This is a genomic window from Paenibacillus montanisoli, from assembly GCF_003268025.1.
Lineage (GTDB): Bacteria > Bacillota > Bacilli > Paenibacillales > Paenibacillaceae > Paenibacillus_Z > Paenibacillus_Z montanisoli.
Genome location: NZ_QLUW01000002.1, coordinates 461,371 through 692,056 on the forward strand (window position 1 = coordinate 461,371; position 230,686 = coordinate 692,056).

Sequence of the window (230,686 nt, forward strand, 5' to 3'; positions counted from 1 at the left end):
AACGCATGCGCTCGCCCTCTCGCTGGGACCGGATCGGATTAGAGTGAATGCCATCAGTCCGGGCTGGATCGAGACTGGCGATTATTCGAAGCTGCGGACAGAGGACCATGAGCAGCATCCTTCAGGGCGCGTCGGCAAGCCGGACGACATCGTCAGAGCCTGCCTCTACTTGACGGATCCGCGCAATGATTTCGTGACCGGCACGAATCTCGTGGTCGATGGCGGCATGACGCGCAAAATGATCTATGAGGAATAGTTACCAGAGCCTTTCCTTTGTCTCCCTCGGGATACATAGCGTGATAAACCACCATACCGTAAATCCGATGCAAATATAAAACATCAAGTCTCCATGAAAAAATAACCCAAACAGCGTCCAGCTGACGCCGGACACTGCAAACCACATCCATGAGCTAAAAACGAAGAACCATACCGCAATTTCCGAAAACAGCTCGGCAATGAATTCCCCGATCATTTCCAGCAGCTCCATTCCTCTCCCTCCAGCCGGCAGTAATGCTTAGAACTAGTGTATGTGATCGGCTGAGAGCCCTTGCATAGCGGTTGACGCAGCCGTTACAGGGGTTTACGATTAGGAACTGAGGAAGTCGCAGGAAAGAAGGATGAATCCTGGTGAAACGAACGGCCGACTATTTGCAGTCCGATTGCGAAAGCTGCTTCGGTTTATGCTGCGTTGCGCTGCCCTACGCGGCATCGGTTGATTTTGCGACCGACAAAAGCGCCGGTCAGCCATGCGGCAATTTGCAGTCGGATTTCCGGTGCGGCATTCACGGACAGCTTCGGGTTCGCGGATATCGCGGCTGCACGGTCTATGATTGCTTTGGCGCCGGACAGAAGGTATCGCAAATCACCTTTGGGGGAAGAGATTGGCGGCAGGCACCGGAATCCGCGGCGCGCATGTACGAGGTTTTCCCGATCATGCGTCATCTGCATGAGCTGATCTGGTATTTGCACGAAGCAATGGGATTGCCTGCGTTGGCAGAGCAGCACCGCGACTCCATTAGCGATGCGCTAACGCAATCAGAAGCGTATACGGAGCTGCACCCAGATGCCCTGCTGAAGCTTGATTTTGCCGCGCACCGGGCCGGCGTCAATACGCTGCTGCTCGAAGCAAGCGAGCTCGCGAGATCGGAAGCGCGCCGCCGTCATAAGCCGGCTAAAGGCAAAGCCTACGGACGAGGCGACGATCTGATCGGTGCCAAGCTCAAGCAAGCCGACCTGCGGGCGGCGAACTTACGAGGCGCTTACCTGATTGCCGCTGATCTGCGCGGAGCGGATCTACGGGACGCGGATCTGATCGGCGCGGATCTGCGTGACGCCGACTTGCGAGGCGCGGATTTGACGACGGCCATCTTTTTGACCCAAGCCCAGATCAATTCGGCTAAAGGAAACGGCAGCACGAAGCTCCCTCCTTCACTTGTCCGCCCATCGCATTGGCTGGAGGCCGCGGAGAAAAGAGCATAACGAAGAGCCGCGATATTCGCGGCTCTTTGTTGTTATAAGGATGGGTAATCTTTGTAAATAAGGGAATCCTAACATGACTACCTGAAATAGAAAGCTGAGGACGGCTATGAACGTTGGCAAGAGCGTGAAGGAGAATGAGCTCCTCTTCCGAAACCTATTCCAGCACTGTTCGGACATCCAATTTCGCGAGCTGACCATAAACGGCGGTACCAAGCTGCTGCTCATCTATGTTGACGGCATGATCGATACGGACGTCATGACGACCAACGTCCTGAAACCCTTATTATATGACGGCCTGCCTCAAGGCCTCGGTACAATCGACAGCATTGCGCAAATGTGCGATCTAGGGCTTTTTGCCGTCATGCAAAGCGAGAAGCTCACGGATTGCAGCGAGATCGAGGACCGCATTATGAAGGGAAATGCCGCCATTTTGGCCGATGGCGAGGATTGCGCCGTCCTTTTGAATTGCACCAAATTCGAAACGAGAGGCATCGAAGAGTCGTCGAATGAAGCGGCGCTCCGCGGATCAAGGGAAAGCTTTACGGAGCTGCTGCGGACGAATACGACGATGCTGCGCAGAATCGTATCGACTTCCAATCTGAAAATGGAGTCCGTTGAAGTCGGGCGATTAACCAAAACCGAAGTGGTCATTTCTTATATCGAAGGGATAGCGCCAGCTAACGTCGTAAATGAAATCCGTTCGCGCATCCATCGGATCAGGCTGGATGCCGTTCTGGAATCCAGCTATATCGAGGAGTCAATCGAAGACACCCACTACTCTCCTTTTCCGCAAATGGTCATCACCGAACGACCGGACATCGTTTCCGCAGGTCTCATGAAAGGAAAAGTGGCCGTCTTGACGAACGGGACGCCCAACGTCATCCTCGCTCCGATGACGTTCTGGGTGGGCCTGCAAGCTCCGGACGATTTTTACGAGCGGTTTTTGTTTGCATCGATGAATCGCTGGATTCGGTACATTTTTTCCGTTTTCTCGATTTTGTTTCCTTCCATCTACATCGCGCTGACCAATTATCACCCGGAGATGGTTCCTCCTAAGCTCATGTTAAGCATCACGGGACTGAGAGAAGCTTCGCCGTTTCCGACGATTATCGAAATCTTCTTGATGGAATTCATGTTCGAAGCGTTGCGGGAAGCCGGAATCCGTCTGCCGAAACAGATCGGGCCGCTTGTCAGCATCGTCGGCGCCTTGGTCATCGGAGAGGCCGCGGTAAGAGCCGGCATTATTTCCGCCCCGATCGTCATCGTCGTATCGGCCGCCGGAATTTCGTCGTTTGTCATTCCCATGTATCGCTTCAGTTTTCCGTTTCGGATGCTTCGGTTTCCGCTTCTGATTCTATCCGGTTTATTCGGGCTGTTTGGCATTGCGCTCGGAATCATCGCGATTCTCATCCATCTAATAGGGCTAACGCCGTTCGGAACGCCTTATCTGACGCCGGTGACGCCGATCGACTTGGGTAAGATCAAAAATATCTTGCTCCGCTGGCCAAGGAAGCTGGTTTCCGCGAATCCATCGGAAAACGGGGCTGATCGAACATGAACAGAACCCTAAACGTTTGTTTGATCATTCTGCTCCTGGTATCGGTTACGACAGGCTGCTGGAATTTGAGAGAACCGGATCAGCTTGCCTTTATTATCGCGGCAGGGCTTGATTTAAACGACGAGGGCCAGCTGGAGATCGCCTCTCAAATCGCGGTGCCCGCGGCGCTCAGCGGCGGCGAGAACGGCGGCGGCGGCGGCGGCGGCAAAAAAAGCTTCGTCGTCGTGAGCGGTACGGGCAAAAACGTGATGGATGCCGGACAGAACCTGCAGGCACAGCTGCCGCGCATTCTGTTCTATGCGCATCGCCAAACGATTCTCATCGGCGAACGGCTCGCGAAGAACGGCGTCGGCAGCCTGACGGATATGTTCATCCGAAATCCGAAATCGGAAATGCGCTCCAGCATCCTTGTCGTGAAAGGCGGACTGGCGAAGGACGTGCTGTCCGTTGAACCGACTTTCGATCCCTATATCAGCACCATTCTCGTTCGCGAACAAATCGCGGTCGGCATGAAGCCTTATTACTACCGGCAATTTCTTTCGGATGCGCTCAGCCAGGCGATGCAGCCGTTATTGCCTGCGGTTGCCTTAACGCCGGGCAATCGATATCGGTATGCCGGCTCAGCCATTTTAAACAAGGATGACAATTTGAAATTGGTGGGCTACTTGAACGCCAAAGAATCCGCTTATGCGAATTGGATCATAGGGCGGCAAACCGGTTTATCCATCACCGCTCCCGTATCGCCAGGAAACGAAGAACTCAGTCTAAACGCAAAATCGCTTAGCAAGAAGCTTCAAGTCGACCTGCAGGATCAGCCCCGTATCACCGTCATGCTGAAAGGCGCAGGCATCATCACCGAGAACAACACGTCGCTGAATCCTACGAAGAACAACGATCTGAAGCGGATTGAGAAGGAGCTTAGCCAAGCGACGCAAGAGGCGGTCCAAGCGCTGGTGGACAAGGTTCAAAAACAATACAACACGGATATTTTCGGATTCGGGGAATTCATTCATCGCGAGTACCCCAATCGTTGGAAGACGCTCCGTCCGAAGTGGAACGCCATGTTCCCCCGGCTTCGCATTACCGTCAAAGTCGAGCTGAAATGCAAGGATCCAGGCCAGACGAATTCAGCCATTGACAGTATGCTGTAGGCGAATACTTAAGGTGATTACAGGTAGGAGTTGAAAAGACTTGTGAAGTTGACTCGTATACAGCTGTTTTGGATCGTAGCCACTATCGAGATCGTGATGGCGGTTTGGCTGCGCATTTCGCCTGCCATTACGACAGCGAGACAGGATGCCTGGCTTTCCATGCTTGCAGGCGGATTGATGGGGTTCGCCATCACCTTTCTCGTCGTTCATCTGAGCATGCTGCATCCCAATGAAAGCTTGGCCGAGTTTAGCCAGAAGCTGCTTGGCCGGTGGCTGGGAAAATTGGCCATCTTGCCGTATTTGACGGCCTGGTTTATTCTTGCGGGCGACGTGCTCCGGACCTTTGCCGACTTCGTCCACCTCATCCTGCTGGACAGTACGCCCGTTTGGATCATCATGCTCCTGATGGTAACCTTAATGATCTACATGACCTTAAACGGCGGCCTCAGCGGGATCGGAAGGTTTTGCGAAATTGCCGGACCGATTACGGTCGCGGCGCTCATTGTCAGCTTCCTGCTCAATCTCTTCAATATTGAATGGCATTATATAAAACCTTTTTACGCCGATTCCGGGTGGAGGGCGATTGCGGAGGCCTCCTATCCGCCTGCTTCGTTCTTCGGGGAATCGTTTATGCTGCTGGTTATCGTCTCTTATTTGGATAAACCTCGCAAAGCGATGTCCGCATCCTTACTGGGGGTAGCCGCGTCGGTCATCTTCGTATTTGCCTCCACGGTTATGGTCCTGCTCGTGTTCGGTCCCAATGTCGCGGCTAAACTCCGGTTTCCGTACTTCATGCTGGTTCGGACCATCGACATTTTCAACTTCATCCAAAACTTAGATATTTTTGTCATCTTCATCTGGGTGTTCGGCGTGTTTGCGAAAATGTCCTTCTATTTGTTCCTCACCAGCTCTGAAATGGCGCGCAGTGCCCGGATCGCCAATTGGCGGAAGCTGGTTTGGTTCAGCGCGCCGCTGATCTTCGTCATTGCCACGGTCATTCCGAACGAAAACACGATTGAGCTGCTGCAAAAATTGTGGCGCTTAATCGTCATTCCGGTTTGCGCAATCGGGATTCCTCTGATCCTTTGGATCGTCACGCTTGTGCGAAAGGAGCCAACAAATGCTTAACAATAAAGGCTGTCGAGAACCGTCTCGACAGCCTTTTATATGGTTACTCTACATTAGCAGCCGCTTCGTTCAGCCAGCTGTCGATGCTTCCGATGACCGATGCGACGCAGCCATCCTCGAAGGGGGAGATGAGCCCCGCAACCTTGACGAGCTCCGTAAACGACTGGCTTCCGCCTTGACGGCATAGCTTGAGGTAGTCCGCCCACGCGGCAGAACGATCCTCGTGCATCCGTTTCCAGAACTGGAACGCGCAGATTTGCGCGAGCGTGTAGTCGATGTAATAGAACGGGCTGTTGAAAATATGGCCTTGCTTATGCCAGAAGCCGCCCTGCTCCAAATACGCGTTATCGCTGTAATTGCGATGAGGCAAATATTTGCGCTCGATTTCGCGCCATGCCTGCTTCCGCTCGGCCGGCGTCGCGTCCGGATTCGCATAGACGAAGTGCTGGAATTCATCCACCGTCACGCCATATGGGATGAAGATGAGCGCGCTTGCCAAATGGTCGAACCGGTATTTGTCCACTTCCTCCTTGAAGAAGAGATCCATCCACGGCCATGCGAAGAACTCCATGCTCATGGAATGGATTTCGCACGCCTCATAGGTTGGGAAGCTGTATTCCGGCACGGCGTAGTCCCTGCTTTCGTAGACCTGGAACGCATGGCCGACCTCGTGCGTCAGCACGTCGATATCGCCTGAAGTGCCGTTAAAGTTGGAGAAAATAAACGGTGCTTTGTATTCGCTCATATACGTGCAGTAACCGCCGCTTTGCTTCCCTTTCTTCGCGACGAGATCCATCAGGCCATTGTCCTGCATGAACCGGAAGAAGGCGTCCGTCTCCGGCGACAGCTCCGCATACATCTTCTCGCCGTTATTCACGATCCATTCCGGATCGCCCTTCGGCGTCGCATTGCCCGTCTTGAACACGAAATTCTCGTCATAATACAGAAGCTGGTCAACTTCGATACGCTGCCGCTGCGCTTCCTTCAGCTTCGAAGCGACCGGCACGATATGCTCGAGCACCTGGCTGCGGAAGTTCGCCACCATCTCCGCATTGTAATCGGTCCGGCTCATCCGCGCGTAGCCAAGCTCCACATAGCTGCCGAAGCCCAGCTTCTTCGCGATCTTCGTCCGCACCTTCACCAAATCGTCGTAGATCCGGTCGAATGACGCTTCATGCTGTGCCATAAAGCCGGACGACGCTTCCATTGCGCGCTTCCGCATGTCCCGGTCCTTCGACTGCTGAAAAGGGCCCAGCTGCGCGAGCGTCCGCTCTTCGCCTTCGAACAGGATTTTGGCCGAAGCGATCAGCTTCGAATATTCCGTCGTCAATTTATTTTCCTGCTGCAGATCCTCGATGACTTCCGGGCTGAACGTCTTCAACGAGAGCTCGGCAAGCTGAAACAGCTGACGCCCCCATTGCTTCTCCAGCTCCGTCCTGAATTTGGACCCGACAAGCGCGCGATAGTAATCCGTTATGTATTCCTGCACGACCGGACCGCTTTCATCGAAGAAGTCCTGCTCCGCTTTGTAAAACTCGTCATTGGTGTCGATGGAGTGGCGTATGCTCGCGATTTGCGCCATGGAGTCGAATTCGCTCCGCAGCTTGTTCAGCGCGGTCATGGCTTGATCCTGCTCCTCATAGCTTTGCGCCGATAGGAACGTTTCCAGATCGGCTTTGAACTTCTGCTCGAACGCTAGGACATCCGGCCGCTCGTACTGATACTCGCTAAATTTCATAAACCGCACCTTGCCTTTCCGAAAATGATAGGATGATTACGCTTGCAGACGTGACTTCCCAATTATAGCCTAAACTTAACACGGGAAAAAGAGGCCGTCCGGGGCACCCCCTTTCAGCCCCTAAACAGCGTTCCTATTCGATCATTCTTTGAACCTTCCGATAATGTCCATTATATATTTGACTACAACGGAGGCTCCTCCTATGAAGAAGAGTACGATGAGTGTATATTTGGTCGGGTCGATTGCTACCATCGACAATATGAAATTGAGCGGCAGTATATAGTACAGAATATCCTTCAGATATGGAAGGAAGGTCGTATCGAAAGATCCTTTCCAGAACCCTCTGGAGAAAGCAATTACGAAGTCGACGATCATCAGAGCAAAAATAGCCCACATCGTATACGTGATCCATGCAGCTAGCGAGAAATCCATTTTTCATCACCACCTTCCTACAGATTATGCTAGGTTCCAGTCCGGGTGATGATTATTCTGCATGGCGGTCAACTTTTTTGCATAGCGTTCACTAAGGAACTTATCCGCGGCACGGCATGGAGGCGAACGCAGGGTGTCCAATCGAAATCGCATCGTGTCCGACTATTTCGAGCACATTTTGAATACCGTCGATGTCGGCGTTCATTTCATCGATCGGGCGGGCAACACCGTATTCTACAATGATAAAATGGCTGAAATTGACGGACTGGACCGTGAGCAGGTCTTGGGGAAAAATATACTGCATCTCTATCCTTCGCTGACGCAGGAAACGAGTACGCTCGAGAAGGTGCTGCAAACGGGCGAACAGCATCCCGCTCATATCCAGACTTATTTCAATGTGACCGGCAAACGGATCATGACGATCAACAGCACCTATCCGATCTACGATAACGGGAAGCTGGTCGGCGCGCTCGAGGTCGCCAAAGACATTACGAGCATCGTCCAGCTGCATGATCAGATCTTGGATTTGCGGCATCAGCTGTACCAATCCAAGCAGAAGGAGAACAAGAATAAAGGGACGGCCCGCTACGAATTCAGCGATCTCATCGGCAAGAGCAAGCCTTTCCAAGAAGCGCTTGCGCTTGCGAAGAAAACGTCGCGCACCGTCTCGCCCGTTATGCTCTGCGGTCCAACGGGCACCGGAAAAGAATTGTTCGCGCAAAGCATTCATAATGCCGGCGCAAGGCGCAACCGCCCGTTTATCGCGCAAAACTGCGCTGCCGTGCCCGCTGATTTGCTGGAAGGCATTATGTTCGGTACCGCACGCGGCGCGTTTACGGGAGCGGTTGACCGGGCGGGGCTGTTCGAGCAGGCAAGCGGCGGCACGTTGTTTCTCGATGAGCTGAACAGTCTGGATATCTATTTACAGGCGAAGCTGCTGCGCGTGCTTCAGGACGGCATGGTAAGGCGCATCGGCGGCACCTATGAGCAGCAAGCGGATGTCCGTATCATAACGGCGCTGAACATGGATCCTTCTCAAGCGCTGCAAGAAGGATTGCTGCGGTACGATTTATTTTTCCGGCTCAGCGTCGTGAAGATCGACCTGCCGCCGCTTCAGCACCGGGCGGAGGATATCCCGCTGCTCGCGAATCATTTCATCGAGAAGCTGAATCCCGTGTTCGGGCTGCAGATCAGAGGCATCTCCCCTTCCGCGCTGAACAGGCTGACCGCCTACAGCTGGCCCGGCAACGTCCGTGAGCTGGGGCATGCGATCGAATCCGCGTTCAATATGGCGGAAATCGACGAGGAATTGATCGAGGAGCGGCATTTGCCCGCCGGTCTAGTTGCGGATCGGGGCAAAAGCAGCCATCCTGATGATGCCGATACCGCGGCCGATAGGCTGCCGGAACGGATGAAGCAGATGGAGCGCGAAGCGATAGCTTTGGCGCTGCAGCGCAATGGCTACAATATTAGCCAGACCGCGCAGGAGCTTGGGATGAAGCGCCAGGCGCTGCAGTATAAGCTGAACCGGTACGGCATTACAAGGAAACCATAGCCAGGCGTGTGCGTTGGCTTCCGCCATTTATCGGGCAGGAGCCTTTTTTGCGTTGACGGCGAGCCCGGAGCTGCCAGCTGGCACGCTTCTTGCATGTAAAGGGGCAAGAAGATAATCCGTGGAGGTGCGCCATTCATGAGCATGACAAATGATAACGGCACGGACAAGGTGCCCCTTAGCAGCAAAAGGCATTGGAAGCAGGTGCCGTTATGGAAAGACGTGACGGATGAGCAGTGGAACGATTGGTTGTGGCAGCTGACCCATACGATCAAGACGCTCGACGAACTGAAGCAAGTCGTTAATTTGACCCCGGATGAAGAGATGGGCGTTCACATTTCTACGCAAACCATTCCGCTCAATATTACACCCTACTACGCCTCGCTCATGCATCCCGACGATCCGCGCTGCCCGATTCGGCTGCAGTCGGTTCCGATCTCTGCGGAGCTGCTGAAGACCAAGTACGACCTTGAGGATCCGCTCTATGAAGACGAGGATTCGCCGACGCCAGGCTTGACGCATCGTTATCCGGACCGGGTCCTGTTCCTGGTGACTAATCAATGCTCCATGTACTGCCGCTATTGTACGCGGCGCCGGTTCTCCGGCCAAGTCGGGATGGGCGTGCCGAAGAAGCAGATGGACGACGCGATCGCCTACATCCGCAATACGCCGGAGGTTCGCGACGTGCTGCTCTCGGGCGGCGACGGGCTGCTGATCAACGACACGATTCTGGAGTATATTTTGAAAAATTTGCGGGAAATCCCCCATGTCGAAATTATCCGCATCGGCACCCGGGCTCCCGTCGTATTCCCGCAGCGGATCACGGAGAACCTGTGCAATATGCTGAGGAAGTATCATCCGATCTGGCTGAACACCCACTTCAACCATCCGCTCGAAATGACGGATGAAGCGAAGAAAGCGTGTACCATGCTGGCGGATGCGGGCGTTCCGCTCGGGAACCAATCCGTAATCCTCGCAGGCATTAACGACAGCTCGCATATTATGAAGAAGCTCATGCATGAGCTGGTCAAAATCCGCGTGCGACCGTATTACATCTACCAGTGCGATTTATCCGAAGGGATCGGGCACTTCCGCGCGCCGGTCTCCAAAGGGCTTGAAATTATTGAAGCGCTCCGCGGCCATACGAGCGGGTATGCGGTGCCGACCTTCGTAGTCGACGCGCCAGGCGGCGGCGGAAAGATCGCGCTCCAGCCGAACTACCTGATCTCGCAAAGCCAGGACAAAGTCATTCTCCGCAACTATGAAGGCGTCATTGTCGGGTACCCCGAGCCGAAAAGCTATATCCCCGGCCGCGCCGATGAATATTTCAACGAAATATACGGCATCGAGAAGGAGCCTGCCAGCACCGGCATCATTTCGCTCATCAAGGATGAAAATTTCAACCTGGTGCCGGAAAATTTGCGCCGGATCGGCCGGCGCAAACTGTATCAGCTGGATGCCGAGCACCACTCGCTGAAGGATAAGCGCGAGAAGCGCGACGAGATGAAGCAAAAGCTTATGCGGGCCCGGCAGCAGCAGGACGCCCCGTCATCGGCAGGCACTCCGGCGGAGCCGGCGCAGGCCGCCCAGCAGCCGCAAGCGGGCGACGCCGTAGGCGATGCGGCACCGCCTACGGTGACGGGCGGCGAGTGAGGCACGCGATGGCGGTCGCCCCAGTGGAGCCGACGGAAGCGCAGCCACAATGCATGCGCCACTTGCCATGAGATGCAGCCTGCGGTACGGCGATAAATGAGGGCGCAACGTTTTTGCTGGCTCGAAGCAGCTCGTTGTACTTGGCGGAACCTTGAAAGTTAAGCTGAGAGCACGATTCCGTGCTCTCAGCTTGCTATATGGCTAGTTTGGGATCCGAGAGCACGAGTTCGTGCTTTCGGACGATCAAGCGAGCGCAAAAAAGCCTGCCCGAGACTTTCTCGGGCAGGCTTTTTCGCAGCTATTCTCGTTTACTGGCGCCTTGAGCATCGTGTTCTTTGCTTTGAACTTGCGGAACATGCTCTTTAATGGCTGCCATGTCCGTCGCCGACTCATCACTAACGCCGCTTTCAGGACCATTTTCTCTCGAGGCCACCGCCTCCGTACTCGCCGCACCAACCGCGTCCCCCACAGCTGCGGTTTCCGCAACGCCGCACCATTCCGTGAGGGTGAGCGCAATGATTTCCGCTGCCTCGAACATGGCATCCAGCTCGATATGCTCATTTGGATAATGAGCAGTCTGAGTCAAGCCGGGGCCGAACACGATGCAGGGCGTATCCGCCAGTACGGTAAGCAGCCCGCCGTCCGTCCCCCAAGGCGAAGCTTCGAGGACTGCGGCTTTATTCGTAACCGCTGCATACTGTTCCGAAACGATCCGGATCAGCTCATGCGCGGGATCGACGCTGCCCGGTACCCATCTGGCGCCGAACCATTGCAGCCTCACCGGCGACTCCCGGAACCACTCGTCTTTCGATACGAGCAGCTCCAGCCAGCGGGCCATCTCCTCTTTCGCATGCTCCAGCGTCTCATCGGGAGCGACGCCCATGCGCCCTTCGAGCGTAACCAGATCAGGCACGGAGGAAGGCCAATTGCCGCCATGAACGGTGCCGATATTGATCGGGATCGGAATCGGGTTGCCGTCGAAGAGCGGATCTCTGATGCGGGCATTCCGAATCTGCTCGAGCTCCAGCAGATGCGCGACGACAAGCATGCTTTTCTCGATGGCGCTGACGCCTTCATACCTAGTTCCGCCATGCGCGGAACGCCCCTTCACGACAATGCGGAACCACATCGAGCCCTGCTGCTTCGGGAAGATCCGCATATTCGTCGGCTCCGGAATCAGGGCGGCATCGGCTTTATAGCCTTTGACGATCATGGCAAGCGTGCCTGCACCGCCGCTTTCTTCTTCGATGACGCTCTGGAAGATCACGTCCCCTTTCAGCCGAATCCCCAGGCCGCGAAGCGCTTGAATCGCCAGCAGCATCGACACGTTGCCGCCTTTCATGTCCGATGCCCCGCGCCCGTAGAGCTTGCCGTCCAGCACCTCGCCGCCATAGGGCGGGACGCGCCACCCTGCCGGATCGCCTTCCGGCACGACATCCACATGCCCGTTCAATATGATCGAACGGCCGCCGCCCGTGCCCCGCATGAGGCCAACTACGTTCGGACTTCCCGAGAACCGGGTTCGGGGCGAATAGAAATACGGATGCTTCTCCAAGACCGCACCATCCGGCTCCCACAGATCCACATCCAAGTTAAGCTCGAACAATTTACCGGCCACCAGCAGCTGCGCTTCTTGCTCATTGCCTTGCGTGCTGGCCATGCGAACCAGATTTTGCAGCAGCTGAACGCCCTCTTCTCGATGCCGTACCAACCATTCGTGAATTTGCGCTTTCAGGCTCATGCCGCCCGCCTCCTTCATGGCCTACGTAATTCGATCCACGTGCCGCGGAATAACCAGCTTGGCTTCCGTGCAGCCGATGACATCTTCCACTGTATAAGGCGACATCACTTCCCGCAGCACAAGTCCTTCATCCGTCACTTCCATGACCGCCATCTCCGTAATGATTAAATCGACGCAGCGCTGCGCGGTAAGCGGCAGTTCACACTGCTTCCTGATCTTCGATTTGCCGTCGCGGTTCACATGATTCATGACGGCGACGACCCTTTTCGCCTTCTGCGCCAGCTCCATGGCCCCGCCAATGCCGGCCGTTCGCTTGCCGGGGACGATCCAGTTGGCCAAGTCGCCCTGCTCACTGACCTCCAAAGCGCCAAGCACCGTCATATCGATGGCACCGCGGCGGATCATCGCGAAGGCGATCGCGCTGTCACAGTATGATGCGCCTATTGCAAGCGTTACGGGATAGCCCCCGGCATTGCAAAGAAACCCGTCTTCCTCGCCGGCGGCCGGACTGGGACCCGCGCCGAGAATTCCGTTCTCCGCATGAAACACGACATGCGTCCCTTCCGGAATGAAATCGGCCACTCGCGTCGGTATGCCGATGCCAAGATTCACGACCATGCCGTCCTTTATTTCGCGGGCGGCTCGCCTTGCGATCCGGTCGCGGCTTGTTTCTCCCACACCCATTGCCAGTTCACCCCTTTCCCGGCGACGACCGCATTCACGAAAATACCCGGCGTCACGATGCTCTCCGGATCCAGCTCGCCAAGCGGCACAAGCTCATCCGCCTCCGCGATCGTGCGATCGCCCGCCATCGCGACGAGCGGGTTAAAATTACGACCGCTTTTATCGTAAATCAAATTGCCGTATGGATCGGCCTTCCGCGCATGAACGATCGCCACGTCTGCCGTGAGCGCCGGCTCGACCAGATAGGTTTTGCCGTCCACTACAACCTTCTCTTTGCCGGCTTCCAGCGTTGTGCCGATGCCGACATCGACCAAAATGCCGCCCAGACCGACGCCGCCCGCGCGAATCTTCTCGGCAAGCGTGCCTTGCGGATAGAAAACCACCTCCATCCGGCCGTCCTCCATCATTTTCCCGGCATTGGGATTGGAGCCGATGTGTGAAGTGATCACTTTCCGTACCCTGCCTTCCGTCACCAGCCGGCCGATGCCGATCCATGGAAAGCCGGTATCGTTGCCGATAAGCGTCAGCTCTTTCACGCCTTTCTCCAAAATGCCCTCCACAAGAGTAGGCGGGGTACCGATGCCGCCAAATCCGCCGAACATCAGCGTGCAGCCGTCATGAATCCATTGCAGCGCTTCTTCAAGCGACTTCTGCTTCGTCATCCCATCACCTCTTCCATCACTTCATGCACGGCTTCTTCAAGACGTGAGGCCAACAGATCGATCTCCTCATTCGTGATCACGAGCGGCGGGGCGATGATCACCGCATCGCCGGCCCCTTCGACGCCGCCGGCCGCAGGATAAATGAGCAGCCCCTTGGCCATCGCGCGCTCAACCAGCCGCTGCGTCAAGCCGACCGCCGGCGCGAAAGGCGTCTTCGCCGCCCGGTCGGCAACCAGCTCCAGCCCCAGCAGCAAGCCTTTTCCGCGAACATCGCCGATGATGGGGCATCCCTCGGCGACACGCTCCAAAGCCTGCAGAAGGCAGCGCCCCTTCTCCTCGGCGGCCTTCGCGAGCTGGCGCCCCTCGATGTAATCCAGCACGGCCAGCGACACGGCGGCTGACTGCGGATTGGCGCTGAACGTATGGCCGGACATGACGATCTTGGAGCCCGCCAGAATAGGTTCCATGACATGGTCCTTCGCCAGCGTCGCCGCAATCGGCGTGTAGCCGGCGCTAAGTCCTTTGCCGAGAGCGATCAAATCCGGCTCGACGCCCCAATGCTCCATGCCGAACATAGCGCCGGTGCGCGCAATGCCGGTCATGACTTCATCCGCGATCATCAGTATTCCATGCCGCTCGCAGATTGCCTTTATTTGCTGATAGTAGCCGTCCGGCGGGACAACGGCGCCTCCTGCTGCGCCGATAATCGGCTCGGCGATAAACGCCGCGATATGCTCGGCTCCGATGCGCTTGATGACCGTTTCCAGATCATCGGCGCAAGCCATTCCGCAGCTTGACGCCTCCAAATGAAACGGACAGCGGTAGCAGTATGGGGGCGCGACGAGCGGCAGCTCCTCCAGCAGCGGGATAAACCGCCTTCGTCGTGCGACATGCCCGGACATCGAGAGCGCGCCCAGCGTGATGCCGTGGTAGCTCATTCGCCGCGAAATGACCTTTGTTTTACCGCGCACGCCTTGCTCCTGCCAATATTGGATGGCGATTTTCATCGCGGTCTCCGTCGCTTCCGAACCGCTGTTCACGAAGAAGGACCAATAATCGTGCCCGGGGGCAAGATCACTCAGGCGCTTGGCCAGCTGCTCGGCCGGCTCGCTCGTGAATTGGGAGCGGTATACGAACGAAACCTTCTGCGCCTGAGCCAGCATCGCGTCGATGATCTCCTGCACGCCATGGCCGATGCCGGCCGTGACCGCGCCGGAGGATGCATCCAGATAGCTTTTCCCCTCGCTGTCATACAGAAATACGCCTTTGCCATAAGCGATGGTCGGGTAATGGGCGGTCAGCAGCGGCTTGATCAAATGCTCGCGCGTCATGGTTATACCTCCAATCCGCAGTTACTTTTGCCTAACTTCCTGCAATTTCGGTGCCAATTAGGTGACAAATCCGGCAATGCTGCGCATCTGGCATTGATTTTGCATCCACCCGGTGTAGAATAGCGGAAACGGGATTGGAGGATACGGCATGACGATCGATGCACATGATGAGAAGTACTATACAATGGAGACCATTCAAGAGCCCGAATTTACCTTGCACGTGTGCAAGGATTATTTTAATAAACGGCTTCGTGTCGATGATTACCTGGGAAATGTTCAAGCCATATGTCTGCGGCTGGCCGAAATGATGGAGAGCCATCCGTTTACGAAGCTGTTCGTGAAGGCACGTGATGAGCATTGGCGTGCTTTTGCCGCAAGGGGGTTTATGCTGGAAGGGATCTATAATGGGTATTTTGACGGACGAGACGCCTACTGCATGGCAAAATATAACGAGCTCGAGCGGCGCACAAGCGACCATTGGATCGAAGAGGACCGGATTCTGGAGCAGGTGCTGGCGCTCGCGCCAAGAAGAGAGCGAGATCCGCTTCCTGAAGGCTTTACGCTTCGCCAAGGGACGACGTCCGATGCGGCAGATCTCGCTGCCTTATACGGACTTATTTTTCAAACCTACCCCATTCCAATGAACGAAGAGGCTTATGTCGCCCATGTGATGGAGGAAGGCACCGTGTTCTACGTCGTGGAGCACGAAGGCAAACTGATCAGCGCGGCATCCGCCGAAATCAACGGCGTTTACCGCAATGCGGAAATGACCGACTGCGTCACGCTGCCCGCCTACAGAGGATATGGCTTGATGCGGCAGCTGCTGCATGCGCTTGAAGAGGAATTGCTGCGCCGTAACATCCGCACCGCTTACTCGCTGTCAAGAGCACTCTCCTTCGGGATGAACGCCGTCCTTGCCCAGCTCGGCTACGAATACCAAGGCCGGCTTACGAAAAACTGCGATATTTACGACAAATTCGAAGATATGAATTTATGGTGCAAAACGCTGCAGGACAGCTAGCCAGCGGCTAGTCTGCCCCATGCTCCTTCGCTCGTTTGCGCTTGAAGGAACTGGCGATGCCGAGCTCCTCCCGGTATTTGGCGACCGTTCTGCGGGAGATCGGCACGCCATTCTCTTCAAGCAGCCGGGCGAGCTGCTGGTCGGAGTAAGGCGCTTCGCAAGGCTCCTGCTTCACCAGCTCCCGAATGCTCGCCTTCACGCTTTCCGCTGACGATGCATCATCTTCGCCTGCGCCGAAGCCGGAAGGAAAAAAATAGCTAAGCGCGTAAGTTCCCCATGGCGTCTGCGCGTATTTGCCGGAGGTCGCGCGGCTGACGGTAGATTCGTGCACCCCGACCTTTTCCGCGATTTGCCTCAGCACCATAGGCTTCAAGTAAGCGGAACCACTGCGAAAGAAAGCCTCCTGCTCCTCCACGATCGCTCTGGTCACCCGGAGAAGGGTCAGCCTTCGCTGCTCCAGGCATTTGATCAGGAAAGCGGCTGCGCTTCGTTTGGCAGCCATAAAACGGCCGGCCTCATGCGTCCTGCCGAGCTCCTGCACCATGCCTTCATACTGGGCATTCATCGTCAGTCTCGGCGCCGCCGGTTCCCGTATCGATACGACGAATTGATCCCCTGCCGATCGGACAAGCACGTCAGGGACGATAATGTCCGCATGATCCGATCCGTACGCCGCGCCGGGACGCGGATGAAGCGATTTGATCAAATGGACGGCGGCAACGATTTCCTCTTGCTTGGCATGCAGCATTTTGGCCAGTTTCGGAATCTGCACCTCCGCGATTTCCTCCAGATGCGATGTAATTAATGCCGTTAATAACGAACTTCCGGCTCCCGACCGATCGAGCTGAAGCTGCAAGCACTCCGCCAAATTTCTTGCACCGACGCCAGCCGGCTCAAGGCTTTGCACATAATGCAGCGCTTGCGATACCATCTGCGGCTGGGCCTGAAGCGCTTTTGCCAACTGATCGACCGTAACGTCCAGATAACCGTTGGCGTCCAAATTCCCGATGATGTAATAGACGATTTTTTTTAGCTCCTGCGAAAGGCCGTCATCGAAGCGGACCTGCTCCTTCAGATGGCGTTCCAGCGACAGCTCCCGGACTGCGATATAGTCTAGCGGGTCCGCTTGCTTTGCTGAACGGGGCCGATCGGCACCTGCAAACACCGTTTCCTCGGCTTCCAGAAACGGATTTTGCTCGAGCTCCTCGCGAAGCAGCTCAAGCAGCTCGACGGTCGGCAGCTGCAAAATTTTAATCGCTTGCTGCAGCTGCGGCGACATATGCATGTGCTGCTTCTGCTGCTGGAACATCCCTAATCCATATCGCGAAGACATTGTCGGATCACCTTCTATACAGTCGGTTTCCTATAGTGTATTCCGGTTAGGCTAGGTCCGATTAATCATTACCGTCTTGAGCTCCGTCATTTCTTCGACCGCGTATTTGACGCCCTCGCGCCCGAGACCGCTCTCCTTCACGCCTCCATATGGCATGTTATCCACTCGGAAGGTTGGAATATCGTTGATCATGACCCCGCCGACATGGAGCCGCTCCGCTGCGTTCATCGCCGTATGAATGTTGTCCGTGTAAATGCCGGCATGCAGGCCGTATCTGGAATCGTTGATCAGCTCAATGCCCTCATCCACATGATTAATGCGGTTAATTAACACTATCGGGGCAAAAGCTTCCTCGCACGACACTCTCGCCGTTCGATCCACATCGAGCAGCACAGTCGGCTGCAGCATGCGGCCTGATGATGTGCCTCCGCATGCAAGAGTCGCCCCCTTGCCGACCGCCTCCTCGATCCATTCCAAGGCTCTGCCGACGTCACCCGGCGTAATCATCGCGGACAGATCCGTTTCCTCGTCAAGTGGATCGCCGATCTTCAGCTTCTCCGCTGCGGCGGTAAATCCGGCGACGAACGCATCGTAAATCTCCGTATGCACGTAAATCCGCTGGAGCGAGATACAGACTTGACCCTGGTAGGAGAATGAGCCGACTACGCAGCGCGGAATGATTTTAGACAGATTGACGCCCTTGTCGATAATGAGCGCGGAGTTCGAGCCCAGCTCAAGCGAAACGCGCTTCAAGCCCGCCCGGTTGCGGATGCCGATCCCGACCTTAGGGCTGCCGGTGAACGAGATGCCCTTCACCCGATCATCCTTGACGATCGTATCCCCGATGACGGAGCCGGAGCCTGTGACTACGTTGAGCGCACCTGCGGGGAGCCCCGCTTCCTCCAGCAATTCGGCCAGGAAGAAAGCGGATAACGGCGTTTGCGATGCGGGCTTGAGCACGATCGTGTTGCCTGCCGCGATGGCGGGACCGACTTTGTGCGCAACCAGGTTCATCGGAAAATTAAACGGCGTAATCGCGCCGACGACGCCGATCGGCTCTCTCACCGTATAGGCGATCCTTCCTTCGCCGCCCGGCGCCGCGTCAAGCGGGATCATTTCCCCGCTTAGCCGTTTCGCTTCCTCCGCGGCGAACTTGTACGTCTGGATCGTACGGTCGACCTCGGCTCTTGCCGTCTTGATCGGTTTAGCCGCTTCCGTTGCGATGATGCGCGCGGCTTCCTCCGCTCGCTCCGCAAGCAGCCGGCTAAGCCGTTCCAGTATAGCCGCGCGCCGGTGGGCAGGGAGCTTCGCCATCTCGCCTCTTGCGCGATAGGCCGCTTCAATAGCCTGTTCCGTCTCTTCCGGACCGGCCATGGGGATTTCGGCGATCGCTTCTCCCGAATAGGGTGAAGCAAGCTCCGCGTACGATTTTGCCTCCAGCCATTGACCGCCGATATACAGCTTTTTTTTCATGTTGCTCTTATCCCCCTATCGGTTCGATTCATCTTCTCTATCCAATTGCCGGATGATGCCTGATAAGATATCCAATCCTTCCTCCAGCTGCTCATCCGTGATGACGAGCGGCGTTAGGAAGCGGATCACGTTGCCATGAATGCCGGCGCTTAGCACGATGACTCCCGCCTCATAAGATGCTTTGACAAGCCGTGCAACGAAGTCTTTCATGGGCTTGCCGGTAGACGGATGAATGAACTCAACCGCGCACATCGCCCCTAAGCCTCTTACCTCCGCAATGACCGGAACCTGCTCCTTAAGCGCAGAGAAGCAGCTGACGATGCGCATGCCGATCGCGCGCGCCCGGCCGCAGAGCTGTTCCCGTTCAATCTTATCGATCACGGCTAGCGCGGCTGCGCAGCCCAGCGGGCTGCCTCCATAGGTTCCGCCGATTTCCCCGGGTGCAGGCGCATCCATAATCTCGGCCCTGCCGGTTACGGCGCTGATCGGAACGCCGGCCGCAATCGATTTGGACATCGTAATCATATCCGGCTCTATGCCGAAATAGCTCGCGGCAAACATCGTGCCGGTTCGGCCGAAGCCCGTCTGGATTTCATCGCAAATAAAGAGGATCCCGTTTCGCTTGCAAATCTCATAGATGCCCTGCACGAACGATACCGGCGGAACGATAAAGCCGCCTTCCCCCTGAACGGGCTCCATGATCACGGCAGCCAGCTCCTCCGGCGCCGCTTCCGTCAGCAGAAAATCCTCGAATTGCTTGACGCAGTACGCGGCGTACTGCTCTTCGGTCAGCTCCCGAGGCCGGTGCAGCGGATAGGGATAGGCCGCTTTATAGACCGCCGGGGCGAAAGGACCCATTTTGAATTTATAAGGCTTGACTTTGCTCGTGAGCGACATGCCGAGCAGCGTGCGCCCGTGAAAACCTCGCGTGAACGAAACGATGCCGGGCTTCCCCGTAAATTTGCGCGCAATCTTAACGGCATTCTCCACCGCTTCCGCCCCGCTGTTCAGCAGGATGGTTTTCTTCGGATAATCGCCCGGCGTAAGCGCCGCAAGTTTCTCCGCCAATTGGATGTACGGCTCATACATCGCCACATGGAAGCTGGTATGAATGTACTGCGCGGCTTGCGTTTGCAGCGCCTGAACGACTTCCGGCGGGCAGTGCCCGACATTCAGCGTGCCGATCGCGCCGGCAAAGTCCAGAAACAGATTCCCGTCAACGTCCGTCACCTGCGCGCCTTGCGCCCGTTCCACGAAGACCGGCGTCGTATTGCCGATGCCAAGAGGCACTGCTTGCTTTCGTCTCTCCAGCAGCGCTCTTGTCTTAGGACCAGGAAATTCGCCCGAAACCTTCACATACGTTCTCTGCTTATCCATCCATGCTCTCCTTCCGCGCCACGCGCGCGAACTGGTTAGGTCCTCGCCCTTCTGCCTGCCGTACTTGCAAAATTCATGCCAACAATCGGTGTCCATAAGATGGTATCGACAATTATATCGTTGATTGTATGGATTTGCACTGCTAAAATGGCATGTAAACCTTTTTAGGAGAATTAGCTAACATGACAAGTAAACGCGAGCTGCTGAAGGCGTTTCGTGCCGCCTTTCCGTCTACAATCCCTATTTTTGCCGGTTTTCTGTTCTTGGGGACCGCATATGGCATCTACATGAACGTATCGGGGTTTGATGCGGTATACCCGATTCTTATGAGCCTGCTTATATTCGCGGGATCCATGGAATTCGTTGCGGTCAATCTGCTGCTTGGCGCATTCAATCCATTGGGCGCTCTATTTCTCACCTTAATGGTGAACGCACGGCATCTGTTTTATGGCATCTCCATGCTTGAAAAGTACAAAGGAACCGGGCTAAAAAAAGCTTATCTCATTTTCGGCATGTGCGATGAATCGTTCTCCATCAATTACGCGGCGACTGTACCGCAAGATGTGAATAAAGGCTGGTACATGTTCTTCGTAACGGTGCTCAATCATTGTTATTGGGTGCTTGGAGCAGCAATTGGAGGGCTTTTCGGGTCGATGGTTCAAGTCAATCTCGAAGGGCTGGAATTTGTGATGACAGCGCTATTCGTGGTGATCTTCATGGAACAATGGAAGAAGGAGACTTCCCGCCACAGCGCGTTATTAGGGCTGGGGGTAGCCTCGCTATGCCTCTATGTTTTTGGCAGCGACCGCTTCATTATTCCTTCCATGGTCATCATGATCGGCGGACTTACGTTATTGAGAGGCCAATTAGAGAAAACAGGAGAACGAGCATGGCAATGACGCAATTCGAACAAATCGTTACAATCGGCATGGTCGTTTTGGGGACGATGGCAACCCGATTTATCCCATTTCTGATTTTCCCTCCAGGACGCCCTACGCCAAGTTATGTACAATATCTCGGCAAAGTACTGCCTGCTGCGGCGCTAGGGCTGCTGGTTGTCTATAGCATCAAAGACGTCACCTTCTTATCCGGCATACACGGGGTTCCCGAACTCATTTCCATTATCATCGTTGCCGGGCTCCACAATTGGAAGAGAAACATGTTTTTATCCATAGCCGGCGGTACGCTGGTCTATATGATCCTTGTGCAAAATTGAAATGGATAGAGCATCGGAACCATCCCGGTGCTCTATCCATTATTTTTTGCTTCGTATTCAGCTGGAAACGCGCTCGGATCTTAATTCCTCGTGCCGGGCAATCACCTGATCCATAATGCATCGGAATATCGCTGCCGCATTGCCGGCATGCAGCCCGCTTAATTTAGCCAGTTCTTCGATCTTCTTAAACTGCAGCGCTTCCCGGCCCGGGTCTTGGGCTTGCAGGCAGTGAGCCGCTTTATATTTGCCTACCTCTTCGGTAATTTGGAACCGTTTGGCCAGCAGCGCAACCAGTTCGTGGTCAATTTCATCGATTTGTTGTCTTAGATGATCCAGCTTCATTGTCATACGTTGCCTCTCCTTAGCCGATAGTCGTGCGCCCGCGGTCTCGTAGTTTCGTGCTTTGACGCTTCTTTGCAATAAAGCAAGTTTCCTACTAGATTACCACAGAATGAGCGGATTTGTAAGTGTCCGTCGGCCGTTAAATGCTGCTATCTAACAATCCGAATCATCTGCACGACCGGCCTGCTGTCGCCGGGAAGCAAAGCTTCTGCGATTTGCAGCTGCGACGAGCCGTCACCGTCCAAGAAAATGCCGTCCGAGAGCCGCCCTTCTCCGACGCGTTCGAGGATTGCCGCGCGGAAATCCGCAAGCGTCCCTTTCGTGCTGCTGACTATGAGATAGACTTCGCCCGCGAAGTCATATACAACTGCGGAGCGAAGCCGGTTATCGTCCATATAAGGGGCATGCTGTTTTGCCGCTTCGGCGAACCATTCCTCATCGCGTCCAAGAAGCATGCTGATGCCGCCCTGCGCCCAAAACTTCGATCGATCCGTCACCTGCAGCTCGGAAGCATTCGAAACGATTTGGACGCTAAGTTGATTTGCCGCACCGTCCCAAACGAGCGTGCCGCGCGGATATTTCGTATTTTCGACGCCGGAGCCGTAGCTGTCATTTTCGCCGGCGACCGGATTGCCATTGACGACCGCCATGCTCAGCAGCTGCTGCTCATAGAAGAAACCGCCGTTGATGCCGTAATAATCGGATAACGTAACATTTTGCCGCACGGCCTCTAGGGTCACGTTCGCGGGATCGGTCTTCACGACATGAAGGATGAACCCGTTGGATGCCTTCACTTCCTTGTACTGGTAGTCATGCGCCGGGAAACGCACAATTCTAGGCGTCTGATTCGAGCTCAGCACCTTTGCCATAACTATCAGCATTCCACCTAAAATGAGGGATAGACCAAGCATAATAAGCGAGCTTCGAACAATTATGTATCGCGTGATCATTTTTTACCGCCTTCTATTCGGGTCATGTTACATGGACTGAACTTGTATCCAAATCCATACGAGAAACGCCAGCATGAGTGCGCAAACGATATAGACGGCTGCCATGATGCCTTTCATTCTATCACCCTCTCCATGCCGATTACGATATAACAGACTGCATGAAACGTCAAAAAGTTGCTTTCCGGAGAGGATATCTCAGCCTTGATCGCGAAAAAATGGTAGTATAGAAACGGGTCGATACCGCATGCAAGGAGGACAACCACGTGACGAATCACCAAGGCATCCACACGCCCGAAGGCATCGAAATGCTAAAGAAGGTCCGCGGCATCTGCGGCAAGCTGCCCGAAACGACCGAAGTGATCGACGGATTCGGGCATACGACATTCAAAGTAAAAGACAAATCATTCATCATCATGAGCGATCACGGCATGACCTTTAAGTCGGATTTGGAAAATCAGGAAATCCTGCTTCAGCAGGAGCAATTCTATAAGCCGCCTTATATCGGACACCGCGGCTGGATCGGCGTAAACGCGCCGAAGGATTGGGAGCAAATGGCCATTCTGCTGAAGGAAGCGTATTTGCACGCTGCTCCCAAACGGCTCGTCAAACAGCTGCTGGAGTCGGAATGACGCCGCTCGCACTAACGAAGAAAGGCACTCCGTGACCGGAGTGCCTTTTGTCTGCCAAAGCCTACTGAACGAATAAGCTCTTGATCTCGCCCGGCTCAAAAATAAGCTCTAAAGTCGCGATCCCTGAAGCTTCATCATAATGCGTTTCGGCCGGATGACCGTCAATCGCGACGTTCGGTTTCGCAGCTGCCGCGATTTTGAGCCTGCAAGTGCCGACTCCGCTTAGTCTGGCCTTAATCGCCCCTTCCTCGCAATCGATATCGAGAAGCTCGATCCCGTAGCCGTATTTGAGCCAAGCTTGTTGAGGACGATGCGTTACCCTGTTTACTTGCACTTTATTGCGCTTGCGATTCCCCGCGGCAAGGAAAGGCAGCTTGTTAGTGCCTTTGATCTCTTTCCCGTTCACGACGATGGATGCGATATACGGCCCGCTTCCCTTCATTTCGAAATCGTAAATTTGTCCCCTATAGCGGAAATTGTGCAACGCCATTTCCTCTCCAGAGTAAGGGAAGAAGGTAATTCCGCCGGCGTCGGCATCCAATCCGAACACGCCATGAATGGCCGCTTGATACCAGCCTCTCATGCTGTATCCGTACCAAAGGCCGCTTATCGTATTCCATCTGTCCAGCTCCGGCCGGCTCGTTTCGACGTAGCAGGAAATGCCTTCCGGGCACATCAGCATTTCGGACCAGTAGCTGATCCAGCCGATCCACTTCTCGATCAAATCTTTTCGGTCGTGCTCGTTCGCCAGGCGCATGAAATACTCGCCGGTCACCGGCCACCAGCAATGCAGCTGGTTGGCATCCTGATCGTAAGCGTCCGACCACGCCGGAATTTCCCGCAAGCCGGCTTCGCTGACGATATGCTTGTCGAAGAACTCCAGGCAGGAAGCCGACACGGGCTCCATCAGTTCGCGGCAATAGTTGTTCTCCCATTTGACCGAATTGGAGTTGAAGGAATTCCTTTTCTCCAATGTAACCGAATCCACCGAACTCACGATGTAACCCTTGTCGCGATCGAAGAACAGATCCAGGAAATTCTCTTCGATCCTTCGAATAGTCTGACGAGCCTCTTCCGCCGTATCGCGGTCGCCGGCGAGTACGGCCAAATACTCCATCGATCTTGCCGCGCAATAGAAGATCGTGTTATTCAAACCGCTCAAATCCTGCCCCGTTTCCTTCATGAAGATCGGAAAATCGGGATACATCGAGGGACCTTCGCATAATCCGGTCCCGCTCCGTTCGAGCGTCAGCGTTTTATCGAACAACCATTTGGCGAAAGGGTAGATTTCCCGAACGAGCTCCGCGTCACCCGTCGCCGAATAATACAGCTGCAGCAGCGTGATATACATCCCTTGAGATGGCAAAGCGCACCCGATCAGGAAGCGCATGTCGTTGCTGAGCGCAAGGGCAAGCCCTAGCTTCTCGTCGGCCGTATCCCTGTAAAATCTCAGCATGTCCCGCAAATGCTCCGTATCATTCCAGTACGCCGTCGCAAAACTGGCCGTAATTCCATCCCAGCACCAGACCCATGCGTACGAATTCGCTTTGATCGCTCCTGGACGATCGTTTACCTTTAACGATTCATGGCATACGGGGATGAGACTCAAATAATCGTTCAGCCTTTTGTAAGGACTGATCAGTCTCGGCGAAAGCTCCGCGGCCTTCGTATATCTTGCGTATTGCTGCCCGACCTTTTTCTCCAGCCGACCGATAAGCTCCGTCATTTTTTCGGAAAGCCCCGTCTTCTCGGGGTGAAAGGAAACGACGAAGCTGTACGTTCTCCCCGGCTCGAGAACCGGGCTGCTTAGGATGTGTTTTATGTTGAGCGGCGTTCTGCGGTAATGAACGGCAAAATCCGCGCCGATTCCGATATGAAGCTCGCAGCCCTCATACGGATGCTCTTCCGTCCGGTAATGATTGGTGTCATATTCTCGTTCCTCCGAAGCTCGAACGACGCCTTTCACCGTTTCCCGGAAGCCGCCGAGCAGCCGATTGCCGGCTTGATCGAACTGCCACTCCTCCCACTTCCGGTCCACCCCCATATCGCAGAACCGGATGTCCTCGGCATCCAGGGGAGTTAAACCGAACGCATTGTAGAACTCCAGCTTGAAAACCGTGTCCGAAGGCATATTCGCGGGCGTTAGGACTTGGAATACGATGGATTCGTCGACTGCCATGACCTTATGTCTTACGACGGCGTTGAGAAAGCTCCATTCCGCTTCTATGCTGAACGGCCAAACCTCGGTATTCGCATATTCAGGCTTATAGTTGAGCTTGTCTTTCTCAAGATAGAATCGAAAGCCGTCCCATAACTTCTTTAAAAATACGTTGCTGTTCCCTTTCGCCTGCGCGGGATTCTTAAAGCCTACCTGTTCAACGCCCGTCTGGTCGTACCTGAAGCTTAGCCGCCCGTCGACGATAAACCGGGGCGTGCATGGAATGCCCTTTTTACTGCGGATGACCCCGTTCTTGACGGTATATTTCATGTGAGCACCTCTGAAATCCTTTTAGGATAGTGAATGAATGATTAGCAGGGCATCTTGCTCGAACGGCGAGCTTGCAATCAGCCTGCATCCGCCAATCGGCGCTGCAGCGACCTGCTCCCCGCTCTCCGGGTTCCACCAGTACGGTGCCGAATTCGTATCCAACCCGGATACATCGAGCTCGATCGTTCCCTTTTCGGGCAAATAGGCCAGCAACAACCGGCCGTCTGCCGAAGCGGCTGCATTTACGTTTTCTTGCGATCCATTCAGCAACCGCTCCTGCGCCGGTTTTAAGTCCTGCCACGGCAATGCCGTCAGCAACCGTTTCATCCTGACCAAATCCTGAGCACCCGGCAGCTTTAATGCCTCTTGCCAAGGATGTACTTGCTCCGGCGAACGATTCCGGTTAAAATCGCCTTTCCGCGCCCAGTTCCATATCCCTTCCGCTCCGTAAGTCAGGCCCGTCAAAGACCCTGCAAGCACGCTTCTCCAGCAAGCCCGGCGGACGCCGATCCGCAGGACGGGGTCTTTTCTTCCGCAGTCGGGATGCCATTCGTAACAAGGCTCCGCGTTCAGAACCGGCTTCGGGGGCATTTTGTCCCATTCTTCCCGTACGAGCATGGGAGGCCGATGATGGCCGTTTCCGTGTCCGGTTTGCACCATATTAAAATCCAGCCACTCGGCATGGTGGTACGCATCGCCCGACTTAACGACCGGATGCGTCGTAACAAGCCTTCCGTAGAGCTCGGCTTCTTTCACGGCCTTGCCCACGGCATCATAAAATTCGGCAATACCGTCGCCGACATAATCGTCGTCTCCGCTGATGATCCACACGACGTTTAAATCCCGCATTTTTCGGACCAAATAACAGCCGAATTCGGTCGCCTGCCGGACGGACATGCCCGGATGATCCGGCGGAATGACCGTCGGCCGCGAGCCCGGCACGTGCTCGAACCAAACCACGATGAGCGCGACCAGCATGCCCTTGCCGTTCGCGTACTCAATCATTCTGGACAATGTATCGAAATAAGCTTCGTCGATCTCGTCATAATTCCACTTGAATATTCTTCCATCTTCGCTTTTCTCCTCCAACAGCGCAAAGGGCTTTCGGCCTTGGAAAATCGGTTGATACGCATCGTGCTGGGGCAATGCGTTCATTTGGATCACGTTAAACCCTTGACGGGCTCTCTCATCCACGTATTCCGTCCACTCTTCCCAGCTGGCGCGACCGGGACAGGACCATGCGGTATCCCCCAGCCAGAACACCGGTACCCCGTCGCGGGTTTGAAAGCTCCTGCGATTGGGCGCGATTTGAATGTAATCATGGATATCCATTTCCGTCATCTCTCCTTACTCACCGAATGACAGCGAGTTCATTGACGGCTCCCGGGGAATCCGGGAGCCGTCCGTTCATTAGTTTTTTTGCAGAATCTTCCAAAGCACGGCGGCGGCTTGCTCTCTTGTCGTGAAAGCTTGAGGCAAGAAGTTTCCGTTGCCGAAGCCGCCCATAACTCCCGATTGATGCACGATTTCAACCGCATCCTTTGCGAAAGCCGAAATTCGGGACTGATCGGCGAATGGCTGGAAGCTGCCGGCCGATTTAAGCTCAACGCCGAGCGCCGATGCCGCTCTATACAGCATCACGGCCATTTCTTGGCGCGTGATGCTGCCGTCGGGATCGAAGGTACCATCCGGATACCCTTGCACGATGCCGAGCCGTTGCGACGCCGCAACCGCTCCCTCGTACCAGGAGCCTTCCGAGACGTCGGAGAAGCTCGCTTTATCTCCCGTTAAAGTCCATTCGAAAGCGTTCGCTAGCATAACCGCGAATTCGGCGCGTGTTACCGAGCGAGACGGTAAGAACTTGCCTTCCCCCAACCCTTGGACAATGCCGCGAGCAGCCAATGCTTCAATGCTTTCGATCGACCAAGAGCCTTTTCCTACATCTACGAACGAAGACGTTCCCGGCACGACCGCGTATAGGCTGAAGTGCTTCGGACGGAAGGTGACCGTGCCGGTCTTCTCGTCGTATTTTGCGTTTTTAACGATTTCAAGCTTGCCTTCGTTGCTGATGTGGTAAATGATGATTTTGTTCGGCTTCTCTCCAGGCTTAAGGGTGTATGGCACGGATACCGAGACGTCGTTGCCGCCGAACTTATCGATCGTCTGTCCTCCGACGCTTAATCCGAAATCGTAGACCGGCTGGTTGCCGATCGTTTGCCGCGCGTCCTTAGACAATGTTGCAGGATCGACGACCGCTATGGTCAAACGAAGCTCGCCTGAAACGCCGTCCTTATCGAGGAGACCCGTATCTACCGTCACGCTGGCGAGTCCGGTATCGATGCTGATCAGATCGATTTCTTGATCCAAAGCTCGTTTCAGAGAATCCGCTGGGATGTTAACCGTCACGGCCTTGGCGGACTTCGTACCCGTCACTTCGATGTGCACCGTCTTGTCGTCAGAGCCATCGATGGCTGCGTTCAATGCCGAGGAGCCGATATTGGCAACGGCTTTGCCATTGCCGTCAACCGTAGCCGGCACGCTTATCGTGCCGGACGGCGTTGGCGTTGGTGTCGGCGTTGGCACAGGCGTCGGAGCAGCTGGATCGAATGCTACGCTGATATAGTCCAAGTTGACGTGGGCGCCGTCTCCCGAATCGTACTTGTACGCAATCGTATTTTCGCCAGCTGCCAGATGGAGCGATTCCGTGATAAAGCCCCATGCATCCCAATCCGCGAGTCCAGGCAATGGCGTTTGTTTGATTTTCGTACCGTTCACGTAAATCGTCAGGCTCGAAGCAGGGTTACCGTTCGCATACCGCAAGGTCACGTCCTTAGCGCCGGCGGTTGCGGCGTTAACCTTAAAGGCTACCGAAGCTCCTTGATCACTAAAGTGATCGACAAAGCCGGTTCCGGAGTAGCCGGCATGGTCGGTGTTCACCGAAGTGCCGCCGTCGAGAGCCGCCTCCTCGGCTTCGTATTTCGTGCCAGGCGCCGGATCCTGCGTATTCGGTTCAGGCGCGCGGGCTACGCTGATATAGTCTAAGTTGACGTGGGCGCCGTCTCCCGAATCGTACTTGTACGTAATCGTATTTTCGCCAGCCGCCAGATGGAGCGATTCCGTGATAAAGCCCCACGCATCCCAATCTGCGAGTCCCGGCAATGGCGTTTGTCTGAATTTCTTTCCGTTCACGTAAATCGACAGGCTCGAAGCAGGGTTACCGTTCGCATACCGCAAGGTCACGTCTCTTTCGCCGGCCATCGCGGCGTTAACGGTGAAGGTTACCGAAGCTCCTTGATCACTGAAGTGATCGACAAAGCCCGTTCCGGAGTAACCGGCATGGTCGGTGTTCACCGAAGTGCCGCCGTCGAGAGCCGCCTCCTCGGCTTCGTATTTCGTGCCAGGCGCCGGATCCTGCGTATTCGGTTCAGGCGCGCGGGCTACGCTGACATAATCCAAGTTGACGTGGGCGGCGTCTCCCGAATCGTACTTGTACGTTATCGTATTTTCGCCTGCCTTCAGATGAAGCGAATCCGTGATAAAACCCCACGCGTCCCAATCTGCGAGTCCCGGCAACAGCGTTTGTCTGAATTTCGTTCCGTTCACGTAAATCGTCAGGCTCGAGGCAGGGTTCCCGTTCGCATACCGCAAGGTCACGTCTCTTTCGCCGGCCATCGCGGCGTTAACCGTAAAGGTTACCGAAGCTCCTTGGTCACTGAAGTGATCGACAAAGCCCGTTCCGGAGTAGCCGGCATGGTCGGTGTTCACCGAAGTGCCGCCGTCGAGGGTTCCGTCCTCAGCTTCGTAAACCGTGCCTGGCGCCGGGTCCTGCGTGTTCGGAGCCGGAGGAAGAACTGAGTCGGAATAGAACTCCACCTCGGAAACGTTGCCATAGCTGTCCGTCCCGCCGATATAACGGAGGTATCTGTACGGCGTATTGTCCGAAATCGTCACCTCGTTCCAGCCGGAAGCCGGCGTTGACGTGACGGTATACAGATCCGTAAATCCGCTGTCGCTGCTCGTGTTGGAGCCTTGGAACTTGCCGCCGTTCATGCGGCCTATTTCCGATTCTCTCGGATAAAACTTGATCGACGTAATCTTCTTCGCATTGCCGGAGCCCAAGTCGAGGCCGGCATAGGCTCCCGTGGCTGTCGTGGAATCGAAGAAGCTCGAAGTGTCACCGTCAAACACTTTGTCGTATGTGTCGCCAGGCGGGCCCCATGTTCCGTCCGTCCCGAATGGCGTACCCGCAAGCTTAAACTGATTCGAAGGCGGGGTTCCCGGATCCGGCTCGTTCGAAGCCGGAGGAGGCACGCCCGGTTCTTCGTAAGGAACGTTTATAGAATCGAGCAGAACGTTCCCCGCATCTTCCGGGTCCACTTTGAAGGCAATCTCGTTATCTCCTGCGTTTAAAGCAATCGTTTCAGTCCATTCGTCCCATACATTCCAGCCTGTCGTCCCCGGCAGCGTCAGTTGTTTCGCCTTTTCTCCGTTCACGTAGAGGCTCAAGCCGGCTGCCGTTTCGTTCCCGTTCGCATAACGCAGCGTAAGCTTTTTATCGCCCGCAGTTCCTGGATTTACCGTGAACGCGGACGAGGCGTTCTCGCCGCCGAATCCTCCAAGGTATCCGCTGCCGGTATATCCGGTTTGTTCGGATTGAATGCCTGCCCCGTTCGATACACTCGCCTCTTCCGCCTCGTATACCGGCAACGTCGTAATGACGACCCGATCTGCGCTGTGATAGGTATTGTTCGAAGCCGCGTTCTTCGTCCCCGTCACGCGAACCTTGACAACATGTTCTCCATTCTCCAACACAGGGCTCGTATAGACGAGCGTATTATGGATTTTGACGGGGCTGTAGGTGTCCACTAGCGTTTCTTCTCCGCCGTCGACGGATATTCCCACGATGCCTTGCGACAAATACTTCTGCGCGAATACTCTGGCCTGCGTACCTGTAAACCTGATTTGATAGTAAGCGCCGGTCTCGTTGGAGAAGTGCTCGTTGTCCATGAACGAGCCCGGTTCCGGACTATTTCCCCAGGTTCCATGGAAATCGAATTGGTTCAATTCCGTACCCGTGTCCATGTCGTTAATCGTGACGGCGGACGAATAAGGGACGAAGCCCGTTACGATTTGGACGCGGTCCGCGCTATGCCAGTTGTGTTCCGCGGCTTCGTTCTTTTGCCCGGTAATCCGCACTTTCAGGACATGACCGCCGTATTCGAGTTTTTCGCTTGCGTAAAGAAGCGTGTTATGCACCTTGGTCGGACTGTAACAATCCACCAGGGTTTCCTCACCGCCGTCGACCGATACGGCGACAATGCCGAGTGATTTATAGGTTTGGGCGAACAGCTTAGCCTGCGTGCCTACGAATCTCACCTGGTAATAGGCGTCCGTCTGGTCCGAATAATGCTCGTTGTCCATAAATGCACCGGTTTCCGGACTGACTCCCCAGGTGCCTGCAAATTCGAATTGATTCGCTCCGCTGCCCGTCTCCGCATCGTTGATCTCCAGCGTGCCCGTCGTAATGACCACGCGGTCGGCCACGTGATAGGTACCGTCGGCGTTCACGTTGCTCGTTCCCGTTACCCGTACCTTGAGCACGTGCTCGCCGAGAGGGAGAGTCTCGCTGGAGTAAAGCAGCGTATTATGGATCTTCGTCGGACTATAGCCGTCCACAAGCTTCTCCGGCCCTCCGTCTACGGATATGGCTGCGATGCCGAAGGAATGGTTTTTCTGGGCGTACACCTTCACTTGCGTTCCGGTAAACTTCACTTCGTAATACGCATCGGTCTCGCCCGAAAAATGCTCATTGTCTTGATACGATCCTGGTTCCGGGCTCACTCCCCAATTACCGACGAAGTTGAATTGATTCTGGCCTTCGCCGATGTCGGCGTCGTTGATCGTAATCTTCCCTGCCGTCGCTGCTCCGGAGGCATCGTCCGTATCCGGCGTCGAGGCGTCCGGATTTTCATAATCCGGGGACCAATCCGGTCCGATGTAACCGGCGATCCAGTCCTCACCTCCGAATTCGTACGCGCCGATGTCCGGTTTGTCGCCAATATAACCATCCGTTACCCCAGCGATTTCGGCAGCGGCATCGACCGCCGGCGAGCTCTCTTGAAGACGGAATCTCAGACCGCCGTCTCCTTCGTTCACGAACTTCGGATTCCTGCTTGGCGTTAGATCCGTCGATGACGTTGTATTGCCGATGACTTGATCCCGGTAAATGTTGTTGTTCAGGAAATCCTTCGGCGTTGTCGTGAAATTCAAGAATGACGCTGTTGCATTCGTGACGAACGTATTGTTATAGATATGATGCACTTGCTCTGAAGTGCTTTCGTGCTGCACGTACAGGTCCACGTCATCGTTGCCCCACAGGACGTTGTGGTCTACTTGCGTAGGGCCCGCGCCTTGGTCGTAGTAAATGCCGGCTACGAGTCCGTCTCCATCGAGATCCGCCTTCGGATCATGAATCCAGTTATGATGGATGCGGGTACCGTCCAGGTCCGAGTTGCGGGCGGAGTAAATCGCGCCCGTATCCGTATTGATCAAGCCGAAGTCGTATAGATCGTTGTAGCCGATCTCCACGTTTTTGGCGGGCGGCAAGTTAATGCTCGAACGGCCTGTTCGATAAATCGAATTGTGCAAAATCTTCTGTCCCGAGGTGTCCGGCACCGGACTAATCCCGCTGGCGTAGTTGCCTCCGTAGGAAACATCGTGAACGACGTTGTTTTCGGCGATATTGCCTTCGCCGAGCACGATCCCTTCTTCCGAGCTATACTCGATGATGCTATTCTTGATGATGCTGTCCGGTCCAATCAGCCGAATGCCGGTATCCTCGTTGTGCGTATAGTTGAGATCGGATCCCGGAGTCGTCACGCTGTGATTAATGTACTTGGCTCGCAAGCCGTCGAGCGTGATGTTCGAGCTGTCTTCGTCCGTTGTGATCGTAGACGCGAACACGTCGATGCCTTGAACCGTAATATAAGATTTGCCGCTGAGGTCGAAAGCGTAGTTCCTCATTTTAACTTCGACGTCCGATGGGCTTTCGCCGTTCGGCATCCACAGGTAGAGGTCGGTTCCGTCATAGAACCATTCCTTTGCCGTGTCGAGGGCGCCGAGTTTGCCCGTTAAATAATAGTAATCGCGGAAATCCGAGTCGATCGGATTTCCCGCCAACGTCAGCTGAGTACCCGTATCGGCGGTAATGCTTCGGGTTTGGGAGATGAACCAGCCGTTGGCCCATAACGTCCCGCCGGCCCAGCCGCCGTCGATCGCCGGAATCGCCGCATCCGAAAGCTTCTGCGTAGCGCCTGCGGCGGTCCATGTCCCCGCCTTGCCGTCCCTATAATCCGCGCGATTCAACAGATCGTCCGAATCGGTCACGTTCGGCCAGCGCGCTTCGATCATCATCTTGCTGTCGACGAAAACCTGGTTTGCGATCAGCGTTTCGTTTCCGGTAATATAGTCGCGGTAGCCGGTCACCGGAAGCTCGATCGCTTTCTTGTAGATATTGCCCGAATAGACTGTCCACCCGCCTTCCGCTGCGTCCGTTCCGCTGACCGTGACGACGGCGTCTCCGTCCGGCTGGAAAACGATCGGACTGCCCACGGATCCGGAATTCGCGGGCACGACGGTTTCGCGGTACACGCCTTCGCGAATTTTAACCGTGTCTCCCGCCGTCGCGACGTTCGCGGCTTGCTGAATCGTCGCGAACGGCTCCGACTCGGATCCGGGATTGGCATCGGAAGCTCCGGCGCCCCCGACGTAATAGACGTTGCCGTCGGCATACGCCCTTGGCTGCGGCAACAACGACAAAAGCAGAGCTGCCATCATTACGAATACGACGAGCTTTCTGGCTGGACCTTGCGGTAACACGTTACAATGCATCACTTTCCCTCCTGAATTGTAATCGCTTGCAAGAGTAATGTTAGTCTTATGTTTTTTTCTTTTATAGTAAAAATAAGGAACATAAGTAACAGAATACGGAAATGTTTTTCGAACGAATTTTCGCATCATAGCAAACGAAAAAATCCCCGTTCGCCTTGGGAACGGGGATTCGACATAATTTGTAAAATTCACCTTCAGTTCAAGTGCATCAAAAAAGAACGGACAGCCTATGCTGTCCGCTCTTTCCATTTAGATCAAATCCGGCTCGGCCTTGAAGGCATCCTCGCCCTTTTCGGTTTTCGGCATGCGGAGCTTGCCGAAGAAGACCGCGGATACTAAGCCGATCAAGACGACGATGATGCCGATCACGAATACGGACGTAATCGCATCGCTCAGAATCCCTTGCAACGCCTGCAACAGCTTCTCCGGAATTTGCGCTTTGACTTCCGGCTGCAGGAGCGCCTGCGGATTCGCCAGCTGCTCTAGTTTATCGGCAGGGATATCCTGAAAGTTCTTGCCGATATCTTTAATGCCGCTCGTCATGTTATTCGTCATGATGACGCCCATGATCGCAACGCCCACCGTGCCGCCGATGGCACGCGTAAACTGGGTCGTCGACGTCGCAACTCCGCGAAGATCATGCCCGACCGCGCTTTGCGCGGCGATTGTGAGCACCGGCATCAAAGCACCCATGCCGATACCGACGATAATCATGTACAGAATAAGCTCAAGGCTGCTAGTATTTACGTCCATCTGCGACATGAAGAAATAACCGATTGTCATGATCGCCATCGACGTCATCACGATTGCCCTATAGCTCAGCTTCTTAATCAGAACGCCGCCGATAATGCTGGACAGAATAAGCGAGAGCATCAGCGGTGTCAAGATGTAGCCCGAATTGGAAGCCGATGTGCCGATAACCGCTTGCGAGTAGAGCGGAATATACGTAATTGCGCCAAACATGCCCATCCCCATCATGAACCCGACGATGCTGGAAACGGAAATGGCACGAAGCTTAAACAGCTGAAGCGGGATAATCGGTTCCTTCACCTTGGATTCGATCCAGATGAAGATCAGAATAAGCAGCAAGCTCGCCCCGAACAGGCCGAGAATTTGCGGGGAATTCCACGCAAAGTGCTTCATGCCTCCCTCGGATGGGCCGCTTCCGCCCATTTCGATCGCGAGCAAGAACGCTACGATTGCGCCGGTAAGCGTCGCTGCGCCGCCCCAGTCGATCGATTTTTTCTCCGTGCTCTTCGATTCCTTCAGGGCAAAAGCAAGAATAATGGCCGCGAAAATACCGAAAGGAAGATTGATGTAAAAAATCCACTGCCATGCGATATGGTCAACGATAAAGCCGCCGACTGCAGGACCGATTACGCTGGATAGACCGAATACCGCGCCGAAAACGCCCTGCATTTTGCCGCGGCGGTCCGGAGGAAAAATATCGCCGATAATCGTCATCGCGATCGGCATTAACGCGCCTGCGCCAATTCCTTGAATCGCGCGGAATATGATAAGTTGTGTCATGTCTTGAGACAGCCCGCACAAGGCCGAGCCAATGAGGAACAAGCCCATGCCGATCAGATAAACCAGCCGTCTGCCGAACAAATCCGCAAGCTTGCCGAATATCGGTACCGCTGTCGTTGACGTCAGCATATAAATCGTGAAAACCCAGCTGTACATTTCAAATCCGTGCAATTCTGCAATGACATGAGGCATCGCCGTCGATACGATCGTCTGGTCCAGCGAGCCGAGCAGCAGGCCGAGCATTAGCCCGGTAACGATCCATTTGAGCTGTCTAGGTGATAAATTCGTCAAAAGCTCCACTTCCTTTATGTCATTTCTCTTCTAAAACATCCAGTAAGATGGTGAAAGCATCCATTACGAGATCCAGTTTCTCCTCTTCAAGCCGGCCGACCAGATCTGTAAACCATTCCATGCGTTGTCTTCGAATAATTTCAAGCGTTTCTTTGCCTTTATCCGTCAGGCTAAGCTGAACGACCCTCCGGTCATCCTCTGGTCTGTTTCGTTCAATCAGCCCTAGCGAAACGAGCTTATCCGTAAGGCCGGTCGCCGCTCCCGATGTGACGCCTAGAAATTTCACGATATCGTTGACCCGGCACAATTCCGTATTGTTCAAATACATCAGGATAAAAATATGGCCGTTTGCGAGGTTATACGGATGTTCCAGCGCCTTCATCCGCTTCTTCGACCGATGAGCGAATCGCTCCATAAGAAGCTGCAGCTCCGCGATTTTCTTGTCCTTGCCGTCAGGCTCTTTTATTGTCCTCCCTCCGATCTGGACAGGTAATTTGGCTTGCCGGTTCATTTGTTTACCGATTAATTATCTTAGCAGGTAAGATAATAAGCCTATAAGAAAATACAACACAAAGGTAATCCTGTCAATAACGGTTCGTCATTTATTTTTTCACCGGCCCTCAGGACTATCCGGAGCAAAAAAAAATCCCGACCTCCGCTTTTCGGCGGAAATCGGGGAAACTACAGAAATAAAAAATGCCTCACGCGCCACTCCCTGCAATGTCAGCCAGCCGATCCTGAAGTTGATCGGTGCACACGCCGCCGTGGTAGACGATAGCAGCCGCAATGTCGAGCGACTGGAACTTGGTCACCGATCGGATGGCGGTTTCCCAATCCGGCGTGAAATTCGCGGCAGGCGGCTGCAGTACCCCATCGTTAGCGGTGAGCGAATCGCCGGTAACAAGCGTCTTGCTTGGCACGTGGTATAGAGCAATATGATCCGGCGAGTGGCCAGGCGTATAGATGACTCTGATCCCGCCTGCATACGGAAGCTGCACGCCATCGCTAACGGCGGTATCGACCTTAACCTGCGGAGCGAATGCCTGGCTCTTGATCAGCGGAAGCTCGCCGCCAAGATACGGAACAGCCGCTTCGTGCGCGATCACCTCCAGCCGTCCTTCGAACAATGCGACCAACTCCGGCAGCGAACCGATATGGTCGCGGTCTTGATGCGTAATGATGATTTTGGTCAGCTTATCGAAGTCGAAACCTTCCGCTGCCATGGCTTCGCGAATCACTTCGGTCTGTCCGGTGATGCCGGTATCCACGAGGATCAGCTCCCGCTCGTCCCAAAGCAACGCGGCGTGCACTACGAAATCGTTCCCGTTTACCTTCATAGCCAGCTTCAGCGCCTTGATTCCCCTTTGCTCCATGTTCGTATCCGCTCCTATTCTTTATTCATAAAGTTGGTTTTCGCCGATCGGATCATCTGTTTGTACTTGCCTGGCGTCATGCCGAAGGTCTTGACGAATTGCCGGCTTAAATACGCGGCATCTCCCAGGCCGCACTGCTGAGCCAGCTCGCTGAGCGGCTCCTCCGTCGTCTCGAGCAGCCGTTTCGCTTTATTCAGCCGCATCTGCCTCAGCATCTGCATCGGGTTAATGCCGTATGCTTCATGGAAGGCGCGGTCAAAATAATTGGTGTTCAAGTGAACCTTCTCCGCAAGCATATCGCGGGAAAGCTTCATCTCCATATGATCGGCCATGAAGCGGATGATCGGGAAGAACCGGTCGTACTTCGCCGAGTAAGCCTCGCTCCGCCCGACTCGGCCGCTCGCATCCCAGCTTTCGAGGAGCATTGCGGCAAGCCGCAGCATATCCGCCGTGAGCGACATCTCCCGGAAAGGCGACTGACTTCTCCAGGTATGCAGCAAAGATTGAAAGACTTGGCTGAAGGCTTCATGATCCAGCAGCCGCACGACCGGCTGTACCGGATACAGCTGAAATAAATCGACATTGTAGCTGGTCTGGATTTGAACCGATAACCATTCATGCACACCCGGCACGTCCGCCCGCTCGGAGAACGGCAAAAAAGGAGGGTGAAGCATAACCCCTCCTGCTCGCACCTCGTGCTGCTCGCCGTTCGTTTCGGTAATAACGCGGCCCTGCCGCACATGGCTGATAACCCAATTCGGATACATGATCTGTTCATGCTTAAGCGTCTCGTATTGGCCGACGTCTACCTGGTAGACGCTGACCTGCCACTGATCAAAGCTTGTCGTCGCGCTCATTGCCACGGTTTCACCTGCCAATTCCAACAGCTAGTCATACTACTAGTGTACACTAGCTTGGAAGCGCAAGAAACCGTTTATTTCGGCAGCTTCGCTTTGACCGATGCGCGGAGCTCCGCTTCATCCGCCGCTCCTATCCATGAACCGTCCATGGATAATGACGGACCCTTCCTGCAGCCGATGCATTGATTCAAGCAATGGGCAAGCGAAACGTCATGGCCTTCCTCTACCAGCTGATCGAGCAGCACGCCGTGGCGATTCTCCTGCAGGTTACGCAAACAAACCACGAACACCGAGGTCATTGTGCGATCACGGCTTTGCCGCACTGCGCGATCAATGGACCGTTGTCGAACACTTTGCCGGTTACCGGATTTCGCGCGCCTTCGACGGAATATTGAATGACGTAAGCTTTGCGCGTCCCGTTGCTTAAGTTCGGGGTGCTCCGGTGAAATAACAGCGAATTGAAGATGACCATGCTGCCTTTTTTAAGCGGTACGGGCTGACCTGGATCATCGCCAAAATAACACTGCCAGCCCGTGTCCGTCTGGAAATGCTCCACGAAGCCTTGAAGGTGAGAGCGCGGTTGTATCCAAACGCACCCGTTCTCGATCGTCGCATCGTCAAGCGCCAGCCAGCAGGTCATATATTGAACCGGATCGGTTGGGACATAGCCGTTGTCCTGATGCCAAGGAAAATCCCGCTTCGCTTCAGGACGCTTGTAGACGGATTGGTCCCAATACAGCCGAATATCTCCGCCCAGCACGGTCGTCGTTAAATCCACGAAGCGCTGATCGCCGATGAAGCGCTCCAGCTCCTCGTGGCGTCTTGCCAAATTACAGGTGAAATTGATTTCATTGGGGATGTTATTGAAGCCTTTGCTGCCTCGCTTCAACGCCTCCTCGCCCTCCAGATCAAAGACGTCGATAATTCCGCGAATGCGATCCATTTCTTCGTCCGAAAATTGCTGTTCTAGAATAACGTATCCTAATTCATCGTACTGCTTTAACTGCTCGGCCGTCAGCATGCCCGTTCACTCCTCGAAGATGAGATGAAGATTTCATATCCTCATTATCGAGGAGCCGGAATAAACGGACAATGAACGGGATCCAGCACTTATTGTACTTTTTCCACTAGTTAATGGGATTAAATAATCTCCGCGTCATTGAAGCCTATCCGGCCTAAATATCCGATTTGTCCTGTATCTCGAAGCTGAACCTGATCGTAATATTCCAAACCGCCTCGCGGTCCTTCCTCGTTGGTAGCGCTCGGAATGTTCCACCTCATCGAGAACACTTCCGTTCCGGCCGGTACGGGGACCGAAGTCGAGCTTCCATTCGGCTCCGAATAGAGCCGCTGATCCGAGGTCAGCACATGCAGCCTTTTCGTCAAGCTCGGCACTAATCGCGCCCGCTTCAAAGCATGCTTCGCCAATTCGGCGACATAGGGCTCCTTGTCATTCAATGCCGATTGCAGCGCCGCAACCGTCGCATTCCCCGTTGCGATCCGTCCTAAGCTCATCACGGTATAATGGCGTACCGTATCGCACGTGTGCTTCAGGAGCGGCGTCAGGTAAGGGACTGCCGCTTCGCCCAGCGCCTCCCATTGGAAGGAGCCGATATAGTAAATCCCGTGCATCGCCATCGAATTCAAATTGCACTCGGCATCGGTCGCCGTCTTCGCCCAATCGGCGGCCAGCTTTTGCGGGTCTGGCACCGTAAAGCCTGCAAGCAGCTCGCTGCCAACCGTCAGCGGAGCGCCGGCAGGCAGCCGGTTCGCAGCGGCAAGCGCAGCCTCCGTTTGAAGGAATTGCGGCGCCAAGCACTGCAGCGTATCGCCAACCTGCACGACGTAATACGGGTAGCCGCCTGCCCGATGATAGTCGAAATCCGTATCCGGAATAAGAAGCGGCTGGCCGACCAAGATGAGCTGCGGATTGCAGATAACATTGGATTCGAGCAGCTTCGCGACGGTCGATCCGAAGCGCGCCGCGATCTTCTCCAGCGTATCGCCGCCTTGAACGACATAGATCATGTGCATTTCTCCTCTCCTGCCTATGCCTATACCGTATTCAGGCAAACAAACAAAAGGAACTGCCCGAATGAGCAGTTCCTTTTCATTTGAATCGCGTATTATTTCAGTAAATCGTGATCGACGTAACGCGTTCCGTTCAATTCGCTAATGACGTTGATCGCGACTTTCGCGCCGTCACCGGCTGTAATGATCGTATGCACGCTGACGCCCGCAGCCGTTCCAGCTACCCAAATGCCGTCTACATTCGACTTGCCGCTCGCATCTACGGCGAAGACTTGTTTAATCCGCGGCTCGGTGCCTTCTTTCACTGCCAAACCGAGCTTGTCGGCGAGATCCGTCGACACGCCGGTTGCGACGATCACGTGCGTACCTGCAAATTGCTGCGACTCCGTTTCGATTTGGAAGCCGCTATCCGACTTGGAAACGTTGACAACAGTGTCCTGCACGAGCTCCGCTCCGAATTTGACCGCCTGCTTCTTGCCGGTCTCGATCAGCGCCGGTCCGGTCGTTTCCGGAACGCCGTAATGGTTCTCGATCCAGGCTTTCTTGGTCATGCTTTTATCGCTGTCAATCAGAAGTGTTTTCTTCCCGGCCTTTGCTGCGAACAACGCTGCGCTGGCCCCTGCTGGACCTGCTCCGATGATAATAATATCGAACATGGCGATTCACTCCTTTTAGATAATTGCAACTTTACAAAGCACATTATAATCCTTTTAGACAACTTTGAAAAGGACCTAACTATTCATTTATTTTAAAAAATTCTACCCGATTCATGACGTCCGTGATCGTAAATTGTCGCAAATACGCAATGGTCTGCTGCTCCGATTCGAGTAAAATCCGCTCCAGCTCAGCATCCAACTGCTCGCCGGCTTCGCCGCAATCCACGTCCATCTCCGGCTCGGATGTTCCGTTGCTTACGGCAGCGTAAATCTCGCCTAACGTGATTTGATCAGCCGGCTTGCGCAAGCTGTAGCCGCCTTCCCGGCCGCCCTTCGATTCGACGAGACCGGCCGCTGCCAGCGCTTGCATCACTCTTCGCAAAAAGGTCGCATGCGAGTCTACCTGGTCGGCAATCATCGCACTCGACAGGATGCAGCTGCTCTTCGCCAGCCAGACGATGGAATGAACGGCGATTTTGAACCGGGGAGGCCCGATATTGACGCCGCGACTTGCTGTGCTCATGTTCATTCCCCCGCTCGTAGCCTTTCATGCCCGCTGGTTATGATCCGGTAGTTATAGCTTCAACTCCATATGAACCTGCTCCACGTAAGGCTTGAAGCCCAGACGGTCAAGCAGCTCGTGCAGCTCGTCATTCGTGCTCCGCAGGTTAAGGGTAACTCGCTTGCATGCAGCCTCTAGCGGCCCGTACACCTCACGCAGCAAAGCTTTTAAGATTTTGCTCTTATCCGCTCTGCCCGGCGCTGCCTCGCACTGGTAAAGCGCGATGGAATTCAGCTTGCCATCTTCGCTGTAGATGCGCTTGTACAAGGCAAAGCCCACTTGTTCGGCACCGTCCGAGATCATACAGCATTCGTCGTCCTTATGGCTCTGCCATTGCGTCTGCCACGCCGAGAGACAATCGTAATACGGCAGCTTCCGAAGCTCCATCGGCTTGACATGCCGAATCGTAAACCTGTGCGGAAAGCTCGGCAGCAGAAGGCTCGCATCCAGCGCGCTTTCGTTCATCGCGCCTATCAACTGGCCCGTAATCTTGTAGCCGGCACCCTGGTAGAGCTTGATCGCCGGCTCATTCTGAACGATGGCTTCCAGCAGGGCGCGTTCCGCCCCTTGCTCGCGATACATTTCGATCGTCCGCTCGAGCAGAAGCTTCCCATATCCCTTGCCCCGGAAATCCTTTGCGATTCCGGTACCGCCATTCCACACCGTCTTCTTGCCGTCCAGCATACGGAAGCCGTTCATGATGAATCCGACCGGCTCACCGTTAACGGCGATCGCGAGCGAGTGCTCAAGCGATAGTCCTTCGCTCACCGTCCTGGCCAGAAATCGGTCCAGTTCCATGGTGGCATTGAAGAAGTATCCCTCGAACCCTTTGTTCCATAACGCAACCATCTCATTGGCAGACAGTTGACTAAAGCCGATATAGGAAATCATGCTGGTTCCCCCTTCTTGTCATCAGGTCCATTGAAAACCGTCCGCTTCTACTCATTACCCCGTTTGATATCAACGTAATCGCCGCCGGTGGGACACCTCCTCGAAGAGTTCAGTCGCATGCTAAACTAGATGCTCGAAATACCTTCATCATAGCACACAAACCAGCCGTTAGATCACTTCCGTCCACGGGTATGAAGAGATATTTCCTCTTCGTCAAGCCATGGCCGGCACAAGCGGCTGAAGCGCATGCGACTTATCGACAAAAACGAAGGCGTCATACCGCTCCGCCATAACGCTTGGAACGTAATTGCCCCGCTCATAATGAGGATGATAAACGACGCCGATCGCCCGGTGCCCGTAGGTTTGGCGAAAAGCCTCTGCATCCGTCCCTCGGAACATCAGCCATTGATCATGCGCGCCAGCCTCGTGCATGAGATCCTCCCAGCTGCCGCGCCGCGCTTCCGGCACCCGCAGCTCCTCGAGCGGAGCGGCCCAGGCGTCCGCCGCGATGACATGGCCGCTGTGGGTGCCGAAGCCGATGGCAAACACGTCGCCCTCCGCTTGCTGCTCACGCAGCAGCTGACCGACATTCACCATGTCGTCTGCAGCCATATCGGTTGCCCGCGCATCGCCGATATGGGTGTTATGCTCCCAAACGATCGCTTTGGCCTTCGGCCCATGAAACCGCATGACGCGCTTCAACGCCTCGACCATATGCCGGTCCCGGATATTCCAAGATTCCGGACCTCCTCTAACCATCGAATGGTAATAGCGCTCAGCGTTCACGGTGACGAGCGCATTGATCTCATCGTTGAGCAGCGCTTCATGAGTGCCTTCGGCGCGGCTCCGCTTCGCCTCCAACTCTTTCAGCAGCTGGACAACCTCATCTTGGCAATGCTCCGAGAAGAACGCCGCTGCCATCCCGTAGTTCTGGCCTTCCCGTCCGTGCGGCTCGAAACAGGAAAATGCCTTAAGCGCGGAAGCCAGCTCCGGCGAATTCGTCTTCTTGAGATGCTTGATGATCTCGTCCATCGACTCCCAGAGGCTGTACACATCCAAGCCGTAAAATCCGACTCGCCGCTCCTCGGGCAAATCGCGGTTATGCTCGCGCAGCCAGGCGATGAGCTCCGCCGTTTCCCGGTTCGCCCACATCCAAGTCGGCCAGCGGTCGAAGGCGTGCAGCGCTTCATCCAGCGAGCCCTTCGCTTCCGGATGGTGTTTGATGTATTTGTTCACTTCATAGCAGGAGGGCCAGTCTCCCTCTACCGCGATCAAATTAAACTGCTGCTGCTCGATCAGCAGCTTGGAAAGCGCGGTACGGTACATATAGAATTCGCTCGTCCCGTGGCTTGCTTCACCGAGTAAAACATAAGCGGCTCCTGCAGCCGCCTCCGCTAGCGGCTGGAGATCGGCGTCCTTCTCCAAACGGCGGGCATTGCTGCGGATGGCTTCAACCGCCTCCTGCCGGTCGAATGGCGTGTTCTGTCTTCGCATGATGAATGACTCCTTTGCTCAAAGCTTGGATTAAATCATGCTTATATTTTCCAAATCGCCCAGGATTATTTGCCTCCTGCCTCCGGGTTTACGCATCACGCGTATAAGGCTTGAACGCTTGCTCAAGCACCGGGTTCGGTTCGACAATTTGAATGAGCCTAAGCAAGAGTTCCGACTTAAGTTGCAACCTTCTGATTCTCCTTTCCCATAATTCGTTTACTAACCGTATAGCTGCACATATTCCGGATACGCCTTCAGATGGATTGCCCGCGCGCGTGATTGCGTGATTTCCTTCAGCTCGGGGATATGTTCGGATTCCACGTAATCCGCGAGAATGTCGATCACGTCATCCAGCAGTTTCGCGCGAAAATAAAGCGACAGCCGATCATTCAGTTCGTCGCCGGCAAGGGATCTGACCTTCTCCTGCCAGAACGTCCATTCGGGCTTGTTATGGTAAGGCCACAGCAGAACGGAATAGTCCATCGCGGCGTCGCCGTTTGCCGACAGATCGTCCCAGTCGATGATCCCAACGCCGCCTTGTTCGCCAAGCAGCACATTGTTCCAGCCGATATCATTGTGCACGACGTCCCGAGCTCGTTGTTGAAAGGCTGGATGATTAAGGACGGTCTTCTTCAGCGAATCAATTTCGGCGTCGAACCAATCGAGCGTCTCATCGGTCACAAAATCAAGCAGCTGCTTCCCTGTCCGGATGCTCTTCATGTCTTCTTCAAATCGGTTGATATAGGCGTCCACGAAAGCATCGGCGCAGGTAAGCGCAGTCGGGACTCCCTCTTCGAGCGCTATTGCGAGCTCGCGGTCGCCGTGCAGCTGCCGGAGGGTATCCAACACTTGAAGTACCGCGGAATCTGGAGCCGCGGCGTTACTTAACTGCGTGCCAGGAATAAAATCGAACGCCAGCCCATATCGATATTCGGGTATGATTTCGTCCTCGATTTCGCAGATCAGCTTCGGCGCGCGGCAGCGATCCTCAAGCAGCTTGCTGACGCGGGCCCATTGCCGGAGCCGCGGGATTTTGGCGCTCGGCGCAAGCTTAAGATGTCTTGACGTTATCCCGTCCGAAATGCGGTAAGACTGATTCACAAATCCTCCCGGGTTGTAAATATAGGAAACGGTAATCGGCGAACCGCTTAGGCCCAGAACGGCAGCGTTCCTCTCGGCCCACTGCGTGACTTTCGTTTCATTTTCTTGCAGGTTCATGCTTGGACCTCCAGTTGATGAATAATGAGCAACCATGAAAGAAACAGAATAAATTCATTGACAATCATGAACAATACGGAATAGGATAGGAGCATATTGTTTTTATTTTCCATTCACCTTTGGAGGTTCTCATGCTCGCCGAGGAACGAAGGCAGCGCATCCTGGAGATGCTTGCCAAAGACGGCCGAGTCGTCGCGCAGGAGCTGGCCCAGCTATTCCAGCTTTCCATAGACTCGATTCGCCGCGATCTCACCATTATGAAAGAGCAAGGCTTGCTGCAGAAGACTTACGGAGGCGCGGTACCGCTCTATGCCCCGCCAAGAAAGGTCAGGGCGAAGCCGCAGCCGAAGAACATCCGCTATGGTGACGGCGCGCCGCATCAGAATGCGATATCCAAGCTGGCCGCGTCATACATTCAACCTAACGATACCGTCTTTATCGGAGGAGCAGGCATTCAGTACGGCATGCTTAAATACCTCCCGGCCGATATTCCTTTTACCATCGTCACAAATTCGCTGACCATTGCGGAGACGATCCGCACGATGCCGCAAGTCGAATCTTATCTGGTCGGGGGCAAGCTTCGATCAAGCGGAGACAGCATGATCGATACGATTGCGTTCGAGATGATCGGACGCTTCAATTACGACATCGGCTTCATTACAGGCGGCGGAATCTCACATAAAGGCATTACTGTTGCGACACCGGAAAACGCCGCTCTCATCCGTGCCGTAGCCGACGCCTCGCAGCGCCGGATCTGCCTGGCCCCTCATGAGAAGCTCGGCGTAAAAAGCTTCGCCACTTCAGTTCCCTTACATCAAATCGACGTGCTCATCACGGACCAGGGAGCGCCGGAGCACTTCATTCAAGATTTCGAAAACCGTAAAATCAACGTTATTATTGCAGATGAAAACTTTGCAAGCGGAGGTTCAAATGATGAAAGCCATTAAAGTGGAACGATCCGACTCTCTACACGGCAGCGTACTAATTCCAGGTTCGAAGAACAGCTCGCTTGCGCTGCTGGCGGCAGTCTGCTTGGCGGATGAGCCGGTTACTCTGATGGGTATCCCGGATATCGCCGATTTACGGGTTATTTACGAGCTCGCCAGCGAGATCGGACTGGAAGTCAAACATGAAGGAAACGGAACGGTCGTCTTGGATCCCCGGTTCATCGCCAATGGCAGCCTCGATCCCGTCAAGTCTTCATCGTTCAGGGCCGCCTATTATTTCGTCGGTTCGCTGCTTGCGAAGTTCGGACGCGTATCCGTCGGTTATCCCGGCGGCGACGACTTCGTCAGCCGCCCTATGGATCAGCATATCAAAGCGCTTCAGATGATGGGCGCTGCCTTCACGTTCCATCCATCCCATTACACCGTTGAAGCCAAGGAGCTGCGCGGGGCGACCATCTATTTTGACATGATTACTAGCGGCGCTACGATCAACGTCATGCTGGCTGCCGTGCGGGCGAAGGGAACGACCGTCCTTCGGAATGCGGCACGCGACCCGGAAGTAACGGATACGGCGAACCTGCTCAACCAACTGGGCGCAAAAATTACCGGCGCCGGTACGGATACGATTCGCATCGAAGGCGTTTCCTCGCTGCACGAAGGCAGCTACACCGTCATTCCCGACCGGCTTATCGCCGGCGCATTCCTGATGGCGGCCGGCGTGACCGGCGGCTCGGTTACCGTACAGCACGTCATTCCGGAACATCTCTCCTCTTGCTTGGCGAAGCTGCGCGAAATCGGCATCGAGCTGGAGGTTCACGACAATTCGATCACCGCTCATTCCACCGGCATTCTGCGAGCAACGCGCGTCCGTACGGCTATGTATCCCGGTTTCGCAACCGATTTGCAGCAGCCGCTGACCGCCCTGCTCACGCAAGCCCGCGGCAAAAGCATCATCGGCGAGCGCATCTATCCAGCCCGCTTCAATCACGCGCATCAGCTAGTCCGCATGGGCGCGGATATCAAGATTCGCTCCGGCGTCGCCTCTATTGCAGGCGGCAAACCGCTGCACGGCACCCTCGTTCACGCTTCAGACGTGCGGGCCGGCATTTCCTTAATCTTGGCCGGCCTCCGCGCCGAAGGCACAACGACGATTGCCGGGGTACAGCACATCGAGCGCGGCTACGAGGATGTCGTCGGTTCCTTCCGGGCGCTGGGCGCAACGATCAGCATGTACGACAGCGAAGAGATTGGCGGCCATGGGGTTTTGCTTCAGCAGAGCAACTAACAGAGTGACTAATACTTCCATGATCAGCCTGCCGGCCTCGGCAGGCTGATTTTGTCTGTAAGAGCGGCGTTAGGGTGCTCGTATCCGTTCCTCAAACCATCAACGCTTGTCCCTAAACACCAGCGCGCTAACCGCAAACCGCGGCAGCAACAGCTGCCTCCGCCATCTGGACGGCTGATTGAGCAAGCGGAACAGCCATTCCAGGTTCCATTTTCGCCAGATCGCCGGGGCGCGTTTCACCGTTCCGGCAACGATATCGAGGCTGCCTCCGACACCGATTGCTACCTTCGCGTTCAGCCGATTTTTGTACCGATAAATAAACTGCTCCGCCTTTGGAGCGCCTAGTGCGACGACAAGCACATCCGGACGGAGCTTCGCAATCTCCGAAACGATGCGCTCCCCTTCTTCCTCGCCGAAATATCCGTGATGCCTCCCTGTCACCAACGCGTTCGGGCAGCTCCGCTCAATCTTTTCCGCAGCCAGCTTGCTCGTCGTTTCGCTGGCGCCAAGCAAATAATAACTTACGCGTCTTGTATGCTTGGGCCCAGAATCCAGCAATCGCAGCAGCAAATCGCACCCGGTTACCCGTTCGGGGAGCGGATTGCCTTTCAATTGCGAGACCATCACGATACCGATTCCATCCGCTGTGAGCAGCCCCGCATCGTCTACGATCGAACGCAAATGAGAGTCATGCCTGCACGCCATCGCTATTTCCGGATTGAGCGTCACGACATGGTACAGCTCATCGCTATTTTCTTCTATGACATGAAGAATCCGTTCAACGGTTTCTTCCATCGTCAGTTTGGGAACCGGGATTCCCAGAATGCTTGAATATGAGGTCATCTTCTTGTCCGCCTTTTCGTTTCATTGTTCACACCTTATCCAAATATAACCTGTAGACGCGCCTTAAAAAAGAGTAAAATGGAAAAAGGGTCCTAATACACAAGTGGCCTCAATTTCACCGCTGAAGGAGATGGCAGGTTCCATGAAACGGTATGCCTTCGTGACCGGCGCAGACCGCGGACTCGGCTTTGCGCTAGTGAAGGGATTGCTAAGTCGGGATTATCATGTCATTGCCGGCCGCTATATGGAAGACAATAGGGAGCTTGCAGATCTTGCTGAAGAATGGCAAGACCGGCTTTTCCTCGTGGAGCTCGACGTCTCCAGCGATCAAAGCGTCGCCCATGCGGCTGCACAATTAACCCGCATTACGGACACCTTGGAACTAGTCATCAATAACGCAGGTATACTAGGCGATATTCAAGCGACGATCTTGGACCCGCTTCCTTTTGCCGAAATGCAGCACGTATACAATGTCAATACGCTCGGGCCGCTTCGCGTCACCAACGCTCTTGCGCCGCTAGTGCTTCGCGGTCAATCGAAGCTGTTCGTGCAGATCTCCTCGGAGGCCGGCAGCATCGCCGATTGCAAGCGCACAAGCTGGTTCGGCTATTGCATGTCGAAGACGGCCGTGAACATGCAGGCCGCGCTCATTCATAACGAAGTAAAGAAGTTTGGCGGTCAAGTGCTGCTCCTCCACCCGGGCTGGGTGCAGTCCTATATGAGCGGCACGTTGAATACGGAAGCTACCCTTACTGCCGATGAATCCGCTGCTCACATCATGGACCGCATTCAGGAATTGGAGAACGCCGCTCCCGGAGAGAAGCCGCTATATCGGGATTATTCAGGAAATGAATTGCCGTGGTAAGCTGCAGAAAGCGAGGAATCATGCGATGAACACACCAAAACATGTTCTTGTGCTGGGCGACGACGCAAGCGCGCCATACCACCCCCTAAGCAACATTAAAGACGAGCTCGCCGCCATACTTGGGGATCGGTACGCAATCGATATGACCGATAAATATTGCGCGCTGGACCCGGAAATCATCCATGCTTACGACCTCATGATTTCATACACCGACTGCTGGACGGCCCCGGTTACGAAGAAACAGGCCGCATCGCTCATTCAATTCGTACAATGCGGAGGCAGCCTGCTTATCATCCATAACGGTATCTCGCTGCAGTCACGCGAGGAATGCGCAAGGCTGATCGGCGGCAAGTTCACCGGACACCCGGATTATCAGCGCCTGGACTTCCGGAAGACGGATATCGAGCATCCGGTTACATACGGAATCGAGCCCTTCTCGCTCGACGAAGAACCGTATCAATTCGAGTTTTATCCGGAGGCAAACGTCGAGGTGCTGCTTGAGTACAAGCTCGACGACCGCCGCATTCCGGCTGCATGGACAGCGGCCCGCGGGCAAGGCCGGATCGTTTATTTGATGCCGGGCCACCATAAGCCGTCTTTCCTTCATCCGTCCTGCAGAACGCTCATTCAAAACAGCGCGCAATGGCTTACCTCGACATCATAGGCTGCGGAGCAGCTTCTCCATCTCCGTATAATCGCTAACAATCAGATCCAAATAATGATCGACCTCAAATTCCCGGTACCCGCCGATCAGCTGTTTCTTGAATTTTTTATGGCGTACGCTGTTCGCATGAAGCGCAATACGCTCATGCAGCTGTTCTTTGGCGGGCGGGAGGTCGTTCAAGTCAACGAATTTGACGAGGCCTTTGCTTGCATTTAACAGAATGCGTCCGCCGTTCGCGTTCTCCATGATCAAATCCAGATGGTCGTCTACAAAGCCGATATGAGGCGCGTTCGCCTTAAGCTTGATCTCTGTGATGGAATAACCGCGGTCAAGCTGCTCCTGATAGGCTTTTTTCAATTGAGGGAACTTGGGAATTAACGCGGTCAGCTGATCATAAAGCATGTCGTTCTTTCCTTCCGCTGTGAAGTTGCTGAGTTCACCCTATTTTCCCCCAATCACGCCCATACAACATCTCCACAGCAAAAAAGGGACTCTGACCGATCCATCCCGTGGATGAATCGGCTATAGATTCCCTTTACGTTATGCCTGCAGGCGCGTTATGCGCTGTTTGGGCTGAAGGTCATTTCGGAAATTTGGCCGGCAGGCACGAAGCCGATGGTCCGGTACGCTTTATTAGATGCCGGATTGCTTAAGTCGGCATACAGCATCGGCGTCAATCCCTCTGCCAGCAGCTGTTCCGACACCGCGGCAACGACCGCTCCGGCATACCCTTTTCTACGTTGTTTGATAGGCGTAAATACGGCGTTGATCCGTCCGTGTCTCGGAGCCCGATGGGCGATATTGGCCATCGAGACGATTTCTCCGTCCAAGCGCCACACATACAGCCCGCCTTTCTTGACGAGTCCGCTAGCCGCTTCGATTTGGCTCTCCGCCTCGACCGTTCTCCCGAATGCCTCTTGCTCGAATCCGGACAAAAACTCCGCAATCGTATCCACATCCCCGAGCGTCGCCATGCCCGCGCTTCCTTTCACTAGATGCGGGCGGTGCAGTGCCGGACAGGCATACGATTCCATCGCCATCTTCGTGAAGTACCGAAAATCGTTGGATCTGGAATAGACGCTTGCAAAATGGTATGCGGCGTGCGGTGCTGCGGAAATGCCGGGCAGCGGGTGACTGCCCAGCTGATGGACCAGCTCCTCGAGGAGTCCCTTCTCTTGATCTGCAGGCACGTCCCTTGCAATCCACAACCAGCCGTTATACCCTGGCGTCTGAGCGAACAGCACTTTGCCATCTTCCGTGCGCACGCAATAGGAACCCTCTTGCTCTGTAATCAGATGCAGCAAATTATATTGCACTTCATCGCGGATAAATGGAAGCTCTCCCAAGAACTTGTCACCCGGCTCCAATTTCACAAACATGCTTGTCCTCCTTGACGCTAGTGATGCGCTGACGCACGATATGTATATCCACTGTCTTGGGTAAGTAATTCGAGTTATTCCGTCGATTTCCTTTGTCTTATTTACTGACTTTTTTGTGACTTTTGGCATAAGAAAGCAGCGGCCGCCCGTTGGACAGCCGCTGCGGTTAACCGGTATAAGGTTACAATCAATCTTCCGGTTTCTCCGGTCCTTCAGGCTCCTTCTCCTCATCTTCTTCCGGCGAAGCTTCAAGCGTTTCCGGTTCCTCCGGTTCTTCCTGCTTTTCTTCCGCTTCCTTCGCCTTGACCGGAATGTCGAAAATCGTGGTGCGCACGATCGGCGGCTCCGGACGGGTTTGACCATACAATTGAAAATAGAGCTGCTCAATCTCTTCGCCGTTCAAGTCATCCTGGCTCAGCAGCTTATCTGCGATGGCATGCACGAATTCGGTATGGTCAGATACCAGTTTCTTAACTTGATTCATCATATCCTTGAGCAGCTCGTTAATCTTCGGACGAAGCGATCTTAGCGCATCGGCATGGGAGCCGACCGCCAGAAAACTGAACAGCTCATCGCCCATACCGATCGCGCCCAAATAGGCGCCGGCCATGTTCGTCGCCTGCTGCAGGTCGGAAGTAACGCCGTTTAATTTTTTCCCAAGGAACAGCTCTTCCACCGCTCTGGCGGCAAGACATACTTGAATGCTTGCAAGAATCTCGCTGTCGCTCCGGTTATAACGCTCATGCATCGGCTTCGTTGCAGCCAGGCCCAGCGCATTGCCCCGACGGACGATCGTGACCTTCCACACGCGGTCATGAGGCTTTAACAAGTACTGGGCAACCGCATGACCGGCTTCGTGATAGGCGACGTTTCGTCTTTCGTCGCTCAGCATCGATCGAAGCGGCTGCTTGAGGCCCCATTCGTAGGTTTCCATCGCAACGCGGAAATCGCTGTACCCGGCGATCAACACGCCGCGCTGGTGGGCAATGACGACGGTTTCGTTGACGATATGCTTGATTTGCGCCGGGCTGTAGCCGATCGTATCAAGCGAAGCCTTCTCCGGAGTGAGCGAGGCATCATGCCTTACTTTTTTGAGGTAATATTGGAAAACGTCAATGCGTCCGTCATAATCGGGGGTATCCACCCACAGCTGCCGGTCAAACCGTCCCGGCCGAAGCAGCGCACTGTCGAGCACATCGGGAAGGTTCGTCGCGGCGATCGTCAAGACGGCCGGACGCTCGGCTTTCTTGCGGCGCAAGCCGAGGAAACGAAGCATTTTCGCGATCCTTGAATTATCGATGTTCGGCGGATCCATCTGCAGCAGCAGCTCGTTAAGCAGCCCCGAACCGCCGCCCATGCCTAACATGCCGCCCATCATGCCTCCGCCAGATTGCCGCTTCATGCCGATCGCGTCGACTTCGTCGATAAAGATGATGCAGGCGCCATACATTTTGGCCATTTTCCTAGCTTTTGCGTAAATCCGCATGACTTTCAGGTTACCGACGCCAAAGAACATGTTCTGGAAGCTCGGTGCAGATGCGTATGCGAAAGGAACCTGCGCCTCGTTCGCAATGACCTGCGCAAGGTAAGATTTCCCGGTACCCGGTGGTCCGCACAGCAGAAAGCCCCGAATGGCTTCGCCGCCCATTTCCTTGAACTCTTTGACGCCTTTAAGCAGGAGAACGATTCGCTTCGCATTCTCCACGATTTCGGGATTCCCCCGGTAATCGTCCCAGGTGGAGCCGGTTTCGCCCGGTAGAATCCAGTACGTCCTGCCTCTGGCCAGAAACCAGAACAAGGCAGCGAACTGGACGATCATGAACATCATGGCAAACAGCAGCTGAAATATGAGCATGACAACGGTGTACGTTACACTCCAAACCTGTGGCCCCCCACTCCACACCAACACGATTATGGTGACGATGACGGCTAGCCTGATGAGGAATTTACGCCACTTGATCCACTGATAACTCCTCATGGCCTCACTTCCTTTTCCTATGGATGGAATGTCTGCTTGTTTGCCTATTTGATTGTGTTACTCATTTTTACTTAGTAATCATTGAAAATATGCTTGTTCGCCTGACAAGAAACCAGCTTGAACGCATCTGTAATCGAAATGAAATACTAGAAACCTGACATCGAAAAAAAGAACGGATGCCATAAATTTAGCGGGCATATGGTAAAATACGTTTATCCTTTTACGGAAACCGTTCGATTGCCGGAGGCCGCCAATGCACTACGAAGAACGACAACCTGCGGCGCAGCTGCAGCCATTTATCAAATGCATCTGGCATTTGGAACGGGATTACTCGTTGCCCGGGGCGAATGAGGTGCTGTGGCCGGATGGCTGCCAGGAAATCATCTTCCATTACGGCAGCAGCTATCGGCCAAAGGGCGGCGCGGAGCTGCCTTCAGCCTTCTTGATCGGACAGCTGACCCGTTATCACGAACTGATTGCGAATGGACCTATCCGATTGTTTGGCGTACGAATGCTCCCTTGGGGCTTGAAGCCGTTGTTTGGGATCGACCCGAAGCCCTGTCTCGATACGTTTGTGCCGTTATCCGAAGCTTTTGGTGAGCAAACAGTCTCGGAATTGACGGCTCGCTTGGCTGAATGCAGCCTTGACGAGGCCGTTCATGCGCTTGAATGCTTCTTGCTCGCTCTGCTCGATGCCTCGCCACCGGCGGCGGCCGATATGAACCTCATCGAGGCGCTATCTCCCCTGTACCGGCAGCCGATGGACGTTGACGTGCAGCAAGCCGTGCTTCAGAGCGGGTATTCCCAGCGGCAATTCGAGCGAAAATGCGTCGAATTGATCGGCATGCCGCCGAAACGGCTGCATCTTATCGCGAGATTTAATCAGGCGCGGCTGCGCATTTTCTGGAATCCTGCGATCGATCTGCATCAATGCATGCTTGATATGGGGTATTATGACTACGCGCATTTTTCTAAGGCCTTCAAGCAATGCCTGGGCATCACGCCGGCTGAATACCAGCGCTGGATCGGGGCGAGGTCGAAGGCGTTTACGGATGAGGAGCATGTCGTTTTTTTACAAGACGAAGGTTGACTGGGAATGATAGCATTGGGCTTGACCGAACCAATCAAGGAGGATTTACGATGATTACAAAGATCGCAACAGCAGCCGTATATGTAGAGGATCAGCAGAAAGCCAAGCAATTCTGGACCGAGAAGGTCGGCTTCGACCTTGTACGCGAAACGCCGATGGGTCCAGGTGCCGCCTGGCTTGAGGTTGCACCGAAAGGCGCGGAATCGGCGCTGGTCATTTACCCGAAAGCGATGATGAAGAACTGGAGCGAGCTTAAGCCTTCCATCGTCTTCGAATGCACGGACATTGAAGCGACATACGAAAAAATGACGGCAAACGGAGTGAAATTCGAAGGCCCGCTGCAAAAGATGCAATGGGGCACGTTCGCCACGTTTTATGATGAGGATGGGAATCAGTTCCTCATGAAGGGATAAGGGCACGGAGAGCAGCACGCAAAAAGACCTTCCATCATCCTAGATGACGGAAGGTCTTTTACGTTCTCTACCCCTTATCGCCGATAATGCGCGAGCCAATGGACGCCATAATCGACCAGCTCCCGCTGAGGCAAGAGCTTCACCTCGGCATCGCCGATACGCCGCGTCCTTACGACGGTGCTGCCAAGCTCTTCGTCAAACGCTTCACCCAACATGTCGAAGTCGTCGGAGTTGACGTTGATATCCGGAAAGGTTACCCACTGCCGAACACCATCGGCCTCAATCGGCGCACCAAGCGTGACTTCGCTTCTGCCTGCGTAATCCGACCGGTATTCGGACAGGTGAAACGATGTGTTATTGGCGTGCCCCGTGCCGAGCAGCAGGACATAAGCGCCGCATTCGTACAGCCTAGCCAGCGGCGAGCCTTCGCCCAACCCGTAAGCAAGCGAGTGGTGCCCGGTTATGAACTGCGCCTTCGGTCCTCTTGCCGTGAACGAAACCTGCGGATGATAGCTTCGCAGCGTTCCTTGCTGGCGGCGGAAGCATTCCGCCAAGAGCCCCATCCCCCGCGTGACGGTAAGATCGGGCGAGAATGCAGGCATCTCGTCGCGGATCGTTTGCCACCAAGCTTCAGGCACCGGCGGATTGGACCATAGCGCGGGATCCGACAGATCCGAGCTATGCGCCGGCATGACCAGGGTCCCTTCTTCGCCGACCGCATCCTCAAGCGCCAGAACTACCGCCTCCGGTGCGCCGACGATCCATCGGTTGAAAGCATTCAACGAGGAATGGACGAGCAGCGTCATCCCTTTCGTCACCCCAAGCAGCGCCAGTTCCCGGGCGATCGAAGCGCGGGTTAATGGAAATTCCGAACCATTAATGATCATCCCGCCCGTCTGCCTCCCTCAAAAATTGACGCACGACCCGCAGGTATGCTTCCGTTTCTTCCAAATAGGCCATATGTGAGCTCTCCTCAAATACATGAAGCCGGGCGTTCGGAACCAGCGACCGGTAATGCTCCGTCGCCTCCGGCGTTGCTTCATCATATCTGCCGCACAAGAACAAGGCCGGTATGCGGATTTCATGCAACCGCGGCGTGACGTCATACGTCTTCAGATTGCCGGTCGGACAAAATTCGGACGGTCCCCACATCGTCATATACACGTTCTTGTTTCCTTTCGGCCTGCTCTCGGTCACAATCGCCGGCCATGGCTCAAGCCTGCATACATGACGGTTATAGAATACCTTCATGGCTTCTTGATACTCCTTGGAATCCGTCGTCCCTTCCGACTCATGGCGGGCAATCGACCGCTGCTCGTCTTCCGGCAGCTGCGCCAGCAGCCGGTCGGCATCTTCCTTCCAGCGCAAGGCGCTGAGGCACGGGCTGGACAAGATCACGCTGCGTATCCCCTGCGGCTTCCGATCAATCAAATACGATGAAGCAAGCATCGTTCCCCACGAATGCCCGAGCAGATGCAGCTCGTCCAGGCCAAGCGCTTTCCGGACGCAGGCAAGCTCCTCGACAAACCGTTCCGTCCTCCATAGTGCCGCATCCTCTGGCCGATCGGATCGACCTGAGCCAAGCTGGTCGTAGAAAATAACCGGACGCTCATCCGCCAGCGCGCCAAGCGCCGACTTGAGCGGATCATGCACATTGCCGGGGCCGCCATGCATGACGAGCAGCGGCGTGTTTCCGTTGTCGCCGACTTGCACGTACCACACTCTGCCACCGGGCACATCCACATAGCCTTCACGATTCGCCATGTCGGCTTCCTCCCTATCGATTCCTTAATGACATCAATCATCGCAATTCTCTTAAATCCTACATGATTCGGGAGGATGTGCGCAACATGAAGGCTCGCCTCTAAGCTTCTGTTTGCCTGATCGGCTTCATCATATCAAAGTACACCGTGCTTCCTTCGATAATCGGCTCGTATAAATCCAGTCTGTTCAAGCCAAGATTGATCGAATGCCCTCTATGGTCGAATTGTGCGCCGTGGCAGGGACATTGAAAATAGAGCTGACCATCCTTTGCCTCGTGAAATCCCACATCTGTCGACGGCGCGATCGTGCATCCCAAATGAGTGCACGCAGGCGACATAATGAGTACGCTGCCGTCCGCTTCGGTTGTAACGAAAACAAAGCCTTTCACCGGCTTGGAGTTCCAAGCATCCTCATAGACAGCCTCATAGTTCATCCTCTTCACGGTATTTAATGACCTTAACCATTCGAGCTCGCCAAGCTCCACTATATGGCCTGGGCGCGCCCCGCTGCCCAAACCGCGGTGCTTATGCGCGCCATATACGAATAATCCGGTTGTTCCCGCCAGCAATCCGGCAATACCGACTGCCAGCTTGGCCGAAGAACCGAGAAAGGCTCTTCTCGAAATCTTGTCCGGCAAATGATCGCTCATGTAGAACACCTCCACATTTACCATATTACTCCAGGCCAATCAGAAAGAGAAGGCGGTACAACAGCCGGAACGCTTGCTCGAACAAGCATCCGGCGCGATGTACCGCCAACTATTTAATGACATGAATTAGATCTCTTCGCTAAGTTCAAGCTCTACAACGGTATTGATCTCATCGGGCAAAGACGCGCTGCTGAAGCTGATAAACGCGTCCTCGGGATATTCCCAGGCATTCCAAGGCGTTTCGACTTTGATTTCCGATCCGTCGGCCAACAGTCTCGCCCGTTTGATCTTCCCTTGCAGGCCGCGGAAATTGATGGGGCCCATCCCTCTGTCGTAGATATGGGCATAGATCAGATTGCCACGCTGCGTATAACGCCCCCACTCAGGCTTCGCCAGCTTGCAAGGGCCGCAACCGTATACGCTGGCACCGTTGGCGTCCATCCATTTGCCGACTTCATTCAAAATGTCGACCGATTGCCGCGGGATTTCCCCTTTGGCATTGGGACCGACGTTAAGGAGCAGGTTGCCGCCTTTGCTCACGCACTCAACCAGCCCGCGGATGACGGTTTGCGGTGATTTGTAATTGGTGTCGCTCGCACAATACCCCCAATGATCGTTCAGCGTAATGCAGGACTCCCAGGATAGCGGCTCGCCAGCTTCATTCACAACGCCCTCAGGCGGGAGCAGCTGCTCCGGGCTCATGAAATCGCCGGCATAGATCTCCGGCTCCGAAGCTTTCATATTGCCGCCAAGCCGGTTGTCGATGACGATGTCCGGCTGGATGCTCCGCATCATGCGCACGAGCTCGGAAGATTTCCATTTCTCCCCGATCATGTCGTCGTAGGAAAAGTCGAACCACATCACGTCGATCGTGCCATAGTTCGTGAGCAGCTCTTTAACCTGGCCATGCATGTAAGTCAAGTAGCGCTCAAACTCCCCGCGGTGGTCGCGGTAGGATTCGTTATCGCGCATCGGATGGATTTTGTCGCCGAAGTGCGGGTAATCCTGATGATGCCAATCAATAATGGAATAATAGAGCCCGACACGCAGTCCTTCCTCGCGGAAAGCTTCGATGTATTCGCGGATCAAATCCCGGCCGGCCGGCGTATTCGTCGCTTTGTAATCCGTCAGCTTGCTATCGAACAAGCAGAAGCCGTCATGGTGCTTCGCCGTCATAACCGCGTACTTCATGCCCGCTTCTTTGGCCGTTCTGGCCCACTTCTTCGCATCGTATTTAACGGGGTTAAATTCTTCGAAGAAAGGCTGATATTCCGCCACCGACATTTTCTCGAGGCTCCGCACCCACTCGCCGCGAGCAGGTATCGCATACAAGCCCCAATGAACAAACATCCCGAACCGATCGTTCATAAACCATCTCACATGTGATGCCGTCATATCGTTTCTACTCCCCCGCAATAGGATCCTTGCTGCCGTTCATGCATCGTTTGTAGATCTCGGCGAAACGCCCCTCGCAGCCTGCGTCTGCGAACGACAGCGGTTCGATTCCTCGCTGCCATGCCGGAGATTTGGCCGCATAGCCGAAATCGCCTGCCGCGGCATCCGTAACCATCGGGTCCCCAAAGCCGTTTCCATCGCTCTGCTCCAAATCGGTTACTTCAATCGGTTTATAATGAAAATAGTGCTTGAACACCTGGCGGCCGCTTCTGCTGTAAAATAGGTTGTTCCGCAAGGAGGTTATGCCATCGGACTTCGAATACGCGGACATGTACGGATGGGAATCGTACTCCTCCGAGACCAGACCTCCCGGATTGCCTTTAGGCGAATGGATCTCGATTGCATCGGCAATGAGTATATTCCGCTCGAACGCCACGCCGAACGAATTCAATACCGATACCGTTTGCAGCCCTCGATCCATAAAAATATTGTTCGCAAACTTGCAATCCTTCGTCATATGGCTGAGCATCGGAACGCCAAGATTGACGGCCAAGTTGCCGGTTACGGCACAATTGGTACATTTCTCGTCCAAGTAATACGCGTATCGCCGGACTTTCTCGTGCGCCGCAGACGGTCCGGAACCGGCTTCGCCGCCGCTTAGCCTGCCGAACACCGCGTTGCCGCTGACGTTCACGTTATCGCTATACCAGCACACATAAATCGCCGAGCCGTCCTTCATGAAGGACATGGTGTCGTACAGCAAATTCCCTTGAATGACGGAATTGGGACTACTGCTCGCAATGCCGCTGTAGGGCGTATTATAAATCTCGTTTTGCGTGATGGCATGATCCGTTCCGTCGGAGTTGATGGCAATTGCGCTCAGGTAAGCCATGCCGATGTCATGAATCCGCGAGCGTTCAAGCTGAATCCGCTCGCCGCTCCACTGAATGCCGCCTGCTCCCGTATGATGAATGTGGCAATCGTGCAGCCTTATCCCCTTTCCGTTCAGCTTGAACGCCCAGCCGCCCGTATTTCGCACGGTGACACGCTCAAACTCGATCTCGCTCACCTCTTCGCCATGAATGGCTGCGCTTACCGAGAGAGCGCCGAAACCGCCCGCGGACAGCTGCGTAGCTGCGCTGGAAAAGGTAAGGCCTTGAAGCCTGATCCGGTGTGCCCCCGTTTCCAATACTAATAGATGCTCGTGCCGCGGAATAACGACATGAATATGGTCCGCCTCCTCGCCGGGCAGCGGCCAATACACCAGCTTCTCGTTCGTCCGGTCAAGGTACCATTGGCCGGGGCGCTTCATCCCTTCCTTCACGTTCCAGACGACATACGTGCGTGCATTCTCATTCCGTTCGAAGAACGCGCCGGGCGGATGTCCCGGTGCATTCTTGAACGTAATTTCGACCCCTTGCTCCGCTTCCTTTACGGCATCAACGCCAACGAGCGACTCATCCCATTCGTGGTAAATCGTCAGCTCCGCATTGTGAACGTCCAACCACGTCCCGACATCCTCCCGCTTCACGCGTATCGACATCATCTCTTCCGTCGTCGGTTTGCGCGCCCAGCCGCCGGCAAACGTGGACAGCCATTCGACCTTGAACTCGTTGAAGTGGCGGAACGCCCCTGCCTCAGGAAGCCTTGAACGCTGACGGAACCGGCCATCCACCTCGATCGCGCGGAAATCCAGCCTGCGGTCGCGGACACCGGGAACCGGCGCAGTCAGCCAGTCCCCTTCACGCTGCCAAGCGGTAACCGGAACGCCGCCATGCAGAACCGGCTGCTCGCCGGGATAGGCTTCGATCGATAGCCCCTCATCCGCCGATGTAAGTCTCAAGCATACATCGTAGTAATTGCCGCCTCGCAAAATGACTCGTTTCGGCAACTCCGGGCCAGCCTCGCGAGTACGCGAAATCGCCTCAAACAACGTTCTTACCGGCTGCTCCTCCGTACCGGCATTCGAATCAAGCCCTTGCGGCGCGACATAAATTGCCTTGTGTTCCGTCAATTTGCTCTCATCCCTTCTGCGCGCCTTCTAAATCGAATTGCAATTTCACGGAGCACCATTGCCCGCTCTCGCCAAACACGAGCGACGTATTCTGCGGGTTCAAGCCGAGTTCCTCGAAGATGACGAGCTCATTGTGCGCTTTCATCCAGCTCCGCGGCAAATAATATTGATCCTGCGTACCGCCGTAAGCCCACATCCGCCCGACATTATGACCGTTCAAGAAGATCTGGCCCTTCTGCAGCTCCCCGATCTGCAAATAAACCGGGCGCTCGCCTGCCGGCAGCGGAAACCGCGCGCTCAAGTACGCCGGACGCAGCAGCCGCCCTTTCCGGGCTAACCGGCTGCCCGCCGGAAGGAGCACGAGGAGTCCTTCCTCTTCCTTCTGCTGGCTGCCGACAAGCTGCGAAGCGGTGAAATCGCCGCTGCCCTCCCAGCGCTTCCACTGCCAATTGGTCAGCTGGCCGGATTGCGGCGCGGCATAGACCGACATGTTTTCTTTAACGGACTCCGGCGTACCTTCGGCATAGTGGATCCGAACCGTCGGAGCCGTACCGGCATAGGAAGCCGGCAGCTGCCAGGTGATCCACCGCTTAATTTGCGAAAACATCGTCCACGGCGAATCCGGATACGACATCGGCAGCACTTCTTCGCCATTGACCGTCACCCACGCCTTGACGCCGTGCATCAGAATAAACGCCTGGTCCCCCGGCTTGATCGGCAGCTCAAACTCGACAGCCGGCAGCGGCAGCTTTTCCCGGTAATGGCGGTTGTACAGGAAATTGAAGGCTTGTTCGGACATCGGAAGAGGATCCGCTTCCCGCATCTGCTCGATCTGAAGTCTGCGCGAGCCGACCATGACCGGTCCTTGGATGCCTACGGCGATCGGGACATCGTAATTGTGGCCAAGGTCATCCGACAAGAAGACGAACCGGTTTCTGCCTTTCTTCAAGCGGACGGTCAGCTCCTCGAACGCCCAATCGGCCGGATGGCCGTATTCGTCGCGCATGCGCACCGACCGGCGCTCCGCGTGCGTCCCGCACAGCTGGCCGTTCACAAAGACGGTCACCCGCGTAGGCGCATGGCTGAGGAACATCGTTTCGACGCGCTCTTCCACGCTTTCCAGCTCCGCGCTGTACCACAGATAGCCTTGGACGACGCCTAAAGCCTCATGGGAGCAAGGCTGCTCAAGCGGAGCCCATCCGTCGCCGCCCGAAGGCTGTACTTCGGCGCACGGAGCGATTCGCCAATCCCGCAGCTCCGGCAGCTCGGCTTGCGGAATCACCGGCTTGAAGGCGAAGCTGACTGGCTGGCCGGCTGCATCCAGATAGAAGACCTCCGGCGTACGGTCGCTCACGCGGATGTCCAAGGAACCGTCCGTAAGCAGCTCGCCTGCGTAATCCGGTCCGAACGCGATCGCATCGCCCACGATCCAGCATCTTCTGGCCATTTCCTCATCGACGACGATGATGCCGATACCGGCTGCGGTCGCGCGCTGTACCTTGCGTCTCTGCACAAGGAGCTGCTGCTCTTGGCCATTGATGCTGATGACGCCCTCCGTGCCCGCAGGTCCGAATAGAATGAGCGTTTTCTTCGCCTCGCTGAACGCAAGCAAGCATAGATTGCTGTAATCGACCGTCACGGCAGAGCCGGAGCCAGATCCAGCGCCTGAGCCCATAAGCTCTAGCTCAACCGGCAGCACGGCTGCGGAAACTTCCCCGAAGCGCACGGTCAGCTGCTTCCCGTCCCGCAGCGTGACCGCTGCTTCCTTCCTCGCATCCGCGGCCGATACGAACGCGAACGCGCCGCCCGCGCCGCTGTCGCGGACGACAAGCCGCACGCCTTCGCCGCACTGCATGCCGCCGCGGTCTTCCAGCTCCTCGCTGCCCGCCAGATAGCGGCTGAACTGTCCGATAAACAAATTCGCCGGACGAACCGCGTAGTATTTGTCCGTCAGCTTCCCGGCTTCGCCGACCGGATAGCCGGAGGCATAGGAGGTCGCAATGTTATTGCCGCCCCAGAAGCCGAAGTTCGTGCCGCCTTCGAACATGTAATAACAAACCTGCGTACCGGCGGACGTATACTCGTAGACGGCGCGGGCGAGTTCCAGCCGGTTCGGCCAATCGCTCACTTTGTTGCCCCAATAAATCGGCGCGCCGCACCAAAATTCCGTCGTAATCAGCGGTGCGTTCGGCTGCTTGCGCTTCAGATCGTAAACCGGTTCCACCTCGACATGGTGGTTGTAGGTCAGAATCATGGACCCATTGAGGAACTGGTCGGCCTCATCCGTCGAATCGTTAATCTTGACCGTAGTCGGCGTCGCGCCGTGCACATTGCAGCCCAAGACCGGAATATCGATCCCATGCCGCTCATAGATCGCGTTGATATTGCGGAGGTAGCGGCGCATCGACTCGTCCCAGCCGCCAGGGTATTCGTTCTCGTTCTGGATCGTAATGACCGGTCCGCCCTTCGTAACCTGACGCTCGCTGATGACCGGAATCAGCCGGTCGAACCAATGCTCTACAGCGGCCATATAGACCGGGTCGTCTTCACGGAACCGCAGGACAGGCTTGGCGCACAGCCAAGCCGGAATGCCGCCGCCGTCCCACTCGCTGCATATATAAGGACCCGGGCGCAGCATGGCGTACATGCCGAGCTCCCCGATCAAATCGATATAGCCGGCGAGATCCTTGTCGCCTTCCAATTCATATACGCCCTCTGTCACCTCATGGAAATTCCATGGCACATACGTGCAAATCGTGTTGAGCCCGGCGCGCTTGGCCCGAAGCAGCACGTCCCGCCACTCGCCGCGCGGATAGCGGAAATAATGGATTTCGCCGCCGACGATCCAGATCCGTTCCCCATCGCGAATAAATGATTTTCCGTCATAACCCATGTTCATCGCTAAACGCACCTCAATCTGATGAAATAAAAAGCGCCGGACAAGTTGATGCTCAACAGTCCGGCGCCGCTCGTTAACGCCTATTATAGGGGTTACTCAAACTTCGCTTTCGCTTCGTCGAACGCTTTGAGCTGCCATTGATAGTACTCATCCGCGCCCGCCTCGTTCAGCTTTTCGATCAGCTTTTGCTGTCTTGCCTTATAGTCTTCATCGTTTTTGGATTTCAGAACGATTTCCGGAATGCCTTTCGTGATCAGGTCATCCAGCTTCGTTTGAATCCGCTTGATATCGTCCGGCGGTGCCGCCATTGCCGCTTGGATGTCCTGCGGAATGACGTCGAGCGTCTTCACCTGGCCGGCATCCGCGTATTTCTTATAAGCGGCGGCCGGGTAAGCAACGCCATAGTGGTCGGAGTAATCTTTATTCAGGGTATTCAGTCTCGTTGCGTACACCTCAGGCGTATTGAACAGGTTGACCGGGAAGCCGTCGCTCAGAACCGTATTATCGGTAAGGCCTTGCTGGTTCGCCATCATGTTAATGCCTGTTTTCTTCCAAGGATCGCCGCCGGCTTTTTGCAATTCGACGACCTCAGGCTTCATTTGCGGCTTGCCGTCTACGAGATCCCAGTGCACGCCTTGGATGCCGCTCTCGATCAGACGAGAGCCTTGCTCCGAGGACAGGAAGTTGATCAGATCCATCGCGCGGGCCGGATCTTTACAGTTGGACGTAATCGCCCAAGCGCGGTCGCCCCAGCCAGCGACCGTGGAGCCGCCAACCCAGGAGAAGCCCCAATCCAGCGGAATCGTAACAAAGCCTTTGTCCGGACCTTCTTTAAGCAGCTCGGCGTTGGCGTTCGTGAACGGCCATGTAGCGATGGCGTTCAGCAGCGTGCCTTGGGTAGCCTTCGTCACGAGATCCTCGTATTTGGCCGTGAACGCATCCGGGTCAAGAATCCCTTTTTGCTTCGCTTTATACAAGAATTCAGACGTATCCCAGAAACCGCTCTTCTCGATATCCGTGTAATTGTTGACAACAGGATCGCCGGAGTTGGTCAGCAGCCCCATGCTGTTAAGTCCCCATGTGCCCCAGTCGTTCCAAATGGCCGTACCGTATACTTTCTTGCCGTCCTTGTTCGTCGGATGCTTCTCGACCATGGCGGCTAGAATGTTAACCATGTCATCGATGCTTTTCACTTCCGGATAGCCGAGCTCCTTGTAGTAATCCCAGCGCACGTTAAAGCCGATTTGCTGGTCGAAGCCCCAACCTGCATTGCCGGTTTGAACAGGAATCACATACAGCTTGCCGGTGTCGTTGCTCCAGAACTGCTTGCTGTACGCCAAGCTTTTCTCGAAGATCGGCTTCTGGATGTCCGGTCCGTTCGATGCCACCAGGTCGTCGAGCGGAATGATGTGATTGCCCTCAATCATATCTTTCAGGTAAGTCGTATTGATGTGCTTGACTTGAATGATGTCCGGCAAGTCGCCGCCCGCCAGCTGAACCTTGAATTTCTCTTCATCGAATGTTTCGAGATCCATCGTGACGCCGGTTTGCTTGACGATCTCGTTGTAAACCTCCGTACCTTCAAAGTCCTTCGTCGTGCTGTTCACTTGGACCTTGAACGTAATCGGCGCTTTCGTCTGTTCCGCAGGGGCGTTCGTTGCACCGTCATTCGCCGCGGCGTTGTTGTTTGTTTCCGCAGGCGTGTTCCCGTTCTCCGACGCAGCCGGCGCATTCGTTTCGGCCGTATTATTGCCGTTGTTGCCGCTGCAACCCGACAGCACAACCAGCATGGCGGCCAGAGTCATTAACGCTTTGCCGCGAAATGCTTTCTTTACCTTCATACCATGACCTCCTGATTATTTGTAATTTCTATGATGATAGCTGCGTATGGGCGAGCTATTGCATCCGTACGGGTTAGCCTTTAATCGCGCCAAGCATAAGCCCTTTGACAAAGAAACGCTGAAGGAACGGGTACACGAGCATGACCGGAAGCGTAACGACCATCGTAATCGTGATGCGGATGGAATCCGGCGAGATTTTGGATGCGAGGCCGCGGTTCAAATCACTCATGTTGCTGCTGGATACAATGCGCTGCGCATCGGTTAAGTAGTTGTACAGAATCAATTGAAGCGTTTGCAGGTTGTCGTTGGACACCAGGAAGTAGTTGTCGTACCACGTATTCCACTGCCCCACTGAAGCGAACACGGCGATCGTCGCGACGATCGGCATCGAGAGCGGGAAGATGACATGGGTGAAGATTTTGAAATAACCGGCGCCGTCCATCATGGCCGACTCTTCAAGAGCCTGCGGAAGCTGCTCGATGAAGGTCTTCAGCAGCACGACGTAGTAAGCGACAACCGCGCCCGGCAGGATGTAGAGCAGGAAGTTGTTTTTCAAGCCCAGCTCTTTCATCGTGATGTACCACGGGATCAAGCCGGCGTTGAAATACATCGTAATGACAAGGAAGCGGTAGATGGTTTTGCGCAAATACAGCTCATTCTTCGTCACGGCATAAGCGAACCACGAGCAGCAAGCAATGGTAAGGAGCGTGCCGAGCACCGTCCGAAGCACGGAGATCATGAAGGAATGGAACATATTGTCGAGCTTGAAGATCGTCGAGTAATTGACCAGCGTGAACCCTTCCGGGATCAGAAACACGCCCTTGAGCGCTTCCTGCGGATCGCTGAACGAGTAGATGAGAATGTAATAGAACGGATAGACGCATATGATCGTGAACAAGATTTGAACGGTATAGTTAAACACATCGAACGCGAGCGAGGAATCTTTTTTCATAGGTTGTTATGACCTCCAGCTAGAATACCGAATGGCCTCTCACTTTCTTCGAAAGCGCATTCATCAAGAATAGTAACAGGATGCTGATGAGCGATTTGGCGATGCCGATTGCCGTACCGAAGGAAATCTCTCCGGTCGTTATGCCGACCCGGTAAACGTAGTAATCGAGTGCTTCGATCCGATCGGCGACGAGCGAATTGTAGAAGACGAAGTTTTGCTCGAAGCCGGATGCGCCGTTGGAGAGCACGCTCGCGACATTCAGAAGCAGCAGGACGAAGAACGTCGGCATAATGCCCGGCACGGTAATCGCCATGATCCGCTGAAACCGGCCCGCTCCGTCGACTTTGGCCGCATCGTACAGCTCTTGATCGATTCCGGCGATCGCGGCGAGATAAATGATCGCGCCCCAGCCTAAGCTCTTCCAAATGGTAATCGCGGTTTGGAACCACCAGGTTGCGGCGGCATTGCCCATCACGGTCGTCGGTTCATCGATCCAGCCCAGCCTCATCAGCACCTCGTTCACCAAGCCGCCGGAGGAGAACATGAAGAATGCCAGCGAGTACACGATAATCCAGCTAATAAAATTCGGCAGCGTCGTCAGCGTCTGCACGAGCTTCTGAAACTTTTTGCTTCTCAGCTCGTTAAGCAGGATCGCGAAGATGACGGACAGAGGGGATGCCAGAATGGACAGAAAGCTAAGTGCGAGCGTGTTGGTAAGAACCCGCAGCAGGTCTTCCTTCTCCTCGATCGCCCATTTGAAAAACTTCAATCCTACGAACTCCGTCTGCGAGAGCGGGATGCCCGGCTTGTAATCGTAGAAAGCGTAGATCCAGCCGAACAGCGGAATGTAGTTGAAGGCGAACACCAGGAGGATAAACGGTATGACCATCAGTAACAGCGTGATGCGGCTTGCCTTGTATTTCATCTCTCTGATCACTCCATCGCTTCTTTTTCTATACCAAGTATAAGAAATTGCACTAGAGGTAAATATGGAGTTTTCTACGATTTTTGGACTCAAAAAAGCTCACCCTCTGCAGCCTGATGCTGAAGAGGGTGAGCCTATATAGGCGATTTGCCGCCGCGATCGTTCTATCGGTTCGCTAGCCGGGCCCGCGATTGCTCGTATTCCCGCTTGAACCAGTCGAAATACGTATTCGCGCCTGCTTCGATGAGCTTGTCGATCAATTCCTGGCGGTTGGCTTTGAACGCGTCGTCGTTCTCGGAGCCGAGCACGACGACGGGCATGCCCTTCACAAGCAGCTCGTCGACCTTGGTCTGGATCCGCTTGATATCGTCAGGCTGCGAAGGCATTGCGCTCAGAACATCCTGCGGAATATTCGCCAGCGTCTTTACCTTGCCCTGCTCGACAAGCCGCTTGTACGCTTCGGCCGGGTATTTGACGCCATAATGCTCGACGTAGTCTTTGTTCAGCGAGTTGAGCTTCGTTGCGAACACTTCCGGCGTATTGAACAGATTGACGATGCCGCCGTCGCTCAGCTTCGAATAGTCGGAAAGTCCCTGCTGGTTGGCGATCATGCCGATGCCGGTTTTCTTCCAGTCGTCGCCGCCGGCGGACGCGAGCGCTACCGTTGCCTGCTTCAAGACCGGCTTGCTGTCCACATAATCCCAATGGACGCCTTCGATTCCGCTGCCGATCAGGCGCGAGCCCTGCTCGGAGACAAGAAAATTGATCAAATCCATGGCCCGCTCCGGATATTTGCAGTTCGCCGAGATGGCAAAGGCGCGGTCGCTCCAACCGGAGACCGATGTTCCGCCGACATTCGTAAAACCCCATTCCAGCGGTATCGTCACGAAGCCTTTGTCCGGCCCTTCCTTAAGCAGCTCCGCGTTGGCGCGCGTGAACGGCCATGTCGCAATGGACGAGATGAGCGTGCCTTCCGAGGCTTTGGCGACGATGTCGTTATATTTAGCCGTGAAAGCATCCGGATCCAGAATGCCCTTCTGCTGCGCTTTGTACAAGAAGAGCGCGGTATCCCAAATGCTGCTATGTTCCGCATTGGTATAATCGTTGACCAGCTGCTGGGTATTCACGTTGTACATCCCGTTGCCCGTAATGAGCCCCATGCTCCGGATGCCCCACGTGCCCCAATCGTTCCACATGCTGACGCCGTATACTTTCTTGCCGTCCTTCGTCGTGCCATGCTTCTCGACCATCTCGGCGAGAACGTTCACCATATCGTCGATCGACTCGATCTTGGGATAGCCGAGCTCCTTGTAATAGTCCCATCTGACGTTGAAGCCGACCTGCTGCTCGAAGCCGAAATCGCTGCTGCCGATTTGGACCGGGATCATATACAGCTTGTTCGTGTTGTCGCTCCAGAACGTCCGCATATAATCCAAGCTTTTCTCATACAAGGGCTGCTGCAGTTCGGGCCCGTTCGTCTTAATCAGATCGTCGAGCGGGATGATGTTGCCCCCTTCGATGAGCTCCTTCATGTTCTTGTTCGGAACTTGAATGATGTCGGGCAAATCGCCGCCTGCCAGCTCGACCTTGAACTTCTGTTCGTCATACATTTCTATGTTCATCTTTACGCCGGTCAGCCGCTCGATTTCGTTGTAAACTTCCGTATTTTCAAAATCATTGCCGACGCTGCTCAGCTGGACCTTGAGCGTCACCGGCTCCTTGCCCGTCGTCAAGGCCGCGTCCTCGGTTTCCGTCCGGGCATTCTGCTGCTTCATGGCCTTCTCGCCCGCATCTCCGCATCCGGTCAATACGGTCAGCATGACGGTCATTAAGATCGCTAGCCGGGGTCTTCTAGCTGGAAGCTTCAAGCTGATCTCCTCCATTCTTCGATGATGCCTGCGCCTTATGAAGCCGCGCTGTCGTAAATGACGGGGATCGTCATGAATACTTCGGTTTCGACCCCTTCCTCGCTCTTAACCTCAATGCCGTACCGCTCGCCGAAATGCAGCCGAATCCGCTTGTTCACATTGTTTAGCCCGATTCCTTTGGAAGGACGGTCGCCGCCCAGCTGCGATTGAATGTTGCGGTTGACCTGTTCGACCTTCTCCGGCGGCATGCCACCGCAGGTGTCGCGAACGACAACGAGCAGATCGCTGCCAAACTCGGAGACGGATACCTGAATCACGCCTTTGTGCATCTCGCCATGGATCAGCGCATTCTCGATGGAGGGCTGAATCATGAATCGGAGCGTCTGGCACTGGAGCAGCCGTTCCGGTACGTCGATCTCGAACTTCATCTCTTCGCCGTATCTGAAATTCATGATGTTGATGTAATTTTGCACGAATTGAATTTCCTCTTGAATCGACCAGAGCGGCGATGGATCGTAGTAGATCGGCCGCAGCATATTGCCCAGGCTCGTCATGCACTCCATGATGTTCGGCGCCTTCGCGATGGCCGCCATCCATTTCACCGTATTAAGCGTGTTGTACAGAAAATGAGGGTTGATCTGCGATTGGAGCGCCTCAATCTCCAGCTGCCGCTTCGTCCGCTCCGTCTCCTCGTTCTGGCTCATCAGATCCAGGATGCCGGTCGACATGTTGTTGAACTGCTCGATCAGCTGTCCGATTTCCTTGTTCGACGCTTGCGGCAGCGTCATCCCGATATTGCCCCGGCCGACGTTCTTCATCCCTTTAATCAGCTGCTGCAGCGATTTCATGATCCGGTTCATCCAGAGCGAGGCGAACACGACGATCAGTATGAGCGACAGCAGGAAGACCCCCGCGGTAAAGCGGCCGATCAGTTTAATATCCTTCGTATACTGCTCGGTCGGTACCTCGCCAACGAGAATCCAGCCGGTTTGTTTCATCCGGTAATAAATAATTTGCTCTTGCGTTTCGCCGCGGCTGCCGGAAAAACTGCCGAACGCCTGCTGCGGCTCAAGCTTATCGTAGAACGAGTACTGCCCGTTGATCGTATCCTCCAACGTACTCGAAATGATTTTGCCGCTGCCGTCGACGATGTGCATCGAGCCGTTTGGCGAGCTTTGCAGGCTGCTGTAACCGGAGTTGAAATAACGCTCGTTCACGTTAAACACAAGCTCAGCGCTCATTTGGCTGCCGCCGATCCATCTGACGCCGCGAAGCGAGGAGATCAGTCTGGCATTGGTTAGTCCGTCGGGAATGGAGCTGCGCATAAAGTCGAGCGTCGTCGTGCCGCCGCGCCAGACGGGCTGCGGGAAGCTCTCCTTCACTTGCTTGTAGAGGGCGGAGCTGAAGAACGGATAGCTTCTGCCCATCTCCGCCGTACTCTGGCTTTGCGTAAGCGTGCCGCCGATGACCGTACCGTTCTCCGCGAAGATATAGATCGAGTCCAAATAGTTATAGGTCGTCAAATATTGGTTGATGCGTTCCATAATGTCGCGCTCGAGCGCAATGAATTCGAGATTCGACAGCCGGTCGCTCTGGAGAAAGGTTTGCACCTTGCCTTCCATCAAAAAGGTTTTGGACAGCTTATCGACCTCGTTCAGAAGTGTAAGCGTATTCATTTCGATTTGACGAAATTGCGATAGCGTCGTTTCCTGCGTCCGGGCTTGGAAGATATCCATCGTTTTCTTGTAGCTGTAATAGGAACTAACGGACAGCACGAGCAACGTGACGGCCATGAAGGAGAAAATGAGCTGGGCCTTGAGCGAAATGCCGGAGAGCCGAAACTGGCGAAGCCGCAACCGTTTAGGCATCATAAGAATCCGCCGCTCCCGTCCAGTCGTTGATCCACAATTTGCGGAAGCCGTTCGGTCTGACGCCCGTATGCTTCTTGAACGCGCGGCTGAAATAGCTGTCGTCGCTGAAACCGACCTGTTGCGCCACCTCGTACGATTTCATATTCGTGCCGAGCAGCAGTTCCTTCGCTTTCTCCAGCCGGAGCCGATTGAGATACTCGGAGAAGTTCATGTTCAGCTCCTTCTTGAACAGCGCGCTCAAGTAGTTTGGCGACAATTCCAAATGCTGCGCGATCTGCTGCAGGGAGATGTCTTCGCCGTAGTGCTCCTGGATGAACCGCACGGCATGGGCGATATCTTTGCTGAGCTGCTTCTTCACGCCGCCCGTGGCGATTACTTCGGTCAGGAATCGGCTGTAGGCCGTCGCAGCCTCATCCAGCGTCTCGCAGCGCTGCATTTCTTCGCCGTAGGCGGACACAAGCGCCGTCACTTCCGCTTCGCTCAGCGACGCCGTTACCGACGGGCAGTGCAGCAGCCGGACGAACAGCTTGCGGATATCCTGCTCATGGCGCATCCGGCCGGAAGCAAGAAACGATTGCACGATCGCCTCTACATCCTTCTGCGCGGCTTCCTCGACCATGGACCACTTCTCATGGAATTGATTCAGCTTTCGGCGGACCATCTCTTCGACCGCATCGGTGTCCATGTCGCCCAGGAATAGCAGCCGCTCCGTTCCGTAGTAAAACTTCTGCGCGACGGCTCGCTCGCTTTCCTTGTAAAGCGCATGCAGCGCTGAATAGCCGCTCTTCATGCCGCTGATGCCGAACGTGGCGGAGATGTTGAAAAACCGTGCCAGCACCTTCTGGATCTGCGTCATGATCGAGGTCAATTCTTCGCGGATCTGGTATTCGCTCGCCATGTCGCGGAAGCTGAAGATGAACAGGTAGCGCTTATCTTCGTCCGACACCACCTCGCCGCGCTGCGATTGCGCGAGCAGCTCATTCAGGACGTTAAGGAACGTCACGCGGATCAGCTCGCCCTTCTCGTCGTTGAACTTCGTCTGCACCTGCTCGAAACGGTCGATTTCCATCATGCAGACGACAAGACGCTCAGGCTGAAGCCTCAGCTTCAATTGATCGATATGGCGGGCGAACTCCTCCTTGGAGTAGAGATGGTAAAAAACGAAGTTCTTAATTATATTCTCTTTCAGGACGTCGGGGTCGTGAATGATGCCCTTCGATGCGCTGAGCGTTTTCTGCGTGCCAAGCTCCTCGCGGACCCGCGTCAGCACATTATGGATCTCCTCCTCCGTCATCGTCAATTTCAAAATATAACTGGAAATGCCCAGCTGCATCGCCTGCCGGATGAGGTCGAAATCCTCCATGCACGATAAAATAACGATACGGGTACGCGCATCCTGCTCGCGAATCTTCTTAATGAGCTCAATGCCCCCCATAATCGGCATCTTCAGGTCGGTTATGATGACGTCCGGTTTGACGCTGTTTGCATAATATTCCCACGCTTCCCGGCCATTAGCCGCGTCGGCGCAAACCGTCATCCCGTATTTCTCCCATTGCACGGAATTTTTAAAGCCAAGCCTAACGAGCATTTCGTCTTCAACGATCATCACGTTGAACATGCAAAAGCCTCCTTGCCTGCCTCCGATGGCGCTTTCAAGCTAACGATACTATGCCCGTCTTAGGTTGGCAATTGTTCTTTTCTGTTAACTAGCAGCAGGTGATCGCAAACGAGCACGGTTTCCTGATGCTGGTTGATGACTTCGACTCGCTCGACGACGACGCCGTATGAAGGCCTCTTCGGATAGTCCCGCTTCTCCGAGATGGTGATCCGCACCGAAATCGTGTCTCCGATAAAGACCGGCTTCGTGAACCGAAGCTTATCGTAGCCATAGGAGAACGCTTCGGGATTCATCTCACCCGCCGACAGGCCGACGCCCACGCTGAAAACGAGCGTGCCATGGGCGATCCGCTGGCCGAACGGCTGCGTCTTGCACCATTCCGCATCCATGTGGTGCGGGTAAAAGTCGCCGGTTTGCCCGGCGTGCATAACGATATCCGTTTCCGTGATGGTCCTGCCGAATGTGGCTCTTGCCGCGCCGATTTCATAATCTTCGTAAAATAAGCTACGCATCATAATCGCTCCCTAATTATTAGTCCAGATGAAAAACTTCCTCCATGTCCGCCCACCATTCGCCTTCCGCCCTCGTCGCGAGCGGCTGCTGGCATGGCTTGCATACGTCCCACCAGCGCTGCGTCGCTTCGTCGGCCGCCATCAGCGCCATGTCCTTCTCGTAGTCATCGCCGGTATATTCGAAATAGCTGAACAAATAGCCGTCTTTATAGTAGATGGAATAATTCCGAATGTTGCACGACTTGATCCGCTCCAGTACCTCCGGCCAAACCGCGGCGTGAAGCCGTTTGTATTCCTCAAGCATCTCGGGCTTGACTTGGATAACGCTCCCGTAACGCTTCATTCGCGTTCCCTCCTATGGCATCTTGTAAAATCTAGCGGCAGTGCCGCCGAGAATCGCATCGCGCTGCTCATCGGAATAGGCGGCAAGCGCGCGGTTCGTCTCCGCCCACACCTTGGCGTAATCGCCGGCCAAATTCGCGACGGGCCAGTCGCTGCCGAACATGAGCCGGTCTGCGCCGAACTGCTCGACCGCATAGTCGATATACGGCCGCAGGTCTTCGGCCGTCCATGTATCCGCATCCGCCGCCGTATTGAGACCGGACACTTTGGCGTATACGTTCTCGTACTGCGCCGCGCGCGCGAGCTGCTCCGCCCACTCGCCCATCGCCTTCTCCCGGATCGGCGGCTTCGCCAAGTGATCGATGACGATCCTCAGGTTTGGCACCTCCTTGGCTAGCAGCGGCGCATGCTTGAGATGATTCGGGAAGACAGCGACCAAATCGAACGTCAGGTCGTAGGATGCCAGTACGCGCAACCCTTCAATGACGGATGGGCGCACGATATAATCGGGGTCCTTCTCCTCGTGAATGAGATGGCGGACGCCTTTAAAATAGCGGTTCTGCGCATAGTGCCGCAGCTTCTTGTCCGCGATGTCCGGCATGTTTAGCGGCACCCACCCCACGACTGCGCCGACCCAGTCGCGCTCCTCGGCGACCTGCAGCATATAATCCGTATCCTCGTAGCTGTTCATCGCCTGCACGATGACGGTTTGGTCGATTCCCGCCGCCTGCAGCAGCGGTTCGAGCTCCGGCGCCTCGATGGTGCGGCAAATGCTTCCGAACATCGGATCGAGCCATGGATAAGCCGCCTTTTCCAAATTCCAAAAATGCTGATGCGCGTCGATTTTCCTGCTCATTGGGCAGTATCCTCCTCTATAGGGGTGGTGTGTGCGTTGATCATCTCCCGCCGAATCGCCTCTGTGTCCGCGCCGATCCTCGGCGAGCCCTTCGCAGAACGGAGCCGCCCGCCGTCGATGCGAATCGGGCAGCAGGTCGTCTTCATCGGCGAACCGCCTGTCCTTGTCACCTGCTGCACCATGTCCAGCTGTTGAAAATGCGCCTCTTCCCGCAGCTGCCGCCAGTTGAGCACCTTGGCGCAATCGTAACCCGCGTGCTCCAGCGCCGTGACCAGCTCATCCGAGGTCATGGTCTCGGCTTGGATGGCGGAGGTGTCCGCCGCGGCGCGCTTCGCATCGTCCGCCGCTGCAGCTACGTATCCGTCCTTAGCGCTGTAGATGGCTTGCATCGGCTGCCGCGGATGGGCAGAAGCCGTTAGCTCAGCGGTAATCGAATCCGCCTGCAAATCAAGCGCCGATTCCAGCAGGCTGACCGCAACATGCGCTCCGCGCCCGGTCACGGCTCTGCGTACGAGGCAGCTTAAGATCCCCTGAACCAGATGCGCGCCCGCGATCATATCGGTTACGGCCAGCCCGAGCGGCATTGGCGGACTGCCGCTTTCAAGATCGCTGTCTTCCCGACAGCCCGTCAGGCCTGACATGGATTGCACGAGCAGGTCTTGGCCCGGCTTGCCTGCCCACGGTCCGTCTTGCCCGTAGCCGGTAATTTCGCCGTACACGATAGCCGGATTGACGGCCCGCACCGCTTCGTAATGAAAGCCGAGCCGTTCCATGACGCCTGGGCGGAAATTTTGAATGAGCACGTCGGCCTGCCGGATGAGCGCCAACACCTCTTCGGCATCCGCCGGATTGCGCAAATCGGCCGCAAAGCTCTCCTTATTGCGGTTGATCGCATGAAACAGCGTGCTGTCCCCGTCGAGCTCCATGTTGGAAATGTACAGTCTGCGGCAGATGTCGCCGCTGCCCGCCCGTTCCACCTTAATGACGCGGGCGCCTAGATCGGCCAGTCTCAGCGCGGCGGAGGGAGCGGAGAGAAATTGACCGAAATCGAGCACCAGCAAGCCGGCTAGCGGCAGCGATTGGTTCTCTTCGTTGCTACGCTCCATCACGGTTGCCGTCGCCTCCGTTTGGCCCTTGCTCCGGTATTGCGTTCCGAAGCTGAAACTGCTGCTCGAGGGCCGCGTTATGCTCGCCGACCTTCGGCGCCGCCCGATCGTCGAACAGCCGCTCGCCATTGATCCTGATCGGGCAGCGCGTCGTCCGCAGCCGGCCGGTGCCGTCCGGCCGCCCGATCTGCTGCACCATGCCGAGCGTCTGGAATCCTTCGTGGGCAAACAGCCGCTCCCATGTCAGCACGTCGGCGCACCAATAATCGGCCGGCTCCAGCGCCGCGAGCCATTCGGCCGTGGTGCGCGTCCGCATATGGCTGACGAGTATGCGCTTAATGTCATCTCGATCCGTAAACCACGACTTCGGATCCTGGTACGCTGCCAGCGCCTCGCATTCAAGAAGCTCCCCTAGCCGGATGACGGAACCCATCGCCAGCGCGATATATCCACCGCCAGCCGTTTCATAGATGCCGTACGGCGCCCCGAGATAAGCATGCGCATTGTTCACGGCACTGCGCTGCGGCAATTCGCCGCCGTCGTTCAGATGCGTCGTCAGCACTTCAAACTGGAGGTCCAGCGCGGATTCAAGCAGGCTGACCTCCACCCGTCCGCCCTGCCCGAACCGGCCGCGCCTTACGAGGCACGCGAGGATCCCCTGCGCCAGATGGGCGCCGGCGAACATATCCGCGACCGCAAGCCCGAACGGCACAGGCGGCTGCTCCGCATTGCCGTTCAGCCACGCAAGCCCCGACAAGGATTGGATCAACAGGTCCTGGCCCGGTTTATCCTTCCACGGTCCGTTTCCGCCATAGCCGGTAACCGAGGCATAGACGATGCTGTCGTTCAGTTCCTTGACCGCTTCATAGCCCAGCCCCAGCTTCTCCATCGTGCCCGGACGGAAGTTCTCGATCAGCACATCCGCTTGCTTGATGAGCCTCTTCACGCTTTCGAGGTCTTCGCTGTCCTTCAAATTGGCTGCATAGCTCTCCTTGCCCCGGTTAATCGTATGAAAAAGCATGCTGTCGCCGTCCACCATCCGGTTCTTGATCGACAGCTGCCTGTTCAACTCCCCCGATCCGGGCCGTTCGACCTTGATAACCCGAGCGCCCAGATCGCCAAGCCGCAGCGCAGCCGACGGACCGGCCAGAAACTGGCTGAAGTCGAGCACCAGCAGTCCTTCTAATGGCTTCATCTCGCCGCCTCCGTTCTCGACGTGAGGTACAGCCTGTCAAGCTGCTCCAGCACTTGCTTCGGCGAGCCGCCAGAAATGACATAATCCCGTACGACATCGCCCGCACGATCCTGAAAATCCAAATAACCGCAATAGCGCGGCCGCAGATAAGCGCGGTCCAGCGCCGGCAGCGTCGCCTGAAAATACCCGTTCGTCCGCCGGTTCAACGCCTCATCCTCCCACGCCGACCGATGACCCGGCTGTCCGCCCGCTTCCGCGAACACCGTGCGCTGTACTTCCGGACTAGCCATGTAAACGGCGTATTGGACGGCAAGGGCGGCATGTTTGCTTTTGGCCGATACGGCGATCCCCGTCCCTCCGAGCGTCGAGCGCAGCGGACCGTGCGAGCCAAGCGAAACGAGATCGGCAAAATGCAGCACATTCGGCGCATAACCTTGGCGCGCATAGTTGGAATATCCATAGGCGAACGGGCAATACGCAATCGTCTTGCCGGCAGACATCGCCTCATACACACGGATCGGGTTCCAGTTCAGCATCTCCTCGGGACACAGGGTCGTTAACTCGCGCAGCAGCTCCAGCGACTGCGTGCCCACCTGCTCGCTGACCACCTGCCCTCCGTCTTTGAACGGCTCTTCTCCTTGCGTCACGCACAGCATGTAGAAATTCATCAGCGTATCGACCGGAATGCCGGCGAACGCGACCTTCCCTCGCTTCGCCAAGGCGAGAAGTTCATCCCATGTCGCAGGCACTTGTTCCCCTGCTTCGGCAAGCAAATCCGCCCGATAAGAGGCAACCGGCGTCGCCGCATCGACGGCGAAAGCCGTCTGAATGCCCGCGAAGCGGTAGCTCTCGTGCGAGAGGCCGACCGAATGAAGCGCCTGATCAGCCAGGAAGGCGTCCGTCACATGCCGCTCCAGCGGAACAAGTATCCCTTTGTCCGCCGCAAACCCCGCCCAGGGATGATCGATAATGAGCAGGTCGTACAGCTCCGCCAGCCGCTCGATCGGCTCGTCGGCGAACGCCTGCAGCGACCTCTTCTCCCACACAATCTCTACGCCTGGATGCGTTTCCATAAATCGCTGCGCGGTCGCGACCTTAGGCAAGTAGCCTCTGGTATGGTTCCACGTAATGCCCCTTAGAATCGTCGTCACTTCGGCATCCCCTTTTACCCGGTTTGATTTGGTATCCTGGTAGTACCACTATTGCGGCGCAATCTACTGCCTGTTTCTTTACTCGCCGCCTGATTCATGGTACGATTTGGTTGCGCTTTTCGGTTCTCTGGTAGTACCACAAAACCAGATTACCATGAACGGCATTTCTCCAGCAATACCATCTTTCATCCGGCCTCAGGCCCTTAGAATAGGAGTTTCGCGCATGATACAGATCGAGCCTGTCAAACGCCTTACCGTCACGGAGCAAATCATGGAGCAGATCGCCCAGCTGATTACTAATGGCCATTTGCAGCCCGGCGAGCAGCTGCCGAACGAACGCGAGCTAGCCGAGCGCTTCGGCGTCACGCGCGGACGCGTTCGCGAAGCGCTTCGCGCCCTCGCGCTTATCGGCCTTATCACGATAAAGGCGGGCGAAGGCAGCTTCGTTAACCTGCAGGAAGAGCCGATTCCGCCCGATACGATCGCGTGGATGTTCCATCGGGAGAAGCATAACCTCGACGAAGTATATGCCGCCCGGCAGTTGATCGAGACCGAGGTGTACCTCTCCGCCGCCGGACAGCTTTCCGACGAGGATCTAGCCGCTCTCGAGCGGAAGCTTGCCCATATGACCGCTTCCGTTCAACTGGATGCGGAAGCTTTTCTTCAGCTTCTCGATGATTTCGACCTCCGGATCGGTGAGCGCTGCGATAATCGGATCTATCATAAGCTGATGCAGATGATGATTCATCTGCGAAGGGAAACGAGCCTCAAGCTGCTTAGCGTGCCGGGCGCCAAGGAAAACAGCGTCAAGCAGCGGTCCGCCATCCTGTCCGCGCTCGCCTCCCGCAACAAGAAGCAGTTGAATGCCGCGCTCAAAGGTCTATTTGTGACGTCAAAGCAGTTTTATGCCGACATTCTAAACTCCGAAGGAGACTAGCAATCAAACAGGCAGGCCGGTTCGAAAGCGATTCTTGCTTTTGAACCGGCCTCTTCTTGTCAACGCTAGTGACAGAAAGGAGAGGTTGCCGCATGCGCCCCATAGATACCACAATAGATGCTTTAACTAAACAAGCCTACGCAACGCCGGCGGTCCGAGCCAGCTTGGTCCACTCCGGCATGATGTCGCTCTACTGCGACTACTCCGGATCCGAGCAGCATCTCCACGGTGTCGCCTGCGCGGTTGTCTTCAACCGGTCGGTTCGCGTGCACGCCAACAGGCTCGAGCATGACTACAGCCTCGGCTCCGATTACGGTGAACTGCTGGCGATCCGCTTCAGCCTCGAGCTGCTTGCGAACGAGCTTGCGAATGGCCGCTTGCAGCTGAGCCCCGCCCCACGCTGCGCCGTTATCTTTACGGATTGCCGCAGTGCCTCGCGCTTGCTCGCTAAATGTGATTTTGCCGATTCATCTTACGCTAATGCGTGTAATGAAATCCATATCCTGCTTGAACGGCTGAAGCTCGCTTACCCTCACTTTGACGTCGCCATCCGTTACATGCATCACCGCAAGGCGGGCAACGCGCTGCATCGCATGGCACATAACGCTGCGCGGGCCTGCATCGGCAAGCAAGGTTAGAAACTTTTCATTTATCCCTGAATCTCTTTCTCCGCCCCGTATTCTATAGGTATGCCCAAAATTAGGAATGGAGGCCGACTCACCATGTCGAATGATACGCAGCAAACTCAGCAAACTCAACAAACTCAACAGTCCCCGGGGCGCAGCTTCACGGTTTCGAGCGAAATTTTTGCGACGCCGAACCTGGATATTTACGCACAAATGATCTATTTCGTACTCAGCTCCTTCTCTTCGGATGCCTTGGCGGTCAACGTGCACGAATTAGCCCGCAAAGGACGGATGACGATCAAGCAGGCCATCAAGGCGATGCAGGATCTGACCGAGCAGAAGCTGATTTCCCATAAAGTGTTCCGACACCTGGTCGGCGAATTTCAAGATGATCGCCTGTCCTGGGCGGCTAAAGGGCTGCTTACCTACTGCAAGGAGCATCCTAACATCACGGTCAAGGAGCTGCTCGCCCTCTCCGATCAATCTGACGAGAATGAAACGACCATCCGCAAGGCGCTGCTTGAGCTGAAGCACGCCGGCTATTTTGACGATTATCCGGAGCTGAGTAAGATCGCTATATAACAGCTGAACGGAACTGCATATGCATGCGCATTCCCCCGCGTACATACCTATAACCATATTGCCGCGTAAAGGAGAATCGGCTTATGGGACCTTTTGCACCTGATTTGCTGAAAGGTAAAATCGTGCTCATTACGGGCGGGGCAACCGGCCTTGGCCGTGCCATGGGGGAATGCTTTCTCGCGCTTGGCGCCAAGCTCGCGATTGCGGGCCGCCGCGAAGAGGCGCTGCGCCAGGCAAGCGCGGACATGAGCGCTTCCGGTGCGCCTCCGGTATTCTATAAAGCCTGCGATGTTCGCGATGCCTCGGCCGTCCAAGCGCTTATGGATGCCGTGGAAGAGCATTTCGGGCATATTGACGTGCTCGTTAACAATGCGGCCGGCAATTTCATCAGTCCGACCGAGCGTCTATCCCACCGGGCCGTCGATGCGGTGCTCGGCATCGTGCTGCACGGTACGTTCTACATGACGCTTGAGCTCGGCAAACGGTGGATCGCGCAGGGACGCGGCGGCACGATGCTGAATATCGTAACTACATACGCCTCCTCCGCCAGCGGTTCGGGCTTCGTAGTCCCGTCAGCCGCGGCGAAGGCCGGCGTACTTGCCCTCACACGCTCGCTTGCCGCCGAGTGGGGGCCTCACGGCATTCGGCAGGTTGCCATCGCACCGGGCCCATTCCCCACCGAGGGTGCCTGGTCGCGCTTGATGCCGACGCCGGACATCGAACAGCGGCTGACTGGCCGCATTCCGCTGGGACGTGTCGGCGACCCGGCAGAACTCGCCCATCTCGCCGCTTATTTGATTTCCGACTACGCTGGCTACATTAACGGCGAAGTGGTCACGATCGACGGCGGCGAATGGCTGCAGGGCGCCGGCCAGTTCAACAGCCTGGCCGACGTGACGGATGAGCAGTGGGATGCGCTCTCGGAGCTGTCCCGCAGCGGCAAAGAGCGGCCTGTCAAGGACTAGGACAATGACTGGCCCCCATATCCTCCAAATAAGGGAGGGATTGCAATGCGTTTCACCGTTCGGTATATCCCGCTCAGCAAAATCAAGCCTGGCTTGCCGGCCGCCATGACTGACCGCCTTCGCTTGTTGCGCGGTCATATGTGGGACGGTCTGCATTTGATGATCGTGCGCAAGGAGCGTAAAAATGGCCAATACCGGATCCTGCTTGGCAACGACCGCTATGAATATTTGCGCAATCATACAAGGAAATCGACGGCGCCTTGCATCGTCGACGAAACCAAGCTCGGCGCCGGACTGCAGGCGCTGCTGGACCGGTTTACCCGCAGGACGCCGCCCGCGGTTCTGCGCGGCTCCGCCGCTCTCAAGCGGCTGACGCCGGCCAGCTGGGCGATCGTGCGCGGCTACTTGAAAGCGGACCCCCAGTTCAAGCAGCTTTCCCGCAAGCAGCAGATGCAGGTGCTCATGCTGGCCATCCGCCATAAGCGCATCGTCATCGCCGCCATGAAGGCGAAGGCGGAACAATTTCGGTCTACATGAAAAACGTCAAAGGCGGTTTATGCCGCCTTTGACGTTTTTTTCTATTTCGTGTTTTTCTTTGCAGGAAACCGGGGATCGAATATTTACCGATGTTGATCGAGAAGAATTTGATTCCCGTCCGGATCTTCAATAATAAAATGCGCTGGTCCTTCAGTTCCTTCATTCGCTTTGGTCAGCATTTTAATTCCGTTTGCTATAAGCTGTTTTTGAATATCTCGAATATCCGTAAATGAATCGAGATTTTCAGCATTTTCATTCCACCCGGGATTAAAGGTCAGCATGTTTTTTTCGAACATTCCCTGGAAAAGCCCAATAACACAATTTTCATTTTTAAGAATAAGCCATCCTTGCGTAATGTCACCACCGAAAACTTGAAACCCAAGGTTTTCGTAAAAAGATTTTGATATATGTATGTCCTTTACGCTTAAACTTACAGAAAACGCACCAAGCTTCATTTTTCTTCTCCTTCGCTGTAATACCATTATCAAGTAATATTATCATAACAGAAAGAAGCCTGCTGACATTGTACTAAAAAACTACTGCTAATTATTTTCTGAGCGTTGGAATAAGCCGATGGTGCATTAATAATAAATCCAATCCATCAGTTACTTCTCTTACGACTATTGTACTAGCTATTAATGTTACCGTTGCACATCCCTCTTTGCCGATTATGGCAATTGAAAGATCGGATTCACGAAACATTAACTCATCATTTACCCCATTGCCCAAAGCAGCAACACCAGGTCCAATCTTACGGACAAAGGCACTCTTCTCTTCACGTTGGTTTTCCTTTCCGATCACGTTCAGCTCTACGGGCAATCCCATACATTCTCTGGCGGCACTACCGTTACTGTCCGCAGTTAATACATGAATCTTAAGTAACTTATTTAATTTAATAAGTTTTTCCATAACATCAGGCAAAACCACGCCATCCAATGCAATCGTTCCATTAAAATCCAAAACGAGATGATTGATTACAACTCTCTTCTGCCCAGGAATTACAATTTCCATCCATATCCCCCAATCTCTTTTTCGGCAAGCCTGGTTTCGATGATCTATCGCATCCCGTTTGCTGAATCACGCAACGAAACTTCAAAAGGGTTGGAATCATCACGACAGGTCATAAATACTTATATTTAAAATGAACGGGAAAGGTTGATGCTCCTATGTATTATTCTCATCCGTTGAAAACTTCGCCTGCTATGACGGCTGCTCCCTTCTCGCACAATAACCGGCCATTAATTGAAGTCACGGGGGAGGGAAAGGTTTCAGCGGTTCCGAACAGGGCCATTATTGTTTTAGGCGCAATAACGGAAAGCCCGAGCCTCGCCATAGCCCAAAGTGAAAATGCCACTGCTGTAACAAGTGTAACTAACGCTCTGTTAAGCTTAAACATTCCGAGAGAACAAATTCAGACGGTCACTTACAGAATCGAAATACAATATAACTATGAGGATGGTACTCAAATTTTTAGAGGGTACAAGGTGACACATCTGCTTCAGATCACGATTGATAGAGTTGATCAGACGGGACTTGTTGTCGATACGGCAGTTAAAAGCGGAGCCAACTTCGTCTCAAGCATACAATTCACAATATCAAATCATGAAATTTACTATAACCAAGCTCTGTCGAATGCCATTCAAAATGCCGAAAGCAAAGCCAACACCATTGCAAGAACGTTAGGGGTAACGTTGATTAGAACCCCTTTAAATGTAACAGAGAAAACAAGGGTCATTGAGCCGCCGACACCATTTCAAGCCTCGCTACTTACAGAAGGCGCAACCGTTCCGACTCCCATCCAACCAGGAGAACTGGAAATCCGCGCCGTACTAGGGGCTCAGTATACGTATTTTTAATCGTCGTTTCTATCCTTGTGCACCTCTTGACAGTCCCCAATAGGAAATCAGCCAGTTAGATGTAAGTCAACAATTGATCGGCATTTCGTCTCATATCTTCTCTACGATCCCTAAAAGCGCTGTAGGCGATATGGTCAAGCCCAATGTGGATGAGATAGCAGAGTAGGCGATCCTTCATCTGTTCAGGCTGGCCCCCGCGCTTTTCCCAGTGGCGGTCCAGTATTTCATGCAAGTCAGTTCCCTGCCATTGCGGAAACCAAGGCCACCAATACAGAAACCAAGCATGGTCGTAGAGAGGATCGCCATAGAACGCGTTTCCCCAATCGAACACCCCGGTTAACTTCCTATTATCCACTAACACGTTTCGGTTCAAGAGATCGCTATGAACGATGCCTCGGCACTCCGGAAGCTGCGGTGCGAGTTTACTAAGCTTTAATACGCCGGCATCGAAAATACTTGCCTCCCGTGGCGAAGTGTTTAACCGTTCGCGCCAGCCAGCAAGCCTCTCTCTGGGCCCAGCCACCGATAATAGCTCTGCTCCCCAGCTAGGACCTGTTCCTTCCGGACGCCAAAGTCCCACTTCCTGAGTGCTAGAGAGATCTAGCTTCTGAAGCTCATAGAGCGCATCGAACAATTGTGGAAGGACAATCCGCAGTTCAGATTCGTCAAGCTCATCGAGATGCTTTTCTCCTTGAACTCGTTCTGATATGGCGAAGAATCCGTTCTCCGTCTCACCAACCTCTATAACTTTTGGAATCGGCATCGTGGCCATGGAAAACGCCCCCATCGCACGATCCTTCTCGAAGTCGTCCAGATAAGCCCCGAAACGAATAACCATTTCAAGCCCGTCGAGCGTGAAGGAATAGGCTTTTGACCAATCACCAGATGCTAGGGGTACAAAATTTTGAGCACGGCCACCGAAATGATCCTTCACAAAACGCGTTTGCATGTAATCTTCCATCGTGTTTCCTCCGTTGCCCTCGTTTTTTTAGCTATCGTTCCCATTAGCTGAAAAGGTAAAAAGTTACTGACAGTACAGCTATAACCACTGGCAGGGCGATTAACAAACAGTTTATTGCAAGAAAATTAATTAAAAGCAGTAATATCCAATTTTTTTGTTCCGTTTTTCTGAGGGAAATATATAACGGCAAACATCCGATTATACTAAAGACTACATTTAACAAATAGCTGAAATTAGGGCCCATATAGTTAAATGCAAACAATACGCCAACAATATTGCACCTGTTTTACTGTTTCGGTTCACGAAAAAACGGCGGTAATCACCATAATGCGCCGCCGTATCTTTACTGTATATTATGCTCTTATTTTCTAAGGTAGTAGAAGATCTGTCCGCATCATTCTACTATTCAAATTTTAACTGGAGCGAATCACAAATTGGCATATAACCTAAATTTTGATAGATGCTATTAGATGTGGGATTTGCTAAGTCCGTATATAAGACGCACTTAGTAAACCCTTTATCCAATGCAAGTTGGCTTATTTGCGCCACAATTGAAGTAGCGTAACCCTTCCTGCGCTCATATGGAGGGGTATATACAAATGCCACGCCAATAGCAGTCTGCATTTCCCTTGTATATCCTGCCATAGAAACGGGTATCCCGTTGTCCTCTAAAATATAGAGTTTTTTCGATGCTATTCGGTAGAGGTAAGGGTCTGCATCTTGCGGGATGGACATTTCTGTTTTGCCATAACTCCCCGCTGCATAAAATGCTTCAGCCCAGTATGGGAAAAAGTGAATATCCTTTTCATCTAGCAATCGAACGATACCAACCTTTTGAATGTCTGGGTTTACTGCCGTAAGTTCATATATACGTTGGCTCATGGTTGTTTTAAAGGTTATTCCCTTGCGCAAGGTATATTCTTTGGCAAAAAACTCCGCCAAGGTTTTTTCGGTTATCACACCAGGAATTTCACGGTCACTCAGCCCTTCTATCAGACAGTTTATAGCCTCTGGGTTAATTATGTTGTCTGTTGCATAAAGCGTAATATTGTGTGGCGGTGTCATTATGGCGGTAAGTTGTATGCCCTTACCATCCGAAATAGTTACCATAAGCCAATTTACAGGGTCACGCCAGTCTGTTTTGTCTTTTCCTTCATGCCCAATTATGATATTGCCAAGAGAAATCAAATTTTGTGCTTCATGACGCATCAGCACATCATAGGTATCATTGTAAAACTCATGCACATCCGTATACAACTTGAATTGCATTGCAATATCACCCTTTCATCTGCTCAACGTTTTTCCAGATTTTTCTGCACCAATCCCTACCCAAAGCTTCAGCATCATCAAATTCAAGTTGCCGTAATATCAAACGTTCAGTAACCATCAATTTACTCATTCGATAACCCTCCAATCTAATAATTATTTTACGAAGACGCAAAAAAACCCCATCCCATTAGGGACGGAGTTGCTCCGCGTTACCACCCTGATTGACGTTTATTATAAACGCCCTCTTAGCCATCGTCCAACAACGATGCTTCTTTGTAACGGTAGAATCCCGGGCCCATCTACTATAATTCGGGGGCCAGCTCTGAGGTGATTTTTTGATTCGGATATCCGCGCTGCCTCGCACCAACCGGCAGTTCTCTGAACGGCGTTTCCGGATCTACTTGTCCTCTTCAACGCATTTGGGTAATTATTAATTAAGTTCAATATAAAATATGCGCAATATTCTGTCAATAACTCAAACAACAACAGCTCACATTATTTAAAATCCTGCCGTTAGCGTAATGAAGATGGAGCAGCTGCAATTGCAAACTGCCCCATCGTCCAATGAGCTATCGTGCTCCGTTAGTTGAATGACTTTTTCTTGATGAGATTATTATTTGCTATTCATTTTTAGACAAAACTCCAGTCAGCAACCAATCGCTGCTGTTTTTTTCAACCCGTCTTGTCCTCTCTTCATATCAGTCTATGAACGGGGCGGGAAGGGTGTCATAAAGTAAGGACGACTAACTCAAGTAACGATTTCGGATGACCCCCATGTGATGAAGCTCGTGTCCTGCCATGCCGTAAGCGAGGGCGCGCGCCGTTAAGCTTACGTTATTGGCTGTGCCCTTGCGGGACCACGCCTCCGTCGGTAACCCGCGCAGCAGTGTGATCGTCGATTGCCGTACGGCCCGGTAGTCTTCGGCCAATTGCGCGGTTGTCCAGCTTCCGAAAGGAGGAATGAACAATTCCTGGTCGAAACCGGGCAGAGGCGTCTGATCCCCTCTTGCAAATCGGAGCAGGCGGTAGGACATGACGCGTTCACTGTCCGCGATGTGGCCCACGACTTCTTTCAGCGTCCACTTTCCTTCCGCATACCGATAGGCGCTCTGGCTTTCGGTCAACGATGCCAGCAGCTCGGTCATTTGCTTTTCCTGGGCGAGCAGAATGTCGATGATGTTGCCTTCCGGCACCAACCGGATATACTCGCCGGCGTCCCCGGCGTATTCTTCTTCTGACGGTCTTTGGTTCATGCGTAATCACCTTTCTATGAAGATATAGAAAACAAAAATGCTCTCCAATGCTCTACCGCGATTTTTTTGCGAAATTCGTAACTTCGGCATATCTAATGAATTCGCGAAAGAATAGAACTTACCTTCCAACAATTGAGAGTAAGCAACCACTTAGTTGGTTGGCCACCACGCTAAACTGCCCGTTAGTTTAATGAGCAGTACACGTTGTCGGCTGCTCCTTAAGTGATCTAATGTTCTTGTCAAATTCGGGAATGGGATCAAGTTCTTGTTCTCATTGGTGTATACGAACGCATCCAAATAGTCATCTCCTCTCTAGTTTTGGTTTTGTTACACTAATATTTAGTTTCATAGTTCGCAAATTCCTGAAAGGTTTCGTCGAAATCCAATATCTCCATTAAACCGATTGGTTCAAAAAAAATTTACCGATTGTTCATAGTACTCCCTAAAGACGATGATGCCAGATTCTTTAATTTTCATAATTCTCCTCCCTAAAGCAACTAATGAAAGGGTTTACATCTCCATATATTTAGTAGTACATTAGTGTCGGAACGTTAATTGTGTCCAAAAAAAATTGAATGAGAGGTGTATTGACCATGCCATTATTCGGAACATTGCTGCAGAATGACAAACGATTACGTATTTCGATCATGCTGATTGCCGGTATTGCCCTGTTGCTCTTCACACAGTTGAGAGCCCCGTTAGTCTTCGGCAGCCCATCCTCAGGAGAAACAGCGAATCTGAAAATCATGTCCTACAATATCTGGCTCGGAGGAGATCAAATTACTCTGGATAAGACTGCACAGGTTATCCAAGCAGCCGGAGCCGATCTCATCGGCATTCAAGAAGGCGGCGCGAACATCCCTGCTCTGGCTCAAAAACTGGGATTCTACTATGACATCGGACAAGCGATTTTGAGCCGTTATCCGATCATCAAATCCGGAAACCCCGATTATGTGTATATCGAAGTTAAGCCAGGCAAAGTTGTTGCATTCAGTAACGTTCACCTTCTCGCCTATCCTTATGGGCCTTATGATATTCGAGACGGCATTAGTTTGGAAACCGTTCTGAATAACGAGCAAAACATACATATGCAAGAGATGAAGAGCCGGTTCGAGAACCTGCCGGATCTGGCCCATCACGGCATTGCCGTGTTTCTGACGGGCGACTTTAACGTACCTTCTCATCTCGATTGGATTGACGCTACGAAGAGCAGCCATTTCGGCATCACAGTCAATTGGCCGGTTTCGACAAAGCTGGAGCAATTGCAATTCCGTGACTCCTACAGGGAGATTCATTCGAATCCGGTAACTCACCCGGCTTATACCTGGACTTCGGAGATCAGATACCCTTATCCGAACGAAGTGCATGACCGCATCGATTTCGTCTATGCTGCCGGCCCGTCCGTTACGACGAACAGCCAAGTCGTCGGAGAGAATGGACCTTATTCCGACATTGTGGTAACGCCTTGGCCTTCCGATCACAGAGCGATGCTCTCCACTTTCACTGCACAGCTTGCTCCGATACCGGAAATCCCTGTCTCGACGACAACGGTTGCGACGGACAAAGCAGATTACGTTCAAGGCGAATCCATCGCCGTATCTTACACGAATGCATACGGTCCGAAGGATTGGGTCGGTATTTACCCTACTGGAACTGAGGTCAATCCCGACATCCCTTCGATCCAATGGCAATATATTGGAGACGCTGACGGCGGCACATTAACCTTCGATTCCTCTACTTTAGCGCCCGGAACGTATGATGCCGTACTACTGTACAATGACGGTTATCAGGAACTTAAGCGTACTACGTTCCAAGTGACCGCACCTTAATGAATACTAATCTGCGATGAGCCCAAATTGTGAAGGCTGCCGATATGAACTGCATACTAATTAATAGGAGTGATTTAATGAAAAAGCCAAAAAAGATTATCCCAGTCTCGCTTTTAGTGGCATTGCTATGCACAATGCTTCTAGGAAGCATCCCTTCACTTGCACTTGCATCGACTGTTCTGACTACAAACTTCCAATCGATTCCGCAGGGCGGAAGCATTTCGATCAGTTACACAGGTACATCGAATAGTGACTGGATCGGTATTTATCCCAAAGGGGTATTGCCCGGAGATAGAGAATCTTTGATTTGGGCGTATACCTCCGACTATGCTCAGCCTGACGGAGCAATGGACTTTTCAAAAATGACCGGCGGTACCGTCGGGAAGGTCGAAAATCTGGCTGTTGGTGATTATACCGCTTATTTGTGCTTGAATGACGGTTATGACATTCTTGCTCAAGTTGACTTTTCCGTTACCGGTGATGCGCCTTCTACCGGAGCTGCAACCATCAGTCTTTCAGCAAATACCATTGTCGCCGGCAACAGCCTTGAAGTTAGCTATACCGGAACCTCGGCAAACGACTGGATTGGTATATTTGATAAAGGTGCTGTGCCTTCAAATGGTGCACCATATTATTACTGGTTCTATACCAGCTGGTACGGACAACCGGATGGTAAAGTGGACCTTATAGAATTGACAGACGGATGGAGAGGAATCGAATCGCTTCCTCCAGGTGAATATTCCGCTGTTATACTCAAAAATGACGGCTATGAAGTTTTGGCTTCAGCTGACTTTTCTGTAACCGAGTCCCCTGTCGCCGATAAAATCAAACCTAAATCCACAATCAAGGTTTTGGCCATTGGTAACAGCTTTTCCGATGATGCTATGAGATTCCTTCCCTTTATCGCACAGAATGCGGGCGTCAATCTTGAAATAGCGAACCTTTACGTCGGCGGCTGTTCACTCGAGACACACTGGACGAACGCGACTAATGATATCAAGGCATATGATTACCACCAGCTTGGCAAGCCCAATAAGCAGGTTTCAATCAAGGAAGCACTGGAGAGCGATGATTGGGACTTTGTGACATTCCAGCAGGTAAGCGGATTAAGTGGCATTCTGGATTCATATTTCCCATACCTTCCAAATCTTGTTGACTATGTCAAAGGGATCGAGCCAAATGCAAAATTAGCACTTCATGAGACATGGGCTTATGCAAAAGACAGCACTCATCAAGATTTCCCAAGATATGACAATGACCAGGATAAAATGTTTAATGCATTAAAGCAAGCATATCTTGATGCCGCGAAGAAAACCGGAATCTCGATCATCATACCGAGCGGTGAGTCATGGCAGAACGCCAGAGCGACTTCCATTGGCGATACGCTTACAAGAGACGGTTATCACGGAAACACAAAGGGACAGTATCTTGCGGCAGCGACATGGTTTTCAACGCTTACCGGAAAAGATATATCCAAATCGGCATTTTCCCCGTATCCAAACCAGCCGGAGCTTGTCAGTCTGTTGAATCAGAGTGTTGATAAGGCTGTCAGCGAATATAAAAACATTATAATTCCGGCAGCGAAAATACCACCGGGTATAATCGGAAAACCTCAGATTCCTGCAATATTTTCGTCCACGCGATGATCTGTGCAGGTTCGTTAATAGCAGCTTTGTATCAAGGTAGAAGAAACATACTCAACTAAATGGTGAAATAAGATTAATAGATACAACAACCCGTGAAACGCATAAATAAATGCTTTCGCGGGTTGTTTCACTTAGCGCTTCAAGCTGTTCTATCCTAACTGCGGTTTGATTACGTTATCCTGCCCATAACGTAGTAAAGCCGCCTATCGTGCCAGCAGCTTAGTCATAGGTGTTTATTGAGCTATAGTGCCCGTTAGCTTAATGGTTATCTTCATTAGTTAACAGTACAATCTCTTTTGCAGTGACAACAAACGGCTTTTTCTTAGCAATACTCTCTCTGATATTGACAGGTTTTTCAAAAACAACATTAACTATTGAACCCGATGAAAAATCGTCAATTTTTAAAGCTTTTCCTGATTCATCTCGAAAAATCGTTTGATGTGTATATTCAACATTACAGCCGTACCCCACTGCATCGATAGCGCCCTTTTTACCTTTGTTTGCCTCGTCTGAGCAGTCCACAACAAAGTGATTAGTCTCTACTTTTTCAATCTGCCCCTCAAGTCCCTCATCATCAGAGCTTCTGCAACCAACTAGCAATAAACCCAAACAGATGAAAACAATTACAACCCGAAACATAAGATTACCTCCTCATCTAAATGTTTAGACGAGAAAACATATACTTTGTTGCGCATGACTGCCAGTTAGCGCAACAGGCTGCCGATTTTCGGCAGCCTGTCCTTTGTTGTGCTATAATGCCTGTTAGCTTAAAGGCTAACTTCGAGCCTCAGCCCAGCTTTATATTTCTCTACTTACTTAATTCGTAATAGTTCCAGCCTCCAACTGACCTCAACTATCGTGCCCGTTAGTTGAAGAAGAAATCGGCAAGACAGCTCACCTTTGGGCGAGCTTTTTTGTTTTATTTGTGCATCTCGAGTCTTTGTCTAAAACAAATCTGGTCTTCTTTGTGAAAAGTAATACGGACGCTTTTCTATAAATTTAACCGCTTTATAATCACTTAAGACTTCAGTATCCCTATCTACAAATCGTTCATTTTCCTTGCCGTTAAAGGATTTGCCTGTAATGATTTTCGTTACTTCAATAGTCCCATAGGATACACTCATTTTTGTTTGGTAACTATTTTTACTAAAACCATCACTGGTTGGTTGATACGTATGACTTATACCATCAAATTCTCCTGCTTTAAGTGCAGCTAAAACCTCTTCTCTTTTCATTTGACCGTTCCTTTCTGACACCAATGCGTTCTATTTTCACTATATTTTAACATAAGTATCCGATTCCTCTACTAACTCTTATTCAAGATAATAACCCGATTGTTAAACACAAATTAACCACCACTCTTTAACTAACCTTCCCGTTAGTTGAATAGGCTGCCGATCAATCGGCAGCCTGTTACTGTGCAGTCGTACCCGTTAGCCTAATGAATCTTGCCAAATGACCCGAAGCGCGAAAATGGTGTTATATAACGTACCTGACTTCTTCGAGTTACTTAATGTCTTGCTCGTCATTCTCGCCAATGGCGATAAATTTCAAATAGGAGTCAATATCATTTGTCGTCGGTTTTTTTTCAAGTTCCGCGAGTATAGTTTCGCGACTCTCACGAACATGAGGCAGCTTTCTCGCCGCAGTGATTGCCCTTTCCTTTTCTCCGGCTTTCAAGTAAATGAAGCACAGCGCGGCGCGGGTCGTGTGATGGACCTTTTCGCTTTGGCCACTTGATAACACGCGCTCACATAATGCAACGGCTTGAGATAGCTTGGCCGGGTCGCCATCAAGGGCAAGCGCCATTGATAAATCCGACATGATCCCCTCGTCGTTCGGAAACGTCTTGAGCGCTTCGGAATAAACCGTAATGGCGGCGTTAATATCACCTTCCCGTAAATGATTATGCCCCACGGTGAAGATTGCGGTTTTCGTCTGCCGGTCATTGATTTTATCCATTCCGATGAGCGCATCTATACTGGTTTTATAAAGATTAGCTAACGCGGGCAACAATGTGATATCGGGGAACGTGTCACCGCGCTCCCACTTACTCACGCTTTGAGCCGAAACGCCAAGCATTTCCGCCACTTCTTCCTGCGTAAGTTCTTTTCCCTTGCGTAAAGATTTGAGATTTTCGGCTATAAACATCATTTTGTATTCTCCATAAAAATTTATTAGCGAAGCGCTTGATCTCATTATAATCAGAAGCACGCCAATACTTAAGATCTCAATATGCGAGAAAATTTCAACTATAAGGCGAATCTAAAACCCGCCTCTAAACGCGGTCGCGCATCTTCGAAGGGCCCTCGGTAGAGGCATTTCTTAATTTGAACCAAGAAAATAAAGTATTTTCTTAGTGCTTAGGTTAAGATAAGTCCCCTGTTTAAGCACTACATTCTTCCCGCGTACGTTCTTTAATAGGTGATTGGAAATGGAATATAATGAGGAGGACGTAGTTAATAGAAAGGTGGGAGATTTTTGATAGAAACAAAACGTCTTATAATTAGAGAAATGATGCAGTCCGATTATGATGCATTGTGCGGAATATTGTGTGATGAGGAAGTAATGCGTGCTGCTTATGAAAGTGCATTCAACTTAGAAGAAGCACAAAATTGGCTTAACAGACATCTTAAAAGATATGAAGAGTATGGTTTTGGACTTTGGGCTGTTGTATTAAAAGAAACAAACGAAATGATTGGTCAATGTGGCTTGACAATGCAAGGCTGGAGAGAAAAAGAAATTTTGGAAATAGGATTTTTGTTTCAAAAAGCGTATTGGCACAAAGGTTACGCAACAGAAGCGGCAATTGCTTGCAAGGAATACGCTTTCTCAGTTCTTAATGCAAATAGGGTTTGTTCTATTATTAGGGACACAAATATAGCCTCTCAAAAAGTTGCTGTTCGAAACGGTATGAATATTATTGATAAAGATACTAAGAATTTTAGGAATATAGATATGGAATTTTTTCTGTATTCTGTAGAGCGAACAAAATGAGCATAATACAAAGTAAAAAAAAATGCTAATGTGATAATGTTCTTGGCACCCGACACCTGCTGCTAGTGGAGCGCGAATTTACCGCTTATTAGCTCCCATGTACTCAAAGAGATAGCTAGCCGTCCATTCTCAGTAACAGATCAGGCATCCCGAGTAATCGGGACGCCTGACAAACAATTGAGTCATAATTACTATCAATTGTTGAGCCCGGCTTTGCTATCAGCGCTCCGGCAACTCGGCTGGCTCTCCTGCAGCTGCAGCTCACGCTCTCTTGTCGTTCACTTCATTTGAGCAGACCAACTCAATCCCTTGGATAATTCATGTTCATTATATCCATGAAAGGAACCTTATCCAATCCGTCTGCCGTATGCACATGGACCTTGCCCGTTCTGGAATCCATCGCTACGATTTGTCCCCGCACGCTCTCTTCTCTTCCCCAAACGGTCAACAGAATCACGGATTCCTCCTGAAAAGCCTCCACCAGCTGATTTCCTATCTCCTCCAGAACGAATTCGTCTCTGGTAGGTCTCTTCGGTACTTTCGCTTTTGCCACATTCGTCACGCCTTCGCTTAATATCTTGAAGCTCTATTATAATATCTTGTCACCCGACACGTCATCTATATTCGTTCGCGAATACGCACAAGAACTTGCCTGCTTAGACCTGCTCCGTCGGGAATGACATCATGTTCTTGTCAAAATCGGAAAAGACATCAAGTTCTTGTCATCGGCTTGTGACAAGAACTTGATGTCTTTAAATAAAAAAGCCACGATATACGCGGCTTTGATGGGATAATGTTCTTGTCACCCGACAGTTTCGAGTTCGAAGGTGTGAAGCGAACTAGATATACTTGAATTCGCGACATGAACATACATGAATTAAAAAAATCGGGACAACTACTCATGCAGTAGCTGTCCCGTTGTATTAAGCTATTGTGCCCGTTAGCTGAACAACTACGAATGATTCCCGGTAGCCTGGTGTCTTTGTACGAACGCTTCCCGTTAGTTCCATTCAACTTGTTCTTTACTGGCAATGAATACGAGGTGATGAAGTTTTTATTAATCTCTTGCACGGTAACCAAGGACTTCTTTTGTATCACCATCGACATAAGCGACAATTGGTCCTAACATTGCGTCCCCTTTCGTATTGAAAGTCACCTTGTATAAATGGTCTTCCTTTTCTGGTAGCTCATCATTGTCTGGGGCGATGGCGGTAATCTCGCTTAAAGTTGCCTCTTCAACTTTTGCAGATTTCCAATTACCCACCACTGTTTTCTTTTGGTTTTCGGAAAGATTATTCCATGCCACTTCTCGAATAGCTGAAGCTCCGTCTATCTGTTCATTGTTTGAACATCCGACAACTCCCAGCATCGTTAATAAAGCAAGCAAGATTATTATGGTTCTCTTCATTTTGTTAACCCCTCCAAAATTCGCAACTGTATAGATAAACGATGCAAATAAAAGTATTGTTGCTGGGAATATCAACTGGCCAATATAAATTTTGCCTGTTAATGTGGAACAGGCCACCATTTTGATTGGCAGCCTGTTTATCATTGTACTATCGCGCCCGTTAGTTTAATGAAGTCTAAGAGCAATTCACAAATTTGAGGAATTAATTTTTTGACCCGTGCATCTTAGGCTTCAGCTTTCCACATAAAACAGATAGTTTCTCCTGTTTCAGCATCATATATGGTTGTAATTAATGGACACTTTACTAATCGACCATCAAAGTTAATATCCTTGTTTGATTTTACTTGTACCACATAGACCATTCTGTCTCCATCTATTTCGAAAATAAGTTGGTCAGTATATCCTTGATTAAAGCTTTCTTCGTACGTCATCAACTTCTTTAATTTGTAGTGAGCGTTATCAAGTTTCGATTCAGGAACAATACCTTGCATACTTTCTACATTTTTAAAGCTTTCAGGAGCTTTATTTTTATTTGCCTTTAATCTAATCTCATCAACCTTTATAGCACTTTCTCCATCAAGTTGTACGCTCGCTTTAACTTCTTTATACGGTTTAAACTTTGCAACCTCATCGTGGGACTTCACTTGCAGGTGGTTCATCTCATCACCCCTGGGACAGCCTGTCACAACAACGACAAAAGAAAGAAAGAATACAATCATTCGAAATTTCATTTCACATTCCCCTATTTTCAAGATGTTTCGAAGACGTTCTGTTTGTTAAGTAAGTTACGTTCATCAGTTTGAAAAATAGTGGGATGTCACATTACCGTTCAGCTAAACTGCCCTTTTCTTCAACGAAAAACAGCAGCTGATCATTAAGCCAGCTGCTGTCGTGTTGTATTGATCGATAGTGCCCGTTAGCTTATGAAACGAACTTAAAATACTGGGGACTGCTTGCCATCAACTTCAGGAATTGAAGTTGGAAAAATCATTCCGATAATGCCCACACCCGCGTAGGTGTTGTATTCGGTCATAAAGTCAGTCTGTTGCCTTACAACCGAAAGTTCATGTATTGAGAAAAGTAAATAATTTTTGCTTCGAAAATCAACAGGCTGTAAAGGAGTGCTTCTTTGATAATTGGTGACTTCTTTCTTAAGCACCCATTTTACGAAATCGGACCTATCAGGATTTGTCCACAACAGAGTAAGTAAGAATACACCTACCAAAAGAATTAGCAGTCTCACGCCGAGCCTCCCCTCACACAGCAAGTACATTTTAGCCTATGTCGTGTCCAAAAAAAAGATGATTTGTTTTCTCTTACCTTTAAGGGGACTCGGCTCAACTAATCTGCCTGTTAGCTTAACAAAACAAAGGAGCAGTTGCCTTGGCAATCTGCTCCTTCTGTCGTTGAACTATCGTGCCCGTTAGCGGAACAGGCCACCGAATATGTCGGCAGCCTCAACTTGGTCATTATTTAGTTATCGTTTCACGTTAGTATGCGAACACAAGTTAAGATGTAAGTAGTATCGTATATCCTAATTCACCATAATAGTTAACTCTTCTTTGAAATTTTAATAATTCACTTGCATTACGTTCTAAAGAGTACATATCCAAAATCAATGTTTTTTCAGTACTATTGGGGTTGTTTTCATCAAAGTGTTTTATTATTTCATCCAGCACTTTATCACCATCAACTTCTACAAGTATGCCGTAAAATCCGTCATACAACTTCCATTTTTGATTCATATCGCATCCGCCTAAATCTAAGATTCTTTGGTAAGGACTTATTTTTGTCACTCTAAATTAAGCATTGTGCCTGCTAGTTCAATCAACGAATCAATCTTTTTTATCTTTATGTATCTTAATTATAATGTCAAGCCTTTCAATAATTTGTCTATCATTCTTTAAATGTTTCATCATCATAGAATCGATTCTAAGTACACCTAGAACTAAAATTATGCACACAATAACAATAAAGATGGTCATAATTCCCCTCCATTTACGTTGTACGTCAAGCTAACGTATCCATTTGTTTTAGAGCAATCATCGTTTCTTTTTTAAGGCATCAATAAGTTTGATTAACAATGTGATTATCAAAGAACACTGTATTGAAATAACCATTCCAATCATTAACAAAAGACCGCTATCCCCAGAGGGGCTGAAAACTATCGCTAGTCCATAAAAAGTAATTACTGTTCCGAAAATGACAAGAAGAAAAGTTGAAATCCATTTGGCCATGAATGCATGTCCCCCTCAAAGCTAGTTTGTTGAGCTAACCCTTAGTTAGCTTACCTTAAATATAGATATGTTTAGTAGGGTATTTGCTCCTAAACTGCTCCGTTAGCTGAACAGGCCACCGTTAATGTCGGCAGCCTGTGCTATCGTGCCCGTTAGCGCAAAAATGGCTAAGCTATATATTCATTATTATTTATCTGGTATTTGTATAATATGCTCTTCTAATACACCGTCCGTAATAGCTGCGCTTTTGTATCGAATAGTCCACATTTCCGACTTCTCATCATATTTCAGTTCTTTTATAACTAAGATGTTAATATCCAAAATGTCCTTATTCATGAGAGCTTTACGTATTACTTCGTCTTGAGCAAGTATTGCTTTTACAGGTTTTTGTACTTCGGAAATCGTTACCTTTGATGCCCCTCCCTGGCCTGGATAAGAAGTCTCTATGCTGCCTTTAAACCAAACTTGAACATTCTGCCCAACCCTTATATCTGGAGGAATATTTGAAACCCATATTGCATCATAGAACTCTTCTCTTGTTTCATTTATTTCTCTACTTATTGGATTAACGACTAAGGCTCTTTGATTTTCAATCTTTGTTATATACCCAACCAATTCAGGATTAACGCTTTCTTGCTGAACGACATAGGAAAGCAAGTCGGGATTAATGTACTTTTGAATTTCAGATTTGGCTTCTTCTACGTCCGTTTCAGGAAGCGTAATGACTACTCTGTTATTCATCGTATCAAGACCAGAGGAGTCCAAATTTAGTTTGTCAAAAAGTTTGAGATCAATCAGTTTCTGTTGCGCTTTTTGCAGCTCCTCTATTGAATGTGCGACATTGACTGTCTGGTAAGTTCCTGCTTTATATCGATCCGCAAGTAAGCGTTCAATTTTATCGTCAAGTCCTACAATGTTAATGTAGACTTTACCTTCTTTTAAATAAATATCACTATTCGCAATATGATTATCATCAAGAAATTGACGCACCTCGTTTGGATCATTGTTTGGATTCATTGTGCCGTTACCTTTGTAGGCACTCTCAGCACTACTGCTTGATCCCATTCGCGCACCACAACCCGAGAACAGAACTGCTAATAAACTTAAAATAAATAAAGCCATAATAGATCTTTTCATTATTCGTAACCAACTCCTTTCGCGTCCAGAAGACTTCGCCTCATACTCTATCCCTTGTTTGTAAAAAATACCCTCAATGTTAAGTTAGACGTAAGAATTGTAAATGGAGTTGCGTTAATGTGCCCGCTAGCGTAATGAAGGCAGCCGAATCATTCGTTCGGCTGCCATCAAGTTGTTTTCTGAGCTATCGTGCCCGTTAGTTGAATCCGCAATCAGTAAACAATACTTCAAATAACATTTAAAGGTTCATTAGCATTACCCAAGCCTAACGCAATGATAAATTTAAACTGTCTTGTACAGCATTTAACAAAGCTTCAGCCTGAAGTTCCTTTCCAATATAAACTCCTTTGTCAGTCAAATGGTGATAACCGCCACCATGACCTCTTTTGGTAGGATAAACGACGTACCCCTCATCCTTCGTCCAATTAATTACGATTAATTTCTTACCTCTCGTTGCAGCAGACCAATTCTTGCCGCCTAACTTACCCACTAATGGATTATCATCTTTTGCAGGGTATGCAGGCGGTTCCTTGGCAAAACAATTATTTAACGTTCTTATTACTGCTCGAAATAACTCCTCTTTTAAGAAAGGCAGAGGAATACTTTCAACAATATCTATCAAAACAACGCCTAACTTCTCATGCCATCCATTTGGCACAAGAGTGGCTTCATTTCTCTTTACATCACAATAAAGATGGATATGCCTAAATAGAAGGCTCCTATCCATATGTTGCCCCCTTCCCAATAATCGGTTTACCCAATCTATGATGGCTCGCAGAATATCAACTCCTGCCCTGAAAACAGTAATATCACATTAATTTATTAAACACATATTGGAATTATCCTGCCCGTTACTTCAATGAAACAAGGAGTAGCTGCCGCTGGCAAACTACTCCTTTTCGTTCAGCTATCGTTCTCCGCTAGCACAAGAGTTACACCATTAAGAACTGCCTGATCTACTTCATCTAACTTGTAGGTTATTTTGATCTCTACAACTATTTATTGTAGGAACTCATTGCTACATGTGACTTCGCAAGTCATTCTAAAGAAGAAATTTAATTTCTTCACAATCTGATCTAATAAAGAGGCTGTCTGATTTGTATGTCATTCCTGGTGCTTTTACTTCCCACCCCAAAATGTAGTCTCCGAGGACATTAGGGAATTCTAGCCAAAAACATTCCACATAAAATTTAATATCTTCCCATATTGGAGTTAATTTAGAAGTTATGGACCATGTATAAACATAGCAATAGGTTAACTGACTATTAAGCACTCGATTTCCCACTAACTTAAACGGACTTGGAAAGGTGGCCTCAATTCTCGCATCAATAAATACGTAGAATAATGCATACTCCGCAGGCGCAGAGGAATGGTTTCTAACAGATAACTCAAATTTGATAGGATTAGATTTAGGGGAGTATTTCATGGTACTGTTCTCAAGCTGGTAATTAAGTTTATTGTGGCTTGTAATATCAAATTCAACATGTAAATCTGGTGATTCATTTCTTCGCATTACATCTCTTATCTCATAATCTTCCATCGGCACAGACTCGAAATTGAATCTCTTATAATAACGATTATCGTTGGCCATATGAGGAGCATTTTTGCTCTGAGGTATACTAACTGCATATATAACTCTTTCAGGTTTCAAGTCTATTTGATATATTCTGACTCCATCGATTCTACGTTTGATTCTGGTATTTATTACTTGCTCGATCCATTCTTTTGAGATTTCAGTAGGGTCAAAACCTTCATCAATCATCTCTGGTAAATTGTTTTTCTCTGTAACACCATATATTATGGTGCCACCATCAGAATTTGCAAATGCTGAAATATCCTTACACATCTCATCTTTTTTCTTGTCATTATTTTTTTGCAAAGCTCCGCTAGCCTTGTAATCTAAATTTATATTTTCTTTCACATTGTTATTAATTAGTCTTTGAACATCGTCCAATGTCCATTCAATCATTAATTCCACCTCCATATGTAGTTATCCTGAAATAATTTGGTCCATTGTACCATATCTGACTAATTAATAGGAAAACTGTTTCATATATATGACAGTTAATTGAACAAAGGCAACCGATCATATATGGTCGGCTGCCTTTATGTCTGTATTGTACTATAGTGCCCGTTAGCGAAATAAATCGGCAGCTTGTTTTAATTTCTAGTTGCTCTTCCTACCATCAAAGCATGATAATTTACGACCCGTAGCCCTTTTGGAGAGGCATGCTTATAAAATATCTCCCCTACTTCTGCCAAGCATTCTTGCCACACAATATTTTTAAGCGATTCCTTTTGGCCAAAACATTTCTTTATCAGTACATCCTCAGGACTCGCCAGATATTCCACTTCTTCAAATATTTGCAATTCAATTTTCTCTAAATTGCTCTCGGATAATTGTCGTTCATACTTCGCCTTTATATCTCCAAGATAACTGTCTGGAAGCGGATGATACAGACCAGGGAATAAACTTCTAAGACCTCCGTCCGATCCACAGTGATATAATCCCAAAGCAGTACCGCCAGGCTTTAAGATACGATGTCCCTCCTCATTTCCTGTATGAAATAGCCATGGGCCCTTCTTCGAATAGATAATATCAAAGGAGTCGTCAGTAAAAGGTAATTGTTTGTCGGCGTCCACGATAAGGAATTTAATTGTTTCACTGGCACCAACATTTGCTGATGATATGTATCCTTCAATGACATCAATTCCTATGACTTCTTTCGCCTTTCCGACGAATGTCTTCGTAAATTCACCGTGACCGCAGCCTACATCTAATATTCGTACGTTCTCATGGAGAAAACTTATTATTTTATCTGAAAAGATTTTTTCTGCACGCGGTTCATCAAATACAGAATTCCAGGGATACTTATATCCACCGCCTTCAATAGACAAATTTGCATGCCACTCTGCCGATTGTGGCGGGATCCAATCAGGATGCTTCATTGGATCAAATAATAGTTTGGTCACTTCCAACTCCTCCTTAAGAACAAACCTCATTATTATTAAGTCAATATTGAATAGCAGTTGACCTCTCTTGTTACCGTGCGCTTAATACAGAGTAACTATTTCAGGGTGCTTTTTAATTAATGTATCCAAGAGTAAGAGATGTGGGAAAGGTTCCAACAATAAATGCAGCGGTAGTTCTTCCTTAAATACCGCTTTTCCACCTGATTCTAGATACTGACCAAGTGTCATTCGTTCGGAACATATTTTTTTGATATTGTCAGGGCTAAGTATTAATATTCCTTTCGTTTCCATAGCGGGTACAGGAGCTTCATCAGCGCTTGCTAAGAAAACAGGTGTAATTAGATTGCTATCCTGACGTTTAGCAACTAAGATTGGTTCATGGTCTTCCTCAATCCATCCACCAGGTACTAAATCCGGATTGTCGGAAGCCTCGTACCAATAGGTAATAGGTGGCTTTATTGGTTTTATTGTAAGAGAGGATTCCTCAGATACCTCCCTCATGGCACACTGCCAACCCGTTTCTCCATCTTCTCTATGGCCTCCCAGCCTTACAACGCCTAAAGTTGTACCTGACTTGGTTGGCCCCACTTGGAAGAGAAAATCGCCATTACTATTCACATAAGCACCTGCAGTGGTTACTTTAAAACTCAAATAAACCCCACCTCCTAGTATTAAATAAATTAAAGTATTCGTGGAGGTAATTGATGTATCCTGCCCGTTAACTCAACAGGCTGCCAATTATCGACAGCCTGTTCATTATTGCGCTATCGTGCCCATTCGTATTATGAGGTTACCAGATCTTTCTGGTCGACCTCATTTTTTGTAGGTCGTAAGATTACGGGTAGCTGGGCAGGACGTTCGTGTCCCTGGGAGGCAGATCCCGTGAGCTATACTGTCCGCTCCCTACTCGTTGAGATCATGTTTAGGCTGGTTGGGACCTGGATCCCGTATAACAAGCGATGCTGTGAGTCAACGAAGGTTAGGGGCTGCCGGCTAATAAGGAGAAAAGGATGAGATACATGAATCCAGTCATTGGTCTGGATGTTTTCAAAGGAGAAAGCATGGCCCAGGCTTTTCTGGATAAAGGCCTGCCTTACTTGAAAGTCTTTCGCTTTAAGCACACAACTGAAGGCTTGACCCGTTTTCGAAAATATATGAAAGATCTGCAGGATGAGGCCGGTACACCACCCACCATAGTTTTGGAAGCAACCGGTCATTACCAGTCGCCGCTCATTCCAGTGTTTGAGGAACTGGGCTATGTATACTTGGTAATCAATCCCCTGCTCTCCAAAACTGCCCGAAAACGCAAGTTGCGTAATGTGAAGACCGATGCTGCAGATGCTCACTTGCTCGGAGAGTTGTTCTACAAGGAGGAGCTTCAGCCCGAGCTTAAACGAGGTACCCCGCTTTTGAACTTGCGTCATCTGACACGGTTCTATGAGTCAATCTCAGATATGTATGTACAGACAAAATTGCAGTTTCATGCGGTTATGGACCAAGTCTTTCCGGAGTATATTGGAGTCTTTGGCGACACGTTTTCCAAGGTCTCGCTTCGTCTTCTACTTCGGTTTCCAACTTCCGAGAAGGTGCTTCAGTTGGGTAAAACCGAGCTAATTGAAGCGATTAAGGAGCTTACTCCCCGAGCACGCTCAGTGCGCTGGGCTGAGGAACGTTCGGAGAGGCTGATTGCAGCAGCCGAGCGAAATCCCTTTAAGAGTTCAACGATGAGTAGTCATTTTGTTAGTCTAGGGATTCTCGTGCAATCTCTTCTTCAGTACCAAGAGCACCTATCTCAACTCGAAACGCAAATAGATGCTCTGGCTGAAGATATTGCGGCATTTGATCTATTACGCTCAATTCCCGGTATTGGCAATAAAATTGCGGCAACAATTTTATCCGAAGTCGGAGAAATCGAGCGATTCGACAATGCCAAAAAGCTGGTAGCATTCGCCGGTCTGGATCCGAGTGTTTTCTCATCAGGGAAGTTTACAGCTACCCAGAATCGGATCTCCAAACGCGGCTCCAAGCGGTTAAGACTAGCGCTATTCCTTGCCGTTCGCTGTGGCCTTAGGCTGTCCGTCAACCAAAAAATCAAGGCTTATTACGACAAGAAAAGGACCGAGGGCAAAGGGCATAAAGTAGCGGTCATCGCTAGTGCAAATAAGCTGCTTCACTGGATTTTCGCCATGTTGAAGAATAAAACAACTTTCGTGGACCTAGCGTAGGTCCATAATTAGGAAACCAAAGAATAACCTTCCAACCCCAATCGGAAGGTTATTTAGGATGCCCTCTTCCAGTATACCTACTACTTCAGCCGTTGTTAATCACTCAATTCTTGACACCTATTGGCTGGTATAGCTTAAACTACAATTTTTTTCGCGCAGTTACAATTGGCTGGTAATAACCTGATTCTGATGGCATACACCATTCGATATCCGAGAATCCAACCGTACTCAAAATATGACTAAATTCATCTCGTAATAAAGCTCGGTATCTTGTTTTGTTATGCTTTGTTATCCATTGCCCATTAATTTCTTGCATTATAAAATGGTTTGTTTGATAGGTTTTCACATCATCAGCCCAATCCCAAACCTGAAAAACAATACGCTTACCCTTATCGAAAATGCGCGGCTCTGTAGCTCTAGGCTTTTCTTTTACCAACTCATCGTAATCCCTCATTGTAATGAGAAGAACGCCGTCATTTTTAACTTTTGAGTACATATTTCTAGCAGCGAGATTTAAATCTTCATCGGTCAGAAGGTGCGGGATCGCATTATCTGCGGAAAGAACGACATCAAAAACACCGAAAACATCTTTTTCTAACGAACGGAAATCAGCTACCCCAAAGTTTACATCAACCCCGAAAGATACTGCTTCTTTTGCTGCTCTTTGTATTGATACTGGACTTATATCAGTACCAGTTACTTTAAATCCGTGATTAGCCAGCCCTATTGCTTGAGTACCGATTCCGCAGGAACAGTCTAATAGCGATGCACCTATTTTACTCAGACTAGCAAGTTTTGAATGGATAATTTCGCTTAAAACCTCACCTTGCCGAGTAATAGCATGATTCCAGTCAACGAAAATAAGATGGTAAGCTTCAGCTAGGTCATCATAAAAATCTAAAACGGACTCATCCAATATACTCACCACCTAGTTGGTACTAATAATCTTCAATGGTAATTTCGACAGTTCCGAATCAATCCCTTCGTTATAGCAAAACTGCCCGTTAGTTTAAAAAAGACCGCCGATCAGTTGGCAACCGTGATTTAAGCTATCGTGTCCAATGTGGATTCAGAGAAGCAATAGGCATTAGCAAGTTCAAAATAAATTCTTCCTGAATAATATGTAAGAGCCTGGTTCCAAGGAAATCTGACTCATGCTGATGAATCACTTCTCCCGAATGCCAAAGTATGTCTAGTTTAGCAACTTGAATAATAATAGAATACATGTAACCTTTTCCACTTTTCTGCCCTTTAGCTGAACAGGCTGCCGATTTATGTCGGCAGCCTGCTCTTTGCTGTGCTATAGTACCCGTTAGCGCAACGTCTTCTGTCTGTGAAATTCCGTATCGAACCGTGCGTAGACGAATTATAGCGAGGCCCCTGCCTGCATAAACGCATCCGCAAGCAGATACATCTCGTTCGAGTCTGCTTTGTCCTAAAAGGGAACTCCGACTTTGAGTTAGGCTTCAACAATTTCTTTACTTCTCTCCCTTTAAATAGAGGCTCCATTTAAGAAAAAGAACAAATAACCATTTCATGCCCTCCGCATAAAAAGACTCCTTAAGTTTCGTGCATTAGATCGTTGTGCAGAGTATGGCAACTGGCGTCGATGCTGCTCCGCCGACTGTAAACTCGATGTCCATGAACAACTGATCACCGGGCTGTACAGTGTACTGAGCAAACGAACAACAGTTAACTCCAGCAGGGTCGATCTTCGGAATACCAAAGATGGCGCCGTTGACTTTAACTGCCCCAACGTACTTGCCACCACGTGCGTTGAAGTAGAACCTACCAGTCAATGCCTCTTCGTAGGATCGTAGCTGTTGGAGGCGAGATAAATGTCGTCTCCATTCACTTCATCCCCGTTCGCGAAGCTAAAGTTGGCACTGCCGTTACCCAGGGTATACGTGATATCAGGAGTGACTTGTTCAGACCAAGGCCAGCAACCACGTGGGTGAGGTCCCGACAGAGCAATCGGAGCCGCTTGCGTGTTCCGAAGGTTGGCTTTAGAGCTCGTCGAAGCAACCACTCTGACCTTGTAGACCATATTCTCACCGGATGGGTTGAAGATCTCAAACTCACAGACGAGACCTTTCAGCTTTCCGTTGGTTACAGTCGTCTCGTGCACCAGACGAACAGACATTGGCGGTACGGTAGCTTCTACCGGTGTCGTGTCCATATCCAATGTACCAGCGATTAAGGCTTTCGCAAGAGGAAGACCAACATTCGTTAAGTAATCTCCGCTCGTATTGAGAGCGTCGCACTTGAAGTTCTGGATTTGGTAGGTTTCACCGTTCGTGTTCCCGTTGCCGACCGTAATGCCCATACGGAGAGGAACTCCCGTCTGATTTAGTGCCCAAATGAATACGCGGTACTTGACCCATCCTCCTGTGCCTGGTGTTTGGTCATGGGCAAAGACTTGCAGGTTCCCGCTGGAAAAGTGCGCTTGTGTTATCGTCTCGGGGTTGTCTACCATGAGGAACCGGGTGTTGCCGCTTCCTACACCAGTGACTTTCACCGGAATAGGCGCAGTTACAGTTTGCGGAACCTTGTTGATGAATTGGCTAGAACTCATCTACACAACAACTCCTGCGATGCGGTTTTGGGTCGAACTTACTGGGCCTGTTGGCCAAAGTTATCCATTGGCCATATTTACCAGAATGGTATTTTACGATTATTACATTTTGATATTCCGCCATTTATAAATATCATCTCCTATTTTTGAACTACGACATATATAAGTAAACTCTATCTTAGCACATACACTATCTTATAAAGATACATTGAATATGATTAAGCAACTGAATAACCATGAGCTGCCATGCGTACAAATCAATTTCCAAGATTCACACTATTCCCAATCTTTGCTATACCCTTATAGTGTTAATCTAGTATATTTTGCAATTAATATACTTGATTGGATGAATATAATAAGATGTTGTACAACTACAACAAAAACCAGGTTCTGTATTTCTTGCAAGGGTAAAATCCTGCGAATAATCGAGTATTCGTGAGAAAACTAAATCGTACCGAGGGAGTTGAGCAGGCTGTCTTGTCACCCGACAAGATCGTTAAGCGCAGCGCATCTTTCTTGGTACATTTTCTTCGAAATATCTTTCAATCTGATATGAGCAAAGTAATCCTGTGCATAAGCCCAATGTTGGAAAAACATGGTTACTGATACAAGCGTAATCTATCAAGTTTAATAAACTAGTAATCTATATAAGGCAACTTATATATTCATTCTTTAGAATGGGAGATGATATGTATGGCTTCACAAACTAGTTTAGGGGAGCCGAGCACGAGACGGATTGGTACATTTGGAGGTATTGAATACGTGCAATATGAAGGGATTTTTTTGGGAAGCACCTCTTCTGATACTGATACTGATACTTCATTTAGTGTGCCCTATCGGATTGCTTCCCCTGTAAATCCCGAAAAAGGAAACCAGACTGTCATAGTAGAACCATCTCATTTCAGTACTCGACTTGGTGCACGGGTGTTCTATTTGGGGGAGGAGTTTTTATTCTCTCGTGGATTTTCGCATGCAGGTGTCGGCTGGAGTACAACAACAACGAACTTAAATGGTATAAATGGTCTAAATGGAAATGGCAGAATCCTTGACCCTACAGTGTCTGGAGAGATCAATGGTGGTGTCCCTGAAGGAAATGGTCGAGTTGACGATAAGATCATTTCTGAATTTGCCAAGGCTCTAAAAACAGATCGAATTGCAAGACAAATTCTGGGAGACATTGAACGACGTTATTTAATTGGTTTCTCGGATGCTTCTTTCCCCGTTCTCCGCTTAATTACCAATGGACATGCTAAAGGTGTTTTTGATTTTGCCCTTCCATTCTCTGTACTTCCAATCTTTGCATCTGGACATGATCCACAAGCAACAATAGCGTCAGGAGATTTTAATGGTAAAATAATTGTGGTCAATTCTGAATTAGAGGGGGCATCTCCAGAATTCGTGGATCGCGGTATCACCTTGAGTCAATATCGCTTCTATGCTGTTGCAGGTTCGCCTCACATCCCAGATCATTTAGTATTAGCGACATCACTTACAAATAAAACGACACCCGCTAGTTTTTCACCTGAGCTGCGCGCACACTTTCTACAGGGGGACAAGTGGGTGCGTACAGGCAAACAACCACCTTTGAGCCACCATTTATTAGCAGCCGTTGACGGCACCCTTGTTAAGGACGAGAATGGAAATGCCATTTCTGTAAATGCAAGCGGGCATCAGGTTCCGCGTCTGCCATTTGTCGAACTCGGCGAAGCGCACTATATTGTTAATTTTGGTATTGTTAGTGCTGGTATTTTTAAACTATTAGGCACTTATGAAAATGTGAAAACCTTTCAGAATTTGGGCTTCAATAACCACAATGAATATTTGAACGCGTTTCGTGAAAAGCTTAAGGATTATTTAGATGCCGGATTTATTCTTAAAGAAGAAGCGGACAAGATGTTTCGTCGTGCAACACTTTTCCCACCTTTAACGTACACCGAAACATACCGTGACCGCTACGAAAACTTCGAACACAATATTTCTAGATCCTAACAATGGTGCGTTCCTTAAAGATCCTACCACCAAGCCACCAAGCCAGGCGTTTTTTTGTAATAGAGAAAGTATTTCACCATAATGACCCGATTTTAAGAACAACTATAGGATAGTTCATTTCAAGAGCTTTGTCTAAACTAACAGCCTAACAAGACTAAACTGGTCTCGACGTCACCGGTGTCTGAGCCTAAGCTCACGGGATCACCCCAGAGATCATTGTTAATTACCAACATCAGTGGCACCGCGAGGCGCGGTTCATATTCGCGTTCGCGCTGTCGAACGGCTACGAGATAATCTTGTATAGCCTCGATTTAAACATTCTGAAAATGAACATTTAGGAATCGATTTTAGGGAGTTAATTGTCGAATGTAACTTCACTAAGGCATCACTAAGGCATCGCTCAAGCCACAAACCCGCTTCCCCAAGGGAGCGGGTTTTGCTCTTCTACTGCAAAACAAAAAAGCCCGCGGTTATGGTCATACCCCCGTCAAGTAGACAGTGAAAAAAGTCAGCTTAAGCAACGGCCGTTTCCCGGTATTCAACCGGGGAACGGGTTCTCCGTGTTGAGCTATTGTACCCGTTAGTTGAACAAAGCACCTTCTCTAAAATGCAATATTATCTTCGACTGTTCATTTCCCAACCACTATTCTCCATTTACTGAACAAATAATCCCCAATTATACTTATGTAAGTTCGTTTATAAGGAGATTTATTATGAGAACCTCTGTACCTTGCCCTAATTGTCAAAAGGCAATAACACTTGATGACTTTGAGGATTTTTCATCACCTTTTACCATGAAGTGTCCGTACTGCAAGCCAAATTAAAAGAAACAAAAGTAACACCATTTCTTTTAATTGGTTTGATAGCAATAATTCCTTTATTTATTTACTTAACAGAAACATTAAAATCTTTGCTATCTGGAATAATACCTGTTATTGATAAAATACCTTCCATTGTCGTATTTATTTGTCTACTATATCCTTTATATTCCCTATATGAGCGAATAAATGGACTTATTATGTTTAATAAGGGCAATCTAACATTAAAAAAACGACAGTAAGTTAACGCGCATTCATAAGGACGGAATACTAGCGGGGAATTTGTCCCCACCGCTGTTGCAATAATATCTCCTGTACCTCGTTCTGTGAGTTCTTCGTCGGAATTATGCGCATCTGCGCGTTAGCGGAACAGGCTGCCGTTCAAGCGACAGCCTGTTCTTCGTTGTGCTATCAACATGTCATCGTTGTATCTTTGCAAAAATGAATGTGTCCCTCAACTCGCTTCCATCAGCCGATAAATCTTCGTTCTTGATAGTACCCTCAAGTTCAAAGTGTAATCGCTCAGGTATTAACTTACTTCTAGTATTTTTTGTATCACAACGTATTTCCAACCTTCGGGCGTTTAACTAACTAAAAGCAAAATCACAAATACCTTTAACTGCTTCAGTCATGTACCCCTTGCAACTAAAACGTGTATTTATCCAATAGCCAATTTCAAATTTCCGTACATCCCAATCTATGTTATGTAAGCTTGTCGTAGCAACAAATTGTCCCGTTTCTTTCAAAAAGACAAGGAATCTTAGATTTTCACGACTTAAAAATCTTACATGCGCCTCTCTAACTGCAAGTTCAATATCATATTCGGTTTGTTCATTTTGTGCAAACTTTAACCAAGGTTTCAACTCATCTATCGAAGCAATAACGGCTTCATACACAACCTTGCCATCCCCTGGTTTTAGCATTCTAATTACTAATCGTTCAGTAGGGAACTCATCTGGAAAATCAATCATAATTGGTTTCATAAATGTCCCCTTAGATTTATTCCTATCATACAAAACAATCGTAATCTAATGATGGCGGATGCGAGTCAACCTTCCAAACCCAGGATCAGTGAATGTTTTATCGTCCAAACGCCCACGTCACCATCAATGGGAACTCTTCTCGCCACATAACATCGTCGTGTGACGCGACCCGCTCTCTCATTTCTACGTCGGCACCTGCCTCGCGCAGCGCAGTCGCCCATCGGGTCGCATTATCGAGGAAAAACGGCTCTAGCGTACCGGCGACGAGGTACGCGCGCGGAATCGAACTCGGCATCAAATCATGTGGCCGATAACCCCCACCCGGCGATGCACAGAAGATCGCACCAAAAATGTCCGGATGCCGAATGCCAATGGAGAGCGATAGCTCTCAACCCGCTGAGACACCGAACACCGCGGTGCGTTCGGTAGTTAGCGTGAAACCGAAACACGACTGGACCCATCGATAGACGTCCTCGACGAAGAACTTCTCGTGTGCCGCGAATCGTTCCGGGTTAAATCCTGGTGAATATTCATGGAGTCTCAGTGTTTCATCGGCCAGTCGATGCACGCCGACGATCATCGTGGATGGTGCGCCGGCTTCCTCGAGGACTCTGCCCCACTGTGAGATCAGCTGACCGTCACCGGAAAACACGAATGCCTGGGGTGGGTCCGGAGGGATATACACCGTAACTTGTCGACCACCATCGTACTCGAGCGTCTCGGTGACGAGCTTTCCCGCGATGAATGACATTGCCGCTAGCCTCCACTCAATGATTCCTTTTTAGACAGGTTTCATATAACGTTTATATACGAATTTCGTAAAAACACATAAATAAATTTATTCGTGAATTACCTGAAATATCCTGCCCGTTAGCTGAACAGGCTGCCGTTTATGCGGCAGCCTGTTGTTATTGAGCTATCGTGCTCCGTTATCTCAATGCGGTATTGTCATTTGGTTAATACAATCCCCGGCGAATAAGAGTAGCCCTCAGATTTTTCCCTGGAAAAGTACATCAGTTCGTCGTTATAAAATTTATAATGATAATGCTAAGCCCCGGATGAGCTCGGCCTGCGTAAAAGGCTGTTTCCTCCCCCAGCGCTTCACGCAAACGAGGTAAGGGCTTGCCGGGTTCTTCCGGTGGTAGAAGCCGGGAACGCGCATGACGCGAGCGAGGTCCGTGATTTTGGGATCGGAGTTGAATTTACAGGACTAAGTGCTCGTTGAATGGGCACGAACCAGCCGATCGATCCTTTTCGGATTACCCAGTATATGTGGTAGCCATTTTTGGTTTCGACGATCATCGAACCTCGAATGAGCTTCCGGTGCCTGATTAGAAACTTCCGTTTTAGTTGCCACACACTTCGCTTGCTTCGTTGGGCGAGCAGCCGCGTAGCCTTCTTTGTTTTTGCGCAGCAGCGGAACGGGTCGCTTCGCACGAGTCAGCAGCGTAATCCGAGACAGCTGGCGCTCTAGCTGCTTCATCTGATTATGCAGCGTCATCGCCCTCGTCTTGCTCTGCGAAGTAGGCTGAACTGGCTTTCGTGCCATCGTATCGTGGACAAGCGTAAAATGTAAAGTTTGGCTTCTTTTGCAGCCAAGCTAGGTTAACAAACATTAAGCCTTTTGTATTCCATTGCCGACTTCATTTCTTGTATAAGTCTTTCTTCTCCACAAGTTGGGTTTTCTAACATCTGTTCTAGCCCAAGTTGTAGTATTGCGTCATAGGCAATGTCAAAGGCTTTTTCTTGATTTACTTCTATGTCTGGTAAAACGCCTGTTCCTTCCCAATTAGTCTTAGTTGTAGGATTTATAGCTCGCCCACTCGGGATAAAGACTTCAAAGTAATTGTTCAGTCTATGAACCCCACCGGGATGAGCACCGCCACCTGTAATTTCACCAACCACTTGAGCCCGCTTGATTGCCTGAAGGTTATAGGCAAACTCTTCAGATGCTGAGAAGGTCTGTTTACTGGTAAGTATAATAACAGGTTTATATGCCCCAAAGCGTTTGCCAGGAACAAATGGCATGCTCCAGGAAGATTGAGTGATGTTGGTATTTCTCCAATATAAATCATTGAGATGGACAGGAGAGTCACCTAGCAAGTAGCTTGAAAGGAATGCAACCATAGCGGGTGACCATCCACCACTTTTTCTAAGGTCAATAATCATTCCACTCGTATTAGCGAGGAAATTCATGGCACTAACGGCGGTTTCACCTGCTATCTCAGGTGGAGCAAAAGCGTGCAGTTCAAGATAGCCGATATTTCCTGGGAGACGTTCCACTTTTACGAAACCATAATTATCCAACATCAGCTCTGTTTTCCTTGGGTCAGTCGATGACTCCGTTCTATCATTACTATTCGAAGGTTTTTCTTCAGCTGTATTATAAGACACATGTAAATGCATATCATTACTTATCATTTGCAGTTGCTTTGTAATCTCTTCACAAAAAGTTGATGCTCTAGTGACTCCGTCAAAAAAAATGGTTTGTAGCTTCCTGCACATTTCTGTTGCTAATTCAGGATAAACATAAAATTCTGAAAGAAGCTGCCCCAGCTTATCAATCGTTTCCTTAATTAACTTTCCGTCTATCTTTAAGTCTTCAACCACCATTTTAGCACCTCCAAATATATTGCGAAAGTTTAATAATACAGTAGCATAATTTTAATATAACAGACAACGAAATTTCTTATAATCTTATATTAATTAAACTTTTTTTTACTACTACAGATTATTTATATTGCACAACAGTTTCTCTAGTGAGTTAAAAAGGCTGCCATTCATTCTGGCAGCCTCGTCAATGTTTTTTCAACTATCGCACCCGTTAGAATTCCTGTAAAACGAATAATTTGGCGTTTGAACAAAAACGAGCGCCTCGGTACAATGGGGTTGCAAACGAGGTCAAAAGCCTCAAAAAGCCCATCAGGAGGTCGCTCATCGCTTTTGATTCGTTTTTCACATTTAAAAACACATTCCAAATTGCTTATATTTATTGAACAATCGTTTCCTTTAGCTCAATCCGTTCCTTTCATTATTGATTCTATTAAGGCTCTTGAAGTAGTGGAATATCCATATTTATTTTCTATATAAGCAATATGTACTTTGGTTTTCCACAATCCATCAAGTGTTTCGGCAGTCTCGAATGTTGTTGTCGCATCCCGCACGATATTACACATATAACCGTAATCACTCATGTATTTCATACCGTAATCACTAAATTGAACACATACATCGGTTTCAAATCCCATGTAAAATAAAACCCTAATTTTTCTTTCTGAAAGCAATCTGTGGAATTGAATATGATTGTAGACAAGTAGGTCATTCTTCTGGGGCTTCATTGGGCCTGCAATGTCAATCTGCTCATAAACTTTGTCGTTTTGTTTCAACCATGCCCAATTATTTATTTCATCGGAATGCCGGGATTGCCAGTTTTGAACCCACTCGTTTGGTGGGAACGTTTTATGTTTTTCAGCTGGCGGTTGACCAGAGTTCGTTTCATGGATTTTTTTAAGATTCTCTCTTTCAGCTGTTGTCGTTGAGTTAATCCACTGGGGGTACTTTTCTAAAAAGAATGCGTGATTACAATGAAATATTTGTACGCCCAAGTCCCTTAATTCGGTAACCGCAGGAGCAATGACTTCTTGAATAATTTGACGTTTACGTTTGGCATGTGAAACACCACGTTCTGTACTCAACTCAAACCCCAGCTCTGGTACAATGGGTCCATTTTCCCATCCAAAGTTCCAAATATCAACAAGCGCAATTCCAATTTCATTGGTATCCAACGTGTATTGTGAGGCCATACGCTTAAAACTTGATTCAGTAAATGGCAAATTGGGAACTGGAGAAATTGGGGTGTATTCTAAGTCCATACTGAACCTCATGATTTTCTATTCCTTTCTGTTTCGGATATTCACTTCCACCCATTTTACCTACTGTTCGATAACTTAGTCTATTGAATTACTATTATTCAAACAAATTAGGGGCTAATTTGATGAACTCCCTCACATCACGAAGATACATTCTACTGTCCATCATTTCCGTTTCACCAATATCATTATTAACAATTACTTCGTGTAATTGAATCCATTCAAACGTTTTGCAATACATAAATGCTGTGTACTGAAACTGTATTATTTCACCATAAGGATTACTCTTGATTTTTCTAACACATAGTAATTCATACTCCCATTCACTAAGAGTCTCAATGACTTCTTTTTTAAGTTTTTCTGGAGCATCAGCAAGATTGATATATGATGTTTCAAATTCCATAATTACTCACACCTTTACTCGTCATTGATTAGAAAACGGATGTAGAGCTTATATCAGAACTGCCCGTTAGCTGAAAACAGGCTGCCGTTTATGTCGGCAGCCTGTTTTCCTTGTGCTATCGTACCCACTAAGTTTAATGAGTAATCAGTCTGTCTTTGTTTCGTTACTTACCGTATTTACCCTCATAGTTTCCTTTTATAAATAACCCATCGTAGTCTTTAACAGCAATTGATAAATCAGAGCTTAATTCATTAATTTCAAATAACTTCGAGCCTTCTTTGAATCTGTTTGAGAATATTTTTGCACTGTTAAAATTAGCAGCTTCATTATCAGAATACTGTTCTACATTTCCGATTTCTTTTCCAATCTCATTAGCCTCTAATGTCTCAGTTGGGTTATTAAATGTGTACATCTTACCTTCCCACACAACGAAACTGTAACGCCAATCTGCACTACCTTGTTTCTCTGCACAAGCAACTAATAAAAGTAAACAAGGAATAAGGAATAAGTATTTGATTTTTATCACCTTATCGCCCCTTTCCATTCCCATTACAAGACTTATATGTATTGATTAAACGTAAACAACTTGAGAATGGTTACGCGAAAGCGCAGCCGGCAAAAGGTGCCAATAGTATCAATTTAAATTGTCGACTCTTTCTTTAACGAGCTTCTTGAAATCTTCTGCATTCATTAAATGTAAATCTTGTTGAAAAGAAACTTCTCCATTGTACTCAATTCCATCATAAATTACCTTGTTTTCGTTATCTACATTGAACTTACCTTGATAAACACCTGAGATTACATATGCCTCTTCTGATGTTACAGGTCCTTTGTATTTGTCCATGAATAGAACAAAATTATCGCTCTTTTTCGTTCTATTCATGTTAAAAGCCTTAACTTCAAATATTTTTATTGAATTATTTGTTACTTGTCCTTTAAGTACTTCTTTAACTTCAGCATTTGTTAAAGAAAAATTGGCACCCTCATACTCAATAAATTCCGGTTCACCGGTAAGTTTAACTTCAACAATTAGTTCAGATGAGTTTGTTAGTTCTTCTAAAGTAGTAAATACCTCCGCTATATCCATATTGGAATAATCCAATTTAGGAGTTGCATTTTCGCCTGCAGAACATCCGACTATTAGTATTAGACAAAGTACGATGCACAGAGTAAGCGCAGACGAACAAGATATCTTCATTAAGCAACCACCTCTTTTGTTATAAAATCCGTTTTCAACATAAAAGACGGGTTCGACAATAGTTTTGTTGCGTTATACTCCCCATTAGCTCGATAGGCTTCCGATGATGCCGGCAGTGTGATATCGTAATCCGTTAGCTGAGTAAAAAGGTGTACACTCGAAATAATCACTTCTGAACTATGAATTTATTTGCCACTAAAGTAAAACTCCCTGGCAAAAAATGATTTCCGTCTGCTCTGGGTTCTTCAGTTAGTTGTTCAATCACCAATCCACAGGCGGCAACTGAACTGATAATTTCACCCATGTTCCAAAACCGTAAGAGGCAATCAGGAAATTCCGACTGTTCGCTCAGCGGAAACATGCTCTTGTAAGCAACAGCACCTTCGAATAAACGGGAATCGAAATAATCTCCTTTTATTTCTATACCTTGATCCTCAGTGTATTGAATAAATTTCCTAATGGGATGAAAATCGTTTAATACCAATCGTCCACCAGTTTTCAGTAAATCGTAAACAATGCGTGCAAATGAATCTAGGTCAGCGAAGTAATGCAGAATACCTCCTTCAAGGTACACTACGTCGTAACTATGTATGAACTTGCCAATATCAATCTCAAATACGTCCGATACAATGTATTCAATTTCGACACCCGCTTCTTTTGCTACTTCTAGAGCATAGCGTTGATTTTCTTCTGAGATATCTACAACAGTGACAGATGCACCTATAAGGGCTAGAGGAATCGCTTTTCTCCCGCTACTTCCAAGCAAAACGGCGACGCGCTTTCCTTTTACGTCTCCCAAGTAGCCTAGATGCTTTCTCAAATACTTTTGAGGATTACTCTTCATATCTTCTGCCGTATCTTTCGGAGTGCCACTTCTCTTCTCCCACCATTCGTATGCTCGGTAAGTCCATGCTTTTTTGTTTATCTCACTTTGTACTTTTTGCACCGGTGTACCTCCTATATCTATTTGTGGAATATTATTGTAATAATTCCAAGATAATAGCGTCAACACTTTTTAACATAACAGATCATTAGCTCAACAGGCTGCCGATTAGCAGGCAGCCTGTTCAATGCTGCAAAGCTGGTTTAAACTTTAAACGTTGAACATCTTCATAATCGGCATCATGGATTTGATCATTCCATAACCCATTTTTATCATAGGAAATGCTTTTCCCATAATTCCCATGATATTCTCTAAGCCCCCAAAGTCCCCAAAGCCTCCGCCTATTCCACCTTCTGTACTTCCTCCACCGACGCCACCGACGCCGGGAATCATACCACCGCCAAACATCGAACCGCCCCCAATTAACCCCAGCATACCGGGAATAAAACTGGAAACCGTAGCTTTGCCTGCACGTTTGGTAGAAATCATCTTTGTTTTCCGCGGACTTCTCTGCCCGGACAAAATCAGTTGTCCACTCTTAGCATCTGTGACCCAACCAACATAAGAGCGCCCGTCCTTTAATTCGATATAAACGGGTTGACCTATCCATTGCTTTGCGCTGTTCCTAGTCATCTTGGATTCTACAGCCAACAATCATCACCTCTTTTCTACAGGTATTACAATCTATTCAGGCAGTAGCAAATCGTCTGTACGAACGTACCTTATCTCGAATCAGACGGTTTTCAAAAACCATGGAAAAAGAACAATCATTTCATCTTGCTCATTTAGCCCCCAAAACGTCATGAAGGCTGCCGAATCATTAGTTCGGCAGCCTTCATGATATTTATTGCACATTAACCATCGATCACAGTGAATCCGCGTACCATTTGTAGAAACGAATGAATTGAGTACCGTTTGCTTCAATAGTCACGCCGCTCCCTACTTGTTTTTGTACAATAGCCTGAGCCGACTGTACATCCAACGCTTTCTCGCTTGTAGCATGTTTTTCCTGGACAACAACTACTCGAGCAGTACCCTCCCATTGGACGTCCGTACCTAGTCCTTTTGCAACGAAGCTAATCGGAGCATAGCTGAGCCCATCGATAACTTTAGCTGGTACATCAAGTTGAACAGACTTTCCATTGACATATGCTTGCGTTTTTCCAATCGTAAATTGTACGGTATCATTTCCGCGTTTGATTATGATAGGCTGATTCATAGCTGTGAATTGAACGGTTGCATTAAGCTTTTCGCTGATTATCCGCATTGGAACGAGAACTCGTCCATTATTGTCGTCGCCTGCGGGAACGGTCGCCCCGAAGCCGGGAATCGCCAGCGCGAATTCGGGAATGCCGGTGGAATACGGTGCGATTTCACCTTCCTGGAATCCAAAACAAAAAAGCCCTTGATTATCAAGGACTTTGACAGAATAGGATAAAGTTACTTTGACCCTGCTTGATGAACTAAAGTACCCGTTAGCTGCCATAAATTCGTATCATTTTTCCGCTTGTACGCTGCCGGCCCTCTGCTTTAGAAAGCGGACGCCCTGCTGTTCTAGTTCGCCATGCAGCCGCTGAATGGAAACGTCCCTCATCGCCCTGCCGTCATCGAGCGATAGGGCTGCCGCCACGCCTGCCGCCTGGCCAAGTGCATAGCAGGTAGCCTGCACGCGCATCGAGGACATGGCGACATGCGTAGCGGAGATCGAGCGGCCTGCAACGAGCAAATTGTCGAACGCCTCCGGCACCATGCAGCGATACGGGATGTCGTATCCGGCGACGCTGCGCTCGTCGGTTGTTTTCTTCGCATCGGGGCTGTGAATGTCGATTTCGTAGTTCGTCTGCGCGACCACGTCGGCGAACCGGGCTCCGTCCACGACGTCCTGCTCAGTCAGCGTGTAGAGCCCTTCGATCTGGTTCGTCTCCCTAACGCCGGTCTGCGGCGCAATATGCGTCAGCGCGTAGGTTTCGAATCCGGTTCGCTGCAAATAGTTCGCGATGGAGAACACTTGCCGCAGCGCTTCCGTCTCCGCGTAGTTGATGTCTTCGATCTTCGCGCCGTTCGCTTTGACGCGCGACATGTTGACGAGCAGCGAGCCGTCGTTATTCTGCTCCCAAAAGAGCCTTCGCCCCTGCGGCAAGTCGGACACGTCGTTGTAGACGTAGCAGCCCTCCGGCAGCAGGGGCGTCACTTGCTTGCCGGTGTTTTGCATCGTGAACATGAGCGTCATCGGCTGCGTCAGGCCATCTTCGTCCCGACCCGTCCGATACGGAACTCCCGCATCTATCGCCACCCGCGCATCGCCCGTGCAGTCGATGAACCGCTCACCCTCGAACGCCCGCAAACCTTCGCGCGTCGAGACGATGACCGACTGGATTCGGCCGCCCCCATGAACCGCGCCGATAAACTCGCAATGATAGAAAACTTGAACGTTCTCCTTCTTCATCTTCTCATTGAAATACTGCCGCAGCAGAAAAGGCGAGTATTGCGGCGCGATGGACTGATCGTGATCCGCTGGCAAATATTCCGCTAGCATCTCCGAAATGATTTCCCGGTAAATGCCGGTCACATTGCCGACAGGCATGAAAATGCTGACGTTGGCCAGCGTCCCCATGCCGCCCAATTGCGCGGATTTCTCCAGCAGGGCAACCTTCTTCCCGCATCTCGCCGCGCTGATCGCTGCAGCCGCGCCGGCGGGCCCGCCTCCGATGACGACGACGTCCGCATGCAGGTAAGTTTCGACTTGACGCTGGAATGAATACGTTTGGCTATGATTTGACAATGCAATAGCTCCTCTCCCGTAAGGAAGCGGCAGGCCCAGGTACCGGACCGCCGCCGATTTACTATGAATTGTTCGTCTGCCGCCTGCCGCCTATGTTCGCTTCGCGCTCCCTTCGACGCCGACAGACGCTTTTTCCGAATCGCTATTCTATTCGCTAACGAAGCCGCCGTACCTTCCGGACAGTTTTAATATTCTTTAAACCGAGGTTGAGCTATCGTACCAGTTAGTACAATGAAGGCAGCCAAGCGTTATTATCGAATTGCGCAACGTTATCCGCTCAAAAAAAAGCCGCACTCAGGCGGCTTTTCTAAACACATATGAAATCAAAGCTTCTCTATGACTCATCCCACCCAAATAACGCCTTCTCAAACTTCTTCCTATTCAGTAAATAGACAATTGCAAAGAAGAACGGTACTGAGGCTAACGAAGGGCGAATAGTACCATCCGCCGTCCATAAAAGGTCACACAGCATAAATATCAACAGATTCGCGATAATATACTTTCGAAGTAGTTCCATGGTATCCCTCATACAATGTGATTTATCACTATCGTATTCAGCATAAAAATCAATGGTGCTGTACATTTCTCTCTCTGATCTACTGGGCGTCCGGCCATACGTACACCCGGACGGACACGCGAGGGTCGATTTGCAGTATCGTTCTCCGTTAGTTCAAACGAATTCCGTCGTAAGGATGGAATAAATGAATGAATTGTGCCATCTCCCCTTGAAAAATAGATGTTCCCTTAATGTGCCTTCCTTTGTCATACCGATTTTCTCCATAACTCTTGACGAGGCAATATTTTCAGGTCTGCAAGTTGCGAAAATCCTGTGCAGTTTGATATCAAAAAATCCAAACCTACACATTGCATGCGCAGCCTCCGTAGTATATCCCTTTCCCCAGAATTGACGATTTAGGCAATAACCTAGTGCAGCTTGTGAATGTTTCTCAATATGCAAGCCGCACCCTCCAATTAAGGTACCATTTTCTTTAACGGTTATCGCTAATTCATATTGCTCTCTAGGATACTGATTTTGAGACATTAACATCCTGTCTACATAATCTATTGTTGCAATCTCCTGATTTGGACCCCATTCCATATGTTGTACTAAGTCAGCATCAGAAGCATATACATGAACCGCTTTCCAATCATCGCGGGTAAAGTCCCGCAAAATCAGTCGTTCTGTCTCAAGAATCATAATATGCTACTCCCCCCATATCTTACAGATTATATGATTATTCACGTGACTCTGAGCTATTCTGCCTGTTATATGCTGTGCTATCGTTCCCGTAGCTAGTTCAATGGAGGAAGTCCTTTTAAGGAGTGCTACATCAATTTGTCGACTAAACGTATCACTCCGTTCGTTCTTTTAGAATTTAAGATCATTCGTGCCCATTTGGTTGTGAAATCCTAAAGGTGTTTCTTTGTCCAATGACTAAATACTATTGCAAAAATAACAAGCCCGAGTACAACTAGTACTCCTCCAAAAATGACTGGACAGTAAATAAATGCATTTGTGATTCCTTCTCGCGCTTCTATGCTTCCTATCGTAGCTGGGTTAATGTAGTCCACAGCCCAAACTCTCCCCTTGATGATTCCAACAGTAATACTAACGAGTCCTAGTAAAAGTATAAATAAAGAATATACCATAAATCTAATCAACCTCATGCACCTCCGCAGAATTAATTACTCATCCCTTTGACGAAGTATATTAATCGAGAGTTAGGATCAACTGCTCTAACCCAATATTGCTTCCGGTAGACCCTTTGGTGTTATATTTTTTTATATACATACTCTCTGAAAGCGACAAAACCTTGTTTGTCATAAAATTTTTTTGCATGCTCATTATTGGCCCAATAATCCAGCTCAATCATTTCGATTCCTTCTGTCTTTGCAAAATCATAAATGTAATTCATCATGTGCGATCCATAACCTTTTCGTTTTTGTTTCTCCACTATGTTTAACTGATGTACGAATACAGATTTACGTTGTTTAATGAAAGCGCCTTGGGAATAGTTTTTCATTTCTATCCATGCATAGCCTAGAGGTTCATCGTTATCTTCGACAAGAAGGAAAATGAAGTTCTCATGCTGCACGAATCGTTCAAAGGCATCTCTCATAGCTTCAAAGCTATATTCTGTAAAATGTTCTGGATACAAGGAGACATGCAAATCATGAATTGGCTTATTTAAGCTTGCTAGTAGCTCAAAATCTCTGGTTCGACTGATTCTCACATTCATACCTCCATATGCCTTTTTTCATCAAATTGATAAATAGATGTGCTTGATGAAGTAGTTTCCATCGATAATCTTTCATTTGATTTCTCGATATATGCAGATTCGTCCTCCGTTTGTTAGGCAACTAGAATAATCAAAAACATTTAAATATTAACGAATTGCCAAGGTTGGAACCAAAATTGGAGATAGCGTAGGCCGCATGAATTGCAACGCCATTTGCATTTTCCCAGACCAGCAAAACTTCGAAGCTAATAAAGATGGACGCCTATAAATCAGGCACCCATCGGTATTATCTTATTATGACAGATTGCATTTTACTTCTACGATGTTTTTGCCACCATTAATTCACTTCAACAGTTCCCTTCGTCCCTTGCAGCCGCCGTTCCAGTGCGCCCTGTACCAGCCAAGCGTAGCCGATAAAGCCGAGCAGCAGCGCGGCTGCTGTCAAGATGAAAGGCAGCGCGTAATGATTCGCGGCCAAAATAAACCCGGCCCAGTACGATGCGATCGTATTGCCGATACTGCGGGAGACGGTCCGCATCCCCGCGAATAGATTGCGGTCTTCCTCGGCCACCGCCGACATCGACTCGCTATCTACGAGGTTGCTGAGCATCGTGAAGCCCGTCCCGCGCAGCATTAGCAGAACGGCGAACGATGCCGCCGGCATGGCAGCCGCCATGAGCGCCACGATGACGATATTGAAGACAAACAGAATGACGAAGCTTTTTCTGCTGCCAAGCTTCTCCATGAAATACGGCATGACGAGGGAGCCCAAGAAGAAAAAGAACCCGGATAAAGCAAGCAGCTCCGAAATGGCGTCATCATTCATATCGAACCGGAATTTCAAAATGACGTTCAGAAACGGGCTCAACAAGCCGTACGTGAAGCCGGAGTTGAAGATCAAGAGCGACAGCACCAGCAGAAAGTAGATCGCATGGCGATTCTTCCGCCCCGCACCGCCGGACTCACCGGTCTCGCCCGCAGTGCCGGCACCAGCCTGAACTTCACTTGCGTTCGACGCCCGTCGTGAAGACGGCAGCAGAACGGCCCGCAGCAAAGCGGATACCGCGAAGCAGCCAGCAGCGACGAAGAAGGCATACTGATATATCGTCGTGCTGCCGTGAAACCAGTTCGGCAGGTAACCGCCCAGCAGCGTGCCGATTCCCGTAAACAGCGTAAAAATGGCAAACAGCAGCGAATACGCGCTCGTCTCTTCTTTCTTGCTCCGGCAATATTGGTAGATCAGCTGAATTTCCGAATTAACGATTGCCGTAATGCCAAACGACCATATCAGCTGTGCCGCGATTATCGCCGCTTTGCTCGTTCCCAGCCCGAACATGACGAGCGAGACAACGGACAGCAGCATGCCGCTGACCAGCATTTGCTTCCGGCCGACACGCTGGACGATCAGTCCGGCGGGCAAGCTTGTCAGCCCGACGGTTAGCGCCCCTATCGACGTTATTTGTCCGATGAAGTCTTTGGAGAAGCCCAGTTCAAGCAAATGTAAATTAAGGATTAGACTAAAAATGCCTGCGGCAACGCCGAACAAGCTTTCCGTTGCGATAAACCGCTTTACACCCGGGGACAAATCCCGGACCAAATGATACGTATAGTTCCACATTGTCGCGCCTTTCCTTTTGCCGATGTCCTCCTATTCTAATGCATGCCGAGGGGGACGTACAACCGTTTTAATTTACTTGGCATTCGCGTCAAAATAGAACGTATCGGCGGTTTTCTGATCGGCACAGCCAGTCAATACGATAAAGGTGCCTGCCTGTTCAACCTTTTTCGTATCGAATCCCGTACATGTTGTTGTCGGCCGGCCAAGGTCGGAACCGAAAGCATCCTTCGAATTGTCGAAGGTATAGCTAATCTGCTTCCCGTCGTTAATCAACTCATAGAAGATCGGATCTCCCTCAATCGTATACTGGGTGATCCGCACGCTCGCCGGCTCAGGGCTTTTCGCATTCACACGCTCCATGAATTGCAGCCACTTTTCTAAATTCGTGTATTTACCATGCACATTGACGACGTCCCCGTTCGCGCTCGCTTGTTCAGGAGAATACGGATCCGTTACCTCCGGAAAGCCTTTCGTTATCGCCGTCTCCTGCGCTTCCCCGATATCCGCGGCGTTCGGCGTACTTCCGCCCTTCGATTGACCGCAGGCCGTCAGCAGCAGGATCATGACCATCCCGGCTATCGCCGCTTTCTTCACCATGTTATACATGCGAAATCACCTCATGGCTACCGACGCAAAGCCAGTCGTAAATGTTGCGTTATCCCCGGACGACCATCAGCAAGTTGCCGTCCGGGTCGCGGAATGCGAACCAATGATTAAATTCGATGCCGGTCGCGAGCTCCACCTGCTGCTCCTGCATAAACCGGTACGCTGCGTCCAGATCGTCCGTGGGAAACATCGCCGCAGGCGTCTCGTACGTGGATGGTCCGCCTTCCTCCTGACCGCCCCACATCGGCATCGTGTCGAGAATGATGCCGGGACCGTCTACCGGCAGCGGGCATAAATGCCCGTTCATGATTTCCGGCTCCTGGACAATGCCGAGAATCCGGCAGTACCACTCTCTGGCCCGCTCGATATCGCGCACCGGTATGAAGATCCCGGCAACCCGGGCCTGAATCGGACTTGCTTTGACCGCCATCGAAACAACCTCCGTTTGTTTATGGATTGAACATTATAAAACAAGCAAGCTGCGGCTTAATAGGTCCGGAATGATCAGCTTTTCGCCTTGAACATCTCCGCCACGTACCTGGCGATGCGGACGCTCATCTCGGCGCGCACGACGTCGCGCATCATGGCGAATGTATCCCTGTAGCCGCGGCAAATAAAGTGGTAATGGATCGCGCTATCCACCCGCTCATCCTCGAACACCTTGATTTGGCGGCGTTTCATCTCCTTGCGCACCGCGCTCAGCTCGTCGTGAATCCGAGTCATAAGCACCTGCGAGGCTTTAATATATAAACTCTTCATGGAATAAGAGGATAAGCCGATCTCGGTGCAGTTCTTATCGACGATGGTCATCATGATCGGCAGCAGCACGAATTCGCGGATGAGCTCAAGCTCCTCCTTCGTAGGCAGCTGCGCTGGGGTCGATTTTCCCGGCTCCTGCGGCTGCACCGGGGCGCCGGCCTGCTCCTTGCGCTGCAAATACTGCTCCCGGTGCTCCGGCAGCATCATGCGGCTCGATTCCCAGCGGCCGTTTCCTTCCAGCTTCTTGCTCATTTGTAATGCCCCCCGATTTTCACGCTGCGCTCGCGAGCCTGAGCGGCATCCAGCAGCGAGGAGGCGCGCAAAATCGCCGTGTTCCCGTAACGGTATTTAATCTGGTCGGTCATCCGCTCCAGCCTGCGCACCCGCTCCCGGTTGCCGAACAGCGTCAGCTGGTATTGATCGTCCGAGGACAGCTTCGACAGCGTCACCCCGAGCTTGCGGACTGGCATCTGGTCCCAATGCGTGTCGAACAGCTTGCGCGCCGCCTCGAATACTTCCCGCGTAATGTTCGTCGGATCGGCTAGCGTCGTCTGCCGGAAGAAGCCTGTCGGCTTGTCGAAGTCCGCCCCCTGCGCGCCCGCCGCGACGACCTGGCCCATGTAGCCCTTGGCCCGGCACCGGCGGCTGACTTCCTCGCTTAGCTCCAGCAGCACGACGTCGATTTCGGCGCGGCTGCTGAAGTCGCGCGGCAGCGTCATCTGATGGCCGACCGCCTGCTGGCCGTTATGCGTGCTCGGCTTCACCGGACTGCCGTCGATGCCGTTCGCCGTCTGCCAATACAGCTCCGCTTGAATGTCGCTGTTGCGCCCCATCAGCACCCGCATCTTGCGCTTCAGCTCGACAAGCGGCATCCGCGCCAAATCGCCGATCGTGAAGATGCCGAGCCGCTGAAAATGCGCCGTCATCCGCGAACCGACGCCGAACATCTTGCTCACGGGCTGCGGCCACAGCTGAGTCTCAACCGCCGATTTCGGCAGCGTGAAGATTCCGCTCTCGCTCTTCTTGGCCCAGATGTCCGTCGCCATCTTGGCAAGCACCTTCGTCGAGCTGATGCCGATCCGCGACCAGACGCCGGTGTACAGCATGATTTTGTTCTGAATGCGGCGGGCGATCTCTTCCGCCGATCCGAAATAAGCAACGGAGCCGGTCACGTCCAGAAACTGCTCGTCAATGGAGAACGGCTCAACCAAGTCGGTAAACGATTCGTAAATTTCCGTAATCATTAGAGATACATCGATATAAGCCTGCATCCGCGGCTTGACGATAACCAGCTGCGGACATTTGCCGAGCGCCTCGCCCAGCGTCTCGGCCGTCGTGACGCCGTGCTGCTTGGCAATCGGGCAAGCTGCCAATATAATGCCTGAGCGCCGCTCGGGATCCCCCGCGACCGCGACGGGCTGATTCTGATATTCCGGGTGCGCCGCCTTCTCGACGGACGCATAGAACGACTGACAATCCGCTAACATAATGATGCGTTCCATGGCCCCCACCTTCCAATAATGCGAATATATGTTCCTATTCCTATTATACACCGAATATATGTTCGCAATGCAAGAGCCAAATGCAGGATGCCCTCTTTTTTTCTTTCCAGCCCATCCTCCACGGTCTCAAGCCCATAAAAAAAGCAGCCCAGAACGAAATTCGTTCCGAACCGCCGCTACCATTCCAGCCTCAGCCTGATCATATCCCGGCAAGGGATGCCGTTCTCGATAATCGGCTCCGCATAATGCCTGACGAAATAGTCGCGCTCCACGCCCGTCACGCGAAACCCGCATTTCTGGTAAAGCCCCAGCTGTCCAAGGCTGGAATTGCCCGTCCCGATCTCAAGCTGCCGGTAACCCTGCTCTTTGCAATACCGCACGGCGTGTTCGATCAGCTTTCTGCCGTATCCTCTGCCTTGGCAGTCCTCTCGCACGGCAATATTCATGATTTCCGCCGTCTTTGGCCGGGTGGCGAGCAGCATATACGCGCCGACCGCCGCACCGTTCTCCTCCATGACCATGCAATCGCACCGGTCCGCATAAGCATCGATCGCCTGCCGCTCCGGATCGGCCAACAGCAGCAGCTCGTAAGGCAGCGTCTCGCCTTCACCTAATGAGCGGATCAACATCCCGCGCTATCCTCCTTTTCCGCAGCCTATGTAGTTATGCTTCCTTAATCAATCCGGTATGCCATAAGCTCTTCATCGTAATAGATCCCGTTATGCTTGAGCGCCCTTCGTTCAAGGCCATACACCTCAAAGCCAAGCGACAGGTAAAGCCCTCTCGCCTGCTCATTGCTCGCGACAACCATGAGATTCACTTGCTCAAGCCCGTCCACCAAACGTGCACGGTCAAGCAGCTCCGACATGAGCTTGCGCCCGACGCCCTGCTGACGTACGCTTGCTGTAACGTACATCCCCCACACGAAGCCTTTATGCCGCATTTTGACGGACTCCTCTCTGCGGAAGCCGACCATGCCGACAAGCTCCTCTTCTGTCGTAAATGCGCCCAGAACAAACTGATCCGCACTCACCTGAATCCGCGCCTTAACCGCCTCGAGCGGCGTTGCCAACGCATCTTCATAAGTCGACCCGAACGCTTCCGGGCTGCTGCGCAGCGCTTCCAGTCTTAATCGCCAAAAAGCTTCCGCGTCATCCGGCGTAATCGTTTTAATCATCGCCATTCGGCAATTCCTCCTTCAGAGGTAGCTGATAGATTTTGGTGGCGCCGCCATCCAAATAATAGCCAGGACCATAGTAAGTCCACCCATATCGCTCATAATAACCGTCAAGGGTCGTGCTCAAAAACAGCTGCGTGTGCCCCTTCTCCTTAAGCTCCGACGCCACATGCGCCATCAAGCTGCTGCCGAGTCCATTGCCCCTGCAGGCCGGATCCACATAGAGGCACGCGAGCCACGGAAACAAGTCCTGCCGGCTGATGAGATCGTTGCGCAGCACGGCGCACATCCCGATCAACCGTTCCTGCTCTACCGCTACATAGAATTTCGGGAGGTCGATGTCCGCCTGCAAAGCATGCACGATACAATCGCGATAAAACGCATAATTCCGCTCCGTTCCCCACTGGTTCCATATGTACATGACTGCTCCATCGATAAAAGCCTGCGGCTGATCCTGCAGCCGTTCGAACCGGATCATCCATCCAGCCTCCTCCCGATTCATTGATTCAAATGGCAAAATGTAAGGCCACCCCCTGAGGGATGGCCTTTGCTGCTTATGTAGAGATAAAAAAGAGTCCTGAAATTTACCAAGACCTTATTCAACATCATATCAGCCGGAAAATGATAAGTCTATATCTTTTTCGCCAAATATGTAAAAATGTGTTTCTAGACTATAGCGGGAGGTAATTCCGAAATGATTCCAGCATGCTTTTCAGATCATCGCTCAAAGCTGCGTTTGCTGAATGAGGTTACGGAATGGTCCTTATTAAGGAAATGGGCTCTTTCGGAGGTCTACCGAGTAAAGATAAGAACCGGCGAGACACGGATCATCAAGTGGGGCGGGAGCGAAATGGCGGGAGAAGCGGAGATTTACCGTCAATTGGTGTACCCGCTTCAAATTAAAGCCCCGCTCATTTATGAATATGTTGAACAGAATAACAGCGGAGTCATGATTATGGAGGACGCGGGCGAACTTAATCTGGAACAGCAGCCGCTCCCTGTCCATTTTCTTGAAGCTGCCAGAGAATTGGCAAGATTAAGAGCGAGAGCAACCGCCAATTTAGAAAAGCGTGTTCTCACTAAGGAGATCGTTAACGCGTACTCGGTTTCGATGAATGATTTTCTCGCGCTTCTGGATGATCTGTTGAAATCGCCTAAGCTGACGGAAGCAAGCGTATTACGAAAAGTAAAAAAAGCGCTGCCGGCCCGATTGGAGCGACTTTATCAAACCGTGCCTATCTCCATCGTCCATCATGACTACCATGCAAAGAATCTGTTAATTCAAGAAGACGGCGGCATGATGCCGATTGATTGGTCCATCGCCTACTTAAGTCCCCACCTCGGCGACCTGTACTGTTTGACGACGGAGGCTCGCGCTTTGTGCGGACTTTCGAGGGACGAAATCATGGCGGCCTACCTCGAGGCAGCCGAACTGCCTGCCGATCAGCTAAACTGGCAATTGCGAATAGGCGGAATATGCTGGTTGATCAAGACATTACGCTGGCTTGCCTATGGCGGAACCGAAATTATCCCTGGATCGGAGGCGTGGATACCGGATCTATCGAAAGATGTCGAGCATCTGTACGCGGAAATGGTATGAATGAACGTTTTTGGCCCGGCCCAAGACCCCGCTATGCAAGCGAATTTTGCAAAACGATGCGATGGCGCAGGATCCATGCTGCAGCCCGCGCTCTCCAGGCAAGCCCCCAAAGCGGCCCTTGACAGTCTGGAGTGATTTGATTTTCAATGGCTTCTTCAGCGGTCTCGCGTACAACTACTTCTAAGATCAGATCGAATAATTCCAGCCTCTGTTTGGGGTTTACACCGTACGCGTCCACAAGGAGCCGAAGCTGCCGGGCCCGGACATCAAGCGGAGGCAAGCCCACCCTCTCGGCAACATCGTCGTCATGAAGCTGGGGAAAGAGCCAGCAAACCCGAGCGAGTTCAGCCAATGGATCGACCGGGCCGGCAAACTCCCAATCAATCAGCGCAAAGGGAACCCCTTCTCTTGTGACCATATTCCACGCTACATCGCCGTGACTGTATACGCGCTTCGATCCGCCCAGCCCGCGCAAGAACCATGGTTTCCACGCCGCATTGGCAGCAGGCTCGAAATCGGAAGAAGCATCATGCAGCCTGCGCAGCATGCTTCCGACTTCCGCTAACGCATCGTCACTCCAAGGGCCCGGGTGAACAAACTCCCCGTCGATGTAGCTCAGCATTTCCCGGTTCTCCGCATCTAAGCCGGAGCCAATGACGGATGGCAGCGATGTAAAGCCGGATTTCCGCAAATGCCGCAATAACGAGTGAATGCTTGGCGTCCACGGACCTGAAGGCCGAAACACGATGTTCTCTTTGCGACTGACCGACTTCTCCGAAGAAAGAATGATTTCGTCGTTCTCTTTCAAACAATTTACTCCTTCCCTATTAGACATAGTGCGATCCAAGCATCAGTTCATCGGAAATCGATGCGCATCACGACCCGACGCGCGGTGGGTCTGGTTACCTCGCGGAAACCGGCCGCGGCAAACGCGTTGCGGCTGCCAACGTGGAGCTCGCCCCAGGTGATCTCCCGTCCTGGCACGGTGATCATCGGGTACCCCTCAACGGCGCGGGCGCCCCGACGCCGGGCAAATTCTAGAGCGGCGCGCGCAAGCTCGTAAGTGATCCCGCGCCGGCGATAGCCGGTGCGAACAATAAAGCAAGTCATAGCCCAAACGCCATCGTCGTTCTTGTCCTCATTCCGTCCCGCCCACGGGACCCGGCTGCTTAACAGCTTACTGTAGGCAGTCCGGGGCTCGATCGCGCACCACCCGACGGGCTCGCGGTCGAGGTATGCGACGAGACCGCTCGTTGTGCCCGACTCCGGGTTTCCGCAGTCGGTCTGGGCGCGCAGCATGAAGGCGCGTTCGTCGTCGTCAATCTGATTCCATTGCGAATTCGGGATCTTGAACCGCTGGCAATAGCACCGTACCGAATGGCATCGGGCCGGCCCTAGTATAGCGTCTAAGTCCTCCCAAGACGCCTCGTTAGCGGGCACAATAGTGATGACGCCGCCTGACGTCGACATGGATACCGCCCCCTGTTTGGGATAGTTGAAATATAGCGTTTGGTTTCCCCTCTGACTGGCTGTAACCGCGAGCTACATATCCGTCGGTTCCGGCTTCCAGCCGGTCTCTTGACTCCACCTGCTCGCCCGGCGCATGATCTCCCAAATATAAGGCTCCTTCTCATCCACATACCGTTGGCGGTCATGCTTGCACTGTTCCATAAGCCGGGTCTTTACGCCGGCATAATAGTCCGCATCGGTGCGGTTCCATCTCAAGTAGTCGCGAAAAAGCAGCGCGAACTGCTCTCCGAAGCTCCCCGCCTCACGAACGTGGATGTGGGTGCGCCCCATCCCCTGCCCCTCTCGAAAATACCGCTTGGTCCGCTCCGTGTTGTCCGCTCTAAACACGTAGCCGAGCTGTTCAAATCCGCTCAGGTAGACGTCCACCGGCTCCAGCGAGCGGACCGAAACCTGAATATCGATGACAGGCTTGGCCGCAAGTCCCGGAACCGAGGTCGAACCGATATGGTCAATGCGCTGAGCGACGTCCCCGAGCGCTTGGCGCAGCCAAAGTGCGATGTCGCGAAACTCCTGAGCCCACCCGGCATCGTAAGGAACCATGACAATCGGGTCCTTCATCATCCGTTCACTCCCAACTGCTATGACTTGAATGACGCGACCATGCGGAACCCGCAGTTCCCGGTCGAGCTGTCCGGCGTGTTCGAATTTCTCGCCGCTACCCGGTAACGGTTGCAGTACGATTTATGGCAAAGATAGGAGCCTCCGCGCATGGAGCGCGCTTGGGCAGGCTTCGTATAGTGCGGGTTAACGCCTGAAGTCGTCATATGATAGTGCGGCGTGAACCAATCGCTGCACCATTCCCAAACATTGCCTGACATATTGTGCAGCCCGTAACCGTTCGGCTTGAAGGCATGAACGGGCGCCGTACCGAGATAACCGTCGCTCGCGTTGTTTTTGACCGGGAATTTGCCCTGCCAAATATTGCAAAGATGCTCGGCGTCCGGCTTTAGCAAGTCGCCCCACGGGTAACGCTTCTGAACGAGCCCGCCTCTAGCCGCGTACTCCCACTCCGCTTCGGTCGGCAGCCGCCCGCCCTTCCAGTCACAGTAAGCCGCCGCGTCGTTCCAGGATACGTGCACGACCGGGTGATCGAGCCGGTCCGCGATATCGGAATCGGGTCCTTCGGGCTGGGCCCAATAGGCGCCTTTCACGGCAAGCCACCATGGCGTGCTTTGCGGCGATCCTGCCGAGGCCTGCTTGGCCTGTTCGGACGCTAGCAAATGAAACACATACGACCAGCCGAACTTTTCCGCCTCCGTCACGTAGCCGGTCGCCTCCACGAACGCTTGAAATTGCTCATTGGTCACCGCGTACCGTGATATATAAAACGCATCCAGCTTCACGCTGCGAATCGGGCCTTCTCCGTCCTGCGGAAAGCCTTCCGCATCATCCGTGCCCATCAGAAATTCCCCGGCCGGAATAAGGACCATATGGTCGTCCTCTTGAAGCGACGACAGGACAAGCTCCCCGCCGCGCAAAGCGCCGGCATGATCCGTACCAGGCTCGCCTGAAGAAGACGCGGCGATCTCGCCGTCGGCGTTTCGGCTTGCACAGCAGCAAGCCCTAGGTTGATCCATCATTTTGATTGCCTTCCTTTCCTTGTAAAACCCCGTTGTAGACGCTTCCAAATAATTATTATACAATAACCGTGAATCTATCGAAACGTTTCAAAGAAGGACAGGTGAATGAAGATGAGCACTTCTGCCCCAAAGAGACCGAACATTCTGTTTATTATGTCGGACGACCATGCTTCCCACGCCATCAGCGCTTACGGCAGCAGAATCAACGAAACGCCGAATATTGACCGCATCTCTGAAGGCGGCATGCGGTTCGACAACTGCTTTTGCACCAATTCCATCTGCACGCCGAGCCGCGCGGCCATTTTAACGGGCCAATACAACCATATTAACGGCGTGAAAACGCTAGGCGACTCGTTCGACGGCAGGCAGACGACCTTCCCGAAGCTGCTGCAGCAGGACGGCTACCAAACCGCGATCGTCGGCAAATGGCATCTCGGCCATGGCGGCAACGCCGACCCGACCGGCTTCGACTACTGGAGCATCCTGCCCGATCAAGGGGATTATCACAATCCCGTCATGATCGAGATGGGCGTTTCCCAGAAATTCGATGGCTACGTGACCGACATTATTACCGATAAATCGCTGGACTGGCTGAAAAATCGGGACAAGAACCGGCCGTTCATGCTCATGTGCCATCACAAAGCGCCGCATCGCCACTGGGAGCCGGATGAGAAGCATATGCACTTATACGAGGATATCGACATTCCCGAGCCGGAAACCTTTTACGATGACTACGCCACCCGCTCGCAAGCTGCTGTAAACGCCAAAATGCGCATTGAGGACCTGCATGAGCTGGATACGAAAGGCGCTCCGCCTGCCGGGCTTACGCCGGAACAGGAGAAGAAATGGAAATATCAGCGGTACATCAAGGATTACCTGCGGTGCATCGCCTCAGTCGATGACAATGTAGGGCGCTTGCTCGATTACCTCGACGAAGAAGATGAGGCGAACGATACGATCGTCATCTACACGTCCGACCAAGGCTTCTTCTTAGGCGACCACGGCTGGTTCGATAAACGGTTCATGTACGAGGAATCGCTGCGCATGCCGTTCCTTATCCGTTATCCGCGTGCCATTGAAGCCGGCACCGTAAGCGACACGATGATTTTGAACGTCGATTTCGCGCCTACCTTCCTGGACTACGCCGGCCACCCGATTCCGGAGACGATGCAAGGACACAGCATCCGGGAAGTGCTCGGAGGCGCAGCGCCGGCTGACTGGAGAACGTCCATGTACTACCGCTATTGGATGCATCTCGACGGCTGCCACGAGGTCTACTCCCACTACGGCATCCGGACGCAGCAGTACAAGCTGATCTACTACTATGCCCAGGCGCTCGGCACGACGGATTCCCGTGACGAATCGAAGCCGCCGGAGTGGGAAATGTTCGATTTGGCCAAGGACCCTTACGAGCTGAACAACGTGTATAGCTTACCGGAATACGAGCAGACCGTGAAGGCGCTCACGCGGGAAATGGAGCAATTGATGAGCGATGTCGGCGATGAGCCGCTGCACTAGCATAATGCAAAGCACGATAGGATTCGCCAGAACGGACACGAAACAGCTAAGCGCCGCACAGTCGGACTTAGCTGTTTTTTGCTTGCATCCAGTGGCGAATTCTGGCGTCGCCCCCTGCGTCCCCTAAGTGAAAAACTTCATGTGCGGCTTCGTGTTCCGGTAATGGTCCAATCGATCCTGCAGCGTACCGGTGTGGAGCTCGAACTTGTGCCCGTCCGGGTCGGTAAAATAAATCGATTTCCGGTCCTCCGCTTCCCTTGACCGGCCAGGAAGCACGTTCACGCCTAGCCGCCGCAGCTTGTCCTGCCAAGCGTCGAAGTCCGTCTCCGCAATCGTAAACGCTAGATGCGTGTAGGACCGGTGAATCTCGTTTCGCGGAATGTCCCGCTCCTCATTTAAAGCAATCCACAAACCGTTCAAATCGAAATACGCGAGCGATCGCCCCGTCACGAGAAGCTGCGCCCCGAACACTTGCTCATAGAAAGCCACCGACCGTTCCAAGCTGGATACGGAGAAACAAAGATGATTGATACGTTCTACCTGCATGACACACTCCGAATCTCTTTATTTTGTGCGAACCATTTTAGTCTGCTTCTGTGCTTCCATTGAGCCAGTCAAATAAATTCATTAACCGTTGTTCGAGTTTTAGCGAATTGACCAGGCAATCCGCAAGCGGCATTACGGCAAAATAAGAACGCTTATCTTCACTCCCTAGCACGCAAGCATCATACACAATGCTGATCTCAAACCCCTTGAGCGGTACGCCGCCGGCTGCTTGCACGATAGCTGATAAAACTGTATATACCCGCCAAGCATCGAACGTCCTTTCCAAGGCGAGCCTTCCGGCATAGCTGTCCCACCAAGCAAGGAAGCTTTGATAGAAGCATTCATACGGCTCCCAAGCCCCTTCGCTATGAACAAACAGCGGCTCGAAGATCCGCTCCCGGTGCGCCGCGAAGAGTTTCAAGTCGTTAAAAGGATGTTCGGCAATGCTCGCAGATGCCTCTGCCCATATGTTCGCGAACCCTGCTTCAAAATCATCCGCAAATGGAAGCTTCAGATTCGGCAAATAAGGAAACTTATGCCTCTCTCCTCGTGCAGCGTCGCGCTGGTTCAAATACATATTTTGAATATAGATCAGATAGTTCAGCGTGTACGCCGACTCGCTTCTCATCGTCAAGGTTTGCAACCGACCGCTCCCCTTCTCATTTCCCGCTCTTGAAAGCCAGCCCTTTCGACTTCATCGCCTGCCGAAGCAAATCGACGGCCTTCGGGCCGATGCCGTGCAGCCCGCTCAACTCCGATTCGCTCAGGTTCGAAATATCGGCCATACTCCTGAGACCCGCACCGGCAAGCGCCCGTTGCGCCGGCTTCGCCAATCCGGACGGAAGATCGTTTTGCTCCACATGCTGTGACAAATTCCTTTCCTCCTTCTATGCGTTTTACCTATATTACTTTCCAACCGAGCGCCGTTTCGATCAGCAGCTGCTCGCCGATCTGAATCTCCTTGCTCCCAATAACGGCGCCGCCCATTTTTTCGTAGAAATGCAGAGCCGGATTATCCCTCAGCACCCAAAGCATGAGCGAGGAATAGCCTCTGGCTTTCAGCGCGGCGGCCATTTTTGTGAAGAAACGCCTCCCGTAGCCTAGCCCTTGAGCTTCCTTCAGTAAATAGACGGCATACACCTCAGCGTCGTAGACAAGGTCTGCCTCACGGCATTTACCTCCTGAAATAAAGCCAACGATTCGGCCGTCAGGCTCTTCGGCGACAAACGTCATTTCATCCGGCTGCGGATGGTTGAACGCCAACAGCCTATTCCGAATCCGTCCTTCCAAGGTTAAGCCTGCCAGGTAAGAGTCTGCGATAATACCCGCATACGTTGTCTTCCAGCTTTCCAGATGCACCTTGGCGATGCCTTCGCAGTCATCGATAGAGGCCATTCGCATGATCATTTGACGCCCCTCCCCGGACATTCAAGACGTTATAGATGCTGCATAAGTTCCCTTGGGCTTCTCAATTTCATGAACTCGCTCTGTATATAGGTGTTATACCAATACGCATGAAAGACACGCAGGCCCGCGCGCGCTGCGCCTTCCAACTCATTGGACCCGCCGTCGCCCACGAAGGCGCAGTCTTCAGGCCTCACTTGCAGCCGCTCGCAAGCCAGCGCATAGATTCTCGTATCCGGCTTGCTGCACTTAACCTCATAGGAGAAGATGCAGTCGTCAAAATAGTCCGCGAGCCGCGAGTCCCGCCAATGGCTAACCTCTTCTTCCGTGCAGTTGCTGATGAGCCCGATCCGGATACCCTTCCTTCGCAAATCGGCCAACAAGGTTACGATTTCGTGCTCTACATGCTCGAAAGGAAGTACCTTTTCTTGCAACCGAGCCTCGTAGAGAAATTGAATCGCATCTTCGTCAACCGTGAGCTCTCTGCCGGATAGGATGTCTAAAATGACCTCCCGATACGAAGCAAAATGCCCGTTCATCCGCTTCACCGAGCGTGCAGCCCATTCAGCCTTAAACGCTTCGTTGGGAATTCCGAGCAACGTATTATAATCATAGCTGCGCTTCGATCTTCGCCGGCCGTTCTCGAACTCGGTGATTAACGTTTCGAACAAATCAAAGTATATGGCTTGGATGGACACACGGTCATCTCCTCCGTAAGATTTCCCGGCATCTCACAGCAGCTCGATCAATTCGCCAAGCTGCCTAATCGTATGCAGCGGTTTTGCCGTCAACTCCTCACGCCAAGGATGATTCACTTGAATCCATATCGTTTCCATCCCCGCCGAGGAAGCCCCTTCGATATCATTCACCGGATGGTCGCCGATGAAGATACATTCGCCTGCTAGCAGCCCCAAGCGTTCGAGCGCCATTTCGAAAATTTTAGCATCCGGCTTCTTCACGCCCGCTTCCTCGGAAACAAGAATAAACTCAAATGCGTCGCGAAGGCCGAGCCGATCGATTTTGCCGTATTGCATGTCATTTCTTCCATTTGTAATTAATCCGATTCGATAGTTTTGTCGGCGGAGATAGGCAAGCAACTCATGGGCTCGATCCATAAGGACCGCATTACTCATATATTCGCGTTTGTAATAAGCAGCTAACTCAGCGTGGCTAAGCGTTTCCCGCCAAGGCAGCTCCTCAATCAGCTCCGCAAACAATGCATTACGGTCTTTATACCCATCCCGGTCAAGCTCCAGAATCCGGTTGTACAGCGCCTCCGTGGATTCGATGTGGCTGAAATGGGTTTGCAGGAATGCAGTCGCAAAATTGCCGAACATCCGGGTCCGATCAAGCAGCGTATTATCCAAATCGAAAATAATGGCTTTCATCTTCTGCATACAGGCGCGTTCCCCCAATGCTACGGATTGAGAATTTGATAATTGGCCAGAGACTCTTCTTTGAAGACGGTTTTGTTTTCCCGGACGGCATCGGCCAATCTCTGGGCGGTAAAGGTGGAGATCGGACGCGGAAGCGCATCCAGCGGGAAGAAGCCGTATTGATCGATCTCATCGTCGTCCACCTGGATGACGCCTTCATAGCTGCGAGCCTTGAAGGTATAGATATATCGGTTCTTATGCGGCTGGAAATAGAGTCCGGATAAGTCCATCTCGCTAACCGAGATGCCGGCTTCCTCCTTCAGCTCTCTTGCTGCCGCGCCCCATGCCGATTCGCCTTCATCCACCATGCCGCCGGGAATGGACCACTGCTTCTTGCCGTACGTTTGGTGAACCAACAGGACCCGATCGTACTTATCGATGATAATGATGCCTGCGGCATCCGTCCCCTTTTTCATGTGATCTCACCCCGTTTCTACCGCAATGAAATTCGAAACTCTTTTCCCATTATAGCAGGGTTTGAAAATGCTGGAAAAGAAAAAGGAGATCGCAATGCCTGCGTGCAGGCATTGTGACCTCCTTCAAATCGATGGCTATCCATTTTCACCTTACGCTAGCGTGGCGATCCCGCCTTCGCTAAACTTTTACTACTCCGCTGTCCGTAATATAGTCCAAGCTTTCTTCAAAATCGCGCTCGATATAGTCATGGGATTGCCACTCATAATGCGTTAAGCCCAGCCATTGCGCAAATTGATAAGCCGGTACCTGCTCGAACAGCTCCTCAAAATCGGTGATGCTCAGCGCTTTCATCAGCTGCTCGTCCGTCACGTCCTGCTGCCGGCCGGGCCTGCTATTGATAAACGCGAGAAGCCTCTCGGCATGAAGCTCCGACACATCGTGGACGATTTCCTCATCCCAGCTGCAATCATAGCGGCAAATCAGCTTGTCCCCTTCATAGAGGCTGAAGGACCAGCCATGATCCTCAGCATATGCATAATAGAGCAGCATCCCATGGTTGTTCGCAATCAGTTCCTCATTCTGAGTATAGATCGGCCCGCTCGGCAGCAGCGTGATCCAATCGTTGATTGCTGGGTACACGTACCCTGAAAGACCTGCCCTTGTCAACAATGCAATGCCTTCCCGACGGTCTTTGCCGACCAGGTGATAGCTTTCGCTGAATTCGCTCATGTCTGAAACCTCCATCATGCTACCAATATCTAATTTTATGTACTCTGCATAAGACGATACAAACCAAATAGCCGATGCACATCACCCCGAACAGTGCGTAACCGCTCGATGAGAACAGCATAAACACGCTGAATGGGACGCTCCATACAAACGCGGCCAGCATCATGATCACTCTCGATTGGAGCAGGCCGACGCCGAAGAGGCAGGCGGGAAGCACAAGCAGGAGGAAAGATTGCAAGGGATCGACTTGATTCATTCCTTCAAAATAAGGATCCTGCCACGCCAGGAACAGCCAGCAGACAATCGAAAGCGCGCTTGCGGAGTAGCCGATGAGTTCAATATGCGATTGTTTGATCGGATTCAAGCCCGCCGCCTCCTTATGCTTCGTTTGTAATACCATGCTCTCCGATTATAGCAGGAATTGTGCGAAACGACCATAATAAGGTGATTTTTAATGCCGTCCATCACGAAGCCGCTTTTGCTTGCCAGATCCTATAGGAACCGTAAACTAACAGCAAAAACAGGACATAAACGCCTGCCACAAGCAGCAGAGACTGCCAATCTGCGGAAATGCGGTCGCCGATAAACGCAAAAATGAGCATCGCCGGCACTTTGCCGAGAAAGGAAGCGCTGGCATAATGCAAGAAGGGAATCGCCGCGACGGCAGCGTAAACATTAACGGCGGTTTGCGGCACGATCGGCATAAGCCGAGCGAGCAGCACGGATTGGAAAGGATGCCGCTCGACCATGGCGGTCCAGCGTTCCGTCAACTTGTAACACCGAAGCAGCGCTCGGCCCCGTTCCCGGAAGCCGTAACGGAATAAGCCGTACATGATCATACCGGCAAGCCAAGCGCCGAGCAAGCTGAGCAGCGCGCCGAGCAGAGGGCCGTACACATAGCCCATCGTGCCGATGACGGCGCTGAACGGGATAATAGGCACGCATGCGAGGCCAACGACTAGCAGGACGATGAGCGGCAGCGGCGCTTCACCCGTTTTCACCCATTGAAGCAGCCCGGTCCGATTCAGCCAAACGATAGCGATGACAAGCGCATAACAGAAAATGATTAATCCGCGTTTCAATCTCCGGTTCACCCGCTTTCTATTTCGCGATTATCGCATACCCGTTTTGCAGGATGCAACACTTCCCATGTACCTATGCATAGAAAAAAGACACCCGTTAAGTGCCGCCTGCACGTGAACCGGCAGCAGCTCGGGTGCCTGTTAGTACAATTCAATCGATTACAGCGTTTTTCGCATATTGACATGCGGGATATTCGCATCAAGGAACGGCTCCGAAGATTCTGTCTCATAGCCCAGCTTCTTATAGAAGCCCTCTGCAGTACATTGCGCGCCCAATACGGCAGCCGCATAGCCGAGCTCGCGCGCATCCTGCTCCATGGCTTCGATCAGCTTCTTGCCGACGCCTAGGCCGCGGTACGGCTGCAATACGGCGATACGCTGCAGCTTTGCCACGCCAGGCTCATATTCCTTCCATCTACCGGCTCCAACGGCCTTGCCGTTATCCTTCACGACGAAATGGCGGCATGCTTCCGGAGAATCGTCATATTCATCGCGCTCCAGCTCCGCTGGCACCTTCTGCTCATCCACGAATACTTCAAACCGAACTGCAATCGCTTCTTCCAATAGATCATTTGTTGTCGCACGGATATAGTCCACGAATAATACCTCTTTCACTTCTATAATGTACGAGCGGGCGGGGCGTTATACTGCGTGCCTTGTACGTCGTAGAAGGCTTCTGCTTCGCCGATAAGAAAAGGACTCAGCTTCTCTCCCGCGGCGAATAGATGCAGCTCGTGCATGGCACGGGTGCATACGGTGTAAAACAGCCGGCGCTCGCTCTCCTTACCGTAGCCGGAAGAACCTGCAGAAGCATCATACACCAGAACCGCATCAAACTCCACCCCTTTGGCAAGATAGGACGGTATGACGACGATGCCTGGCTCGAAGGAGGCCGTTTCTTTCTCGATCAGCCTAAGCTTCAAATCGCCGCGAAGGGCCTCGTGTGCCGCTGCGCTTTGCGCGGCGGTATTGCAAATGACGGCAATCGTGCGGTTCCCTTTAGCCTGCAGCAGCTTGAGACGGTCCCGTATCGATACGTTTAACGCTGCTTCGTCTGCCGCGGCCGTTAAGGATGGCCGTGATCCATCGCGATTGAAGGGTTGAATGTCTTTCCCGCCGGGAATAAGCCGGCTTGTAAATTCCACGATCGGGCGCGTCGAGCGATAGCTCTGTTTGAGCACGACCGTCTCTGTCTCCTCGGGCGGGTACAGAGCCGCCAATGCCGTAAAGCCGGTGCTCTCGTCGGCCGCCGTGTGCGCATTAATGGATTGATTCAAATCGCCAAGCGCTGTCACGCGGCTGAATGGGAAGAGCCTTTTCAAATACGCGAACTGGAAGGCGGTATAATCTTGCGCTTCATCGATCAGCACATGCCGGACCGATGTATTCGTTTGAAAGCCGCGAATTCGCTCGATCAAATAAAGAAACGGCGTGGCGTCCTCATAGGCCATCAAGCGATTGCCGAGGCGCTCGGAGGTTTGTTTGCAAATGTCCTCCCATTCCACAGGCAATGGCTTTCCGATTGAAGCGGCTAAACCAGCCGCAACCGACGGATCACGGAACAGCTTCATGTATGCAGCCCGTAAATCGACAAACGCAAGCTTTCTCACGCGGGCGCGGATCGGCTTAAACTGCTCCTGCACGACGTACTGCCCCAGAAGCTCCCGCTCCCGATCGAAATCGTCGAAAAAATCTTCCCGACTCTTGCGGTTTTGGCGCCGTATGCTTTGATACGCCTTCAGATACGTCTCTTTATCCAGCAGCTCGACGGCTTCGTCGACCCAAGCTTCCCCCAGAGCCGACTTCTGACGCTCCTTCAAGAGGCTAAGCAGCCATTCCGCAGTGAGACGGAGCCGGTTCGGTACCGAAATGGAGCCGTCAAGCGCGTAGAAAAATGCTTGAATTTGCGCAGCCGAAACGAATACATCATCCCGGTAAGCGATATCCCGGAATTTCATCCCTTCTTTGCCGAGCACGCTTAAGTGCCGGTCGATCAGCGTTACGAAATCCGTCGTTGCTTTGTAGCGGATGCCCGCCATGCGTGCTTCGTATCCGGGCTCATTCTCGGCCGTTAGGGCATATTCCAGCTGTACGTACGGGTTTTCGAGCTTGAACGACTTGCCCAGCCGGATGGCCAGGTACTCCTGAAACGTCGTCTGCTGCATATTTTCTTCGCCAAGCTCAGGAAGTACGGTCGATACATAGCTGTTGAACATCGGGTTCGGCGAGAACAGCACGATTTGGTCCGCGCTTAAAATGCCGCGAAACCGGTAAAGCAAATACGCGACGCGCTGCAGCGCCGCGGATGTTTTGCCGCTTCCCGCCGCTCCTTGGACAAGGAGCAGACGGCTCCGTTCATCGCGGATAATGCGGTTTTGCTCGCGCTGGATCGTGCCGACGATGCTTTTCATGGCAGCGTCGGACTGTCTGCCTAGCACTTCCTGAAGAAGCTCGTCGCCAATCGTGACGCCCGTATCGAACAGACTCCGGATATGGCCGTCCCGGATAACGAACTGGCGCTTCAGCTTCAGCTCCCCGCTGATCGTCCCCATCGGCGTCTGTACCTTCGCCGGGCCGGGCGGGTAATCGTAATAAAGGCTCGCAATCGGCGCACGCCAATCGTAGATCAGATAACGCTCATCGGAGGAATCCCGCAGCGATGCGATGCCCAAATAAACGCGGTCGACCGGCGCGCCTTCCTCCTGGAAGTCGATCCTTCCGAAATAGGGAGACGATTTCAACTTCTTCAACGTCTTCAATTGCCGGGCGGCTTGCAAGTGCGTCCGCTCACGCTCGGACAAAATCTCCGCTTGCTGCTTCAAGCTTGCATAGGTTTCGGCCATTTCGACCGAATCCTCGAAGTTCACGGTTACTTCGTCCCAGAAGTTTTTGCGGATATCGACCATTTCGTCTCTGGTTTCAGCGGTTTGCTGAGAAAGCGCATCGATGCGCGTATTGATTTGCTTGACAACCATGTCGACCCGGTCCTGCTCCAATTTATGGTCAAGATTCAACCTAAACCCATCCTCTCCAATAAATAAGATGAATCCTTCGGCGGCACTCCGAAACCAAAACATCTAGCGAATCCACCGTATATACATATTCTCGGGACGCCGTCGAGCGCCTCTTTTTTTATGTATAGAAGAACTCCCTTCACGGGCAATCGTGCCGGTAAAGGGAGTTCTGTTTTCGATTAGGCTCTTGTTTCGACCATCGCGTTGCCAAACACCTTGGCTTCTTTCTGCGCTTCCTCGATCGCCTTCGCTTTAATGGACTCCGCTTGATCGGGCATCGCATTCATGCCTTCGACGAAAATGCCTTTGAAATCGGTAATGCCGAAGAAGCTCATAATCGCCGTCAAGTGCCGGTGGCCGCATTCCATCTCGGCCGCAGGACCTTCGGAATACACGCCGCCTCGCGCTTGAATGTGAATAGCCGATTTGTTCGGCAGCAAACCGACCGGACCTTGCGCGGTATACTTAAAGGTTTTGCCCGCGACGCAAATCGCATCGATATAAGCTTTCATGATTGGCGGATACGAGAAGTTCCACATCGGCGTTGCGAATACATACTTGTCCGCTTCAACGAACTGATCCACCAGCTCGCCCAGCCGGGTTACCTTCTGCTGCTCTTCTGCGGACAGCTGGCTGAAATCGCCTCCGCTCCGCAGCTTGCCCCAGCCGCTGAACACGTCGGCATCGATATGGGGAATGGGAATGTTGTACAAGTCCAAATGAACGATTTCATCCTGCGGATGCGACTCACGGTAGGAATCGATGAATGCTTTGCCGACAGCTAAGCTATACGAAGTCTGATGGTCATGCGGATGAGCGGTAATGTAAAGAACCTTTGCCATTGCGTAACGATCCCTGCCTCTTCGTTAGATTGACGGACACGCTGTTTAGGGTGTACCGGCACAGGCTAACCGATGTACGGCCGATCGTCGCATGGCAGGAAGACTTATTGGAGACAATGTCAATATGTACTGTGCATGTTCATGCCCGGCTCAAGGCAGAGCGTTTGTTATTCAATATCGTTGTGCGGTACATAACGCTGAACACGAAACTCTTCCTTTTTAGCGCTGAGAGCGCTCACAACTTATGTTACCCCGCTTTAGCCATCATAACATCGATAAAATGCTGCGCAGCCGGCGGCAGCGACTCGCCCTCCCTCGTATAGAGCACGATCGGATTTCGCAGGTCGGCTCCTTCCGCCCATACTCTGGCAAGCTCACCTCTGGAAACCGCTTTGTTCGCCTCCAAAGCAGAAACGAAGGCGATGCCAAGACCTGCGGCAACCGCATGGATCGATTCATGAACGCCGCTTACCTGCAAGGCTGCTTCCGGCACGTTCGTGCCATTCACGCGGCATAGCGATAGCAGCCGCTCTCTTGCCGCACTACCCGATTCGCGCATGATGAAGGGCTCTTGCATGAGCGCCGAGAACGGAATATGCCGCCCGGCGTATCGATGCTCCACGGACGAAACGAACCATAGCTCGTCCTCGAGCAGAAGCGTCCGGTTCAGTCCGGCACGCGGTTCGCCGCCGCCCCCGATAACCGCCAGATCCGCTTCATAATGAAGCAGCGCTTCGAGCGCGTCGTTGGCGTTCAATGTTCGCAAGCTGACTTGAACGGCCGGGCAAACGCCGCGAAAGGAAACAAGCTGCTCCAGCAGCAGAAAGTTCGCAGGCAGGGAGGTCGCGGCGATGCGAAGCTCTCCTGCTTCTCCGGCCCGATATTGCTCGATGTCGCGGGTGATTTCGTTTTGCAAGGCAAACAGCTTGGCCGCATGCGCAGCCAGCCGCTCGCCCGCTTCAGTCAGCAAAATTCCTCTGCCTTTAGGCGCCAGCAGCGTCAATCCTAGCTCATTAGCCATATTTCGCACATGCGCGGTCACGGCAGGCTGACTGATCCGGAGGATTTCGGCTGCCCGCGTTATGCTGCCAGATGCGGCGACATGATGAAAGACGATCAGTCCGTATAGATTCATTGTTGGGGTTAAACCTCCTCTATCGGCACAACTATCATAATTACAAGTTATGAGAAGCGAAAATCATTGTAATAGAATTATTGATTATTTCAATTTATTGTATGAAGTATAAAGCATTACCACAAGCGAACAAACATTAAAGAACAGGTAAAGGGAGATGCAGAGACGATGAAAGCGGAATGTGTGGCATGCGGGGCGGAAATGAGCGTAGATCAAAGGCCAATGCGCTACCAATGCGCTTGCGGAGGCTTGCTGCGGATTGTGCATGATTTTAGGCATGTGGATGCGGAGCGGCTTAAACGGGTGTTCGATGAACGGCGAGGCATGCGGCACTGTCTTCATGCAAGCGGAGTATGGCGGTATAAGGAGCTCATTGCGCCGGAATTGCCGGATCGCGAAGCGGTGACGAGAAACGAAGGAAATACGGGGCTGTATGAGCCGGATGCGGTTCGGGAATTTGCCGGCGGCATCCGCAGGCTTCACTTAAAGGCGCAGAGCGAGAACCCGAGCGGGTCCTTCAAGGATAACGGGATGGCAGCAGCCGTGTCTCATGGGCGCTGGCTCGGCTACGATTCATTCGCCTGTACCTCTACCGGCAATACCTCTTCCTCTCTGTCGATGTATGCGGCAGTCATGGGCATGCAGTCGATCGCGCTTGTGCCAAGCAGCGAGGTATCGCCGAACAAAGTGCTTCAGACCGTTGGTTATGGCGCGCAGGTCCTCGCCTTTGACGGAACCTATGATGACGGCATCCGTTGGCTGCAGGCGCAAGCTGAAGAGCAGGGCTATTATGTATGCAATTCGGTGAATCCTTTAAGGATCGAGGGGCAAAAGAGTTTGATCTATGAGCTCGCCCAAGACCTGGCCTGGCAATTGCCGGACTGGATCGTACTGCCGGGCGGAGCGCTTAGCAATGCCTCGGCGCTCGGGCAAGGATTGAGCGACTTGTACACGATCGGATTCATTGACAAGCTGCCGCGGGTAGCCGTCGTGCAGGCCGAAGGCGCCAGTCCGTTTCACCGAATGGCTGCAGGCGCATCGAAGCGGCTAGTGCCGGAGCCTAAGCCATCCACGCGCGCCTCCGCGCTCAATATCGGCAATCCGCCAAGCTGGCTAAAGGCGCTTCGGATGCTTGAGCTGACAAACGGCGTCACGGTCGCCGTCAGCGATGCGGAGATTATGGAGGCGAAAGCGTGCATCGACCGCAGCGGCGTCGGCTGCGAGCCCGCATCCGCTGCGGCCGTCGCCGGACTCCGCAAACTGGTGCGCGAAGGCGTCGTCGCGCGTGACGAAACGGCGGCTTGTATTCTGACCGGCAGCATGCTGAAGGATACGGACGCGCTTCGCGAATTTCATCTGGAGGGTAAGTGGAATGCGCCCGAGCTGCGCAATCCGCCTCGCCTGATCCGACTATAGCCTTTCTGCTACATCCTGCAAATTTCTTGGGGACAGCACTCGCAGTGACAACGTTCCCGCAAATAATCGAGATTATGAATAAGGATGTATCCGTCCTGAATAGCGATGATGCCCTCTTTTTTCATTTCGTTTAGCATTCTGTTCACGCTTTCCCGGGTCGTCCCGACCATATCCGCCATTTCGGAATGCGTCATATTTAAAGGGAGAAACAAGCTGCCGTCACGGTGTTCGCCGTAGGTATTGCTAAGTCGAATGAGAAGCGAGCATAGCGCCCCTGATTTCCCGAACATCATCAGATCGCGGAGCTTCATTTGAGTCATCCGGTGCATGAGCCCCATCCACTTCATAAACTCAATAGCCAAATCACCGTGCTGCATCAAGAGCTCTTCAAGGTCCTTCTGCTTCATGATCCCGATTTCGCCTTCCTCCATGACGACAGCGTTAAACGCATGGACAGAATCTCGGAACGGATCGATTTGCCCGAACATATCTCCTCGCACATGTTGATAAAGCGTTAATATCCGCCCATTATCGGCCGCTTTCGTGATGCGTACCTGACCTTGTTTGATATAGTACAATTTATCGGCAGCATCGCCTTCTCCAAAGAGATTGTGACCGGCTTTCACGGCTTTCATTTGCATGATGCTTTGGAGACGCGCAAAATTTTGAGCGGAGAATAACGGCTCTTGCTCGATAGTCATACCTTTTACTGCGTTATTCACCGATCGTTTGCCTGCCATGCGATACTCTTCCCCCTCCACTGACCTACATCTATCATAAGCGATGCCGGTGATTCCTCCAATCGGGGAAACGCTGGATTGGGTGAAAATTTCCTGTTCTGTGATAATCATCACAGCGAAAGGTTGCGTAAACCTTGTATCATCTTCTGTAAGAGTCTCGTTGTTCATTATATTCGAGGGGAGCCGATCGGCATGATAACGTGCACGGAGTGCGGTAAAATGAACGGGCATGGCGAAGTCGGAAAAAATTGGATATGCGATGATTGCAAAGTCGTGTATAAGGAACAAGAGCAGCAGACGGACGGGGAGGAACCTAAGTCCGACGAAGAAAACCGCCCTGTATAAGGGCGGTCAGGCTGTCGTAAAAATAATTAGGATCAATCGATTCGGGGCAAGTAACGCCTCTGGCAACCTTTAGATTTCTAAGTAAGGCTATTATTGTGCAAATAAGCGCTGGAGCATCCGTTAGAATTTACGAGCTCTCTCATGCTGCCGCGCACACGCTGACCATATGGGCTGTCTATTCTCTTGAGAGAGAGCGAACGTGTAGGTTTTAACGGACATGAATGTCCGTTAGAGTCCTAAAATGATCAAGTTCAATTTATAACGGACATAAATGTCCGTTAGAGCTATATTTGTTCGTAAAAATCAAGTTTTTCGAATCTAACGGACATTCGTGACCGTTAGGTTAGGTTTATTCGATTTTTAAACGTTTAACGGACATACATGTCCGTTAGACTATACTCCGACCGCCCTATATAAGGGCGGTTTTTTTTGAGGAATGTTCCGTTAACTTTCTGCTAGTTAACAATGATTTTGTAAGGGTAAGGATCAAGATCGATTGTCCCTGTCCCTTTGTCCGTTCCCTCAATCGTAACTTCTGTCCTGAAAACCGCTGCTTTCTTCTCCGATCCAAGCCAAACTCTCTTGGGTGCGGATACTATCAATAACCCATCCTCGTCTCCGACAGCGGCAAAAGAAGGATCGCTATCTTTATAACCATCTAGTCCAAGATTGTTCTTCATTAAAGTCTTAGTGCGGGTTACGTCATTTACAACTAGCCCAATTTCACTAATATTTACAAAGGTTGAGCTCGTAAAAGATATATCGATTTCGTTGTTCAAGGAATGTCTGGCTATAAACTCAACAATGTTGCCGGCAGGGTCATCAAAGTAGATGGATGTAGCATCCCATGTATGGAAGTAAGCTTTGTAGGAATGATTAGGGAGAAGATTCAACGCTACTGCTTTAGAACGTAACCAAATGATGGCTTCATCCATTTTGTTTTCCGGTATGTCAAAGGCAAAATGATAAAAAGGGACTTCATCGGCATGTTCTGTCAGCTCAAAAGTTAAGCAGGATGCCCCTACAGATACAGTAAATGCATCTTTTGAACTTTCAAGTAAAGGAAGTTCAAGAATTCGAGTATAAAACGCCTGCAGTTTTTCCAACTCTTTCGTGAGCAGCCTTAAACGCTGTATTCGCAAATAGATCACTCCCCGTGCAATACTGACTAGCCCATTAGGGTTAATAATTTGCACACATTATACTCGGCGGTCTCCCGCTCGTGCTGAGGCAGCCGTTTCAAGAGCGCCAGTGAAGCGTACGGAACCTTTATCGCATGCGGGTCCTTATACGTGTTCGACCAATAGTCCTCCGATAGAATGCCGGTGAATTTCGGACTCATCACTTCATTTGGTTTTGCCAGGTCCGGTACCGCCCGGTTCAACTGCATTTGCAGCCGATGATTGCGCATCCCCGCCTTGGTCAGCTCGCCGTAACCCAATCGTTCCAGCTCCAAGAGCGCATGCGCGTGGGTAATCCCATGCTCTTGCTCACCTGCCAAGAAATAAGTTTGACCGTCGATCACTTGATCCGGGAAAACGGAAGCCAGCTCCGCAAACGACTGATCCACCATATCAGCAGCGCTTGAATAGACCGGAATATCATGAGCATCTTCCTCTGTAAGCCCCAGATAATCGTCGATTTCCCAGTAACGGTTCGGCCGATCCTGCAAGGTACGCTCCAGCATCTGGCTCAAACCTTCGATCACGGATGGCGTAACTAAATCCGGACGATCGTTCAGCGCCTTCAAAGCCAGCACCCCTAATGCGAGCCCATGTCCGGAGCTTCGCAGCTTCTCCGTATTCGCCTTCAAACCGGCGATGAAACGCGCAAGCAATTCCGGGATCGCTTGCTCGCTTTCAATGGGGGCGAACCATTCCGAATACCGCTCGATGTAGGCATTGCAGGTACGCTCTATGCCTGCTTGGACATGCGTCGAAAGCTCGTTTTCCTTGAGCATGTAGTAGCCGGCGAGAAGCGCGGCGCCAAAATGTCCGTTGAACCATGACAGCTTGCCGCCGCGAGCCATGCCGACAATCCCTAACGCCAAATAGTCATCCCACGTATGCATCCAAATCCCCCTCCCATAAATTACATTCGACTTTATATACATAATAGTATATAAAGTTCGGAATAGGCAATAGCTAAAAGTTCGACCCCAATAAAAAACCACCCTTACTCAGGGCGGTTGCTTCAATCTGCTTTATTTAATGTTCCGCTCTGAATCGATCCAGCTTGCGATCGCTCGCAGCAACCAGCCATAGCACGGCAATGCAGCAAGGCGCATAGATGAGCCAATATTGCCATAACGGTATCATGATCTTTAATATCCCTAGCCTCATCAGAACGACATGCGTCAAAAATATGACGAGCAGTGAACCCGCTTTGCCCCAAGGCTGACGCGTCACCGTTACGCCTACGGTAAGCGCGATCGCTTTGAAGAAAGCATCTATAGCGGAAAAAAAGATATCGTCATGGTAAGGATCTTCAAAATACCCGATATGGAAGATGCGAACGCCGGTTAAGGCTAGCGCATAGACGAGCGTTCCCAGGACGCTCCACGCAAACATCAGAAGCGTAATGATTTCGATCGCCCGATAGCGTCCGGACAGCCAGATCGGCCATTGTCGAGAGAACCGGAAGAAAACAAGCAGCAATAGGATCGTATACGCTGTTTTCCACCAATAATGCTCGTAAACCCCCAGTTGTAGAAACGACCATTCTATTCCGCCAAAAGCAAGCGCCAGACAGACGATCCACCGCCAGTTCAATCGGTAGACGGCGATGTAAGCGGCAGCGACCGGCACTGCGAGCAAATTGGAACAGACAGCTCCCAACGCGTTGTCGTAATAAGAGATGCCGACAAGGTGAGGTGAATACCGGTAACAATCGTGCAAAATGAAAATAAAAAATTCAAACACATAGATCATGCCCGAGAAGGAAAGCAGCAGGATCAACGGCCATGCCGCGCGTTTATGGATCAATAAGATCAACAAGGCAATCGCACAAAGCGCGACAAGGATGAGATAAGGAATGGAGTTCGGCGACACAGGATAGGACCCTTTCCGAATGGAGATAAATTCTATTTTCGCCATTCGAGAATGGAAACAGACTCATGGCAGAAATATTAAAACGAGAGCTCTATGCCCTCGTTTCATGTCGTCCTGAATTCCCCGGCCTTCCGGCGGCGCCAGGCAGCGTGACAGTAAAGGCCGTTCCGGCGCCGAGCTCGCTGCTTGCCGCTATCGTGCCGCCGTGCAGCTCAACGATGCGCTTCGCGATGGACAGGCCGAGACCGCTGCCGCCAGCCATGCGGTTGCGGGCCTTATCTGCTTTGAAGAACCGTTCGAAAATATGCGGCAGATCCGCTTCCGAAATGCCCGCGCCCGTATCGGAAATCCGAACGCTTTCGCCTCCGCCCGTCCTGAATGCCGCTACATGAATCGTGCCGCCATCCGGCGTGAACTTGATGCTGTTTGACAGCAAGTTCATCCACACTTGGGACAACAGCTCTTCGTCTCCGTTCGTTGACAGCTCTTCCTCGAGATTAACGTCCATCTGCAGCCGCTTCTCCGTCCACTGCGGCTCGCAGGCCAGTATCGTGGCACGCAGCTGCTGATCGAGGCGGAAGGTCTTCACTCGCAGCGGCTGCTTCTCCGATTCCAGGGTTGTCAGCTTCAGTAAATTATCGCTCAGTCTCGACAGCCGAACGCTCTCGGTTTCGATGATACCGGCATAGTGCCGGCGGTTCTCTTCCTCTAAGCCGTCCTGCTGGAGCACGCGCGCAAATCCGCGAATGGAAGTAAGCGGCGACTGTATCTCGTGCGACACATTCGAGATGAACGCTTGCCGCATTTGCTCCATTTGACTTAACTCAGCCGCCATATCATTGAGGCTGACGGCAAGCTTCTCGAAATCGCCGTGCATCCGCTGCGGCTTCTCGATGCTGACGGAGAAATCGCCCTTCGACATCCGGCGGATGGCCGAAATGTAAAGATTGATCCCTTCCCGCTGCTTCCATGGCCGGCCAATGACAAACAATACGGCAAACAACAGCAGGAAACCGAGAAATACCGTAAAAAGCTGCTGCCCGAAGCCCCGATACAAGCTCGGCACTTCACGCTCCGTGAACAAGGCATACCTCACGCCGCCGATATCGACGGGAATGCCGGCCAGAGCTTCCCCTTTCGCAAAAAAATGCGGACGATAGACGTCTTCGACCGTCCTGCCGCCAAGGACATCGTCGGTCTGCTTCTTCGTCACCGTCGTCCCGGTTAACTGCGCCCAATCCCCGATCCGCCGCTCAAGCCCATTCGAATCGACAACAAGGAAGCGATAGCCTTGATCGCGGGCAAGCGGCTGCAGCGCATCCGTCCACGACTCCGCTTGCTTCCGGTCCGACAGCGTTCCCGCAATCAAATCCGCATCATGAATCAGCGCGGATGTAGCCGCGGAATGGCCCCGTCGCTCTTTCGTATAGGACACGATCGTAAACGCAACCGTATAGCACGTATAAATCGCAGCATTCATGAGCAGGATGCCCGCAAGTCCGAGCAGCGCCCGTTTCCATTTCGCCATGCCGTTCAAACCTCCAGCCGATAGCCGAGGCCGCGGATCGTTTGAATGCGGAACCGGCTCAGCTCTTCGGGAAACTTCTCCCGCAGCCGCTTAATATGAACATCGACAGTTCGCTCATCGCCCTCGTAATCGTAGCCCCAAAGCTGCTCGATCAGCTGCTCCCGCGAGAAGGTTTTGCCCGGATAACTGGCTAGCTTGAACAGCAGCTCGAATTCCTTCAGCGGCAGCGTCATCGCCTCGTCGCCCATCGTCACGGCGAAGGTAGACCGGTTCAACGTGACCCCGCCGGCCGTCACCGTCTTGGAGGTCGCGATTTTGTAACGCTTCAGCAGCGCCTTCACCCGTGCAACAAGCTCGAGCGGCTCGAACGGCTTGACGAGGTAATCGTCTGCGCCAAGCTCGAAGCCTTTCAGCTTCTGGCTCGTCTCGCCTTTGGCAGTCAGCATGAGCACAGGCAGCTCCGCCGACTCGCGAAGCTCCCTGCACAGCTCCCATCCGTCCATATTCGGCATCATTACATCGATAATGGCAAGCTGTACCTGCGTGTTCTCCAGCATGGCGAGCGCCTCCCGCCCGTCGGCGGCTTCCGCGATTTCGAAGCCCTCCCTGGCTAGAAGCAGCGAAACAAGCTCGCGAATATAGGGATCGTCATCCACGATCAGCAGTTTGGTCATGGGGATCATCTCCGGTCGTAAAGGAATAGTCGTGCAGCATGAAACCACTATAAGGCCGAACTGTGAACGCAATATGAACGGCGATTCGAGTCCGCCTCTCTGCCATCATTTTCCTCTATTGTACCGATGAGCGAATTCGACTTGCAACTAAAATGAAAACGAGAGCCATACGATTTTGTATGCTCTCGTTTCACTTCTATTATCTGTCTGTCGTCGTCAAGCTTCGATCAGGCCCTGTCTCGCGGACTTCGCATACCATTCCTTCAATACCCGTTCCGCCTTCTTGCCGTAAATATCGAATCCGGCATTCGCCTGCGCCTCTTGCTCATCGTAGAGCTTCACGCTCCAATCCCACCAGAAGAAGCCGGCAAACCAGGGCTCATCCCAGAACACTTTCAAGACCGAGCCGTAGAAGTTCGCCTGCTCGTCTTCGCTGACCGGCAGTTCGGTATGCGTGAAATCCCATGGCATCGTTGCGCAGCCAAGCGCGCTTCGGCAGCCGATCTCCATGAAGATCACCGGCTTGCCGAACTTGGCATGCAGCGCAGCCATTTTCTCGCGTACGGGCAGCCAGTTGGCAATCATATCTTCCTCGCTGGCTCCGGGCTCCTTCCCTACCGGATAATAGGCGCTCGTTCCGATCAGATCCACATGGTCGAACCACTTGATCCGTTCTTCCGAGCCATGGTTGGCGTTATAGACGATCGGACCGTCGTAAATGCCGCGGATCCGTTCGATCAATCGCACCCAATGCTCATGCTTGGCTTCCGTCTTGACCATTTCGCAGCCGATACAGAACATCTCGCAGCCCAGCTCTTGGGCCAGCTCGGCGTAATGGCTCAAGAAGTTGCCGTACGAGCTGAACCACTCGTCCCAGTAAGGCTCCGCTCCCGATTCCTCCGGGAACCCGATATGCGCCCGCCAAATGCCGTCCTTGGAGTTGACTACAGGCTTCAAGCATACTTTCAAGCCCAATGCCTTGGCCTCTTTGACGGCATGCTCAATATCCCGGTCGGTCATCGTTCGACCGTAATCGAAGGGGATTTCCGTCGAGTACACGTTATTTTGCATCGTATAAAAGGATAATGCGATCCATTCGCTGCCGGTGGCGCTTAGCTTACGGAGAGAATCCATAGCGTAGGGCTGCCGATATGAGCCTCGTGAACTGTTCCATCCATACGTCATCCCTTTAATGAATAAATCGGTAGTCAACGCGTCCCTCTCCTTTACGTTGTTATGATCGCTCTGGCAATGGATAGCTTCGCAGGTCGGGAAGCTCATCGCGCGTCACCGTGAACGGATGGCTGTAAAATGTCCGAAGCATCTCCCACTCCGTATACTGCTCGGTGGACACGAACCCGCCATACCATGTACAGTTCCAAGCCCATAGCGCCCCATCCGCAAGCATGCTGTCCGGATCGGGAAGCGGTCCGTTCTCGGACAGCGCGATGATTTTGATTGCCGAAGTATACTCGAGTGCCTGACAGAATCGCGGCAGATTCGAACTATAAGTGCGCTCCGGCGCGTAAATATCCTCGCCGATGATATCGACGTATTCGTCGCCGGGATACCAGTCTTTATGCTGGCCGTTCCAAACCCAAATCAGATTATGCAGTCCATGCAAGCCGGTCATGCGCTCGTACATCAGCTTCCACAGCTGGATGCAAGGCTGAGCCCCTTTCGCGCCCCACCAGAACCAGCCGCCGGACGCTTCATGCAGCGGTCTCCACAGCACGGGAACGCCGGCATCCCTGAGCTTGGCCAGCAGGCCGGAAATGACGTCGATATCGCGAAGAAGGAGCTTATACGCTTCGGAATCGGGATCCGCCATCGCAGCGGCCAAATCGAACGTTGTCGCGGACGTATAGAAACCGCGGTGCCAGCCGTTATCGGGCGGTTGATCGACTAAATCCTTCGGCGCGTTCCAATGCCAGCAGAAGGTAACGATGCCGCCTTCTTCCCACCATTTCAGCGCCAGCTCCGTATCCGTCCCGACCGCCCCCCGTTCCGTGCGCGAGGGCGAGTCGTTCATGAAATCAAATCCGCCGATAGCCGGATATTTACCCGTTTCTTGATAGATGAAGTCTACCTCGGGCGTCGAAATGACGCCGATTTGCTGCCCGGTCAGCATTTTGCTGCCGTATGCATCGCACAAGAACGCCATCAGCCGTTTGGCGCTATCGTCGGCATTCGGATTGATCAATTTCGGTTCCACTTGAAAACGATGCTTCCAAGCTATCGCTGACATGTTCCGCCTCCCATTGCTTGGCATGTTGGATAATCCTGAATTTAGTTCCGTTTAATCGTGAATGCCAAATCGGCTTGGGACGACGCGGGAGCAGTTAGAACGAGCTTGCCGCCCGACGCTTCGGCAGAACTTTCGCCTAGTTGCTTGCCCGACCAAGTGTCGTACCAGGACAACGCGTAGGCGCCGTCCGGCCAATCAGGCAGCGTCACCGACTTGCCGCCGGCACCGTCTTTCTCGGCGAGCAGCCAGCCGTAAGAGTGCCGCTCCCCTTGCATCGCCCATGCTTGCGCCTCTCCGTCCTCGCTATCGCCGCCGTTCACCGGAACGCGCTTCTCGCGAAAATCAATTTGAGCGGCAAATGAAGCAAAATGCTTCATTTGCATAAACATCTCGTCGCTCACCTGCCCGAAATCCCACCAAATTGGCGAGGACGCCAGGCCGTTTGCGAACGAAACCCAGATCGCTTGATGATACTTCAGCGTATCGGTTACATTTCCGGTTTCACCGATGATGAGCGGTTTTTCGTAGCTGTCCCATCGTTTTCGAATATCTTGGGCATAAGCCTTATAGTTGAGGTTGTAGTAATTTTCCCTGTCGGCTAGATCGAGCGTACGGTAGCCAAAATCCCAATAATCCTGCCGGCTGCCGGCCATCGAGCCCATCGTCGGATGCCCGTACGGATCGTGCTCCTTGAAATAGTCGTGCACCTTCGTCGTCCAGGCGTCGGTATCGGCCGTACTGCCGTGCACCCACCCGTCCGTACCGTTGATCTCGCAAACCAAATCCCAGATGCCGATTGCGCTGCTGTATCCCCATCGGGCAATGATGTAACGGTACAAATGTTCCTGATGCGTCCACATATCCTCGCTCGTGAAGAAATCTTTCGCTTCGCCGATCGCCGCATAGCCGCTCTTCTTCCAAGCGGCAGGCCACCCGTCCAACGTATCGGCGAGCGAATCGTGCGGCCAAATGACAAAGTTCATATGCAGCCCCCGCTGCTCGAACGATTCGATCAAATCGTCGATGCGCAGCGCTTTGAGCGGGTCGATCTTCTCGACGCCGAACGTGGCCGATTGGAGCTGATCGTCGCCGCCGCCGTTTCCGGAGCTGTCATAGTTGCCGTTCCAATAGGTGATCAGGTTGCCGCCGTGCTCCGCGATTTTATCGAGGTTCACGTCGGTGATGCCCCACGGGTAGGCTACGCCTATGCCGTAGAAAGTAGAGCCGTCCCGATACTCGAGAAACCGTTTATTGGCTTGAGAGAGCTGAATCCAGCCGCGATTGCTCGAAGGGATCGCCTCGAACGAGCCCTCGGGTCCGCTGCTCTCCGTACCTGAGCTTGCAGCATGCAGCCGGTAGCTCCATTTGCCCGTTTCATCCGGAGAGAACCGGATTTTCCAAGCAAAGCCGGTTCCATCGTAGAACCCGTTCACCTTCCACTTCTTCCCGCTAGGAGACGTCAGCTCCATAGAGAGGTCAATCTGATTCGGATCGTAGGGATTTGTATAGTCGGCTTCCAGCTCAAGCTTAAGCTCGAATTTCGCATACAGGTCGACTGCGGTCGTATTGGCCTGAACATTGAGAATGACCGGCGCTTTGGCCGACTGTGCCGGAGAAGCCGGATCAGCCTGAGCAGAAGAGGGCGCAGGCTGATCCTTCGGAGGCTTGCCGGACGTCCGGCCCCCGTCCTCCATCAGGTAAACCGCCGCTGCGACAGCGAATACGCCGATGGCAGCGGCCAAGCTTAGGTTTCGTTTGTTCATGCCACGCTTCTCCTCTTGTGCGGCTGCGGCCGTTTAACCGACGACACCCGTACGTTCTACGCTCTCAACGAAGAACCGCTGAACGAAGAGATACATGACCACGAGCGGTGCGATCGCGAGCAGAATGCCGGTGTCCACGATCATCGACACGAGGTTCGGATCCACCTTCACGTTCGAGCCGGCGCCGACGCCGAGAATGCCCGGCAAGTACTGGTTGGCATCCGCCGGCAAGGAGGCGATCTTGATCGCCATCAGATTGCTTTGGCTCATGAACAGCGAGCTGTAGAACGTATCGTTGTACTGCCAAACAAATGCGAACAGCGTCACCGTAATGAGCGGCGGAATGGCGTTCGGCATCATGATGGTAAAGAACGTCCGGAAGCCTCCCGCTCCGTCGATGAGCGCCGCTTCCTCGATCTCCGCCGGCATTCCGCGGAAGAATTGACGGAAAATATAAATGTACAAGCCCGATTTCAAGCCGTTTGCCAGCGCAGCCGTAATGAGAGAGGGCCAGTACGTATTCAGCATGTTGATGCCTTCCTTGCCCGTGAACAGATTCACCATGCCCAAGACGTCAAAATTACGGAAATGCAGGTACATTGGCACCATCAGCGTGCTGGACGGAATGAGGATCGTAAGAATGACCAGCGTAAACAGAATGTTTCTTCCCGGAAACGTGAATCTGGCGAAGCCGTAGCCCGCAAGCGCGCACGATACCGCCTGCAGCACCGTCGTCGAACAGACGAATAACAGCGTATTTTTGAGCAGCGGCCAATAATTCAGTACGCTCATCGCAAGCCGGATATTTTCGGTCGTGAAATGAACGGGGATCATGTAGATCGTCGGATTGTAAATGTCTGCCTTGTCTTTGATGGCGACGGAAATCTGCTGCAGGAGCGGGTAGATGATCACGAACGAGATCCCGATGATCAGGATGTAGCGGAAAATCGACCAAAGCAGCTCAATCGATTTGTTCTTCGCTTTCATCATCCGTAAGACCACGATCTCGTTTTCCATAAGCGAACCTTTCAAACCGTTTTCCTCCCATCTATCGTCAGTTATAGTAGAACACTTTCCTGGAAACCAGTATGCCGACGACAATGAGGATGACGCTGATGACAATCGTATAGATCCAGGACATTGCGGCGCTCAGGCCGAAATTTTGCGATTGGAAAGCCGTGGTGTAGATCGTTCTCGTGAGCTGGCTTTCCGTAAAAGAATCAATGATCGTATAGATGATGTTCGTCAGAATGAGCGGGCTCACCATCGGGAACGTAATCTTCCAGAACGTCTCGTACGGCGTTGCCCCTTCCATCTTCGCCACCTCGTACATCGTAACCGGGACGGACTGGAGAGCCGCTAGGAAAATCAAGATTTGGACGCCGGAGCTGCTGATGATCTCATAGATCCGGAGCACGGCATCGATGATGTAATCGATGAACCAGACAGGCATGCCCGCATCGGAGAGCATGAATACAAGCGAAAGCGGGTCGAAGCCGTTCTGCGCAAGCCCCAATTCCTGCGCCACCTCGGAGCTGCCCGTCAATTGGATCAAACCCGAGGACTGGGCCGCGGCTACGGCCCCCGAAGCGAGAATGACCGGCAGGAAGAACACCGCTCTGGCAAGCGGCCTGCCTCTGAATTTCGAATTCAGCATTGCGGCCGTAAACAAGCTGAAGAACAGGATCATCGGCACGTTCCATGCCATTTCCGTCAACGACTCGGTCAGAATCCGGTTGTAGTTCGGATCGACCGAGAGCGCATCGGTAAAGTTCTTCAGCCCGATAAAGTCGAGCGAGTATCCGCCGGGAGCCACCTTCAGCTCGCTGAAGCTAAAGTGCAGCGATTGCACGAGCGGCGTCGCGAACAGGAACACGAAGCCAAGCAGCCAAGGCATAATAAACGCGACTCCGAGAAAAGCACGCTTTTGCGACAAGGTCAATCGTCTAAGGTTCACTGGTTGTCACCGCCTACCAAGAAATTTTTCGCCCCGATTTGAACGCCGTCTACCGTAGCCGGCTTATCCGTATAGTTCACATAGACAGATGTGCCGTTGTCGTAACGAACTTGAACGACGCCCGGCTGGTGCTGGATATGCTCCTCTATCGCGCTCGACTGCAGGCCGGCTAACGCATTGTTCACTTTGCCGTAAAGGCTGGCGGCATCTTGCAGCCAATCGGTGTAATGCGTCGAGAACAGCGATTCATACGACGTGAACTTCAGTTTGGAAGACGATTCGTACGACCAGAAGAAATGCGGCGCGGCGCCGTACTCCACCGAGCGCAGCAGGTGGTAGGTCAGATCCTGGTTATCATCCAGGTTCATCGCCGAACCGGCGTAATCCTTGTAGCCATGAAGAACCATTTCATAGAACGGAATCTCTTGGTCCGCAATGCTGAACCCGCTGGAAGCCATCGGCACATTAATAAGCTGGTCCGCATATTGGAGCGCATAGGCATTGCCGCCGGTCAGCAGCATGTTCGGATAGCTTTTCTCCAGCTTGCCAAGCTGCTCGGTCACGATGTTCTTCGCCACATCGCGGAATACGACGCGGTTCACCCGGTAGTCCGCCTGAAGCGAATCTCCCATGTCGCGCAGCGAAACGGCATCGAGACCATAGCTGTCATAGTCGTCGATAAACTGATCTACGAAATAAGGCAGCTTCGCAGGTGAAAGCAAGTATAAGGAGCCTAGCGAGAGATCCATCGCATTGAGGGCGCGGTTGATCGGCGCCAGCATCGCCTGCTCTCGCGTTACGAATCGCGCTGCGTCCGAGGCCGGTTTAAAATCGCGATTGTCGCGAAGCACATGCTGGAATGCGACATCCGGATACAAACCGCCGCCCGTCGCCTTAAGCTGCTCCGCGAGCTGCTTGAGCTCGTTCTTGCTGCCCAGCTCGCCGTCCATGTTCACGTTCTTCGGCACCTTATGATCGATGCCTTCATTGAACCAGCCTACGTATCTCATTTGGATATTCGAGACGCCGGCCGTTTCCAGCTGCTTGGCGATTTCTCCGGCTTGCTTCACCGTCGTCATCGGCATTAAACCTTTATACGGTATGCCAAGGAACGACTTGCGCTTATCGACAGCGCCAAGCACGTCGAGGTAGAATGGCAGCGCCGCGGAGCCCGACGCTTCCTTCGGCTTGAGCACGCTCTCCTTGATCAGCTTCTCGCGGTACAGCTTCGCCATGCCGGAATAGTTCGCATCCCCGCCGGACAGGAAGTTGTAACGAATCTGCAGATCGCCTTGAAAGGCTTTCTCAGTCAGCATCTGAATCTCGTCGACTTTGTTGCCTTTGTAGAGCTCCAGCTCATCCTCGCCCCGGATGGCGAAGCTGGCATACGCGTAATTGTACGAATTTTTGCGGCCGCTGATATCGGCGTTGATACTTGCGATGCTTTCGCCATTCTCGATCGTGGCAAACCAGGCTTCGTCGCCCGATTTCATCCCGAATACCGGCAAGCGCGCGGCTTCCGAAATCTGTCCGCGGCGGCGGGAGTTGTTGTTCTCGTCTTCTCCGTATACGCGCTGAGCGTAAACCTCTTCGCTGATCTTTCCATTGTTGAGCTCGATCAAGCTTCCGGAACCATCCGGCACGAGCATGTAGCCTTTCTCTTCCGTACCGGCAGCGCCGAAGAAGTCGAGCAGCTCCACCGTCCGGATTTGATACCCTTTGCTTTCCTTGATCTCGCTGACGGGTACTCGGATCTGAAGCGAGTCCTCCACGATCCGATACTCAATCGGTATCGTGAAGTTCGGACGGTTCGACCCGGCTTCGGCTGACAGACCGTTTTCTTGATTGTCCGCAGCCAAATCTTCTGGCGTATAGCCGGCTTTCGCGAAGGCGTCGAGCATCCGATTTAGCACAAGCGCTCTGGAAACCGCCGTATCGAGCCTCTCCAGCACTTCCGGATTATCTTCAAGCGGGAAATACCGGTTGCTTACGTATTTTGCAGTCGCTTCATCGAGCTTGCTGTAGATTTTCTCCTCCATGCGTTTCTTGCTGATCAGCTTGGGCAGCGCATCGATGCCGAGCGACGTATCGCCGATCGTGTATGTAATCCGGATGCCGTTCTCGATGCCTTCAGCCTTGAACTGCTCGCGCTTAATGCTGTCCGTAAAGTTCGTGATCGAGCCGAGCGTCCCGATGGAATCCCGGTAGTTGATCGTCACTTGCGCGGCCAGCCGGTCTTTCTCGAAGGGCGACGCTTTGGCGTCCGATCCCATGTCGATCGGGTTGCTGCGCCACACCTTTCCGCTGCTCCGGTTAAGCACGGCGATTTCCGTCGTCTCCGGGCTGAAATAGAGTCCCAGCGCATCGGACTGGGCTGCAAGCTGCATGCCTGGAACGGCATCCGCGCGATCCGGCATAAACTTCAGCTCGCCTGCCGCGGCAGGCTTTGCTTCCGGATCCGCGTAGGCGCTTACCTCGATTGCCGGCGCTCCTTTTGTAGATTGGATATAGGCGAGAGCCGAGATACCAGCTATCCCGATACAAGCCAGCGCCGCATACCATTTCATTCGTTTATTCAAGGGTGCGGCCTCCTTTACGTACGGAATATGATTTCGCGATAAACATCATAGACGAAATAGTAGATTTGCAGCCCCAAGCTGAATGCCAGCGTGCCGAGAAAGACGACGAAGCCCATTGCGATCACGGTAAGCACCAAAGTAAGGACCGCTTTGGCTGGGGTATATTGATGCACGGTCATAATGCCGATAAACAGCAGCAGGATAAACCAGATGCTAGCCACGCTGTTGATCAGCCAGTAGAACGAGGTTTCCTCTTGCGTCATGTAACGGCTGACGAAGGTCATTGGCAGATTGATCAAGACCATCGGCAGGAGCGCATAACCGGTTGCCATCACGATTTCCTTGAACTTGCCCTCGCCTTCCATGAGCGTCGTAATCGACCAATTCGCAATGCAGAACAGGAAGAACGGAAGCACCGTAAACTGAAGATCATCCAAACTGTTTAACGTTCTCGGATCCACGAAATTGACGAGAAAGCCCGCATACTGCTTCTGCAAAATGAGCGTCAAAACGAGCAGCGCCAGAATCGCCAAAGAGACTTTGACCTTCCCCTTGCTTTCGTATTTCATGTCCCAAAAGCCGTCGAAAGGATGCAAGATGAGATGGAGCGGAAACTTAATAAAATCCTGCTTCACGTTTCACAGACCTCCTTCTTAACGCGTGCCTAGCAAAGCGGTATACGACGAAAGCGGCAATAAGAGAAATCAACACGGTCATGAAGGTACCGAAATTGTCCTTCATCACTTCCCGGCGATACCGTTTATAGGCGACGGAATAATTTTTACGGCTCATGCCGAGCTTGAAATACTCCATGGCCTCTTCATTCTTCTTCTCCATCAGCAGCGACTTGCCGATACCCAGATACGCGATTTCGTAGTTCGTATTTAAACGAAGCACCTGGCTCCACAATTTGACGGCTTCCTGATCGTTGCCGCTGTAATGCTGAATCGTCGCTTCCCGCACCAAGCTGCCGAACGCAGTCGGACGGAAGACGGCGATATTGTTTTTGCCCTTGTCGAGCACGGCGAGCTTATCGCCGATTTGCTCCACGGCGACGGGGTTATTGAATACGCCCAGCTGATTGCCCCGGCCGCCGAAGGCATGCAGCAAATCGCCTTCATCGTTGTAGGTGAACAGACGCGCGCGGTTCGAATCAAGCGCGACATACATGCCTCCGCCGAGCACCTTAATGTCGGTGAGCTTCGAAGGACCCGAGTTGTTGCCGAACATCCGGAAGCGGATGTCCCCTTTGACCGGCCAATAGCCGAACCGTTTCAGCACGTCCTGACCGGACGGATTGAGCCGTTTGATCGTTTCGTTCGAGTTGATATCCACCGCGGTCGCGTAAACGAAGCCTTTGCTGTCGATATCCACGCTCGCAAACTCGGTCGGAATGAACAACTCCATCTGCTGCTTCTGCGCTTTCGTGGACAAGGACCGCCACAGCCGGTCCATGATGCTTGGCGATACGCTGATCGTGCCGACATAGCCCATGAACGCGCTGTCAGTATCGAACTGCATGATCCCTTCAAAAACGCCGCGGGCGACCACGAAGATGCGGTCCGCGTTGTCCACCGTTACTTTAAGCGGAACGAACTTGAAGCTTTTCGGCAAAATATCCGACTGCGGATTCTCGATAAGTTTAATCAGCTTGCCGTCATTTGAAAGCACCACAATCCGGTTATGCTCGGTATCCGCGACGTAGAGTTCATTCTTCTCCGATACGAACAGCCCTTCGGGCGCGGCAAACCCGTCTTCCTTGCCGTTATTGTCAAAGGATTTGATTACCTGCTTGACGTTCAAGGTGTTGTCCAGCACGACCACGCGCGCATTGCCGCTGTCAAGGACATAGATGGCGCCGTCTTTCGCGACGTACATATCGCTCGGCTGATTGAAATCGCCGACCCCCAGGCTTTTGCCGGTAATGGCGTATTCCGGCAGGTAAGGAGCGGGCAGAGGCACGGCATCTCCGTAAAAATCGTAATTGTAAGCTTCATATGGCGCAGCCGCCGATGCGGGCGGCACTGCAGCGACTGTCATGAGCAGCGATAGAATCGCGGCCAGCAGGAGCATTCTTTTACTTTGCACGCTTCCACCCCCTCTAGTCTTTCATGCCGGATGTCGTCATCGTTTCGATAATGCGGCTTTGCGAGAATACGAACAGCGCGATCGGCACGCTCATCAAGATCAGCGCGACTGCGGAGCCGACGCCCGCCCGGGCGATCCCGCCGAAAATAATTTGGTTCGACGCGTAGTGAAGCGTTTTCAGCTGTTCGCTGTAAATAAATCCGTTGCCGTCCGTGCCCCATAGCATTTGGAAGAGCAGGATGACTAGCGTCAGCCATGCCGGCTTCACGTTCGGCATAACGATTTGCCAGAAAATCCGGTACTCGTTCGCGCCGTCGATCTTCGCCGATTCGAGCAGCGCGTCCGGAATTTGCTCCATGAATTGCTTCATCAAGTAAAGGCCCAGAGAGAACGCGAATGCCGGTACGATAACGGCCCAGTACGTATCGATTAATCCGATCCATGACATGACCATATAGTTAGGAATCGCAGTAACCTGCGGGGTAAACATAAGCGACAGCACGACAACGGTAAAAATGAGCTTGCTGCCCGGAAACCTATGCTTCGCCAGCGGATAAGCGGCGGCAGAAGCCAAGAGAACGTGACCGATGACGCCCATCCCGGTGATAAAGAACGTATTGAAGATGTACCTGGAGAACGGTACCCATGACTGGCCGAGAAGCGTCATCAAATCGATAAAATTGCTCGTGGTCGGATTCCGGACGAACAAGGTTGGCGGGAACAGAAAGATTTCATCCAGCGGTTTGAACGCCGCATTGATCGCATAAACGAGCGGAAGTGCCATAAAAGAGGCCACGAAAGCCAGAAAGACCGACATCCAGAACGTCCCGGCAAAGGAACGATTCACTCGTTTCTTGCGAAGCGTTAACGCCATCTTCATGCGATTAGTTCCCCACCTTCCGGAGTAGTCGTTGAACGGCCAAGTTCGAGCCGAGCATCAGAAGGAACAGAACGGTCGCGATCGCGGACGCGTACCCCATCTCGAATCGGATCGTACCGAAATCGATCAAATGCGTGACGATGGTTTCCGCGGCATAGTTTACGCTCGGGAAGCCGGCCAGATAGATCGAGACATCGGCGATGGCGAGTGACGCGGTGATCTGGATAACCGCGCCGAACATCAATTGCGGCTTCATCGATGGCAGCGTAATATACCACAGCTCCTGCCAACGGTTTTTGACGCCATCGACCGCACCCGCTTCATAGAGCGTCTTGTCGACGGTCTGCAAACCGGCGATGAAAGCCAGGAATCCCGTCCCCAAGCTCAGCCAGAGCTGAACGAGGATGATGATCGGCATGATGTACTTTTCATCCTTCAGCCACAGAATAGGGTCCAGGAGGACCCCCATCTTAATCAAGAAACCGTTCGCGATGCCGTAACGGTCGCCGGAGAAAATCATCTGCCAGAGGAAATACACGTTTCCGGAGATGGACGGCGCATAGAAGATGAGCGTCATGAACGCGCGCATCTTCGGACGAAGATCGTTAATGATCCATGCGAACACGAAGCAGGCGATATAGCTGAGCGGCCCGGTGATGACCGCGAAGAGGATCGTGTTCTTGATCGCGATCAAGAACACGTCGTCTTCCAGAAACAGGCGGGAGTAATTTTGCCACCCGATGAATCGCGGAAATTCCAGCATATTGAAATACGTGAAGCTGATAAAAATGGACATGATGACCGGCAAAACGGTAAATATGGCGAAGAGCAGCATATAAGGCGACATCAAGATATACGAATGCTTATGCGCTTTCATAATCTGCCACTTTACCGCAAGCCAACTCGGCGCGCTTGCCTTCGCTTTCCCGGCCATCGTCCCGGATCGTTGACTAGGTATATCGATATTGGACATATGGACCCCTCCTTTATTCCGGCAGGCCGAATTCTTTGCGTTTCGCGCGAATTTCGTCTTGGATATACTGTGAGTAGTCGAGAATCGCCTCGCGTGCCTCCGTTTTCGCATCAACGACGACTTTCAAGAACGCGTTCTGCAGATGGCGACCGGTGAAGTAACCGCCCGGAACCTCCGGAATGCCGCGGACCCATTCAAACTCCTCTTTCAAGCTCTCGTAATCGGCCACAGGCCAAGGCAAGCTGTCCAGCGCTTTGATGTTTGCGGTCGGATATCGGGCAGATGCGCCCATGAGCGCTTCCATCTCGCGGCCGTATGTCGTTTGCGTTTCTTCGCTGGTCCACCACTTCATAAACTGCCAGGCGGCATCCTTATCTTTCGCGCCGTCCAGCATCAGCGTGCCGCTGCCGGTGCTTGGCGTATCCCGCCGAATCGTGCCGTCAGGCTGCTTCGTTCCCGGGATCGGCACGAAGCCCCACATGCCCCGAATTTCCGGCGCGAAGACGGACAGCTGATTATAAGTCGTATAATCCACGATGCCGATCGGCATTTCGCCGGTTCTGAAGCGGTTCGCGAAATCGAATTCCCGCTCCAGCTTGTAATCGCTGTAGAAGTCGGTCCACAGCTTGAAGGTTTCCACGCCGATCCGGGAATCGAGATCGGACTCCTTGCCCTCGTTGCGGTAAAATTGTCCGCCGTTCTGCATCAGCAGGGAAGCAAAGATCGAATTCGGCGGAATGTTCTGGCCCGGAATAGGAACCGACGTCGTCGGCGCCGTAATCGGCATGCCGAGCTGCATCCGGTTTTTGTTCAAGACGGCAAGCAGCTTATACACATCATCCCATGTCTGAGGCACTTCAAGATTAAGCTCCTTCAAGACGTCCTTCCGGTAGAACAGCATGTTGAAGGTTTGGGTTTCCGGCAATGCATAGACGCCTTTCTCGTACGTAAACGGCACGAGCGCGCTTGGCCGGAACCGCTTCGAGACCTCTTCATAATCCGAGAATTGCGACAGGTCTGCGGCCGCTTTGCGCATCGCGTAGTTCACCGGAATATCGTTGTTGATTTGCATCGCTACATCCGGGCCTCTGCCTGCCAGCGTCGCCGGCAGCAGCGTTTGCATCTGCACGAGCTTCAGGTTGACGTTGATTCCCGTTTCCGGCGTGAAGGTTTCGTCGATCATCGCTTTAAGCGTGTTCGCCTGGTCGCGGCCGCTGCCGATCCAAACCGTTACGGAACGCGGATTTTGCTCATCGGAGGCATTGCCGATCTGGTTGTAATCGATGATGAACGAGTACGCGAACGTCGTAAGCTCATGCAGCAGCCCTTTGAAGAAGCCGTCTCCGGAAGAAGGCATCTTCTTGTCCGGCGAAGCGACGTAAATTTCGTCGATTTGCAGCGGCATCTCGAGCGCCTTCTGGAGCCATGTGCCGAGACCGCCGGTGTTGCTCTTGTAGGCGGCCAAGCGGCGCGGAATCGTATCCGGTTCCGCGACAAGCTCGCCAAGCTGCAGCGCCATCGTCTTCAGAAGCGCTTCAGAATCGCTGCTGCCGCCTGACAGCCTGCGCAATTCTTTGCTTACGGCGGTCAGCCTCGCTTCTTCCGCCTTGAACGTCTCGAGCAGGTTCGGAATCTGCTTGTCTACGCGATAGTCGCGGAATTTATCCGGCGATGCGCCGGTAATCATAATAATTTTGCGGTACATGGCATTGAGATTGAACAGACTGTCCTTGACCTCGCGAATGAGCGGGGCGAATTCCCCAAGCGTATCTTCCATGCGGATGATGTTCTTGCCCTTCTTCAGCTCGAAGAGATACGGCTCATCTCCGCCCAATACCTCGACCCGGTATCCGCTCTTGTAACGAAACGGCAGCTTCTCCGCTTCTTGGAACGGCACTTCGCCGTTTATGTACAGTCTTCGCGTCGAGTAAATGCCCCGAACAAATTGCTGCTTGGCCTTGATTCCGATCTTGTAGAGCCCCGCTTCCGGCACGTCGACTTCCCACTCCACCCATTGCCCTGGCAAACGCCAGTTATAGCCGCCGATCGTATTCACCCGAATCAGCTTCGGATTGTATGGCGTAACGGCTGCGCTTGCGCGCTCGGTCTGTGGATACAGCGTCGGCGACGACTTGGCTCTCGCGGCTTCGCCTTGAACCGTTACAAGCTGGCCGTCCGTTTCCTTCAACCCCTCTTGCTGATAGCGCTTCAACGTTTCCTCATAAAGAGCAGGGCGTTTCACTTGAAACAGCCGCAGCTTGCGAATGACCATCGGCTCACGCTGGGAAACGAACGACAGCGTATGCTCCCCGGCAGGCAAATAGAAGCGGAACGGCTCCGCATAATAGCCGTTGGAGTCCTGCAGAAGCACCTCGCGCCACTCGGGCCGCTCAAACTGCTGCGGCCGCAAATCGTTGCCGCGGTTATCGCGCTTCACCTGATCCAGCTCATTGTCCCAAACACGGTCGAACTGCAAATAATTCGCTTCCTCAAACGGCAGCTCGCCATCGATGAGCAGCGACCGCTCAATGCTTGAGCTCTTGCCTGCAATCGGGTAATACTGCACCGAAATGTTGTAGAACCCGGCTTCCGGTACGTTAACCTTCCAATCGACCTGCCCTTGCTCGCCCGTCTTCAGCGAGACGCCGCTCTGGCCCTCGAAATCGTTGAGCTTCTCGATGCCCTCGCCTTCCGCCTTCGCATAATCGGCCGCTTGAATGATCAGTTCGTTGTCCGGAAAACCGGCGGCTTCATTCTTCGTTAAATAGGAAGCATAATCGCCTCTTTCTTGCTGCAGCGATGTCCAAGAACCGTTCGCGAAGACAGCCGGATCGCCCGCTCCGCTCACATTGTCCGTTCCCGACTGGAACCAGATCGCGATCAGTCCGGCCGCTGCAATGACTCCCACTACCGATAACGCCCATTTCTTTCTAGCTAATATTCCTTTCAATGTCAGCCCTCCTAGGCGGCGACTTGATCTGCGGAGCCATCTCACTATTTAGTCACCTAACAAAATCAAAAAAATTGTTAGGTTGTTATGATCACGTGAAGGTTTCAGCTGCTTTCCGGGGCTAGTTAAACGAAAGAGGCTGCACGGGATCATTCGGCAGCCCCTCCTCATTCGTACCTGTGCTGCTTATTTCAGCTTGTCGAGCGCAGCTTGGCCGGATTGCGTATTTTTCTCAATAGTTGCCGCTACGGATTGGTTCTTAATAATGATTTCATCCATGATTGCGAAGATCGGGAAGTCCGCTACGCCTTCTTCTACCGAAAGTCTGCCCGTTCCGTTCACGTGCTCGATGGCCATCTTGATATCGGCTTCGTTCTTGAAACGGGATTCCAGCCAGTCTTGGCCAAGGTATTCTTCTGTAGGAGGAATATCTTGCAGCTCTTCGAAGATTTGATACACGACTTGCGGGTCTTTCACGCCTTTTGGAATAAAGTAGCCGTTTTGCGCCGCGTTCGCGAACGTATATTTGCCGTCGCTTTGCGGTCCTGCAGGGTTTGGCACGATACCGACTTCAAAGGTCAGATCCCCCATATTCCAATCATAGTTCATCGACATGGCAACGTCGCCGTCTTTAAAGGTATTCGTTTCGTTCCAATCCATTTTGTTGCCGGATTTGACTTTAACCACGTTCTCTTTGTTATACAGACGGTTGATGAATTCAAGCGCTTCAGCCATCTTAGGATCATTGAATCCGAGGGAAAGGTCCGTATCGTTTACGAACAGCGCGCCGTTCGTTACGCCGATATGGCGAGCCGCGTCGACTGGCCAGCCCGAGTAGCCCCAAGTATCTTTCTTGCCGTCATTGTTGGAGTCGGTTGTCGCTTGCTTCGCGACTTCAATGAATTTATCCCAGTTCCATTCGCCGTTGTTGTACAGTTCCTGCAAATCCGGAAGACCGAGCTTCTTGAACAGGTCGCGGTTGTAGTACATGCCGACCGCCGAAACGCCTGGAGTATTGAACGCATATTCCGCTCCGTTGATCGCAGGCAGCTTCGTAACGTGCTTCTGTTCGTTGTTGATGTCGTTATCCGCAGTCGTGAAGTCGGAAAGAGGAAGCACCAAGCCTTGCTTGATCGGCGCGATGGCGCGTTTGAATTCCATGATCGAAATGTCAGCCATCGGCTCGCCCGCAAGCACTGCCGTCGTGAACTTGTCCATGTATTGATCGAACGGAATGTTCACGAATTCGAGTTTCATATTATATTTTTCCTCGAGCTCTGCAATCTTCGCGAGGGAGGCTTTCTCGCCGGCGGTTTCGCCTTTCGGCATGCCGTCCCACCACATGGAGATTTTGACGACGCGGCCGCCGAGGTCAATCGCTGCCGGCGCCGGCTCGTTTTCTGCGGCATTTTCTTCTGTTGCGGTATTGTTTGCGGCTGGTTCAGTTGTTGTGTTGCTCGCAGTATTGTTCTCAGTTGTGTTTGCCCCATTGCTGGTGGTATTGCTGTTGCCTCCTCCGCAAGCCGATAGAGTTAGCATTAACGCGACAGACAAGATTGTAAGTGCTTTCATTTTTTTCATTGCAAAACAACCTCCTATTTGTTTGTCTTGCCGCACTTCGGTCCAATGGCCAACGGTTCCCGAACTGCTATTGTTTTCCAAAATCCCCACCGTAAACGTTTACAATTATGCCTTTAGAGTATCCTCATCACCACCGTTAGGTTGAGTTTTCCAAAACCACACGCCAATCATAGCATCTGTTGCTAAATTCAGTCAATTTAAATTTGGTTAAATTGCGAATATTTTTTGCTCCGTTATCTACTTTGTTATTTCTTTGTTATTATTTTTGCTAAAAACGCAGAGGAGCATGCAAATAGCCCGCAATAAATGCACATGCGCATTCATGCGGGCTTTATTTCGCCTTTCAGATTACCAATCAATTAGCCTTCAGATTCCTCTTCAGATAAGGAATAGCCATACTGATCCCGAATGATAATGTCGCCATAAATGAGCTTCTTCTCATAGGCAGAGTTCGGATTGAGGATTCGCCACAGAATTTGATCGACCGCTCTCATCCCGAGCAGCTCTTTGTTCACGTTGACCGTTCCTAGAATCGGATAATTGTCGCAGGTGTTGTCAAACCCGGTTACGGCGCACTGGGCGGGCACTTCGATTCCAAGCTTCCTCAGCTCCTCGATCAAATACCTCGCATTTACATCGTGGGCGCAAACAAATACTTCCGGCAGCTCGCCCAGCGTGATCTTAGAAAACAAGAGATACATATCGTGGGCGTCGGGACCGATCAGCTGCGGGTCTTGATTCAGTTCGATCTCGTAGTTTTCAAGCGCCGTCCGGAAGGCAATCCATCTCTCAAAATAGCTAGGGGCGTCTTTAATGCTCCCGACGTACTGGAATTTCCGGTACCCCTTGCTGATCAATTTCGTCATGAGCTCTTGCATGCAGCTGTAGTTGTCGGCGAAAATCGTGTCGCAATGCAGGGCCGGGTCGCTATGATCAATCATGACGACGGGAATGTTCATCCGTTTAATATCGAGCAAAATTTGCGTCGACACGGTGCCGATCGTGATGACCCCCTGAATGGCCTCAGGCTTGAGAAGTGAAAAAACATGCTCGCCGGAAGGCTCGGTCAACGTGATGATATCGAGTCCTCGCTGGCTAAGCCTCGTGTTGACGCCGTCAAATACAGGTCCCCAGTATACGGAGTCCCTGTTCTGATAGCGCACGTTCGGGAACAGCACGACGATCGTTCCGCTCCGCTTGCCCTCATCGTGCTCGTGCAGCTCGCCTGTAAAACGCGCAGGTTCACTCGCTTTGAAATACCCGAGCTGGCCGGCAGCCTTCATGATCATCTCGCGCGTTCGCTCGCTTACGCCGCTCTTGCCGGATAAAGCGCGAGACACGGCAAACTTCGAAACCCCTGCAAAATCAGCGATTTCCTGGATTTTCACTTTTCCTCTCATTCAGACCCGTCCATTCTATTGGGTAGTATGTCATAGCGCTACGAATCTTTCTACCTAATCATAGCAAACCGTTAGCTAAACGTAAATCGGGGTGAACCAATTTGTTTTGTTTTTGTTTGGTTGCGAGACTAATTGTTAACCGAAATCGTTATGCCAAACGTAAAAAGGACGTCCTGCAGGAGTCCATCGTCCGCAAAACGTCCATTCCGTTCACTCGCTCATGCGCTTCATCCGACCAATGATGGCGAGCAGCGCGCAATCCATTCCCCATGCGGCGGCAATGCCGGCACCGTACCGGATCAAATCAATCCCGAGAAAGCCATGACCAAGCACTAACGCGCCTAGTACTGTCGCACGGATTGCGTTGATCCATTCCGCTTGGTAGAGCTGGCTGCACTCCACCGCCACGCAGAGTATCGAACTGCCCGCGGCAGCCAGCCTAGGTTTCGAGCGCGGCCAGCATAACCTGCAGCCCCAATAGATCATTCCGGCCCATAGCGCGTCTCCCGCGTGGTCGGCCATCCAACCCGGAAATTCATCGCCGCGTCTTGAAGCCAGTCCCAGCATGATGAATAGCGCTGCTGCGCAAGCATATGCCACGATCCGCCTCATGCTATGCTCCGTCCGCGGGAGCGATTAATAAGGCAAGTCGTCCTTGCCCGCACCCGATTTATCCTTCTTCCGTCCGACAACCTCGAGCACCTCCAGCAAATCAGGCGGCTGCAGCAATTCAACAGGCGACATTCCGCGGTCGAACTCGAATGCATCCCCTTCGATCAATGCTATATATCGGCCGTTGTAGGTGGCGAAATGAATCGATTGCCCGAACTCGGAAAGCGGCCCCTTCACCGAGACATCGCCAAGCTTGAACGCAACCGATAAGTTCGGCTGCTGCTCGACAAGCCGCTCCGCGGCCGCAACGACCCGCTCTTGATCCCACGACTCCTGCAGTGAACGCTTCTCGCTCGCCGCCCATACCTCGAACTGGCTTTCTTCCTGCAGGCGCTCCTCGCCGGTTTGTCCCTGCCATTTATCGTCCATATACTCGTTCACCATCGTCAGCACATGCTCGCTCATCAGCTCCGGCATCGCCTTCTCGTAGCTGACAAACCGCAGGAAGTCCTCGAAATAGCGGGCGTGCGACGCTTGGTGGATTTTGAGCTCCCATGGCTCCAGCATGCCATCCTCCGGCATGTAGGGATACTGAATCGATTTCATGTTGCGCGCGCTGATCGCCATTTCAACATGGGAGATCAGGTTCTGTTCATCGGTAATCCGGGCGATTTTCGGTTCAAAATCACACTTCAGCACGAACAGCAGCGGTTCGTCCGTATAGCGGTTCGGCGTAGCATGCACGACGATAAACGCGCCGCCGCGCACGGCAGCCGCTTCCATGTAAAGGCGGACAAGCTCATCGGCGAAGCCGTGAAATTCCGCTGCCGAGGCCGCGGAGCGAAGCCGCTGGAACGTATTGTAGTTCGGGTTGCTGTCCAGCTCGTAGCCGGGTTCCACAATGAAACGTCCGATTTTGGTCGGGGCGCTCTCGGTGTTCGGATGACGCTCCGCCTTTCGTTTGCATATTCGGGTAAATTCACCGTCCAGAAACGACTTCAGCGTACTATCGCCATAGTCGTACCGGTCCAGCGTCTGATAATGCTTAAATGTCTTAGGCGCATTTTGGTCGCCGCCTTCGCCTTGGATGACGAAAAAAGATAAATACTCGACGATAAAATCCATTCGGTAACGGAACTCCTTTAGCTGATGGAATCTGCACTCCGCACGCTCGTCATGCAGCGCTCAAGACACTAGCATATCATAATCCGGCACAGGCTGTCCTGCCGGAATCGCGGTTCCGTTCAAAACCGATAGGCTGCATTGCAATCCCCGATGACGCGCTGAACAAATTGCTGCACTTCCTGAGCGCGCTCCAGCTCCGTAGTGAAGCTGGCGCCTTCCGCGCCTTCGCGGATGCGGATCGCTTCCCGCAGGACGCACTGCCACCTCACCGGCTGGCGCTCCAGCATTTGATATCCGGCCTCAAGCTTGGTCAAAAACTCACGATGCTCCAAAGTATACATAATGCGGGCGAGCGTCAATACGGCGAATTCAATCCACTCTTCATCCATGAACAGCTCGAGCCGCTCCGCTTTATCCGCCCAGTACACGTTCAGGTTGTAGTCCATCTGCGACAGGATCTCATCCCATTCAACCGTGATTCCGAGCGCCGATGGTTCAGGTCCTAAGACGGTTACGCCATGATGCTTCAAAATCCATGCCGATGTAGCATCGATATAGCCGGATTGCAGCGCCCTCGTTCCGCCATGGAACAGCTTGGGAAACGACTCTCCGGCCACCCTGGCCGTCTTGTTCAAATGAGCCAAACTCGTGTATAGCCCCTCCGCAGCCAAGTGATACGGATGCTTCCCGCGCAGCTCCTCGTGGACGGCATGAATGCTCGCGATGTCTTCCTCGCATAGGTAGGCTTGGTTCAAAACCGCGATAAAATCGATGTCGCTCTTCATGCTCCGGTAGCCGCCAAGGGCGATGGAGCCTTGCAAATATAAGCCATGCGCAAGATGGGGGATGCGCGAACGAAGCAAACGGGCAAAATCGTCCATAAGCGGGATCAGCTCGTTAGGGATGCTTGATTCGTACATTTTCGTCATCGTCCTAACCATCCTTTCCGGTACTTCTCTCCCACATCTTATCGATTGGGACTCCAAGCATAAAGAGAAAGATTCCGCCCGATTCTTTCTTATTTTCGCAATTAGGGGAAGCGAAGATGCCCGCCTGCATGCCGGCAGACGGGCTATAAACGCTTGCTATGCGCGGTGCGGCAGATGTTTGGCTACGCCGTTTCAACAGGTACTGCTACAAGGGACGTCAGCTCGCCGCAATAGAGCAGCTTCAGCTTATGAAGCGCACGGGTGCACGCCACGTAAAGCAGCTTCGCGTCGTTGCCGCCGAAGCTCGCCGAGTCCGCATCGGCAATGAGTACCGCGTCGAACTCCAGGCCTTTCGACAAATACGCCGGTACGACGGTCAGACCGCCGCCATAGGCGTCCTGCTTGCTCTGGATGAGCGCCGCATCGATGCCTTCTGCGGCAAGCCGTTCCGCGATCGCTTCACAGGCGCGCGCCGTTCGGCCAAGCACGGCCATCGTGCGGTAATGGCCCGACTGCCGCCATTCCTTCACCGTCCGCACGATCATCGACAGCCGCTCCTCGTCGGTTGCGGCGCCGGCGACGTCAACCGCTTCGCCGCTGCGGAACACGGGCACCGCAGGCTTCACGCCGTCACCCATGGCTCCCAGCACCAGGTTGGCAAAGTCGATAATTTCCATCGTCGAGCGGTAGCTCCGGTCGAGCTCGTAATAACCGGTATCCGTCTCGGGCAGCAGCGAGATCAGCTCCTTCCAGCTATGGATGCCGGCATAACCATGAATCCCCTGCTGAAGGTCGCCGAGAACCGTCATTGAAGGCTGACGCTGGCACAGCTTGAGCGCTTCTAGCTGGAACGGCGAATAATCCTGCGCTTCGTCGATCACGATGTGGTCGTATGGCGGCTGCTCGAAGCCATACAGCCGCACCTGGATGTACACAAGCGGGGCCAGGTCTTCCGGGTGTACCAGCTTTTGCTTCAAAGATTTGATCGTCGCCGCAGCCGATTTGGCGGGAAGCAGCTCCTGAACGGCCGGCTCGCGCAGCAGCGCTCCGTATAGCTGCGATGCCGTAAAGGACGGGATCTTCTTCGCATATGCGTTCAGCTTCGTGCCGAGCTGCGATTTCAGCTTGCCGTCCGTCAGCCTTCGCGTCTTCCATTCGGACTCCAGCCATCGTTTGAGCCGGCTGACCAGCCGGGCGCGGCGCTTCATGTAAGGCTCGCTGCTTTCGTCGGTGGCCAGCCACTCCTTGATCATGGCCGGCGTTACCTTCCATCCCGGCATCGGCGCGAAATCCTCTTCCGGGATCAGCGAAGCTTCGGTTTCCGCCAGCTTCTCGTCAACGAGCGCCTTGAACGCCAAGCTGCCCTTCACGCGGCTCGGAGCATGCTCCATTTCTTCGCGCGAACGCGGCTGCTCGAACCAATAAGCGAACGGATCGTACGCCTCGTCAAGCCGGACCTCGTGCTGCAGCTGCTCTTGCGCCCATTCGGCAAAGGTCGTCTGCAGAATATCGCCGACGCCAAGCTCCGGAAGCACGCCCGAAATATAATCGAGAAACATCCGGTTCGGCGCGAAAATCACCATGCGCTCCGCGCGGATCGCGCCTGCATAGCGATAAAGCAAATAGGCGAGGCGATGGAGCGCTACGGTCGTTTTCCCGCTTCCGGCAACCCCTTGGATGAACACGGCTTTATTTTTATCGGTACGGATGATCCGGTCCTGCTCCTGCTGAATCGTGGAGACGATGTCTCGCAGCTTGTTGTCCTTGCTTTCGCCCAGCCGGTAAAGCAGGAACTCGTCGGTAACGGTCTCCTCCTCTTGCCCGCGGACATAGCTGTCGACGACGCGCTCGAGCTTGCCTTCGCGCACCATCAGGTTGCGCTTGAGATGAACGGTCCCTTCCACATCGCCGTCCGGCGATTCATAGGAGACAGGCGCCTCGCCGCCGCTGAACGCGTAGAACAGGCTGGCCACGGGCGCGCGCCAGTCGACGACGAGCACTTCGTTCGACTTCTCGTGGGCGACGCCGGCTTTCCCGATATAAAGCGGCTTGGGCGCGGACTGCACCTTCTCTTGAAAATCAATTCGGCCAAAATAAGGCTCCCGCTCTGCCACCTCGAGCCGCTGCTGCCGCTGCTCGCGCTGGAGCTCCAGCATCTGCTCGGTGAAATCATTGCCGGTATAGCGCGGTCCGATAGCGCGAAGCTGCTTGCGAATATGCAGCAGTACTTCGTCGACGCGCTGAGCCTCTTCTTGAAAGGCACTTTGAACGGTCATGTCAGTTACCTCCCTCTGCGACGCAAAGCCGCCCTGCCGGCATACGGCTTCCGCAGCCCGCAGCGTATGCGAAGGCGGCGAAAGCCGCATTCGCATGCGAAGGCGGCGAAAGCCGCATTCGCATGCGGCTTGGTCTGATCGTATAGGATAAATGCGAATGCTCTCAGCGGAGCACGAGTGAACAATATAGCACAACCTGAACATAGTGTCAATCGCTCCCAATTCAGGAAGGCAAAGCCGGGTTTAAGCCGAAAGGCTTAGCAGCCAAATCACGGCTGCGACGTGCAGAACGGCGAGCAGCGGAAGCCCCGCCGCGAACTGGGCATGCTTCGTTTTGTGGCGGAACATCCGCATGGCCGCGAAGCCGCCGACCGCACCTCCGACGGCGCTCAAGCCGAGCAGCCGCCTCTCGGGAATCCGGTGCCTGCGGTCGCGCACGGCACGCGTTTTGTCGATCCGCATGAGAGCGAATACGTATACGTTCATGATCAGCCAGTAGGCAAGCAGCAACTTCTCAAAGAATGTCAGTTCCATTCGGCAAATCCTCCTCCTACTCCGTCTTAGGGCGCGGCTTCGCCCGGCTGGTCGGCTCCGCCTCAAGCGGATCATCCGGCCAATAATGCTTGGGATAGCGGCCCTTCAGATCTTTCTTGATGTCAAAATAAGCATGCTGCCAAAAGCTGGCCAAATCCTGCGTCACCTGCACGGGACGCTGCGCCGGGGAAAGCATGTGAATCGTGACCGGCAGCTTGCCTCCCGCGATGCGCGGGGTGCTCTGCAGCCCGAACAGCTCCTGCAGCCGGACGGCAAGCACCGGCGCAGCCGGATCGCCGTAATCGACCGGAATCCGCGAGCCGCTCGGCACCCGGATATGGGTCGGCACCTCTTCGTCCAACTGCTGGCGTTCCTGCCAGCTCAGCAGCGACTCCAGCAGCGCCGTCATGTTCAGCCGTCCCAGGTCGGACCGGCTCCTCATGCCGCCGATATAGGGTGATAACCATTCGGGCAGCGCGGCCAGCAGCGCTTCGTCCGATACGTCCGGCCAGCTTGGATTATGCGCATGCATAAGCGCGATGCGCGCCTGAAGCTGGCGGGCCTGCTTCGTCCACGGCAGCAGCTCCAGTCCCTGCTCGGCGATCCCGCTTAACAAGGCATCCGCCACGAGCTCGGGGCCGGCGTCCGCAAGCTGCGTTTCCTTCAGAATAAGCGCACCCAGCCGCACGGTACGCTTCGCGCGAACCGATTCGGTTTGCCGGTTCCACTTGACTTCCGTTTCCGTTAGGAGCTGGTCGGCAAAATAAGCCTCCAGCTCCGCCAGCGCTAGCGGCGCCGCAAGCAAAATCCGGCTGTCGCTCCCGCTATCCTCCAGCTCTGCCGTCGCCAAATACGGCGAGCTGGACAGCGGCTGCAGCTCCTGGACGGCTGCGCCGCGACCGCTTCGCAGCAGAAAGCGCCCGTCTCCGCGCCGCTGCGCGATCCGGTCGGGGTACGCGAGCGCGAGCAGCAGGCCGCAGCTGTCCGCGTTAGGCTTCTGCGGTGCGTCGCCGGTTATGCCTGCGGCCCGCATCCATTCCTTCGCTTCGGCCGCAAGACGCTTCACCGCCGCTTCGTCAGGCTGTTCGCCGGCAGCGCGCCCGCGCAGCGCCTCCAGCCGCAGCCGCATATCGATGCTGCGCGTCTGGCGCAGCAGGTCGCGGTCGCTCAGCAGCGCCGCAAGCTCGCACGCCATGCGGCCAAGACCGAGCTTCTTGGCTTGGAGCACCATATGCCCTAGCCTTGGGTGCATGCCGAGGGCGGCGATTTCGCGGCCGTGCGCCGTCGGCTTCCCTTGCGCATCAAGCGCCTCCAGCTCAGCAAGCAGTTCGACCGCTTGCGCGTATGCGGCTGCCGGCGGCTTCGTCAGCCAAGCGAGCTCCTCGCCGGGATCCGCGATGCCCCATACCGCCAGCTCCAGAGCAAGCGGCGCCAAATCCGCGCCCAGCAGCTCCGGATCGCTCTGCGGCTGCAGCATGCGGTGCTCCTGCTCCGTCCACAGCCGGTAGCAAAACCCTGGCGCTTCGCGTCCGGCGCGGCCGCGCCGCTGGTCGGCCGAAGCGGCGGATACCTTCACCGTCTCCAGCCTCGCCATGCCGGTGCGCGCCGAGAACCGCGGCACGCGGCTAAGGCCGCCGTCCACGACGATGCGGACGCCGCGCACGGTAACGCTGGATTCCGCGATCGACGTGGCGAGGACGATTTTGCGGTCGCCAGGCGCAGCCGGCGAAACGGCACGATCCTGCGCATCCGGCGGCAGCGCTCCATACAGCGGCATGATCGCGATCGGTCCGGCGCCGGTGCCGGGGATCATCCGCTTCGACGCCAATGCTTCGCGAAGCAAGCCTTCGACGCGCCGAATCTCTCCCGCTCCCGGCAAAAAGACGAGCGCATCTCCGTCATGCCTGTTCATCGCTTCGATAACCGCGCGCGCTGCCGCTTCCTCAATCCGGCCGGTAACCGGCTTCGCCAAGTAGTGCGTTTCTACCGGATATGCCCGTCCTTCGCTCGCCAATAGGGGCGCGCCGCCCAGAAGCTCGGCGACCGGCTCGGCTTCTAACGTCGCTGACATGACTAACAAGCGCAAATCTTCCCTAAACAACGACTGCGCCTGCAAACAGAGCGCCAGCCCCAGGTCCGCGTGCAAATGCCGTTCATGAAACTCGTCAAATATCACAAGCCCGACGCCTTCCAGCGAAGGGTCGTTCTGCAGCATGCGCGTCAACACCCCTTCGGTGATGACTTCGATCACCGTATCGGGCCCTACCTTCGTATCCAGCCGCACGCGGTAGCCGACGGATTCGCCAGGCTGCTCGCCGAGCGTCGCGGCCATGTATCGGGCTGCCGTTCGCGCAGCCAGCCGGCGCGGCTCCAGCATAAGGATCCGCTGCCCGTTCAGCCATGGCGCATTCATCAGCGAGAGCGGCACCCGCGTCGTCTTTCCCGCACCGGGCGCCGCGACGAGCACTGCTGAGGCGCGCTCGTCCAGCGCTTGCCGAAGCTCCGGCAGCAGTTCGTCGATAGGCAGCCGTTCATCGGCGCGGTTGGTTCGATTGTCCGTTCTTTCATTCATTGCGTTTGTTCTCCTGTCGACCGTTTTTCCTATGTCCTATTATAGGGACAACCCGTCTCTATCGTCAAAACGCCCTGCAGCGTTCCCTAACAAAAAAAAACCGAGTGCGGCTGCCCCGCTCTCGGATCTATCTAACGAAACGATGCTCAATCTGACCCAAGCTCCCGGTCCCATTGCGATCTTACAGCCTCGACGACGGTCTCGTACACCAGCTTGCCGATTGCGGCGCCTAACGGCGAAGCAGTCCCCGCGCTTAAATGGGTGTACGCATAGCTCTCGGATTGGCTGGAAGCGATCATGACGGCGTCGGCAGCCGTGCCGGTGGCCGGATGAAAATGCGACGGATCCGTGATCTTGCACTCCTGCAGCGCAGCCGTTTTTGCTTCCGTAACCGTAATAACCGCATTCACCATCGCGGAAGTCGAGAGCTGCCCGTCAATGAATAAAAACGTATGTATGGCTTCCGCCGTCCGGACCGTATCGTGAGGCAGCCCGGCCCGAACCGCGTCCGACGTGCCGGCCGTCGTACAGCAAAGCAGGGTGAACGTCTCTCCTTGCGCTTCGCCGATCGAAGCATGCGTCAGATCGGCCGACGTCATCATGCCGATGGTCGTATGATGCGAGTACCCCCATTCACCCAGCATTCGCACCAAGTCGGCGCCTCGGTCCTCGCTTTTGTATGCGGGAGGGACTTTCCAATCGATAAACCGATATCCGCTGCCAAACCCGCCGCCATGCGCGGCGCTGCTCAGCGTCAATTGAGGCTCGCCTGTTTTCAAGATCATCCGGTCATCCGCCATTCGCACTGTAATGCCGGGACAAATGACCGAGTTATACAGCTTGTTTCCATTTCGAAAAGGCTGGCTCATCCGCTCGTCTCCTTCCTATCTCCTATACGGATCCCTAGCTGTGCGCCTATCTCTGCTATTATTTATTACACCAGAACCACCATGAGGCTAAACAGGAGCATCGATTCTATTAGTTCAGTCATAGCTCCATAGGTATCTCCCGTTAGCCCGCCCAGTTTGCGGGTCAGCCATACGCTAAGCAGAGTGCCCGCCGCAATCGTGATCCCCGCTAGGGCAAGCAGCAGGGGCCCGGTCTCGTTCGCAAGCCCCGGAATTGCCAGCCCGATCACCGCGATCATCGCCATTTGAAACCCTATTGCCCACGCCGTATGACGGATGCGCACCGATTGGAACATGGAGGCCATCCCTTCGTCCGGCCTGGCTAGCGGCCATCCCTTCATGGCAATCACGATCCATAGCCGGCTCCAAGCGCAAGCCAGCATCGTCAACGGCATTGCGAAGCGCCACTCTAGGGCAGGAGCCTCCATCATGGCGGTCAACACCGAGAATTTCAATAACAGCACCGCAGCGGCCGCCAGCACGCCCATTGCGCCGACCCGGCTATCCTTCATAATCGCGAGCATCTTCTCTCGGGAACGGTAGCTGAGCACCCCGTCGGCGGTATCCATCAGTCCGTCCATATGAAGCCCGCCGCTCAGCGCAAGCCAGATGAGGAGAAGAATGACGGCAGCCGGCATCGCCGGCATCGCGCCATGCAGGAGCCAGCCGGCCCCGGCTACAATCCCGCCGATCACGGCGCCGACGACCGGATAGTACACCACGCTGCGCGCCAACATTTCCGGCGTGAACGGGATGGCGACCGGAATCGGGATTCTCGTCAGCAGCTGAAAGGCGGTCCCGGCCGCCTGCAGCTGTTCTTTCAGCAACCTGATGATCAAGCTAGTCCTCCTCCAATTGAAACGCATGCGCTTTCAAATCGAGCGGGATACCTGCCACCACGAGCAAAGCTTGCCGGCAGACGGCTGCCAGCTTCCTATTGAGCCTTCCCGCCTCGTCTCGAAACCGCCGCCCGAGCGGGTAAGCGGGCACGATCCCGCTGCCGACCTCATTGGTTACGAGCAGCAAGGGACCGGTATAGCCGGCGACGGCTTCCACGAGCTTATCGACCTCGTCATGTAACCGGACAGCATCAATGCGCGCCGTACCCTCCGTTTCGCCTTCCTCAAGCCGCAGCATGTGATTCGTCAGCCACAGCGTCAGGCAGTCGACGAGGACGGCGGGCCGCTCCGCCGATTCCGCCGTTTCCGCTTCAAGACGCTTCAGCAGCTCTGCCACCGCATACGGCTCTTCGATCGTTTCCCACGCATACCCGGACTGCTCGCGCGTAAGGCGGTGATGCTCGGTGCGCTCCCTCATTTCGTCGTCCCACGCTTGCGATGTGGCGATATAGACGCCGCGCTTTGACAGCTTCCTTGCGTAGGCTTCGGCAAACCCGCTTTTTCCGCTGCGCGCGCCGCCGGTAATCAGTACTCTCATCGTCGAAGTCTCACCCCGCCAAGCTTTTTCTGCTTACCCGCGAGATACGCCCGCGCTTTCGAAAGTGGCCATCTCCCGCATGATTCTCATTGCCGCATCGATAACATGAAACCCAAGCACTGCGCCGGTCCCTTCACCGAGCCGCATATCCAGATGGATCATCGGCGAAAGCCCGATCCCCTCAAGCAGCTTCCGATGTCCTTGCTCTTGGGAGAGATGCGAACCGATCATGTACGCGACCGCCTGCGGCGCGATCGATGCTGCGACAAGGGCCGCAGCCGAAGAGATGAACCCGTCGATGACGACAGGCCGGCGATTGGCGGCCGCGCCGAGAATGACGCCGACAAGACCGGCGATCTCAAGCCCGCCGACTTTCGCGAGCGCGCCGACCGGATCTGCCGGCGAAGGCTCATTGCAAGCCAGCGCGCGGTTTACGACGTCTACCTTGTGAGCGCGGCGCTCTTCGTGAATGCCCGTGCCAAGGCCCACCGCTTCATCGGCGGACATGGCCCCGAATGCGGCGCACAGCGCCGAGCTTGCGGTCGTGTTGCCGATCCCCATTTCACCCGTCGCGAACATGCGGTAGCCGTCAGCCGCGAGCTTTTCCGCCAAGTCGAATCCCGCCATAATCGCGCCGATTGCGTCCTCTCGCGTCATCGCGGGACCTTTTGTCATGTTCGCCGTCCCTTTACGGGTTTTGCAGCTGATCAGCGAATCGTGCACCAAATCCGCGTTTACGCCCATATCGACGCAGTAAACGTCCGCGCCTGCCCCTCTTGCCAATACGTTGACGCAAGCGCCGCCGGCAAGAAAATTAAACACCATCTGCGGCGTGACCTCCGCCGGGAACGCGCTTACCCCCTCTTCGCAGACGCCGTGGTCGCCTGCCATCACGATGACGGCCCGCTTCGACAGATCGGCGGCGAGTTCGCCGGTAATGCCCGCGATTTGCCGCGCGATTGCTTCCAGCTTCCCCAAGCTGCCGGGCGGCTTCGTCAAACTGTCTAAATGCCGCTGAGCGGCTTCCATTCGATCGCCGTATAGCGGTTCTATACGATCAAGCCTAGTCGCAAGCTGATGTTCCTGTTCGATCACGGTACTCGCTTCCTCTCTATCCATCTTTCTGTAATAATATCGTTTCCAGGAGGAACTGCGGATTGCAGCAAAATTTGCGGAACTCCGGTATCCGGATGCGGCAGCACGATGGCATTAGCGCCGTAAACGGCCTGAATCATTTCCGGCCGGATGACGGCAGCAGGCGGACCGAAGGCTTCAATGCCGCCATCATGCAGCACGAGCAGTTCGTCGCAATAATGCGCCGCCAAATTTAAATCATGCAGCACGGCAACGACCGTCAGACCGCGTTCGCGCTGCCACTGCTTCACCGTATCAAGCAGCCCGACCTGGTACCCGATATCCAAATAAGTGGTCGGCTCGTCCAGCATCAGCAGTTCCGGCTCTTGAGCCATCACTTTCGCCAAGGCGACACGTTGCCGCTCGCCGCCGCTCAGCTGATCGATCCGACGGTGCTGCATACCTGCAAGCCCCATGGCTTCCAGCGCGGCATCGACCGCTTCGCCGCCTCCGGCGGTCTCTTCACCGATCCAGTTTTGATAAGGGAACCTCCCCATCGTCACGACCTCGCGCACCGTAAAGCCGACAGGCGGGAGACCGCCTTGCTGCAGCATGGCGGTCCATTTGGCCAATTCCTTGCGCTTGTAAGCCCGTGCCTCTCGCCCCCGGAGGAGCACCTCGCCGGAGTCGGGCGGCTCAAGCCCCGTAAGCAGCTGCAGCAGCGTCGACTTGCCTGCCCCGTTCGCCCCGATAATGCCGTACATGCGCCCTTCCTGCATCGTAAAGCTGATCGACCGCAAAATGCTTTTGCCCGCAACCGACTTCGTTAAACGTACGACTTCAATCATCCTTGCGAGCCTCCTTGCAGCACCTTGCGCCGATAGAGCAAATAGGCGAAGAACGGCGCTCCGATGAGCGCCGTCACGACGCCGAGCGATATTTCCTTCGGGCTAAGCGCCGTGCGGGCAAGCGTGTCCGCCCATAGCAGATAGAGTGCTCCGCCAGCGGCGGAAAGCGGAATGATCAGGCGGTAGTCCGGACCGACCAGCAGCCTTAGTAAATGCGGCACTACGAGGCCTACGAAGCCGACTACGCCCGCGATCGATACGGCCGCTGCCGTCAGCAGCGTGGAAACGATCAGCACAATCAGCTTCGTACGCTCGACATTTACGCCTAGATGGGCCGCGTGCTTCTCGCCAAGCACAAACAAATTCAAATGCTGGGCATAACGGATCAACACCGGCATGCCTACGATGAGAAACGGCAAAATCAGCTTCGCATGCGCCCAGCTGCGGGCGCTCAAGCTGCCCATCAACCAGAACATCGCTTCGTTGATGACGCTTTGCGACATGGAAACCATAAAGGTCACGAATGCGCCAAGAAACGCTTGCACGATGACGCCCGATAGAATGAGCGTCTCCACTTCAATGGCGCCGCGCGCCCGAGAAAGCGCGAATACCATGACCAGTGTAACCATCCCCGTCATAAACGCGACCGCCGGGACGGACCACAAGCCGAATGCCGATTGATAACCGAACACGATCATAAAGGCGGCGCCCACCGAGCAGCCCGTTGCAACGCCAAGCGTAAACGGATCCGCGAGCGGATTCCGCAGCACGCCCTGGAACCCGGCTCCAGCCAATGCCAGAGCAGCACCAACCAGCATCGCCAGTACGACTCTCGATAGCCTGAGCTGAGTGACGATCGCAATATCTGCCGCATCAAAGCGGCCTTCCGCCGCGTTCATCCACGGGAGTTGATGAAGCAAAATGCCCCAAACGTCGGGCAGCGGCATCCGGGAGGAGCCGATCGACAGACTGACGACAACCGACGCGGCAAGGAGGAGCATCGCTGCCCCTCCGTACGTAACCAATTTGCGTCTCATCTTATTTCAGCTGGCCGGCCAAATCCGGATGCAGCTTTTTCGCTACTTCCAAGAGCCCTTCCGCAAGGCGCGGACCTACGCGTGTCAGCGGATCTTGATCGACTTCGAATACCTGCTTATTCTTAATGGCGTTAATCGTATCCCACCCCGGTCTGGCTTCGATCGCCGATAGAATCGGGTTTTTCTCGCCCTCTCCAACGGTCATCGAAGCATAAATGATCTGGTCCGGATTGGACTTCACGACCGTTTCCGGATCGATTTCGTACCAGCCCGGCTCCGTCGCGATATTCGCGCCCCCGGCAAGAGTAATCAACTCATCGAGAAATTCCCCTTTGCCAACGGTCCAGCCCGGCGCGAATTCCAAATAGACATTGCGTTTCGGTGCATCCTTAACGGCATTAACAACTTGATCCCGAACTTGCTGCATATGTGCCGCAACTTCATTTGCCTGCTCGTTCTTATTCAAGATTTGACCGATTTGCTTCACCTTCTCGATTACGGCATCGTATGTTTTCGGATCGGTCGCATACACGGGAATGTTCAATGAACGCAGCTTCTCGACCGCGGCTTTCCCCATCGCAAACGAAGCAAGGACGAGATCAGGCTTCAGCGAGACGACTTTCTCGAAATTGACGTCCATGTTGCCGATCTTCTCCAAGCTCTCCGCTTCCTTCGGATAGTTCGAATAGTCGTCAACGCCGACAAGCGATGCCTCGGCACCTATCGCGTAGACGATTTCCGTTTCGCTCGGAAGGAGCGTAACGATTCGCTGCGGAGCAGTCTCAAACGTTAGCTCCGTACCCGATACATCCTTCACCGTGATCGGATATGCGGTGGCTTGACCGGCAGTATTGGCTGCCTTGTTCGCGGCATTGCCGCCCGCTTCTGTTTGGTTTTGGTTATTGTCCGCGGAGCCGCAAGCTGACGTAACGATCAGCATGGCAGCGACGATCAGCATCGCGCCGACCTTATTTAATGTCATTAAATTAAAATTCATTGGATCTCAAACTCTCCCTGTTTTAGTATTTCGTACCTTTTGCTCAAATGCCTGCCGACATGCCATCCGTAAAACAAAAAAAGCATTTCCGACTTATAGCGTCAGAAATGCTCACGTTCCGTAGAACAGCGGCTGGCCGTCCGTGCGCCGATTTCGCGGCGGAATCCGTTTCCGAATTCGAGTCCTAGCCAATCTCCAACACCTCCCTAAGTCCACGTAGGTAGCGTTCAATCCGAAACAGGCAGGTTTCCTGACTCGAAGCACTTGACATCAACGTCTTCCCAACCGCAGTGACGGCCAGTGACTTTATATTGATGCATTGTCGACCGGAGCGTGCAGCTCCTCGACGCTTCTTACAGTGGCGGGTCCGTGCCGGTCTTTCACCGGTCTTCCCTATTAAGCTAGGCATACTCGATTCTCGTTTTCCCCTCGAATCGGCATCGCCAAGCACCTGTTTCTATGAATATGCTATTGTGCACGTGTAACTATACCATTCCCCCATCAGGTTGTCTATACTTGGCCCCGTCTTCTCAAGAACCGGTTCATTTGGCCGTTTAAACGCAATGCATTCAGCACAACCGACACCGAGCTGAGCGCCATAGCCGTACCGGCCATCCACGGCTCGATGCCGCCAAATGCCGCGAACGGGATGACGACGACGTTGTACAGCAGCGCAAAGCCAAGGTTTTGGCGGATATTCCGCACCGTCAGCCTGCTGATCTGCAGCGCTTCATAGATGCCGGTCAGCCTTGACCGAAGCAGCGTCATATGCCCGGCGTCCAGCGCGGCTTCCGTCCCGCCGCCCATTGCGATGCCGACATCCGCCGCGGCAAGCGCCGGCGCATCGTTCCAGCCGTCGCCGACCATCGCGGTCACGCGGCCTTCCGCTTGCAGCTTGCGGATCAGCTCGGCTTTGTGCTCGGGCAGCATGGAAGCATGCACATCGGTGCGGGCGATCCCCGTCGTTTCCGCAACGCTCAGCGCAGCCGACAGGTGATCGCCTGTAGCCAGCAAGAGCCGAATGCCTTCTTCGGCGATGGCGGAAACCGCTTCTGTCGAGGTCCGCTTCACTTGATCCGTAAATGCGAACGCCCCTGCGCACTCGCCGTCCACCGCGGCATAGATCACCGTCTCGCCAGCCGCCTCCCTCCGCTCCGCAAATCGAAGCAGGATCCGGTTGATCTGCCATCCCCGCTCGGCGGCGAAACCGGCATTCCCGATCTCTATCCGCTTCCCGTCAACGATAGCCTCAATTCCTTTGCCCGGAAACGATTGAAACGATGCCGATACCGGAATAACGAGTCCGGCCCGCCTCGCGGCGTTTTTAATCGCCGCCGCGAATGGATGCTGCGAGCCTGCTTCCGCGGACGCCGCCAAGCGCAGCATCGCACTCGGCGAGCCGGATAGCGCCGATACCTCCGTTAACGCCGGCTTTCCCTCTGTTAACGTACCTGTCTTATCCAGTACGATAGTATCGAGCTGAGCCAACCGCTCGAGCGCGCCCGCTTCCTTCATGACGATGCCCCTGCGAGCCAGCTTGCCCGTTGCCAGCACCAGCGAAATCGGTGCCGCCAGGCCAAGCGCGCAAGGACATGCCGCCAGCAGCACCGCCAGCGCGTGAATCGAGGCCGTTCCCCAGCTTCCCGGCTCTAGCCACAACAGCCAAAGAAGCAGCGTGCAGACGGACAGCAGCAGCATCACCGGGACAAAAATCCCCGATATCCGGTCAACCTTGCGGCCGATCGACGATTTCGTCGATTGCGCCTGGCGCGTGAGCGCGGCAATTCGGCTCAGCATCGTAGCCTGGCCAAGCGCCGTCACGCGAATCCGCAGTTCATGCCCCCTCACGATCGTTCCGGCGTAGACGTGATCGCCCGCCGACCGCGCGACGAGCGCGCTTTCGCCGGTAAGAAACGATTCATCGAACGTCGAATGTCCTTCGATGATCACGCCGTCGGCCGGCAGCGGTTCGTCCACAGCGGCGATGAGCTGGTCCCCTACACGGACGCGGACGAGCGGAACCCGTTCCCGGCTGCCGCCGCGCATAACGATCGCTTCGGTTGCCTGAAGGGACGCGAAGCTGTCGCTCTCCTTCATCACCCGCGCCGATGCGGATGCCTCCAGCAGCTTGCCCAGCAGCACGGCTGTAATGACCACCGCCGAAGTCTCGAAATATAGCGGGCCGCCCTTCATCATTGAAATATAGCTGTATGCAAACGCCGCGGTCGTACCGATCGCCACTAACACATCCATGTTCGCGATCCGCTCTCGCAAGGCGTAAAACGCGCCGAAATAGAACGGCATCCCGATAAAAAACTGGATGATCGCCGCCAGTACGAATTGCAGCAGAGGCTCTTGGATGAGCAGCGGCACCGGGATGCCGCGCAGCCATTCGTAATGATGCGCCATCGTCCAAAGCAGCGGCAGCGTGAATAGCACGGACACGAATACCCGGACGCGCAGCGAATCCAGCTCCATGTCGCCGGCTTCGTCTTTGCCATAAAGGAAAGCCTGGAATCCGAGCTGCCCGATCCGTTCAATAATCGCGGCAGGAGCCGTCTGTTCCGGCGAGTAGGTGATATAGGCGGATTTGGCCGCATAATGGACGGACACGCCCGATACGCCGGCCAACTTGCCGACAGCCCGTTCAATACGGGTCGCGCATGCCGTGCAGCTCATTCCGTGAATCCGCAAATCAAGCGCGTCAACAACGCTTTGCTGTTGCATTGTGGTCCTCCTATCCACTCCGAAGCATCAGCCGAAGCATAGCCATGATCCGCTCCAAGCTGTCCTACTCTTCACTATATGGCAGGGTTGTTCGACTCATGATACAAACCAAAAAAGAGCACCTCCCCGCTAATGCGCAAAAGTGCTCCTTCATTTCACTTTATTGCCCGGTCTTAACCTCGCCAGGCCAGCTCAGCATGCCGCCAAGCACGTTGACGACCTCGTAGCCTTGCGCGGCCAAATAGTCCCCAACACGGCCGCTCCGGCTGCCGCTTCTGCAGATCAGGTAAATAGGCTCCTCAAACTGGTTCAGCTCGCCAAGGTGCTGAACGAAAACGGACATCGGAATGCTCACCGCTTCCTTGATATGCCCGGATTCCCATTCGTCCGGCTCCCGTACATCGATGAGGCTCAACTTCTCGCCTTCGCGAAGCCGGGTTTCCAGCTCGCTTGCCGTTATTTCTCCCATCTTCCTCGTACAACTCCTTCTGGACATTTTGAACGTGATACCTGCATTTTACTCTTTCGCGGGGTCCCGTGTCCATGCAGCGACATAAAGAAACAGCATCCGCTGCTCAAGCATGGACGCTGTTTCGGATGAAATATACAGTTGTTAAATACGAACCGCCGTACCGCTGACCGCCACCATCAGCATGCCTTCGCGGACCACTTCATAATCGATGTCGATGCCGACAATCGCATTGGCACCCATACGGGAAGCTTGGCCCGACATTTCATTGAAAGCTAAGTCGCGCGCTTCCTTCAGCTTGGTCTCGTATGCGCCGGAACGTCCTCCGACGATGTCCGTAATCGACGCGAACAGGTCACGCACGATGTTCGCTCCCATAATGGCTTCCCCGGTTACGACGCCTAGGTATTGCTGAATCGGTTGTCCTTCAATAGCAGGTGTAGTGGACAAAATCATCGTAAATCCCTCCCAATCGGTATAGTTTGTCATACGCAACAAACGAAAATTGGATTCAAATCATGGGAGAAAATGTCGGCAGCCCGTCTACTTTCCCATCCTCCATGAATTGGATGCGCACCACTTTCTCGCTGTGCTGCTCAAACCAGATTCTGACGGTTACCTCAAACTTGCGGGCGCCTTTGCTTAGCAGCAGCCGGAAAGTTTCGGACATCAAGCCGGCATCCTCGACTTTACGTCCGACATGCTTGTAATCGACGATTTCGGCATGGTACTTGTGCATCGTTTCTTTCATCGCCAGACGTCCCCACTTCGCGTATTGCGGCTCGGCGGATACTTGCGCAGCGGAGCCGATCAACACCATGAATGTCATCATGAGAACAAGGATGGATCTCATTCTACCACCTCCAGATTATAAACGATGGTAGAATTCCCCATTTTACGTGGATTCATACATCCTTGTATCGGTCCTGTTGTCAATCGCTTTCGGTTTGCTTTCCATTGCGTGTACGGCATAGAGCAACGCGATGCTCCAGCCCCATAGAAAAACGGTCCAGAGCGGATCGAGCACGCCTTTCGGCGGATGAACGAACTGGTACGGAACGCCGTCGGTCAGCAGGATTTCCCGCAGAAAAACACCAATCCGAAGCGCGGCCATCGTTCCGGTTAACAGCGCCAATGCTTTCATAGCTCCGGCCATCCTTCCTCTCTGCTTGGCCAGATAAAGGAGCGAAGCGACAAAGCAGCCGAACAGCGCGGATGACATTGGGGCTACGATGAAAATGCCGATAAATCCAAGATAGATGATGAACATGTCCTTCAGCAAAAACAGCAGCAGCGCAACCGAGACAGCGACAAACCAGAGCACCGCTTTGGTCCCTCGCGAAGCAACCGGGATCCGCTGTTTATACGTTTCAGTGCGGCGGAATTGACGGTAACGCATCAATAGACATATACCGGGGATGGCAAGCCCAATGATGGAGAATCCGAACTGCAGATTCTGATACAGCGCCCTTCCTCCAATGCGACTATGAAGAATAGGAAACGATTCGACAAATATGCCTGAAGCATGAGTCCATGCATCCATGAACATATGGGTCAAATAACCGATATAGAGCGAAACGAGAAAGATAAGCCACGACTGAAACGAGCGAAGCCTCCATTCTGCGCACAACGCTTTCGCAAATTGATCCAGCCTGCCGAATGCAGGCAGAAATTTAGGCAGCACGGGCTTCACTATGCAGTGGAAAGCAAATGCAAACGCGATGCCAAGCGGCAGTCCTTGCACGAGAAAGCCGAGCAGGGAATGCCCGATGCTCTGATAGGGCTCCATCGCCATAAAGTACTCCATATCAGGCGACATGCTGCCCAGCACTAGTCCGGTCAGGCTCACCCACTTCGGAGCGATCCGCCGCAGCGGAGCGGCGAAGAACGGATGAGAAAACGTGAATGGCATCGGCCTTAATCCAACCCGCCGAATTTATCGGGCGGCCATAAGCGAAATATGGCACGGCCCTCCAGGCTGGACATGGCGATGGGACCCAGCTCACGGCTGTCTTGGCTGTTTTCGCGGTTATCGCCCATGACGAAAACCGATTTCGGCGGGACGGTGAACGGCATTTCCATGCCGTTTGCGAACGTCCGCCCTTTAACGTATGGCTCGTTTTGCAGCTCGCCATTCAAAACCACCCGACCGTCACCGGTGATGTTGATGACGTCGCCCGGCAGCCCGATCACGCGCTTAATAAGGCGCTTGTCGCTTTCCGGTCCGTGAATGATGACGATATCCCCCCGTTCCGGCGAATCGAACCGGTAGCTGATTTTATCTTCGATCAAGCGCTGGCCTTCCACCAACGTTTTTTGCATGGATACGTTTCTTACTTCCGTTTGAGCAAAAGCATAGTTCTGAATGAGAAGCGCCGCTACAACCGCTACGCCCAGCGACACGGTCCAGTCTCTAGCTTCTTTCACCCAGGATTTCTTGGGCTTATGTACTTGCAGGTTAGGCTTCTCCACTTGAGTTTCTCCTCTCTTGCCTTGCTGTTTCTCTTTATCTAATACGACTTTTACCCGTAATTTGTTTCTATCCAAACGACTTTTAAGAAAAAGCATTGCCCAGTCCGGTTATCGTACGATAAAGTTAGGGAGTTGCCGTTATTTATTTCTAAGGAGTGAGTTCCTCTTGTCCGCTGAAGCGAAAGCCGCACCAATTCCGACTTCCCGTGCCGATCATGTCATTTTTATCATCGTTACGCTGCTGTACTGGTCGACGTTATATGTCTATGTACCGATTCTCCCCCCATTTATGAAAAGCAGCGGCTATGCCGACGTACTGATCGGCATCGTGCTCGGAAGCTACGGCTTCACCCAAATGCTGATCCGGTTTCCCCTTGGCCTCGCATCGGACAAGCTGCATAAGCGCAAGCCCTTCCTAATGCTTGGCATGATAAGCGGGGCGCTGAGCTGCGTCTTGTTTATGATTCCCGGCTCTTGGCTGTGGCCGCTCGCCGGACGCATGATGTCCGGCGTCTGCGCCTCCGCTTGGGTCGCGTTCACGGTGCTTTACGCCGCCTACTTCGCCGCCGGCGAGGCGACCAAGGCAATGAGCAATATCAGCTTTATGACGGTGTCGGGGCAATTGATCGGCATGACGTTAAGCGGGTGGCTTGCCGGCGCTTACGACTGGAATGCGGCCTTTATCGCAGGCATCGGAATAGGCGCGGCTGGCCTTCTGCTTACGTTTGCGGTCAAGGAGCCGCGGGAAGGCGTCGCGCGGGAGCCGATATCGCTCACGCATTTGCGCGAGGTCGTGCGCACCCCTTCCCTTCAACGTGTATCGACGCTCTCGATCCTTGCCCATTGCGTGCTGTTCATCACCATGTTCGGCTTCACGCCGTTGAAGGCGACCTCCTTAGGCGCTTCCAGCAGCCAACTCACCTTGATTGTGATCGCCTTCATGGTGCCTCATGCCATTGCTTCGCTGCTGTCCGGACGGCTGATAGCGCCCAAGTTCGGGAATAGGGCCGTCATCTCGGCAGGCTTCGCTCTGAGCGGCATCTTCACGGTAGCGATCGCATATTCGCCTTCACTGGGATGGCTGGCGGTCACGCAGGCGCTGAACGGCTTCGCTCAGGGCCTGCACTTGCCATTGCTGCTCGGACTCGCCATACAGCCGTTTGCGTCCTCTAAACGCGCGACCGCGATGGGCTTCTACCAAGCCATCTATTCCATCGGCATGTTCGCAGGACCGTTCCTTGCCGGCTTTATCAATGAAGCCTACGGCCGGGATTACGGCTTTTGGCTCGGCGGACTGTTCGCGCTGGCTGCGCTCGTCTGCATGTTCGTTTGGCGGCGCCGCGACCATGCGCGGCAGACCGCTTAGTTTAGCCCGGTTTCGCATCGGTCTCTAAAATCACCGCCAAACGGCGGTTTTTTTATAGCAAAAAAGGCGCGAAATTCGCGCCTTTACATAGGCTTTTACGTTGATTACATGCACTCTTCCGGATCTTCCGCTTGCGCATCCTCGATCGTGATTTTCTCCGCTACCGTATCGCGGATGACGGAAACGATCGTTTGCAGCAAGTAGTTGATGTCGGCTTGGCTTTGCTGGAACTCCGACACGATCGGAATACCGTCCAGCTCGTCCTGAAGCACTTCGATTTCTTTCTCGATCTTCGCGACCATGTCGGGATTCTTGAACGTCGTTTCGAATGCGACGAGTTCCTTCTGCTTCTTCTTGATTTGCGAGATCAAGCCTTGGATGCGCTCATTGCCTTGAATTTGCTTCTCGGCGCGCTGGAACTGCTGCACTTCCTCGGATGTGAAAATCATGCTCGCCAGCTCTTTGGTCTTGGCCATGATGTCTGCACGAACGATGATGTCCTCTGTGTTGAACTTCGGTACGGTGCAGCCCGCATCGTGGTCATGATCGTGTGCATGGTTATGCTTTGCCGCTTGCTCTTTTGCCAATGGTTCCAGCTCCTCTGTACGTTACGTTAAGATACTGCTTCTTCCATGCGATATTCCAAAACAGGCTCGGCTTTGAGGTACCAGGATTTAGCCTCCGTCACCTTCGCTTCGATAAACTGCCCGATCCATTCCACCGGTCCTTCAATATGAACCAGCTTGTTCGTGCGCGTACGGCCGGACAACACATTCGCATTGTTCTTGCTGACGCCTTCGACAAGGATTTCCACGGTGCGGCCGACCTCCGCTTCGTTGCTTTCACGGCTAAGATCCTCAATGATTCTATTCAACCGCGCAAGCCGCGCTTTCTTCACGGCCTCGGGAATGTTATCCTCCATATCCGCTGCAGGCGTGCCTACGCGCGGGGAATAAATGAAGGTGTAGGCTGACGAAAAACCAACCTCCTGCACGAGCGATAGCGTTTCCTCAAACTGCTCATCGGTTTCGCCAGGGAAGCCGACTATGATATCCGTCGTTAGAATGGCGTCCGGAATCGCCCGCTTAATTTTGGCGACCAGCTCCAGAAACATCTCCCGCGTATATTTACGGCTCATGCGCTTCAATACTTCGGTGCTCCCGGACTGCACCGGCAAATGAATATGCTCCACCAGATTTCCGCGCGTTGCCAGCACTTCGATCAAGTGATCGTCAAAATCGCGCGGATGGCTCGTCGTGAACCGAATGCGCGGAATATCGATTTTGGCCATGTCCGCCATCAAATCGCCGAACCGGTAGTTCAGATCCTCGAAATCCTTGCCGTAAGCATTGACGTTTTGCCCAAGCAGCGTTATTTCTTTAAAGCCTTGACGGGCCAGCTCGCGCACTTCGGCGATGACATCCTCAGGTCGTCTGCTGCGCTCCTTGCCTCTTGTGTAAGGCACGATGCAGTACGTGCAAAACTTGTCGCAGCCGTACATGATGTTTACCCAGCCGCGCATCCCTTCCCGCTTCTTGGGCAGGTTCTCGATAATGTCGCCTTCCTTGGACCAAACCTCGACGACCATTTCTTTGCTGAACAGCGCGTCCTGCAGCAAATACGGCAGACGATGGATATTGTGCGTGCCGAAAATCAAATCGACGAAGCTATGCTTCTGCATGATGCGGCTGACGACCGACTCTTCCTGCGACATGCAGCCGCATACGCCGAGAATCAAGCCCGGCTTCTCGATCTTCAAGTGCTTCAAATGGCCAAGCTCGCCGAATACTTTATCCTCTGCGTTCTCGCGGATCGCGCAAGTATTCAACAAAATGACGTCAGCCTCATTGCGGTCTTCCGTCGGCGCATAGCCCATCTGCTCGAACATGCCCTTCATTACTTCCGTGTCATGTTCGTTCATTTGGCAGCCATAAGTCGTAATATGATAGAGCTTGCCCTTGCCAAGCTCCATTAGCTCCGGCGGCGTCGCGGTTTCGTAATGAACCTGGATCGCTTCCTTGCCTCTGCGTTTCTCTTCTTTATAATTCGGCGCAGCATTCACCGTTATATCTCGACCGTTAATCCGGTAGGTTGTTTTTCCTTCTTCTTCCTTCAGCACTCTCGCGCCAGTAAAGTCAAAGTACTTGGAGAAGTCCTTGCCTTGCTTGCTCAATTCTTTCACGTCCTTCCATATACGTGTCCATTCCAATATTATAGCAAACCCGTCCGCGTTTAGAAAGAAAAATGACCTGCCAACGCTGCTCGAAGCGAGCGAATTGTAACAAAAAAGAGACAATCGGGGATCGATTGTCTCTTCGCGCCAAGCTGACCTCTGCGGTTAGCCGATGATCTCGGCTTGATCGCCGTTTTTTGCGCCCGCTGCATTAGCCTCATCCGTATCGATATGCATATCCAATGCGAACTCAGGCGAAACGCGCGCTATGACATTTTCCAAAATCAAGCCTCGCTCGCCTTGCAGCCTAACGGTCAAACGCTGCTTGTCCGAAATGCCCCAGCGCTCCGCATCGCTCGTATGGAAGTGAATGTGGCGTGCCGCCACAATGACGCCTTCTTCAATCGTAACTTCGCCAGCGGGCCCTTTAATGAGAATTCCCGCCGAGCCTGCAATGTCTCCCGATTCGCGGACAGGCGGATTGATGCCCAGCGTAAACGCGTCCGTGCGCGATACTTCCAGCTGCGTCCGCTTCCGTGCCGGACCTAAGATCCGGACTTTGCCAAAGCTGCCTTTCGGACCTACAACCTCAACCGTTTCGTTTGCTGCATATTGCCCTGGCTGCGAGAGCGGTTTGAAGACGGACAATTCCGCGCCTTGTCCGAACAACGCTTCTACATGCGCCTGCGAGAGATGAATATGTCGGGCGGAAACACCTACAGGAACCATTTTCATATGACCGAAAACACCTTTCTGTACCATTTCGTCAAGAAAGGCATACCGTTCATCGATGAATGGTATGCCTCCTGCTATGCTAGTCTATCTTTTATTTAAATTCTGCCATCAATTTGCTGAACTGCTCCTGCGACAGCGACAAGTCTTGGTTCGCCAAGCCTTCCGCGCCAAATCCGCTAATCATATTCTCGTACGATTTGCGCTCTTTGTTGTGGTAGATAAGGCCTGTGAGCATGCCGTTTGTTTCCATGATTTTGTTCATGGCCGCGATCCGGTTCGTCGGATCGTAATCCGGGAACTGATCGAGGTTCACGATATTCTCTTTGAACCAGTCGTATGTGTTCACTTTGTTGAACGTTACGCAAGGGCTGAACACGTTAATGAGCGAGAAGCCTTTGTGGTTCAGGCCTGCTTCGATTAGCGATGTCAGCTGCTTCAGGTCGCTGGAGAACGATTGCGCGATGAACGTTGCGCCCGCAGAGATTGCGATTTCGAGCGGCGACAGCGTCGACTCGATCGAGCCTTCCGGCGTCGATTTCGTCTTGAAGCCTTCCGCGCTGCGAGGCGAAGTTTGGCCCTTAGTCAAACCGTAAATTTGGTTGTCCATTACGATGTAGGTAATGTCGATATTACGGCGGATCGCGTGAACCGTATGACCCATGCCGATCGCGAAGCCGTCGCCGTCACCGCCTGAAGCGATAACGGTCAGGTCGCGGTTAGCGAGCTTCACGCCTTGCGCAATCGGGAGCGCGCGGCCGTGAATGCCGTGAAGGCCATATGCGTTCACATAACCGGAGATCCGGCCGGAACAGCCAATCCCGGAAATGACAGCCAAGCCTTCCGGCTCAAGGCCTACGTTAGCTGCGGCACGCTGGATAGCGGCTTGAACGGAGAAGTCTCCGCAGCCTGGGCACCAGTTCGGTTTTACGTTATTTCGAAACTCTTTAAATGTAGCCATCTTAGACCAACTCCTTGCATGCTTTGTGCACTTCGGAAGGCAGGAACGGATTTCCGTCGTATTTGAGAACGCTTCTGATCTTATCCGCATAACCTGCATGCAATTTCACTTGATCAGCCAGCTGGCCTGTCGCATTGTTTTCAAGCACGACGACCTTCGCCGCGCTTTGCAGGTAAGGCTTTACGAGATCCGACGGGAACGGATGGATTTGACGTACTGTAATATGGTTTGTTTTCAACCCGTCTTTCTCTAGGCGGAGACGAGCTTCGTCGATTGTACCGCCTGTCGAGCCCATGCCGATGATCAGCAAATCAGCTTCCGCATGAGGCGCATCCGCCCGGACCGCATCGCGGATAACCAATCCGTTCATCTTCGTCAAGCGCTTATCCATCATTTTTTTCCGGTTGACGGCGCTCTCCGAAGGACGGCCCGTTTCATCATGCTCTACGCCCGTTACGTGGTGCAAGCCGTGCTTATCGCCCGGGATAACGCGCGGCGAAATGCCGTCCTCTGTAAACTCATACCGTTTGAACAGTTCGTTCGTTTCAAGCTCAGGCAGCTCGCGAACCAGTTTACCGCGGTTAATAGGCATTTTATTCAAATCCAACTCATCGCAGGATTGCTTACCGAGCGAGAGCTGAAGGTCAGTCATTAGAATAACCGGCACTTGATACTGCTCCGACAGGTTGAACGATTCAATCGTGTCGTAGAAGCAGTCTTCGATGGAAGCAGGCGCGATGACGATCTTCGGAATTTCACCGTGCGTGCCGTATACCATTGCGTTCAAGTCGGATTGCTCTTGCTTCGTCGGCAAGCCCGTGGAAGGGCCGCCGCGCTGGGTATCCACGATAACCAGAGGCGTTTCTGTCATCCCTGCGAGACCGATCGCTTCCATCATGAGAGAAAGACCGGGACCGGCAGATGCCGTCATCGTACGGACGCCCGCGTAGTTGGCGCCGATCGCCATCGTAACCGCCGCGATTTCGTCTTCCGTTTGAACGACGGTACCGCCGAACTTAGGAAGCTTCTTGATCAGGTATTCCATGATCTCGGAAGCCGGCGTAATCGGATAGGCCGACATCAAGCGGCAGCCGCCTGCGACTGCGCCAAGGCCGATCGCTTCGTTTCCGATCATAAACAGCTTTTGTTTGCCGTCAGCCGGTTCTAGGCGGAACTCTTCAAGCGGGCCGCCGGCAAGCTCTAGCACGTAATCGGAGCCGCGTTTAACCGCTTCGATGTTCTTCTCTACGATCGCTGGGCCTTTACGGCCGAATTCTTCTTCTACTGCTTTGTTAAATACATCGATAGGCAGGCCAAGAAGCGCCCAAGACGCGCCGGACGCCACCATGTTTTTCATAAGGGAAGTTCCCAGATCTTCGGCAATCGAAGTAATCGGTACGGCGAATAGTCGTGCGTTAATGCCCTCAGGCAGGACCGGATTGAATTTAGCGTCCGCAACAACGACGCCGCCTGCGCGCAGCTCATGCGCGTTTAGATCGATGCTCTCTTGGTCGAACGCGACCAGGATATCCAAATCATCCGAAATGGCCAGCATCGGCTTCGTGCTGATTCTTATTTTATTATTCGTATGGCCGCCTTTAATACGCGATGAAAAGTGACGGTATCCATACAGGTAGTAACCTAGACGATTAAGAGCTGTCGAGAAAATACGGTCGGTACTTTCAACGCCTTCCCCTTGTTGTCCCCCGATTTTCCAAGACAATTGACTAATCAAAACGCCCATCTCCTCTTTTGACGAACCTGCAAAATTTTCGACATCGGTTTTACAAAAATATAAAATTTCTTTCAACAGTCAAATAAATTTTATGTCTCAAAGTAGTAAAATGCAAGCTGTTATTGGGTTTTCATCACATAGTTCTTTTCGATTATATCCATATCGGAGTGAGATTGAAATCCCGCGATTGTTCAGCCTGGTAGATGCTTTACCAAAAACTGCAGCGCGTTTCCGGCAAAGAACCGGCCAACCATTTCCTCCGAATAGCGTGCTAGAAGCGCGTTCTGAAGCTTATGCAGTTCACCGGGATGATTTAAATTCCGCACATAGGATTCAATCCCGTCGAAATCCGATCCGAACATCAGCTGCTTTTCTCCGCCTAGCTCGCATATCTTCTCTACGTGACGCAGCACGTCAGCTATTTCGGATTCGCCGATCGCCTTCACGAATTGCGGCACGAACGTAACGCCGATCATACCTCCTTGTTGAATGAGCGCGGCAATCTGATCGTCCGCGAGATTGCGCGGATGCGCACATAGACTTCTAGCATTCGAATGCGAAGCGATGCGCGGCCGAGGCGCGAACTGCGCCAAGTCCCAGAATGCGCGGTCGCTTAAATGAGATACATCTAACAGTATACCCAATCTATCACATTCTTCTACGAAGGCTCGGCCTTTTTTTGTAAGACCGCCTCCGCGGGGCTCCATGACCCCATCCGCGCCCCAGTTTGCATGATTCCAAGTTAGTCCTACTACCCTCACGCCTAGCAAAAATAAGATTCGCAGCATAGCGAGATCCCCATGCAGGCCGTCTGCCCCTTCCAATGACAGCATGGCCCCGATTTTGCTTCGATTCATAAGCCGCGCCGCATCCGCCGAAGACCGCACAAACGTCATATCCGGCACGGACAATATTTTGCGGTGAAACAGATCGATACTGTGCAGAATCGGCACCATCGACTTCTCCATCCGCTCAGGCACGTAAATCGCGAACGTCTGGAGCACGGCCCCTGCCTGGCGAAGCCGCGGCAGCGTAACATCTAGCTTGCCTGTATGATCCTGCTCAAAGGACAGCGACCGATCCTCCAGCAGCTTCCAAAGCACATCGCAATGAAAATCTACACTTCTAAAGTTCGGCATGAACTCAGCCTCCCGATCTCTTTATTTTCACGCAAAAAAACCTGCCTACATCGTAAACAGGTCGAAGAGTTCAAATTGAATTATTGGGGCGTCTTCTATCTAGGCTCGACGATCAGCTTGATGGCTGTACGGTCCTCGCCGTCGATGATGATGTCTGTAAACGCCGGGATGCAAATCAGATCCACTCCGCTCGGCGCGACAAACCCTCTCGCGATTGCAACCGCCTTTACCGCTTGATTCAACGCACCAGCCCCGATTGCTTGCAACTCAGCTGCCCCGCGTTCGCGTAGAACGCCGGCCAGCGCTCCTGCAACAGAATTTGGATTGGACTTTGCTGAAACTTTTAAGACATCCATGGATTGAACCTCCTCGGGAATGATGGATGAATACCACTATTTAGATAGATATTCGAGAGAGGTGAAATAATTCCTTCTTTAGCTCCTGCTATTTTAGCAAAATCTTCTGAATTATGAGAATTTTCATAGAGAAAAAGAAGATCGGCTGCTACATAAGCAGCCAATCTGTTTCTGTGAGTCGAATTTTCTGGATTTTCTTCGCCATTCCAGTAGACTCGTCGATTTCGACCGCGATGGCGTGCAAATGCCAATCGCCTTCATCCACTACGAACCGTGCCGGAAGCTGCGTCAGAAACTTATGCAACACGGCCGTACGCTCCATGCCGAGGATGCCATTCATCGGGCCGGACATACCGACATCCGTCAAATAAGCCGTGCCTCCAGGCAAAATACGATCGTCATTGGTTTGGACATGCGTATGCGTGCCGACAACGATCGAAGCGCGGCCGTCCAAATACCAGCCCATTGCGATCTTCTCCGAGGTTGCCTCGGCGTGGAAATCGACCAGGATGTTCTTCGTTTTCCGCTGCAGCTCTTCAATCAGCTCGTCTGCCTTGCGAAACGGGCAATCGATCGGAGGGAGAAAAGTTCGGCCTTGCAAGTTGACGATCGCAAGCTCTTTGCCGTTAGCTTTAATTACCGCGGCGCCTTGACCGGGAGCTTCCGCCACGTAATTGGCCGGACGGACAAGACGAGGCTGGTCATCGATCCATTCGAAAATGTCCTTGTTATCCCACGTGTGATTGCCCATCGTAATGCCGTGCACGCCGGCGTCAAACAGCTCTTTCACGATCGGCGCCGTGATCCCTCTGCCCGCCGCAGCGTTCTCGCCGTTGGCAATGATAATGTGCGGGTTGTATTTGGTTTTCAGCGCCGGCAGCACCTTCTTCAATGCGTTTCGTCCGACACTGCCGACGATATCTCCTATAAACAATACGTTCATAACACCATAACCTCTCTAATGACAAGGCTTTCAGAACAATTCCGTTCGGCGTTCAATAAGCCCTAATTAAGACTAGAAAAGTGGCCGACAAGCAGCCACTTTTCTAGTTCACTTGCTATTTACTTATTTCGCGTACTCGACGGCTCGCGTCTCACGAATGACGGTCACTTTAATATGCCCCGGATAATCGAGTTCACTCTCGATTTTCTTCGTAATATCACGTGCTAAGCGGAATGCTTCCGTATCGTCTATCTTGTCAGGCTGAACCATGACGCGAACCTCGCGGCCTGCTTGGATCGCGTACGATTTCTCGACGCCATCGAACGATTCCGAAATGCCTTCCAGCTTCTCAAGCCGTTTAATGTACGTTTCGAGCGTTTCTCTTCTCGCACCGGGTCTTGCAGCCGACAAGGCATCTGCCGCGCCTACAAGCATAGCGATAACGGATGTTGCTTCGCAATCACCGTGGTGGGAAGCGATACTGTTGATGACAACAGGATGCTCCTTGTATTTCTTCGCCAGCTCTACGCCGATCTCGACATGTGAGCCTTCCACTTCATGATCGAGCGCTTTGCCGATGTCATGCAGCAAACCCGAACGTCTTGCAAGCGTAACGTCTTCACCCAGCTCTGCAGCCATCAAGCCTGTCAAATAAGCAACTTCCATGGAGTGCTTCAACACATTCTGTCCATAGCTGGTACGATATTTGAGTCGACCTAGTATCTTGATTAGATCCGGATGCAATCCGTGCACGCCAACTTCATACGTCGCCTGCTCTCCGTATTCACGGATACGTTCGTCCACTTCCTTGCGAGATTTCTCGACCATCTCTTCGATCCGTGCAGGATGGATACGACCATCTGCAACGAGCTTCTCCAGAGACGTACGAGCAATTTCACGACGGATTGGATCGAAACCAGACAAGATGACCGCTTCCGGTGTATCGTCGATAATGAGATCGATACCGGTCAACGTTTCCAGTGCGCGAATGTTGCGGCCTTCACGTCCGATAATGCGGCCTTTCATTTCTTCATTCGGCAGCGCGACTACGGATACCGTAGTTTCCGCCACGTGATCGGCTGCGCAGCGTTGAATCGCGAGCGAGATAATGTCACGTGCCTTCTTATCCGCTTCTTCCTTCGCCTGCTGCTCGATCTCTTTAATCATTTGTGCAGTTTCATGACGCACCTCTTGCTCGACGTTCGTCAGGATGATTTGCTTCGCATCCTCCATCGTCAAGTTCGAGATTCGCTCAAGTTCCTGAAGCTGCTGCTTGTAAAGGGAATCGATTTGCTCTTGCGTTTCCTCGATCCGCTTCTCCTTGTTGGATACTTGTTCTTCTTTGCGTTCCAGCGCTTCTATCTTTTTATCCAACGACTCTTCCTTCTGAATCAGTCGTCTTTCAAGACGCTGTACCTCATTGCGACGTTCGCGAATATCTCTCTCAGCCTCGGTACGGAGCTTGTGGACTTCATCTTTCGCCTCGAGAACCGTTTCTTTCTTAAGCGCTTCGGCTTCTTTCCTCGCATTGTCAACGATTTGACTAGCGGCTTGCTCGGCGCTAGAAATTTTGGCCTCGGCGATCGATTTGCGAATAAAATAACCGACACCAAAGAAAATTGCACCAACAACGAGAGCGATCAGGATCCATGCCCATGTTGGCAGCATCATCTTCACCTCCTCGTTGTTCACCTAAGCAAACGCTTGGGATCGTATTTGGTTTTCTAGCCGGTTGTTAACCCGATCATACATAACTTAATTTGACGAAAATAATCGTTTCGAATCAATTTTTGGAAGGAAAATCGATTCTAGAATAAAGAATACAAGCTTATTTTATCTTTTGTGAAAATCAATTGTCAAGCATATGCCCGTCCTCGCCATCTTCTGCGGCGCGTACAACCGCTTTCACGGCATCTTTGACCGTATTCATCGGAAAACCGCGGCGAAGCAGGAATACGGCCAATTTCTGTTTTCTTTCACGAGGCTCTCCTTTAATAAAAGGCCATTTCTTTTCGGCTGCCCGAATCGCAGTCTCGGTTTCCGATTGCTCGTTCAGCTTCTGGGACGCCAGCTTCGCCGTGTCCTTGGCTATTCCCCGCTGCAAGAGCTCCTGCTGCAGCAGACGGCGGCCTTTCAGCTGCGTGCGCATCCGCTCGGATGCGTACATAGCCGCATAGAGTTTATCGTTCACCAAACCCTCCTGCGAGAGCCGCTCGATCGCTTTCGCCGCGGACTCGGCATCGATCTCCTTCCTTGCCAAGTAACGCAGGATCTCTTTCTCCGTCCGCTGCCTAACGCCTAAATAGGAAAGAGCGAGAATATAAGCACGGTGCCGGCTATCCTCTTCTACGATCTGCTTAAGCTCGTCGGGATGAATTTCCCTACCCTTCAGCAGTCTGAATTTGATCAATAAGTCTTCATGCACATTGGTATACGGTTCCGGTGAATCATTGACAAATAGTTGGTAGCGTTGTTTCGCTTTCCGATCCTGTTCCACGCCGGTAATAACAAGCACGTTCGATCCCTCCTTTACCGTGCAAGCTCCTGTAATAAATAGAGAAGCACCTCTTCAGGTGCTTCTCATGTAACCGGTTCAACTCGGCTTATTCCAAATCCAGATCCAGTTCGTCCTCGTCATCCTCACTGAATGCGGCTCCGCTCGCGGATGCAGCGGCAATATTGCTCGCCTCCCGAATTTGCTTCTCGATCGTGGCTGAAATGTCCTTATGATCTTTAAGGAATTGCTTCGCGTTCTCGCGGCCTTGTCCGAGGCGCTCGCCATTGTAGGAGAACCATGCGCCGCTCTTCTGGACGATATCCATATCGACGCCCATATCCACGATGCTGCCTTCTTTAGAGATGCCTTCGCCGTACATAATGTCGATCTCAGCTTGCTTGAACGGAGGGGCAACTTTGTTCTTCACAACTTTGATGCGCGTCCGGTTACCGACAACGTCGTTTCCTTGTTTAATCGATTCGATACGGCGAACATCCAGACGGATTGTCGAATAGAACTTCAAGGCGCGGCCGCCAGGCGTAGTCTCCGGATTGCCGAACATAACGCCGACTTTCTCGCGAAGCTGGTTGATGAAGATCGTAATCGTTTTCGATTTGCTGATCGCACCGGAAAGCTTACGCAGCGCTTGCGACATCAGACGAGCTTGCAAACCGACGTGGGAATCCCCCATGTCGCCTTCGATCTCCGCTTTCGGTACGAGTGCGGCAACGGAATCCACGACTACGATGTCGACTGCACCGCTGCGAACGAGCGCTTCGGCGATCTCCAAGCCTTGCTCGCCTGTATCCGGTTGGGAAAGCAGAAGTTCGTCGATATTTACGCCAAGCTTCGCTGCATAATTCGGATCGAGCGCATGCTCGGCATCGATGAAAGCAGCTTGTCCGCCGGCACGCTGCACCTCGGCGATCGCATGCAGAGCTACCGTTGTTTTACCGGAGGATTCCGGTCCGTATACTTCAATGATTCGGCCGCGTGGAAAACCGCCGATTCCAAGTGCAATATCTAACGCAAGAGAGCCGCTGGATACCGTTTCTACCTGCATATGTTGTGATTCACCGAGCTTCATAACGGAGCCCTTACCGAATTGCTTCTCTATTTGACGCAATGCCATTTCAAGTGCGGCTTTACGATCTGCCAACGAACCCACATCCTTCATAATTTATACTTTCATGATACCTTGTTTCGTTCGCTTTGACAAGAGTTTTTACGAACATATATTCTTATTTCTCGATTGGCCAAAAGAGAGATAAAAAAAAACCGCAGCAAAGTAATCTTCGCCACGGTTCTTCCGGTAACTAATGTCGATTATAGTCGATTGATATTCGTATGGCAAGCCTTATTTTAACAATCATGCTAGTCCGCATCTGCCGACGTAAGCGCCTGCCAGAGCCGATAGAGTATCGACTTCGCTGCGCGCTGCCTGATTATGGCTCTGCTGCCGCTCAAGTGAGCCGTATAGACGCGCGTCGGCTTGCCGCGCTCCGCCAACCCGAAATAGACGAGGCCGACCGGCTTTCCTTCCGATTCCGCAGGACCTGCTACACCTGTCAACGAAATGCCGAAATCGCTGTCTGCATGCTCGCGCACCCGTTCCGCCATTAGCGCAGCGGTAGATTCGCTGACCGCGCCGGGCGCATCCTTTCCCTCGAGCTGAGACATCGGAATGCCAAGCAGCTTGTGCTTCATCAAGTTCGTGTACGTCACGACGCCGCCGACAAATTCGCCACTGCTGCCGGGCACTTTCGTTATCAGCTGGGCGAACAGTCCTCCCGTAAGGCTCTCTGCGCTCGTCAGCGTTCGTCTTGAGGAGCGCAGCAGCCTGATGACAGCCTCCTCAAGGGGAATGTCCTCTCGGGCATACAAATGCCCTCCTACGCGTTCAAGGATCTGTTCCTCCGTTGCTTTCAGCCGGACCTCCGCTTCCTGCTCGCTAAGCGCCTTCGTCGAAATGCGGATGGCGACCTCGCCTTCTTTGGCATACGGCGCGATCGACGGATCGGACTGCCCTTCGATAAGATCGATAATGGCTTGCTCCAGACTCGATTCGCCAATGCCTGCGAACATGAGCAGACGCGAGTACAGCTTGCGTTCCTCGCCCATGACGGACCTGATCCATGCTTTAGCCGGGCCGTCGAACATCGTCTTCATTTCGCGCGGCGGGCCGGGCAGAAGCACATAGCTGGTTCCGTCGACGGTAAGCGCGTTGCCGACCGCAAGCCCCGCTTCATTGTCAAGTGGATCGCTGCCTTCGATGAGATGAGCCTGCCGGCGGTTGCTCTCCACCATATGAATGCCGCGGGAGCTGAACAACGCTTCGATCTTATCCATGGAAGGCTGATGGAGCTCAATAGAACGGCTCAAATACTCCGCCAGCGCATCCTTCGTCAAATCATCCATCGTCGGTCCCAGCCCGCCGGTAAAGAGGATGAGGTCCGCCCTCGTCCGCGCAAGCTCGATCGCCTGCCGGATCCGCCCTGCATTATCGCCGACGACGGTTTGAAAATAAACATCGACTCCAAGCTCCGCTAGCCCCTGGGATAAGTAGGTTGCGTTCGTATTGACGGTCTGCCCGAGCAGCAGCTCCGTGCCTACTGCAATAATTTCAGCGCGCATGACAACAGCTCCAATCTATGTATGAATGTGAAACAAAAACATCGGAAAGGAACAGCAAAGCACCACCCCTTCCGAACAGTTTACGTACGGACAGAAAGAGTGATGCTGTTTGACATAATGCGTCGTTTACGCAACCGGAATAAGATTTTTATTTTTGACAAAGTAGTCGTAGCCGGAGTAGACCGTGATGAGTGCCGCTGCATAGGCTGAAATTTGGTCAAACGGGAAATGCAGGAACGCAAACGGGAAATTGTTCAGTAATAACGCAATAATCATCGTAATTTGGACGGCCGTCTTCCATTTCCCCCACTTGCTGGCTGCCAGAACGGAGCCTTCAAGCAAAGCGATTTGGCGAAGACCGGTCACCGCAAATTCCCGGCTAATGATGACGATCGCGATCCAAGCGTCAAGCTTGGACATTTCAACAAGCGAAATAAGCACCGCCGCAACCAACAGCTTGTCTGCCAGCGGATCCAGCAGCTTACCCAGATTGGTGACGATTTTGTTCTTGCGCGCGATATAGCCGTCAAGTCCGTCCGTGCTGGCCGCCACGATAAACACGAGGGCGGCTAAAATCTGGTTCCATGTGATGGAGAAATCGTCAAAGGCGAGCGGCTTCAGATCAACGTTGATCAGCAGCAGCACCATTATGATAGGCACCAAAAAGATGCGGACAAGCGTGATGCGGTTGGCTAAATTCATGATAGCCCCTCCCCGGACATATCAAACTCGAAAGCGTGCGTAATCCGCACTCTTTGAATTTCGCCGATTGCAGCCTTGCAATTGGTAACGAACACTTCGCCGTCGATTTCCGGCGCATCGTATTCCGAACGTCCGACGTAAACGTCGCTGCGTCCGTCGTAGCGCTCAACCAGCACATCGATCTCTTTGCCGATATGCTTGCCGTTCAGCTCCTTGGACACTTCGCGCTGGATTTCCATCAGCGTATTCGAGCGCCATTCCTTCACGTCATCCGGCACTTGATCCGGCAGGCGCGTAGCAGGCGTATCCTCTTCGTTGGAATACGTAAATACGCCCAAGCGGTCGAACTTCATCTCGCGAACGAAGTCGCATAGACGCTGGAAATCCTCTTCCGTCTCGCCAGGGAAGCCCACGATGATCGACGTCCGCAGCGCAACATCCGGAATGCGGGCGCGGATGCGCGCCACCAACTCGCGCGTATCCCGCTGGCGCCCCGGACGGCGCATCCGCTTGAGGATCGAGTCTTCACTGTGCTGAAGCGGCATATCAATGTAGTTGCATACCTTCGGATTCGTTGCGATCGTTTCGATGAGCTCGTCCGTAAAGAAGCCCGGATATGCGTAATGCAAGCGAACCCATGCGATGCCTTCGACCTCGCTCACGCGGTTAAGCAGCTCCGGGAGCATAAACTTATCATACAGATCCGTTCCGTAATTGGTGGAGTCCTGTGCGATAAGGCTGACTTCTTTCACGCCCTGCTCCGCCAGCTGATGCACCTCGGCCACGATCGATTCGATCGAACGGCTGCGGAAGTTGCCGCGCATGATCGGAATGGAACAGAAGGTGCATGCGTTGTCGCAGCCTTCGGCAATTTTCACGTATGCCGTGTATCTTGGCGTAGTGACAAGGCGCGGAAGCTTCTGGTCGTAGTCGAAGACCGGATTGCCGACTTTAACCGGGCGTTTGCCGCGCAGCGCCTCATCAACGATATCCGTAATATGATGGAAATCGCCGGTTCCGACAATGCCGTCGATTTCTGGCATTTCCTCCATCAGCTGCTTCTTGTACCGCTGCGTCAGGCAGCCGGATACGATAAGCGCCTTTAGTTTGCCGGTTTGCTTGAATTCAGCCATATCGAGAATGGTATTGACCGACTCTTCCTTAGCCGCGTCAATAAATCCGCATGTGTTAACGATAATAACGGTGGCGTCATCGGCTTGATCCACCAATTGGTAGCCGCGCTGGTCAATTAGACCGGACATGATCTCCGAATCGACCAAGTTTTTCTCGCAGCCTAATGTTACGACTTTCACTCGTTCTGTCATTGTTGTATCCCCCAAACCCCTCCGTAAAGCTATCCTAACAAGTATAATACATGGCATATGCAGTGTCAAAATACGAAAAAGTCCCGAACCATGTCGCTAGGAGAGCGAGAGATAGGGACTTTTCACGCAAAATGGCTTGGCTTACAGCTTAGCGGTAGTTCGTGAATTGCAAGTCGATTTGCAGATCGGCGCCGCGCAGCATCGCGATTACGGCTTGCAGATCGTCGAGGCTCTTGCCCGTAACGCGGATCGAGTCGCCTTGAATTTGGCTCTTCACTTTAATCTTGGAATCGCGGATCAAGGTATTGATTTTCTTCGAAATATCTTGTTCGATGCCTTGCTTCAGCTTGATCTTCTGCCTTACCGTTCCCGAGGATGCCGGCTCCAGCTTGCCGAATTCCATATTTTTGATCGGAACGCCGCGCTTGATCATTTTGGACTGCAAAATATCGATCACGCTCTTCAGCTTATACTCGTCATCGGATACGACGACGATGTCATCCTTCTCGAGATTGATGCTGCTCTTGCTGCCCTTGAAATCAAAGCGCGTCTCAATCTCCCGAACCGCTTGCGTTATGGCGTTGTTCAGCTCTTGCATATCGACCTTCGATACGATATCAAATGAATTTTCTGCCATCTTCCTTGCACTCCTTTACTTTCTTTGTCACGTATTATAACGCATCTCACTTCGCAAGAAAAGGCATTCCACCCTGCTATTCCCAGGATGAATGCCTTTATCCGTTACGGCGTTGTCGTTTGCGCGCCTTCCGTTGTCGTTGCCGGAGGCGCTGCCTCTTCGGCCGGATCCAGCTGCATCCGGTGACGCGTCGCTTTGTTTCCATCCTCCAGCGCTACGCCGTCGACCGTTACTTCCACCAGATCAGCCCGGCCGATATTGATATAAGCCGGTCCGGTTATGTCCACGACCTCGGATCCGCCGGATTTATCAAACATTTTTTGCAACAAATATTTGCCACTGCTATTTTTGTCCCGGACTCCGACCCAAGCGGGTCCGTTCGATTTGATTTCGATCTTATGCGCGCCTGCAGGCGACACCTTGTAGTAATCAGTCGAGCCGGACGAACGATCGAGCGTCAGCGTCGTAGTAGGGGCAGGCGGTTCGGGCGTCTGCTCAGGCGTAGTGTCCGGCGTCGGCGTCACTTCGCCTGAACCGTTTCCGTTCAAGGAGCCGTTCTGCGAAGCCTCGTCGTTGTTTTTGACCGTATCCTTATCCGGATTCGTCTCGGGCGGCTTTACTTGATCCGTCATCTTCGTCTGATCGGCGGAATCGGCATTATCGGTGCTTGGTTGTTTTATGGCATAGATATAAACCAGAACGACAATCAACAGCAGAAACGACCACATAAGCGTCCGGAATCCCCATCGGCTCCAGCGGTCGGTGGAGTGCGACTGGGAGCGGCGCGGCCGTTGGACGGGTTCAACCACTTGCTCGGATACGTTCGCAGGAATTTCATTATTGTACAAACGAAGCACTTCTTCTGAGTCCAACCCTACCGCTTCCGCATAGTTCTTGACGAACGCGCGCACGTAGAAGGAACCTGGAAGCACGCTATAAGTGCCTTCCTCGATCGCTTCAAGATAGCGTTTGCGTATTTTCGTTAGTTCTTGGATGTCATCCAAAGTCAGCTTGCGCTGCTCCCTCGCTTTCCGCAGCAAGTCACCCAAATCCGACATTAACCACACCTCCTTAATTCATCAAAAATCGTTGAAGCCCATCGTAAATGATTCATACGAAATTTCCTCGTCCGGCGTATTGCGAAGCTCGATGATATAATCGAAATCGCTATATTCATACGCAGATTCCTTCACGAAAATATCCGGATGTTCAATAACCTTCGTCGAAGGCATCGCCATAATCTCTTGCAGCAGCGCATGATGCTTTTCATTGGAACGAATGGTGCTGACAATCCCGTCAATAATAAAAATATTGTTCGGCGTCATCTCCTCTTCGGACAACTGACTGCGAACCGTCTGCCGAAGAAGCGTCGAGGAGACGAACGTCCAGCGCTTATTCGAGCAAACGCTGCCGGCGATAATGGATTCCGTCTTTCCTACGCGCGGCATGCCGCGCAAGCCGATCAATTGATTGCCTTCACGCTTGAATACTTCGCCAAGAAAGTCGACAAGCATCCCCAGCTCGTCCCGCGTAAAACGGAACGTTTTGCGGTCGTCGGAATCGCGTTCAATATAGCGGCCATGACGAACCGCCAAAATGTCAACGAGCTTTGGCTCGCGCAATTTAAGCACGGTAATATTGTCGACCTTTTGCAGCATGCGGCCGAGAATCTCGATCTTCTCGTCGTCGTTCGTTTGCAGCAGCATGCCGCGAGTGCGGTTCTCTACGCCGTTAATCGTCAAAATATTGACTTCAAGCATGCCTAGAAGCGAGGCAATATCGCCAAGCAAACCCGGGCGGTTCTTATGTATGCGGTACTCCATGTACCATTGTTTGAATTCCATTAGGACACCTCTGGGGAGGAATATGTTATTAGGTTAATATAATGCAATAATTATCACTTGATAAAAAAATATTCTACAATATTCGTCAATATCCTGCAACCTTCTCCAAAACATTACAGAAAAGCCTCCGTTAACGGGAGGCTTTTCTCGTGGAAGGTTTACGAATGTTGTACAAGCTTGACCATCAGGCCAGCAATCGTTTTTCGTTCCTGCTCGTCGCCGACATCCCAAAGCTCCTTAATTGCGCGCTCCTGCTCGTTTTTAGGATCGACCTTTTCGCCAAGGAAGGAGCCGATCTCGTAGGCAAGATTCGAAATAGTCTCTTCGTTTAAGCCCATTCCCTTTGCTTGACTTATACGGTCATTCAAAAAATGCTTCCATGTTTCATAGTTAGAAAGGACTGACATTGTTGATGTTCCTCCTTTGCATGCTAGCCGTTTATACGGCAACAACCGTATTGTACACGCAATGGGGAAATCTTATTCGGCCTTTATCATTATTGACAGTACTGGTTTAGTGAAATTCAATTCAGGTCAGCCATCCGCCGTTTGGACTAATGATCTGGCCTGTAATATAGGCCGATTCAGGCAATGCCAAGAAGTAAACGAGCGAAGCAATTTCTTCAGGCTGGGCAAAACGGCCTACCGGAATTTCCGACTCCAGTGCGGTTTTCTCGTCTGCATTAAGGTTGTCCAGCATAACGGTATCAACCGCTCCCGGCGCAACCGCGTTTACCGTAACGCCGGATGGCGCAAGCTCTTTAGCCAGCGCCTTTGTAAAAGCATTCATGCCGCCCTTGCTGGTTGAGTAAAGCACCTCGCATGATGCGCCGGACATCCCCCAGATGGAGGAAACATTAATGATGCGGCCGAAGCGCTGAGCAATCATCGCCGGCATAAAGAGCTGCGTACAGAGAAACATCCCTTTCAAATTGACGTTCATCACTTCATCCCAAGCTTCGTCCGTTACGTCCGCCAGCATGCTGTAATGGGCGATTCCGGCATTGTTGACGACAATATCCGGTACCATCCCCCGCATCTCCAGCTTTTCGCGCATGCGAGTGAGCTGCTCTCTTGAACGGATATCCGCCGTCACTGTGAGCACGTTCGCAGCGCCAAGGCGCATGCAGCTGCGCGCCGTTTCGTTGGCCGCTTCATGCGCCTGGTTATAATGGATAACGACGTTCATGCTTTCCGCGGCGAATCGGCGCGCAATGGACGCCCCGATTCCGCGGCTTCCCCCGGTCACGAGCACCGTCATTTCCTTTAATGTCTTCACGCTGGGTCTTTCGACACAATCGATACCGCCATACGGTCCCAGTTGAAATGGCTGCGAAGCCGTTCGTTTGCCTCTTCAAGCGTAATGCTCTCATAGACCGGCAGCAGCTTGAACAGATCTGCGCCGCGGAATCGATAGCGTGTAAATTCTCCGGCGATCGCTTCTGGGGAATTAAGCATGCGAAGATAACCGCCGATTTTTTTGCGTTTGGTTCTTTCGAAGGATGCTTCATCAAGACCGCTTGCTTGCGCACCTTCGATTGCCGTACGAAGTCTGCTGATCAGCTCGTCAGGATCGCGAGTCTCGCCGCCCATCACGGAGAAGGCATAATCCTCGCTGCTGTTAAACTCATGGCCGAACGAATCCGATATCAAACTATCGTCATACAGCGCGTGGTAAATCGGCGAACTTGAGCCGATAAGCGCATCAAGCATCAGCTTTGTAGCCAGCTCTGTGCGAAGCAGTTCTTCCGGATTCAGAGGAGCGCGATTCTCTTTGAAACCGATCATGCATTTCGGCATGGAAACAGGCAGTTCGGCAGTCTTCCGCGGAATTTTCACCGTTTCCGGTTCCGGGTCGAAAAATCTCCTAATCTCCCCTTGAGGAGTGAACGTCTTGCGCGCCTGATTATCGCGAACCAGCTTGATAACCTCTTCCGCTTGGACACCGCCAACGACAAAGAGGAACATATTCGACGGGTGGTAGAACGTTTCGTAGCAGCGATACAGCGTTTCTTTGTCGATCTTGTAAATCGAATCGACGGTGCCGGCAATATCAATATGAATCGGATGCTTGTGGTAAAGCGCATCGATCAATCCGAAATAGACTCGCCAGTCGGCGTTGTCCCGGTACATATTGATTTCCTGCTCGATGATGCCTTTCTCCTTCTCGACATTCTCGTCGGTGAAGTAAGGATTTTGCACAAAATCAAGCAGTGTCTCTAAATTCGCATGGATTTGTTCCGTTGCCGAAAACAAGTAGACGGTACGGTCAAAGCTCGTATAGGCATTCGCCGAAGCGCCTTGCGATGCGAACGTTGCGAAAATATCGCCTGTCGGCTCTTCGAACATCTTATGCTCCAAGAAATGAGCAATCCCGTCAGGAACCGAAATCGGCTCTTGACCGCCGACGGCAAACCGGTTATCGATCGACCCATATCGAGTCGAGAATGTCGCGTAGGTTTTGCTGAAGCCTTCCTTGGGCAATACGACGACTTCAAGCCCATTTGGCAGCACTTCACGGTAAAGCGTCTCCTGGACGCCTGGATAAGCTAACGTTTCCATCGACTTAGCCCTCCTTCCTGTCACGCAGGAAATAGATCGTATCGAGCTCGGTCTTGTGCGCGACAGCCGCAATTTGCTCGGCGGTGACCGACTGCACTTGCTCAAGCAGTTCCTGCGCGGACCGCTCTCGTTTGGAAAGAATCGCGTTGAAATCAAAGCCGATCATTTCATTCGCGGAGTCTTGAAGCTCGCGCAGATGGTTGGCGATCATCGCTTTCGTCTGGCTCATTTCAAGATCGCTGTAGCTGCCGCTGCGCATACTTTCGAGCTGCTCTTTAATAATCTTGACCGCTTTATCGTAATTGGCAATTTCGATGCCCGATTGAATCGTACAGAGACCTTTATGGCCATCTAGGCGGGAGGAAGCGTAGTAAGCGAGGCTTGCTTTTTCCCGTACGTTCAGGAACAGCTTGGAATGCGGATAGCCTCCCAAGATACCGTTGTACAGCAGCGCTGCCGGGTAATCGTCATCGCCGTACGCCGTGTTGATGCGCAGGCCGAGATTGAGCTTCCCTTGATTGACATCCATCTTATCGACGACCGTCCGCACCTGCTGGACCGGTTTGCTGATCTCAGGCAGCGTATAGTCGGCTGGCGTTCCTTCATTATGATGAAACGCTTCCGAGACGAGCGCTTTCACTTCCTCCAACGTCGTATCGCCGACTACGTATAAATCGAACGCCGCTTTCGACAGCCAATCGCGGTAAGCCGCCGTGAGGGAAGCAGGAGTAATGCTTTCGATGCCATCGAGTTTTCCAAGCGGGTGAAGCCGGTATGGCTCATTTTCACACATGACCTCTAAACAACGCTCAGCCGCATAACGGATTTTATCATTAATAATCGCTTCCAACCGTTTGCGAAGCGTTTCCTTCTCCGCTTCCACGTATTTGCCGCGAAGATTTCCGTTCTCTAAGGTCGGGTCGGTCAATACCTCGCCCAGCAGCTTCAATGAAGCAGCCAGAAGGGGCTGTTCGGACGATACAAAACGATCATTAATCACGTCCATCCGGAACTGGACGATTTGCGCGTCACCGCGTTTATAGACGTCGAAGCCGAAACCTGCGCCGTATAGTTCATCAAGACGTTCGCGAAACGCGATCGTCTCCGGCGTAGAGGCTGTCCCTCGTCTCAGCACAAAAGGAATTAAAGCGACCGGCGTCACCGTCTCTTCCTTTAAAGGAATGCCGGCATATAACGAAATGGAGAAGGTTTTGAAGCGTTTAGTCGGCAGTACATGAAGCCGGATTCGATTCAGCTGCCCGCGTTGAAATGGTGTATTGCTCACGATTGACGTCCCCTTCCGCTCAAGTTATAAAGTCAATCTATTCCATTTTCCTAGGATCTATTCCATTCTACCCGATTGGAAATGGAAGAAGCAACCTGCGGTGGAATAGCAGGCTGCTTCTGTCAATGCTACATGCAGAAAATATGTTTTCCAATCGTTTTAACCTGCGGCCGTGACCAAATCCACTTGGATGTTGCCGTCACAGGGTTGAAATAGTAAATGCAGCCGCCGGTTGGATCCATCCCGTTTATGGCATCCTGCACCGCTTTTTTCGCATTCGCGTTCGGTGTCAGCCAAATCTGTCCGTCAGCTACGGCCGTAAACGCGCCGGGCTGAAAAATAACGCCGGAAACGGTATTCGGAAAGCTAGGCGATTTCACTCGATTGAGAATAACCGCCGCTACGGCTACTTGCCCGATATAAGGCTCCCCGCGCGATTCGCCGTACACGGCATTGGCCATCAGTTTCAAATCGTTCGCGGACAAGCCTAGATTGTTCGACTTGTTCACATCTGACGTTGATGGACTGCTGCTTGAGCCGCCACCGCCTCCGCCGCCGCTCGACTCGGCTGTAGGTTTCCAATTTTTCGTTGCATTCCAAAGCTTCAGCTTTGTTTTCGCTCCGACCACGCCATCGGCTTTCATGCCGAACTTCCATTGGAACCACGTGACGGCATTTTTCGTTTTCGTGCCGAAGACGCCGTCAATCGGTCCGTCGAAGAACCCGAGCGCTTTGAGTCTTCCTTGCAGCTCGCGAACGTCCTTGCCTGAAGAACCGACTTTGAGAATGGCGTTGCTGAACGTCTCGGTAGACTTATTGAACGTAGCGTGCTTCAAGGTAAATGCGCCGAACAACAGTAGGACGATGACGATGGTCACCGTAATTAAACGATTTCTCATCTTGGGATCTGCCTTTCTCTTGCAAATGGATTTCGCAAAGCAAGCGAAGCGTATCCCTAGTATGAGAAATCGAGGTAACGATTATGCATGATTTTGCCTTAAGAGCTAATCTTTCCTGAATCGTATTGATCCAGTGTAAGCAGGACTTCACGCGGCTTGCTGCCTTCATACGGACCAACGATGCTGCGTGCCTCCATCTGGTCAATCAGCCTGGCGGCCCGGGTATAACCGATGCGCATGCGCCGCTGAAGCAAGGAAACCGAAGCTTGCTTCGCTTCCAGCACGATGCGAACCGCTTGATCGTACAGCTCATCCAGCACTTCCTCGTTCTCCGACACGGTGTCGTCGATTTCCGGCACCAAGTCTTCCTTATACTCCGCTTCCCCTTGACCGCGGGCATAAGCGACGACCGACTCCACCTCCTGATCGGAGAGAAACGCTTGCTGCACGCGGATCGGCTTGGACATGCCCACCGGAAGGAACAACATATCACCGCGACCGAGGAGCTTCTCAGCGCCGACCACGTCAAGTATGGTTCGCGAATCCACCTGCGACGAAACGGCGAATGCAATCCGTGACGGGATGTTGGCTTTAATGACCCCGGTAATGACATCGACGGATGGGCGCTGCGTGGCAATGATCAGATGGATGCCCGAAGCACGCGCCATCTGAGCCAGTCTGCAGATCGAATCCTCGACGTCATTAGCCGCAACCATCATCAAATCCGCGAGCTCGTCCACGATGACGACGATGTAAGGCAATACCGCAGCGGGGTTATCCGCCATGAGGGTGTTGTAGCCTTCGATATTCCGCGTGCCGGACTTGGAAAACAACTCATATCGCTTTTCCATTTCGACGACGATCTTCTTGAGCGCCAAGGAGGCGCGTCTTGGATCCGTCACAACCGGCGCCAGCAAATGCGGAATGCCGTTATACATATTCAGCTCGACCATCTTCGGGTCAATCATGAGCAGCTTCACTTCGTCCGGGCGCGCTTTGTACAGAATGCTCGTAATAATACCGTTGATGCAGACGGATTTACCAGAACCGGTGGCTCCGGCTACAAGCAAGTGAGGCATTTTCGCCAAGTTCCCAACGATCGGCTGACCGGAAATGTCGCGGCCGAAGGCGATGGACAACTTCGAGCTTGCATTTTGAAAAGATGGCGTTTCCATAACTTCGCGCATCGTGACAACCGAAACCTCCGTATTCGGTACTTCGATCCCGATCGCGGATTTGCCCGGAATCGGCGCTTCCATCCGGACATCCTTTGCGGCAAGCGCCAGCGCGATATCATCGGTGAGTCCTACGATCCGGCTTACCTTCACGCCGGTAGCCGGCTGTACCTCATATCTAGTAACGGCGGGTCCTCTTACGACGTCAAGCACTTTCGCCCGCACGCCGAAGCTCTCCAGCGTCGCTTCCAGCTTGCGGCGGGATTCCATCGAATCGGCCGCTTCGCCGTTCTTGCCGCTGCCGCTTGGCTTCTGAAGGAGCACTAGGGAAGGCAGCACATACGGCTTCTCCATTGGGGGCTTCACAATACTGCCCGAGCCTTCGAGAACATCCGGCTCATCCTGCACGATCGCGGGACTTGTCGGAATGGAAGACGGCGGCGCTTCTTCCTCAACCTCGAATTCAACCGGTTCCTCTTCGGAGAGATCGGGATCATTCGTAGGCTGGAAATTAGACAGCACCTCTTCATCTTTCTCGTTTTCTAAATCATCATCATAAGGCAGCTCCCATTTGGATTGACGGTCAGCCTGAGGCGCCGCAGGCCGTTCTTCTACCTGCTCCAGCACATTGGCTTGCCAGCCCAGCTCGTCCTCATCATCCTCGCCCTGCCAAACGTTCCGCCCTGCTTTGGATCTCGGTTCCGCATGTTGGCCATCGTCCATTTGCCACTCGGAATCAACAGTATCTTCTCCTCCTTGTTTCGGTACATCATTGAACCAAGAGAAGAGCGGAAACCTGCTCTTTCTCGCGCGAGGTTTATGTACAGGTTCATAATCGTCATCATCCTCGTCATCGAGATCGTCGAGCGTGACGGCCGCACCTCTGCCGCTGCTTGCTTTGACAGCGGAAGCCGCAAGCGTCTGGCGCTTCGTGAACAGCTTCATGCGAAGCAGCGACAAGAAGCGTACGCCCCGAATGCGTCCCGCTCGCAGCAGGTCTACATAGGACTTGCCCGTCATGAGCATGATCGAGATGGCAAACATAACAAGCATAATGAATTTCGCGCCAAAATAACCGAAAAGCCAATAGAGCAGCGTATACTGAATCGCCCCAGCATAGCCCCCGCTGGCGGATTGCATGGCTCCCGCTTGCGCTTCCTGCGATGAGGCAAGCAGCGCGCCTCGAATATCGCCGCCAAGCTCAGTCAAGATATAGGAAGCCGTCAGTCCGCCTGTCGGCTCCGTTTTCAGATCCATGACGGCAACGGAGCTCCACAAGGTGCAAGCGAGCACAGCCAACAGCACGCCGGTCTTGCGGGCGGACCAGCTTGTCGGCCACGCGCGTTTGATCATCACGGCAAGACCGACGTAGATCCCTACAATCGGCAGCACGAAATAAAATTTACCTAGCAGCAATCCGAACAATCTAGACAAGGAACGGCCCACAGTAGCTTCGCCGGAAAGCGCGATTACTGATACGGTTATTAGCAAAATGCCATACACTTCATATTTGAGGCTCGTCCCGATTGAGCTCCTGCGCTTCCTCTTTTTCTTCGCCAAATTGGTCACCTCTGGTAGCTATTATACCATAGGTGACAGGGGGGTGTGCTACATTTATCCAGCAAAGACAAGCTTTCTACGATGGAGGCAGGCCGAATGCGACCAGCGTCCCAGGAGAAAGCTCGGGTCTTAAATATGCATCCAGCGGCCCGTCGAGCAGTCGGACAATTCGCCCGATGCCCGGTGAGACAGCTTCAATCTGTAGCTGTACTTCCCCTACGGTTACAGAGACATACGGGCCTGGCTGGTTGTTCATGCCGTCATATACTAGCTCTAGCGGCATCGTCGAGTAGATGGTCATTGCGTAAGCACCCCTGCCTCGGCAGTCAGCCCCTGCTTGCGCTGATCGATGAGCAGATTCAACTCCCGGAGCGCTTGCCCGATCCCTCCAACCGCGTCGATCAAACCGTGCTTGACGGCATCCGTGCCGATGACGGTTGTACCGATATCCCGAGTCAGTTCGCCGGTCTTGAACATTAGCTCCTTGAATTTCTCCTCGGAAATGTTGGAGTGCGAAGTGACGAACCGGACGACCCGCTCCTGCATTTTATCCAAGTATTCGAACGTTTGCGGTACGCCGATGACGAGACCGTTCAGACGGATCGGGTGAATGGTCATCGTCGCCGATTCTGCGATGAATGACTTATTGCCGGCCACCGCGATCGGCACTCCGATGGAATGCCCTCCTCCAAGCACCAGCGTCACCGTCGGTTTCGTAAGCGATGAAATCATTTCCGCGATCGCAAGCCCCGCTTCCACATCGCCGCCAACCGTATTCAGCACGATCATGATGCCTTCGATTTTCGCATTTTGCTCCGCTGCTACAAGCTGCGGGATGAGATGCTCGTATTTGGTCGTCTTATTTTGCGGGGGCAGCACGAGATGGCCTTCCACCTGACCGATAATCGTCATGCAAAAGATGTTGGATTCCGATTGCGGCGTCGCGGTCTGGCCAAGCTGCTGAATCGTATCCACGACCGGATTCGTGCTGGGCTTGCGATCCGGTGCCGGCTGATCGGGCTGCTCCGATTTGTATACTTGCCCTTCGTCAAACATGCCATTTCCTCCTTGAGCTTCCTTCTAAACTGCTGCCAATGGTCGGCTCTGCATAGTATGGAATCCACCCATGGAATTATGCAAATGAGGGCAAAAAGAAACGGTCTTCGATAGCGAGCGAGATGCTCGCTATCGAAGACCGTTTTAGGCCGCAATAGCTATTTATACTTCCATGATGATCGGCAAAATCATTGGACGGCGGCGGGTTTGCTCGTACAAGAAACGACCGAGCGCATCCTTCACGTTTGTTTTGAGCGACGCCCATTCATTGACTTTATCGTTCATCAGTTTGTGCAAGGTCGAGGTTACGATGCGGTTCGCTTCTTCAAGCAGCCCTTCGGACTCGCGAACATACACGAAGCCGCGGGAGATAATGTCCGGACCGGACAAGATGGCGCCGTCTTGTTTGCTTAGCGTTACTACGACGACCAGAATGCCGTCCTGCGACAGAAGCTTACGGTCGCGAAGGACGATATTGCCGACGTCGCCTACGCCAAGGCCGTCGATCAATACGTTGCCTGCCGGCACTTTGCTGCCTTTGCGCGCAACGCCGTTCTGGAATTCAACCGTATCGCCGTTATCGATGACGAAAATATTCTCGCGTTCGATTCCGACCGATTCTCCGAGCAATGCATGCTGACGGAGCATCCGGTACTCCCCGTGGATCGGAATGAAATATTTCGGTCTAATGAGATTCAGCATCAGCTTTAATTCTTCTTGGCTGCCGTGACCGGATACGTGCACGCCGGAAACGGAACCCGGCCCGTAGATGACGTTCGCGCCTAGACGGAACAGCTCGTCTACCGTACGGCCGACATAACGCTCATTGCCCGGGATCGGCGTTGCCGCAATGATAACCGTATCGCCTGGCAAAATGTCAACCTTCCGGTGCGTCGAACGTGCCATCCGCGTCAATGCGGACATCGGCTCGCCCTGGCTGCCTGTCGATAATACGGCAACGCGGTCAGCGGCCATTTTGTTGATTTCCTCCGGCTCGATAATCGTGCCTTCCGGGATGTTCAAATAGCCAAGCTCCGATGCGACCGATACCACATTAACCATGCTGCGGCCGACTACGGCGATTTTACGTTTGGTTGCGATCGCCGCATTTACCACTTGCTGAATACGGTGTACGTTCGATGCGAATGTGGCTACAACGACGCGTTGAGTAGCTTTGCGGAAAATATCTTCAAGCTCGACGCCGATCATGCTCTCCGATGGCGTAAAGCCCGCGCGCTCCGCGTTCGTGCTGTCCGACAGCAATGCCAGTACGCCGCGCGCGCCGATTCCTGCCATACGCTGCAGGTCCGCGTATTGGTTGTTAACCGGCGTATGGTCAAATTTAAAGTCGCCCGTATGAACGACGAGTCCTTCAGGCGTATCCAAGCAAACGCCTACCGAATCCGGAATGCTGTGGTTCGTTCTGAAGAAGGATGCTTTCATGGAGCCAAGCTGAACTTCCGTATCCGCGTTGATCAGAATCCGTTTCGTCTCGCCAAGCAGCCCCGCTTCCTTCAGCTTCCCTTCGATCAAGCCAAGCGTCAGCTTCGTGCCGTAGATCGGCACATTGAGGTGCTTAAGCACATACGGCAATCCGCCGATATGATCCTCATGGCCGTGGGTAATCAAAATACCTCTAACTTTATCGCGATTCTCCGTCAAATACGTAATGTCCGGGATGACAATATCGATTCCGAGCATATCTTCTTCCGGGAATTTAAGACCTGCGTCAACAACAACAATATCGTTTCCATATTGAATGACATACATGTTCTTCCCGATTTCACCGACGCCGCCTAGCGCGAAAATAAGCAGCTTATCTTGGTTGTTCTTCTTAGACAAGTGTATCCGTCCCTCCTAATAGTTTCACGAAACAAACCAGACCTCGCGTGCCCGCCCCAAAGACGGCTACGAACGAAGCTGATTTGATCGAACTTATGTAATGTAATAGTTGTCCAAAATTGTATGGCTGAACGTTCCTCCCGCAGGAACGCGCTTCATACAACTAATAACTAGTGCTGTTGAACGCCGCTCTCGGCGTTGCCCTTTTTCAATAATTTGCCGCACACCGTCACTTGCATTCATTATACATGATTGAAAATACGAAACACAAGTAAAGGGCCGCGGATGCCCAGTCAAACAAAAAACCGATGCGTGCGCACCGGTTTGTGGCGACTTCTGAAAACGACCACGAGCAGTGAATGAATTAGTTCAATATACGGCGAAGCGCAGCCAGCTCTGTCTCCGTCGCATCAACGAGCGGCAGACGTACGCCGCCGACAGGAAGCCCTTTCAGCTTGAGCGCCGCTTTTACGAGCACCGGATTCGGCAGGTCAAACAGTCCTCTGAATAACGGCAGCGAAGCAGCATGCAGCTTATAGGCAGCCGCTACGTCGCCCTTCAAGTAAGAATCGATGATCTCGCGGATGTCCTTGCCTATAATATGGCTGGCAACACTTACAATTCCGTATGCCCCAACGGCAACCGCAGGCAGGGCGCTGCTGTCATCGCCGCTGTATACGCGGAAGTCAGCAGGTGCTTGCGAAGCGATCAGCGTGACTTGGTCTAAAGAAGCGCACTCCTTGGTCGCCACGATATTCGGAATTTGCGCAAGCCGGAGCGTTGTCTCCACGGACATGCTGACGATGGTGCGGCCAGGCACGTTATACACCATGATCGGCAGCTTCGTACCTTCGGCAATGACCTTAAAATGCTGATAAATCCCTTCTTGCGTCGGTTTGTTATAATAAGGCACGACCAATAATGCCCCGTCTACGCCGCATTCCTCGGCAACCTGAGTCAAATGAATCGAATGTGCCGTTTCGTTGCTTCCGGAGCCTGCGATAATTTTACAGCGGCCGGCAGCATGCTTTACCGCGAATTTGAACAATGCGATTTTTTCTTCATCGGTCAGCGTCGGAGATTCGCCGGTCGTCCCGGATACGACAATGCTGTCCGTTTGCTGCTCCTCGATCAAGTAGTCCATCAAGCGTCCTGTCGTTTCCCAGTCGATCGAACCGTCCGTATGGAACGGGGTAATCATTGCCGTGACTATTCTTCCGAAATCCATGTATGATTCCTCCTAAAAAAGTTCTGCGAAGCAAAACATGAGCGAGTAACGAAAATGGTCGTTTTGCTTCGCAAAGCTTGACTTCGTAAGCTGGTTTCATCGTGCCCTGCAAAACTTGATAACGTTCTGGTCTTACTCGTGTAAGGAGAACTTGGCATGCAGCGCTTGCAGCGCGCTTGCCATGTAGCCTTCATGGACAAGTACCCAGATCGTCGTATTGGAATCCGCCGACTGCAGAATCGGAATGCCCTTCTCCGTCAATGCTTCCACGATGCGTGCCATTATGCCGGGAACCCCGTTCATACCGCCGCCAATGACGGATATTTTGGCGCAACCGCTTACGGCACGGGGAGCATACCCGATCTCATGCAGGACGGACACCGCTTTGTCCGCATCATGGTCGAATACCGTATATACGGCGCCGCCCGGATTGACGTTAATGAAATCAACGCTGATCTGATGCCTTGCCATGGCTTGAAACACTTGCAGTTGAACATCCGTGTGACCGTCCTGCGCCTGGACCGTAATTTGCGTGACGCCGCTCACATGGGCGACGCCGGTGACATGACGGTCCCTCACAGCAGCGGATTTTGCAGCAGCATCGAACGTATCGGTAACGAGCGTGCCTTCCTCTTCGGAAAACGTCGATCGGACACGAAGAGGTATGCGGGCCTGCTGCGCAATTTCCACGGCACGCGGATGAATCACTTTCGCACCTTGCCTTGCCATGTTTCCGACCTCAGCATAGCTGATGACGGACAACCGGCGAGCATCTTTCACGATTCTGGGATCCGCGGTCAAAATGCCGTCTACATCTGTATAAATATCAACCCGCTCCGCTCGCAGGGCTGCGCCTAAAGCTGTCGCCGAAGTATCGCTGCCGCCGCGGCCGAGCGTCGTCATATCCCCTGATTCGGTAACCCCTTGAAAACCGGTTACGATTACGACTTGGCCATCCTTTAACGCCTTAAGAATAGCTTCCGTGCGTATTTCCAATATTCGGGCGCGCCCGAATTGGTTATCTGTAATAATCCCCGCGCCTCCGCCAGTTAAAGCGATCGCCGGAATATCCGAGGCACGCAGCAAACTGCATAGTAAAGCGGCGGAGATGACTTCACCGCACCCCTGCAGCATATCGCGTTCTTTGGCCGGCAATGAATCGCCATGATTGCGTATGAGCGTCAGCAGCGTGTCCGTTGCGTAGGGATCGCCATTGCGTCCCATTGCAGAGACGACAACGACAAGTCCATATTGCCGTTGCCGCTCCCGGATAATATGATTGATAACGAATTGCCTTGCTTCGTCCGTGGACAATGATGTACCGCCGAACTTCTGAACGAGGATGCGCATTGCCAAGCCTCCGTATCCGAACGGGAAAACCGTCCCTTAAACCGCAGGCGTTCTGACAATCTGCCGTAGTCCATGTTGTCTATTCGTTCTCGATTGCGATGTATTCTGCAATTTGCACGGCGTTCCATGCCGCGCCTTTGAGCAGATTATCGGAAACGATCCACAAATTCAAGCCGCGTGCATGGCCGAGATCGCGGCGCAGCCGTCCGACGAACACATCAGGTTGACCGGCCGCTTCCGTTGCTAGCGGGTACCGTTGACCTGCTGGATCGTCGACAAGTACGACTCCCGGAGACTCGGCAATGAGCTTCTTGACGTCTTCCAGTTCATAATCTTGTTTAAGCTCTACGTATACGGATTCCGAATGTCCATACACGACGGGAATACGAACACATGTCGCCGTCACGTCTATGGACTCGTCACCCATGATTTTCTTCGTTTCGCGAACCATCTTCATCTCTTCAAGCGTATAGCCGTTGTCTTGAAACTTATCGATTTGAGGGATCGCATTGAACGCGATTTGATGCTTCACTGGCAACGAGCCTACCGGCAAAATATCCGGTACGACTTCGTTGCCGGCCAACGCTTCGCGGGTTTGGCGGAGCATTTCGTCGATCGCGCGGCTGCCGGCTCCGGAAACCGCTTGATAGGTCGATACGATAATGCGGGCAATTCCATAACGGTCTTGCAGCGGTTTGAGCGCCGTTACCATCTGGATCGTAGAACAGTTCGGGTTGGCAATAATCCCCCTGTGCTCGCTCACTTTATCAATATTGACCTCCGGCACGATTAGCGGCGTATCTGGATCCATACGATACGCATTCGTATTATCGATACAGACCGCTCCGTGCTCGACAGCGTGGGGGGCAAGTGCTTTCGTCACGTCGCCGCCCGCACTGAACAAGGCGATTTCGATGCCTTTAAAGCTGTCCGGCGTTGCTTCTTCGACCGTCAGCTCTTTACCCTTGAACTTCAGTTTCGTACCCGCAGATCGAGCGGATGAAAGCAGCTTCAGCTCGGCGATCGGGAAGTTCCTTCTCTCGAGCAGACCGATAATTTGTTCTCCTACTGCGCCTGTCGCACCGACTACAGCGACGTTAAACAATTTCTGATTCGACACCGGTGTCGTCTCCTCTCGAACTTAGGTCAAGGATTTCTCCAGCAAGTTATGAATTCGAATAATTGCGTCTTCTTGAGTTCAGTTCAAGTACGTTCGACCAACAACGGCTGCAGCTGTTTGCCTTGCAATGCGGCTTCGCATGTTTCCGGCACCAGCTCCATTTTGGCGACAAGCGAGTTAGGCTTCTGGATCGGATTATCCTGCCCAAACGGAACGAAATAAACGTTCTTGCAAACTAAAAGCTTTGCGATATTAGCGGCGTTCAAGCCAAGACCGTCGTTCGTCGAGATCGCGAGCACAAGCGGGCGCTGGTTGCGCATCTGCGCTTTCGCTGCCATCAGAACGGGTCCGTCAGTCTGTGCATTGGCCAATTTACTTGTCGTATTGCCCGTGCAGGGCGCAATAACAAGGACGTCGAGCAGTTTGGAAGGCCCCAGGGGCTCCGCGTCGACGATTGTCGAAATGATTTCGTTTCCGGTAATCGACCTCAGCTGCCGCTGCCATTCTTCCGCGGTACCGAACCGCGTATCCGTAGTTATCAGCGTTTGCGACACGATCGGAACGACATTCGCGCCTTCGTCGACAAACCGCTTAATTACCGGCATGACTTCTGCAAACGTACAGTGAGACCCGGAGAGCGCATAGCCCACCGTTTTGCCTTGCCATTTCATTGCCCATTCCCCCGTTGCCTGGAATCTTCCTCAATCAATCGGCTTAAACAATCCGCAATGATGCGTCCAGCGGTTTTGGGTGCCACGATTCCTGGTAGGCCGGGGGCGAGCAATGCTTTAATGCCGCGCTTCTCGGCAAAGCGGAAATCCGTTCCGCCAGGCTTCGAAGCGAGGTCGATAATGACCGCTCGCGATGGCAAATTGGCTATAATTTGCGCTGTGACTATCATAGTCGGAATTGTATTAAAAAGCAAGTCAATATTACCCACATAATGTAACAGTTGCTTGAGATAGAAAGGCTCGAAGCCCATCTCATAAGCTCTTGCAAAATGCTCCTCGCGGCGCACGCCAACCTTCACTTTCGCCCCGAGTCCTTGCAGCGTCCGCGCCAACGTAAACCCGGTTCTGCCAATGCCGAGTACCATACAGGATGAACCGTGGATGGTGATGTCCGTGTTTTGAATCGCCATCATGACGGCTCCCTCGGCCGTCGGAATCGAGTTATAAATCGCGACATCATCGCGGTCGAACAACTCAACGAGGCGGATACCGTGCTTCATGCACAAATTCCTCAAATAAGACTTCGCCATTCCCGTATATACCGTGCAATGCTTCGGTATCCGTGCGACATACTCGTCAGTCAGACTCAACTCGCGGTCACTGAAAACGGCGACGATCTTCCCGTCATCGTCGGTACCTACCGCCGGAAGCACCAGCGCATCGATATTCGCGAACAATTCTTCGCTAAGCTCTGCGCGTACCGCCCCATCCAGCGAGGAATGAAGCTGGTCGAAGCCCGCTACCGTTACCGATGCATCGAGCTCGGTCAGCTTCCGGATGACCTCCAGCCCTCGAGCGTCACCGCCAAGAAGCAAGACCTGAACCCCTGTCAGCATAAGGGTATCACTCCTTTCTTACTGCAACCGAGGCGCGAGTTCTGCCGCTGATCGTTGCAGCATCGCTGCAATCAATGCGCGGTATCTATCACGGCTCACGCCTAGAATGGCAGTACCTTTGCAACTGCCTTGGCGCCTTGTTTTCAAGGCAGCCCAAAGGACAGCATGCGCACTTGGTTATAGACCATCGTATGCATTCGCCCAGAGCGGGGTGAATGATGATGTGTGAAAACGGTCGTTGCGCAGGGCGAATGGAGCGAAGAGCGTAAACCAACTCGTTGCGCAAATCGAATGGAGTGAAGAGCGTAAACCAACTCGTTGCGCAAATCGAATGTTCTTCCGGTCGCTGTTGTATTCGACTATCTTGAATCATCCCTCTAAGGAAGATATTCAAATACAAAGGCGAACGCTATCGCTCCTCCAGAATCATTCGACCTGCTTCACTCCCGTTTTACGGAGAGAGAGCAGCAAAAAAGGAGCGCGGTATAGCCCGCGCTCCTCTAGATAAAAAATTAATGCTTAGACGCCCGTATGTCCGAAGCCGCCGGCGCCGCGAACCGTATCAGGCAATTCATCCGCTTCGGTAATTTGCACGGCCGGCACAACCTGAAACAGCATCTGCGCAATGCGCTCGCCCCGTTCAATCACGAATGGTTCTTGCCCCAAGTTGACCAGCAGCACCTTTACTTCGCCGCGGTAATCGGCATCAATCGTGCCCGGCGAATTCAAACATGTGATGCCGTGCTTAAACGCAAGTCCGCTGCGTGGACGGATTTGCGCTTCCAATTCAGCAGGCATCGCCATCGCAAAGCCCGTCGGAATCAGCTTTCGCTCCCCAGGGTTCAGCGTGACAGGCTCAATGACCGCCGCTTGAAGATCAAACCCGGCCGCAAGTTCGGACATTTTGCGGGGCAAGGCAAGCTCTTCATTGCCCGGCAGCCGTTTAAATACTACTTGAAACAAGCGAATCCCTCCCGAGCGACGCTGCTGCTTTATCATTGCTGCCGACCATCGCGACCGCGAAAGGAACGGTTAGCATCCGTTTCGTAACTTCACGAATATCGTTCATATCAACAGAATCAATCCGCTGGAGCATCTCATCGAGCGTGTAGTGGCGGCCCAGCATCAGCTCGTTTTTCCCCAACCTGTTCATCCGGCTGGATGTGCTCTCAAGGCTGAGAATCAAGCTGCCCTTCAGCTGCTCCTTGCCGCGGTGTAGCTCAGCATCAGTCAGCCCTTTAACGGCCAAATCGTGCATCTGAGCAATCGTGAGATCGAGCACTTCTTTCGTCTGCTTCGGTGCCGTGCCGGCATATACCGTAAACAGCCCGCTGTCCGCATAGGAAGTATGATACGAATAAACGGAGTAAGCTAGCCCGCGCTTTTCCCGGATTTCCTGGAAGAGCCTGGAGCTCATGCCTCCGCCAACGGCATTATTCAGCAGTATCATCGCATACAGCTGAGGATCGGCAATCGAGCAGCCCGGGAACGTGATGCAGATATGGTTCTGCTCGGTTTTTTTCTTATGGAACAGATACTGCCCGTTGAAGGTTGGCGTAGTAACTGCCAGTTCCGTACCGGAGTTCTTGAAGCTGCCAAAATGTTTCTCGAGCAGTTCAATCAACGCCTTCTCTTCCACATTGCCTGCGACGCTAATGACCGTGTTATCGACACGGTATTGGGCCTTCAAGTAGTCTTTAAGGGAATTGCCGTCCATTGCGCTCAGCCGCTCTTCAAGTCCGAGAATGGAATAAGCCAGCGGATGATCGCCGTATGCCGCGCGCGAGGCCTCGTCATGCACCTTATCGTCAGGCGTATCTTCATACATCGAAATTTCCTCGAGGATGACGTTCTTCTCTTTACCCAGCTCTGCAGCGTCCATTAGCGAGTTGAAAAACATATCCGCAAGCGCATCCACCGCGATCGGCAAGTGCTGATCGAGCACCTTGGCGAAATAGCAGGTATATTCCTTAGCCGTAAATGCATTCACGTTCCCGCCGATGCCGTCGAACAGATCTGCGATATCTTTGGCGCTATGGCGCTCCGTGCCTTTAAAGAGCATGTGCTCGATGAAATGGGAAATCCCGTTGTTTTCCGGCGTCTCGTTGCGCGATCCGGTTTTGACCCAAATGCCGAACGAAACCGATCGGAAGGTCGGTATGTATTCCACGACGACGCGTAATCCATTGCTAAGAGTATAGTTATTCAATTGAGTTCCTCCTACACGTTTTCTGCTGCTTTTGCTGGCGAAGCAGAAATACAATGACTTCACTATAACAAAATTATGGTCTTGCCTCAACTAACGAGGTTCTTTTGGAGGAAAGCGTCTCACTGACCGTTCCCAGCATGAGTCCTTTCTGTTTAATGGCCGATATTATGCCCGCCAGCGCCGCGCTGGATGAATCCGTTGGATGCATCAGAATAAGCGATCCCGGCTCGACGCGAGTACGCACTTTCCGGATGATCGAACTGGCTGGCGGGTGCATCCAATCCACCGTATCCAGCGTCCACAGCACGGTCTTCAGGCCTTGCTCCGCAGCAACATCGACAGTCATCTGATTAAAATCGCCGGAAGGCGGCGCGAACCAATGATTCTTCACCTTCAGTGTGGCTTGAAGGAGCGCTTCGGTCTTTGCAATTTGATTATATGCGGAACGGCGGTCAAGTTGACTCATATTGGGATGTGTATAAGCATGATTCGAAATTTCATGGCCTTCCGCCTGAATTTGCTTGGCAACGTCCGTATTTTTCTTCAGCCACGAGCCGTCAAAAAAGAACGTCGCTTTCACGTTTTCTTTCCGCAGCGTGCTTAGCATGGACGGTATAAACTCATTTCCCCAGGCCACGTTGATCATTAGCGCTGCCATCGGCTTGTTCGGATTCCCTTTATAAATGGGATGGCGGCCAAGCGATTCGAGGGTGACTTTAGGTTCTACTTCTTTATATACGAATCTAATCGGCTCGTTTTCAGGCGCGTTCTCCATGAGCCGATAGGTTTTTTCCACGTCCACTTCCAACCCGTTGTAGCCGGGAATCGCTTTCCACACCCGGTCCACTATGGCATCAACCGGCGCAATCCGCCGCTTCGCCGCTTCGGCTTGGATCGTCTCCATCAGCTTCGCATTAACCCCCGAAGATGCAAAAACAGCCTCCGCCAAAGATCCGCGCTGGCCATGCTTAATCGCGGCCACGTATTCCGACAACGGGCCGTTCAGTCTAACAGTCAATAAAAGCGCGCACATGACTAGCGCCATAACGATCGCTTTCTTTAGCCTCATATAAGCTGTCCCACCCTTCTCCTTCATCATATTATGGCTCGGCCTACAATATGAAAAGAAGCGCGGAATGCGACATGCAATAAAAAAAAGAGACAGATGTACCATCTGTCTCTTGCTTGCTGCGAATGCTAAGGCTGCCTAGGACTGCTGAGCAGGAACTTCCGGCGTCAATACGGCTTTGCGGGACAAGTTGATGCGGCCTTGTTGGTCGATCTCCGTTACTTTGACCGTAATTTGATCGCCGATTTTCACGACGTCTTCCACTTTCGCCACACGCTCTGTGGAGAGCTGGGAGATGTGAACCAATCCGTCTTTGTTCGGCAAAATTTCGACGAAGCAGCCGAATTTCTCGATCCGTTTCACTGTGCCGAGGTAAACCTCGCCTACAACGACTTCGCGCACGATGCCTTCGATGATTTGCTTCGCCCGTTCGTTCGCTTCCGCGTTAGAAGACGCGATAAAGACGGTACCGTCTTGCTCGATATCGATTTTTACGCCGGTTTCATCAATGATTTTATTGATGATTTTACCGCCGGAGCCGATAACGTCGCGGATTTTGTCCGGATGGATCTTCATGATGACGATCTTAGGCGCGTACTGAGACAGGCTCGAACGCGGCGCTTGCATCACTTCGGTCATTTTGCCAAGGATATGCATGCGGCCTATGCGGGCTTGCTCCAGCGATTGCGATAGAATCGCGCGGTCGATCCCGTCGATCTTGATGTCCATTTGGATCGCGGTTACGCCCGCTGCCGTGCCGGCAACTTTAAAGTCCATGTCGCCGAGGTGATCTTCCATGCCTTGAATATCGGACAGGATGGAGAAGTGATCGCCGTCTTTGATCAGACCCATTGCAATGCCGGCAACCGGCGCTTTGATCGGTACGCCAGCATCCATCATTGCCAGCGTACTTGCGCAAATGCTCGCTTGGCTGGTGGAACCGTTCGACTCCAACACTTCGGATACGAGACGGATCGTATATGGGAATTCAGTTTCGTTTGGAATGACTTTGGAAAGCGCGCGCTCGCCGAGAGCGCCATGGCCGATTTCGCGGCGGCCGGGAGGACGCAGCGGTCTTGCTTCCCCAACGCTGAACGGCGGGAAGTTATAGTGATGCATGAACCGCTTCGTTTCCGTTAAATCGATGCCGTCTAGAATCTGCACATCGCCCAGCGCCCCGAGCGTACAGATGCTTAGCGCTTGGGTTTGCCCGCGCGTGAACAGGCCGGAGCCGTGCGTGCGAGGAAGCAGTGCGACATCGCATTCGATCGGACGGATTTCGCTAAGAGCTCGTCCATCCGGACGCACCTTGTCATGCGTAATCAATCGGCGGACTTCTTCTTTCACGATATCGTACAGAACTTCTTTCACATCGCCGAGCAGTTCCGGAGTTTCCGCGAAAACTTCTTCGAAATGCGCAACCGTTTCCGCATTTACGGCATCAATCGCATCTTGCCGGGCATGCTTCTCCGCGATCCGGACGGATTCTACCAAGCGATCCTTTGCGTACGCGCGAACAGCCTCATTGACGGCCTCGTCCACGGCATGCAGCTTCACTTCGACCTTTGGCTTGCCTGCAAGGCCTTGCAGCTCTTCCAAGGATGCCACGATACGCCTGATTTCGTCATGACCGAACATGATCGCTTCCAGCATAACATCCTCATGTACTTCGTTCGCTTCGGCTTCCACCATCATGATAGCGTCTTTCGTGCCGGCAACCACGACGTAGACATCGCTTTTCGCTTCTTGTTCAACAGTCGGGTTAATGATGAATTGTCCGTCAATCCGGCCGACGATGACGCCGCCGATTGGTCCGTTAAACGGAATATCGGAAATGGTCAACGCCGCGGACGTACCGATCATCGCCGCAATTTCCGGCGAGCAGTCTTGGTCAACGCTCATTACGATGTTTGCGATTTGCACTTCATTGCGGAACCCTTCCGGGAACAACGGGCGAATCGGACGGTCCGTCAAGCGGCTCGCAAGGATCGCCTTTTCGCTCGGACGGCCTTCGCGCTTGATAAAACCGCCTGGAATTTTACCTACCGCGTAAAGTCGCTCCTCATAATTGACCGTAAGCGGGAAGAAGTCTAGGTTTTTCGGTTCGCTCGAAGAAACGACCGTACATAATACAACGGTTTCACCATACTTGACGGTAACCGCTGCGTTCGCTTGCTTAGCTAATCGGCCCGTCTCCAGAACGAGCGGCCGGCCGCCTAGTGTTGTTTCTACACGATGCAGCATATTAATCCTCCTATGCCGGCTCGCCGCTGCATCCCCCCGGGATACTCGACTGCCGGATCCGTAATTTCCATTCGTGAACTCGCTTGCCAAATCCTTCTGTAAAAAAATCTATAAGAAAAGCTCCGTATGGAGCTATTCAAAACCGGTTATGTATGAATCATTTACAAAAAGCAACCCAGTGAAGCTGAGCCCGGAATCCCGGGCGGCTTAACAACCAGGTTGCTTTTATCCCCGCATCTATTATCGGCGAAGGCCGAGTTTTTCGATCAATGCGCTATAACGTCGTACGTCTTTGTTTTTCAAGTAAGCCAACAGTTTACGGCGTTGACCAACCATTTTGAGCAGACCGCGGCGCGAGTGGTGATCTTTCTTGTGCGTCCGAAGATGATCTGTCAAGTTGACGATGTTTTCCGTCAGGATAGCGATTTGAACTTCCGGTGAACCGGTATCGTTCGCGTGGGTTTTGTGCTCGTCGATCAATTGGTGTTTACGCTCTTGTGTAAGTGCCATCCATATTCACCTCCTTCAATCATAATCGCCGTTAGCCTCGCCGTCGTCGGTGAAAATCGGCCGGCCAAGCTAAGGTTCAATTGTCGCGTTGAGTCGATTTAGAGTTTGATTACGCAACGATTTAGAGTATACCATAACTGTCTGCAAGAAGTAAATGCCGAGCCTCTACTTATTCTTAGCAGCTAATATGGATCGCGCTTGTTCGGCATCGGATCTGATTTGCGCGATCAGCTCGTCAATCGAGCCGAACTTCTTCTCGGTGCGCAAAAAGGCAATGAAACGAACCGTGATCGGTTTGCCGTATAAATCGCCGCTGTAATCAAGCAGATGCGCTTCCATAACAGGCTCAGGCAGCTTGTCATGGAACGTCGGCTTCATGCCGATATTCAGAACGGCCGGCTGTCTTTCGCCATCGACTTCTGCGATGACGGCATAAACGCCCATCCTTGGAACGACAAATGCTGCGTCTTGACGGATGTTCGCAGTCGGAAAGCCGATCGTCCGCCCCCGCCCTTCGCCATGAACAACCGTTCCGCGTACGAGGTACGGTTCGCCGAGAAGCTGAGCCGCTGCCTCGGGACGACCTTCCGATAATGCTTCCCGGACGAGCGTGCTGCTTACCTTGTTGCCGCCTTGCATGAAAGGATCCACGATTTCCACCTCGATATCAGGTTCGCCAAGCGCCCATAATGTTTCCGGCTTGCCCGCCCCCTTGGCTCCGAAGGTGAAGTCAAAACCGACAACCGCCTTCTTCACCTGCAGCGGACGCAGGACGAAATCGACAAACTCGGCCGGCGTGACGCCGGCAAAAGTTAAATCGAAATTCATGATATAGACGGTTTGCGCACCCAGTTTACGAAAACGCTCCAGCTTCTCTTCGAGCGGCGTTAGGCTCGTCGTATAATGGCCGCTTTGTCCCAGCACTTCCTTCGGGTGGGGATGAAAGGTC

At 52.6% G+C, this 230,686-nt stretch carries 217 protein-coding genes, 1 pseudogene, 1 riboswitch and 1 other annotated feature (2 of these 220 running past the window's edge); of the genes and pseudogenes, 33 read left to right on the top strand and 185 right to left on the bottom strand.

Going from position 1 to position 230,686, the window contains the following annotated elements:
• Window positions 1–256: the end of an SDR family NAD(P)-dependent oxidoreductase gene (locus DL346_RS11380; RefSeq protein WP_112882245.1), read on the top strand. It extends 497 nt beyond the left edge of the window; only the last 256 of its 753 coding nucleotides appear in the window; the start codon falls outside the window, past its left edge; it ends in the stop codon at window positions 254–256.
• Here the strand turns inward: DL346_RS11380 and DL346_RS11385 are convergent, their stop codons facing one another.
• Complete coding sequence (locus DL346_RS11385; protein ID WP_112882246.1) at window positions 257–487, bottom strand: hypothetical protein; 231 nt, start codon at window positions 485–487, stop codon at window positions 257–259.
• 140 nt (window positions 488–627) lie between these two features.
• On the opposite strand from DL346_RS11385, the gene DL346_RS11390 reads away from it, so the two are divergent.
• The 4 genes from DL346_RS11390 to DL346_RS11405 all read left to right on the top strand — a co-directional run bounded on the left by DL346_RS11390 (window position 628) and on the right by DL346_RS11405 (window position 5,316).
• Window positions 628–1,479 carry a pentapeptide repeat-containing protein gene (locus DL346_RS11390; RefSeq protein ID WP_240633133.1) on the top strand — a complete coding sequence of 284 codons (852 nt, stop codon included), beginning with the start codon at window positions 628–630 and terminating at the stop codon, window positions 1,477–1,479.
• A 106-nt stretch (window positions 1,480–1,585) separates the two neighbouring features.
• Window positions 1,586–3,037: a spore germination protein gene (locus DL346_RS11395; protein ID WP_112882248.1), complete on the top strand. Its 1,452-nt coding sequence runs from the start codon at window positions 1,586–1,588 to the stop codon at window positions 3,035–3,037.
• Complete coding sequence (locus DL346_RS11400) at window positions 3,034–4,188, top strand: Ger(x)C family spore germination protein (protein WP_112882249.1); 1,155 nt, start codon at window positions 3,034–3,036, stop codon at window positions 4,186–4,188. The genes DL346_RS11395 and DL346_RS11400 overlap by 4 nt, the downstream gene beginning before the upstream one ends.
• Before the next feature lie 42 nt (window positions 4,189–4,230).
• Window positions 4,231–5,316, top strand: coding sequence for a GerAB/ArcD/ProY family transporter (locus DL346_RS11405; RefSeq protein WP_165822480.1), 1,086 nt, complete (start codon window positions 4,231–4,233; stop codon window positions 5,314–5,316).
• Between the two features lie 43 nt (window positions 5,317–5,359).
• On the opposite strand, the gene DL346_RS11410 is transcribed toward DL346_RS11405, so the two are convergent.
• Together DL346_RS11410 and DL346_RS11415 are read right to left on the bottom strand one after the other, a co-directional pair.
• On the bottom strand, window positions 5,360–7,054 hold the full coding sequence (locus tag DL346_RS11410; RefSeq protein ID WP_112882251.1) for a M3 family oligoendopeptidase: 1,695 nt from the start codon (window positions 7,052–7,054) through the stop codon (window positions 5,360–5,362).
• A gap of 141 nt (window positions 7,055–7,195) precedes the next feature.
• Complete coding sequence (locus tag DL346_RS11415; protein WP_112882252.1) at window positions 7,196–7,486, bottom strand: hypothetical protein; 291 nt, start codon at window positions 7,484–7,486, stop codon at window positions 7,196–7,198.
• Window positions 7,487–7,619: 133 nt separating this feature from the next.
• On the opposite strand from DL346_RS11415, the gene DL346_RS11420 reads away from it, so the two are divergent.
• Together DL346_RS11420 and kamA are read left to right on the top strand one after the other, a co-directional pair.
• Window positions 7,620–9,041: a sigma-54 interaction domain-containing protein gene (locus DL346_RS11420; protein WP_112882253.1), complete on the top strand. Its 1,422-nt coding sequence runs from the start codon at window positions 7,620–7,622 to the stop codon at window positions 9,039–9,041.
• Window positions 9,042–9,182: 141 nt separating this feature from the next.
• Window positions 9,183–10,691, top strand: coding sequence for a lysine 2,3-aminomutase (gene kamA, locus DL346_RS11425; protein WP_112883071.1), 1,509 nt, complete (start codon window positions 9,183–9,185; stop codon window positions 10,689–10,691).
• A 298-nt stretch (window positions 10,692–10,989) separates the two neighbouring features.
• Here the strand turns inward: kamA and DL346_RS11430 are convergent, their stop codons facing one another.
• Genes DL346_RS11430 through DL346_RS11445 form a run of 4 tightly spaced genes read right to left on the bottom strand, consistent with a single transcriptional unit; the run spans window position 10,990 to window position 15,109 of the window.
• On the bottom strand, window positions 10,990–12,432 hold the full coding sequence (locus DL346_RS11430) for a peptidase (protein ID WP_112882254.1): 1,443 nt from the start codon (window positions 12,430–12,432) through the stop codon (window positions 10,990–10,992).
• Between the two features lie 21 nt (window positions 12,433–12,453).
• Window positions 12,454–13,116 carry a 3-oxoacid CoA-transferase subunit B gene (locus tag DL346_RS11435; RefSeq protein WP_112882255.1) on the bottom strand — a complete coding sequence of 221 codons (663 nt, stop codon included), beginning with the start codon at window positions 13,114–13,116 and terminating at the stop codon, window positions 12,454–12,456.
• Window positions 13,059–13,778, bottom strand: coding sequence for a CoA transferase subunit A (locus DL346_RS11440; protein WP_112882256.1), 720 nt, complete (start codon window positions 13,776–13,778; stop codon window positions 13,059–13,061). The genes DL346_RS11435 and DL346_RS11440 overlap by 58 nt, the downstream gene beginning before the upstream one ends.
• Complete coding sequence (locus DL346_RS11445; RefSeq protein WP_112882257.1) at window positions 13,775–15,109, bottom strand: aspartate aminotransferase family protein; 1,335 nt, start codon at window positions 15,107–15,109, stop codon at window positions 13,775–13,777. The genes DL346_RS11440 and DL346_RS11445 overlap by 4 nt, the downstream gene beginning before the upstream one ends.
• A gap of 148 nt (window positions 15,110–15,257) precedes the next feature.
• On the opposite strand from DL346_RS11445, the gene ablB reads away from it, so the two are divergent.
• Complete coding sequence (gene ablB / locus DL346_RS11450; protein WP_420849554.1) at window positions 15,258–16,130, top strand: putative beta-lysine N-acetyltransferase; 873 nt, start codon at window positions 15,258–15,260, stop codon at window positions 16,128–16,130.
• A gap of 7 nt (window positions 16,131–16,137) precedes the next feature.
• On the opposite strand, the gene rpoN is transcribed toward ablB, so the two are convergent.
• The 3 genes from rpoN to gabT are packed head-to-tail and all read right to left on the bottom strand — an operon-like array spanning window position 16,138 to window position 20,313.
• Window positions 16,138–17,463 (bottom strand): RNA polymerase factor sigma-54, encoded by a 1,326-nt coding sequence (rpoN, locus tag DL346_RS11455; RefSeq protein ID WP_112882258.1) that lies wholly within the window; start codon window positions 17,461–17,463, stop codon window positions 16,138–16,140.
• A gap of 51 nt (window positions 17,464–17,514) precedes the next feature.
• Entirely contained in the window at window positions 17,515–18,936 is a 1,422-nt protein-coding gene (locus DL346_RS11460) for an aldehyde dehydrogenase family protein (protein WP_112882259.1), read from the bottom strand.
• A gap of 15 nt (window positions 18,937–18,951) precedes the next feature.
• Complete coding sequence (gabT, locus tag DL346_RS11465) at window positions 18,952–20,313, bottom strand: 4-aminobutyrate--2-oxoglutarate transaminase (protein ID WP_112882260.1); 1,362 nt, start codon at window positions 20,311–20,313, stop codon at window positions 18,952–18,954.
• 182 nt (window positions 20,314–20,495) lie between these two features.
• On the opposite strand from gabT, the gene azlC reads away from it, so the two are divergent.
• Together azlC and DL346_RS11475 are read left to right on the top strand one after the other, a co-directional pair.
• Window positions 20,496–21,212 carry an azaleucine resistance protein AzlC gene (gene azlC / locus DL346_RS11470; RefSeq protein WP_112882261.1) on the top strand — a complete coding sequence of 239 codons (717 nt, stop codon included), beginning with the start codon at window positions 20,496–20,498 and terminating at the stop codon, window positions 21,210–21,212.
• The gene (locus DL346_RS11475) at window positions 21,203–21,529 is read left to right on the top strand and encodes a branched-chain amino acid transporter permease (RefSeq protein WP_112882262.1); all 327 of its coding nucleotides are present in this window, start codon (window positions 21,203–21,205) and stop codon (window positions 21,527–21,529) included. Before azlC ends, DL346_RS11475 begins: the two co-directional genes overlap by 10 nt.
• Window positions 21,530–21,586: 57 nt before the next feature.
• Here DL346_RS11475 and DL346_RS11480 read toward each other — a convergent pair whose 3' ends face one another.
• Both DL346_RS11480 and DL346_RS11485 read right to left on the bottom strand, forming a co-directional pair.
• The gene (locus tag DL346_RS11480) at window positions 21,587–21,877 is read right to left on the bottom strand and encodes a chorismate mutase (RefSeq protein ID WP_112882263.1); all 291 of its coding nucleotides are present in this window, start codon (window positions 21,875–21,877) and stop codon (window positions 21,587–21,589) included.
• 143 nt (window positions 21,878–22,020) lie between these two features.
• The gene (locus DL346_RS11485; protein WP_133257521.1) at window positions 22,021–22,740 is read right to left on the bottom strand and encodes a P-loop NTPase family protein; all 720 of its coding nucleotides are present in this window, start codon (window positions 22,738–22,740) and stop codon (window positions 22,021–22,023) included.
• 344 nt (window positions 22,741–23,084) lie between these two features.
• On the opposite strand from DL346_RS11485, the gene DL346_RS11490 reads away from it, so the two are divergent.
• A complete protein-coding gene (locus tag DL346_RS11490) occupies window positions 23,085–23,450 on the top strand; it encodes an MmcQ/YjbR family DNA-binding protein (protein ID WP_240633134.1) in 366 nt (121 codons plus the stop codon).
• A gap of 61 nt (window positions 23,451–23,511) precedes the next feature.
• On the opposite strand, the gene DL346_RS11495 is transcribed toward DL346_RS11490, so the two are convergent.
• The 15 genes from DL346_RS11495 to DL346_RS11560 form a co-directional block, all read right to left on the bottom strand.
• Entirely contained in the window at window positions 23,512–25,938 is a 2,427-nt protein-coding gene (locus tag DL346_RS11495; protein ID WP_112882265.1) for a glucosidase family protein, read from the bottom strand.
• A 21-nt stretch (window positions 25,939–25,959) separates the two neighbouring features.
• Window positions 25,960–27,270 carry a glycoside hydrolase family 140 protein gene (locus tag DL346_RS11500; protein ID WP_165822481.1) on the bottom strand — a complete coding sequence of 437 codons (1,311 nt, stop codon included), beginning with the start codon at window positions 27,268–27,270 and terminating at the stop codon, window positions 25,960–25,962.
• Between the two features lie 78 nt (window positions 27,271–27,348).
• Window positions 27,349–33,828: a CBM35 domain-containing protein gene (locus DL346_RS29470; RefSeq protein ID WP_165822482.1), complete on the bottom strand. Its 6,480-nt coding sequence runs from the start codon at window positions 33,826–33,828 to the stop codon at window positions 27,349–27,351.
• A 249-nt stretch (window positions 33,829–34,077) separates the two neighbouring features.
• A complete protein-coding gene (locus DL346_RS11510) occupies window positions 34,078–35,649 on the bottom strand; it encodes an MDR family MFS transporter (protein ID WP_133257522.1) in 1,572 nt (523 codons plus the stop codon).
• A 19-nt stretch (window positions 35,650–35,668) separates the two neighbouring features.
• On the bottom strand, window positions 35,669–36,160 hold the full coding sequence (locus DL346_RS11515; protein WP_112882269.1) for a MarR family winged helix-turn-helix transcriptional regulator: 492 nt from the start codon (window positions 36,158–36,160) through the stop codon (window positions 35,669–35,671).
• A gap of 190 nt (window positions 36,161–36,350) precedes the next feature.
• Window positions 36,351–37,022: an MBL fold metallo-hydrolase gene (locus DL346_RS11520; RefSeq protein WP_112882270.1), complete on the bottom strand. Its 672-nt coding sequence runs from the start codon at window positions 37,020–37,022 to the stop codon at window positions 36,351–36,353.
• Window positions 37,023–37,036: 14 nt separating this feature from the next.
• The gene (locus DL346_RS11525; RefSeq protein WP_112882271.1) at window positions 37,037–37,879 is read right to left on the bottom strand and encodes a helix-turn-helix domain-containing protein; all 843 of its coding nucleotides are present in this window, start codon (window positions 37,877–37,879) and stop codon (window positions 37,037–37,039) included.
• A 77-nt stretch (window positions 37,880–37,956) separates the two neighbouring features.
• Window positions 37,957–38,157 carry a hypothetical protein gene (locus DL346_RS28795; RefSeq protein WP_133257523.1) on the bottom strand — a complete coding sequence of 67 codons (201 nt, stop codon included), beginning with the start codon at window positions 38,155–38,157 and terminating at the stop codon, window positions 37,957–37,959.
• Between the two features lie 20 nt (window positions 38,158–38,177).
• Window positions 38,178–38,903, bottom strand: a complete 726-nt coding sequence (locus DL346_RS11530; RefSeq protein ID WP_112882272.1) for a phytanoyl-CoA dioxygenase family protein — start codon at window positions 38,901–38,903, stop codon at window positions 38,178–38,180.
• Window positions 38,904–39,022: 119 nt separating this feature from the next.
• Window positions 39,023–39,916, bottom strand: a complete 894-nt coding sequence (locus tag DL346_RS11535) for a LysM peptidoglycan-binding domain-containing protein (protein WP_112882273.1) — start codon at window positions 39,914–39,916, stop codon at window positions 39,023–39,025.
• A 92-nt stretch (window positions 39,917–40,008) separates the two neighbouring features.
• Window positions 40,009–40,569, bottom strand: a complete 561-nt coding sequence (locus DL346_RS11540; RefSeq protein WP_112882274.1) for an FAD-dependent oxidoreductase — start codon at window positions 40,567–40,569, stop codon at window positions 40,009–40,011.
• Window positions 40,570–40,648: 79 nt separating this feature from the next.
• Window positions 40,649–41,092 (bottom strand): RrF2 family transcriptional regulator, encoded by a 444-nt coding sequence (locus tag DL346_RS11545; RefSeq protein ID WP_112882275.1) that lies wholly within the window; start codon window positions 41,090–41,092, stop codon window positions 40,649–40,651.
• A gap of 51 nt (window positions 41,093–41,143) precedes the next feature.
• Window positions 41,144–42,022 (bottom strand): GNAT family N-acetyltransferase, encoded by an 879-nt coding sequence (locus DL346_RS11550; RefSeq protein ID WP_112882276.1) that lies wholly within the window; start codon window positions 42,020–42,022, stop codon window positions 41,144–41,146.
• Between the two features lie 213 nt (window positions 42,023–42,235).
• Window positions 42,236–43,516, bottom strand: a complete 1,281-nt coding sequence (locus DL346_RS11555; RefSeq protein WP_112882277.1) for an erythromycin esterase family protein — start codon at window positions 43,514–43,516, stop codon at window positions 42,236–42,238.
• Between the two features lie 219 nt (window positions 43,517–43,735).
• Entirely contained in the window at window positions 43,736–44,734 is a 999-nt protein-coding gene (locus tag DL346_RS11560; RefSeq protein WP_112882278.1) for a phosphotransferase family protein, read from the bottom strand.
• A 131-nt stretch (window positions 44,735–44,865) separates the two neighbouring features.
• Between DL346_RS11560 and DL346_RS11565 the strand changes: the two genes are divergently transcribed.
• Window positions 44,866–45,681, top strand: coding sequence for a DeoR/GlpR family DNA-binding transcription regulator (locus tag DL346_RS11565; protein WP_112882279.1), 816 nt, complete (start codon window positions 44,866–44,868; stop codon window positions 45,679–45,681).
• Window positions 45,668–46,966, top strand: a complete 1,299-nt coding sequence (gene murA, locus DL346_RS11570; RefSeq protein ID WP_112882280.1) for a UDP-N-acetylglucosamine 1-carboxyvinyltransferase — start codon at window positions 45,668–45,670, stop codon at window positions 46,964–46,966. The genes DL346_RS11565 and murA overlap by 14 nt, the downstream gene beginning before the upstream one ends.
• A gap of 99 nt (window positions 46,967–47,065) precedes the next feature.
• On the opposite strand, the gene DL346_RS11575 is transcribed toward murA, so the two are convergent.
• Window positions 47,066–47,809 carry a WecB/TagA/CpsF family glycosyltransferase gene (locus DL346_RS11575; RefSeq protein ID WP_112882281.1) on the bottom strand — a complete coding sequence of 248 codons (744 nt, stop codon included), beginning with the start codon at window positions 47,807–47,809 and terminating at the stop codon, window positions 47,066–47,068.
• Window positions 47,810–47,951: 142 nt separating this feature from the next.
• On the opposite strand from DL346_RS11575, the gene DL346_RS11580 reads away from it, so the two are divergent.
• The gene (locus tag DL346_RS11580; RefSeq protein ID WP_112882282.1) at window positions 47,952–48,674 is read left to right on the top strand and encodes an SDR family oxidoreductase; all 723 of its coding nucleotides are present in this window, start codon (window positions 47,952–47,954) and stop codon (window positions 48,672–48,674) included.
• A gap of 25 nt (window positions 48,675–48,699) precedes the next feature.
• Complete coding sequence (locus DL346_RS11585; protein WP_165822483.1) at window positions 48,700–49,338, top strand: ThuA domain-containing protein; 639 nt, start codon at window positions 48,700–48,702, stop codon at window positions 49,336–49,338.
• On the opposite strand, the gene DL346_RS11590 is transcribed toward DL346_RS11585, so the two are convergent.
• The 3 genes from DL346_RS11590 to DL346_RS11600 form a co-directional block, all read right to left on the bottom strand.
• A complete protein-coding gene (locus tag DL346_RS11590; protein WP_112882284.1) occupies window positions 49,333–49,740 on the bottom strand; it encodes a DivIVA domain-containing protein in 408 nt (135 codons plus the stop codon). The genes DL346_RS11585 and DL346_RS11590 overlap by 6 nt on opposite strands.
• Before the next feature lie 155 nt (window positions 49,741–49,895).
• Window positions 49,896–50,717 (bottom strand): GNAT family N-acetyltransferase, encoded by an 822-nt coding sequence (locus DL346_RS11595; RefSeq protein WP_165822484.1) that lies wholly within the window; start codon window positions 50,715–50,717, stop codon window positions 49,896–49,898.
• Between the two features lie 187 nt (window positions 50,718–50,904).
• The gene (locus tag DL346_RS11600) at window positions 50,905–52,695 is read right to left on the bottom strand and encodes an AAA family ATPase (RefSeq protein WP_112882286.1); all 1,791 of its coding nucleotides are present in this window, start codon (window positions 52,693–52,695) and stop codon (window positions 50,905–50,907) included.
• 253 nt (window positions 52,696–52,948) lie between these two features.
• Between DL346_RS11600 and DL346_RS11605 the strand changes: the two genes are divergently transcribed.
• Together DL346_RS11605 and DL346_RS11610 are read left to right on the top strand one after the other, a co-directional pair.
• Entirely contained in the window at window positions 52,949–53,785 is an 837-nt protein-coding gene (locus DL346_RS11605) for an AraC family transcriptional regulator (RefSeq protein ID WP_112882287.1), read from the top strand.
• 50 nt (window positions 53,786–53,835) lie between these two features.
• Window positions 53,836–54,198, top strand: a complete 363-nt coding sequence (locus DL346_RS11610; RefSeq protein ID WP_112882288.1) for a VOC family protein — start codon at window positions 53,836–53,838, stop codon at window positions 54,196–54,198.
• A gap of 74 nt (window positions 54,199–54,272) precedes the next feature.
• Here DL346_RS11610 and DL346_RS11615 read toward each other — a convergent pair whose 3' ends face one another.
• The 18 genes from DL346_RS11615 to DL346_RS11700 form a co-directional block, all read right to left on the bottom strand.
• On the bottom strand, window positions 54,273–55,085 hold the full coding sequence (locus DL346_RS11615; RefSeq protein ID WP_112882289.1) for an AAC(3) family N-acetyltransferase: 813 nt from the start codon (window positions 55,083–55,085) through the stop codon (window positions 54,273–54,275).
• A complete protein-coding gene (locus tag DL346_RS11620) occupies window positions 55,075–55,962 on the bottom strand; it encodes a proline iminopeptidase-family hydrolase (RefSeq protein WP_112882290.1) in 888 nt (295 codons plus the stop codon). The genes DL346_RS11615 and DL346_RS11620 overlap by 11 nt, the downstream gene beginning before the upstream one ends.
• Before the next feature lie 100 nt (window positions 55,963–56,062).
• On the bottom strand, window positions 56,063–56,611 hold the full coding sequence (locus tag DL346_RS11625) for a QcrA and Rieske domain-containing protein (RefSeq protein ID WP_165822485.1): 549 nt from the start codon (window positions 56,609–56,611) through the stop codon (window positions 56,063–56,065).
• Between the two features lie 126 nt (window positions 56,612–56,737).
• Entirely contained in the window at window positions 56,738–58,006 is a 1,269-nt protein-coding gene (locus tag DL346_RS11630) for an alpha-L-fucosidase (protein ID WP_112882292.1), read from the bottom strand.
• Between the two features lie 7 nt (window positions 58,007–58,013).
• Complete coding sequence (locus DL346_RS11635) at window positions 58,014–60,020, bottom strand: right-handed parallel beta-helix repeat-containing protein (RefSeq protein ID WP_112882293.1); 2,007 nt, start codon at window positions 60,018–60,020, stop codon at window positions 58,014–58,016.
• Between the two features lie 7 nt (window positions 60,021–60,027).
• Entirely contained in the window at window positions 60,028–62,919 is a 2,892-nt protein-coding gene (locus tag DL346_RS11640) for a beta-galactosidase (RefSeq protein WP_112882294.1), read from the bottom strand.
• A gap of 92 nt (window positions 62,920–63,011) precedes the next feature.
• Window positions 63,012–64,760 (bottom strand): type 2 periplasmic-binding domain-containing protein, encoded by a 1,749-nt coding sequence (locus DL346_RS11645; RefSeq protein ID WP_112882295.1) that lies wholly within the window; start codon window positions 64,758–64,760, stop codon window positions 63,012–63,014.
• A 73-nt stretch (window positions 64,761–64,833) separates the two neighbouring features.
• Window positions 64,834–65,712 carry a carbohydrate ABC transporter permease gene (locus DL346_RS11650; protein ID WP_112882296.1) on the bottom strand — a complete coding sequence of 293 codons (879 nt, stop codon included), beginning with the start codon at window positions 65,710–65,712 and terminating at the stop codon, window positions 64,834–64,836.
• Between the two features lie 19 nt (window positions 65,713–65,731).
• On the bottom strand, window positions 65,732–66,637 hold the full coding sequence (locus DL346_RS11655) for an ABC transporter permease subunit (protein ID WP_240633135.1): 906 nt from the start codon (window positions 66,635–66,637) through the stop codon (window positions 65,732–65,734).
• A 164-nt stretch (window positions 66,638–66,801) separates the two neighbouring features.
• On the bottom strand, window positions 66,802–68,505 hold the full coding sequence (locus DL346_RS11660; RefSeq protein ID WP_165822486.1) for an extracellular solute-binding protein: 1,704 nt from the start codon (window positions 68,503–68,505) through the stop codon (window positions 66,802–66,804).
• Window positions 68,506–68,540: 35 nt separating this feature from the next.
• Window positions 68,541–70,376, bottom strand: a complete 1,836-nt coding sequence (locus tag DL346_RS11665; RefSeq protein ID WP_112882298.1) for a cache domain-containing sensor histidine kinase — start codon at window positions 70,374–70,376, stop codon at window positions 68,541–68,543.
• Window positions 70,366–71,994 (bottom strand): helix-turn-helix domain-containing protein, encoded by a 1,629-nt coding sequence (locus tag DL346_RS11670; protein WP_112882299.1) that lies wholly within the window; start codon window positions 71,992–71,994, stop codon window positions 70,366–70,368. Before DL346_RS11670 ends, DL346_RS11665 begins: the two co-directional genes overlap by 11 nt.
• A gap of 59 nt (window positions 71,995–72,053) precedes the next feature.
• The gene (locus DL346_RS11675; protein WP_112882300.1) at window positions 72,054–72,509 is read right to left on the bottom strand and encodes a MaoC family dehydratase; all 456 of its coding nucleotides are present in this window, start codon (window positions 72,507–72,509) and stop codon (window positions 72,054–72,056) included.
• Window positions 72,510–72,525: 16 nt separating this feature from the next.
• On the bottom strand, window positions 72,526–72,849 hold the full coding sequence (locus DL346_RS11680) for an L-rhamnose mutarotase (protein ID WP_112882301.1): 324 nt from the start codon (window positions 72,847–72,849) through the stop codon (window positions 72,526–72,528).
• Window positions 72,850–72,861: 12 nt separating this feature from the next.
• Window positions 72,862–73,704, bottom strand: a complete 843-nt coding sequence (locus DL346_RS11685) for an amidohydrolase family protein (RefSeq protein WP_112882302.1) — start codon at window positions 73,702–73,704, stop codon at window positions 72,862–72,864.
• A complete protein-coding gene (locus tag DL346_RS11690) occupies window positions 73,701–74,810 on the bottom strand; it encodes a CaiB/BaiF CoA transferase family protein (RefSeq protein WP_112882303.1) in 1,110 nt (369 codons plus the stop codon). The genes DL346_RS11685 and DL346_RS11690 overlap by 4 nt, the downstream gene beginning before the upstream one ends.
• Window positions 74,800–76,005, bottom strand: a complete 1,206-nt coding sequence (locus DL346_RS11695) for a CaiB/BaiF CoA transferase family protein (protein ID WP_112882304.1) — start codon at window positions 76,003–76,005, stop codon at window positions 74,800–74,802. The genes DL346_RS11690 and DL346_RS11695 overlap by 11 nt, the downstream gene beginning before the upstream one ends.
• The gene (locus DL346_RS11700) at window positions 76,002–77,156 is read right to left on the bottom strand and encodes an ABC transporter substrate-binding protein (RefSeq protein WP_206098507.1); all 1,155 of its coding nucleotides are present in this window, start codon (window positions 77,154–77,156) and stop codon (window positions 76,002–76,004) included. The genes DL346_RS11695 and DL346_RS11700 overlap by 4 nt, the downstream gene beginning before the upstream one ends.
• Window positions 77,157–77,379: 223 nt before the next feature.
• Between DL346_RS11700 and DL346_RS11705 the strand changes: the two genes are divergently transcribed.
• The 5 genes from DL346_RS11705 (at window position 77,380) to DL346_RS11725 (ending at window position 80,803) form a co-directional block, all read left to right on the top strand.
• Window positions 77,380–78,093, top strand: a complete 714-nt coding sequence (locus tag DL346_RS11705) for a FadR/GntR family transcriptional regulator (RefSeq protein WP_112882305.1) — start codon at window positions 77,380–77,382, stop codon at window positions 78,091–78,093.
• 92 nt (window positions 78,094–78,185) lie between these two features.
• Window positions 78,186–78,731, top strand: coding sequence for a hypothetical protein (locus DL346_RS11710; RefSeq protein ID WP_112882306.1), 546 nt, complete (start codon window positions 78,186–78,188; stop codon window positions 78,729–78,731).
• Between the two features lie 84 nt (window positions 78,732–78,815).
• Window positions 78,816–79,301 (top strand): hypothetical protein, encoded by a 486-nt coding sequence (locus DL346_RS11715; RefSeq protein WP_112882307.1) that lies wholly within the window; start codon window positions 78,816–78,818, stop codon window positions 79,299–79,301.
• An 83-nt stretch (window positions 79,302–79,384) separates the two neighbouring features.
• The gene (locus tag DL346_RS11720) at window positions 79,385–80,266 is read left to right on the top strand and encodes an SDR family oxidoreductase (RefSeq protein ID WP_112882308.1); all 882 of its coding nucleotides are present in this window, start codon (window positions 79,385–79,387) and stop codon (window positions 80,264–80,266) included.
• A 45-nt stretch (window positions 80,267–80,311) separates the two neighbouring features.
• Window positions 80,312–80,803, top strand: a complete 492-nt coding sequence (locus DL346_RS11725; protein ID WP_112882309.1) for a hypothetical protein — start codon at window positions 80,312–80,314, stop codon at window positions 80,801–80,803.
• Between the two features lie 83 nt (window positions 80,804–80,886).
• Here the strand turns inward: DL346_RS11725 and DL346_RS11730 are convergent, their stop codons facing one another.
• Together DL346_RS11730 and DL346_RS11735 are read right to left on the bottom strand one after the other, a co-directional pair.
• Window positions 80,887–81,258 (bottom strand): VOC family protein, encoded by a 372-nt coding sequence (locus DL346_RS11730; RefSeq protein ID WP_112882310.1) that lies wholly within the window; start codon window positions 81,256–81,258, stop codon window positions 80,887–80,889.
• A 91-nt stretch (window positions 81,259–81,349) separates the two neighbouring features.
• On the bottom strand, window positions 81,350–81,814 hold the full coding sequence (locus DL346_RS11735; RefSeq protein WP_112882311.1) for an HAD family hydrolase: 465 nt from the start codon (window positions 81,812–81,814) through the stop codon (window positions 81,350–81,352).
• Between the two features lie 155 nt (window positions 81,815–81,969).
• Between DL346_RS11735 and DL346_RS11740 the strand changes: the two genes are divergently transcribed.
• The gene (locus DL346_RS11740; RefSeq protein ID WP_240633136.1) at window positions 81,970–82,659 is read left to right on the top strand and encodes an SIMPL domain-containing protein; all 690 of its coding nucleotides are present in this window, start codon (window positions 81,970–81,972) and stop codon (window positions 82,657–82,659) included.
• Window positions 82,660–82,714: 55 nt separating this feature from the next.
• Here the strand turns inward: DL346_RS11740 and DL346_RS11745 are convergent, their stop codons facing one another.
• The 4 genes from DL346_RS11745 to DL346_RS11755 form a co-directional block, all read right to left on the bottom strand.
• A complete protein-coding gene (locus DL346_RS11745; RefSeq protein ID WP_112882312.1) occupies window positions 82,715–83,620 on the bottom strand; it encodes a phosphotransferase family protein in 906 nt (301 codons plus the stop codon).
• Between the two features lie 402 nt (window positions 83,621–84,022).
• Entirely contained in the window at window positions 84,023–84,889 is an 867-nt protein-coding gene (locus tag DL346_RS11750) for a GNAT family N-acetyltransferase (protein WP_112882313.1), read from the bottom strand.
• A gap of 7 nt (window positions 84,890–84,896) precedes the next feature.
• Entirely contained in the window at window positions 84,897–85,019 is a 123-nt protein-coding gene (locus DL346_RS29745; protein ID WP_276311542.1) for a hypothetical protein, read from the bottom strand.
• 56 nt (window positions 85,020–85,075) lie between these two features.
• Window positions 85,076–85,312, bottom strand: a binding site (T-box leader).
• Window positions 85,313–85,632: 320 nt separating this feature from the next.
• Window positions 85,633–86,142, bottom strand: a complete 510-nt coding sequence (locus DL346_RS11755) for a DinB family protein (protein WP_112882314.1) — start codon at window positions 86,140–86,142, stop codon at window positions 85,633–85,635.
• Window positions 86,143–86,735: 593 nt separating this feature from the next.
• Here DL346_RS11755 and DL346_RS11760 point away from each other — a divergent pair.
• Together DL346_RS11760 and DL346_RS11765 are read left to right on the top strand one after the other, a co-directional pair.
• Window positions 86,736–87,971, top strand: coding sequence for an endonuclease/exonuclease/phosphatase family protein (locus DL346_RS11760; RefSeq protein ID WP_165822487.1), 1,236 nt, complete (start codon window positions 86,736–86,738; stop codon window positions 87,969–87,971).
• Between the two features lie 77 nt (window positions 87,972–88,048).
• The gene (locus tag DL346_RS11765; RefSeq protein WP_165822488.1) at window positions 88,049–89,617 is read left to right on the top strand and encodes a DUF4886 domain-containing protein; all 1,569 of its coding nucleotides are present in this window, start codon (window positions 88,049–88,051) and stop codon (window positions 89,615–89,617) included.
• Between the two features lie 258 nt (window positions 89,618–89,875).
• On the opposite strand, the gene DL346_RS11770 is transcribed toward DL346_RS11765, so the two are convergent.
• From DL346_RS11770 to DL346_RS11780, 3 genes are all read right to left on the bottom strand, one after another.
• Window positions 89,876–90,256: a hypothetical protein gene (locus DL346_RS11770; protein WP_112882317.1), complete on the bottom strand. Its 381-nt coding sequence runs from the start codon at window positions 90,254–90,256 to the stop codon at window positions 89,876–89,878.
• Window positions 90,257–90,561: 305 nt separating this feature from the next.
• Entirely contained in the window at window positions 90,562–90,852 is a 291-nt protein-coding gene (locus DL346_RS11775) for a hypothetical protein (RefSeq protein ID WP_112882318.1), read from the bottom strand.
• Window positions 90,853–91,123: 271 nt separating this feature from the next.
• Window positions 91,124–91,771 (bottom strand): helix-turn-helix domain-containing protein, encoded by a 648-nt coding sequence (locus DL346_RS11780; protein WP_165822489.1) that lies wholly within the window; start codon window positions 91,769–91,771, stop codon window positions 91,124–91,126.
• A 327-nt stretch (window positions 91,772–92,098) separates the two neighbouring features.
• Between DL346_RS11780 and DL346_RS11785 the strand changes: the two genes are divergently transcribed.
• Complete coding sequence (locus DL346_RS11785; RefSeq protein WP_112882320.1) at window positions 92,099–92,614, top strand: GNAT family N-acetyltransferase; 516 nt, start codon at window positions 92,099–92,101, stop codon at window positions 92,612–92,614.
• Window positions 92,615–92,915: 301 nt separating this feature from the next.
• Here DL346_RS11785 and DL346_RS11790 read toward each other — a convergent pair whose 3' ends face one another.
• From DL346_RS11790 to DL346_RS11840, 11 genes are all read right to left on the bottom strand, one after another.
• A complete protein-coding gene (locus DL346_RS11790; RefSeq protein ID WP_112882321.1) occupies window positions 92,916–93,167 on the bottom strand; it encodes a YolD-like family protein in 252 nt (83 codons plus the stop codon).
• Between the two features lie 504 nt (window positions 93,168–93,671).
• Entirely contained in the window at window positions 93,672–94,166 is a 495-nt protein-coding gene (locus tag DL346_RS11795; RefSeq protein ID WP_133257525.1) for a hypothetical protein, read from the bottom strand.
• An 80-nt stretch (window positions 94,167–94,246) separates the two neighbouring features.
• Window positions 94,247–94,753 carry a hypothetical protein gene (locus DL346_RS11800; protein ID WP_112882323.1) on the bottom strand — a complete coding sequence of 169 codons (507 nt, stop codon included), beginning with the start codon at window positions 94,751–94,753 and terminating at the stop codon, window positions 94,247–94,249.
• A 203-nt stretch (window positions 94,754–94,956) separates the two neighbouring features.
• Window positions 94,957–95,265, bottom strand: coding sequence for a hypothetical protein (locus DL346_RS11805; RefSeq protein WP_112882324.1), 309 nt, complete (start codon window positions 95,263–95,265; stop codon window positions 94,957–94,959).
• A gap of 265 nt (window positions 95,266–95,530) precedes the next feature.
• Window positions 95,531–95,767, bottom strand: coding sequence for a hypothetical protein (locus DL346_RS11810; RefSeq protein WP_112882325.1), 237 nt, complete (start codon window positions 95,765–95,767; stop codon window positions 95,531–95,533).
• Window positions 95,768–96,064: 297 nt separating this feature from the next.
• Window positions 96,065–96,259, bottom strand: coding sequence for a hypothetical protein (locus DL346_RS11815; protein WP_112882326.1), 195 nt, complete (start codon window positions 96,257–96,259; stop codon window positions 96,065–96,067).
• Window positions 96,260–96,445: 186 nt separating this feature from the next.
• Window positions 96,446–97,396 (bottom strand): DUF3221 domain-containing protein, encoded by a 951-nt coding sequence (locus tag DL346_RS11820; RefSeq protein ID WP_112882327.1) that lies wholly within the window; start codon window positions 97,394–97,396, stop codon window positions 96,446–96,448.
• A gap of 265 nt (window positions 97,397–97,661) precedes the next feature.
• A complete protein-coding gene (locus DL346_RS11825; RefSeq protein WP_112882328.1) occupies window positions 97,662–98,123 on the bottom strand; it encodes a hypothetical protein in 462 nt (153 codons plus the stop codon).
• Window positions 98,124–98,438: 315 nt separating this feature from the next.
• Window positions 98,439–99,365 (bottom strand): AlbA family DNA-binding domain-containing protein, encoded by a 927-nt coding sequence (locus DL346_RS11830; RefSeq protein WP_165822490.1) that lies wholly within the window; start codon window positions 99,363–99,365, stop codon window positions 98,439–98,441.
• 191 nt (window positions 99,366–99,556) lie between these two features.
• Window positions 99,557–100,369 carry a class I SAM-dependent methyltransferase gene (locus tag DL346_RS11835; protein WP_165822491.1) on the bottom strand — a complete coding sequence of 271 codons (813 nt, stop codon included), beginning with the start codon at window positions 100,367–100,369 and terminating at the stop codon, window positions 99,557–99,559.
• An 81-nt stretch (window positions 100,370–100,450) separates the two neighbouring features.
• Window positions 100,451–101,020, bottom strand: a complete 570-nt coding sequence (locus DL346_RS11840) for an NUDIX domain-containing protein (RefSeq protein WP_112882331.1) — start codon at window positions 101,018–101,020, stop codon at window positions 100,451–100,453.
• Between the two features lie 368 nt (window positions 101,021–101,388).
• Here DL346_RS11840 and DL346_RS11845 point away from each other — a divergent pair, with 368 nt between their 5' ends.
• Window positions 101,389–102,594, top strand: a complete 1,206-nt coding sequence (locus tag DL346_RS11845; RefSeq protein WP_112883077.1) for an IS110 family RNA-guided transposase — start codon at window positions 101,389–101,391, stop codon at window positions 102,592–102,594.
• 139 nt (window positions 102,595–102,733) lie between these two features.
• Here the strand turns inward: DL346_RS11845 and DL346_RS11850 are convergent, their stop codons facing one another.
• Both DL346_RS11850 and DL346_RS11860 read right to left on the bottom strand, forming a co-directional pair.
• Window positions 102,734–103,510 (bottom strand): class I SAM-dependent methyltransferase, encoded by a 777-nt coding sequence (locus DL346_RS11850; protein ID WP_112882332.1) that lies wholly within the window; start codon window positions 103,508–103,510, stop codon window positions 102,734–102,736.
• Window positions 103,511–104,389: 879 nt separating this feature from the next.
• Window positions 104,390–105,169 (bottom strand): hypothetical protein, encoded by a 780-nt coding sequence (locus DL346_RS11860; RefSeq protein WP_112882334.1) that lies wholly within the window; start codon window positions 105,167–105,169, stop codon window positions 104,390–104,392.
• 693 nt (window positions 105,170–105,862) lie between these two features.
• On the opposite strand from DL346_RS11860, the gene DL346_RS11865 reads away from it, so the two are divergent.
• A complete protein-coding gene (locus tag DL346_RS11865) occupies window positions 105,863–107,158 on the top strand; it encodes an alpha/beta hydrolase domain-containing protein (protein WP_112882335.1) in 1,296 nt (431 codons plus the stop codon).
• A gap of 1,237 nt (window positions 107,159–108,395) precedes the next feature.
• On the opposite strand, the pseudogene DL346_RS11875 reads toward DL346_RS11865, so the two are convergent.
• The 21 genes and pseudogenes from DL346_RS11875 to DL346_RS11985 form a co-directional block, all read right to left on the bottom strand.
• Window positions 108,396–108,959: pseudogene (locus tag DL346_RS11875) on the bottom strand (GNAT family N-acetyltransferase).
• 388 nt (window positions 108,960–109,347) lie between these two features.
• A complete protein-coding gene (locus tag DL346_RS29295; RefSeq protein WP_206098508.1) occupies window positions 109,348–109,710 on the bottom strand; it encodes an alpha/beta hydrolase in 363 nt (120 codons plus the stop codon).
• An 854-nt stretch (window positions 109,711–110,564) separates the two neighbouring features.
• Entirely contained in the window at window positions 110,565–111,572 is a 1,008-nt protein-coding gene (locus DL346_RS11885; protein ID WP_112882336.1) for a S41 family peptidase, read from the bottom strand.
• A 401-nt stretch (window positions 111,573–111,973) separates the two neighbouring features.
• Window positions 111,974–112,831 (bottom strand): isochorismatase family protein, encoded by an 858-nt coding sequence (locus tag DL346_RS11890; RefSeq protein ID WP_165822492.1) that lies wholly within the window; start codon window positions 112,829–112,831, stop codon window positions 111,974–111,976.
• A gap of 94 nt (window positions 112,832–112,925) precedes the next feature.
• The gene (locus tag DL346_RS11895) at window positions 112,926–113,231 is read right to left on the bottom strand and encodes a hypothetical protein (RefSeq protein WP_112882338.1); all 306 of its coding nucleotides are present in this window, start codon (window positions 113,229–113,231) and stop codon (window positions 112,926–112,928) included.
• Between the two features lie 163 nt (window positions 113,232–113,394).
• A complete protein-coding gene (locus DL346_RS11900; RefSeq protein WP_133257526.1) occupies window positions 113,395–113,757 on the bottom strand; it encodes a hypothetical protein in 363 nt (120 codons plus the stop codon).
• Between the two features lie 108 nt (window positions 113,758–113,865).
• Window positions 113,866–114,429 (bottom strand): hypothetical protein, encoded by a 564-nt coding sequence (locus DL346_RS11905; RefSeq protein ID WP_112882340.1) that lies wholly within the window; start codon window positions 114,427–114,429, stop codon window positions 113,866–113,868.
• A gap of 166 nt (window positions 114,430–114,595) precedes the next feature.
• A complete protein-coding gene (locus tag DL346_RS11910) occupies window positions 114,596–115,375 on the bottom strand; it encodes a class I SAM-dependent methyltransferase (RefSeq protein WP_240633137.1) in 780 nt (259 codons plus the stop codon).
• A 147-nt stretch (window positions 115,376–115,522) separates the two neighbouring features.
• Window positions 115,523–115,963, bottom strand: coding sequence for an LSm family protein (locus DL346_RS11915; RefSeq protein ID WP_112882341.1), 441 nt, complete (start codon window positions 115,961–115,963; stop codon window positions 115,523–115,525).
• Window positions 115,964–116,177: 214 nt separating this feature from the next.
• Window positions 116,178–116,798 (bottom strand): copper amine oxidase N-terminal domain-containing protein, encoded by a 621-nt coding sequence (locus DL346_RS11920; protein ID WP_112882342.1) that lies wholly within the window; start codon window positions 116,796–116,798, stop codon window positions 116,178–116,180.
• Between the two features lie 9 nt (window positions 116,799–116,807).
• A complete protein-coding gene (locus DL346_RS11925; RefSeq protein WP_112882343.1) occupies window positions 116,808–118,094 on the bottom strand; it encodes an FAD-dependent oxidoreductase in 1,287 nt (428 codons plus the stop codon).
• Between the two features lie 670 nt (window positions 118,095–118,764).
• A complete protein-coding gene (locus DL346_RS11935) occupies window positions 118,765–119,292 on the bottom strand; it encodes a GNAT family N-acetyltransferase (RefSeq protein WP_112882345.1) in 528 nt (175 codons plus the stop codon).
• A gap of 574 nt (window positions 119,293–119,866) precedes the next feature.
• Window positions 119,867–120,328 (bottom strand): GNAT family N-acetyltransferase, encoded by a 462-nt coding sequence (locus DL346_RS11945; RefSeq protein ID WP_112882347.1) that lies wholly within the window; start codon window positions 120,326–120,328, stop codon window positions 119,867–119,869.
• Between the two features lie 343 nt (window positions 120,329–120,671).
• Window positions 120,672–121,952, bottom strand: a complete 1,281-nt coding sequence (locus DL346_RS11950; RefSeq protein WP_112882348.1) for an MFS transporter — start codon at window positions 121,950–121,952, stop codon at window positions 120,672–120,674.
• 72 nt (window positions 121,953–122,024) lie between these two features.
• Window positions 122,025–122,558 carry a DUF4362 domain-containing protein gene (locus tag DL346_RS11955; RefSeq protein ID WP_112882349.1) on the bottom strand — a complete coding sequence of 178 codons (534 nt, stop codon included), beginning with the start codon at window positions 122,556–122,558 and terminating at the stop codon, window positions 122,025–122,027.
• Window positions 122,559–122,607: 49 nt separating this feature from the next.
• Window positions 122,608–122,988, bottom strand: a complete 381-nt coding sequence (locus tag DL346_RS11960) for a VOC family protein (protein WP_112882350.1) — start codon at window positions 122,986–122,988, stop codon at window positions 122,608–122,610.
• 74 nt (window positions 122,989–123,062) lie between these two features.
• Complete coding sequence (locus tag DL346_RS11965) at window positions 123,063–123,569, bottom strand: YhjD family protein (RefSeq protein ID WP_112882351.1); 507 nt, start codon at window positions 123,567–123,569, stop codon at window positions 123,063–123,065.
• Window positions 123,566–124,819, bottom strand: a complete 1,254-nt coding sequence (locus tag DL346_RS11970) for a DNA polymerase IV (protein ID WP_112882352.1) — start codon at window positions 124,817–124,819, stop codon at window positions 123,566–123,568. Before DL346_RS11970 ends, DL346_RS11965 begins: the two co-directional genes overlap by 4 nt.
• Window positions 124,820–124,995: 176 nt before the next feature.
• A complete protein-coding gene (locus DL346_RS11975; protein WP_112882353.1) occupies window positions 124,996–125,448 on the bottom strand; it encodes a GNAT family N-acetyltransferase in 453 nt (150 codons plus the stop codon).
• A gap of 44 nt (window positions 125,449–125,492) precedes the next feature.
• The gene (locus tag DL346_RS11980; RefSeq protein ID WP_112882354.1) at window positions 125,493–126,002 is read right to left on the bottom strand and encodes a GNAT family N-acetyltransferase; all 510 of its coding nucleotides are present in this window, start codon (window positions 126,000–126,002) and stop codon (window positions 125,493–125,495) included.
• Window positions 125,989–126,474, bottom strand: a complete 486-nt coding sequence (locus DL346_RS11985; RefSeq protein ID WP_112882355.1) for a GNAT family N-acetyltransferase — start codon at window positions 126,472–126,474, stop codon at window positions 125,989–125,991. Before DL346_RS11985 ends, DL346_RS11980 begins: the two co-directional genes overlap by 14 nt.
• 216 nt (window positions 126,475–126,690) lie before the next feature.
• Here DL346_RS11985 and DL346_RS11990 point away from each other — a divergent pair, with 216 nt between their 5' ends.
• A complete protein-coding gene (locus DL346_RS11990; RefSeq protein WP_112882356.1) occupies window positions 126,691–127,596 on the top strand; it encodes a phosphotransferase in 906 nt (301 codons plus the stop codon).
• Window positions 127,597–127,627: 31 nt separating this feature from the next.
• Here the strand turns inward: DL346_RS11990 and DL346_RS11995 are convergent, their stop codons facing one another.
• From DL346_RS11995 to DL346_RS12010, 4 genes are all read right to left on the bottom strand, one after another.
• The gene (locus DL346_RS11995) at window positions 127,628–128,404 is read right to left on the bottom strand and encodes an aminoglycoside phosphotransferase family protein (RefSeq protein WP_240633138.1); all 777 of its coding nucleotides are present in this window, start codon (window positions 128,402–128,404) and stop codon (window positions 127,628–127,630) included.
• Between the two features lie 47 nt (window positions 128,405–128,451).
• Window positions 128,452–129,066, bottom strand: coding sequence for a GNAT family N-acetyltransferase (locus tag DL346_RS12000; RefSeq protein WP_112882358.1), 615 nt, complete (start codon window positions 129,064–129,066; stop codon window positions 128,452–128,454).
• 72 nt (window positions 129,067–129,138) lie between these two features.
• Window positions 129,139–129,687: a GrpB family protein gene (locus tag DL346_RS12005; protein ID WP_240633139.1), complete on the bottom strand. Its 549-nt coding sequence runs from the start codon at window positions 129,685–129,687 to the stop codon at window positions 129,139–129,141.
• Window positions 129,688–129,704: 17 nt separating this feature from the next.
• Window positions 129,705–130,556, bottom strand: coding sequence for a formylglycine-generating enzyme family protein (locus tag DL346_RS12010; RefSeq protein WP_476739440.1), 852 nt, complete (start codon window positions 130,554–130,556; stop codon window positions 129,705–129,707).
• A gap of 255 nt (window positions 130,557–130,811) precedes the next feature.
• Here DL346_RS12010 and DL346_RS12015 point away from each other — a divergent pair, with 255 nt between their 5' ends.
• On the top strand, window positions 130,812–132,224 hold the full coding sequence (locus DL346_RS12015) for a sulfatase family protein (RefSeq protein ID WP_240633140.1): 1,413 nt from the start codon (window positions 130,812–130,814) through the stop codon (window positions 132,222–132,224).
• Window positions 132,225–132,347: 123 nt separating this feature from the next.
• On the opposite strand, the gene fosB is transcribed toward DL346_RS12015, so the two are convergent.
• From fosB to DL346_RS12085, 14 genes are all read right to left on the bottom strand, one after another.
• A complete protein-coding gene (gene fosB / locus DL346_RS12020; RefSeq protein WP_112882360.1) occupies window positions 132,348–132,770 on the bottom strand; it encodes a metallothiol transferase FosB in 423 nt (140 codons plus the stop codon).
• A gap of 37 nt (window positions 132,771–132,807) precedes the next feature.
• Window positions 132,808–133,413 (bottom strand): hypothetical protein, encoded by a 606-nt coding sequence (locus DL346_RS12025; RefSeq protein ID WP_112882361.1) that lies wholly within the window; start codon window positions 133,411–133,413, stop codon window positions 132,808–132,810.
• Window positions 133,414–133,429: 16 nt separating this feature from the next.
• A complete protein-coding gene (locus DL346_RS12030) occupies window positions 133,430–133,642 on the bottom strand; it encodes a helix-hairpin-helix domain-containing protein (RefSeq protein ID WP_112882362.1) in 213 nt (70 codons plus the stop codon).
• A gap of 28 nt (window positions 133,643–133,670) precedes the next feature.
• Entirely contained in the window at window positions 133,671–134,177 is a 507-nt protein-coding gene (locus DL346_RS12035) for a GNAT family N-acetyltransferase (RefSeq protein ID WP_112882363.1), read from the bottom strand.
• 29 nt (window positions 134,178–134,206) lie between these two features.
• Window positions 134,207–134,872, bottom strand: coding sequence for an HAD family hydrolase (locus tag DL346_RS12040; RefSeq protein ID WP_112882364.1), 666 nt, complete (start codon window positions 134,870–134,872; stop codon window positions 134,207–134,209).
• 33 nt (window positions 134,873–134,905) lie between these two features.
• The gene (locus DL346_RS12045) at window positions 134,906–135,571 is read right to left on the bottom strand and encodes an HAD family hydrolase (RefSeq protein WP_112882365.1); all 666 of its coding nucleotides are present in this window, start codon (window positions 135,569–135,571) and stop codon (window positions 134,906–134,908) included.
• Window positions 135,572–135,591: 20 nt separating this feature from the next.
• Window positions 135,592–136,026, bottom strand: coding sequence for an NUDIX domain-containing protein (locus DL346_RS12050; protein WP_112882366.1), 435 nt, complete (start codon window positions 136,024–136,026; stop codon window positions 135,592–135,594).
• 178 nt (window positions 136,027–136,204) lie between these two features.
• Window positions 136,205–136,756 carry a hypothetical protein gene (locus DL346_RS12055; protein WP_112882367.1) on the bottom strand — a complete coding sequence of 184 codons (552 nt, stop codon included), beginning with the start codon at window positions 136,754–136,756 and terminating at the stop codon, window positions 136,205–136,207.
• Between the two features lie 19 nt (window positions 136,757–136,775).
• Window positions 136,776–137,120 carry a hypothetical protein gene (locus DL346_RS12060; RefSeq protein ID WP_133257527.1) on the bottom strand — a complete coding sequence of 115 codons (345 nt, stop codon included), beginning with the start codon at window positions 137,118–137,120 and terminating at the stop codon, window positions 136,776–136,778.
• 100 nt (window positions 137,121–137,220) lie between these two features.
• Window positions 137,221–137,838 (bottom strand): TVP38/TMEM64 family protein, encoded by a 618-nt coding sequence (locus DL346_RS12065; RefSeq protein WP_112882369.1) that lies wholly within the window; start codon window positions 137,836–137,838, stop codon window positions 137,221–137,223.
• Window positions 137,839–137,997: 159 nt separating this feature from the next.
• Window positions 137,998–138,435, bottom strand: a complete 438-nt coding sequence (locus DL346_RS12070; RefSeq protein WP_112882370.1) for a GNAT family N-acetyltransferase — start codon at window positions 138,433–138,435, stop codon at window positions 137,998–138,000.
• Between the two features lie 20 nt (window positions 138,436–138,455).
• A complete protein-coding gene (helD, locus tag DL346_RS12075; protein WP_112882371.1) occupies window positions 138,456–140,852 on the bottom strand; it encodes an RNA polymerase recycling motor HelD in 2,397 nt (798 codons plus the stop codon).
• A gap of 179 nt (window positions 140,853–141,031) precedes the next feature.
• Window positions 141,032–141,694 carry an FMN-dependent NADH-azoreductase gene (locus DL346_RS12080; protein ID WP_112882372.1) on the bottom strand — a complete coding sequence of 221 codons (663 nt, stop codon included), beginning with the start codon at window positions 141,692–141,694 and terminating at the stop codon, window positions 141,032–141,034.
• 247 nt (window positions 141,695–141,941) lie between these two features.
• Complete coding sequence (locus DL346_RS12085; protein ID WP_112882373.1) at window positions 141,942–142,829, bottom strand: LysR family transcriptional regulator; 888 nt, start codon at window positions 142,827–142,829, stop codon at window positions 141,942–141,944.
• Window positions 142,830–142,997: 168 nt separating this feature from the next.
• On the opposite strand from DL346_RS12085, the gene thrC reads away from it, so the two are divergent.
• Complete coding sequence (gene thrC / locus DL346_RS12090; protein ID WP_112882374.1) at window positions 142,998–144,245, top strand: threonine synthase; 1,248 nt, start codon at window positions 142,998–143,000, stop codon at window positions 144,243–144,245.
• Between the two features lie 8 nt (window positions 144,246–144,253).
• Here the strand turns inward: thrC and DL346_RS12095 are convergent, their stop codons facing one another.
• The gene (locus DL346_RS12095; RefSeq protein WP_240633141.1) at window positions 144,254–144,985 is read right to left on the bottom strand and encodes a Crp/Fnr family transcriptional regulator; all 732 of its coding nucleotides are present in this window, start codon (window positions 144,983–144,985) and stop codon (window positions 144,254–144,256) included.
• Between the two features lie 192 nt (window positions 144,986–145,177).
• On the opposite strand from DL346_RS12095, the gene DL346_RS29055 reads away from it, so the two are divergent.
• Window positions 145,178–145,330 carry a hypothetical protein gene (locus DL346_RS29055; RefSeq protein ID WP_165822493.1) on the top strand — a complete coding sequence of 51 codons (153 nt, stop codon included), beginning with the start codon at window positions 145,178–145,180 and terminating at the stop codon, window positions 145,328–145,330.
• Between the two features lie 455 nt (window positions 145,331–145,785).
• Here the strand turns inward: DL346_RS29055 and DL346_RS12100 are convergent, their stop codons facing one another.
• The 37 genes from DL346_RS12100 to lepB form a co-directional block, all read right to left on the bottom strand.
• Window positions 145,786–146,472, bottom strand: coding sequence for a VOC family protein (locus DL346_RS12100; protein ID WP_112882375.1), 687 nt, complete (start codon window positions 146,470–146,472; stop codon window positions 145,786–145,788).
• 26 nt (window positions 146,473–146,498) lie between these two features.
• Complete coding sequence (locus DL346_RS12105) at window positions 146,499–147,401, bottom strand: hypothetical protein (protein ID WP_112882376.1); 903 nt, start codon at window positions 147,399–147,401, stop codon at window positions 146,499–146,501.
• Window positions 147,402–147,537: 136 nt separating this feature from the next.
• Window positions 147,538–148,380 carry a hypothetical protein gene (locus DL346_RS12110; RefSeq protein WP_133257528.1) on the bottom strand — a complete coding sequence of 281 codons (843 nt, stop codon included), beginning with the start codon at window positions 148,378–148,380 and terminating at the stop codon, window positions 147,538–147,540.
• A 91-nt stretch (window positions 148,381–148,471) separates the two neighbouring features.
• Window positions 148,472–149,908 (bottom strand): sensor histidine kinase, encoded by a 1,437-nt coding sequence (locus tag DL346_RS29475; protein WP_240633142.1) that lies wholly within the window; start codon window positions 149,906–149,908, stop codon window positions 148,472–148,474.
• Between the two features lie 5 nt (window positions 149,909–149,913).
• Complete coding sequence (locus tag DL346_RS12120; protein WP_112882378.1) at window positions 149,914–150,582, bottom strand: response regulator transcription factor; 669 nt, start codon at window positions 150,580–150,582, stop codon at window positions 149,914–149,916.
• A gap of 216 nt (window positions 150,583–150,798) precedes the next feature.
• Entirely contained in the window at window positions 150,799–151,794 is a 996-nt protein-coding gene (locus DL346_RS12125; RefSeq protein ID WP_420849555.1) for a glycoside hydrolase family 113, read from the bottom strand.
• 22 nt (window positions 151,795–151,816) lie between these two features.
• On the bottom strand, window positions 151,817–152,830 hold the full coding sequence (locus DL346_RS12130; protein WP_112882379.1) for a glycosyl hydrolase: 1,014 nt from the start codon (window positions 152,828–152,830) through the stop codon (window positions 151,817–151,819).
• Window positions 152,831–152,871: 41 nt separating this feature from the next.
• Entirely contained in the window at window positions 152,872–154,593 is a 1,722-nt protein-coding gene (locus tag DL346_RS12135; protein ID WP_112882380.1) for a DUF5060 domain-containing protein, read from the bottom strand.
• A gap of 33 nt (window positions 154,594–154,626) precedes the next feature.
• Window positions 154,627–155,610 (bottom strand): carbohydrate ABC transporter permease, encoded by a 984-nt coding sequence (locus DL346_RS12140; RefSeq protein ID WP_420849569.1) that lies wholly within the window; start codon window positions 155,608–155,610, stop codon window positions 154,627–154,629.
• 37 nt (window positions 155,611–155,647) lie between these two features.
• Window positions 155,648–156,490, bottom strand: a complete 843-nt coding sequence (locus DL346_RS12145) for a carbohydrate ABC transporter permease (protein WP_112882381.1) — start codon at window positions 156,488–156,490, stop codon at window positions 155,648–155,650.
• Between the two features lie 56 nt (window positions 156,491–156,546).
• A complete protein-coding gene (locus tag DL346_RS12150; RefSeq protein ID WP_206098510.1) occupies window positions 156,547–159,129 on the bottom strand; it encodes a DUF5696 domain-containing protein in 2,583 nt (860 codons plus the stop codon).
• Between the two features lie 14 nt (window positions 159,130–159,143).
• On the bottom strand, window positions 159,144–159,764 hold the full coding sequence (locus DL346_RS12155; RefSeq protein ID WP_112882382.1) for a Yip1 family protein: 621 nt from the start codon (window positions 159,762–159,764) through the stop codon (window positions 159,144–159,146).
• Window positions 159,745–161,217, bottom strand: coding sequence for an NHL repeat-containing protein (locus DL346_RS12160; RefSeq protein WP_112882383.1), 1,473 nt, complete (start codon window positions 161,215–161,217; stop codon window positions 159,745–159,747). The genes DL346_RS12155 and DL346_RS12160 overlap by 20 nt, the downstream gene beginning before the upstream one ends.
• Window positions 161,218–161,230: 13 nt before the next feature.
• Entirely contained in the window at window positions 161,231–162,097 is an 867-nt protein-coding gene (locus tag DL346_RS12165; RefSeq protein WP_112882384.1) for a carbohydrate ABC transporter permease, read from the bottom strand.
• A gap of 4 nt (window positions 162,098–162,101) precedes the next feature.
• The gene (locus DL346_RS12170; protein WP_240633204.1) at window positions 162,102–162,974 is read right to left on the bottom strand and encodes a carbohydrate ABC transporter permease; all 873 of its coding nucleotides are present in this window, start codon (window positions 162,972–162,974) and stop codon (window positions 162,102–162,104) included.
• A gap of 109 nt (window positions 162,975–163,083) precedes the next feature.
• Window positions 163,084–166,020: an extracellular solute-binding protein gene (locus DL346_RS12175; protein ID WP_206098511.1), complete on the bottom strand. Its 2,937-nt coding sequence runs from the start codon at window positions 166,018–166,020 to the stop codon at window positions 163,084–163,086.
• Between the two features lie 186 nt (window positions 166,021–166,206).
• Complete coding sequence (locus DL346_RS12180) at window positions 166,207–167,601, bottom strand: ABC transporter substrate-binding protein (RefSeq protein ID WP_112882386.1); 1,395 nt, start codon at window positions 167,599–167,601, stop codon at window positions 166,207–166,209.
• A 359-nt stretch (window positions 167,602–167,960) separates the two neighbouring features.
• Window positions 167,961–169,001, bottom strand: coding sequence for a LacI family DNA-binding transcriptional regulator (locus tag DL346_RS12185; RefSeq protein ID WP_112882387.1), 1,041 nt, complete (start codon window positions 168,999–169,001; stop codon window positions 167,961–167,963).
• Window positions 169,002–169,211: 210 nt separating this feature from the next.
• The gene (locus DL346_RS12190) at window positions 169,212–169,613 is read right to left on the bottom strand and encodes a ribosomal maturation YjgA family protein (protein WP_112882388.1); all 402 of its coding nucleotides are present in this window, start codon (window positions 169,611–169,613) and stop codon (window positions 169,212–169,214) included.
• A 24-nt stretch (window positions 169,614–169,637) separates the two neighbouring features.
• Window positions 169,638–170,738: a DUF3900 domain-containing protein gene (locus DL346_RS12195; RefSeq protein WP_112882389.1), complete on the bottom strand. Its 1,101-nt coding sequence runs from the start codon at window positions 170,736–170,738 to the stop codon at window positions 169,638–169,640.
• Window positions 170,739–170,857: 119 nt separating this feature from the next.
• Complete coding sequence (locus tag DL346_RS12200) at window positions 170,858–171,667, bottom strand: aminoglycoside adenylyltransferase domain-containing protein (protein WP_165822494.1); 810 nt, start codon at window positions 171,665–171,667, stop codon at window positions 170,858–170,860.
• A 182-nt stretch (window positions 171,668–171,849) separates the two neighbouring features.
• Complete coding sequence (locus tag DL346_RS12205; RefSeq protein ID WP_112883087.1) at window positions 171,850–173,943, bottom strand: HelD family protein; 2,094 nt, start codon at window positions 173,941–173,943, stop codon at window positions 171,850–171,852.
• A gap of 243 nt (window positions 173,944–174,186) precedes the next feature.
• A complete protein-coding gene (locus tag DL346_RS12210) occupies window positions 174,187–174,477 on the bottom strand; it encodes a DUF1294 domain-containing protein (RefSeq protein ID WP_112882391.1) in 291 nt (96 codons plus the stop codon).
• 16 nt (window positions 174,478–174,493) lie between these two features.
• On the bottom strand, window positions 174,494–177,049 hold the full coding sequence (gene hrpB, locus DL346_RS12215; protein WP_112882392.1) for an ATP-dependent helicase HrpB: 2,556 nt from the start codon (window positions 177,047–177,049) through the stop codon (window positions 174,494–174,496).
• A 146-nt stretch (window positions 177,050–177,195) separates the two neighbouring features.
• Window positions 177,196–177,918 (bottom strand): adenosylcobinamide amidohydrolase, encoded by a 723-nt coding sequence (locus DL346_RS12220; protein ID WP_112882393.1) that lies wholly within the window; start codon window positions 177,916–177,918, stop codon window positions 177,196–177,198.
• 65 nt (window positions 177,919–177,983) lie between these two features.
• Window positions 177,984–178,796, bottom strand: coding sequence for an adenosylcobinamide-GDP ribazoletransferase (gene cobS / locus DL346_RS12225; RefSeq protein ID WP_240633145.1), 813 nt, complete (start codon window positions 178,794–178,796; stop codon window positions 177,984–177,986).
• 1 nt (window position 178,797) lies between these two features.
• Complete coding sequence (gene cobU / locus DL346_RS12230) at window positions 178,798–179,394, bottom strand: bifunctional adenosylcobinamide kinase/adenosylcobinamide-phosphate guanylyltransferase (RefSeq protein WP_112882394.1); 597 nt, start codon at window positions 179,392–179,394, stop codon at window positions 178,798–178,800.
• Between the two features lie 33 nt (window positions 179,395–179,427).
• Entirely contained in the window at window positions 179,428–180,489 is a 1,062-nt protein-coding gene (gene cobT, locus DL346_RS12235; RefSeq protein ID WP_276311543.1) for a nicotinate-nucleotide--dimethylbenzimidazole phosphoribosyltransferase, read from the bottom strand.
• A complete protein-coding gene (locus DL346_RS12240; RefSeq protein WP_112882396.1) occupies window positions 180,486–181,316 on the bottom strand; it encodes an ABC transporter ATP-binding protein in 831 nt (276 codons plus the stop codon). The genes cobT and DL346_RS12240 overlap by 4 nt, the downstream gene beginning before the upstream one ends.
• Window positions 181,313–182,353, bottom strand: coding sequence for a FecCD family ABC transporter permease (locus tag DL346_RS12245; protein ID WP_112882397.1), 1,041 nt, complete (start codon window positions 182,351–182,353; stop codon window positions 181,313–181,315). Before DL346_RS12245 ends, DL346_RS12240 begins: the two co-directional genes overlap by 4 nt.
• A gap of 1 nt (window position 182,354) precedes the next feature.
• Window positions 182,355–183,350: an ABC transporter substrate-binding protein gene (locus tag DL346_RS12250; protein ID WP_112882398.1), complete on the bottom strand. Its 996-nt coding sequence runs from the start codon at window positions 183,348–183,350 to the stop codon at window positions 182,355–182,357.
• Window positions 183,351–183,573: 223 nt separating this feature from the next.
• Window positions 183,574–183,820: riboswitch (cobalamin riboswitch) on the bottom strand.
• A 40-nt stretch (window positions 183,821–183,860) separates the two neighbouring features.
• On the bottom strand, window positions 183,861–186,077 hold the full coding sequence (locus DL346_RS12255; protein WP_112882399.1) for a heavy metal translocating P-type ATPase: 2,217 nt from the start codon (window positions 186,075–186,077) through the stop codon (window positions 183,861–183,863).
• A 160-nt stretch (window positions 186,078–186,237) separates the two neighbouring features.
• On the bottom strand, window positions 186,238–186,546 hold the full coding sequence (locus tag DL346_RS12260; RefSeq protein WP_112882400.1) for a rhodanese-like domain-containing protein: 309 nt from the start codon (window positions 186,544–186,546) through the stop codon (window positions 186,238–186,240).
• A gap of 144 nt (window positions 186,547–186,690) precedes the next feature.
• The gene (locus DL346_RS12265; RefSeq protein ID WP_112882401.1) at window positions 186,691–187,002 is read right to left on the bottom strand and encodes a heavy metal-binding domain-containing protein; all 312 of its coding nucleotides are present in this window, start codon (window positions 187,000–187,002) and stop codon (window positions 186,691–186,693) included.
• Window positions 187,003–187,057: 55 nt separating this feature from the next.
• Window positions 187,058–187,399, bottom strand: coding sequence for a DUF3889 domain-containing protein (locus tag DL346_RS12270; protein WP_112882402.1), 342 nt, complete (start codon window positions 187,397–187,399; stop codon window positions 187,058–187,060).
• Window positions 187,400–187,441: 42 nt separating this feature from the next.
• The gene (locus DL346_RS12275) at window positions 187,442–188,458 is read right to left on the bottom strand and encodes a DUF4184 family protein (RefSeq protein ID WP_112882403.1); all 1,017 of its coding nucleotides are present in this window, start codon (window positions 188,456–188,458) and stop codon (window positions 187,442–187,444) included.
• A 5-nt stretch (window positions 188,459–188,463) separates the two neighbouring features.
• Window positions 188,464–189,018, bottom strand: coding sequence for a signal peptidase I (lepB, locus tag DL346_RS12280; protein ID WP_240633146.1), 555 nt, complete (start codon window positions 189,016–189,018; stop codon window positions 188,464–188,466).
• A gap of 166 nt (window positions 189,019–189,184) precedes the next feature.
• On the opposite strand from lepB, the gene DL346_RS12285 reads away from it, so the two are divergent.
• Window positions 189,185–190,384, top strand: a complete 1,200-nt coding sequence (locus DL346_RS12285; protein ID WP_112882405.1) for an MFS transporter — start codon at window positions 189,185–189,187, stop codon at window positions 190,382–190,384.
• 104 nt (window positions 190,385–190,488) lie between these two features.
• On the opposite strand, the gene DL346_RS12290 is transcribed toward DL346_RS12285, so the two are convergent.
• The 37 genes from DL346_RS12290 to DL346_RS12470 all read right to left on the bottom strand — a co-directional run.
• Window positions 190,489–190,971: a YlbF/YmcA family competence regulator gene (locus tag DL346_RS12290; protein WP_112882406.1), complete on the bottom strand. Its 483-nt coding sequence runs from the start codon at window positions 190,969–190,971 to the stop codon at window positions 190,489–190,491.
• A gap of 26 nt (window positions 190,972–190,997) precedes the next feature.
• Window positions 190,998–192,557 (bottom strand): tRNA (N6-isopentenyl adenosine(37)-C2)-methylthiotransferase MiaB, encoded by a 1,560-nt coding sequence (miaB, locus tag DL346_RS12295; protein ID WP_112882407.1) that lies wholly within the window; start codon window positions 192,555–192,557, stop codon window positions 190,998–191,000.
• A 165-nt stretch (window positions 192,558–192,722) separates the two neighbouring features.
• Window positions 192,723–193,292 (bottom strand): phosphate propanoyltransferase, encoded by a 570-nt coding sequence (gene pduL, locus DL346_RS12300; protein WP_112882408.1) that lies wholly within the window; start codon window positions 193,290–193,292, stop codon window positions 192,723–192,725.
• Window positions 193,293–193,383: 91 nt separating this feature from the next.
• Window positions 193,384–194,250 carry a 2-oxoacid:ferredoxin oxidoreductase subunit beta gene (locus DL346_RS12305; protein WP_112882409.1) on the bottom strand — a complete coding sequence of 289 codons (867 nt, stop codon included), beginning with the start codon at window positions 194,248–194,250 and terminating at the stop codon, window positions 193,384–193,386.
• Window position 194,251: 1 nt separating this feature from the next.
• Entirely contained in the window at window positions 194,252–195,985 is a 1,734-nt protein-coding gene (locus tag DL346_RS12310; RefSeq protein WP_112883089.1) for a 2-oxoacid:acceptor oxidoreductase subunit alpha, read from the bottom strand.
• A 191-nt stretch (window positions 195,986–196,176) separates the two neighbouring features.
• The gene (locus DL346_RS12315; protein ID WP_112882410.1) at window positions 196,177–197,124 is read right to left on the bottom strand and encodes a dipeptidase; all 948 of its coding nucleotides are present in this window, start codon (window positions 197,122–197,124) and stop codon (window positions 196,177–196,179) included.
• A gap of 95 nt (window positions 197,125–197,219) precedes the next feature.
• Complete coding sequence (locus DL346_RS12320) at window positions 197,220–197,480, bottom strand: stage V sporulation protein S (protein WP_090574265.1); 261 nt, start codon at window positions 197,478–197,480, stop codon at window positions 197,220–197,222.
• Window positions 197,481–197,628: 148 nt separating this feature from the next.
• Window positions 197,629–198,423, bottom strand: coding sequence for a TIGR00282 family metallophosphoesterase (locus DL346_RS12325; RefSeq protein WP_112882411.1), 795 nt, complete (start codon window positions 198,421–198,423; stop codon window positions 197,629–197,631).
• A gap of 123 nt (window positions 198,424–198,546) precedes the next feature.
• Window positions 198,547–200,091 carry a ribonuclease Y gene (rny, locus tag DL346_RS12330; RefSeq protein WP_206098533.1) on the bottom strand — a complete coding sequence of 515 codons (1,545 nt, stop codon included), beginning with the start codon at window positions 200,089–200,091 and terminating at the stop codon, window positions 198,547–198,549.
• Between the two features lie 181 nt (window positions 200,092–200,272).
• Window positions 200,273–200,938 carry a RecX family transcriptional regulator gene (locus DL346_RS12335; RefSeq protein WP_165822495.1) on the bottom strand — a complete coding sequence of 222 codons (666 nt, stop codon included), beginning with the start codon at window positions 200,936–200,938 and terminating at the stop codon, window positions 200,273–200,275.
• An 88-nt stretch (window positions 200,939–201,026) separates the two neighbouring features.
• Window positions 201,027–202,079 (bottom strand): recombinase RecA, encoded by a 1,053-nt coding sequence (gene recA, locus DL346_RS12340; RefSeq protein ID WP_112882413.1) that lies wholly within the window; start codon window positions 202,077–202,079, stop codon window positions 201,027–201,029.
• A 215-nt stretch (window positions 202,080–202,294) separates the two neighbouring features.
• The gene (locus DL346_RS12345) at window positions 202,295–203,554 is read right to left on the bottom strand and encodes a competence/damage-inducible protein A (RefSeq protein WP_112882414.1); all 1,260 of its coding nucleotides are present in this window, start codon (window positions 203,552–203,554) and stop codon (window positions 202,295–202,297) included.
• Window positions 203,555–203,680: 126 nt separating this feature from the next.
• Window positions 203,681–204,256, bottom strand: a complete 576-nt coding sequence (gene pgsA / locus DL346_RS12350) for a CDP-diacylglycerol--glycerol-3-phosphate 3-phosphatidyltransferase (RefSeq protein ID WP_112882415.1) — start codon at window positions 204,254–204,256, stop codon at window positions 203,681–203,683.
• Entirely contained in the window at window positions 204,253–205,581 is a 1,329-nt protein-coding gene (gene rimO, locus DL346_RS12355) for a 30S ribosomal protein S12 methylthiotransferase RimO (RefSeq protein ID WP_112882416.1), read from the bottom strand. The genes pgsA and rimO overlap by 4 nt, the downstream gene beginning before the upstream one ends.
• Window positions 205,582–205,729: 148 nt before the next feature.
• Window positions 205,730–206,218, bottom strand: a complete 489-nt coding sequence (locus DL346_RS12360; protein WP_112882417.1) for a YajQ family cyclic di-GMP-binding protein — start codon at window positions 206,216–206,218, stop codon at window positions 205,730–205,732.
• Between the two features lie 104 nt (window positions 206,219–206,322).
• Window positions 206,323–207,276, bottom strand: coding sequence for a helix-turn-helix domain-containing protein (locus tag DL346_RS12365; protein ID WP_112882418.1), 954 nt, complete (start codon window positions 207,274–207,276; stop codon window positions 206,323–206,325).
• Between the two features lie 21 nt (window positions 207,277–207,297).
• Window positions 207,298–208,062: a DUF3388 domain-containing protein gene (locus DL346_RS12370; RefSeq protein WP_090976411.1), complete on the bottom strand. Its 765-nt coding sequence runs from the start codon at window positions 208,060–208,062 to the stop codon at window positions 207,298–207,300.
• Window positions 208,063–208,220: 158 nt separating this feature from the next.
• A complete protein-coding gene (locus DL346_RS12375) occupies window positions 208,221–208,469 on the bottom strand; it encodes a DUF3243 domain-containing protein (protein ID WP_112882419.1) in 249 nt (82 codons plus the stop codon).
• 121 nt (window positions 208,470–208,590) lie between these two features.
• The gene (gene ymfI / locus DL346_RS12380) at window positions 208,591–209,322 is read right to left on the bottom strand and encodes an elongation factor P 5-aminopentanone reductase (protein ID WP_112882420.1); all 732 of its coding nucleotides are present in this window, start codon (window positions 209,320–209,322) and stop codon (window positions 208,591–208,593) included.
• A 14-nt stretch (window positions 209,323–209,336) separates the two neighbouring features.
• On the bottom strand, window positions 209,337–210,623 hold the full coding sequence (gene yfmH / locus DL346_RS12385; RefSeq protein ID WP_112882421.1) for an EF-P 5-aminopentanol modification-associated protein YfmH: 1,287 nt from the start codon (window positions 210,621–210,623) through the stop codon (window positions 209,337–209,339).
• A gap of 4 nt (window positions 210,624–210,627) precedes the next feature.
• A complete protein-coding gene (gene yfmF / locus DL346_RS12390; protein WP_112882422.1) occupies window positions 210,628–211,908 on the bottom strand; it encodes an EF-P 5-aminopentanol modification-associated protein YfmF in 1,281 nt (426 codons plus the stop codon).
• A 128-nt stretch (window positions 211,909–212,036) separates the two neighbouring features.
• Window positions 212,037–212,807, bottom strand: a complete 771-nt coding sequence (sleB, locus tag DL346_RS12395; protein ID WP_112882423.1) for a spore cortex-lytic enzyme — start codon at window positions 212,805–212,807, stop codon at window positions 212,037–212,039.
• A 98-nt stretch (window positions 212,808–212,905) separates the two neighbouring features.
• Complete coding sequence (locus DL346_RS12400; RefSeq protein ID WP_112882424.1) at window positions 212,906–215,542, bottom strand: FtsK/SpoIIIE family DNA translocase; 2,637 nt, start codon at window positions 215,540–215,542, stop codon at window positions 212,906–212,908.
• 76 nt (window positions 215,543–215,618) lie between these two features.
• Window positions 215,619–215,843: a YlzJ-like family protein gene (locus DL346_RS12405; RefSeq protein ID WP_112882425.1), complete on the bottom strand. Its 225-nt coding sequence runs from the start codon at window positions 215,841–215,843 to the stop codon at window positions 215,619–215,621.
• Window positions 215,840–216,598 carry a ClpP family protease gene (locus DL346_RS12410; RefSeq protein ID WP_112882426.1) on the bottom strand — a complete coding sequence of 253 codons (759 nt, stop codon included), beginning with the start codon at window positions 216,596–216,598 and terminating at the stop codon, window positions 215,840–215,842. Before DL346_RS12410 ends, DL346_RS12405 begins: the two co-directional genes overlap by 4 nt.
• Before the next feature lie 162 nt (window positions 216,599–216,760).
• On the bottom strand, window positions 216,761–218,440 hold the full coding sequence (locus DL346_RS12415; protein WP_112882427.1) for a ribonuclease J: 1,680 nt from the start codon (window positions 218,438–218,440) through the stop codon (window positions 216,761–216,763).
• Window positions 218,441–218,804: 364 nt separating this feature from the next.
• Window positions 218,805–219,668 (bottom strand): 4-hydroxy-tetrahydrodipicolinate synthase, encoded by an 864-nt coding sequence (gene dapA / locus DL346_RS12420; RefSeq protein ID WP_112882428.1) that lies wholly within the window; start codon window positions 219,666–219,668, stop codon window positions 218,805–218,807.
• 132 nt (window positions 219,669–219,800) lie between these two features.
• Window positions 219,801–221,018 (bottom strand): aspartate kinase, encoded by a 1,218-nt coding sequence (dapG, locus tag DL346_RS12425; RefSeq protein WP_112882429.1) that lies wholly within the window; start codon window positions 221,016–221,018, stop codon window positions 219,801–219,803.
• Window positions 221,019–221,097: 79 nt separating this feature from the next.
• Window positions 221,098–222,138: an aspartate-semialdehyde dehydrogenase gene (locus DL346_RS12430; protein WP_112882430.1), complete on the bottom strand. Its 1,041-nt coding sequence runs from the start codon at window positions 222,136–222,138 to the stop codon at window positions 221,098–221,100.
• A gap of 83 nt (window positions 222,139–222,221) precedes the next feature.
• Window positions 222,222–222,809, bottom strand: a complete 588-nt coding sequence (locus DL346_RS12435) for a dipicolinate synthase subunit B (protein WP_112882431.1) — start codon at window positions 222,807–222,809, stop codon at window positions 222,222–222,224.
• Window positions 222,806–223,705 (bottom strand): dipicolinate synthase subunit DpsA, encoded by a 900-nt coding sequence (gene dpsA / locus DL346_RS12440; RefSeq protein WP_112882432.1) that lies wholly within the window; start codon window positions 223,703–223,705, stop codon window positions 222,806–222,808. The genes DL346_RS12435 and dpsA overlap by 4 nt, the downstream gene beginning before the upstream one ends.
• 519 nt (window positions 223,706–224,224) lie before the next feature.
• Complete coding sequence (gene dut / locus DL346_RS12445) at window positions 224,225–224,704, bottom strand: dUTP diphosphatase (RefSeq protein ID WP_112882433.1); 480 nt, start codon at window positions 224,702–224,704, stop codon at window positions 224,225–224,227.
• A complete protein-coding gene (locus DL346_RS12450; protein WP_112882434.1) occupies window positions 224,649–225,914 on the bottom strand; it encodes a M16 family metallopeptidase in 1,266 nt (421 codons plus the stop codon). Before DL346_RS12450 ends, dut begins: the two co-directional genes overlap by 56 nt.
• A gap of 73 nt (window positions 225,915–225,987) precedes the next feature.
• Window positions 225,988–226,983 carry a polysaccharide deacetylase family protein gene (locus DL346_RS12455; protein ID WP_112882435.1) on the bottom strand — a complete coding sequence of 332 codons (996 nt, stop codon included), beginning with the start codon at window positions 226,981–226,983 and terminating at the stop codon, window positions 225,988–225,990.
• A gap of 138 nt (window positions 226,984–227,121) precedes the next feature.
• A complete protein-coding gene (pnp, locus tag DL346_RS12460) occupies window positions 227,122–229,227 on the bottom strand; it encodes a polyribonucleotide nucleotidyltransferase (protein WP_112882436.1) in 2,106 nt (701 codons plus the stop codon).
• Window positions 229,228–229,467: 240 nt separating this feature from the next.
• Window positions 229,468–229,737, bottom strand: a complete 270-nt coding sequence (rpsO, locus tag DL346_RS12465) for a 30S ribosomal protein S15 (protein WP_112882437.1) — start codon at window positions 229,735–229,737, stop codon at window positions 229,468–229,470.
• A 165-nt stretch (window positions 229,738–229,902) separates the two neighbouring features.
• Window positions 229,903–230,686, bottom strand: the 3' portion of a protein-coding gene (locus DL346_RS12470) for a bifunctional riboflavin kinase/FAD synthetase (protein WP_112882438.1). Its footprint extends 170 nt past the window's final position; the window shows 784 of its 954 coding nt (coding positions 171–954); its start codon lies beyond the right edge, outside the window — the gene reads right to left on this strand; it ends in the stop codon at window positions 229,903–229,905.

Bases quoted from the DNA above. Each gene is read 5' to 3' on its own strand.
- DL346_RS11385 (WP_112882246.1), bottom strand. From the start codon at position 487: ATGGAGCTGCTGGAAATGATCGGGGAATTCATTGCCGAGCTGTTTTCG.
- DL346_RS11395 (WP_112882248.1), top strand. From the start codon at position 1,586: ATGAACGTTGGCAAGAGCGTGAAGGAGAATGAGCTCCTCTTCCGAAAC.
- DL346_RS11400 (WP_112882249.1), top strand. From the start codon at position 3,034: ATGAACAGAACCCTAAACGTTTGTTTGATCATTCTGCTCCTGGTATCG.
- DL346_RS11410 (WP_112882251.1), bottom strand. From the start codon at position 7,054: ATGAAATTTAGCGAGTATCAGTACGAGCGGCCGGATGTCCTAGCGTTC.
- DL346_RS11415 (WP_112882252.1), bottom strand. From the start codon at position 7,486: ATGGATTTCTCGCTAGCTGCATGGATCACGTATACGATGTGGGCTATT.
- kamA (WP_112883071.1), top strand. From the start codon at position 9,183: ATGACAAATGATAACGGCACGGACAAGGTGCCCCTTAGCAGCAAAAGG.
- DL346_RS11430 (WP_112882254.1), bottom strand. From the start codon at position 12,432: ATGAGCCTGAAAGCGCAAATTCACGAATGGTTGGTACGGCATCGAGAA.
- DL346_RS11435 (WP_112882255.1), bottom strand. From the start codon at position 13,116: ATGGGTGTGGGAGAAACAAGCCGCGACCGGATCGCAAGGCGAGCCGCC.
- DL346_RS11440 (WP_112882256.1), bottom strand. From the start codon at position 13,778: ATGACGAAGCAGAAGTCGCTTGAAGAAGCGCTGCAATGGATTCATGAC.
- DL346_RS11445 (WP_112882257.1), bottom strand. From the start codon at position 15,109: ATGACGCGCGAGCATTTGATCAAGCCGCTGCTGACCGCCCATTACCCG.
- ablB (WP_420849554.1), top strand. From the start codon at position 15,258: ATGACGATCGATGCACATGATGAGAAGTACTATACAATGGAGACCATT.
- rpoN (WP_112882258.1), bottom strand. From the start codon at position 17,463: ATGTCTTCGCGATATGGATTAGGGATGTTCCAGCAGCAGAAGCAGCAC.
- DL346_RS11460 (WP_112882259.1), bottom strand. From the start codon at position 18,936: ATGAAAAAAAAGCTGTATATCGGCGGTCAATGGCTGGAGGCAAAATCG.
- gabT (WP_112882260.1), bottom strand. From the start codon at position 20,313: ATGGATAAGCAGAGAACGTATGTGAAGGTTTCGGGCGAATTTCCTGGT.
- azlC (WP_112882261.1), top strand. From the start codon at position 20,496: ATGACAAGTAAACGCGAGCTGCTGAAGGCGTTTCGTGCCGCCTTTCCG.
- DL346_RS11475 (WP_112882262.1), top strand. From the start codon at position 21,203: ATGGCAATGACGCAATTCGAACAAATCGTTACAATCGGCATGGTCGTT.
- DL346_RS11480 (WP_112882263.1), bottom strand. From the start codon at position 21,877: ATGACAATGAAGCTGGATCATCTAAGACAACAAATCGATGAAATTGAC.
- DL346_RS11485 (WP_133257521.1), bottom strand. From the start codon at position 22,740: ATGGCAAAGGTGCTGAGCTCGAATCAGACGCCTAGAATTGTGCGTTTC.
- DL346_RS11495 (WP_112882265.1), bottom strand. From the start codon at position 25,938: ATGAAATATACCGTCAAGAACGGGGTCATCCGCAGTAAAAAGGGCATT.
- DL346_RS11500 (WP_165822481.1), bottom strand. From the start codon at position 27,270: ATGGATATCCATGATTACATTCAAATCGCGCCCAATCGCAGGAGCTTT.
- DL346_RS29470 (WP_165822482.1), bottom strand. From the start codon at position 33,828: ATGCATTGTAACGTGTTACCGCAAGGTCCAGCCAGAAAGCTCGTCGTA.
- DL346_RS11515 (WP_112882269.1), bottom strand. From the start codon at position 36,160: ATGAACCGGCAAGCCAAATTACCTGTCCAGATCGGAGGGAGGACAATA.
- DL346_RS11520 (WP_112882270.1), bottom strand. From the start codon at position 37,022: ATGGAGCAAAGGGGAATCAAGGCGCTGAAGCTGGCTATGAAGGTAAAC.
- DL346_RS11525 (WP_112882271.1), bottom strand. From the start codon at position 37,879: ATGAGCGCGACGACAAGCTTTGATCAGTGGCAGGTCAGCGTCTACCAG.
- DL346_RS11530 (WP_112882272.1), bottom strand. From the start codon at position 38,903: ATGCTGACGGCCGAGCAGTTAAAGCAGTACGATGAATTAGGATACGTT.
- DL346_RS11535 (WP_112882273.1), bottom strand. From the start codon at position 39,916: ATGCACATGATCTATGTCGTTCAAGGCGGCGATACGCTGGAGAAGATC.
- DL346_RS11540 (WP_112882274.1), bottom strand. From the start codon at position 40,569: ATGTTCGATATTATTATCATCGGAGCAGGTCCAGCAGGGGCCAGCGCA.
- DL346_RS11545 (WP_112882275.1), bottom strand. From the start codon at position 41,092: ATGAGCACAGCAAGTCGCGGCGTCAATATCGGGCCTCCCCGGTTCAAA.
- DL346_RS11550 (WP_112882276.1), bottom strand. From the start codon at position 42,022: ATGATTTCCTATATCGGCTTTAGTCAACTGTCTGCCAATGAGATGGTT.
- DL346_RS11555 (WP_112882277.1), bottom strand. From the start codon at position 43,516: ATGCGAAGACAGAACACGCCATTCGACCGGCAGGAGGCGGTTGAAGCC.
- DL346_RS11560 (WP_112882278.1), bottom strand. From the start codon at position 44,734: ATGAACCTGCAAGAAAATGAAACGAAAGTCACGCAGTGGGCCGAGAGG.
- DL346_RS11565 (WP_112882279.1), top strand. From the start codon at position 44,866: ATGCTCGCCGAGGAACGAAGGCAGCGCATCCTGGAGATGCTTGCCAAA.
- murA (WP_112882280.1), top strand. From the start codon at position 45,668: ATGAAAGCCATTAAAGTGGAACGATCCGACTCTCTACACGGCAGCGTA.
- DL346_RS11575 (WP_112882281.1), bottom strand. From the start codon at position 47,809: ATGACCTCATATTCAAGCATTCTGGGAATCCCGGTTCCCAAACTGACG.
- DL346_RS11580 (WP_112882282.1), top strand. From the start codon at position 47,952: ATGAAACGGTATGCCTTCGTGACCGGCGCAGACCGCGGACTCGGCTTT.
- DL346_RS11585 (WP_165822483.1), top strand. From the start codon at position 48,700: ATGAACACACCAAAACATGTTCTTGTGCTGGGCGACGACGCAAGCGCG.
- DL346_RS11590 (WP_112882284.1), bottom strand. From the start codon at position 49,740: ATGCTTTATGATCAGCTGACCGCGTTAATTCCCAAGTTCCCTCAATTG.
- DL346_RS11595 (WP_165822484.1), bottom strand. From the start codon at position 50,717: ATGTTTGTGAAATTGGAGCCGGGTGACAAGTTCTTGGGAGAGCTTCCA.
- DL346_RS11600 (WP_112882286.1), bottom strand. From the start codon at position 52,695: ATGAGGAGTTATCAGTGGATCAAGTGGCGTAAATTCCTCATCAGGCTA.
- DL346_RS11605 (WP_112882287.1), top strand. From the start codon at position 52,949: ATGCACTACGAAGAACGACAACCTGCGGCGCAGCTGCAGCCATTTATC.
- DL346_RS11610 (WP_112882288.1), top strand. From the start codon at position 53,836: ATGATTACAAAGATCGCAACAGCAGCCGTATATGTAGAGGATCAGCAG.
- DL346_RS11615 (WP_112882289.1), bottom strand. From the start codon at position 55,085: ATGATCATTAATGGTTCGGAATTTCCATTAACCCGCGCTTCGATCGCC.
- DL346_RS11620 (WP_112882290.1), bottom strand. From the start codon at position 55,962: ATGGCGAATCGTGAAGGCTATGTGGATGTGCCCGGTGGCAGAGTGTGG.
- DL346_RS11625 (WP_165822485.1), bottom strand. From the start codon at position 56,611: ATGAGCGATCATTTGCCGGACAAGATTTCGAGAAGAGCCTTTCTCGGT.
- DL346_RS11630 (WP_112882292.1), bottom strand. From the start codon at position 58,006: ATGACGGCATCACATGTGAGATGGTTTATGAACGATCGGTTCGGGATG.
- DL346_RS11640 (WP_112882294.1), bottom strand. From the start codon at position 62,919: ATGAACATGGGTTATGACGGAAAATCATTTATTCGCGATGGGGAACGG.
- DL346_RS11645 (WP_112882295.1), bottom strand. From the start codon at position 64,760: ATGAAGGTAAAGAAAGCATTTCGCGGCAAAGCGTTAATGACTCTGGCC.
- DL346_RS11650 (WP_112882296.1), bottom strand. From the start codon at position 65,712: ATGAAAAAAGATTCCTCGCTCGCGTTCGATGTGTTTAACTATACCGTT.
- DL346_RS11655 (WP_240633135.1), bottom strand. From the start codon at position 66,637: ATGAAATACAAGGCAAGCCGCATCACGCTGTTACTGATGGTCATACCG.
- DL346_RS11665 (WP_112882298.1), bottom strand. From the start codon at position 70,376: ATGATGCCTAAACGGTTGCGGCTTCGCCAGTTTCGGCTCTCCGGCATT.
- DL346_RS11670 (WP_112882299.1), bottom strand. From the start codon at position 71,994: ATGTTCAACGTGATGATCGTTGAAGACGAAATGCTCGTTAGGCTTGGC.
- DL346_RS11675 (WP_112882300.1), bottom strand. From the start codon at position 72,509: ATGATGCGTAGCTTATTTTACGAAGATTATGAAATCGGCGCGGCAAGA.
- DL346_RS11680 (WP_112882301.1), bottom strand. From the start codon at position 72,849: ATGAAGCGTTACGGGAGCGTTATCCAAGTCAAGCCCGAGATGCTTGAG.
- DL346_RS11685 (WP_112882302.1), bottom strand. From the start codon at position 73,704: ATGAGCAGGAAAATCGACGCGCATCAGCATTTTTGGAATTTGGAAAAG.
- DL346_RS11690 (WP_112882303.1), bottom strand. From the start codon at position 74,810: ATGGAGCGTAGCAACGAAGAGAACCAATCGCTGCCGCTAGCCGGCTTG.
- DL346_RS11695 (WP_112882304.1), bottom strand. From the start codon at position 76,005: ATGAAGCCATTAGAAGGACTGCTGGTGCTCGACTTCAGCCAGTTTCTG.
- DL346_RS11705 (WP_112882305.1), top strand. From the start codon at position 77,380: ATGATACAGATCGAGCCTGTCAAACGCCTTACCGTCACGGAGCAAATC.
- DL346_RS11710 (WP_112882306.1), top strand. From the start codon at position 78,186: ATGCGCCCCATAGATACCACAATAGATGCTTTAACTAAACAAGCCTAC.
- DL346_RS11715 (WP_112882307.1), top strand. From the start codon at position 78,816: ATGTCGAATGATACGCAGCAAACTCAGCAAACTCAACAAACTCAACAG.
- DL346_RS11720 (WP_112882308.1), top strand. From the start codon at position 79,385: ATGGGACCTTTTGCACCTGATTTGCTGAAAGGTAAAATCGTGCTCATT.
- DL346_RS11725 (WP_112882309.1), top strand. From the start codon at position 80,312: ATGCGTTTCACCGTTCGGTATATCCCGCTCAGCAAAATCAAGCCTGGC.
- DL346_RS11730 (WP_112882310.1), bottom strand. From the start codon at position 81,258: ATGAAGCTTGGTGCGTTTTCTGTAAGTTTAAGCGTAAAGGACATACAT.
- DL346_RS11735 (WP_112882311.1), bottom strand. From the start codon at position 81,814: ATGGAAATTGTAATTCCTGGGCAGAAGAGAGTTGTAATCAATCATCTC.
- DL346_RS11740 (WP_240633136.1), top strand. From the start codon at position 81,970: ATGTATTATTCTCATCCGTTGAAAACTTCGCCTGCTATGACGGCTGCT.
- DL346_RS11745 (WP_112882312.1), bottom strand. From the start codon at position 83,620: ATGGAAGATTACATGCAAACGCGTTTTGTGAAGGATCATTTCGGTGGC.
- DL346_RS11750 (WP_112882313.1), bottom strand. From the start codon at position 84,889: ATGCAATTCAAGTTGTATACGGATGTGCATGAGTTTTACAATGATACC.
- DL346_RS29745 (WP_276311542.1), bottom strand. From the start codon at position 85,019: ATGAGTAAATTGATGGTTACTGAACGTTTGATATTACGGCAACTTGAA.
- DL346_RS11755 (WP_112882314.1), bottom strand. From the start codon at position 86,142: ATGAACCAAAGACCGTCAGAAGAAGAATACGCCGGGGACGCCGGCGAG.
- DL346_RS11760 (WP_165822487.1), top strand. From the start codon at position 86,736: ATGCCATTATTCGGAACATTGCTGCAGAATGACAAACGATTACGTATT.
- DL346_RS11765 (WP_165822488.1), top strand. From the start codon at position 88,049: ATGAAAAAGCCAAAAAAGATTATCCCAGTCTCGCTTTTAGTGGCATTG.
- DL346_RS11770 (WP_112882317.1), bottom strand. From the start codon at position 90,256: ATGTTTCGGGTTGTAATTGTTTTCATCTGTTTGGGTTTATTGCTAGTT.
- DL346_RS11775 (WP_112882318.1), bottom strand. From the start codon at position 90,852: ATGAAAAGAGAAGAGGTTTTAGCTGCACTTAAAGCAGGAGAATTTGAT.
- DL346_RS11780 (WP_165822489.1), bottom strand. From the start codon at position 91,771: ATGATGTTTATAGCCGAAAATCTCAAATCTTTACGCAAGGGAAAAGAA.
- DL346_RS11795 (WP_133257525.1), bottom strand. From the start codon at position 94,166: ATGATAAACAGGCTGCCAATCAAAATGGTGGCCTGTTCCACATTAACA.
- DL346_RS11800 (WP_112882323.1), bottom strand. From the start codon at position 94,753: ATGAAATTTCGAATGATTGTATTCTTTCTTTCTTTTGTCGTTGTTGTG.
- DL346_RS11810 (WP_112882325.1), bottom strand. From the start codon at position 95,767: ATGAATCAAAAATGGAAGTTGTATGACGGATTTTACGGCATACTTGTA.
- DL346_RS11815 (WP_112882326.1), bottom strand. From the start codon at position 96,259: ATGGCCAAATGGATTTCAACTTTTCTTCTTGTCATTTTCGGAACAGTA.
- DL346_RS11820 (WP_112882327.1), bottom strand. From the start codon at position 97,396: ATGAAAAGATCTATTATGGCTTTATTTATTTTAAGTTTATTAGCAGTT.
- DL346_RS11825 (WP_112882328.1), bottom strand. From the start codon at position 98,123: ATGGATAGGAGCCTTCTATTTAGGCATATCCATCTTTATTGTGATGTA.
- DL346_RS11830 (WP_165822490.1), bottom strand. From the start codon at position 99,365: ATGATTGAATGGACATTGGACGATGTTCAAAGACTAATTAATAACAAT.
- DL346_RS11845 (WP_112883077.1), top strand. From the start codon at position 101,389: ATGAATCCAGTCATTGGTCTGGATGTTTTCAAAGGAGAAAGCATGGCC.
- DL346_RS11860 (WP_112882334.1), bottom strand. From the start codon at position 105,169: ATGAGTTCTAGCCAATTCATCAACAAGGTTCCGCAAACTGTAACTGCG.
- DL346_RS11865 (WP_112882335.1), top strand. From the start codon at position 105,863: ATGGCTTCACAAACTAGTTTAGGGGAGCCGAGCACGAGACGGATTGGT.
- DL346_RS29295 (WP_206098508.1), bottom strand. From the start codon at position 109,710: ATGTCATTCATCGCGGGAAAGCTCGTCACCGAGACGCTCGAGTACGAT.
- DL346_RS11885 (WP_112882336.1), bottom strand. From the start codon at position 111,572: ATGGTGGTTGAAGACTTAAAGATAGACGGAAAGTTAATTAAGGAAACG.
- DL346_RS11890 (WP_165822492.1), bottom strand. From the start codon at position 112,831: ATGGACTTAGAATACACCCCAATTTCTCCAGTTCCCAATTTGCCATTT.
- DL346_RS11895 (WP_112882338.1), bottom strand. From the start codon at position 113,231: ATGGAATTTGAAACATCATATATCAATCTTGCTGATGCTCCAGAAAAA.
- DL346_RS11905 (WP_112882340.1), bottom strand. From the start codon at position 114,429: ATGAAGATATCTTGTTCGTCTGCGCTTACTCTGTGCATCGTACTTTGT.
- DL346_RS11920 (WP_112882342.1), bottom strand. From the start codon at position 116,798: ATGGCAGCTAACGGGTACTTTAGTTCATCAAGCAGGGTCAAAGTAACT.
- DL346_RS11935 (WP_112882345.1), bottom strand. From the start codon at position 119,292: ATGATTCTTGAGACAGAACGACTGATTTTGCGGGACTTTACCCGCGAT.
- DL346_RS11950 (WP_112882348.1), bottom strand. From the start codon at position 121,952: ATGTGGAACTATACGTATCATTTGGTCCGGGATTTGTCCCCGGGTGTA.
- DL346_RS11955 (WP_112882349.1), bottom strand. From the start codon at position 122,558: ATGTATAACATGGTGAAGAAAGCGGCGATAGCCGGGATGGTCATGATC.
- DL346_RS11960 (WP_112882350.1), bottom strand. From the start codon at position 122,988: ATGGCGGTCAAAGCAAGTCCGATTCAGGCCCGGGTTGCCGGGATCTTC.
- DL346_RS11965 (WP_112882351.1), bottom strand. From the start codon at position 123,569: ATGAGCAAGAAGCTGGAAGGAAACGGCCGCTGGGAATCGAGCCGCATG.
- DL346_RS11970 (WP_112882352.1), bottom strand. From the start codon at position 124,819: ATGGAACGCATCATTATGTTAGCGGATTGTCAGTCGTTCTATGCGTCC.
- DL346_RS11975 (WP_112882353.1), bottom strand. From the start codon at position 125,448: ATGTTGATCCGCTCATTAGGTGAAGGCGAGACGCTGCCTTACGAGCTG.
- DL346_RS11980 (WP_112882354.1), bottom strand. From the start codon at position 126,002: ATGGCGATGATTAAAACGATTACGCCGGATGACGCGGAAGCTTTTTGG.
- DL346_RS11985 (WP_112882355.1), bottom strand. From the start codon at position 126,474: ATGATCCGGTTCGAACGGCTGCAGGATCAGCCGCAGGCTTTTATCGAT.
- DL346_RS11990 (WP_112882356.1), top strand. From the start codon at position 126,691: ATGATTCCAGCATGCTTTTCAGATCATCGCTCAAAGCTGCGTTTGCTG.
- DL346_RS12000 (WP_112882358.1), bottom strand. From the start codon at position 129,066: ATGTCGACGTCAGGCGGCGTCATCACTATTGTGCCCGCTAACGAGGCG.
- DL346_RS12005 (WP_240633139.1), bottom strand. From the start codon at position 129,687: ATGATGAAGGACCCGATTGTCATGGTTCCTTACGATGCCGGGTGGGCT.
- DL346_RS12010 (WP_476739440.1), bottom strand. From the start codon at position 130,556: ATGGTCCTTATTCCGGCCGGGGAATTTCTGATGGGCACGGATGATGCG.
- DL346_RS12015 (WP_240633140.1), top strand. From the start codon at position 130,812: ATGAAGATGAGCACTTCTGCCCCAAAGAGACCGAACATTCTGTTTATT.
- fosB (WP_112882360.1), bottom strand. From the start codon at position 132,770: ATGCAGGTAGAACGTATCAATCATCTTTGTTTCTCCGTATCCAGCTTG.
- DL346_RS12035 (WP_112882363.1), bottom strand. From the start codon at position 134,177: ATGATCATGCGAATGGCCTCTATCGATGACTGCGAAGGCATCGCCAAG.
- DL346_RS12045 (WP_112882365.1), bottom strand. From the start codon at position 135,571: ATGCAGAAGATGAAAGCCATTATTTTCGATTTGGATAATACGCTGCTT.
- DL346_RS12050 (WP_112882366.1), bottom strand. From the start codon at position 136,026: ATGAAAAAGGGGACGGATGCCGCAGGCATCATTATCATCGATAAGTAC.
- DL346_RS12055 (WP_112882367.1), bottom strand. From the start codon at position 136,756: ATGAGCGAATTCAGCGAAAGCTATCACCTGGTCGGCAAAGACCGTCGG.
- DL346_RS12080 (WP_112882372.1), bottom strand. From the start codon at position 141,694: ATGGCAAAGGTTCTTTACATTACCGCTCATCCGCATGACCATCAGACT.
- DL346_RS12085 (WP_112882373.1), bottom strand. From the start codon at position 142,829: ATGAATCTATACGGACTGATCGTCTTTCATCATGTCGCCGCATCTGGC.
- thrC (WP_112882374.1), top strand. From the start codon at position 142,998: ATGAAAGCGGAATGTGTGGCATGCGGGGCGGAAATGAGCGTAGATCAA.
- DL346_RS12095 (WP_240633141.1), bottom strand. From the start codon at position 144,985: ATGGCAGGCAAACGATCGGTGAATAACGCAGTAAAAGGTATGACTATC.
- DL346_RS29055 (WP_165822493.1), top strand. From the start codon at position 145,178: ATGATAACGTGCACGGAGTGCGGTAAAATGAACGGGCATGGCGAAGTC.
- DL346_RS12105 (WP_112882376.1), bottom strand. From the start codon at position 147,401: ATGCATACGTGGGATGACTATTTGGCGTTAGGGATTGTCGGCATGGCT.
- DL346_RS29475 (WP_240633142.1), bottom strand. From the start codon at position 149,908: ATGGCGAAATGGAAACGGGCGCTGCTCGGACTTGCGGGCATCCTGCTC.
- DL346_RS12120 (WP_112882378.1), bottom strand. From the start codon at position 150,582: ATGACCAAACTGCTGATCGTGGATGACGATCCCTATATTCGCGAGCTT.
- DL346_RS12130 (WP_112882379.1), bottom strand. From the start codon at position 152,830: ATGTCAGCGATAGCTTGGAAGCATCGTTTTCAAGTGGAACCGAAATTG.
- DL346_RS12135 (WP_112882380.1), bottom strand. From the start codon at position 154,593: ATGAACAAACGAAACCTAAGCTTGGCCGCTGCCATCGGCGTATTCGCT.
- DL346_RS12140 (WP_420849569.1), bottom strand. From the start codon at position 155,610: ATGGAAAACGAGATCGTGGTCTTACGGATGATGAAAGCGAAGAACAAA.
- DL346_RS12145 (WP_112882381.1), bottom strand. From the start codon at position 156,490: ATGCCTTGGCTGCTTGGCTTCGTGTTCCTGTTCGCGACGCCGCTCGTG.
- DL346_RS12165 (WP_112882384.1), bottom strand. From the start codon at position 162,097: ATGAAGATGGCGTTAACGCTTCGCAAGAAACGAGTGAATCGTTCCTTT.
- DL346_RS12170 (WP_240633204.1), bottom strand. From the start codon at position 162,974: ATGAAAGCGCATAAGCATTCGTATATCTTGATGTCGCCTTATATGCTG.
- DL346_RS12180 (WP_112882386.1), bottom strand. From the start codon at position 167,601: ATGAAAAAAATGAAAGCACTTACAATCTTGTCTGTCGCGTTAATGCTA.
- DL346_RS12185 (WP_112882387.1), bottom strand. From the start codon at position 169,001: ATGAGAGGAAAAGTGAAAATCCAGGAAATCGCTGATTTTGCAGGGGTT.
- DL346_RS12190 (WP_112882388.1), bottom strand. From the start codon at position 169,613: ATGAGGCGGATCGTGGCATATGCTTGCGCAGCAGCGCTATTCATCATG.
- DL346_RS12195 (WP_112882389.1), bottom strand. From the start codon at position 170,738: ATGGATTTTATCGTCGAGTATTTATCTTTTTTCGTCATCCAAGGCGAA.
- DL346_RS12200 (WP_165822494.1), bottom strand. From the start codon at position 171,667: ATGACGAAAATGTACGAATCAAGCATCCCTAACGAGCTGATCCCGCTT.
- DL346_RS12205 (WP_112883087.1), bottom strand. From the start codon at position 173,943: ATGACCGTTCAAAGTGCCTTTCAAGAAGAGGCTCAGCGCGTCGACGAA.
- DL346_RS12210 (WP_112882391.1), bottom strand. From the start codon at position 174,477: ATGGAACTGACATTCTTTGAGAAGTTGCTGCTTGCCTACTGGCTGATC.
- hrpB (WP_112882392.1), bottom strand. From the start codon at position 177,049: ATGAATGAAAGAACGGACAATCGAACCAACCGCGCCGATGAACGGCTG.
- DL346_RS12220 (WP_112882393.1), bottom strand. From the start codon at position 177,918: ATGAGCCAGCCTTTTCGAAATGGAAACAAGCTGTATAACTCGGTCATT.
- cobU (WP_112882394.1), bottom strand. From the start codon at position 179,394: ATGAGAGTACTGATTACCGGCGGCGCGCGCAGCGGAAAAAGCGGGTTT.
- DL346_RS12240 (WP_112882396.1), bottom strand. From the start codon at position 181,316: ATGATTGAAGTCGTACGTTTAACGAAGTCGGTTGCGGGCAAAAGCATT.
- DL346_RS12245 (WP_112882397.1), bottom strand. From the start codon at position 182,353: ATGAGACGCAAATTGGTTACGTACGGAGGGGCAGCGATGCTCCTCCTT.
- DL346_RS12250 (WP_112882398.1), bottom strand. From the start codon at position 183,350: ATGAATTTTAATTTAATGACATTAAATAAGGTCGGCGCGATGCTGATC.
- DL346_RS12255 (WP_112882399.1), bottom strand. From the start codon at position 186,077: ATGCAACAGCAAAGCGTTGTTGACGCGCTTGATTTGCGGATTCACGGA.
- DL346_RS12260 (WP_112882400.1), bottom strand. From the start codon at position 186,546: ATGGGAGAAATAACGGCAAGCGAGCTGGAAACCCGGCTTCGCGAAGGC.
- DL346_RS12265 (WP_112882401.1), bottom strand. From the start codon at position 187,002: ATGATTTTGTCCACTACACCTGCTATTGAAGGACAACCGATTCAGCAA.
- DL346_RS12270 (WP_112882402.1), bottom strand. From the start codon at position 187,399: ATGAGATCCATCCTTGTTCTCATGATGACATTCATGGTGTTGATCGGC.
- DL346_RS12275 (WP_112882403.1), bottom strand. From the start codon at position 188,458: ATGCCATTCACGTTTTCTCATCCGTTCTTCGCCGCTCCGCTGCGGCGG.
- pduL (WP_112882408.1), bottom strand. From the start codon at position 193,292: ATGAAAATGGTTCCTGTAGGTGTTTCCGCCCGACATATTCATCTCTCG.
- DL346_RS12305 (WP_112882409.1), bottom strand. From the start codon at position 194,250: ATGGCTACATTTAAAGAGTTTCGAAATAACGTAAAACCGAACTGGTGC.
- DL346_RS12315 (WP_112882410.1), bottom strand. From the start codon at position 197,124: ATGCCGAACTTTAGAAGTGTAGATTTTCATTGCGATGTGCTTTGGAAG.
- DL346_RS12320 (WP_090574265.1), bottom strand. From the start codon at position 197,480: ATGGATGTCTTAAAAGTTTCAGCAAAGTCCAATCCAAATTCTGTTGCA.
- DL346_RS12325 (WP_112882411.1), bottom strand. From the start codon at position 198,423: ATGAACGTATTGTTTATAGGAGATATCGTCGGCAGTGTCGGACGAAAC.
- rny (WP_206098533.1), bottom strand. From the start codon at position 200,091: ATGCTGCCAACATGGGCATGGATCCTGATCGCTCTCGTTGTTGGTGCA.
- DL346_RS12345 (WP_112882414.1), bottom strand. From the start codon at position 203,554: ATGCGCGCTGAAATTATTGCAGTAGGCACGGAGCTGCTGCTCGGGCAG.
- pgsA (WP_112882415.1), bottom strand. From the start codon at position 204,256: ATGAATTTAGCCAACCGCATCACGCTTGTCCGCATCTTTTTGGTGCCT.
- rimO (WP_112882416.1), bottom strand. From the start codon at position 205,581: ATGACAGAACGAGTGAAAGTCGTAACATTAGGCTGCGAGAAAAACTTG.
- DL346_RS12360 (WP_112882417.1), bottom strand. From the start codon at position 206,218: ATGGCAGAAAATTCATTTGATATCGTATCGAAGGTCGATATGCAAGAG.
- DL346_RS12365 (WP_112882418.1), bottom strand. From the start codon at position 207,276: ATGTCGGATTTGGGTGACTTGCTGCGGAAAGCGAGGGAGCAGCGCAAG.
- DL346_RS12370 (WP_090976411.1), bottom strand. From the start codon at position 208,062: ATGGAATTCAAACAATGGTACATGGAGTACCGCATACATAAGAACCGC.
- DL346_RS12375 (WP_112882419.1), bottom strand. From the start codon at position 208,469: ATGTCAGTCCTTTCTAACTATGAAACATGGAAGCATTTTTTGAATGAC.
- ymfI (WP_112882420.1), bottom strand. From the start codon at position 209,322: ATGACGGTGCTCGTGACCGGGGGAAGCCGCGGAATCGGGGCGTCCATT.
- yfmH (WP_112882421.1), bottom strand. From the start codon at position 210,623: ATGGAAACGTTAGCTTATCCAGGCGTCCAGGAGACGCTTTACCGTGAA.
- sleB (WP_112882423.1), bottom strand. From the start codon at position 212,807: ATGAGAAATCGTTTAATTACGGTGACCATCGTCATCGTCCTACTGTTG.
- DL346_RS12405 (WP_112882425.1), bottom strand. From the start codon at position 215,843: ATGACCATCTACTCGACGATGCCGCTAGAGCTAGTATATGACGGCATG.
- DL346_RS12410 (WP_112882426.1), bottom strand. From the start codon at position 216,598: ATGTTTGACGAAGGGCAAGTATACAAATCGGAGCAGCCCGATCAGCCG.
- dapA (WP_112882428.1), bottom strand. From the start codon at position 219,668: ATGGATTTCGGAAGAATAGTCACGGCAATGATTACCCCGTTCCATACG.
- dapG (WP_112882429.1), bottom strand. From the start codon at position 221,018: ATGCGCATCCTCGTTCAGAAGTTCGGCGGTACATCATTGTCCACGGAC.
- DL346_RS12435 (WP_112882431.1), bottom strand. From the start codon at position 222,809: ATGAAATGGCAAGGCAAAACGGTGGGCTATGCGCTCTCCGGGTCTCAC.
- dpsA (WP_112882432.1), bottom strand. From the start codon at position 223,705: ATGCTGACAGGGGTTCAGGTCTTGCTTCTTGGCGGTGACGCTCGAGGG.
- dut (WP_112882433.1), bottom strand. From the start codon at position 224,704: ATGATAAAGCAGCAGCGTCGCTCGGGAGGGATTCGCTTGTTTCAAGTA.
- DL346_RS12455 (WP_112882435.1), bottom strand. From the start codon at position 226,983: ATGAGGCTAAAGAAAGCGATCGTTATGGCGCTAGTCATGTGCGCGCTT.
- pnp (WP_112882436.1), bottom strand. From the start codon at position 229,227: ATGCTGCATCGTGTAGAAACAACACTAGGCGGCCGGCCGCTCGTTCTG.
- rpsO (WP_112882437.1), bottom strand. From the start codon at position 229,737: ATGGCACTTACACAAGAGCGTAAACACCAATTGATCGACGAGCACAAA.